Genomic DNA, 223,804 nt, shown 5'->3' with positions numbered 1-223,804 from the left:
CAGCACCATCTCGTTGATCGAGCAGAACAGCGTCAGCCCTTCGGTCAGTTCACTGAAGAAGATACTCGATGCCATGCCGGTCTCGATCAGCGAATTCTTTGCCGGCGAGCAGACCAGCCAGGAGCAGGTCTTCTACCGCGCCAGCGAACTGACCGAGATCGGCGATGGGCAGCTGTCGTGGAGGCTGGTCGGTGCACGGCGTCCCAATCGCAGCATGTCGATCATCTACGAACGCTACCCGCCCGGCGCCGACACCGGCGCAGACATGCTGGAGCATGACGGTGAGGAAGGCGGCGTGGTGGTAGCCGGCACTATCGAGCTCACCGTCGATGGAGAAGCGCGCCTGTTGACCGCAGGCGACGCCTACTACTTCGACTCTCGGTTGCCGCACCGCTTTCGCAACGTCAGCGACAGCGAGTGCGTCATTGTGAGTGCCAACAACCCGCCGTCGTTTTCCGATGGCAGCGGCGAGCGCCACCACCACTGAGCCACTACTCGCCCTCGCGTGCCGGCGGCAGGATCAGGTTGAGGACTATCCCCACCACTGCCGCCAGACTCACGCCCTGCAGGGTGAACTGACCGCCGCCGAACTGCATCCCGCCAATGCCAAACACCAGGATCAGCGATACCACCACCAGGTTACGCGGCGCGGTCAGCGATTGGCCGGCGCGCACCATGGTGTTCATGCCGACCACTGCGATGGAGCCAAATAGTAGCACCATGATGCCGCCCATCACCGGACCGGGAATGGTCTGCAGCACGGCGCCCAGCTTGGCAATAAAGGCCAGCAGAATAGCGAAACAGGCGGCAACGATCATATAGCGCGGATTGAAGGCGCGGGTCAGGGTGACCGCCCCGGTCACTTCGGAGTAGGTGGTATTGGGCGGGCCGCCGAACAGCGCCGCAGTGGAGGTGGCCAGGCCATCGCCCAGCAAGGTGCGATGCAGGCCGGGTTTCTCCAGGTAATTCTTGCGAGTCACCGAGCCGATCGCCACCATGTCGCCGATATGCTCCACCGCAGGGGCGATGGCCACCGGGATCATGAACAGGATCGCCGCCCAGTGAAAGCTCGGCGCGGTAAAGCTTGGCAGCGCCACCCAACTGGCCTCACGCACCGGCGAAAAATCGACCACCCCCATCGCCAGTGCCAGTAGATAGCCGGTCAGGATCCCCCCCATGATCGGAATTAGGCGCAGTAGCCCACGACCAAACACCGCCAGCACCAGGGTGACCAGCAGGCTGATCATCGACAGGGTGATCGCCTGACCGTAACCGATATGCTCGCTGGTCTCGCCGCTGGCCATCTCCACCGCCACCGGCGCCAGCGCCAAGCCGATCACCATGATCACAGGCCCCACCACCACGGCGGGCAGTACGCGGTGCAGCCAGTCGGTCCCCTTGATGCGCACCACCTGCGACATGGCGACATAGACCAGGCCCGCGGCGAGTAGCCCGCCGAGGGTTTCAGAGACGCCGAAGCTGGCAACCGAGCCCTGGATCGGCGCGATAAACGCGAACGATGAAGCCAGGAATACCGGCACGCTCTGCCGCGTCACGGCATGGAACACCAGCGTGCCAGCACCGGCGGTGAACAGTGCCACACTGGGATCGAGCCCGGTCAGCAGCGGCACCAGCACCAGCGCCCCGAAGGCCACGAACAGCATCTGGACGCCGGTCAACAGCGTCCTGGGCAGGCTCGGCGAGGGCTCCGTTGCGGCCGCAGTCGAGTCGGTCATAAAGCGTTGCCTCTACGTCAATACATTGTTGTGAGCAAAAAAATGCCCCTTTAGAAGGGGCGAAATATTGATAGGGGTATTAGCGGGTGCCGAAGATCTTGTCCCCAGCATCGCCCAGCCCCGGGACGATATAGCCATTTTCGTCGAGTCGCTCATCGATCGCCGCGGTGTAGATCTCGACCTCAGGGTAGGCTTCCTGCACGCGGCGAATGCCCTCAGGTGCAGCGACCAGTACGATCACCTTCATCAGTGGGCAGCCACGAGACTTGAGCATATCGAGGGTGGCCAGCATCGAGCCGCCGGTGGCCAGCATCGGGTCGATGACGATCGCCAGGCGCTCATCGAGGTCGTTGGTAAACTTCTCGAAATAGGGCACCGGTTCGAGGGTCTCCTCGTTCCGGTAGAGCCCTACCACGCTGATCCGTGCGCTGGGGATCAGGTCGGTCACGCCGTCGAGCATGCCGAGACCGGCGCGCAGGATCGGCACGATGGTGACCTTCTTGCCCTTGAGTAGCTGGACCGGGATCTTGTTGCCGCTCCAGCCATCGATCTCCTGGGTCTGCAGCTCGAGATCCTGGGTCGCCTCGTAGGTCAGCAGCTTGGCCAGCTCCCCGGCCAGCTCACGAAAGCTCTTGGTGCTGATTCCCGCTTCGCGCATCAGCCCGAGCTTGTGCTGTACCAGAGGATGGTCGATGGCGTGAACGCTCATGGCGGAAGGCTCCCTCGTCAGGCTGACGTCTGGTGGATGGACAAATTGCGCGCAATTCTAGCCTGATCGCGCCCTCAGGTTAAGGCCCAGCGACCTCGGCTGGCAGCTGCCAGTCGATCGGCTCACGCCCGTGGGCGGCAAGGAAGGCGTTGGCTTGAGAAAAGTGCCGCTGGCCAAAGAAACCGCGGTGTGCCGACAGCGGCGAGGGGTGCGGCGAATGCAGCACCAGGTGTCGGCTGCGGTCGACGAAGGCGGCCTTCTTCTGGGCATAGCTGCCCCACAGCATGAAAGCGACGTGGTCGCACTGCTCATTGACCGTGGCGATGGCGCGGTCGGTGAAGGTTTCCCAGCCGCGACCGCGATGCGAGCCGGCGTTGCCCTGCTCTACGGTCAGCACGCTGTTGAGCATCAGCACGCCCTGGCGCGCCCAGTGCTCGAGAAAGCCGTGATTGACCGGCGTGGTGCCGAGATCCTGGGCCAGCTCCTTGTAGATATTCTGCAGCGACGGCGGCGTCGGCACGCCGGGGCGTACCGAGAAACACAGCCCGTGGGCCTGATCGGGGCCGTGGTAAGGGTCCTGCCCGAGCACCACCACCTTGACCTGCTCGAGGGGGGTCAGCTGGAAGGCGCGAAACCAGTGCGCCGAGTGCGGGTAGATCACCTTGCGCGCAGCTTTCTCGGCAGCCAGAAAGTCGCGCAGGTCCTGCATATAAGGTGCCTGCAGCTCATCTCCAAGATGCGCTTGCCAGCTCTCGGGAAGCGGCGATGCCGACATCCTGACCTCCTCGTCGTCGTTAGCCGTCAGGGAGTCTGTCCGCGGACCTGATCGACCAGCGGCTCAACGTAGGCGATCCCCATGTCCCAGGGGAACTGAATCCAGCAGTCCTGCGCCACTTCGGTGAGACACTGATCCACCAACGGGCGCCCTTCCGGCTTGGCATAGATCGTCACGAAGTGTGCCTTGGGGAGCATCTCGCGCACCGCCCGAGCGGTCTTGCCGGTGTCGACCAGGTCGTCGACCAGCAGCCAGCCGTCGCCGTCATGCTCGACGCCTTTCATGACATCGAGGCCGCCTTGATCCATATGGTCATAGCTCTTGATGCAGACGGTGTCGATCAACCGCACGTTGAGCTCACGGGCGATCAGGGCCGCGGGAATCAGCCCGCCGCGGGTGATGGCGATAATACCCTTGAAGTCACGCTCGACGAGTTGATGACACAGCGCCCGCACATCGCGGTGGAGCTGGTCCCAGGAAACGGTGAAGTGCTGCTGATAGCGATTGGCGCTCATGATCGATATACCGGTAAACCACTGGGGAGGACCCTGTTGCGCTACTCGTCCTCGGTGAAAGAACAGACCGCAAAGACGCCGTAGCCGGCATCGCGGATCTTCTGTGACCCGCCGAGCTCCGGCAGGTCAATGATGGTGGCGGTTTCCACCACCTGGCCACCGCTGCGCGAGATCAGCTTGGACGCGGCCAACATGGTCCCTCCAGTGGCGATCAGGTCGTCCATGACCAGAATACGATCGCCTTGCTGGAAGGCGTCGGAGTGCAGTTCGACCTCCGACTTGCCGTACTCAAGGGTGTAGGTCTCGCTGATGGTGCGAAACGGCAGTTTACCCTTCTTGCGCACCGGCACGAAGCTGCAGCCCAGCTCGTAGGCCAGCGGCGCGCCGATGATGAACCCGCGCGCATCGATGGCGGCAATCGCGTCCAGCTCCATCTCCTGATAGCGGTGCACGAAGCTGTCGATCAGCTTGCGGAACGCCCCACTATTCTGCAGCAGCGGCGTGATATCGCGGAAATTGACCCCGGGGTGTGGCCAGTCGGGGACGGTCCGAATCACGGATTTGATGTAGTCGCCGTATATGCTCATCGCGGGTCGGGTCTCATCGGGTCAGTCGAGGAAAAGGAACTTGAGAACGAACAGCAGTGCCAGAATGATCACTGCCGGGTTGAGGTCGCTGAAGCGGCCGGAGAGCGTCTTGATGGCCACATAGCTGACGAAGCCCAACGCGATCCCCTCGGCGATCGAGAAGGTCAGCGGCATGGCCAGGGCAGCGATCAGCACCGGGGCCGCCTCGGTGACATCCTCCCAGTCGGCGTGGGCCAGGCTACCGGCCATCAGCACCGCCACATAGAGCAGCGCCCCGGCGGTTGCATAGGCGGGGATCGAGCCGGCCAGCGGGGAGAAGAACAAGCTGACCAGAAACAGCCCGGCCACCACTACCGCCGTCAGCCCGGTGCGCCCACCCGAGGCGATACCGGCGGTAGACTCAATGTAGCTGGTGGTGGTCGAGGTGCCCATCACGGCACCGGCCATGGAGGCCCCACTGTCGGCCATCATGGCGCGACCGATACGCGGCAGCTTGCCATCCTTGTCGAGCAGCTTGCCGCGGTGAGCCACCCCGATCAGGGTGCCGGAGGTGTCGAACAGGTCGACGAACAGGAAGGCGAAGATCACGCTGAGCATGGCTATGTCGAGCGCACCGGCGAAGTCGAGGGCCATGAAGGTCGGAGCAATCGACGGCGGGGCCGAGACCAGGCCACCGTACTCGTTGTGACCGAACAGGATGGCCACCACGGTGACCCCGAGGATACCGATCATTACCGCGCCGGTGACCTTGAGGTAGGCAAGCGCGGTGATCACGAAGAAGCCCACCAGGGCATAGATCGCCGCAGGCTCGGAGAGATCGCCGAGCGCCACGTAGGTGGCGGTATCGGAGACCACGATGCCGGCATTCTTGAGCGCAATCATGGCCAGAAACAGACCGATACCGGCGGCAATCCCCAGCCGCAGCGAAAGCGGAATGGCATTGATGATCCATTCGCGGATCTTGAACACGCTGAGCAGGAAGAAGATAAAGCCCGAGAAAAACACTGCCCCCAACGCCGCTTCCCAGGTGTAGCCCATGCCCAGCACCACGCCATACGTAAAGAAGGCGTTGAGGCCCATGCCGGGCGCCTGGGCAATCGGATAGTTGGCCCACAGCCCCATGATCAAACAGCCCACTGCCGCGGCCAGGCAGGTGGCCACGAACACCGCCCCGTAGTCCATGCCGGTCTCGGACAGAATACTGGGGTTGACGAAGATGATATAGGCCATGGTCAGGAAGGTGGTGATCCCGGCAATGACCTCTGTCTTGATGGTGGTGTTGTTCTCAGACAGCTTGAAGTGGTTATCCAGCAGTCGTTTCATCGGCTTAGTCCTGCGCGTGGGCGTACAGCGCCCGGGGTGCGAGAAAAGCCGCACATGGTACCCAAAGGCATCGGGGGATGCGAGACACATATAAGGTACATGGCGACCTGCGTTGATTGTTGTAATGACCGGCATCTCGCCAGCCTGCTCTATCTATAAGCAAGCCCTGCGCCATTGGCCACTCGCGCCACCAACGAAAACTTGACGGAGCGGTCAAAGCAAGCGTTTCAGTGCCCTTGGCGACTCGCCATCACCCGCTCGACGGTCTCGACGATGGCCTGGGTCTGGGGGTCGATCTCGATGTTGACACGATCGCCGGGGCGCCGCTCTGCGAGGGTGGTACGCGCCAGGGTCTCGGGAATCAAATTGACACAGAAGCGCACCCGCCCTGCCGTGCCAGTCGCCACGCCACCGATGGTCAGGCTGATACCGTCCACACCAATATAGCCCTTGTCGAAGATGAAACGGCCGAACTCGGCGTCCAGCTCGAACCACAGCCGGCGATTGTTGGGCGCCTCGTCAAGCTCCACCAGCTCGGCCATGCTGCTGACGTGACCCGACATGGCATGACCGCCGATCTCGTCTCCAAAGCGCGCTGCACGCTCGATATTGACGCGATCCCCCTCCTTCACCGCACCAAGGTTGGTCAAACGCAGGGTCTCACGCATCAAGTCAAAACTGACCTGATCCCCCTCGATGGCAGTGACCGTCAGGCACACGCCGTTGTGTGCCACCGAAGCGCCCAGCGCCAGACCGTCGCGCAGCGCTGCGTCGAGCTCTAGCACATGGGTGCGAAACGCGGTTTTTTCGATGACCCGGGTGACCGTAGCCATGCCCTGTACGATGCCTGTGAACATGCTCTCTCCTGACCCTGGACGACCCACGCCCGGCTGTCGTGACGAGCGTTGGAAAGCCGTCGAGTGTAATGAATGAACGTGCCAGGCGTCCACGCTGGGTGCGCCGCCAACGCCCCGCCGCGATCAGCAGAAAAATCTTCAAATAGTGGAAATACAGGAAAAATTACCACATCGCTGGCAAGTGACACTCACCTTGGACTAAAGTCGTTGACATTATTCGAGTGCGACGCCTAGAATCCTCAGCACATATTCAGGCGCCGATTTGACCCCGGATTGCGGGCGCCCTCCTTCCCACCAGGGAGGGAGAAGTGCAGCTAAAAGGGTGTGTCCAGCGTTGATGGCCACCCGCCAGGGTGGCCTTTTTTTTGCCCGCTGCCTCCGCCCGCCGGCGCCGTAACGCGACAGGACCATGATTACACTCTCCAACGTCTCCAAGACCTACGGCCAGGGCGACAGCGCCGTCGAAGCGCTCAAGCCGCTCGACCTGCACGTGCCCGAAGGCGCCATCTACGGCGTTATCGGCCTCTCCGGCGCCGGCAAGTCGACACTGATCCGCTGCGTCAATCTGCTCGAGCGCCCCACCAGCGGCAGCGTAAGCGTCGACGACCAGGAGCTCACGGCGCTCAACGGCACGGCGCTCAACCAGGCTCGTCACCGCATCGGCATGATCTTCCAGCATTTCAACCTGCTGGCTTCGCGGACGGTGTTTGCCAACGTCGCCCTGCCCCTCGAGCTGATGGGCGTGCCGCGCGTCGAGATCCGTCAACGGGTACTCCCGCTGCTCGATCTGGTCGGCCTCAGCGACAAGACCGAGCAGTATCCGGCACAGCTCTCCGGCGGCCAGAAACAACGAGTGGCCATCGCCCGCGCCCTGGCAAGCAAGCCCAAGGTGCTGCTCTGCGACGAGGCGACCTCGGCCCTCGACCCACAGACCACCGGCTCGATCCTGGCCCTACTGCAGGAGATCAATCGCAGCCTGGGGCTGACCATCCTACTGATCACCCACGAGATGGAGGTGGTCAAGCGGATATGCCATCGGGTCGGCCTGATCTCGGACGGCTATCTGGTGGAGGAAGCCGAGGTAGGCGACTTCTTTACCGCCCCGAGCACACAGCTGGGCCGCGAGTTCATCAACGAGTTTCTCGAGCTCGAACCGCCGCGGGCGCTGATCGAACGCCTCGACGCCGCACCCGGCGACCATTCACATCCAGTAGTACGTCTGGCGTTTTCCGGCGACGCGGTATCCACGCCGCTGATCTCGCGCCTGGCCCGCGACTGCCAGATCGACGTCAGCATCCTGCAGGCCAAGGTCGAGTCGATACAGGATCGCACCCTGGGACTGATGATCGCTGAGCTGATCGGGCCCGCGGACAAGACCCGCGAGGCCATCGACTACCTCGAAACCCATGATCTCCACGTGGAGGTGCTCGGCCATGTCCAGCGCGATGATTGACCTGATACTCAAGGCCACCTTCGACACCCTCTATATGGTCGGCATCTCGAGCCTGATCTCGGCGCTGCTCGGGGTACCACTGGGCGTGCTGCTGTATGTCACCCGGCCGCGCCAGATCCTCGCTCAACCATTGCTCAACCGGGTCCTGGGGGTCGTCACCAATATCGGCCGCTCGGTGCCCTTCATCATCCTGATGGTAGCGATCATTCCCTTCACGCGGATGATCGTCGGCACCTCGATCGGCACCAACGCCGCTATCGTGCCGTTGACCATCGCGGCGATTCCGTTCGTGGCGCGACTGGTCGAGGGTGCCCTCAACGAGATCTCGCCGGGGCTGATCGAGGCCGCCCAGTCGATGGGTGCCACGCCACTGCAGATCATCACCAAAGTGCTGCTGCCCGAGGCACTCGGCGGCATCATCACCGGCCTGACCATCACCGTGGTGACCCTGGTCAGCTATTCGGCGATGGCCGGTGCGGTGGGCGGTGGCGGCCTGGGCGATCTGGGCATCCGCTACGGCTACAACCGCTTCGACCCGATGATCATGCTGATCACCGTGGCGATCCTGGTGGTCATGGTCCAGGGCTTCCAGAGCCTCGGCGACCACCTGGTGCGCCGCACCGATCATAAATAGCGCGCCGGCCACGGAGTGCGCCAGCGCCTTTACCGCCTCTGCGGAGGCATTTCTCAGGAGAACTCACCATCATGCACGCTACTCTGTCACGCACCCTATCCCCCGCCCGCCTGCTCGGCGGCGCCGTGATCACCGGCAGCCTGCTACTGTCCGGCTGCGGTAACGGCGACGATGCCGACGCCAGCCGCTCGATCAGCGTCGGGACCGTGGCCGGTCCCGAGACCGAGGTCATGGAAGTCGCCGTGCGCCTCGCCAAGGAGGAGTACGATCTCGACGTGGAGATCGTCGAATTCACCGATTACGTCTCCCCCAACGCCGCACTGGCCGACGGCAGCCTCGATGCCAACGCCTATCAGCACGAACCCTACCTGCAGAGCATGGTCGAGGATCGCGGCTACGAGCTGGTCGCCGCCGGGCGCAGCTTCGTCTACCCGATCGGCGCCTACTCCGAGCGCCACACCAGCATCGACGAGCTGCCCGATGGCGCCATCATCGCGCTTCCCAACGACCCGTCCAACGAAGGCCGCTCACTGATCCTGATGCACAACGAGGGCCTGATCGAGCTCGACGACCCGGAGAACCTCGAGGCCACGCCAGTCAACGTGATCGAGAACCCGCGCGACTTCCAGTTCCGCGAGATCGAGGCCGCCCAGCTGCCGCGCGTGCTACCCGACGTCGACATGGCGTTCATCAACAACACCTTCGCCCAGCCCGCCGGCCTCAGCCTCAACGATGCCCTGGTCCGCGAAGGCCCCGACTCGCCCTACGTCAATCTGATCGTGGTGCGTGCCGGCGACGAGGAGCGTGAAGAGATTCGTCAGTTGGTCAGCGCGTACCAGCGCGACGAAGTGGCCGCCAAGGCCGAAGAGCTGTTTGATGGCGGCGCGATTCCCGGCTGGGAGTAAGGCCCGCATCGGCACTCGGCCGGCCTCGTGCCGGCCGAGTGCGGCAAGGAGATCTCATGCAAGCGAACTATGATCTACTGGCACGTCAGCTGGAGGCACTGCTGGACAGCCGCGACTGGCTGACCAACAGCGCCCAGACCTGCGCCTTCATCATGCACAGCGTGCCCGACCTCAACTGGGTGGGTTTCTACCTGCAGCGCCAGCCCGAGCTGCTGTCACTGGGGCCTTTTCAGGGCAAGCCAGCCTGCCACCCGATCCCCTTCGACAAGGGCGTGTGCGGTGCGGCAGCGCGCAGCCTCGCGACCCAGCGTGTCGACGATGTCCATGCAGTGGCCGAGCATATCGCCTGCGATGCGGCCTCACGTGCGGAGTTAGTGGTGCCAATCCTCAACGGAGAACGGCTATGGGGCGTGCTCGACCTCGACAGCCCACTCCCGGCGCGTTTCGCGGCCGTCGACCAGGCCGGCATCGAGCAGCTGGCGGCCGTCTTTACTAGCCGCAGTGACCTGGACGCCGCAGACTGATTACCTGGGGCCTAGACGCAAAACGGCCCCTCGGTGCTGCCTGAGGGGCCGTTTTTACGATTCTGGTAGGACCAAGCGGATTTGAACCGCTGACCTCCACGATGTCAACGTGGCGCTCTAACCAACTGAGCTATGGTCCTGCTGTGATTGCCCATGGCTACCGAAGAGATGGTAGGACCAAGCGGATTTGAACCGCTGACCTCCACGATGTCAACGTGGCGCTCTAACCAACTGAGCTATGGTCCTACTGCCTTCCAGGAGACAGCTTGCCTGGCAACGGATGCGTATTTTACGCATCCGCCCCACGAATGCAATAGTGGCGCAAAAAATCTTCACGATCAGCCGCTTGGAGACGTCCCGCGTCAGGATTTGACGCGTGCCACGGCATCCTGCCAGCCTTGATAGAGGCGCTCTCGCTCCTCCCCCGGCATGTTCGGCTCGAAGGTGCGCTCACAGCGCCACAGTTCGGCTATCTCCTCCAGATCGCGGTACCAGCCGATCTGCAGGCCGGCCAGGTAGGCAGCCCCCAGTGCCGTGGTCTCGAGCACCGTAGGCCGATCCACTGGAACGCCCAACATGTCGGCCAGGAACTGCATCAGCCAGTTGTTGCGGACCATGCCACCATCGACCCTCAACGTACCGGTATTGGCGGCCATGTCATCGTTCATGCAAACCTGCAAGTCGCGGGTCTGGTAGCAGACCGCCTGCAGCCCCGCGGCGACGATTTCGGCGATCCCGGTATCCCGGGTCAGCCCGAAAATGGCCCCGCGCGCCTGAGGATCCCAATGCGGCGCGCCGAGCCCGGTGAAGGCCGGGACCAGGTAGACGTGGTGACCTTCACGGGTCTTTCTCGCCAAGGCTTCGGTCTCGGCCGCATCGTGAAACAGCTTGAGTCCGTCCCGCAGCCACTGCACCGTAGCACCGGCCACGAAGATACTGCCCTCCATGGCGTAGGTCGGTTTGCCATTCAGGCGATAACCCACCGTGGTCAGCAGCCGGTTGCGAGAGGTTTCGGCGCTGTCGCCGGTATTGAGGATCATGAAACAGCCGGTCCCGTAGGTACTCTTGCCCATCCCGGGCTCGAAGCAGGCTTGCCCGAACAGCGCCGCCTGCTGATCACCGGCCACGCCGGCAATGGGCAGCGCCGTACCCAGGAAACCCTCACGCGCGTGACCAAAATCATCGCTGGAGTCCTTGACCTCCGGCAGCAGTGAGGCCGGAATATCGAACAGCGCCAGCAGCTCATCGTCCCAGCACTGCTGATGAATATTGAACAGCGCCGTGCGTGAGGCATTGGTCGCATCGGTGGCGTGTACCCTGCCACCGGTGAGGCGCCAGATCAGGAAACTGTCGACGGTGCCGAAGGCCAGTTCACCGCGCTCGGCTCGCTCCCGCGCACCCTCGACGTGCTCAAGCAGCCAGGCCAGCTTGGTGGCAGAAAAATAGGGATCGATCAACAGCCCGGTTCGCGCCTGGACCAAGGAGGTGTGGCCAGCATCGCGCAGTCGCTGGCACAGGTCGGCAGTACGCCGGTCCTGCCAGACGATCGCCCGATGCAGCACCTCGCCGGTATTGCGATCCCACAGCAGCGTCGTTTCGCGCTGATTGGTGATGCCGATGCCGGCCACCTCGTCGGCGCCGATACCCGCCTGATCGAGCACCTGACGACAGGTCTGCTCTACGCTCTGCCAGATATCCTCGGCATCGTGCTCGATCCAGCCATCTTCGGGAAAGTGCTGGGTGAACTCCTGCTGAGCCACCTCGACGACGTTAGCCTGCCGGTCGAAAAGGATCGCCCGCGAACTGGTGGTACCCTGATCGATGGCAAGCAGGTAGGCAGGCATGGCGCGGTCCTCTTGTATTGTTCGCTTTGATTTTCGTTTTCGCTGAATATATGTTCGTTTTCGACAACTGGAGACTAAACTACTCGCGTGAATGGCTCAAACCTTTGCATGCGACGCTCTCTTGCACCTTAGTCGAATGCTAGCCACGGTGACTGCAGCGGCCACTGCGTATACCCGATGTTGCATATCCTCGAAATCACGTAGACTAATCACAACGTCAAGGAGGTCGCATGAATCAGCGGGAACGTCAGGACGCTATCGTGGCACTGGTGAAACGCCAGGGCTATGCCGCCATCGAACAACTTACCAGCCACTTCGACGTCACGCCCCAGACGGTTCGCCGCGACCTCAATGCGCTGGCCGCGGAAGGGCTGATACGCCGCGTGCACGGTGGCGCCGGGCTCGAATCGAGCACCGTCAACACCTCCTACAGTACCCGCAAGACGCTCAACCTGGATGCCAAGCGCCGCATCGCCCACCTGTTGGCGTCAAAGATTCCCGACAACGCCTCGCTGTTCATCAATATCGGCACCAGCAATGAGGTGATCGCCGACGCCCTCGATCACCACAAGGGGCTCGAGGTGATTACCAACAACCTCAATGTGGCGGCCACTCTGCAGCACAAGGAAGACTTCAATGTCATCGTCGCCGGGGGCCAGGTGCGGGCTCGGGATGGCGGCATCATCGGTGAGGCGACCATCGACTTCATCAACCAGTTCAAGGTCGATTTCGGCATCATCGGCATCAGCGGCATCGATGAAGACGGCTCACTCCTCGAGTTCGACTATCAGGAGGTGCGCGTCGCCCAGGCGATCATCCGCAACTCGCGGCAGGTCTACCTGGCGGCCGATCACTCCAAATTTCATCGCAATCCGGTGGTGCGCCAGGGCAATATTTCACAGCTGGACGCCCTGTTCACCGACCGCCAGCCACCCGACACCATCTGCCGGCTGCTCGAGAGCCATGACGTGGACCTGCATATCGCCTGACGCCATGTTCACTTACGAACAGTCTATTCCGGAATTCCCCCTCGGGTCAGCGCAGCCGGATCCAGCAATCGCTCGAGCGCTTCACGCGACAGCTCGGTCTGCTCTTCGGCAACGTCGAGTATTGGCCTGCCCGCCTGGTAGGCCTGCTTGGCAATCGCCGCCGCGGCGTCGTAGCCAATCACCGAATTGAGCGCCGTGACCAGGATCGGGTTACGCGCCAGTGGCTCACGCAGATGGGCTTCTCGAACCGTGAAGGTGGCAATCGCACGGTCGGCGAGCAACTGACTGATATTGCCGAGCAGTGCAATCGACGTCAGCAAGTTGTTGGCGATCAGCGGCAGCATCACGTTGAGCTGGAAGTTGCCGCTCTGGCCGGCGATGGTCACCGCGCTATCCAGCCCGATCACCTGGGCGGCCACCTGAGCGGCGGACTCCGGGATCACCGGATTGACCTTGCCCGGCATGATCGAACTGCCCGGCTGCAGCGCCTCGAGTTCGATCTCGCCGAGACCCGCCAGCGGTCCCGAGTTCATCCAGCGCAGGTCGTTGGCGATCTTCATGACCACGCAGGCGTAGCCGCGGAGATGACCGGAGAGCTCTACGGCGGCGTCTTGTGAGGCCAGACTGGCAAACAGGCTATCGTTGGGTGACAGTTCGAGCCCGGTCTGTTCGCCTAGCACTCGTGCCATGCGCTCGGCGAACTCTGGATGGGCATTGATACCGGTCCCCACGGCGGTCCCCCCCTGGGCCAGTCGACCCAGGCGCTGCTGGCCGCTCGTCAAGCGCTCACCGGCCTGCGCCACCTGGCTCGCCCAGGCACCCAGCTCCTGACTCATGCGTATCGGCATGGCGTCCATCAAGTGGGTGCGCCCCGTCTTGACCACCCCATCCAGCTCGACCGCTCGCGCCTCGATGGTCCCGCGCAGGTGACGCAGTGCCGGCAGCAGTCGATGCTCTACCTCGACAGCCGTGGAAAGATGCAGCGCAGTGGGAATGACGTCATTGCTCGACTGGCCCATGTTGACATGGTCATTGGCCCCTACCCTCAGGTCCTGGCGCGTTGCCAAGCGGGCGATCACCTCGTTGACGTTCATATTGGTGGAGGTGCCGGAGCCGGTCTGGAAGACATCCACTGGAAACTGATCGTCGTGGCGGCCATCGAGGATTTCCCGTGCCGCGGCGGCAATGGCCTCGGCGCGGGGCTGGTCGAGCAATCCCAGCTCTGCGTTGACCCGGGCCGCAGCCAGCTTGACCTGTGCCACGCCACGAATGAAGGCCATCGGCATACGCTGGCCGCTGACCGGAAAGTTGTTCACAGCACGCTGGGTCTGGGCACCGTAGAGGGCATCTGCAGGCACCTCCAGCTCGCCCATGCTGTCTCGCTCGCGTCGTGTCTTGCTCATGCTCGCCTCCGTGTCGATGAGCTCTTACCCTTACCATGGTAGCGGGCCGAGCAGCTTTCAAGCGGCAGTGGCGCCGTCGATGGCCGCAGCATAGACTCACTATTCCGCTGGGCACATGGATGCAGGAGAGACCCGATGCACCGCAGGCTGATGAGGTACCTGATAATTGCCGCCGCTGGCCTCGCCGCGAGCGGCTGTCAGCTGATCGACACCACGCCAGGGCCACCGCCGGAGCGCATCGAGGTGACCGACGTCGGCACCGACGCCGAACGCGCTCCTGACGAAGGCCCACCGCCGGGTCGCGTGGCTCGTGAGGTGGCCTTCCCCGAAGCCGAATACGCGGCACTCGAGAAACAGGGCAGCGCCTCGATCAGTGGTCGTCTGACCCTGGATACTGCCTCGGGCACCGTGGTCGGCCGCAATAGCCGAGTGTCGGTGGCGCCGGTCACCACCTACTCGGCGGAAGCTGCCGAGAAGGCGCTCGCCGGTCAGGCCGTTGAACCCGCCGACCCCCGCGCCCAGGCCTATACCCACCAGGCCAGCACCGATGATGACGGCCGCTTTACCGTCAACGGTCTGCCGGCAGGCGACTACTACGTTTCGGGCAGCGTCACCCCGGCCGACGGCCGGCCACGGATCATCATCAATCAGGTCAGCGTGAGCAACGGTCAGCGCGTCAACGTTAATCTGAGCCGCTGAGGCGCTGGGCCATTACCACCCAAGCGCCTGCTTGACGAAGGGAATGGTCAGCTTGCGCTGAGCAGACAGCGAGGCACGATCCAGCGTGTCCAGGGCGTCGCACATATCCCCCAGACGCCGCGGCCCGCGGTGCAGCATGTAGCGCGCGACTTCATCGGGCAGCAGCATGCCGCGCACCTTGGCACGTAGCTTGAGCGCCGCCAGGCGTCCCTCGTCATCCAGCGGATGCACGTGAAAGGTGGTGCCCCAGGTCAAGCGCGAGGCCAGATCGGGCAGCGCCACCTCGAGCTGCCGCGGCGCCGCTGGCGCGGCAATCACCAGTCGCTTGCCGGCATCGCGGAGTCGATTGAAGGCGTGGAACAGCGCCTCCTCCCAGCGTTTTCGGCCCAGCACTCGGTCGAGATCGTCGATGGCCACCAGGTCGAGACGCTCTGCATCCTCGAGCATATGCGGTGGGAAGTGGCCAAGTTCGGCGAGGGGCAGGTAGAGCGCTCGCTTATCGCGATCCGACGCCGCATGGCAAGCGGCCTGCAGCAGATGGCTGCGACCGACGCCGGGCGCGCCCCAAACGAACAGGAAGGGCTCGCCGTCCGGCTGGCACTGGGCGCGCAGTGTTTCCACCAGGCTAGTATTGCCCGTCGGCTCGAAGTTGGCGAAGGTGGCATCGTCACGCAACCCAACGCCAAGCGGCAACTGTCCAGGGCCAGCGGTCATTGAGGATCCTCATCACTGCCGTCATTCCGCACAGCATCATATAAGGTACTGTTTTTATAGCGCTCTTTAACCTCTTTCAAGAGTACCATGATGACCGCCGCGGCGGGCAGCGCCAGCAATACGCCGGTAAAGCCAAACAGATTGCCGCCGGCCAGCACGGCGAAGATCACCGCCACCGGATGCAGGCCGATCTTGTCGCCCAGCAGCTTGGGCTGCAGGACGGTGCTCTCTACCGCCTGACCGATACTGAATACCGCCACCACACCGAGCAGCGCCAGCCAGGTGCCGAACTGGAAGAACGCCACCACCAGCGCCACGCTGATGCCGACAATAAAGCCCAGAAACGGCACGATGCTGGCGAGCCCAGCCAGCAGGCCGATCAGCAAACCGAAGCGCACCCCCATCAGGGTCAAGCCCAGCGCGTAGATCGCCCCCAGGCACAGCATCACCAGCAGCTGTCCACGCAGGAAGGCCGAGAGGACTTCATCGCAGCGCTTGGCCAGCCGCGTCACATCTGGCTCCCACTGGCGCGGCAACAGGCTACGGATGCTGTGCAGCAGGCGCTCCCAGTCCAGCAGCAGGTAGAACGCCACCACCGGCACCAGCGAGAGATAGGTGATCCAGGTCAGGAAAGCGCGTCCGGAGCGACCGACATGGCCCAGAATCTCGGCGGCCGGACCGGCGGCTTCCTGCCAGTGCTCGGCCAGGGTTTCCTGCAGGTTGTCGAGTTCAGCGCTGAGATCATAGCCGGTCCAGGCTTGAAGCTGGGGCGCCAGCACCGTTTCGAACCACTCGAAGATATTCGGCACCACCTCACCAAACTGACGGGCCTGCTGGACTGTCAGCGGAATCAGGATCAACAGGCTGATACTGAGCACCAGGATCAGTACCAGGAACACCCCGGTCACCGCCATCGGCCGCGAAAGCCCCAGCCGCTGCAGCCGGTTGGCCAGCGGATCGCCTAGGTAGGCGATAATCATCCCGGCGATGAATGGCATCAACATCGACTCGAGCTGCATCAGCAGCCACACTAAACCAACCCCAACCGCCAGCAACCACCACTCTCTGCGCATCCGTTACTCCCTGGCGCCGATTCGCCACTCCAGTGGCGCTATCCCATGCATTTGCCACGCACCGGCGGTGCGGGCACTGTCAGGTGATGCTACAATTCACGCCGCATTTTCACCCCATCTCTCCGCAGTACTTCGACAGGATTGGTCATGACCCGCAGCTCGTCCGACTCCTCCCAATCACCCCAGCCGTCTCTCAGCTACAAGGACGCTGGTGTGGATATCGACGCCGGCAATGCCCTGGTGGAACGCATCAAGGGCGTTGCCAAGCGTACCACTCGCCCCGAGGTAATGGGCGGACTCGGCGGCTTTGGCGCACTGTGCCAACTGCCCAGCGGCTATCGCGAGCCGGTACTGGTATCCGGTACCGACGGCGTCGGCACCAAGCTGCGCCTGGCCATGGACCTCGCCAAGCACGACACCATCGGCATTGACCTGGTCGCCATGTGCGTCAACGACCTGGTGGTGGCCGGCGCCGAGCCGCTGCTGTTTCTCGACTACTATGCCACGGGCAAGCTGGATGTGGACATCGCCGCCGACGTTGTGACCGGTATCGGCGAAGGCTGCTTCCAGGCCGGCTGCGCGCTGGTCGGCGGCGAGACCGCTGAAATGCCGGGCATGTACGCAGGCAGCGACTACGACCTGGCCGGTTTCTGCGTGGGCGTGGTAGAGAAGTCCGACATCCTCGACGGCAGCAAGGTCGCCGCGGGTGATGTACTGCTGGGCCTGGCCTCCTCCGGCCCGCACTCAAACGGCTACTCGCTGATCCGCAAGATCCTCGAAGTCTCCTCGGCGCCGCTCGACACCAAACTCGACGGCCAGCCACTTGGCGACGCCCTGCTCGCGCCGACCCGCATCTACGTCAAGCCGCTGCTGTCGCTGATCAAGGAGAGCGGCGTCGAGGTCCACGCACTGTCCCATATTACCGGCGGTGGGCTACTCGAGAATATCCCCCGCGTGCTCCCCGACGATCTCACCGCTCACGTCGACGTGACTAGCTGGACCCGGCCGGCGGTCTTCGACTGGCTACAGCAGCAGGGTAACGTCGACGAGCATGAGATGCACCGCGTGCTCAATTGTGGCGTGGGCATGGTAGTAGTGGTCTCTGCCGCCCAGGCCGAGGCAGCCCAGGCGCATCTCGAGGCCCAGGGGGAGCAGGTCTATCGCCTCGGCGAGATCAGCGCTCGCCGCAGCGACGAAGCTCAGGTCCAACTGGAGAACCTCCCGGCATGAGCAGCACCACGGACGCCCCTACTCCGGCCAGCGACACCCTCAACGACTTCACCGCCGAGGCTAGCGAGGCGCGCCGCGTAGTGGTCTTGATCTCCGGCAATGGCAGCAACCTGCAGGCCCTGATCGACGCTCAGTCCTATGACGAGCTCGGAGGCGAGATCGTCGCGGTGATCTCCAACCAGGCCGACGCCTATGGCCTCAAACGCGCCCGCGACGCCGGCATCGACGCCGTGGCCCTGCCCCACCGCGAATACGATAGCCGCGAGGCCTTCGATGGCGCCTTGATCAAGGTGATCGAACGTCACGAGCCCGACCTGATCGTGCTGGCCGGCTTCATGCGCATCCTCACGCCGCTATTCGTGCAGCGCTTCTACGGCCGCCTGATGAACATTCACCCCTCGCTGCTACCCGCCTACCAGGGCCTCGGCACCCATGCCCGGGCACTGGCCGACGGTGTCAGCGAGCACGGCTGCAGCGTGCACTTCGTCACCGAAGAGCTCGACGGCGGTCCTGTGGTGATACAGGCCGCCGTCGCGGTGAATCCCGAGGACGACGAAGCCACCCTCAAGGAGAAGGTGCACGTCCGTGAACACCTGATCTACCCGATCGCCGTGAAGTGGTTTCTGGAGGGCCGCCTGCAGCTTGGCCAGCAGGGCCCGACTCTCGACGGCATGCCGCTGCCGCCGCAAGGGCTAAGGCTGTCGCATGCCGATGCGGCGGAAGAGCTGGACGAAGAGTAGCGCTCAGGTTCTGGGGAGCGTCACGCCGCGCTGCCCCATATACTTGCCGCCGCGGTCCTTGTAAGAGATATCGCACACCTCGTCGGACTCCAGGAACAGCATCTGCGCCACGCCTTCGTTGGCGTAGATCTTGGCCGGCAGGTTGGTGGTATTGGAGAACTCCAGCGTTACGTGGCCTTCCCACTCCGGCTCCAGCGGCGTGACATTGACGATGATCCCACAGCGGGCATAGGTCGACTTGCCCAGGCAAATCGTCAGCACGCTGCGTGGAATACGGAAATACTCCACCGTACGCGCCAAGGCGAAGGAGTTGGGGGGTATCACGCAGACGTCGCCCTTGATATCGACGAAGCTCTTCTCGTCGAAGGCCTTGGGATCGACCACCGCCGAGTGAATATTGGTGAACACCTTGAAGTCGTCGGCGCAGCGCACGTCGTAGCCGTAGCTCGACGTCCCGTACGAGATCACCCGGCGCTCGTCCACGTAGCGCACCTGGTCGGCCTCGAACGGCTCGATCATGCCTTCCCGCGCGGCCATGCGGCGGATCCACTTGTCGGATTTGATGCTCATCGGGGCGTCCTTGATGGGGCGAAAACTGCCGCGCCATTGCGCCAGCAGAAAGAAATCGGGCCGTTATGATAACGGCCCGTTCGACGAATACAAAGTTGGCAGTGCCTGGATCAGTCGCCGAAGCTGATGGTCGGCCCCTCCGACTGCTGACCGGCCACCCCATCGGCCACCGCGCGAGCCACACCGCGGAAAGTCGCTGCTGCCTCGCTATCCGGGTCGCTGATCACCGTTGGGCGGCCGCCGTCGGACTGTTCGCGAATCGACAGGGTCAGCGGCAGCTGGCCGAGCAGCTTGGTCTGATACTGCTCGGCGATGCGCTTGCCACCGCCAGCGCCGAAGATCGGCTCGCTGTGCCCGCATTCGGAACAGACGTGCAGACTCATGTTCTCGACCACGCCGAGTACCGGCACGTTGACCTTGCGAAACATCTCGATACCCTTGCGCGCATCCAGCAGCGCAATATCCTGCGGCGTAGTGACGATCACCGCTCCCGACACCGGTACCTTCTGGGCCAGGGTCAGTTGGATGTCACCGGTCCCTGGGGGCATATCGATAAACAGATAGTCGAGGTTGTCCCAGGCGGTCTGGTTGAGCATCTGCTGGAAGGCCCCGGCCACCATCGGACCGCGCCATACCATCGGCTCGTTGATGTCGACCATGAAGGCCATCGACATGGCCTGGATACCGTGGGCCTCGAGCGGCTGAAACTGATTCTCGCCGGCCTGCTGTGGCCGCACGCCTTCGCCGATACCCAGCATCTGCGCCTGGCTGGGGCCATAGATATCAGCGTCGAGCAGTCCCACGCGGTAGCCTTCAGCGGCCATCGCCAGCGCCAGATTGACGGTCACGGTGGACTTGCCTACGCCCCCCTTGCCCGAGGCCACGGCGACGATATGCTTTACCCCTTCAATCACGGTTCACTCCTGCTGGTCGGTCATGGCGACCGGTGATGGCCGGTCGGTGTGTTGGCCAGTATAACCCGCTGATCGCCGGTATAACCAAGCGCTGCACTCAACTTTAGCACTGCGCATGAAAAACGGCGGCGAGCGTTATGCTCGCCGCCGTGTCAGGGCACCTGCGCCTAAGAGGTAAAATCATTCGTCCTCTTCCTGCTCTGCAGTGGCTGCTTCAAGACTGGCTTCGAGCTCGCTGAGCTCGTCGCGCCAGCTGGCCAACTGGGCTTCAAGACGCTCGAGCTGCTCAGTGCGGGCGCTGGTCTGCTCGGAGAGCTCGTTGAGCCGCGCATCCGCCTCTTCGACCTGCGCCTGGGTCTCCTCGTACTCGTTGAGAGCAGCTTCGAGACCCTCTTCGACGTGGTCAAAGCTCTGCTGTGAGGCAGCGATCTGAGCATCGAGCTCATCAAGGGTCGCTTGACGCTCCTCGGCCTGACCTTCCAGCGCGTCGATCTCCTCCTGCAGTGCCGCGATGCGATCCTGACCGGACTCGATCTGGCTGGCCAGCTCGGCCTGACGCCCTTCCGCCTCGGCGATCTGCTCCTCGAGACCTTCTAACTCTTCCCGGGCACTATCACGGGCGTCTCGCGCTTCTTCCGCCTGGGCTTCCAGCGTCTCAAGCTCGGCCTGCTTTTGCGCAACCTGCTCGTCCAGCGTCTGAGACTGCTCATTGAGCTCCTCGACCTGCTGTTCGAGTTCGTTGCGACGCGCAGCCAGCTCCTCTTCCTGCTCCTGACGGCGAGCCTCGAGTTCCTCTTCCTGCTCTTGGCGGCGTGCCTCGAGCTCTTCTTCCTGCTCAGCCTGACGCGCCTCGTAGGCACTCTCCTGCTCAGCCAGCTGCGCTTCGCTCTCGGCGAGCTCGTTCTCGACCTCGGCCAGACGTTCACGAGCCTGTTCGGTATCCTCTTCGAGCGCCGCCAGCTCCTGCTGGGCTTCATCGACGCTACCTTGCGCCTCGGCAAAGGTATCGACTTCGCTGCGCAGCGCATCATTGTCGCTTTCCAGCACCGCAACGCGCTCTTCGAGGCTATCACGCTCCTCGCGTGCAGAGCTTGCCCCGGAGCTGGCAATCAAGGCATAGACCAGTGCGATCACCGCAACGCCGGCCAGGATTCGCACCCGATTGTCTCGGGAGAGCTCACTTATCGATTGTTGTGCCATCTATCGATTCCCCTTAGTCAACTGCGTTTACGCCGCCTCGCTCGCACGACGCTAGGGTAAGACTCACACCATCAGCATACACACTCACGGCAACCAGGAAAGGCGCCCTCACAAATTGTCATGCCAGGGCATGACGCTCTGCCATTACAAGGGTGATGAAAATCAGTCATCTGAAGGCGGGGTAATTCGCCAGCGCGATAGCCAGGCCGAGCCCCGGACCTCCATACCCAGCTCCTCGAGCCACTCGACGACCTTGAGATTGGACTGATGCCCGGCCCAGTAGTCACGCGAGTAGGGGACGAAATAGAGACCATAGGTGTCGCTGTAAGCGGGCGGCGCGGGGGCCGCCGCGTGATAGGCATCGAGTCGCTGTCGCAGGGCCTCGACGCGCTCAGACTCCGCCTCCAGCTCATATACCCGTTGGCGCCCCTCGGGGGTCACGCGCGAGGGCAGCGGCGATGCCTCGACGGCTTGGTGATCCATGCGGCCAAGACCGCTGGCGGTCGGCCATAGCAGCGCCGACAGACCCGCCATGGTTCCACGGCGCCCCTCCACATACCAGTCCCACTCGCCGAAGGAGTAGCGAGTGAGCCCCTCTGCATGGGGAATCACCAGACTGGCATGGCGACCGTGATCGACCAGATAAACCGACTGTGGTGTCTCGACCCCGGCGTCCGGGACGACCCGTGCCGCACAGCCGCCAAGCAGCATGGCGGCAAGCAGGGATCCGAACACCCGTAACGCTAGATCGGGAGACTTGCCGCGCATGGCCTACGTCAGCGTAGGCCGAGCAGAGATAAGACGAACATCACAACCACTATCAGACCGATGATATAGATAATGCTTCGCATGGTGGCACTCCTTGCATCTCAAGTAGGTAGTAGGCAAAGCGGCGTCATCCTGACGTCACGCCATTGCCTCACATCATCAGCGCTTGCCACGCCGACGCTTCCAGCCTAGCAGCCTGCCATGGCCTTGCCCACCTGTCGCTTTTCATCTCGATGGGCGGCCAGCGGGAACCAACCACAGCCCGCCAGGCTCGAAACCAGGCCAACCACCTCAAGGAGATTCGCCTATGTCCGCCTCGCCTCAGGGATGGTCGCGATCGCTGCTCATCGTGCTGACGAGTCTGACGCTGATTGGCCTGGTGGCTTCCAGCGCGGCAGCCGATGTGCCGTCCGAGCAGGCGCTTGCTGACATGCGAGACGCAACCCAGCGACTCGACAGAGTGCATGCCTTGGTGGTCGCTCATGACGGCGAGATTGTACTAGAGCACCACCAGGGTGGCCCCGGGACTGCCGCACCCGCCAATGTGAAATCGCTATCCAAGACCGTGCTGGCGGCACTCACCGGAGCCGCCATTCACGCCGGGGTAATAGAGAGCGACAGTCAGCCACTGGTCGAGCTGCTGGGGGATCGCGTGCCGGCCAATGCCGACCCGCGGGTCAACGAGATTACCGTGGGCCACCTGCTGGCGCTGCAGGCCGGACTCGAACGCACCTCCGGCAGCAACTACGGTGCCTGGGTGGCCAGCAACGACTGGGTGGCGGATGCCCTGCGTCGTCCTTTCGTCGACGAGCCCGGCGGGCGCATGCTCTACTCCACCGGCTCAAGCCACCTGCTCTCGGCGGCGCTGACAGACGCCAGCGGCGAGTCGACCCTAGCACTGGCTCAGCGGCTGCTGGGCGACCCGCTGTCGATCAACATTCCGGCCTGGGCACGCGACCCCCAAGGCATCTACTTCGGCGGTAACGACATGCTGCTGTCACCGCGTGCGCTGGTACAGATCGGCGAGCTCTATCGTCACGACGGCCAGCTCAACGGCCAGCGCATTCTGCCTGAAGGGTGGGTCGAACGCTCCTGGACCGCCCGCGGCAGCTCACCCTGGACCAATGACGGCTACGGCTACGGCTGGTTCGTGACTGATCTGGCCGGCGAACCGGCCTACTATGGCCGCGGTTTCGGCGGACAGGCACTGTTCGTGGTGCCTGAGCGCGCGCTGACGATTGCCATCACCTCGGATCCCAACCCGCCCTCTCCCGGAGGCCAGTTTCAGCGCCAGCTCAATGGCCTGGTCGAGATATTACTCGCGGCCGACCAACCCTGAATAAGCTGGCACTTAATCGCTGCCCCACTGCCCGCTCCGCTTCATGGCCCCCCACTGATGCTTGCGGCGGGTAAACCACTGCCACAGCCCGCGGCAGCGCCACAGGGTATTGAGCTGGCGGTAGCCGAAGTTCTCCAGAATCGCGACCAGGAACAGTCGCAGCATGTCGCGTCGGCGCTGATAGACACGAAAGGAGAGCGTCTCCAGCAGCAGGCCGTTGACCGATAGCAGAATCCCCATGCCGATCGCCACCAGCAGGAACAGCGTCAGCGCCAGCGGCGAAATGATGCCCAGACTGAACCCCACGATCATGAACAGATAGCCGGCCGCTTCGACCAGCGGCCCCAGCCACTCGAACAGCGTCATGAACGGCCAGGCCAGGTGCCCCGGCGCCCCGCCGCGGGGGCTGGTGGCAAGACGAGTATGGCGACTCAGGCTTTCAGCTAGCCCGCGCTGCCAGCGGCTACGCTGGCGTCCCAGGGTTCCCAGGTCCTCGGGCGCCTCGGTCCAGCAGATCGGGTCGGGCAGGTAGCAGATGCGGTAGGGCAGGCGCTGCTCGCGGTGGTAGCGATGCAGGCGTACCACCAGCTCCATGTCCTCGCCCACCGTGGTGGTGCTGTAGCCGCCCACCGCCATGACGCGTTCGCGGTCGAACAGCCCAAACGCACCGGAGATGATCAGTACCGCATTCATCGGCGACCAGCCGAGCCTGCCGAACAGGAAGGCCCGCAGGTACTCGACGATCTGGAAACGCGCCAGCAGGCTATCGGGAATGCCTGCCTCGAGCAGGAAGCCGCCACGCACCTTGGAGCCATTGGCGATACGCACGGTGCCCCCCGCCGCCACGGTGCGCTCATCCTCGAGAAATGGCTGCACCACCCGCAACAGGCTGTCGCGCTGCAGGATCGAGTCGGCATCCACCGCGCAAAAAAGCCCGTGTCGCGCCGCATTGATCCCCGCGTTGAGGGCATCGGCCTTGCCGCCGTTGACCTTGTCGAGCACCTTGAGATTGGCGTAGCGCCGCGAGCGGTAGGCCCCGATCACCTCCTGATGCGGCACCGTGCGCCGCAACGGCTCGGGATAGGGCTCCAGCTCGAAGGTGTCGATCAGCACCGCCAGCGTCTCGTCCTTGGAGCCGTCGTTGATCACCACCACTTCGAACTCGGGGTACTGCAGCTGCAGCAGCGACAGGATCGAGGTGCGAATGGTCGCCGCCTCGTTGTACGCCGGCACCAGCACCGAGACCGCCGGCTCGACGCCAAGATAGGGCGCATCCTCACCGAGCTCGGCCCGTTGCCGCATGTAGCGGCGCAGGCTGATCATCGACAGCAGGTTGAGCGCCAGGTAACCACCGTTGAGCAGTACGAAATAGCCGATAAAGCCGACTTGGCCCCACCACACCCAATCGATGCTCGCCAGTCTGGCCAGGATCTCCATCAGCGTTTCCCCTCGGCCATGGCACGGCGCAGGGCATCCTGGCCATAGCGATCCGCCAGCGATTCCAGCAGCATCGTCAACGCGACGTCATCCATGTCGGGCAGCGCTACCAGCGCATCTGCCGCCGCCTGACGTACCCACCAGTTGGGGTCGGCGAGCAGCGGAACCATCAGCGCCTTGTCGGCAGCGCTGGATTGACGACGCAGTGCCGCCAGAGCCGCCAGCCTCACCGTCGGCGCCTCACTGTCCAGGTACACCAGCAGCAGGTCACGGTCGCGGGGGTCGCGTAGCTCGCCGAGACTGCGAAGCGCCGCGCAGCACGCTTCCTCGCCCAGCCCTTGCCACGCATCGCTGGCTTGCGCTACGGCCAGATAGCGACGCGCCCAGGGCGCGGCCTGGCTGGGTTCGGCCCATGCCAGTAGCGCAACGGCGCGCCCTTCACTGCCTTGAGGGGCATTCAGTTCTGCTAACAGTGGTTCAGTCACCGCCTGACGGCCGGCCTGCTGACACAGCGCTTCAAGGCGTGGCAGCGCCCAGTCGCGACGCGCCTGCACGCGCTGCATGATGCGCTGCATGGCACGCTCGGCGTCCATCGCTACCAGCGTCTGAGCGGCCGCTAGAGAGACCGCCACATTGCGCGATTCAAGCAGCGGCAACACCGCCGGCCAGTGGCTGGCATCCGCCAGATAGCGCAGGCAGGTCAGCGCCACCAGGCGATGGTGGACCGCACGGCTTTCGAGCAAACTCAATACGGGACTCAGCATGCCAAGCTGCTCAAGCAGGACGTTGAGCCGCTGCTGCGCCATACCGCGCAGCTGTCGCTGCATTCGACTCCACAGCAGCAGAAACCATAGCCGCTCTCGACGGCCGCGCGGGGGCGCGGGGAGCGCGCGCTCATCTGCCTGCATGCTCCAGGCCGCCAGATGCGGCCGCCAGCCGGCGATAAACGCCTGCCGACGAACTTCACGTCGAGATGCCAGCTCGGAGAGCACCAGCACCTGGGACATGATCACCAGAGTAAGCAATGCCAGGGCCATGGCGCTGTAAACCGCCAGGCGCAAGGCGGGGTCTTGCGGCAGGCTAGCGAGCCTCGCCAACGCCGTCATGATCAGTTCCGACGCTGTCTCGAGGTCAGAAAGCACGTCGCACGCCCAGTTGGATCCCGTGTCGATCATAGAGATCACCCTGACTGAGAGTGCCCAGCTCCCACGACAGGGCCCAATTCGTATCCAGCCAGTGGCGGCCACGCACCGTGAACGAGGTCACATCGCTGGTCACTACCTCGCCGCCAGGCACGCCCTCCTCTTCTTGGCCAGCACTAGCGCGCACACCGATCACGCTGCGTTCGTGATAGTAGTGATCGAGTGCCACGGCATGGCCTACCGGGTTGCCGGCACCCTGAACCTCGCTGACGTTGAGGGTGTAAGCCGCACGCCAATTGCCCCAGTAGCGCTCGGCGCCAAGCGCCAGGCGATCTACACGCGAGGCGTCGTACTGGGTGCGGCGCACGCTGGCGCTGCCCACAAAGCCCTGCGACAGCCGGCGCTGCAGTCTCAGGTCTGCATACCACTCGGGCAGGAAATCTGCGTCAAACGTCCTCCCCACTTCGGGCTGCAGTACCCAATTGCCATCCAGCGGCACGGCGGCCCCCAGCTCGAGCCCCTCGTCCCAGATACCGAAGCGCCTCTCGCGTAGCGCCGCGCCGTACCAGGTCGTCTCACCGGGGCGACTCGATTGCAGATCGAGGCGCTGGGTCTGCCAATCGTCAAAGCCGCTATCAAGGCTCTCGTAGCGGTAGGATATCTCGCCTTCAAGACGCCGCTCCTCGGCCATAAGGTCGCCGCCGATCACCGCCAGCAGCACCGCCAAGCCTGACGAGCGTCGCAACCTAGCCCTACGCATCAGCGTCTCCTCATAAAACGACGCAGCCGCGCCAGCAGCTCATCGGGTTGAAAGGGCTTGGTCACGTAATCATCGGCACCCAGCTCCAGGGCCCGCACGATATCGGCTTCGCGTGCCTTGGCCGTCAACATCAGCACCGGCACCGCTTGCCATCCCGGCTGAGCGCGTAGCCGCTCGAGTATCTCCAGGCCATCGTGATAGGGCAGCATCACGTCAAGCAAGACCAGGGCCGGGATATCGCCACTGATATCGGATGAAGCGATGCGCTCAAGTGCCTGGCGCCCGTCGGCGGCATGCTCCACCGTATAGCCGTTACGCTCAAGCAGAAAGCGGATCAGAAAGGCTATGTCTTCCTCATCCTCGACCATCAGGATACGCGACGCGCTAGTGGCGGCTTCACTCATAGAGTCTCCTTACCAGCGATTACCGACGATGAATCACGGCGTGGCAGTCGTACCCGGAAGCGGGTGCCCTGACCCGGCGTCGAGGAAAAGTCGATCTCACCGCCCATCTGCTTGACCAGCGCGCGGGTGATCGCCAGACCCAATCCCGTGCCGCCGGTGCGGCGCCGGTCAGACGCATCAGCCTGGGCGAAACGCTCGAAGACCCGAGGCTGAAATGCCAGCGGGATCCCCGTCCCGTGATCTGTCACCGTCACCTCCAGCCACTCCGTCTCATGGAATGTCTGGGCGATGACTACCCGCTCACCGGGCGGCGAATGCTTGCAAGCGTTAGAGATCAGATTGGCCATGACCTGGGCAAAACGGTGGCGATCCACATCCACCAGGGCATCCAACGGCTCCCCCTCGGCCACCAGTCTGATCTCGAAACTTGCTGCTACCGGGGTATTGTCTCTTATTGCCGCTTCAACCAGTGGCCCCAGTGGCAACCTTTCCCAGTGGAAGGACAGGCCTCCGGATTCCAGTTTCTCGATATCCAGGATATCGTTGATCAGATGCATCAGCCGCTCGCTGTTGTTGTCAGCGATCTCCAACAGCGGCGCAGCATCTTCGGGCAGGCTGCCGGCCACTCCACTATTGAGCATGCTCACGGCCCCGCGAATGGCAGTCAAGGGCGTGCGCAGCTCATGGCTGACCGTGGCGATAAACTCCGCCTTCATGCGCTCCATTTCACGCCGTTCGGTGATATCCACCGCCACCGCCAACAGGTAGCGGCTGCCGTCGGACAGTGTCAGAGGCCGCTTGAGCAGCTGCAGGCAGCGGGTCTGGCCGTCGGCGTCCTGCACCTCGAGTGCCATGTCGCGCTGCTCCGGCTTGCCTGCCAGCAGCTCGCTGTCGCCGGCCATCAAGGGCAGCAAGCAGTGGCCGTGGTGCAGCTCGGCGGCGCAGCGGCCCTCCAACTGAGCAGGGCTGACACCCAGAAAGGCGGCAAAGGCCTGGTTGCACATACGAAATCGGCCGCTGATATCGCGGGCGAAGATCAGGTTCTCATCGCTATCGACAATGCTGCGCAGAAAGGTCTGCTGATCACGCAGCCGCCGCCGACTGCGCAGCCGATCGGTGACATCCCGACACACTGCCAGGTATTCACCGTCACGGGTGGGAAGCATGCGAACTTCAAATTCATCGCCGCTGGGGGCATGCCACATAAAGCTGTGCAGCAGGTCCTCTTCATCGCCCAGGCGTCCGGAGAGCGCCTCGACAAAATCTGGATCGATGGGGGGCGGAGGTTGCTCGCTGTGCATCAGACGACTCACGCCCTGCCCGGGCACAATGCGATAGAGTTCATCGGGTACCGCTGCAAGCAGTGCCTCCATGCGCGCCTCTCGGTGCTGTGCCTCGAGCGCCAGCCCCCGACGCAAGCGCAGATTTCGACTGACCGATAGAAATGCCGCCAGCAGCAGCCCAGCCGCCAGCAGCGCGCCGACCAAGCCCAGCCAGCGCGCCTGCTCGGCCTGCGCCTCGGCACGCCGGGTATCCGCCGCCAGGCGACTGCGCTCATCGGCTTCCAGCTGTTCAAGGGTCAGGCGCAGGCGATCCATGGTCTGACGCCCCCCGGCGGCCATCAACCGCAGCGAGGCGGCTTCCAGGCCATCGCTTTCGCGCACGGCAATGTTGGACTCGCTGATCTCGAGGCGCCTGGCAATCAACGCGTCCAGCTCGGCAAGCGGCGCATCAGCGGCCACGCCACGCAGCTCCAGCAGTTGCTGGAGTGACTCGCGCTCCGCGGCGATGCGTTCGCGCGCTTGATGATAAGGTTGCAGGTAAGCTGTCTGGCCGGTGATGACATAGCCGCGCTCACCGGTTTCGATATCCTGCAGGCTCAGCTGCATGTCCTGGATGACGGTGATCAACTCGAGACTATGGTTAACCTCGGCATTGGCTTCCAGCAGCGATTGCTGGACGCGCATGCCCTGCCAACCTAGGCCGAGCAGCAGTGTAAAGGCGAGAAGAAAGGCAAGGGTATGGCGCCAGGTTCCGGGGATTTTTCCTGCGTCGTGCAATCGTCATGCTCCCTGCAGAATGGATGGCCGGTGCGGTGAAGCGTACCCTGATCACAGGTCTGGCAGCAGGTTACGATAACCGCGTGGCTACGGATAGCCTAGCCGCGACATCCATCAGGAGAGATTGATGCAACCTAAGCGCCAACGTTATGCCACGCTGGTGCCCCGTCTGGCCCACTTCGCCTGGCGGGTCATAACGGCATTTCTGCGCAACCGCGGAATCCTGTTGGCAGGTGGTGTGGGCTACAACGTCATGCTTTCCGTGGTGCCGCTGCTGGCGCTGCTCGCCGTGCTGCTGGCCAGCGTCGTGGATGAGCAGCGCCTGCTCAGCGTGATGACGGTGCAGACCCAGCATCTGGCGCCGGCGCATGCCGATATCCTGCTCGAGGCGGTTCGCGCCCTGGTCGACTCGCGGGATGCCATTGGCACCCTCGGGTTGCTGGTGCTACTGCTGTTCAGCTCCTTCGCCTTTCGCATGCTGGAAGATGCCATGGCGATCATCTTCCACCAACCCGACAACCCTAGCCGGCGCAGCGCCTGGGTCTCGGCGCTGCTGCCCTACGCCTTCATGCTGGTACTGGGTGGCGGCATCCTGGGATTGACGCTGATGGTCTCCATGGCGAGTGCCATCAACGACCTGTGGCTGGCGGTGCTGGGACGTGAACTGCCGCTGGCAGGACTCTCCTGGGTAGCGCTCAACCTGTTCAGCTTCGTGGGAGTCTTCGCGCTGTTCAGCGCCGTCTACAAGGTACTGCCAGTCGTGCGCATCGCGCTACGCCGAGCGCTGGTAGGCGGGTTCGTCGCCGCCTTGCTATGGGAGGGTGTACGGCTGCTGCTGGTGGTCTACTTCGCCCAGATATCCTTCGTCAATGTGGTCTATGGCTCTCTTGCCACGCTGATCGTGGTGCTGCTGAGCCTCGAGATCGGCGCCATTATCCTGCTGCTCGGAGGCCAGGTCATCGCCGAACTCGAGCACAGTGATCGGGTTGGCGTGGCCTGGCATACCGACCCACGCCATGCCGTCATCACCACCGTTGAGTAGAGGTTTCGTACCTACTTAGCGTCTGTCAGCGCTCGTCGGAGTGCGACCGCTGACGCAGCCGCCTCACCAGCGCCATCAGGCTCTTGCCGCTGACCATCCCCAGCACGTATACCCCTACCAGCAGCAGGGCCAATGGCAGCGACATGCTCCAGGCCAGGAAATTGACCTCGACCACGCGGATGTTCTGCACGAACAACACCACGATGATCAGCGTGATCAGGATCTTGAGAGTCAGGTATACCTTATCCATGGCGGTCTTCCTTGTCCCCCCGCGCCTTCTGAACCGCTAGCTTGGCGAGAATGAAATCATTGTGTCCGACGTGCAACAGATCGGCCAGGCGCCGGATGCGGTGCTCCTCGAGCGGGTCGATGGCACCATCCACCCAAGCCAGCTGCCACATCAACTGAACCAGCTCGCAGCGCTGAGCATAACCGTAATGGTCCTTGATCAGGCTGACGAATTGATAGTGATCGACGGCTTCCTCGACCTCTTGCTGGGCAAGCGCCATCAGTTCATCCACCGCGGTGTCGCTAAGGTGATAGCGCTCGACCAGCATGCGACGCAGGGTCTCGAGCTCCGCCTCACCGGTGGCATAGTCGGCGCGCATCACTTCACATAGCAGGGCCGCGGTGGCCAGTTCCAGCGTCAGCGTGCGATCTTCCCTGGCCTCGGGCTCGGCCAGGGTACGCTGAAAGAATTGCTGTATCGCATCGAGCATGTCCAGACGACTCCGTTACTGGCCTTGCCCCACCGGCCGGGCTTCATCGCGAGCGGTAATCTTGTCGATCACCACCTCGGGGTGATGGCGACGCACCATCTCCTTGACGGTCTCTTCCTTCTCATTGGGCACATCGGCGATCACCATCAGCGCGCCGCGATTGAGCGCCTGCTTGTACTTGCTGACCTTCACGTCCTTGACCGACACGCCTACCAAGGTGCTGGTCCAGAGCCCGAACAAGCCGCCAAAGACCGCCATGGCGGGGACGATCACAATCAGACTCGGCCCCAGTACAAAGTGAATGATAATACCAAGTACCGCGCCCAAGCCGGCGCCGACAGGCACCCCGCGCTTGGGGGCGTTCATCACGTCGGTGGTCTCACGCACGGTGGCCACCGGCACCCCCTCACGCTCGAGTGGCTTCCAGTTGCGACCGACGACGTGAAGGTCGTCCTTGGTCAGGCCCATCTGGCTCAGCTCGTCGGCGATATCCGAGGTGATGTCGGCATTGGGTGTCAGGAAATACAGGCGTTGCATGATGATGCTCCCCTTCCTTGTGAACGATATCCGAGGCGATCCACACCTCGGCATCCAGCATTTTCTGTCTCTTACTAGCGACAACTATCGTCGAGATTACGTTCCCTTCTGACGCTGTTTGAGCTGCTCGCGCAGTTGGCTGGGCAGAGTCTTGATGATCAGACGCTCGCGAGACTCGTCGTATTCAACGCTCGAGCCCAGCAAATGAGAGTCGAAGCTGATCGAGACCCCCGCCGCACGCCCGGTGAAGCGGCGAAATTGGCTAAGGGTGCGCTTGTCCGGTGGAATCTCTTCAGACAGACCGTAGTCGGCATGGCGGATATGCTCGTAGAAAGCCTTGGGCTGCTGCTCGTCGACCAGCGTCGAGAGCTCATCAAGGGTGATTGGCTCACCGCGGCTGAGCTGCTCGCTGGCATAGTCGACCAGGGCATCGGTCTTCTCGCGGCTGGCGTCCTCGTCGAAATCGCCCTGCTCGACATAGTCGCTGAAGGCCTTGAGCAGCGTGCGCGTCTCGCTGGGCGCATCGATGCTCTCTTCGACGCCGAGCAATTCGACCAGACTCTCGGCGAGTTTCTTGCCACCGCGATCCTTGAGGAAGGAGACGTACTGAGCGCCCGGTGAGTCGCTGCGCCACTGGCTGAGATTGATTCGCGCAGCCAGTGTCAGTTGGCCGAGATTGAGCTGGGCGGCCGGTACCGCCTGGTGTGCATCGTCGATACCAATGCCCTGTCGCTGCTGTACCAGTGCCAGGCTAAGGCTCTCCGCCTCACCGCGACGACTGTGATCAAACACCAGATAGCCGCCCACCGAAAGGCGATCCTCGAGCAGTCCCGCCAGCCGTTCGGCGATGGTACGGGTGATATCGGCGAAGTCGCGCTGGCCGTCGAGATAGGCACTCAACCAGCCGGCCAGCGGGCTGGCAGACTCACCCTCGGCGAAGGCTCCCCAGCCCTTGGGCTTGGGGTTATAGGCATCGCTGACGGCGGCCACCAGTTCACTCATGACCGTGCTCTCAGGATGAGCAGTGGCGGCCGGCTTGACCACCAGGCGGTCGTTGTCACTATGGGGTTCGAGGCGATGGACAATGCTTTGCAGTACGGGCATAGATCACGTTTGAGCAGGAGGTAAGAGGCGGCCGTGAGCGCCAGCGCTCACGGCTTGAGGCGGTAGCCGGTGCGGAACATCCAGGCAATGACCGCCAGACACAGGGCAAGAAAGACCAGGATCATCGTCACGCTGGCCAGCAGGCTGACATCGCTGATGCCATAGAAGCTCCAGCGGAACCCGCTGACCAGATAGAGCACCGGATTGAACAGCGTCAGCGTCTGCCATACCGGTGGCAGCATGTCGATGGAGTAGAAGCTGCCACCGAGAAAGGTCAGCGGGGTAATCACCAGCAGCGGCACCAGTTGCAGCTTGTCGAAGCCGTCGGCCCAGATGCCGATAATGAAGCCGAGCAGGCTGAAGGTCACCGCGGTCAGCAACAGAAAGGTCAACATCCACAGCGGATGAGCGATCTCCAGCGGTACGAACAGTCCAGCCGTGGCCAGTATGATCAACCCCAGCACGATCGACTTGGTCGCCGCGGCGCCCACATAGCCGATAACGATCTCGACATGCGAGATCGGCGCCGAAAGCAGCTCATAGATGCTCCCCGAGAACTTGGGGAAGAAGATGCCGAACGAGGCGTTCGAGACGCTCTGTGTCAGCAGCATCAGCATGATCAGGCCAGGCACGATAAAGGCGCCGTAGCTGACCCCATCGATCTCGCTGATCCGCGAGCCGATGGCGGCACCGAATACCACGAAGTAGAGCGACGTGGAGATGACTGGCGAGACGATGCTCTGCAACAGCGTGCGGCGCGTGCGCGCCATCTCGGCGGCGTAGATGGCGCGCACCGGATAGAGGTTCATGAACGCTCCTTGACCAGATCGACGAAGATGTCCTCCAGCGAGCTCTGGCGAGTGTGCAGGTCCTTGAAGGCGATGCCGGCCGCATCCAGGTCGCCGAGCAGTGCGGTGATGCCACTGCCCTCTTCGCCGTCCGAGGCACCATCATAGCTATAGATCAGCTCGCTGCCCTCATTGGCCAGTTGCAGATCATAGCCTGACAGGCGAGCCGGCACGGCAGCCAGCGGGCTATGCAGGTGCAGGGTCAACTGCTTGCTGCCGAGCTTGCGCATCAGCGCCGCCTTCTCTTCCACCAGCACGATCTGGCCGCCGTTGATGACACCGATGCGATCGGCCATCTCTTCGGCTTCCTCGATGTAGTGGGTGGTGAGAATAATGGTCACGCCACTGTCGCGTAGCTGTCGAACCACGTTCCACATCTCACGGCGCAGCTCGACATCCACGCCCGCGGTGGGCTCATCGAGAAACAGGATGCGCGGCTCATGAGAGAGCGCCTTGGCGATCAGCACCCGGCGCTTCATGCCACCGGACAGGGTAATCAGGCGATTGTCACGCTTGTCCCACAGCGTCAGTGACTTGAGCACCCGTTCGATATGGCCCGGGTCCGGCGACTTGCCGAACAGTCCGCGGCTGAAGCTCACCGTATTCCACACCGTCTCGAAGGCCTCGTTGGTGAGCTCCTGGGGCACCAGGCCAATCAGCGCCCGGGCTTGGCGATAATCACGCACGCTGTCGAAGCCGTCGACGCGCACTTCGCCAGCGGTGGGATTGACCAAGCCACAGACGACGCTGATCAGCGTCGTCTTGCCCGCGCCGTTGGGACCCAGCAGAGCGAAGATCTCGCCGCGTCGAATGCTCAGATCCACCGCCTTGAGGGCCCGAAAGCCGCCGGCATAGGTCTTGTCGAGTCCAGTGATACGAATCACTGGCTCGGCGGCTGCCCGGCTGGCATCCGGATCGGCGAGCGATGCTGCCAGATCATTCAAGCTCGATGGTTCCATCGAAGGTGACAGTAAGCTCGAGGCCCTCGACGTTGAGCGTCATGGTGGCCGGCAGAGACTCATTGCCGCTGAGACGCCCCTCGGCACGCGCCTTGTCGACGGCCTGCTCGATTTCACGCTGCGAACTCACGCCCACGGTCTTGAGAAACTTGCGCAGGCTCAGATTGAAGGCTTCTTCGTTCATGACTGACTCCTTGTGCAAACGGTACCCACCGACTACCGTCGGCGGGCATCTTGTCAGTGCTTCAAGTGCGCTCGGTGACTTCCAGCAGATGGTAGCCAAACTGGGTCTTGACCGGGCCCTGGACCTCATTCAGCTCGGCGCTGAACACCACCTTGTCGAACTCGGGCACCATCTGCCCCGGACCAAAGCTACCCAGATCGCCGCCCTGGCGGCCCGAGGGGCAGGACGAGTGGGCCTTGGCGACCTCGGCAAAGTCTTTCCCATCCTCAATTTCCTGCTTGAGGGACAGACACTTCTCTTCGCTGTCGACCAGAATGTGACGTGCGCTGGCGCGTGCCATGGTAAGTACTCCTGAACATCAGTCTGCGGATTGAACTGGCAAGCTTAGCACGCCGCTGGCCTCGATGGCCGCCCCCACCTCGGCCAGTAGCCGCTCATGGGGCGCCACATCCAGCGGGCCGCGGGTGCAGGCGACCACTGCCACCGGTCGGTCGCTGCCGCGCCGGGCGATGCCGGCGTCGCAGGTACGGCGATGCTGAGTGCCGGTCTTGTGGGCGAAGCGAACGTCATCGCCAAACCCCGCCTTGAGTCTCTTCTCACCTGACCGGGTGCGCTGCATGATGGCCAGCAGGGTTTCACGGCTGGCGTCACTCAACCCCGACCGGGACGGACCGCCACGCACCAGGGTCGACAACAGATCGCCAAATGCCACCAGCGTGCCGCCGTTGAGTGCACTGGCCTCGTAAACGTCGAAGGCGGCATCGTAACTGTCCAGTGCAAGCTCACCATGCGGCACGCCCAGACGCTCGGCGAAGGCGGCCACTCGGGTCTCGAGATTGTCGTTGTGACGCAGGGCGATATAGTCCATGCCCGCCAGCTCGCGGGCATCAGGATGCAGCTCACTGAATAGCGCATGGCGCACCTCCAGCAGGCTGGTGATCTCGCCCAGTCGAGCGGTATCCCCACCTGCCGCGGCCACCATGTCACGGGCACGACGGTTGCTGGCGGCAAGCCCTACCCGACGGATCAGCATGTCGCTGGCGGTATTGTCGCTGACCGTGAGCATCTCCTCGAGCAGAAACCTTAGCGTCAGCCGGCTGCCGGGGTCATGCCAGTTGGTCTGACCCGCGCCATCGATATAGTCGCTGCGCGTAAGAGTCATGCGCTCATCGAGACTCAGCTCTCCTTCGTCGAGGCGGGCGAACAGCTCCACTGCCACCGGCACCTTGATCAGCGAGGCCAGGTACCAGTGACGGTCACCCCGCCACGACAGCGCTTCGCCGCTGTGCAGATCCTGCACATAGACCCCGAACTCGCCGGGAAAGTCGCGCTCCAGTCCCGCCAGGCGCGTCTCCAACGGCGATTGCCACTCGCTGCGCTTGTCGACGTGATAGTACCAGTCAGCGTGCATGCTGCCGGCGTGGGCACTGAGGCTGACCAGCAGCAGCGCCAGGCAGCACAAACCGCGATAGCTCATTTGTTGGCTCCTATCCAGCGGGTCAGAGCGATCCAGCCTGCTGCCCCCAGTACCAGGGCGACGCCAATACCCAGCACCTGGGGGTAGCTGTAGACCTGCCAACTATCGAGCAGGAAGCGCAGTACCAGAAAGATCACCACAATATGAAAGATGAACGCCTTGAGCGCATCGGAGCCTACCAGCGTGATCGGCAGCAGCAGTCGCGGCAGTCGTTCGCCGCCGGCCAGCGCCGCCGCCAGGATAATAAAGGCACCACCGACACTGAACAGCATGAAGGCCAGGCCCGGCGGATGCTTGCCGACGTTACGTGCCACCGACATCAAGGCAGCGTGAACCTCGCCACCGAGTAGAGCGAGCATGAAGAACGCCACCAGCATGGCGCTTCCCAGCCCTAGCAAGGTCATCACCAGGCGACGCCGCCAGGCTGGCGTGAAATAGCAGCGTAGCACTGCCTCGCCGATCAGCAGTCCGGCCATGACCAGCGGTGCCCGCGACAGCTGCCCCCAGGCGTAGTGATCCTCATGGTCGACCAGTAGCGCCTGCAGAATCTCGAGCTCTCCAAAGTCAACGCGCTGCAGCCAGGCGGCCAGCGCGGTGACCAGGGCCATCGCCGCCAGTCGGCCCCATAGCGGCGCTCGCGCCCACAGCGGCAGCACCAGCGGCACCCACAGCAGCGCGATCGCATAGAAACCGAGTATCTCGACCCAGATCGCGAAGTTATGCCACAGCAGGGTGGCGAGAATATCCTCTGGCGCATATAGCGGCAGCATCTCGACGATGGTCAACGCCTTGTACCAGAACAGCACCTCCAGCGCCCTCAGCCACAGCTTGAGGCGCCGCCGGGGCCAGTGCTCGCTGCGCGCATGGGGCAGGAAGGCCACCGCCAGCGCAATGCCGAATACCAGGATGAACAGCGACGAAGAGAACTTGGTCATCAGGTGCACGGGGACCATGCCCCACTCGGGCACCAGCCGCAGGCCAAGCAGCCCGCTCACCGCATGGCTGACAATCATCAGCGAGATCGCCACCCCCCGCGCCAGGTCGATGGCTGCGATGCGGCCCTCGGCGCGGGGTAGATACGCTGCTTCACGCAGGCGGTGCCAATAACCTCCGGCGTCGGTGCGCGGCGACTCTGCGGTGGTGTGGTTCATGGAGCTCGTCCCTGTGTCGACCATGAGAAAGAGTAAATAAAGGCATCCACTTTCGCCCGCGCAGACTACGCTACAGAGTAAGGCGCAGCTTATGCCGAAATCATATTGTCGGGCTACGTATGCGCTGGGGGTGGCACATGGGCGCAACCGTCTCGTCTCACGCAGGACCCCCTGGCAACGGCCAGGACTCGCTGAAGCCATTAACGGTGCCGGTGAAGCGCCGCCACTGGCTGCGCAACACCGTGCTGATCGTGCTGGCGCTGATCTCGATCAGCCTGGCCACGCTGTTGCTCGCAGAAGCACGCACCTCTCACTTTCAGGCTCAGGAGCTGTCGCGCTACGCCAGCACCCTCTCCTATACCCTATCGCCAGGCCCCAGCGAGCGCATCATCTTTCCCCAGCACGGCCCCTTCGACATCCGCCTAGGCTATACACGCCTGCCCCAGTTCGAGGCGCGCCTGCGCGCCAGCGACTTCGTGGTCGAGCGTCAGGCGCGCTTTTCACCGGCGCTGCTCGAATACACCCAACGAGGGTTCTTTCCTCCCTACGCCGAGAAGACCCGCGCCGGCCTCAGCCTGGAAGAGTGCCGCGGCGAGGCGATGTACAGCTTTCGGCATCCGCAGCGCCACTATCCGCATTTCGATGCCATCCCTCCACTGGTGCTGCAAGTACTGCTGTTCATCGAAAACCGCGAACTGCTCGATTCACGCTCTCCCTACGCCAATCCGGCAGTGGACTGGCCGCGCTTCGCCAAAGCCGCGATCTCTCAGGTGGGCCGCGCGCTGGATGTCTCGGGACAATCCTCCGGCGGCAGCACCCTTGCTACACAGGTCGAGAAGTACCGCCACTCCCCCCAGGGCATGACCGGTTCGGCCCGTGAGAAGCTGCGCCAGATGATTTCTGCCAGTGTCCGCGGCTATCAGCAAGGACCGCAGACACTCGCCGCCCGACAGGATGTTGCACTGGACTATCTCAACAGCGTGCCGCTCTCGGCGGCACCGGGCTACGGTGAGATCCACGGCATTGGAGATGGCCTATGGGTGTGGTTCGATGCCGACTTCGATGCCCTCAACCAGCTGCTGGTGCCCGGCTTCAACGGCCCCGCCAACCTGCAGCAGCAAGGGCTCGCCCTGCGCCAGGTGGTCGCGCTGATGATCGCCCAGCGCCGACCTTCCTGGTACCTGAACACCGGCCGTCAAAGCCTCGAGCGACTGACTGACAGCTATCTGCGCATTCTCGCCGAGGCCGACGTGATCGACCCCATGCTGCGTGATGCGGCGCTGGTCCAGCAGCTCAGCTTTCGCGATTTCGCCCGCGACCCGGTGCGCCTCAGGGTCGAGCAGGACAAGGGCCTGCAGGTGGCTCGCGGCCGCTTGAGCAGCCTGCTGGGCACCTCTTTCTATGACCTCGACCGTCTCGATCTCACGGCGCGCACCACGCTGCACGGCGATCTCCAGCGCCAGGTCACCGATTATCTCTACCGGCTCGCCGACCCCGAGTTCGCTGGCGAGATCGGACTGCTGGGCGATCGCCTGCTGTCGCCGGAGAAGACCGCCGAGGTCAACTACAGCTTCACGCTCTATGAACGCGGCAAGGAGGGCTATCGCGTTCGCATCCAGACCGACAACACCGGCCAGCCCTTCGACATCAACGAGGGCAGCAAGCTCGAGCTGGGCTCCACGGCCAAGCTGCGCGTGCTCGCCAACTATCTGGAAGTCATCGCTGAGCTGCACAAGCGCCACGTCGGCAGACCGGTCGAAGAGCTGCGCAGCATCGAGATCAATTCTCAAGACGTCCTGAGCCGCTGGGTCGTCGACCAGTTGATCATCAGCCCCGAACAGGAGCTGCGCACGCTGCTCGATGCGGCCATGCAACGACGCTATTCGGCCAGCCCCCACGAAGCCTTCTTCACCGGCGGCGGCCGCCATACCTTCAGCAACTTCCGCCGCGAGGACAATGGCCGCCACCCGACGCTGAGCGAGTCGATGAGCGAGTCCCTGAACCTGCCCTTCGTGCGCCTGATGCGGGATCTGGTCCGCTACAGCACTCACCAGAACGAGCGCCGCAGTCAGTTGCTCGATGACGATCAGGACCCGCGTCGGCAGGAGTACCTGCAGCGCTTTGCCGACCGCGAAGGACGCGTCTTTCTGCAGCGCTTCTGGAACAAGTACCGCGGCAAGGACAGCGAGGAGCGTCTCATGCTGTTCCTCGACGGCCTGCGTACCACCGCACCGCGACTGGCGGCAGTGCACCGTTACCTTTTCCCGGAGGCCGATGAGGCCACCTTTGCGGCCTTTATCCATGAGCGACTGCCGCACGAATCGCTCAGCGAACAGCGTATCGCCAGGCTGTACAGCAGCTATGCCCCGGGCAGCTATGACCTGTCCGACCAGGGCTATATTGCCCGGGTACACCCACTGGAGCTGTGGCTGCTCGGCTACCTGCTCGATCACCCCGAGGCCAGCTTTGGTGAGGCCGCGCATGCCAGCCGCGACGAGCGTCAGGAGGTCTATGGTTGGCTGTTCAAGACCCGCCACCGCAGCGCCCGGGACGTGCGGATCCGCACCATGCTCGAGGTCGAGGCGTTTCTGGACATCCACCAGCGCTGGGCGCGTCTCGGCTATCCGTTCGATCACCTGGTGCCGTCGCTGGCCACAGCGGTAGGCAGCTCGGGAGATCGCCCGGCGGCCCTGGCCGAGCTGATGGGGATCATTCTCAACGATGGCGTACGGCTACCGACGCTGCGCATCGACGACCTGCACTTCGCAGCCGACACGCCCTACGAGACCCGTTTAGTGCCGGCCGGTACGCGCGGTCAGCGGGTCATGGAGCCCGAGGTGGCAGCGGTGCTGCGAGAAGCCCTATCCGATGTGGTCGAAGGCGGCACCGCGCGGCGACTGCAGGGCAGCTTCAACCTCGAAGACGACACACCGTTGGTGATGGGCGGCAAGACCGGTACCGGCAATAACCGCTTCGAGACCGTAGGTCGAGGGGGACAGGTGCTCAGCTCCCAGGCCCGCAACCGCACCGCCACCTTCGTTTTCTACCTTGGCGACAATCACTTCGGTGCCCTGACCGCCTTCGTGCCAGGCAGTGAGTCGGACAGCTTCCGCTTCACCTCGGCACTGCCCGTGCAGGTACTCAAGGGCATGCAGGAGATCCTCGAGCCGCTGCTGGTTCCGGGCGGGGACGGCTGCCTTCCGGGTAGCGGTCAGGAACTTCTGGTCGCAGATCATCGCGCAGCACCGCCAGCGGCCAGAAGAAGCGCGTCGGATGACTGACCCGACAGGCTAGTCGTCGAGCACGGTCAAACCGGCCACCGTCATGCGGCGCCCTCCGCTCTCGCCGAGACGGAAGGTGCCGCTCACCCGCACTTGCTGCCCCAGGTGGTCCGCTACCGCCTCGTGGGGAAACAGCTCGACACGATTGAGATCCTGGTCTTCGATCCAGTAGTGCAGCGGGTCATCGAAGCGCCGCACCACGCCCTGGGTAACGACACGCTGGCCATCATAGGCACTCCCCTCGCTGGCCAACACATAGAGCGGCACCTCACGCTTGCCGTCGCCGCCACAGCCGCCGACGGCAAGCGTCCCACCGACCAGCAACGCCACGGCAAGAGGCAGCAGTACCCGGTGCGAAAGTCTTGCGAGACGCATCACACACCTGCCGGCAGATGCGGGTCGCGACTACTCAGTACCCGGCGTCCCAGCGGCGTCTCGAGTTCGGCCTCGAGCCAGGCGCCCTCGGCGTCGCCAATCCCCTCGACCCTGGCCAGCTCGGCGGCGCCCAGCCGCTGCAAACATGTGCTCAGCCAGTCAGCCCGTGGGTGGTAAAGCGTCAGGCCGGTCAACCGGCACCCCAGGTCCTGCATTCGCCCGGCGGGGTGCGTGTCAGCGTGCCACTGCAGCGCCACCGGCAGCAGACCACCCGCCGCCAGACTGCCGTCGGGGGGGATGGTGATATCCCAGTTCAGGTCGCCGCGACTCATCGGTTCACTGCGCCCCAGCGGCACGCAGTCCAGCTCCAGCGCATCCAGGCTCGACGTGTTGACCGCCCAGGTCAGCAGGCGTGGCGACGCTGCCAGACTGGCCCGCACATAGGGGTCATCAAGGCCGAACCAGCGAGGCCGTGCCGGCGGTGCGGCGTCCGGGTCTGTGGCGATGACCTCGAGGAAGCTGCTCTGTGAGAGCTGCATCAGATGATTGTGGGTCGCCATGCGCGGGTGCTCACCGCCCTCCGGCAGCCGCACGCCGAGATGCCGCTCAAGGTAGTCGACGCCAGCACTTACGCTTTCGGCGGCGACCACCAGATGGTCGAATCGCGTCGTTGACATAACAAGGCTCCGGTTGGATCGAGGGCAAGTAGTCCTAACAGCATACTAAACGCAGCGACCCCGGTGTGAGCATCACACCGGGGTCGCTGAAATGGGCCCAGCCGACTGGCTTAGCGGCAGGGCACTACCTTGCGCATGGTGTCCTTGGCCCAGAGAGTCTGGCCATCCGGCGTCTTGCCATGCTCGCTCCAGCGTTCGGAAATCTCGAGGCAGAAGGAGCCGGCATTTTCGATACGGCTGTCCGGGTTGGCCGGACGCTCGCCGCCGATCCGCAGGATATCGGGATTGTCGGTGGTATAGCGCGGCGCAATGGTATTATTGCTGGCACAGCCTGTGGCAAAGGCAGCCACCAGCAGAATGGGTAAACAGCGGCGCAGAGGCATGTTCACAAACCCTCGAAGAGCGTTGATAGGCCCGACAAACATTGCCGGTAGCGCTAAATAGCACCGCTTTCAGGTGCGCGTCAATATTTTTCGAACAGCGTTTGATAGTGTCACCATGACAGCACGCTGCGGCTGTGCCAGGCTCATGATCCGACGCTTACCCGAGAGGCAACGCAGATGATCGATTTCTGGACCTGGACCACACCCAATGGACGCAAGGTCTCGATTCTGCTCGAGGAGCTGGGGCTTGCCTACCGCACCCACGCGGTCGATCTCACCCAGGGCGAGCAGCACACCCCGGCGTACCTCGCTGTCAGCCCCAACAACAAGATTCCCGCGCTGCGCGACGACGACACCGGCGTCACCCTGATGGAGTCGGGGGCCATCATGTACTACCTGGCCGAACGCCATGGCCGCTTCCTGCCCGCCGACGGCGAGCCGCGCTACCGGGTCATGGAGTGGCTGATGTGGCAGATGGGGGGCCTGGGACCGATCCTGGGTCAAACGCACCACTTCCTGCACTTCAACCCCGGCAAGGCCGCCTATGCCGAGACCCGCTTCTTCGACGAAACCCAGCGGCTCTATCGAGTCCTGGATACGCGCCTCGACGGGCGCGCCTACCTGGCCGGCGACTACTCCATCGCCGACATGGCGGTGTGGCCCTGGGTGTCGCGTTTCGAGTGGCAGCGCATCGATCTCGATGCCTACCCCGCGGTCAAACGCTGGTATCTCGAGATCGCTGCGCGACCGGCGGTACAGCGCGGCTACCATAGCCCGCACAAGGTCAACGAGATTCCACTGCCCTAAGCCAGTTCTGCTGCAGCGGCCAGCATCGCTCAGGACTGCTCTGTCGCTAGGAGTGACGGCTAATTCTCCTGGCTATCAACTGTAGTGAGCCAACTGGCAGTGACCGGTAGCGGATTGCTACCATAAGCCGTTTGTGACCTGTCGAAGTGAAGCGCATGCGCTATCGGATCAAGCTGTTTGGCGAAATCACCATCAAGTCGCGCTCGGTGCGCAAGGAGATGGTGCGCTGCCTGCGCACCAATATCCGCAATTGCCTGCGCCATATCGACCCGCGAGTGCGGGTCGCCGACCACTGGGACGCGCTGGAGATTCGCCCTTCGCGGGGCCTGGATGGGAGCGCCCGCGCAGCGTTCGAGGCCAGCCTGACGCGGATCCCCGGCATTCATGACATCCAGGTAGTGGAGGCGCACCCCTTTACCGATTTCGCCACCACCGCCGAGCAGCTGGTGGCACTATGGCGTGACGCGCTGCCGGGCCGACGCTTCCGGGTCAGTGTCAAACGCCGTGGCCGGCATGACTTCAGCTCCGAAGACCTCGAGCGCTACCTGGGCCGCGCCCTGCTGGATGCCGCGCCCACGGCAGGCGTCGACTTGCGCCATCCCGAGATCGACGTTGGCCTGGAGCTGAAGGATCAACGGCTGCTGCTGGTCAGCCGGCGCCTGCCGGGCCTCGGCGGCTATCCGCTGGGGACGCAAGGCCAGGCACTGGCGCTGATCTCGGGTGGCTACGACTCCCCCGTGGCGGCCTGGCGACTGCTGCGCCGCGGGCTCAAGACCCACTTCCTGTTCTTCAATCTCGGCGGTCCGGCCCATGAGCGCGGAGTGCGTGAGGTCACCCACCATCTCTGGCAGCGCTATAGCGCCTCACACCGGGTCAACTTCATTAGCGTGCCCTTCGGCGGCGTGGTCGACGAGATCCAGCGCAATGTGCCTGCCGGCCTGGCAGGGGTAGTCCTTAAACGCATGATGCTGCGCGCCGCCAACCGGGTTGCCGCCCGCGCCCGCCTCCCGGCGCTGATCACCGGCGATGCCCTGGCCCAGGTCTCGAGCCAGAGCCTGACCAATCTGGGGTTGATCGATGCCGTCAGTGAGCGCCCGATCCTGCGGCCACTTATCGCCAGCGACAAGCAGGACATCATCGCCGACGCCCGATGCATCGGCACCGCCGCCTTCGCCGAACGGCTACCCGAGTATTGCGGCGTGATCTCGCAACGCCCCCATGTGCGCCCCAGCCCGGCCCAGCTCGAGGACGCCGAGGCGAGCTTCGATGACGCCGTACTCGAGACGGCCATCGCGGCAGCGAGCATGACCCGCAGCGACCGCCTGCTGGAGAGTACCCCGGTACTTGCCGAGATCGACGAGGTCGCCAGCCCCGAGGCGCTGCTTGCCACCCCTGACGTCACCGTCATCGACATCCGCCACCCCCACGAACGCGATGCCGCGCCGCTAACCCTGCCCGAGGGCGAGCCGCTGGCGATTCCGTTCTTCGAGCTGGCGCAACGTGCGCCGAGCCTGCCCCGCCGCCGCTACCTGCTCTACTGCGACCAGGGGGTGATGAGCCGCATGCAGGCGCTACACCTTGCCGACCAGGGCTTCGATCACTTCGGCGTCTACCGGGGCGATGATCGAGGCCCTGCATGAGCCGACCGGGGCCGCACCGTGAGTATGTGTCCGAGCCCAGCATGATCGAGCGCTGGGCCGGCGACTATCTGGCAGGCCACCATCCACGCGTGACACACCCCGGACGACCACGCACCACTGCCGAACGCCAGGCGCTGATCCGCGCCTGCCGACGTCGTGTTCTATATGCCGCCCTGGCCGGCATCCTCTCCGGCGCGGTGATCGGCGGCATGGAGTGGTACATGCGCCAGGAAATGGCCGGTGGCATGCAGGACATGACGCTCCGCGAGCAGCTGCCCTACTGGGCGGGGTTCTTCGCCGTAGCCGGCGTGATCAGCGCCATCGAGATACTGTTCCTGTACTGGAATGCTCTGCGCGGCGTGCTGCGCATCAGTCATATCGCCCAGGCACCGCTTCAGCACGGCTCACACGCCCTGCTGATCAAGCGCGGCCTGGCGCGGGCGGCACTCGAGTTGCCCAGCCCTCGCGATCCCGTCTTCGGCATCGATCCCTACGCCCAGATGCAGCGCTGGAAACTCACTGCCCGTGCCGTGCTGTATCGCATGAAGGTCGGCGTCACCAGCTTCGTGCTGCGCATCCTGATGCGCCGGCTCTTCGGGCGCATGGCACTGCGCGGGCTCCTGCCGCTGGTCACCGGGCCGCTGTATGCCGTATGGAATGCCCTGATCAGCTACTGGATCATGCGCCAGGCGCGGGAGAACGCGCTGGGACCTTTCGCCATCGACAGCCTGGTTGCCGACCTCGAGCAGCAGATCGATAGCCTGGGGGACGACGCCCGCCAACTGATCCTGCACGGCGTTGGGGAAATGCTCATGCGCCATCAGGATGCCCACGCCAATCACGTCTACCTGCTGTCGCGACTGCTGGATGCATTTGCCTGGCAGGCCCCCAGGCTGGATGTCGACTGGCCCCGCGACTCACAGGGCGTGGCGCGGCTCAACGCCAATGAACGGCGTTGGCTATTGGCCACCTTGAGCCTGGCCGCGGTGCTGGTCGGCCCGCTACGCGGGCGGCGTCGCGAGTTTCTCGAGGAGCTCTACCGCACCTGCGACCAGCCCTTCGACCGGCCTGCTCTGAACCGCCTGCGCCGAGCGATAATGGACGGCGAGACACCGCCCAGCGTGCCCGCCACCTAGAACAGCCCCAACTGGCGATCGATCAGCATGGAGAAGTCGTCATCGACGAATGGCAGGATGGCATCCGCCACCGGCTGCAACTGCCTCGTCAGGTAGTGCTGGTAGTCGATCGCCGAGCGCCGCTGCTCCAGCGGCTCCGGCCCGGACACGGTCATCACATAGCGAATCCAGCCGCCGTGCTGGTACTGCTGCGGGCGCCCAAGGCGCTGATTGAGCTCGTCGGCCATACGGGCGGCGCGCACGTGGGGCGGCACATTGCGCTGATAATCGCCGAGCCGACGTCGCAACCGCTTGCGGTAAACCAACTGGTCGTCGTACTCGCCGGCCAGGGTGCGGGCCACATAGTCGCGCACGAAGTCGCGATAGGGCTCACCGAGAAATATTCGTCGGTAGAGCGTCTGCTGGAATGTCTTGGCCAGCGCCGTCCAGTCGGCGCGCACCGTTTCGAGCCCCTTGAAGACCAGTCGGGGCTGCCCCCCGGCATCGTCGACCAGCCCCGCATAGCGCTTCTTGCTGCCCTCCTCGGCGCCGCGAATGGTGGGCATCAGAAAGCGCCGATAGTGCGTCTCGAACTGCAGCTCCAGGGCACTCTCAAGGTCGTAGGCCGCGCGCAGGTGCTCGCGCCACCAGGCATTGACCTTGTCTGCCAGGCGGCGGCCAATGGCATCGGCGGCGTCACCATCGTGAGCGCCCTCCAGCCATACGAAGGTGGAATCGGTGTCGCCGTAGATGACGGTATACCCCTCGGCCTCGATCAGCTCGCGGGTGCGCTGCATGATCTGATGGCCACGCAGGGTGATCGACGAGGCCAGCCGCGGATCGAAAAAGCGGCAGCCCCGCGAACCGAGCACGCCATAGAAGGCGTTCATGATGATCTTCAACGCCTGGGAAAGAGGAGCGTTGCCGTCGCGCTTGGCGGCCTCGCGGCCCCGCCAGACCCGCGCCACGATCTCGGGCAGGGCATGCCGGTTGCGCGAGAAGTACGCACCGCGAAAGCCTGGCACCGTCAGGCCGCTGCCGGGGGCGTGCTGCTCCTCGGCCAACCCTGTCACCAGGCCGACCGGGTCGATCAGGAAGGTGCGGATGATCGATGGATAGAGACTCTTGAAGTCGAGTACCAGCACCGAGTCATAGAGGCCGGGGCGCGAGTCCATCACGAACCCACCGGGGCTGTTGTCGCCCTCAACGTCGCCGAGGCTCGGCGCCACGAAACCGAGGCGGTGCAGGCGCGGCAGATAGAGATGCGAGAACGCCGCCACCGAACCGCCCATGCGATCGACCGGCAGGCCGGTGACTGCGGCCCGCTCGAGCAGGAAGTCGATCAGCTCGGTCTTGGCGAAGATCCGTGTGACCAGTTCGCAGTCCTTGAGGTTATAGCGTGCCAGCGCCGGCTTGTCCTCGGCGAACATGCGGTTGATATCGTCCATGCGCTGGTAGGGATTGTCGATCGCCTTGCCCTCGCCAAGCAGCGTCTGAGCGACACTCTCCAGGCTGAAGGAGGAGAACTGCCAGGTCGCCTGACGCAGCGCCTCGATGCCGTCGATGATCAGCCGCCCCGGCGCCGAGGCGAAATAGTGGTTGGCCTGGCTGCCGTGGGCGCGCCAGCCCATGGCCTCGCCACCGCGGCCGAGACGCAGCGGGACACCGAGTTGCTCCGCGTGGCGCTGCAGGACCCGCAGGTCGAACTGCACCAGATTCCAGCCGATGATCGCGTCCGGGTCGTGCCTGGCGACCCAGTCGTTCAGACACTCCAGCAGCTCAGCGCGGGTGGCACAGTAGCTCAGGTCGATGTCGTCTGGCGCCGCGCTGGACTCGGCGCTGCCCTGCTCATCGAGCATATAGACGTGACGCTGACCACAGCCTTCCACCGCAATGGAGTAGAGATCGCCGCGCTCACTGGTCTCGATATCCAGCGAGCAGAGCCGCAGCGTGGGGCGATAGGTGGCATCCGGCTTGAGCCCAGTGTCACGTAGTCGCCCACCCTCAGCGTGAGTGGCACTGAATCGCACCGCGGCAGTGATGAAACGCTCCATCAGGTAGCGCTCTGGAGGGCGAATATCCGCCTCGAGCAGCGTGATACCGGCATCGCCCAGGCGTTTTTCCAGCTGCATCAGCTGCCGTTGATGACTGCAGTAGAGGCCCAGGACAGGCCGCTGCTGAAAGTCGCACAGTCCCAGTTCACGCAGCTCAACGTCGCGTTCCTTCTCCAGCAGCCGCATGGCTCGCTGACGCTCGGCGGCGGGCAGGAACGCCACCACTGGCTGTATCGGCAATACCAGATAGCGTGGACCTGCATCGGTCGCCACCCACAGTGACACCTTGCAGCCCGCCGGCGTATCCCGCCAGTGTCGGGTGAGTAGAAAGCCCTGTTCAGCCACCGCCTCGCCTCGCCGATTGATTCAGGCACGGATGGTACGCCCTGACCACGATGATGTCGTCAGGCCAATACGCCACCGGCCCGTGCAAGGACGGGCCGGTGGTAGTCATCTCGATGCTGATCTGTCGTTCAGTCGCAGGGCACGACGCTTCGCGCAGTGTCCTTGGCCCACAAGGTCTGACCGTCGGGAGTGGTGCCATGATCGTTCCAGGTCTCCTCGACCTCGACGCAGTAGGAGCCCATCTCCTCGACGTAGCGCTCGGGATCGGCCGGCCGGTCGTCGCCGATGCGCATGATGTCGGGATTCTCACTGGTATAGTTCGGCGAGATGGCATTGCTGGAGCAGCCGGCAACGAAGGCAACGGCCACGAGGGCGGGAACTAGGGTACGTAATAGCATTGGTGATCCTCCATGAATGATCAGTCGTTCAACACGTTATTGGCGATGCGAAACGTGGTGCGCTGAGTACCGCGATAGCGGTCGATTCCTTCGACCTGCCCAACGGTTAGGCCTTATCTTACCCAAGCGCGTGATACTGCGCCAATGCGCCTGGCCTCCGACCTAAGCGAGCTTCGACCACAAAGGCGGCGCACGGATGCAGGCGCCGACGAAGATGGCTACAATCGTGAGTCTGATTTTCTGGGAAACGTCACCGCCACTATGTCCAACTCGCCACGTCACCATGCGCGCAAGATTCTCGTTACCAGCGCCCTGCCCTACGCTAACGGCGCCATTCACCTGGGCCATCTGCTGGAGTACATCCAGACCGATATCTGGGTACGCTTCCAGAAGAGCCGCGGCAACGAGTGCCACTACGTCTGCGCCGACGACGCCCACGGTACCGCCATCATGCTGCGTGCCGAGCAGGAGGGCATCACCTCTGAGGCATTGATAGAGCGTGTGTCCCGCGAACACCAGACGGATTTCGCGCGTTTCGGTGTGGCCTTCGACAACTACCACTCGACCCACTCCGACGAAAACCGCTACTTCAGTGAGCTGATCTATACCCGTCTGCGCAACGCCGGGCATATCGCCACCCGCGACATCGAACAGATGTACGATCCGGTCAAGGGGCTGTTCCTCGCCGACCGCTTTATCAAGGGCACCTGCCCCAAGTGCAAGGCAGAGGATCAGTATGGCGACAACTGCGAGGCGTGCGGCGCCACCTATACCCCGGCGGAGCTGATCGATCCGGTGTCGGCGATCTCCGGCGCCACTCCGGAAGTGCGCAGTTCCACCCACTTCTTCTTCAAGCTGCCGGACTTCGCCGACTTCCTCAAGCGCTGGACCCGCGGCGACCACGTCCAGACCCAGATCAGCAACAAGCTGCAGGAGTGGTTCGAATCAGGGCTCAACGAGTGGGACATCTCCCGCGATGCGCCCTACTTCGGGTTCGAGATCCCCGATGCGCCCGGCAAGTACTTCTATGTCTGGCTCGATGCGCCGATCGGCTACCTGGCCAGTTTCAAGAACCTCTGCGACCGTGAGGGCATCGACTTCGACGCCTACTGGAAGCGCGATAGCGACGCCGAGGTCTATCACTTCATCGGCAAGGACATCGTCTACTTCCACGCCCTGTTCTGGCCGGCGATGCTCGAGGGTGCCGACTTCCGCACCCCCACCGGGGTCAACTGCCACGGCTTCGTCACCGTCAACGGCGCCAAGATGTCGAAGTCGCGTGGCACCTTCATCAAGGCTGCCACCTACGCCGAGCATCTCAACCCGGAATATCTGCGCTACTACTTCGCCGCCAAGCTGACCTCGGGGGTCGACGACCTCGACCTCAACCTCGAAGACTTCGCGCAGCGCGTCAACTCTGACCTGGTGGGCAAGGTGGTCAACATCGCCAGCCGCTGCGCCGGCTTCGTCAAGAAGTTGGGCGACGGCAAGCTGTCGGCCCACTGCGCCGAGCCGGAGCTGGTGGCCCGTTTCATCGCCGCCGGCGACGACATTGCCGCCGATTTCGAGGCGCGCGAGTTCGGCCGCGCCATGCGCAAGATAATGGAACTCGCCGACGAGGCGAACACCTATATCGCCGACAAGGCGCCTTGGGTGCTGGCCAAGGAGCCAGGGCGCGAGCAGGAAGTGCTCGATATCTGCTCGGTGGGCATCAACCTGTTCCGCCAGCTGATGGTCTACCTGGCCCCGGTGGTCCCGGCCATGGCCGAGGGCGCGCGCGAGTTCCTCAAGCTCGACAGCCTCGCCTGGCACAGCCGCCACGAGGTGCTGTTGGATCACGCGGTCGCCAAGTTCAAGCCGTTGATGACCCGCGTCGAACGCGACAAGATCGATGCCATGATCGAGGCATCCAAGGAGGACCTGGTGGAAGAACAGAAACTCAAGGAGTCCCCCAAGGGACCGCTAAGCGACGATCCCATCGCCGCCGAGATCAGCTTCGACGACTTCATCAAGGTCGACCTGCGCATCGCCCGTATCGCCAAGGCCGACTACGTCGAAGGTGCCGACAAGCTGCTGCAGCTGACCCTCGACCTCGGCGGCGAGACCCGCACGGTCTTCTCCGGCATCCGATCCGCCTACGCGCCGGAAGCGCTGGAGGGTCGGCTGACGGTCATGGTTGCCAACCTGGCTCCGCGCAAGATGCGCTTCGGCGTCTCCGAAGGCATGGTGCTGGCCGCCGGCAACAACGACGGTATCTACCTGCTTTCGCCTGATTCAGGTGCCGAACCAGGCCAACGCGTGGTGTAGCCCCAACCAGCTGACTCGCGGCAGGCGCCCGGACTCTCACGGGCGCCTTTTTTGTGGCCATGAAACTAAAGAATCGTTAGTACTCGCCGATAGGCTTTGTAAGATATCTCTTACAAAACGGTGCGCAGGGCACCGAGGAATCTCAATGCCACGTCCGTTCACCTCATTACGCCATCGTTTCATGCTCGCCCTGTGCGGCGTGCTGTGCCTTGCGTTTCTGGCGTTGGTGCTGGTGGCCCGCCATCAGATCATGCCGATCCTGCTCGAGGACGAAGAGCAGTTCGCGGGCGGCGAGCTCGACCGAGTCGAGCGTGCCATGGACAGCGAGCTTGCGCATATGAGGCGGGTGGTGGAGGACTGGGCCTGGTGGGATGACACCTACCAGTTCGTGCTGGGCGAACGCCCCGAGTATGTCGACTCCAACCTGTATGAGAGCACACTGGAAACGCTCGACCTCAGGGTGATGCTCTTTCTCGACGCACACCATCAGCCTGTCTGGATAGTGGGGTTCGACGGCAACGACGAGTTCACTTCATGTGCTAGCGTAGCGCCTCCCTGCGAGTGGGCCGAGAGTTATATTGACACCTTGCAGCCGAGGCTCGAGAGTCAGAACGACGACACCCAGACGTGGCTATCGGCCAAACCCGAGCTGGCCATGGCTGCCATGTCGGGCATCTATCGAAGCTATGAGGCGTCCCCCGCGGCCGGCTCACTGCTGATGGTGCGCCCCATGTCGACGTCGTGGATCGAACAGCTGCGCGATACCACCGGCATCGACCTGGACCTGAGAAGCCACTTGCGCGACGCCACTGGGACACACCAGGGCCTGCAGCGCGTATCAGCGACCAGGATGGCAGCCAGACGTACCATCGAAGCCTTGCCCGATGACCACCTGATTCGTATCGAGGCGCTACTCCCGCGCCAGCGCTATCAAGCGAGCCTTGAAACCTTTCGGTTTGCCCTCTACTGGACAAGCGGCGTACTGATCGTGACGCTTCTGGTAGTGCTGTGGCTGCTCGAAAGCATCGTGCTGGCCCCACTCCGTCAGTTCTCGCGATTCACGCAGCGCGTGCACCTCGAATCTCCCCCTCCCCAAATGCCAGCGTCGCTGCTAAAACGCCGCGATGAAATCGGCACCCTGGCCCAGGAGTTTCGCGACCTGCTCGCTCACCACCAGCAGCAGTCGTCTCTGTTACTCAATTTGTCCCAGCATGACTCCCTGACCGGACTCGCTAACCGCCGCCTGTTCGATCAACGCCTCGAGCAGGCACTGCATAAAGCGCTGATGTCTGGTGACGAAGTCTCGGCATTGATGATCGATATCGACCATTTCAAGCTCTACAACGACCACTATGGACATCTCGTCGGCGATGATTGCCTGATCACGCTGGCCGAGTGCATGCAGCAGCATCTCGGTTCCCAGCACGTGCTGGCCGCCCGCACGGGGGGCGAGGAGTTCAGCGTTCTGCTGCCAGATACCTCCCTCGAAGCGGCCATCGAGCAAGCAGAGTCGCTGCGCCAGGCCATCGAAGCGCGGGCCCTGCCACACGCCACGTCACCCACTGCCCCCTACGTAACGGTGAGCATCGGCGTCGCCAGATGCCACCCCACGGGACTGAAAGATGCCGTGACGCTGATGCAGGCAGCCGATCAGGCACTCTACCTCGCCAAGGAGAAAGGGCGAAATCGGGTCGAGGCAAACCCTGCCCAGCGACACGCGTCCACCCTGGCCCCCTAGCAGTGGTCCAACGACCTGCCCGTCCGGTACCTGTTGCACGGCAAAGTCAGTACAATAATGGCCTGTCGACGAGCCCAATGAGGAGCCACTGTGACGGGCAAGCATGTTCTGATTGACGCCATCGACGCCGAGCTCCCCCAGACCCAGTGCGGCAAGTGCGGCCAGCCGGGCTGCCGCCCCTATGCCGAGGCGATCGCCCAAGGCGAGGCCATCAACCGCTGCCCACCCGGCGGTGAGCGCACCGTGGCACGCCTGGCAGCAATCACCGGTCGCCCCGTCAGCGCCCTGGATCAGCCGGCCCAGTCGCCGCTGACCGCCTATGTCCGCGAGGACGAGTGCATCGGCTGCACCAAGTGCATCCAGGCCTGCCCGGTGGACGCCATCGTCGGTGCCGCCAAGCTGATGCACACGGTCATCGTTGATCAGTGCACCGGCTGCGAGCTGTGTGTCGCCCCCTGCCCGGTCGACTGCATCGATTTGCTGCCGCACCCGCAGTGGCAGGCCGCCAGGAGCGAACAGCAGCAGCAGCGCTATCTCGCCTATCGTGCCCACCAAGGTCGGCGCCGCTTCGAGGCGCGCCAGCAGCGTCTGGCGGCCCAGGCCGAGGCCAAGCAACGGCGCCGCGCCGAGCGGTTGGCCAAGGCCGCCCCGGTAACCACTACGCAAACACCATCGCTGTCTGCCAGCGCCCTGCGCGCCAATCGTGTGAGGCTGACCGCTGCCCTCAAACGCCTGACACGTCAGCAGCAGAACGCCGCGGACGATGAGCAGCGCGAGGCATTGGCGACGCGTATCGCCGAGCACCAATCTCAGCTCGACGCCCTCGACCGGCAGCTCGGGCAGCCCCCCCAGGCTTCGCCCCCCCGCGCCTCTTCGCTGCACCAGAAGCGTATGGCGGTCAACGCCGCCGAACAGTCGCTGCGCAAGGCGCGCCAACAGTTGGCCCACGCCGAGCGCCAACATGACCCCGCCGCCAAGGCCAGCGCCGAGCAGCAGATCGACCAGGCCAGCGCCATGCTCGAGCAGGCTCGCGCCGCCCTCGCCTCTCAGTCACCGTCACACGGCCAACCGACATGAATGCCCAGAAACGCCACGAGATATTTACCCGGCTGCGCGACCATATGCCCGAACCGACCACCGAGCTGAACTGGAGCACGCCCTTCGAGCTACTGGTGGCGGTGCTGCTCTCGGCCCAGGCTACCGATGTCGGCGTCAACAAGGCCACCGCCAGGCTGTTCCCGGTTGCCAACACCCCCCAGGCGATCATCGAGCTTGGCATCGATGGCCTCAAGCAGCACATCATGACCATCGGTCTCTACAACACCAAGGCCGAGAACCTGATGAAGACCTGTCATCTCCTGGTCGACAAGCACGCCGGCGAGGTGCCGCAGACCCGTGCCGCGCTCGAGGCGCTGCCCGGCGTGGGCCGCAAGACCGCCAACGTGATCCTCAATACCGCCTTTGGCCAGCCCACCATCGCCGTCGATACCCATATCTTCCGTGTCTCCAACCGCACTCGCCTCGCCCCGGGCAAGGACGTGGTCGAGGTTGAAAAGAAGCTGATGCGCCATGTGCCCAGGGAGTTTCGCCAGGACGCCCACCACTGGCTGATTCTTCACGGCCGCTATACTTGCGTAGCACGCAAGCCGCGCTGCGGCAGCTGTGTGATCGAGGACCTGTGCGAGTTCAAGGACAAGGTCGAACTCTAACCCATACAACGAGCCGCCCATGCAGATTCATGACCGCCCCCTGGCACAGCGTATCGAGTGGCTGCTAACGCTCTCCCGGGATCACGCAGAGACGTTCGGCAGCCCCTCGGCCTGGCTGGCCCGGGAGCGCTATCTGGCCGCACACCCGACCCGTATCGTGGCGATGAAGTGCATGGACGGACGCATTCATCTGCCACATGCCACTCGCACGCCGCTGGGCATCATCCGTCCGTTTCGCAATCTTGGTGGCATTTTCCACCTCGGCTGGCCCTATCTGGGCGAGATGCTGGCCGAGAGCGTCAGCGAAGCCGCGCGCGCCGGCCACGGCGTGCTGATGCTGATCACCTATCACTTCTCCCGCGGTGAACGCTCCCGCGGCTGCGCCGGGTTCGACTGTGACAGCCAGGCGGCACTGGCCCATGCCTACGAGATCCGCGCCCAGGCCGAGCAGCTGTTCGGCGCTGACCACCGCCATGTCTATCCGCTGGTGTGCGGCTTCGAAACCGACAGCGACGCGCTGATCATTCACGGCGACGACGGCAAGACGCTCGATATCGGCTCGCTGAGTGCCGATCAGGCCGACGGCCTGGCCCAGCGCATCACCACGCTGTGCCCTGATATGCCATCGGCCACACTACGGGATCTGCTGCCACTGCTGGAGGGCAACCTGGCACACGTCGAGGCGCTGCGTGGGGTCTCCCGCGCACTGGATATCGAGCATCGTGAATGGGTGATCTGCGTCGGCCGCGGCTTCGACTTTCTGCATGTGCCAAATACCGCGCTAATCGTCGGGCCCTACAGCCCCAACCTCTCGGAACCCGTCGGGACGGCGGCGAGCATCATCGATGCCAATATGCGCGCCGGGCGGATTCCCGACGACGGTTTCATGCTGCTGGCCTCGACGCCCTACCAGGACATCGGCGTTGATCGCGCCCGCGCCGAGCTCAAGTCACGCTTTCTGTCGGACTTCGCCAGCCAGGTGATTCGCCGCGATCACCCGGCACTTGCCGAACGCATGGTACGGCACACCGCGGTGGTGCACTGGCCGACGCGCCGCCTCGATCTGCTCGACACTCACGACATGTCGCGCTAGAAGCCCAGGCCCTCGAGACGGTCGGCCAGGTCGTCGAGGATCTCGATACCCTGCACGTCGGTGGGTAACCACGGCAGGTGTGGCCTTGGCAGATGGCTGAAGGCATGGTCGATACTGGCCAGGTAGACCGCTTCCTGCTCGCGCCGCGCGCGCAGAAAGTCCCCGTCGGCATCCTCGGGAATCACCCGATTGACCAGGGTGCCAGCCACCGGAATATTGACAGCCTCGAGCGCCTCGACGGCACGCACGGTCTCGAGGATCGGCAGCCGCTCGGGAGTCATCACGAACAGAAAGTTGCTCTCGTCACGGTTTTCGATGCGCCGTCGCGCCTGGTGAAACAGCCGGCGTCGAGTGAGCAAGGTCTGGGCCACGTCGCGGGTGCGCTCATCGAGATCGCTGAAGGCGTCTTCCTGGGGGTCGTCGAACGGCGTGGCAACGTCACGGCCGCGCTTGGGGGTCAGGTGCTGGAGCACCTTGCCCAGCTCCTCGGACTTGCGATTGTGCGCCAGCAGGCCATCGGTCCACGCCGCCATCGCCTCGGGCAGGGTCAACAGGCGTAGCGTATGGCCGGTAGGCGCGGTGTCGAAGATGATCAGATCATAGGGCAACTGGTCATCGGTCATCAGCCGCGCCAGGCGCTCGAGCAGTGCTGCTTCCTGGGTGCCCGGCGACTGCCGAGTCAGACGCATCTGACGCTCGAGCTCCTTCATCATCTCCGGCGCCGCGTAGCGGCGCATCTGCTCGGTGACCCGCGCCAGATGGGCCTCGACCTCGATATCGGGGTCGATCTCCATGGCGTCGAGGTTGGGGAGCAGGCGCCGCGGCGCATCGTTCAGCTCGCGATCGAAGACATCGCCCAGACTGTGAGCCGGGTCGGTGGAGACCACCAGCACCCGCCGCTCGCGGCGTGCGGCAAGTACCGCCAGCGAGGCGGCCACGGTGGTCTTGCCCACCCCGCCCTTGCCGCCGACCCATAGCAGGCGTTTCTGCAGTAGTTCTTTCATCATGCACTTATCCCAATGTCGCGGGGCTGTTGCAACGGCTGCGGCGAGGGGCGCCGGGGACAAGCCGAAGAGGGGGTTCTGGACCAGGGATGGTCCAGGTAGCCCCCAGGGAGGGGTTCACGGCGCCCCCTCGCAGGCTTGTCGACGGATCAGCCCCGAGCACTGCCACCCAAGCAATGCTAATGGGTACGCTTGTGTGTCGCAGCCGTCGGCGCTAGCAGCATTTGAAATGATCCAGCGGCGAGCGCTCCATTCCCATCCGTTTATGCCAGTCATGGAAGCGTTCCAGCAGCAGCGGCTGGAGCTCCAGGGTGTAATAGGCGGCCGGATTGGGCACCCCCATCATCTCCGAGAATACCAGCAGCATGAACAGGTCGTCCTCGTCGCGTCGGGCGCGAGCAATCGCCCCGCGATAGCGCGAGGAGTAGACCTCCTCGGCGAAGAAACGGGCCTGGCTCAGCCAGGCCCGTAGCTTTTCGCGACGAGGATCATGACCGCTGTCATGATCGTCGTGCATAGATCGCTCCTCGGGTAACGTCAGTCACCCTGTTCGGCCATTTCCGCGCGGGTGCGTTTGAGCGCCGCCGCACACTCCATGGCCACCATGATGGCGGCAATCAGCACCACGATGTCCAGGAACAGCAGGAAATAGTTGCCGTCGTTGAAGAAGGTGCGCAGCTGAATCAGCAGCGCGGCAATGGTCATCACCAGCAGGAAGCACAGCGGCACCAGGGTGTACCACATCGGGCGACGCAGGCGCACCAGCATCACCGTGATCACCAGCAGGGTCAGACCCGCCAGCAGCTGGTTGGTGGTGCCGAACAGCGGCCAGATGATCATGCCACCGGTGCCATCGGCGCCGCCGGCACCGAAGGCCAGCAGCAGGCAGCTACCCACCGCCAGCAGCGTGGCCGGAGCCGATTTCTTCATCCACGGCTGGTTATAGATCTCGCCCCACTCCTGGAAGATATAGCGCTGCAGGCGCAGGCCGGTATCCATGGTGGTGCCGGCAAACAGTGCTGCCATGACTGTCAGCAGCGTCGCGGCCGTGGCTTCCGGCAGGCCCAGGCCGTTATGGATCATGAAGGCACCACCCTCGACGAAGGCGTTCACGCCACCGGCCCCGAAGGCGGTGTACATGGCCTGCCAGTCGGCCAGGGACGCAAAGCCAGCGGTGGCGGCGAGAATCGCAGCCAGCGCCAACATGCCTTCGCCCACGGCACCAAAATAGCCGACGAAACGTGCGTCGGTCTCCTTGTTGAGCTGCTTGGAGGTGGTGCCCGACGAGACCAGGCCGTGGAAGCCGGAGATCGCACCGCAGGCGATGGTCACGAACAGCAGCGGCAGCATCGATGGCGTGCCCGCTGGCACATCACTGTTGACCATCGGTGCCACGATACTCGGATTGAGAAACAGAATGGCGCCGTAGAGGATGATCAGACCGATGAACAGCTGCAGGCCATTGATGTAATCGCGCGGTTGCAGCAGCACCCATACCGGCAGCAGCGAAGCGATAGCGGCATAGCCGAACAGAATTAGAATCCACACCGCGTTGCCGGAGAAACCCGCCACTTCGGCAGGCATCTGGATCGGCACCGACGGACCGAGTCCGATCAGCGCGTAGAGCGCCAGCACGCCGATTACCGAGACCATTGGCAGGCTCAACATGCGGCGATAGATCAGTTGCCCGATGATCAGAGCCACCAGGATCGCCCCCCACACCGGCACCACCGCACTCGAGAAGTTCATCATCAGACCGGCGATGACCACTGCGAATACCGCGTTGACCATCAACAACACCAGGAAGATCACGATCATGAAGATGCTGCGTGCACGCGTCCCCACCACATCGCCGGTCAGTGCCCCGACCGACTTGGCCTTATTGCGCACACTGGCCCAGATGGCACCAAAGTCATGGACACCGGCGAAGAAGATGGTGCCGAACACCACCCACAGGAAAGCCGGCAGCCACCCCCAGATCACCGCTATCGCCGGCCCGACGATGGGTGCGGCACCGGCTACCGAGGTGAAATGGTGGCCCCAGAGAATAAAGCGGTTGGTGGGAACGTAGTCGACACCGTCTTCGTATTCATGGGCAGGCGTCTTGAAGTCGGGATCCAGTTGATAGATCTTCTCGGCGATGAACTTGGAGTACACGAAGTACCCCCCGGCCATCCCGGCAAGACCCAGAACCAATAGGACAATTGCACTCATGACTGAGGCTCCTTGCGCGGGGAAAACGCGGCGTAGCGATTTTCCGACGTGTCGTTTTTATCAGGCCAATGCTTACGCGCCTAATAATGGCGTCTGGATTCCGATAAATCCATTGCAGGCAAGGCATTTCCAGGCAATTTACATCGAAGGTCGAAAGGTAAGCGCTGTACGCCAAGGATAGGCTGCCAACATGACCATTGCCTTTGGCGATGGCCCGATATTATCTCGTAGAGGCCTCCATCATGGATGCATTCTGGACCCCTTTGGCCATGTCCGCCGCCTTTGGCGCCTTCACCGGCTCGCTGTTTCGCCTCAGCCGCCGACCCGGCTATCAGCGACCGTTTCTGTTTCCGCTGGTCGGTCTGCTGGCCGGGATCACCGCGTTCTTTATCTACCGCATCCTGCTCGCGGTAACCGGCGCGCCGGCATGGCTGATGCCCATGCTGGTCGTCCTGCAGGTGTGGCTGTGGCTGGGACCGCTGGCCCCGCGCTTCACCCAGGCCAATGGTGACAATAAATAGTGCCCCAGCGCCCCGATGACGAAGACCCGCTACCTGCGCCACCGTGCGCGGTTAGGCGTGGCACTTGCGGATACTCGCCAAGACACCCTGGACCGCAGATAGCCAGCCCGGTGCAGGGGCACTGATGGTCCAGGTGGCATCAGCTGCTAGCAATGACCTGTTGACGCAGCTCACGGGGCATCGAGAAAGTGATGGTTTCTTCGCGTCCTGCGAGCTCTTCTGGTGCGGCAGCGCCAAGGGATATCAGCCGTTCAATCACACCTTTCACTAACACCTCCGGCGCACTGGCCCCGGCAGTGACGCCGACGCTCTGCGCGTCAGTCAGCCAGCCTGCATCGACCTGCTCGGCATTATCGATCAGATAGGCTGGCGTACCCATGCTCTCGGCAAGCTCACGCAGGCGATTGGAGTTGGAACTATTGGCACTGCCGACTACCAGCACCAGATCGCACTCGGCGGCCATCTCGCGCACGGCGTCTTGGCGGTTCTGGGTGGCATAGCAGATATCATCCGTTCGCGGGCCACTGATGTCGGGGAATTTACCCCGCAGCGCATCAATTACCTTGGCGGTATCGTCCATCGAGAGCGTGGTCTGGGTCACGAACGCCAGCTGCGTGGGATCTTCGACATCCAGATTGGCCGCGTCGTGTTCGTCCTCGACGAGATAGATTCGACCGCCGTAGGACGTGTCATAGCGTCCCATGGTGCCTTCTACTTCAGGGTGGCCTTCGTGACCAATCAAGATGCACTCCTGGCCGAGCTTGGCGTAGCGCAGCACTTCCATGTGAACCTTGGTGACCAGAGGGCAGGTGGCATCGAAGACTTTGAGTCCGCGCCGCTCGGCATCCTGCTGCACCGCACGCGAAACGCCATGGGCAGAAAAAATCACGATGACGTCATCCGGCACGTCATCCAGCTCTTCGACGAACACCGCACCGCGCTCGCGTAGCGTTTCGACCACAAAACGGTTGTGAACGACCTCATGGCGCACATAAATTGGCGGTCCAAATACATCCAGTGCGCGATTGACGATATCGATTGCCCGGTTGACGCCGGCGCAAAAACCGCGCGGGTTGGCCAGTTTGATCTGTACGGGGGATGCGTTTGTCGTTTCCGGGAGCGTCTTGGAAGCTGTTTCAGAAGCCATGCTCACGCCTTCGATGCCTGGGCATCGCTAGAAAAATGGAGAGTGCCGTTAAAATAGACGGCACGTCTAATGGATCAGCGATCCATGCCGACCTGATATCCCGTATCGCGATCATCCTACCAGCAAACCGGGAAACCATGATGCTGCTTGAAAAGCGCCTGTCTGGCACCCTGCTGAAGAAAAACGGGGTGGCGCGAACGGAGCCGTTGCAGGCCAGTAACCAGGCCGGTACCCTTTGAACAGCGCATGACTGGCTTACGCAAGGTGATGCGGAGAGTTAGCCCCAACATTAGTAAAAGAATGCATCCTGTTTATCGCCCATGGTCCTTTTCACGTCAATCCCGAGAGATCGGATGCATTCACTATGATCTGGCTTGAGCAGGAAACAGACCTGCTCCCGACATCGGAGATGACGCTGCTATGAGGCCTGCCTCGCTCGCCCTACAGAGCCATCTGCTGCCCGGTGTCTCGCGGACGTTCGCCCTGACCATTCCACAGCTACCGTCCCCCCTTCGCCCAGCGATCACCAATGCCTATCTCCTGTGTCGTATTGCCGACACGGTGGAAGATAGCACCGCCATGGCGCCCGACGAGAAAGACGCTCACTACCGGCGCCTGCTGATAGGGCTGGGTGATGCCAAGGCCGCTCGAGAGTTCTCCAAGGCACTGCTCGGTACAGGACTGGTAGAGGACCCGCTGGAACGAGAACTCATCGTTCAGACACCCGGCGTGCTGCGCGCCTTCGGCGAACTGCCGGTCGCTCAACAGGCGGCATTGCGCGACTGCGTGACCACCATGTGTCACGGCATGGCGGATTTCGAGCGTCTGAAGAACCCGCATGGTCTCGAAGACAGTGCCTGCCTGCGCGATTACTGTTACGTGGCTGCCGGCTGCGTTGGCGAAATGCTGACCCAGCTGTTCGCCGGCATCAATCCGCATATCCACGATCAACGGGAAGAGCTGCGGCGGCTGTCATTGGCCTTCGGCCAGGGGCTGCAGCTGACCAATATTCTGAAAGACGTGTGGGATGATCGCCAGCGCAGCATCTGCTGGCTTCCGCGTGACGTCTTCGAAGCACGGGGCGTCGACCTGAGGCGGATACAACACTGGCAGGACCATCCCGGTTATCGCGACGGCATCCGCTTTCTGGTCGCTGTCGCCCACCACCATCTGCGCTTGGCGCAAGACTACACGCTGCGCATTCCGACCTCTGAGGTCGGTATTCGACGATTCTGCAGCTGGTCGATCGGCATGGCGCTCTCGACGCTGCGCAAGATTGCCAATAATCCAGGCTACACGGCCAGCGAGCAGGTCAAGATCTCGCGGCGACGCCTACGCATGATCGTCGCGACGAACAACGTCTCGGTGGGCAACGATACGCTGCTTCGCGGTGTTTTTCGGCTGAGCCGCTATCGACTACCCAGCGTTGAGGATCAGCAGATCGGCCCTCTACGGGCCGGCCATAAAGGGCGTGTATAAAGCGGCGTCGACGCGTCAGCGCCCCGGTGACGAAAACTCGCCAATCTGCGCCACCGTGCGCTGGTAGGCGGGGCGCTCCCGGATACGCGCCAGAGCGCTCTGGAGTGCCGGGTAGTCATCGAGACCGCGACGCATGTCGGCCGCCAACAGCGGGAAGCTCATCTGGATATCCGCAGCACTGAACGCCTCACCGGCAAACCAGGTCGAGCGCACAAGCTCGGCCTCCCACAGCGCCAGCAAATCCTTGATCTGCGGATCAAGAAACTTCTTTTGTACGCCCTGCCCCAGCAGCTTGCCGATCGGCCGGATCAGGGCCGGTACCGGCGGCTTGCCGAGCATCGAGAAGACCAGGCTCATGACCAGCGGCGGCATTGCCGAGCCTTCGGCGTGATGCAGCCAGAAGCGATAGCGCAGTGACTCGTCGCTACCCGCGGTGGGTGACAGACTGCCATCGTCGAAGCGCGCCAGCAGGTACTCGATGATCGCCCCTGATTCGGCGATGACGCGGCCGTCGTAGGCCTCGTCGGTGATGACCGGTGACTTGCCCAACGGATGCACCTGCTTGAGCGATGCCGGCGCCAACATGGTCTTGGGATCACGACGATAGGTGACGATCTCATACTCGGCGCCGAGCTCCTCGAGCAGCCAGACGACCCGCTGCGAGCGGGAATTTTCCAGATGGTGAACCTTGATCATCGTGCGCTCCGTGTCGATGGAGTGGGAGCTTCACCCTAGCACCTCCTGCCAAGGTCGTCTTTCCCCTCCCCACCGCGCGCCACTAGACTGCAGGCAATAGACACGCCATCGCAGAGGGAGAGCCGCCATGGCCAAGGTACTGGTGGTGGACGATGAACCCAATATCGTCCTGTCATTGGAATTTCTGATGCAGCAGGCGGGGTTCGACGTCGCCACTGCCGAAGATGGCGAGAGCGCCCTGACGAGTGTCGCCGAAGGCGCCCCGGATCTGATCCTGCTGGATATCAGCCTGCCCGGCATCAGCGGCTTCGACGTCCTCGAGCAACTGCGCGCCGACCCCGCCCATGCCGAGCTGCCGATCATCATGCTGACCGCCCACGGGCGTGAGGTAGAGCGGGAAAAGGGGCTTGCCCTAGGCGCCGACGACTATATCACCAAGCCGTTCTCCACCCAGGCGCTGGTCGACAAGGTACAGGGCCTGCTTGGCGAGGCGGGCTGATGGCACCGCGCCACGTTCGGGGCCACCTGCCTCGCCGCCAGCGGCTGATCGGCGTCTGGCTGCTGGTCAGCGGGCTGGCCTTCTTCAGCGGCGCCCTGCTGGCACTGTGGCTGGACGCCGAGCTGGCCCCTGTCGGCCTGCAGCGCGCCGCACTGTGGGTCGGCAGCCTGGGCGGCGGGGTGCTGATCATGCTGCTGGGACTGGTGCTCGAACGCCGCCTGTTCACCCCACTACGTCATCTGCAGGTACAGATGGCTCGCCTGGCGGCCAACCCTGACGCCCGCGATGACTACCCCCCGGAGGGCTGGCTGCGCGGGCTCGGCCCTGATCTGGCGCGCCTGCGTGAAGGCTGGCGCCAGGATCGCCAACAGCTGGCCACCGCCCACACCGACGGCGCTCGCGGCGCGGCACGCATTCGTCTCGAGCTCGAATCCCTGCTGCAGGTGCTGGAGACGCCGCTGCTGCTGTGCGACCAGCACCGCCGTATCCTGCTCTTCAATCACGCCGCCGAAACCCTGTTCGACGGTCACCCGGGGCTGGGCCTCGGCAAGCGCCTGGAGGGTTTGATCGGCGTCGCCAGCCTGCAGGATGCCATGGCTCGGCTACCCGACGATGGAGCCCCCCGGGAGCTGTTGCTGCCCTGTGACGAGCGCTGGCTGCGCTGCCTGCTCAAGCGCGTCCCACAGAGCCAGGGCGAGACCCTGATCACCCTCACCGACACCACCGCCAGTCTCACCGACGAAAGCCACACCCGCGCCGCCCTCGGCGAACTGCTGCCGGCACTGCGCCGCCACGGCGCCGGCCTGGCCAGCGCCGCCGAAACCCTGGCGCGACTCGATGCCGACCAGGGGGCGACCGACAGCCATCCGCTGCGTGCGCGCATCACCTCCGCCATCGATGAGGAGAGCCGGGCGCTGACCGCCGAACTCGAGCGTCTCGGCCAGCGCATCGACGACCTCCAGCAGCAGGGTGAGCGCCTGGTACCGCTGTGGTCCAACGATCTCTGGCAGTCCCTCAACGAGCGTCTCGACCATCTGCCCGCCCTGCCCCGCGTCACCCCGATCGGCATGCCGGCGTGGTTCAAGGGCGACGCCCCGGCACTGCTGCCGCTGCTCGAGGCGCTGCTCGAGCGGCTGCATCACACGACCGGACACCACGCCCTCGAAGTCGAGATGTGCCTGGGCAACAAACGCGTGTACCTCGATCTGATCTGGCGCGGTTCACCACTGCCTCAGCGCACCCTCGCCGAATGGCATGCCCAGCGCCTCGAGAGCCTGCCACTGGCGCCCAGCATCGGTGAGCTACTGCAGCAGCACGGCAGCGATGCCTGGAGCCTGGCCGACGCCGACGGCGAGCACGCCCGGCTGCGCCTGCCACTCCCCGCCGTCGAGCGAGTCGGCGCCCCCGCCGCGCAAAAGTCGCCGCGTCCCGAATTCCACGACTTCGGCATCGCCGACCTGCCGCCACCGGATGCCGAACTGGCGGCCTGCTCGCTGCGCGCGCTGGAGATCGTCGCCTTCGATACCGAAACCACCGGGCTCGAGCTACGCCGCGGCGATACGGTGATCAGCCTCGGCGCCTGTCGGGTGGTCAACACTCGCCTGCTGGCCGACGACACCTTCGATGTGCGCGTCGACCCAGGGCGCCCGATCCCTCCGGCCAGCACCGTGATCCACGGCCTGCGCGATGCCGACGTGGCCGGCGCGCCGCCCCTGCACGTAGTACTGCCGCGCTTTCGCCGCTACGTCGGCGAAGCGGTGCTGCTGGCCCACAACGCCGCCTTCGACCTGTTGGCGATCCAGCCCCCTGGGGCCGGGGTCGACTTCCAGCTTCCGGTGCTGGATACCCTGCTGCTGTCTCGGGCCCTGGACCCCGGCCTCGACGGCCATGATCTCGACAGTCTCGCCAGCCGCTTCGCCCTCAGCGTACCCGAGGGTGCCCGGCATACCGCCCTCGGCGATGCCCGCCTGACGGCCGAGCTGTGGTTGGCTCTGCTGCCGCGCCTGGAGGCGCGTGGCGTGATTACCCTCCAGGACGCGCTGACCCTGCAGGCCGGCGCCTTCGACCGTGAGGATGCCAGCGCATGAAGACACCGCGCCTCGGCGAGCGGCTGATCGCGCTGATCGGCGTGGCGCTGCTGCTGTTCACCCCGCCGCTGATCCTGATCGCCGACCGCCCTGCCGCAAACGGCCTGTCGTGGCTGGCGCTCTATCTGTTCGTCGCCTGGGCGCTGGTGATCGCACTGGCCGCCTGGCTGCTCGAGTATCGTCACGAGCCGGCCAGCCGCAGCGACGACGATGAGAGTAGCGAAGCGCCGCCCAGCGACGAACCGCCGCGAGGCGCTCGGTGAGAACCGATCCACTGGTACTGACGGTGGCCTTCGGCTACCTGGCGCTGCTGTTCGTGATCGCCGCCTGGGGCGATCGGCGCGCCGAGCAGGGCCGTTCGCTGATCGGCTCGCCAACCATCTATGCGCTGTCGATTGCCGTCTACTGCACCGCCTGGACCTTCTACGGCAGCGTCGGTCGCGCCGCCGAGCACGGCCCCAGCTTTCTGCTCATCTACCTGGGCCCGACCCTGGCGATGCTCGCCGCGCCCTTTCTGATTCGCAAGATGGTGCGCATCGCCCGCGCCCAGCGCATCACCTCCATCGCCGACTTCATCAGCGCCCGCTACGGCAAGAGCGGCAGTCTCGGCGCTTTGGTCACGCTGATCGCGCTGATCGGCATCACCCCCTATATCGCCCTGCAGCTCAAGGCCATCACCTTGAGTCACGCGGTGCTGGTCAACTACCCGGCGCCGCCGGAGCTGCGCCTGGCCGAGGAGAGCTTCTGGGTCGACAAGTCGTTCTGGGTGGCGCTGGTGCTGGCGGTTTTCATCATCCTGTTCGGTACCCGCCATCTGGATGCCAGCGAGCGCCACGAGGGCATGGTCGCCGCCATCGCCTTCGAATCACTGGTCAAGCTGGTAGCGTTTCTGGCGGTGGGGATCTTTACCGTCTTCGTGCTGTTCCACGGCCCCGCCGACCTCTTCGCGCGCACCGCCGAACATCCGGCGCTGGTCAATGCGCTGAGCCTCGACGCCGTGCCCGGTGGGGCGCTGGGCTGGGTCGGCACCCTGGTGCTGGCCTTTCTGGCCTTCCTGACCCTGCCGCGGCAGTTCCAGGTACTGGTGGTGGAGAACGTCGACGAGCGCCATCTCAAGCGCGCCAGCTGGCTGTTTCCGCTCTATCTGCTGGCCATCAACCTGTTCGTGATCCCCATCGCCATGGCCGGCATGCTGCTCGGCAACGGCGCCAGCGATCCCGACAGCTTCGTGCTTACCCTGCCGCTCTCGGCGGGGCTCGAGGGGCTGCCGCTGCTGGTCTTTATCGGCGGCCTCTCGGCGGCCACCGGCATGGTCATCGTCGAGACCATTGCGCTCTCGACCATGGTCAGCAATCACCTGGTCATGCCGCTGCTGTTGCGCTCATCGCGCTTTCATCTCGGCTCGCGGGGCGAACTCACCGGCTGGCTGCTGGGCATACGTCGCGTCGCCATCGTCGTGATCCTGCTGCTCGGCTACCTCTACCATGCGCTGGTCGGCGACTCCTACAGTCTGGTGACCATCGGCCTGGTATCGTTCGCCGCCGCCTGCCAGTTCGCCCCGGCGCTGCTGATCGGTCTCTACTGGCGCGGTGCCACCCGGCTCGGCGCCACCGGCGGCCTGATGGCGGGCTTCCTGGTGTGGGTCTACACCCTGCTGCTGCCCGGCTTCGCCCAGTCCGGCTGGCTCGACCCGAGCTTCGTCGAGGCCGGCCCGCTGGGCATCGCCTGGCTGCGCCCTTACGCTCTGTTCGGCCTCGAGAATGCCGATATCTACAGCCACTCGCTGCTGTGGAGCCTACTGGCCAACGTCGGGGTGCTGGTGGGAGTGTCACTGTTTACGCGGCAGAGTCGTCTCGAGCAGACCCAGGCCGCGCTGTTCACCGGCGCACTGGATTCCGTGGTGAGCTATGCCAGCCTGTGGCAGGGTCAGACCACCCGCGGCGAACTCGAAGCCCTGCTGGCCCGCTACCTGGGTGCCGGCGCCGCGACTCGGGTGTTTGCCGGCCAACGCGACGACGGCGACCAGCAGGCGGTGCCCCCGGAGGTGATTGCCAGCGCCGAACAGGCGCTGACCGGGGCGCTGGGCAGCGCCTCGGCACGGGTGCTGATCAACTCGGTGGTACGCGGCGAGGCGCTCGACCTGGAGGCGGTGCTGAGCATCCTCGACACCACCTCCCAGACCCTGGAGTACAACCGCCGTCTGGAGCAGAAGTCCGCGGAGCTGGCGCGTATCGGCGAGGAACTGCGCGCCGCCAACGAGCGGCTGCGTGAGCTCGATCGGCTCAAGGATGAGTTCGTCGCCATGGTCAGCCACGAGCTGCGTACGCCGCTGACCTCGATTCGCGCCTTCGCCGAAATCCTGCGCGACGGCCAGTCGCTGCCCGACGAAAAACGTGCCCACTTTCTCGATGTTATGGTACTCGAGAGCCAGCGCCTGTCGCGGCTGATCGAGGAGATTCTCGACCTGGCGCGGCTCGAGAGCGGGCGCCTGACCCTTAACCCCCAGCCGCTGGATCTCGCCGCTCTGGCCCACCAGAGCGTGGCCGCGGTGCAGCGCGTGCAGGAGGAGCGTGGCGTAACGCTGAGCGTCGACCTCGACGCCGACGAGGCCTGGGTAGTCGGTGATCCGGACCGCCTTGAACAGGTGATCATCAACCTGCTCGACAACGCCAGCAAGTTCGCCGATGACCATACACCGCTGGTTCGCCTGCACCTATGGCATCACAAGCAGCAGTGGCGCCTGGCAGTGGAAGACAACGGCCCCGGTATCAGCGAAGACGAGCGTGAACGGGTCTTCGAGAAATTCCATCAGATCAAGCAGCAGCACGATAGCGGCAAGGCCCGCGGTCGTCCCCGCGGCAGCGGTCTGGGCCTGCCCATCAGTCGCGGCATCGTCGCCCACCTTGGCGGCCGCCTGTGGGTCGAGGACGCCCCCACCCTGGGTGGCGCCTGCCTGGTGATGGAGCTCCCTGAAGCGCCTCGAGAAGATCCCTAGCCGCCCCATATCGGCCCCCTTGTCGAGCGTGACTCAAGAAGATGCCGCAGGAGTCGATATATCGTTTGGTGTGCTAATTTGAGGCCAATGGAATGTCCCAGGGAAGAGATAGCGCAGATTCTCTGCTGCTAGCATCGCAGCCGATCTTTGATATCCACGATGACGTTCATGGTGTCGAGCTACTCTACCGTAGCGACTCTGGACTAGGAGCGCTTGACGTTGGCGATGAAGTCGCAACCGCCGAGCTCATCTACCACCTCAATACCGCCATTACGCAACGCATCAGTTATTCCAAGGCACCCGCCTTTATCAATGTCTCCACGGGACTCCTGCTGTCGCAGCACTTCCTGCCCGTATCTCCCGACCAGGTGGTGATCGAGCTCGTCGAGCGCGTCACGCCAAGCCAGCCTTTGATCGACGCCGTTTGGCGCCTGCGCAAACAGGGATTTCGCTTCGCCCTGGACGATTTTGACTTCGCCCCGGAGTGGGCCCCTCTGCTTGCCCTGTCGTCCTATATCAAGGTCGATATCTCCTCGATCGAAGCGTCGCAAGCAGCACGCCACATACAGCGGCTTGCTCACTTGGACCTCCGGTGGGTCGCCGAACGCGTGGAGACGCGTGAGGAGCGCGACACCTATCGGAAAATGGGCTTTGACCTCTTCCAAGGCTACTACTACGCACGACCGATCCCCGTGTATGGCAAGAAACTGCCGGCCGCCACCCTATATGCCACGCAGTTGCTCCAGACCCTCTGTCACCACGAGCCAAACATTGATGCCGTCATCGCGCTGATTCAGGCCGACCCTGAGCTCGCCATCAAATTGACTCGTATCGCCAACAGCGCCTACTTCAGTCATCAGGCCCCCATTAGCTCACTGCGCGATGTCGTGGCCAGAATCGGCCTCCAGCAGCTCTCCAGCTGGGCGGCACTGTTTGGCCTGCTGAGCAACGCCAGCTCAGCACATGCCGAGCTGGCGCTGACCCGCGCCAAAGCCTGCGAGCTGTTGGCCAGAGAGGAGGGCTTGAACGGCCAGGACGCCTACTTCATCGGGCTGCTCTCCTCCGCCGAGCTGCTACTCGGCATTCCCGGTGAAGAATTTTTAACCAGCCTGGGACTCGATTCAGCCACCATGGCAGCCACGCTCCGCCACGAAGGTGCCTATGGCAAGGTACTGCAGCGCATCGAAGTCACCGAGCAGTGCGTCGCCATGCGTCAGTGGTCATCGGGGAGTGAGTATCCGCGACTTTTCGACCTCTACCAGCAGGCACACCAAGATGCGTTCGAGTTGTTGGCAACGCTATCTGCCTGCCAATGAAACGAGGCCCTCTGCTGCGGAGCTGCCCAGCCAGCCCCGGCTCGCGCGGATAACCTGGCGGACTGACGAGCACGGCACCTCGCTGGAGAGCCCACCTCGCCGCTGCGAACGCAGCAATTGCCTATTTCGGGTCAAGATCCTCTGCCCGCAGCCGATACCCCTGTCAGCCCTGGCATGACAACAACTTACTATCAGTACAGGGAAACTAAGTAAATACAGATATAATAACCGGAGACCACCATGGCCTGGCTGGCACGCTTATCCCTGACCCAGAAACTCCTCGCTGCAACCGCTATCCCGCTACTCTTGGCCAGCATCGTGCTTGGCACGATTGTCCAGCAGCAGCTCAATCGCACCGTACCCACGCTGGTCGAAAATGCCGGCACACGCCAGATCGAAGCGCGCGCCGATGAAATCGCGCGCTGGATCGAAGGCTACCGCAGCTGGCTCACTGCCCTGGCCCAGGACGAACGGCTACAGACGGATGTCCCCGTCGGCGAGCATCTCGAATGGCTGGAAAGCCGCCATCCCGGCGATGCCACTATCGAGTCGTTCTACTTTGCCGACGCCAGCGGCGACACCGTCACCCACACCGGAGCCACGACCGATATCACCGAGCGCGACTACTTCCAGACACTGGTCACACAGGGCACTCAGGACCGTCTGCTCGCGGATCCTGTCATCTCTCTGATTAGCGGCGAGCCCACCGCCATCATCGCCGAAACGATCTTCGACGATGCCGGCAACCGCGTCGGCCTGCTCGGCATTACTCTATCGATGGCCGCGGTATCGGAGATCACCTCGGCGATCGACGTCGGCGATGGCAGCTACGGCTGGATGATTGACAGCGAAGGCACCGTGGTGGCCCACCCCGAGGAAGATGCACGCATGACGCTCAATCTCGCCCAGGCCGACCAGCATGGCTACGCCGGTATGGATACGCTGGGCCAAACCATGCTGGCGGGCGAGGCTGGCATGGGGCAGGTAGGTCTGCCGGATGGCGATCACAACGCGGTCATGTGGCACCCCATCGATGGCACGCCCTGGGTAGCCGGCGTCAACGTGCCGGCAACCACCTTCACCGCCGTGACTACGCAACTGCTGCGCACACTGCTGATTGCCGGTGTCCTCACCCTCGCGGTGCTACTGGTGATCGTCGCCGTCGCCGCCCGGCGCGCGCTGGCACCGATCAAGCATACGGCAGCTGCGATGGCGGACATTGCCGCCGGCAAGGGCGACCTGACAAGACGTCTAGAGGTCCGCAGCCACGATGAAGTCGGTGAACTAGCGGTGCAGTTCAACGCCTTCGTCGAGCGCATGCAGTCAACCCTGCGCGAAGTCCGTGGCAACGCGCAGACGGTGCTGTCCGGCGCCAGCGACATCGCCGATGGCACCCACGAACTGTCATCGCGCACCGAGCAGGCGGCTGCCAATCTGCAGCAGACGTCGGCCTCCATGGAGGAGATCCACTCCACCGTGGCGCATACCTCGCAGGCCTCGGAACAGGCCAATGGCCTGGCCGGCGAAGCGGCTAGCGCCACCCAGCGCGGCACCACCGCCATGGACCAGATGGAGACCAAGATGGCGGCGATCAGCGACTCCGCCAAGCGAATCAGCGAGATCATCGGGTTGATCGACTCGATTGCTTTCCAGACCAATATTCTGGCGCTCAACGCTTCGGTAGAGGCCGCCCGTGCAGGGGAGCAAGGGCGCGGCTTCGCCGTGGTCGCCGGTGAGGTACGCACGCTGGCCAGCCGCTCGGCGGATGCCGCTCGCGACATTCGCAAGCTGATCGACGCCTCGGTCAATCATACTCAGGAGGGTAGCGGAATCGCCAAGGACGCGGCCGAGCGCATGCAGGAGATTCGCCACAGCATCACTCAGGTCTCCGATGTGATCGCCGAGATCGCTGCCGGCGCCCGCGAGCAGACTTCGGGGATCGACCAGATCAACACTGCCGTGGCCGAGATGGATACCATGACCCAGCAGAATGCTGCCATGGTCAGTCAGAACGCCACCCTGGCCGGCGGCATGCGCGATAACGCCCAGCGACTGGATACCCTGATGGCCGAGTTCGTGCTGGGTGACGACAGCCGGGTGCCGCTGGCTGCTCCGACAAATCGTCACACTGCACAGCATGTCGGCCGCGCCTCCAACCCAGCGGCCTCCAAGGAGCTTCCCCGCCCCAGCACTCGGACGTCGGCAGATCGTGAAACCGAGTGGGAGACTTTCTAGCGGCCAGGCGACTGGGCCAGCCTGATCAAGCGCCGAATATCCTGCATATCCTGGCGCAGCAGCAGGCGCTGTGAGGCGTCGAGTCGTGCCGTATCGACCCAGCCGTCGGCGGCACGGCCGGCGGCCAGACTCGCCAGCTGTGCATCGAGCACCAGCCCTTGCAGACGCCCCAGCGCATCGCCCAACGCAGCGGCACGCTGAGCATCCAGCCCCCCCGCCATCACCAGCTCTCTCAGCCGACCGCGGGTGTCCGGTGCCCGGCAGCCCTGGCGCATTGCCAGCAACCGCACGGCTCCGCTAAGCGGCAGCAGACCTTGGCGTTTTAGATTGATGGCGCGTTCATGGGGGGCGCCGTCACCGTCGCCGGCCAGACGCCCGAGGCGGTCGAGTGCCACCGGCGTCTCGTCCAGCAGGCTGGCCATTTCATCGAGGAACAGCGCCGCACGCGGCACCAGTGCCGCCACCAGCTCGCGCAGCGATTCGGCGAGTGCCGGATCACCGTGAACGGCGTGAAAATCGAGCAGAATATTGGCCTGCTGCACGCGCTTGACGCGACGCTCCGAGGTCCAGATTTCCAACTGACGCCCCCACTCACCGAGGCGCTTGCGCCACATCGGCCAGCGCGCCATGACATGGCCGCTGCACAGCGGAATACCGGCATCGTCTAGCGCATCGGTCATGCGCTCGCCAAGGGCCTGAAAATACCCATCGATCTCGGTATGCGCATCGTCCGGATAGTCGTCGACGATCATGGCGTTGTCCTGATCCGGCCCGAGCAGACTCTCATGGCGGGCACCGGAGCCCAGCGTGAGCACGCAGAACCCTGCCGGTGGCTCGCCCCACCCCGCAGCCTGCATGGCGTTCAGACTGCGTTCAACGGCCTGGCGATAGAGCCAGTCGTTATGGTCGCTGAGCAGCTGGCTGATCCGCCAGGCGGGCAGATCGAGACGCTGCAGCGCCTCGACCAGACGTGGCTGCCAGGCCTTGGCATCGGCGAGGCTCGGCGCGGCCCCCAGCGCAGCGATTGCATCGGCCAACGGGGCCAGCATGGGCGGCCAGTGGGAGGGATCGGGTAGCGCATCGCCGACAAACAGCGCGCGCCAAGGCGAGGCTCGATGCAACAGGCGCATGACAGGCTCCTTGGTGGTGCCCCCAGTGTAGCGCCACGCACGATGGCAGCGCGCTTGGCCAAAGGGCGCATAGGCGCTGCCACAAACGCATGCGGCGCCCCTGGGGGCGCCGCGCAGTCCTGCTGGAAGGTAAGGAGACTACTTGTCGAAGATGGCGTCACCCAGATCATCGATAAAGCGCTGCGCCTTGCTGACCATCAGCTCATCGCAGGCGTCGCGACCTGAGACCACGTCGGAGCGCTCGAAACGATGCTCCAGCGTCTCGCCGTCTGCCCCTTCACCTGAGAGGGGCTTGCGGATCCAGCCGCTGACACGATACTGGCCGTCGCGATCCTGGGGATCGGAAATGATCAGGTAGCCCTTGTACTCGACCGGATCGGCTTCGGCAGCGGCCTTGTTGCCACCACCGCCGAGCAGCCCGGAAAACAATTTCTTGAGCATCGTTACCTCCTCGCCCGCCTAACGCTCAATCCTGCTTGCGGCCCTTGCCGGCGGCAATCCGCAGCCGCAAGGCGTTGAGCTTGATAAAGCCTTCGGCATCCTTCTGGTCGTAAGCACCGGCGTCATCTTCGAAGGTCGCAATGGACTCATCGAACAGCGACTGCTCGGACTTGCGCCCTACCACGGTGGCACTGCCCTTGTAGAGCTTCATGCGCACCACGCCGCTGACGCTCTTCTGGGTCTCGTCGATGGCGGCCTGCAGCATGCGCCGCTCGGGGCTCCACCAGTAGCCGTTGTAGATCACTTCGGCATACTTCGGCATCAGCTCATCCTTGAGGTGCGCCTCTTCACGATCGAGGGTAAGCGACTCGATGGCGCGATGGGCGCGCAGCATGATGGTGCCACCGGGAGTTTCGTAACAGCCCCGCGACTTCATGCCCACATAGCGGTTCTCGACGATATCGAGACGACCGATGCCGTTGTCGCCCCCCAGCTTATTGAGCTTTTCCAGCACCTCATGGGGCTTCATCGCCTGGCCATCGATGGCTACGATATCGCCCTGCTCATAGGTCAACTCGACGTAAGTGGGCTGCTCCGGCGCCGCCTCGGGCGACACGCTCCAGCGCCACATTTCCTCTTCGGCCTCGGCCCAGGGATCTTCGAGATTACCGCCCTCGTAGGAGATATGCAGCAGATTGGCATCCATGGAATAGGGAGATTTCTTCTTCTTGGTGGAGAAATCCACCGGAATCTCATGCTGTTCGCAGTAGGCCATCAGCTTCTCGCGGGAATTGAGATCCCACTCACGCCACGGTGCGATCACCTTGACACCAGGCTTGAGCGCGTAGGCGCCGAGCTCGAAGCGCACCTGATCGTTGCCCTTGCCGGTGGCGCCGTGGGAGATGGCATCGGCGCCGGTCTGATTGGCGATCTCAATCAGTCGGCGGGCGATCAGCGGCCGCGCGATGGAGGTGCCGAGTAGATACTCGCCCTCGTAAATGGTGTTGGCACGGAACATCGGGTAGACGTAGTCACGCACGAACTCCTCGCGCAGATCCTCGATGTAGATCTCCTTGACGCCCAGCGCCTGAGCCTTGGTTCGTGCCGGCTCGACTTCCTCGCCCTGACCGATGTCGGCCGTGAATGTCACCACTTCGCAGTCGTAGGTTTCCTGCAACCACTTGACGATGACGGACGTATCCAGGCCGCCGGAGTAGGCGAGGACGACCTTCTTGACATCGGACATTCTGGGCTCCTTTTGATGAACGTCGAAACCGCACGATTATAGCGCCGATGGGCGGCCACGAATACCGCCGCGCCGCGGCAAAGGCCCAGCAAAGGTGTTAAGCTTTTGCGCAGCCAATGCGGGTGACCGCCAGAGAATTTGTTAAATCGGGTAGGGAGAGGTGCATGAGCGAGGCAATCGCCTGCGATCTGATGGCTAAGCGTTTTCGCAGTTTCCTACCGGTAGTGGTGGACCTCGAAACCGGCGGCTTCAACGCTCAGGGAGATGCGATCCTCGAGATTGCTGCAGTGACACTGGCCATGGACGCGGATGGCGTACTCGCGCCCGACGCCACCTACGCCTTTCATATTGCCCCCTTCCCGGGCGCCAACGTCGAACAGTCGGCGCTCGACTTCACCGGTATCAAGCTCGATGACCCCCTGCGCCAGAAGGTCGCCCTCAGCGAGGCCGAGGCGCTAGGCGAGATATTTCGACCGGTGCGCAAGGCAATCAAGGCCAACGGCTGCACCCGTGCGGTGCTGGTCGGCCACAATGCCGCCTTCGACCACGGCTTCCTCAACGCTGCCGTGACCCGTTGCGGTATCAAGCGCAACCCCTTTCACCCCTTCTCGAGCTTCGATACCGCCTCGCTCGCAGGACTGGTATACGGCCAGACAGTGCTGGCCCGGGCCTGCCGCGCCGCCGGCATAGAGTTCGATAACTCCTCGGCCCACTCGGCACGCTACGACACCGAACGCACTGCCGAGCTGTTCTGCGCCATGGTCAACCGCTACAAGGACCTCGGCGGCTGGCACCTTGCTCAGCGCGAACAGGGGATGGAAGAGGACTAGCGCCGAGCGCTGCAGGATAATGCCACCGTGAACGCTGGTACCAAGCCAGAAACCCCGCTGGAGTAATTCCAGCGGGGCTGATTTTTGCGCTCATTGCTCCAGTTACCCGTCACTGAGCAGCATGGCGCTGGGCGCTTGCAGCTGGGCGCTATATCAAGCGTCGTCCTGCTGCTTGGCGGCAGCGTCCTTGACCAGCGTCTCAAGCTCTCCGTTCTGATGCATCTCGACCACGATATCGCAGCCGCCGACCAGCTCACCGTTGACCCACAGCTGTGGAAAGGTGGGCCAGTTGGCGACCTTGGGCAGCTCGGCGCGAATATCGGGATTGTCGAGCACGTTGACAAAGGCGAAGCGCTCGCCACAGGCCATCAGCGCCTGCACGGTCTGCGCGGAGAAGCCGCACTGCGGCAGCTGGGGAGTCCCCTTCATGTAGATGAGGATAGGGTTTTCGCTGATCTGCTGCTGGATGTTCTCTACGGTAGTGCTCATGAGCAATCCTATTCGGTTGGCTTGGCGTTAGGCCCATTCTACTGATCAGCGCGCATTGAAAACACCCCTGCAAGGATCAGCGCCTGCAGGCGCATTGCGCTGCAGCGGGGGGATGGCTAGGATGTTTGTTTTTTCTCGCGGAGCGACATCATGGCGACTCGCCATTTCCTGACCCTGCTGGATCTCTCAAGCGACGAACTCAGCTACCTGATTCGGCGCGCGATCACTATCAAGAACGGCCTCAAGACCCACGGCCCGACCTATACGCCGTTCTCCAACCGCACCCTGGCGATGATCTTCGAGAAATCCTCGACCCGCACCCGCGTCTCCTTCGAGACGGCGATGGCCCAGTTTGGCGGCCATGCGCTGTTTCTCTCCTCGCGCGATACGCAGCTTGGACGCGGCGAGCCCGTCGAGGACACCGCGCGGGTGCTATCGGAAATGGTCGATGCGGTCATGATTCGCACCTTCTCCCATCAGGGCCTGGAAGCATTCGCTGCTGCCAGTACCGTCCCGGTGATCAACGCTCTCACCGACGACTACCATCCTTGCCAGCTACTCGCCGACGTCATGACCTGGACGGAGCTGCGCGGCTATGTACGCGGCAAGACCGCCGTATGGATCGGCGACGGCAACAACATGTGCCACTCATGGATCAACGCTGCCCGCCAGTTCGACTTCCAGCTGCGGGTGTGCTGCCCCGAGGGCTACGAACCGCGCCAGGATATTCTTGACGCCGCCGGCGACCGGGTCGTTGTTCTGCACGACCCTCAACAGGCGGCCGAGAATGCCGACCTGATTACCACCGATGTGTGGGCGTCGATGGGCCAGGAAGAGGAGCAGGCCAAGCGTGAGGCCGACTTTGCCGGCTTCCAGGTTACCGAGGCGCTACTCGATCGTGCCGCCAAGGATGTGCTGTTCCTGCACTGCCTGCCGGCTCACCGCGGCGAAGAGATCAGTGAAACGCTGCTCGACGACCCGCGCGCGCCGGTCTGGCAGGAGGCCGGCAATCGCCTTCACGCCCAGAAGGCCCTGCTTGAATTCCTGCTGCTCGGTCGCATCGAGAGCTGAATCCCTCGGCAGCAGGGTATGACGGCCCTGCTGAATTGGACTGAGCATGACGAATGTTGCAGCCTGTTGTTCACAGCATGAAAAAGCCGCCTGTCGGATGACGACAAGCGGCTGATTCAGGTAATATTTTTGGTGGAGCCTAGCGGGATCGAACCGCTGACCTCAACACTGCCAGTGTTGCGCTCTCCCAGCTGAGCTAAGGCCCCACGTGATGATACCGGCATGTTCGACCATAGCATCATCATGGTCCTGCTGGATGCCCTTGACGCACACCCCTCCGACAAGACGAAGCGTATGATATACAACGGGTTTGGTGTCGTCAAGAGCTGCTTGCCTGCGGCTTGCCATCGCGAGTTACGGTAGCACCATCGTCAGTAACGATAACACTCTGGATCAGAGAATTAATTAAAGCTAAGCTTGGGCCTTGCTGGGCGACCTGGTAAGCCTGGGTACTACTAGTTTGCTGTGGCTGGTGAATCGTTTCGTTTGATTCCGGCCCACTCCGATAAGAACGGGAGCTGAATTGATCAAGGTCCTCGTCGCAGACGATCACCATCTGGTGCGCACCAGCATTGCACGGCTACTCGACGGAGAAGATGGCATCGCCGTAGTGGGCGAAGCCATCGACGGCGAGGAAGCCATCAGCATGGCCCGCCAGCTGCGCCCCGACATCGTGCTAATGGATATCCGCATGCCGGGGATCGGCGGCCTCGAGGCCACGCGCAAGATCGCCAAGGGCATGGCCGACATCCGCGTGCTCGTGCTGACCGCGTTTCTCGAAGAAACCTTCGCTCAGCGGCTGCTCGATGCCGGTGCCAGCGGCTTCATCAGCAAGGGGGCCGAGCTTGACGATATGGTACTGGCAATCCGCAATATCTTCTCCGGCCAGCGCTATATCAGCCCGGAGATTGCCCAGCGCCTGGTGCTCACCAAGATGGAGTCCAGCGAGAACCCCTTCGACAACCTCTCCCACCGCGAGCTGCAGGTGGCGATGATGATCGTCAACTGCCAGAAGGTCAGCGAGATATCCGACCGGCTCTATCTCAGCCCCAAGACGGTCAATACCTATCGCTACCGCATCTTCGAGAAGCTCGGCGTACATTCTGACGTCGAACTGACCCATCTCGGCCTCAGGCATGGTCTGATCGACGGCTATCGCAGCAGCGAGCAGGCCTGAGCAGGGGCCGGCAATCTGTTATGCTGGCCGCAGTAACGGCCAGTGATTCGCCATGAGTTTTGATTCCAAGCACTTCCTCGCCTCGGTCAGCGCCGCGCCCGGCGTCTATCGCATGCTCGACGCCCAGGGCAACACCCTCTATGTCGGCAAGGCCAAACGCCTCAAGGCACGTCTGGCCAGCTATTTCCGTGGCACCCTGAATGCCAAGACCCAGGCATTGGTCGGCCGGATTGCCGACATTCAGGTCACCATCACCCGCACCGAGACCGAGGCGCTGCTGCTCGAGCAGACCCTGATCAAGGAGCAGCGTCCGCCATACAATATTCTGCTCCGCGACGACAAGTCCTACCCCTTCGTGTTCGTCAGCGATCGCCACCCCTATCCGGCATTGGAGTACAAGCGAGCCCGGGCACGCCGCGACGACGGCCGCTACCTGGGCCCCTACCCCAGCAGCGGCGCGGTGCGCGAGAGCCTGTCGCTGATGCAGAAGATCTTTCGCATCCGCAACTGCGAGGACAGCGTCTTCTCTCATCGCACACGCCCCTGCCTGCAGTACCAGATCCAGCGCTGCAGCGCGCCCTGTGTCGATTACATCAGTGAAGAGGACTACCGCCGCGACCTCGAGCACGCGATCATGTGCCTGGAAGGCAAGAGCGAGCAGGTCACCGATGAACTGACCACCGCCATGGAGCGTGCCAGCCAGGCACTGGCCTTCGAGGAAGCCGCCCGTTTACGCGACCAGGTCCAGCATCTGCGCCAGCTACAGGCCCGCCAGTTCGTGGATACAGAGGGCGGCGACGCCGACATCATCGCCCTCGCCGAGCGCCCCGGCGCGCTGTGCGTATCGGTGCTCAGCGTACGCCAGGGCCGCATGCTGGGCGCCAGCCACCACGCGCCCAGCAACGGCCTCGACCTAGGTGCCGAAGCCCTGCTCGGCGATTTCGTCAGCCAGCTCTACCTGGGCCAGAGCCGTGATGTACCCGGCGAGGTAATCACTACCCATCCGCTACCCGACAGCGCTCTACTGCAGGATGCCCTCTCCGCCCACGCCGGCAAGCGCGTGCGGCTGACCCACCAGGTGCGTGGCCACCGCGCCCAGTGGCTGCAGCTGGCGCGCACCAACGCCGAACAGCAGCTAGCCAGCCAGCTCGCCAACCAGCAGCAGTTGGCCAAGCGCTTCACCGCACTGCGCGACGCCCTGGAGATGACCGACACCCCCCAGCGGCTGGAGTGCTTCGATATCAGCCACAGCCACGGCGAAGCCACCGTGGCCTCCTGCGTGGTCTTCGACCACCAGGGCCCCGTCAAGTCAGATTACCGTCGCTTCAATATCGACGGCGTGGCGGCCGGCGACGACTACGCCGCCATGCGCCAGGCACTGATGCGGCGCTTCAAGCGCCTTCAGGATGGTGAAGGCAAGCGCCCCGACGTATTGGTGGTAGACGGCGGCAAGGGCCAGCTGAACATGGCCCGCGAGGTGTTCCGCGAGCTCGGCATTGCGGATATTCGCCTGCTCGGAGTGGCCAAGGGCACCACCCGCAAGGCTGGCCTCGAGACACTTTTCATCGAAACCGTGGAGCACAGCCTGGCCCTGGACGGCGCCTCGCCAGCGCTGCATCTGATTCAACACATCCGTGACGAGTCGCACCGCTTTGCCATCACCGGCCACCGCACACGACGCGACAAGGCCCGCCGCACATCGACACTGCAGGACATTCCAGGCGTCGGCCCCAAGCGTCGACGCGAGCTGCTGCGCTATTTCGGCGGCCTGCAAGGCGTACGCAAGGCCAGTCGTCAGGATCTGGCCAAAGTACCCGGGATCAGCGACAGCCTGGCCGGGGCCATTCATCAGGCCCTACATGGCTGAGTGCATGGATGAATGCTGCCAAGACCGCTAAGATAGGTCCTTCCGTCCACCCGCCAGGACCCGCGACGCACCAATGAATATACCTAATATCCTGACACTAGCGCGTATCGCCTTCATTCCGCTGCTGGTGATGGTGTTCTACCTGCCCTTCAGCTGGAGCATGCCGCTGGCCGCTGGGCTGTTTGCCATTGCGTCGATCACCGACTGGCTGGACGGCTACCTGGCGCGACGCTGGGACCAGAGCACTCCGTTCGGCGCCTTCCTCGACCCGGTTGCCGACAAGCTGATGGTCGCGGTGGCACTGGCGCTACTGATCGAACGCTATGACGCGATATGGCTGACCCTGCCGGCGCTGGTCATCATTGGTCGCGAGATCGTGATCTCAGCGCTGCGCGAGTGGATGGCGGAGATGGGCAAACGCGGCACGGTGGCGGTCTCCTGGATAGGCAAGTACAAGACGACCCTGCAAATGGTGTCGATATTCATCCTGCTGGGCTTCTCGCCCGGCTCGCTGATCGCCAATCTCGGCGTGCTCACGCTGTTCGTCGCCGCCGCTCTGACGCTGTGGTCCATGGTCCAGTACCTGCGCGCCGCCTGGCCCCACCTGAGCCGCGCAATGTAAGCCTGCGCCGTCGTCAGTTACGGTCCAAGTGGCAATAAGCGATTGACAAGCGGCCGGTTATCCGTAAAATACGCACTCGAGTCAGGCGGGAATAGCTCAGTGGTAGAGCACAACCTTGCCAAGGTTGGGGTCGCGAGTTCGAATCTCGTTTCCCGCTCCATGATTCAACATGGGATAAGTTAGAAGCGAGCAATGTCGCGAGCCGGTGCGCCGGTCCGATAGCAACTCGTTTCCCGCTCCATGATTCGTCAGGAACAAGCGTTCTACTCCTGACATATGAGGCTGGATGGCAGAGTGGTTATGCAGCGGACTGCAACTCCGTGTACGCCGGTTCGATTCCGACTCCAGCCTCCATTTCTTCTGCACCGTCACACCCTCGCTCAAACTCCCGCCCGGATGGCGAAATTGGTAGACGCAAGAGACTTAAAATCTCTCGGTGGTAACACCGTGCCGGTTCAAGTCCGGCTCCGGGCACCAATGCCTAGCTACACCCCGCTTTGCCTTACTCGCCCAACGCCTTATGCTGCACCGACACGCGCGTGTGATGCTGCCTGATATCTGGCCTGCGGCAACGCGCTCGACAAGGAAGCTCCATGAGTGACGTATTGATCATCGGCGGCGGTGTGGCCGGCCTGACTCTGGCACTTAGCGTGGCCGAGCAGCGCCAGGTGGTGGTACTGCGTCCACGCCATGACCATCAGGGTGCCAGTCAATGGGCCCAGGGCGGCATTGCCGCGGTGCTCTCACCCCAAGATGATATCGACGCCCACGTTGCCGACACCCTGGCCGCCGGCGACGGCCTGTGCGACCCGGCAGCGGTACGCTTTACCGTGACCCAAGGCCCGGCCGCCATCGAATGGCTGCTCAGCCTGGGCATGCCGTTCACACCGGACACCGACCCCGACGCACTCTACCCCTATCACCTGACCCGCGAGGGCGGCCACGGTGCCCGCCGCGTCATTCACGCCGACGACGCCACCGGCCGCGCGCTTATCGACACCCTGCTGGCCCGGGCCGCCGGGCACCCATCGATTACCCTGCGCGACGACCTCACCGCCGTGCACCTGGCCAGCGACCGTCATGGCAACTGCCGCGGCGCCCACTGCCTGACCGCCAGCGGCGAGCCGCTGACGCTGCTGGCCCGGGATACGGTGCTCGCCAGCGGCGGCGCCAGCGGACTCTATCAGCACACCACCAGCCCTCAACCGGCCTGCGGCGAGGGCATGCTGATGGCGGCCGAGCTGGGCGCCGAGCTGATGAACCTGGAGTTCCAGCAGTTTCATCCCACCTGCCTGTATGACCCGGCGGGCACCCCCTTCCTGATCAGCGAAGCGCTGCGCGGAGAAGGTGGCGTGCTGAAGAATCTTGCCGGCCAGCGCTTCATGCCGGCCATCGACCCGCGCGGCGAACTTGCGCCAAGAGACATCGTCGCCCGCGCCATCGATGCCGAGATGCAGCGCGAAGCAGGCCATCACGTATGGCTGGACATCAGTCATCTTGATGCCGCCGATATTCGCCGCCAGTTCCCCACCATCCATGCCCACTGCCTCGCCTGCGGCATCGACATCACCCAGGCGCCGATCCCCGTGGTCCCTGCCGCCCACTACAGCTGCGGCGGCATCGCCACCGACCTCCACGGCGCCAGCAGTGTGCCTCACCTGTACGCCATCGGCGAGAGCGCCTGCACCGGCCTGCACGGCGCCAATCGCATGGCCAGCAATTCGCTGCTCGAGTGCCTGGTGTTTGCCCGCGCTGCCGCTCTGCACCTGCTCGGCAGTGCCACAACGAGTGAGTCAGGCGCGGTAGAGAAAGGTGAATGGACAGCGCAAGCATCGGCCAAGCGCTGCCCCGACTGGGTTGCCACGCGCTTCGCGACGCTGCGTCAGATCATGAGCCGCCAGGTAGGCATCGTGCGCAGTGATGTCGGACTCGCCAGTGCCGCAGAAGCGCTTGCCGAGCTCGAACGAGGGGTGCGCGACGAAGCCCGCCAATATGCCCACGACATAAGCCTGGCGCGCCTCCAGCATGCCTTGCGGCTGGCCCGCCTCAGCGTGATGGCGGCGCGCCAGCGGCGCGAATCCCGGGGCCTGCACTTCAACCGCGACTGCCCAGAGCAGACCTCTCAGGCGGCCGCCTCACGGCTACGGCTCGGTGACCTACCGCCAGCCTAGCCAGTCAGCGTGCCAGCGGCCCGCTCGGCCAGCAGACGGTGGCGAAGCTCGCGGCGCGCATCAGGCGCGGCGCTGTCGGGCCATAGCCACACCTGGCGCCCTGCTAGCCGTAGCCCGATCAACCAGGGCCCGAGGTACACCAACCCCAGCCGCACAGTGCGCCACTCTTCGACAGAGCCCCTCTCTGCTATCTGCCAACTCCCACCCTCGGCGACGGCATGGCGTAGCGACCAGGGCTGCTGCCGGTGCCACCAGTGAGCGGTAATCGCCACCAAGCCCAGTAGCGCCGCAACGCCCAGCCACAGTGGCCCCACCCACATCAACATTCCGCTCACCGCCAGCGCCAGGCTGAGGTGGGCGGCCAATGCCAGCCTAGAGGGTGCGATACTGATCGTTACCGGTGGTTTCGGCATAGTCGACGATCATCTGCACAACACGCCGCCGTGATGGTTCAGCGGGCCACTCTCGACGCATCAGCCACACGAACAGGTCTTGATCCTCCTCGGTAATGAGCGCCTCATAAGCAGCCTGATCAGCGGCATCGAGGCTGTCGTAGCGGTGCTCGAGGAACGGGATCAGCAGCAGGTCCAGCTCCCACATGCCGCGCCGGGAGTGCCAGTACAGGCGCTTGCGGTTGATCTCTTCGGCAGACACTTGTTCGCTCAAGGGAAACCTCGAAACTCGCGGTGGATGTGGCCGCAGTATACCCGAGCCGCCGCGATGGGCACACGCCAGCGTCGGACAGGCGCAATGAGTTAGCGAATGATCACAGTCTAGTGCGTTGTTTTATCACGGTTTGCGCAGTATGCTGAGGACAAACAACAAAGCCGGATATGGCGTAGACCGCATTGGAGACAAGCAATGACCAAGTCCGAACTCATCGAACAGATAGCAATGCGGCAGCCCGAGCTGTCGATCAAGGAGGTCGAAGCGGCCGTACGGCTGATTCTCGACGATATCACCGATGCACTGGCCGACGGTGGGCGCGTGGAGATTCGTGGCTTCGGCAGCTTTTCGTTGCACTACCGCGAACCGCGCGTAGGCCGCAATCCCAAGACCGGCGATCCAGTCGAACTGGATGGCAAGTTCGTGCCACACTTCAAGCCTGGCAAGGAACTGCGTGAGCAGGTCAACGCCAGTCGTGCCCTCGGCTACTGACCCACGGCTCCGGCTTTATTGAACGACTGAAGGAATCCATCACCATGCGTTGGCTCAAAGGCGTGATCCTGGCAACCATCCTGCTGGCCGTATTGCTGATCGGTATTCTGTTTGCCGTCAACAACCAGCAGTCCATGCCGCTCAACCTGATCTGGCTGGAACTGCCGGCAGCATCGCTCTCGGTGTGGCTGCTTGGCGCGCTGGCCTGCGGGGTACTGCTCGGCATGCTGGCGATGAGCGGCGTCTACCTGCGCCTGCGTACCCTGCTGACTCGCGCCCAGCGCCACAATCAGCAGCAGCGCAAGGAACTCGATCGTCTGCGCGTCCAGGAGCTCAAGGAACTGCCCTAAATGCTCGACCCCATGCTGCTGGCACTGGTGTTGGCAGCGGTCGCCATCGGCTGGTGGCTGGGCCGCCGCCAACGCCCTCCTAACGACGCCTCGCCGCAGCCGTCACTGACGCGCGACTATTTTCTGGGCCTCAACTACCTCCTCAACGAGCAGCCCGACCGTGCCATCGAGACCTTCGTTGCCGCCCTCGAGGTCAACAGCGACACCATCGAGACACATATTGCCCTGGGCAACCTATTCCGCTCCCGCGGCGAAGCCGACCGTGCCGTCAAAATCCACCAGAACCTGCTGGCACGCCCCACCCTGACCGCCCATCAGAGCGATAGCGTACAGCTCGAGCTGGCCCGTGACTTCTTCCACCTGGGACTCCTCGATCGCGCCGAAAAGCTGCTGCAGGGCTTGATCCACGACGCCCACCTCGATGAGGTACGACGTCACGCCAAGCGCCTGCTGGCCGACCTGCTGGAACGTGAAAAGGAGTGGCAAGCGGCACTCGATGTGGCGCAGCCGCTGATTCGCGAGGATCAGGGCCTGCGCCGGGCCGCCGCGCACTGGCTGTGCGAACTGGCTCAGCAGGAGTTGGACTCGGCAAGTCCGTCACTCGCCCGCAAGCGGCTCAAGCAGGCGCTTAAAACCGATGCCGCCTGCGTCCGCGCCACCTGGATGCTGTCACGCATGGAGCACGATACGGGCCACTACAAGGCCGAGATCAAGCTGCTGATGCGGATTCCCGAACAGGATCCGGACTTCACCGCCCTGATACTGCCCCCGCTGCGTGACGCCTATCTGCGTCGCGAAGACCACGCTGGCCTGGAACAGGCCCTCCACACGCTGGTCGACGCGACCCGCTCGACCAGCGCCATCATCATGCTCGCCGAGTGCCTGCAGCAGCGCGAAGGCAACCAGGCCGCCGCCGATTTCGTCAGCCAACAACTGAGCCAGGCGCCCAATCTGCGCGGCATCGATTATCTGGTCGATCTTTACCACCACCAGCCCGGTCTCGCCGAGAGCCAGCCGATGGCACTGCTCAAGCAGCACACCCAGTCGCTGCTCGATGCCAGCCCCCACTATCGCTGCCAGCGCTGCGGTTTCGATGGCCGCCAGCTACACTGGCAGTGCCCCAGTTGCCGCAGCTGGGGCAGCACGCGGCCGATTACCGGCTTGCACGGCGAGTAATCGAGGTCAACGCCCTGCGAGCTCCGCCTCAATAGCGGCTAACGCCGCCATCGGTTCCTCGGCCTGGGTCACCGGCCTGCCCACTACCAGATGCGTACTGCCGGCCGCCATGGCCGCCGCCGGCGTCATCACCCGACGCTGGTCGCCAGCCGCGGCGCTGGCCGGGCGAATGCCCGGTGTAACCTTGAGGAAATCCTCACCGCACAGTGTCCGCAGCCGTTCGGCCTCCTGCGCCGAGCAGACCACGCCATCCAGGCCGCTATCGCGAGTCAACTGCGCCAAGCGCTCGACATGCTCGGCAGGACTGTCCGTAATCCCCACTTCGACAAGGTCGGCGGCGGCCATGCTGGTCAGCACTGTCACCGCGATCAAGCGCGTCTCCAACCGCCCCGCCTTGAGCCGCTCCCGCGCCGCCTCCATCATCCGCCGCCCGCCACCGGCATGGACATTGACCATCCATACGCCCTGCTGGGCAGCGGCCTCTACGGCGCCAGCCACGGTGTTGGGAATATCATGAAACTTGAGGTCCAGGAATACGTCGAAGCCGCGCCCGTGCAGCGCGTCCAGCACCGCAGGACCGCTACGGGTGAACAGCTCCTTGCCCACCTTGACCCGACAGCGCCTCGGATCTAGGCGGTCGGCCATGCACAGGGCAGCATCGAGAGAGGCGTAGTCGAGGGCAATGATCAAGGGAGAGGAAATCGACATGCGCGAGGAGGGCTCCGTACAGGCTGAAGGCTAGGATCTAGGCTTACGTACAGAACCTAGTATATCAGCCCAGTGCCGCCCATCGCGTGTAAGCCATATCTTTCATGACTTGCTATATAAGTCTTACACGAAATGGCGATATATCTCACACCCCATACCGCTCGCCTCTGCCTAAGGTTAATAGGCACGCAGGGCAATGACAGTGACTCCGCCCGGCGGCATCCTCCCCAAAAACTGGATAGAAGGAGAAGATCATGCAAGGACTCTTCAAGGGACTCGCACTCAGCCTGCTGCTGCTGTTCGCTGTGCCCAGCCTGGCCCAGGAGATGGCCCCCATCGACGTCAACACCGCCGACGCGGAACTGCTGCAGGAGTTGCCGGGCATAGGGGAAACCCGCGCCCAGGCGATCATCGAGGAGCGTGAAACCAATGGCCCCTTCGAGAACGCCGAGGACATGGGCCGAGTCAGCGGCATCGGTGCCACTACCATAGACGGCTTCCGCGATCAGGTAAGCTTCTGAGCGCCCCTTGCGGATACCGACATTAATAATTTGCGTGTCCGGCCTTGGAGCTCAACGATCCCTCCCACTCTACTGAGCTCACCGGGTGGTCCTTCTGGACCGCCCGGCTTCTTGATCGAACCCCATCGATCAGATGCGCAGACCACCGTCGCACTCGATCACTCGCCCGGTGAAGTAGGCATTATCGAAGATGAACGCCACGCTCTCGGCGATATCCGCCGGCTGCCCGAGGCTGCCGAGCGGAATGCCCTTGGCGATCTTCTCGAGCACCTCGGGACGGATGGCGCTGGTCATCTCGGTCTCGATAAACCCCGGTGCCACCGCGCCAACGCGAATACCGTGACGTGCCAGCTCCTTGGCCCAGGTCACGGTCAGTGACGCAACCCCGGCCTTGGCCGCCGAGTAGTTGCTCTGTCCCATGTTACCGGCGCGGGAAATGCTCGAGATGTTGACGATCACCCCGCCCTGGCCAGCCTCGACCATCTGGCTGGCCGCCTCGCGCCCGCACAGGAACACCCCGGTCAGGTTGACGTCGATCACCTGACGCCACTGTTCGAGGGACATGCTGCTCTCCACCTTGCCATCCCGCGCCTTGATCAGCAGGCCATCACGGGTGATACCAGCATTGTTGACCAGTCCAGTGACCGGTCCCAGCTTCGCAGCGATATCGGCAAACGCTTGACGCACTGACGTTTCGTCGGCGACGTCGACGACGAAACCAGTCGCTTGAACGCCCTGATCCAGTAGACTGTTAGCGGCGTTATCCAGCCCCTCTCGCTCGAGATCGAGCAGGGCAATTTTTGCCCCCTTGCGCCCCAATACCGCGGCCATGGCCAAACCCAGCCCGCGCGCGCCACCGGTAATCGCCACCACCGAATCGTTCCACTGCATAATGGATATCTCCTTTCGGGGCCAGCACACCTGACCCTCTCGCTAGATGCGTACCGCCATGTGACATGCAAGGTATCAGGCGGCCGACGCTTATTGTGCATCGCAACATAAATCACCCTAGCACGAGTCGTTCGCTTCGCCCAGCCAACCATCGGCGAAGACTTGACGTGACCGCTGACATCTCTCTGCTATCGGCCAACAGCGTGGCGACTTGAAAAGTCCTGTACCACCTCCATATCAAGGGCAAACGACACCGGGAGCCACCATGCCCTTCCTGTTACTCTTTACTCTCTTCGCCCTGCTCGACTTCGTCATCCTGTTCACGGTGGGCAGCCAAATCGGGCTGCTCACCACTCTGCTGCTGGTACTGGCCACCGGGTTCATCGGGCTGCACCTGGTGAGGCGTCAGGGCGTTGCCACCCTGCAACGCGCCCAGCAGCGTTTCGCCAATGGCGAGCTGCCTTCCGGCGAACTGATTACCGGCGCCGCCCTGATCTTCGGCGGCGCCCTGCTGATGGCCCCGGGGTTCGTCTCCGATGCGTTGGGGTTCATGTGCCTGATCCCCGGGACCCGCCAGCTGCTCGGGCGAGGCTTTGCCCTGCTCGGTGTCAAGGCGCGCGGCTTTAGCGTCCATCGGCAGCCCGGCCCGGGGGCCGATGACTGGCATCGGAGCGCTGGCCAGGGGCCCGACGACTGGCAGCCACGCGACAGGGGGGCCGCCGGCAACGACCAGGGGCCCATCGAGGGCGATTTCATCAGCCGCGACGACTCACGCCGCTGAGTCGCTGAAAAACGGAAAAATTTTTTCCCGGCGGCCTTGAAAGGCTTCCTCCAGCCCCCACTGTTGGGGCTAGTAGACAAGCTTCGGTTGCCGAGGTGACCTCGGCACCAATGACATGAAGGCAACCGCCTTCCCGGAAGTCCGCTTCCGGAGCTGTTATGGACCCGTCGTGTACTATCACGACACAGCAAACCATCAGGAGAACGTGAGCAATGAACATCCGTCCCTTGCACGATCGCGTCGTCGTCCGTCGCGTCGAAGAAGAACAGAAAACTGCTGGCGGCATCGTGCTCCCGGGCAATGCCCAGGAAAAGCCGACTCGTGGCGAAGTCCTCGCCGTCGGTAACGGCCGGATTCTCGACAACGGCGAAGTGCGTCCGCTGGACGTCAAGGTCGGCGATACGGTGATCTTCAAGGATGGCTTTGGCGTCGAGAAGCAGAAGATCGACGGCGAAGAAGTCCTGATCATGAGCGAGTCCGACATTCTCGCCGTGGTCGAAGGTTAAACCCTTACCCGTTACTGCACTGCGCTAGATTCACGAACCCAGATTAGGAAGCATTAACAATGTCAGCGAAACAGATCAAATTCTCCGATGATGCCCGCAAGCGCATGGCGCGAGGCGTTGACGTCCTGGCCAATGCCGTCAAGGCGACCCTGGGCCCCAAGGGCCGCAATGTGGTAATCGAGAAGTCTTTCGGTGCGCCGACCGTGACCAAGGACGGTGTGTCCGTGGCCAAGGAGATCGAGCTCAAGGACCGGTTCGAGAACATGGGCGCCCAGATGGTCAAGGAAGTCGCTTCCAAGACCTCTGACGTGGCCGGCGACGGTACCACTACCGCCACCGTACTGGCGCAGTCCATCGTCAACGAGGGCATGAAGGGCGTTACCGCCGGCATGAACCCGATGGATCTCAAACGCGGCATCGACCAGGCGGTGATCGCAGCGGTCAAGGAGATCGAAGCCCTCGCCGTACCCTGCACCGACGCCAAGGCCATCGCCCAGGTCGGCACCATCTCTGCCAACGGCGACTCGCGCATCGGCGAGATCATTGCCGATGCCATGGAGAAAGTCGGCAAGGAAGGCGTGATCACCGTCGATGAAGGTCGCGGCTTCGAAGACGAGCTGGAAGTCGTTGAAGGCATGCAGTTCGACCGTGGCTATCTGTCGCCCTACTTCGTGACCAACCAGGACACCATGGCGGTGGAACTGGAAGATCCGTACCTGCTGCTGGTCGACAAGAAGATCTCCAATATCCGCGAACTGCTGCCAGTGCTGGAAGCCGTCGCCAAGGCCGGCAAGCCGCTGGCTATCATCGCCGAAGACATCGAAGGCGAAGCGCTGGCCACCCTGGTGGTCAACACCATGCGCGGCATCGTCAAGGTCGCAGCCGCCAAGGCGCCGGGCTTCGGTGACCGTCGCAAGGCCATGCTGCAGGACATCGCGATCCTGACCAACGGCACCGTGATCTCCGAGGAAGTGGGCCTGACCCTCGAGCAGGCTACCCTGGACCACCTGGGCAGCGCCAAGCGCATCACCATGTCCAAGGAAAACACCACCATCATCGATGGTTCCGGCAACGAAGGTGATATCGAAGCGCGCGTCGGTCAGATTCGCGCCCAGATCGAAGACACCTCGTCCGACTACGATCGCGAGAAGCTCCAGGAGCGCGTCGCCAAGCTGGCTGGCGGTGTCGCCGTGATCCGCGTTGGTGCTGCGACCGAGATCGAAATGAAGGAGAAGAAGGCCCGCGTCGAAGACGCCCTGCACTCTACCCGTGCAGCGGTCGAGGAAGGCGTGGTGCCTGGCGGCGGTACTGCCCTGGTACGCGTGCTGACCCGGATCAAGGATCTCAAGGGTGATAACGAGGACCAGACCCACGGCATCGCCATCGCACTGCGTGCCATGGAAGCTCCGCTGCGTCAGATCGTGACCAACGCCGGCCAGGAAGCCTCCGTGATTCTCAACAAGGTCAAGGACGGCGAAGGCAACTACGGCTACAACGCCCAGACCGGCGAATACGGCGACCTGTTCGAGATGGGTGTGCTGGATCCGGCCAAGGTAACCCGCTCTGCGCTGCAGTCAGCCGGTTCCGTGGCAGGTCTGATGATCACCACCGAAGCCATGATCGCCGACGATCCGGACGAGAAAGAGGCCGGTGGCGCCCCGGATATGGGCGGCATGGGTGGCATGGGCGGCATGATGTAAATCAGCCCACTGCCCCAGGCATAAGCCTGAGACAGACCCCGCCGGTGATACACCGGCGGGGTTTTTTGTTTTTAGCGCCGAGCGCCGAGCTGCAAGCGCCAAGCTGCAAGCGCCCAGCAGCTCGGCGCTCGGCGCTCGGCGCTCGGCGCTGTAAGATACCGCCATATCCTCTGCCCGCAACTGAATCTCCGCCATGCTCTCCAATATCCGCATCATCCTCGTCCAGACCTTCCATCCCGGCAATATCGGCCAGGCAGCCCGCGCCATGAAGACCATGGGGCTGAGCGACCTGGTGCTGGTGCGACCGCGCTGCTACCCCGACGCCGAAGCATCGAGGCTGGCCGCCGGTGCCGAGGATGTCCTCGACGGGGCACGAGTGGTCGACGAGCTGAGCGACGCGCTTGGCGACTGCGTGCAGGTCGTCGGCGCCAGCGCACGGCTGCGCAGCCTGCCGCTGCCCCACTACGATGAACCCGACGCCATGGCCGAGGCGGTCATTGCCAATGCCCAGCAAGCCCCGGTAGCACTTGTCTTCGGCCGCGAGCGCTCGGGGCTGACCAACGACGAGATTCGGCTCTGCAGCCATCAGGTCAGCATCCCGGCCAATCCCGACTATGGCATCCTCAATCTCTCCCAGGCGGTCCAGGTGCTCGCCTACGAAGTCCACCGCGCCTGGCGCCGCCAGCCAACCAGCGACTACCGCTACCAGCGTCCCGCCCACGCCGAACCGCCGACCCGCGAGCAGCTCGGCTATTTTCAAACGCACCTGTCGCGGGTCATGGCCACCAGCGGCTTTCTGACCCAACCCCATGCCAACACCGAGCAGCTGCTGCAGGCGCTGTTTGCCCGTGCCCAGCCCTCGCGCCGCGAGCTCTCGCTGCTGCGTGGCCTGCTCAGCGCAGTAGAGCAGCATTTTCCCGAGAACGTGATTAATGACAAGGAAAGGTCACGCAATCGTGACTAGACTGTCATCTCACCAGTCTATAACGGATTGGGCAGGCGCAACGGACACTGCTTCTACCTCGTCAAGGATGCGACGGCGCAGGGAGCGCCAACAGGACATGGCTTCGGCCATAGCACCCGGAAGGTGCCCAGGGAGGAAGGAATACGCCATGAAGCGTCGGGCTTCATGGCGTTTTCTTTTGTGCGGCGGCTGGCCTATTGAACGGCTGTCAGCCAGCCGTCGTAGCCCATCAACTCACCTCGAGTGAGCCGTCGGTAGAGCGCCTGTAGTCGCGCCGTGACACTCTCCGGAGCGATCTCCTCGAGCGCCAGACCAGCATCGGCGCCGCGTGCTCCGATACGCCTACCATCCAACTCGCGCAGCGGCAGGATCTCGGCGGCGGTGCCGGTGAGAAAGGCTTCGTCGGCGGTATACAGCTCGTCGCGGGTAATTCGCCGCTCGTGCACCTCAAGCCCCAGCTCGCGGCGCGCCAGCTGGATCACGCTATCGCGGGTGATGCCCTGCAGGCAGGAGGTGACCTCCGGTGTATGCAGCACCCCGTCGCGCAGCAGGAAGACATTGGCCGCCGAGGCTTCGGCGACGTAGCCCTCCGGGTCAAGCATGATGGTTTCATCAAACCCCGCCTTGACCGCGGTATTCAGCGCCAGGATCGAGTTGACGTAGTGGCCGTTGGTCTTGGCGCGACACAGGCTGATATTGACGTGATGACGCGCCCAGGAGGAGGTCAGCGCCCGCAGACCGACGCGCGCGGCACGCGGATCGAGATAGTCGCCCAGGTCCCAGGCGGCGATCATGACATGGGTGGTCAAGCCCTTGGCACGCAGCCCCATGCCCTCGGCGCCAAAGAACACCGTCGGCTTCAGGTAGGCATTGGTCAGTTCGTTGCGCGCTACGCACTCGCGCTGCGCCTCGATCAGTGCCGCGGGATCCCAGGCCAGCGGCATATCCAGCGCGTGGGCGCTATCCACCAGCCGCCGGGTGTGCTCGGCGGCCCGGAACAGCTGGGTGCCGCCCCTGCCTGCGTAGGCGCGCACGCCCTCGAAGCAGCCCATGCCGTAGTGCAGAGTGTGCGTCAGCAGATGGGTGGTAGCGTCGCGCCAGGCCAGCCACTCGCCGTCCTGCCATATCCATCCATCACGATCGTAGAGAGGCGTCATGGGACACATCCTTGTCAAATCAGAAGGCCATCAGCCAAAGCGACCGGGGCGGAACGCCTCCATCGCCAGCACCGGTTTGTCGCCGTCGATCAACTGGGCGATCAACTGGGCACTGGCTGCTGAAAGCGTCCAGCCGAAAGTGCCATGGCCGGTGTTGAGAAACAGGTTGTTGCGCTTACCTTCGCCAATCACCGGTGGCCCGTCCGGGGTCATGGGACGAAATCCGGTCCACGGCTCGGCGGCATCGAGATCGGCGGCTCCCGCGAAGCGCGACGCCAGTGCCTCACGCAGCGTCGCCAGCCGTGCCGCAGGGATCTGGCGATTGTGCTCAGCCAGCTCGACGAAACCCGTGACTCGCAAGCGCTCGCCGAGGCGCGTGACTACCACCTTGTAGCGGTCATCGATCACCGTCGACCGGGGCGCCCGAGCCGCATCGCGCAGCGGCATGGTCAGCGAATAGCCCTTGACCGGATAGATCGGCAGTCGGGCGCCGAACAGCTCCCCCAGCCGCTGCGAGGCGGTGCCGGCACACAGCACGAAGGCGTCCGCGGCCAACGGCTCACGTGCTTCACCGTCGGCGGCGGCCAGCGTCAGCGCCCGCAGGTGCCCCCCCTGGTCGCGCTCGGCGCCGGTCACCAGGGTATCGAACAGGAAATCTACCCCGCGGGCCTTACAGGCAGCCGCCAGCGCCTGGGTGAAGCGGTAGCAGTCGCCGGTGCCATCGCCGGGCAGCCAGATGCCCCCCACCAGCGGCTGGCTGCCAGCCAGGGCCGGCTCATGCTCGGCGACCTCGGCCGCTGTCAGCAATCGATGCTCGATGTTCATATCGCCGAGCAGCCCGGCGTTGACCTGCAGCGCCTTGAGCGACTCGACATCACTGGCCAGCTCGATCAGGCCGCCGTGGCCACCATCGAAGGTCAGCGTCACATCATTCTCCAGCGCCTCGAAACATTGCCGGCTGTAGGCGCCGAGGCGCAGCATGGCACGCTTGTTGGCCTCGAACAGGCCGGGTGTCTGGGCAAAGCGCCAGGTCGCCGCCAGAAAGCGCAGGGTGTCTCGGGAGGGGGGCAGCTGCAGCTTGAGCGGGCCATCGCGCTTGACCAGCCACGGCACGGCCTTCTTGAGCATCGCCGGCGATGCCCAGGGGTAGACATAGCCGTAGCTGCGCTGGCCGGCGTTGGCGCAGCTGGTCTCGAGCCCAGCGGCGGAGTGTCGCTCCACCACCGTCACGCGGTGACCGCGCTGCTGCAAGGCATGCGCCGTGGTCACCCCCACCACGCCGGCTCCGATCACCGCAATATCCACGTCAGCTCTCCCCACCCTGGCGATTGTTATCGAGCGTTATCACGCGCCTTGTCCTGGCCCAGCCTACTGCGTCATGACCCGACGCCGCCAATCGTCGATCAGCGCCTGCTGATGCGGCTGCAGCGCCTGGTAGCCCCAAGCCGCGATCTCGTCGCTCTGGGGGTCGGGCACGCCGATCCTGCTGCCGGCCAGGGTCTGGATCACGGCATGGCCGCACAGCGGCACATAGCCTTCCGAGTAGCCACCTTCGTGCGCCATCACCAGACGCCCCTCGCAGACCCGCGCTGCTACCGCCATGACCTGTTGCGTCATCGCAGCAAAGGCCGCGCTGTTTAGCAGCATCTTGCCAAGCGGGTCCTTGGCGCAGGCGTCATAGCCGCAGGCCACCACGATCAGCTCGGGGTCAAAGGCCTCGAGGGCCGGCACCACCAGTTCGCGCATGGCATAGTCGTAGGCGCCGATACCGCAACCTGGCGGCAGCGGCAGGTTGAGATTGGTCCCCAGACCTGCCCCTGCGCCGCGTTCGTCGACGCTACCGCTCTCGAGGGGATAGTTGGCGGCCTGGTGCAGCGAAATGGTCAGCACCTCGGGGTCGTCGTAGAAGGCGACCTGCTGGCCGTTGCCATGGTGTACATCCCAATCGAGGATCGCCACTCGGCCCAGCCGCCCCTGCGCCCGGGCGCGCATTATCGCCACCGGAATATTGCCGAGCAGACAGAAGCCCCGCCCCCGGTCCGGCTCAGCGTGGTGCCCCGGAGGACGGCATAGCGCATAGGCATTGGTCAGCTCACCGCTGACCACTGCATCCACCGCGGCGATGGCCAAACCCACCGAGTGGCGGGCCGCGGACAGGCTGCCGGGCATATAGGGCGCGGCCTCACCGGCGTCGCCGCCGCGTGCCGTGTCACCACTCTCGAGGGCGTCGAGATAGTGCGCGGTGTGAAAGTACTCCAGGTCCCGGCGGCTCGCCGGGGGCGGTTTGACCACCACCAGCTCATCGATCAGTCCCGACACCTCCAGCAGATTCTTCAACCGCCGCTTGCTCTCGGGACTTTCCGAGGCAGGCTGCGGCTGCAGAAACTCACCCGGCGCAGAAAACACCCCGACCGCGCCCGGGTCGTGCCAGAAACAGCGCTCGTGCCAGAAGAACCCGGTGGGCTGTGTCATGCCCGCCCCTCGATCTGCTCCCATACTTCGATGGCCGCCGCCAGATCCTCGAGCGACGCCCCCACCGACTTGAACAGGGTGATGGCCTGATCGCTGCTGCGTCCGGGCTTCTCACCGCGCAGCAGCTCGGCAAGCTCGGCACGGATGGCCTCGAACCGAAAGGCCCCCTCGTCGATGGCCTGCAGGATGTCGCCCGCCTCGCCCTGGGCCCCGGCATAGGTGTCGACGAACACCTCGCTGCGTGAGAAGCACTCGGCGTCGGTCTCGCGCATGCTGGGTCGAAAGGCGCCGATCAGGTCGAGATGGGTGCCCGGCGAGAGCCAGGCGCCACGGATCAGCGCCTCGCTGGACAGCGTCACACAGCTGACGATATCCGCCTCCCGGGTGGCCGCCTCGAGGTCCTCCACCGCGGTGGTTTCGAAACGCTCGGCGTACTCCGCCGCCAGCCGCTCGGCCTTCTCCAGGCTACGCCCCCAGATGCGCACTCGCTTGATCGGTCGCACCGCCGCATGCGCCTCGATCACCATCGGCGCCAGCTTGCCGGTGCCGACCACCAGTAGCGTCTCCGCATCGTCGCGGGCCAACTCCCGGGCGGCCAGCGCCGAAGCCGCCGCGGTGCGCCGACGGGTCAACTCGCTGCCGTCGAGGCACGCCAGGGGGCGCCCGTGGGCGCCCTCGCTGAGCAGATAGACCCCGGCGATGGCGGGCAGGCCATGATCGGCGTTCTGGGGAAAGACGTTGACCATCTTGACCCCGATATAGCCGGCCGCTTCCCAGGCCGGCATCAGCAGCAGGGTGGCCTCACCGTCAGGCCGCTGCATGGCGTGGTGATGACGCGGCGGCGATTCCACGCCGTCACGAAAGGTCCGCGCCAGCCGATCCACCAGCGCCTGCCACGGCAGCGACGCCGCCACCTCCTGGGCCGAGACGACACGCATGTCAGGCCCCCGGAATTGCCGCAGTGACCATGATCTCGACCTTCCACTCGGGCTTGGCCAGCTTGGCTTCGACGGCGGCACGCACCGGCGGCCGACCGGGCACGACCCAGGCGTCCCAGGCAGCATTCATCTGATCGAACTCGGCCATGCTGGTGACCCAGATCTGGGCGCTGAGCAGCTGCTCCTTGGAGGAGCCGGCGCCGGCCAGCAGGCGCTCGATCTTGGCCAGCACCTGCTCGGTCTGCCCGCGCATATCGGCGCTGGCATCGTCCGGCACCTGGCCGGCCAGGTAGACGGTACCGTTGTGAATGGTGGCCTGACTCATGCGGGTGTTGCTGTCGTGGTACTGGATAGTCATGTGCTGCTCTCTCGTGAGAGGCTGGCCAGCGGTGGCCAACCGGTTGACGTAAGCGGTCAAGTTTGACGATAGCCGCGCATGAAGGCGGCAAGGTTGGCGGCCAGCCACTCGGTGGGATAGCCGCCCTCCTGGACGATGACGGTCGGCAGTTCGATGGCCGACAGACGCTGCCCCAGGGTCGTGAAGTCTTCGCTCTCCAGCGCCAGGCCGGCCAGCGGATCGTCCTTATGGGCGTCGAGCCCCAGCGCCACCACCAGCGCACTGGGCCGAAACGCCTGCATGGCACCGATAAGGCGCTCCAGGGCGGCCATGAAAGCCGCCCCGTCACTGCCCAGCGGCAAGGGGATATTGAGATTGGCGCCAGCCCCCTCGCCCTCACCGGTCTCGTCGGCGCCGCCCCAAAAGAAGGGGTAGAAATCCGCCGGATCGGCGTGCAGCGAGCCGGTCCACACATCGCCCCTGGCGTAGAAGATATCCTGGGTGCCGTTGCCATGATGCAGGTCAACGTCGAGAATCGCCACCCGCTCATGTTGCTCGCGCAGCACTGAGGCGGCCAGCGCCGAATTGTTGAGGAAGCAGAAGCCACCGGCCCGCTCGGCACCAGCATGATGGCCAGGGGGCCGGCACAACGCATAGGCATGGCGTTTGCCAGCCAGCACCGCCTCGGCGGCGGCTTCGGCGCTGGCGGCGCTGGCCAGGATCCCGGCGAAACTCTCCTCGGTCATCGGGCAAGCCATATCGTGCATATGCCAGCCCACCTGGCCTACCGGATGCCGCGGGTAGTGATAGCCGCCACCGCAGGGGTGCACATTCGGCGCAACGATCTCGGCAGCATCCGGCAGCGCTCTCCAGCGGGCATGAATCGTCTCGAGAAATTCGAGGTAGCGCGGCGTATGCACCCGCGACAGTCGCTCGCGCAGGCGCCCACTGTCGCTGGCGGCAGGCGCGGTCAGCGAGAGGCCGCAGGTTTCCAGCCCGGCAGACAGCAGCTCGGCCCTCAGCGGGCCTTCCGGCGAGGGCACCTGGCGGCCGCGGAGTAGAAAGCTCGGCGGCGCATGGCGCTTCTGATCGGGGTGATAAAAGAGTTGCATAGACATTACTCGTCAGTAGCCCAGTCGCGCCGGTAACCAGGTCACCAAGCTGGGAAAGGCGATCAAGATCAGAATAGTGGAGAATATCGGCACCAGAAACGGCAGCACCGACATCACCACCTGACCATAGCGTAACCGGGTAATCCCCACCATCAGGAACAGCACCGTGCCGAAGGGCGGCGTGACCACCCCCACCGACAGCGTGATGACCATCACGATACCGAAGTGCAGCGGATCCAGCCCCGCCGCCAGCGCCGCCGGCACCACGATGGGCGTAAAGATCAGGATGCTCTCGATCACCGACATGAAGCAGCCGATCAGCAGGAAGAACAGCGCGAAGCCCAGCAGCAGCACCAGGGTCGAGACCTCCAGCCCCGCCACCTGGCCGGCCAGCGCCTGAGGAATGCCGATGCGCACCAGCAGCCAGCCATAGAAGCTCGATACCGCGATGATCAGCAGGATCGCCGCGCTGAACATCAGCGTGCGCCGGAAGGCACGATAGAGATCGAGCAGGCCGAGATCGCGGTAGATCAGGCCGCCGAGGATAACCGCATACAGCGAGGCTACCGCGCCGGCTTCAGTAGGTGAAAAGAAACCGCTCCAGATGCCTCCCACGATGATCAACGGCATCATCAGCGGCAGGATCGCCCGCCGGCCGGTGCGCACGACCTCGCTCCCCGAGAACGGGATAGGCGCCGGCATCGTCACCCGATTGGTGACCGCCAACAGCACGGTCAGCCCCATCAGCATCAGCGCCATCAGGACGCCCGGCACCAGACCGGCCATGAACAGCGCGCCGATGCTGACATTGGCCAACCAGCCATACACCACCAGGGCGATGGAGGGAGGCAGGATCGGCCCGATCACGCTGGACGTGGCGGTAATTCCCGCCGAATAGCCCAGGTCGTAGCCGCGCTCCTTCATCGCCTTGATCTCGACGCTGCCAAGCCCGGCGGCATCCGCTACCGCCGTGCCGGACATGGTGGCGAACAGCGAGCTGGCCACCACGTTGGCGTGCCCCAGCCCGCCCTTGGTAAAGCCAACCAGGGCAGTGGCAAAGTCGAAGATTCGGGTGGTCGTCGAGCCCGAATTCATGATGTTGGCGGCCAGGATGAACAGCGGTATCGCCAGCAGGGTGTAGTTGTTGAGTGTCTGCACCATGCGCAGCGACATCAGCTCTACCGACAGCCCGGTGGCACTGGTCACCCCCAGCGCAACGAAAGACGTGATGCCGATCGCCACCACCACCGGCAGCCCGATGGCCATCAGCAGCAACAGGGCACCGACGAAAATCAGCAGCTCGAGCATCAGGCACTCTCCTCGTTCATGTCCGCTACGGGTCGCCACTCGACCGGGCCACGCAGCGCCTGCCAGGCGGAGAGCACCGCCATGCCGGCAAAGCCGATCAGGATGCCCAGATAGAGATAGCTGAAGCTGATGCCCAGTGACACGGTGCGGTTATTGGCACTGGCACCGACCATGACCCAGGCGCCCCAGGCAGCGAGCACGAAAAAACCGCAGGAGAGCAGCGCAACGAGCCGATACTGAACGCCTCGCGCCACGCCGGAGAGGCGGTGACTGAACAGGTCCACCACCAGATGCTCGCCACGCACCCAGGCGGAGAGCGAGCCGAACCCGATCGCATAGATGGCCAGCATCGAGGCCACTTCCTCGGACCAGGGCATGCCCAGACCGAGCAGGTCGCGAGCCACCACGGCGCCAGCCAGCAGCAGCAACACCCCAGCCAGCAGCAGCACCCCGAGGATATCGCAGCCCACGGTCAGTCCCCGCAGAAGATAAAAGGCCACTCGATCCAGGGTGGCGGCGGGCGGCGTTGGAGAACGGGACACGGCAGACTCCTCCAATTGAGGTTGTTCACAATGCAGCAGCGGCGCCCCGAGGGGTCGCCGCTGCTGCCGGTCATGGCAAGAACGCGTCAGGCATCATCACCGAGGGCGTCGTCCATCACCCCGTCGGCCATCTCCTCGAGCAGTCGCTCGATGGCCGGCATGGCGGCGTCGCGGAAGGCATCGATATCGGGCTCGATAATGGTCATGCCGCGCTCCTCGAGCTGCTCGAGGTAGTACTCATCGAGTTCGCGCTCGCGCTCGGTGCCGTACTCGCGGGCCACATGGATCGCCTCGGTAATCAGCGCTTGATCGTCTGCCTCGAGGCCCTCCCACCACTGGTTACTGGCCACCCAGTTCCATGGAAACTGCACGTGGCTGGTAAGGATGATGTAGTCCTGGACCTCCCACAGCTGGCGAGTATAGGGCGAGGAGAGCGAATTCTCGTGGCCATCGACCTGACGGGTCTGCATCGACAGGTAGATCTCCGGTGCCGGCACGTTGACGACCTGGGCACCGATCTCTTCCCATACCTCGAGCCAGACCGGCAGTGACGGCAGGCGCAGACGGAACCCATCGAGGTCCTCCGGAGAGTGAATCGCCTTGTTGGCGGTCATGTGGCGAGGCCCGCGATGCTGGGTGCCGAAGAACTTCAAGCCCCCGCGCTCCTCGGCCTGCTCGATCAACCGCTCTCCGGAAGGACTCTCCATGAAGGCATCGACCTCCTCCCAGGTCGCGAAGACGAACGGCACGGTGATGGCGTCATACTCCTCCGCGTACTGCTGGCGCCAGTTACCGCCAGTAATCGATATCTGGGTCTGGCCCAGATTGAGCAGCTCGAGCACCGAGTTCTCACCGCCCAAGGAACCGGCCAGGAAGGGACGTACATCGAAACGGCCCGGGGCGTGCTCTTCCAGGTACTCGGCAAAGCGCTCGACGGCATCGCTCTCGGAGCCGCCTTCACTCATGGTGTTGTTGACCTGAATCTCGATGGTATCTGCCAGGGCATAGGGGACCGCGGCCAGCATGCCGGCAGTGATCAGAGTGGCGAGCAGGGACTTTTGCATCAGACTCTCCCTTCAATATTGTGATTATGGGTAAGGATGGCGTGTCGTGAACTCGATCTTGGTACAAGCGCGAGCCACGCTCAAATCGACGTTGATGAAGGGGGCCTTCGTCAATGACGATATCAAAGGCTATCCCATGACAGCGAGGCTTCCCGCTGCCATCCCGCCTCAACGCGACTAAAGAGTAATACCAGAACGCCATCAGCGCGCATCTCAATGGTAGTAGCTGGCCGTCGGATGGCCGACCTACCCTGAGGAGATTTCACCATGCACGAAGTCAGCCCCGCCGTTTTCATTACCGGTGCAACCTCCGGTATCGGCCGCGCCTGTGCGCACCGTTTCGCCGCTGCTGGCTGGGCCCTGGTGCTCACCGGCAGGCGGCAGACGCGGCTCGATGAGCTTGCCGCCGCGCTGGGCGAGCAGGTCCCGGTCCACACCGCCGTCCTCGACGTCAGCGACCCGGACGCCATAGCCCAGGTCGTGGCAAGCCTCCCCGAGCGCTTTGCCTCCCCTCACGCCCTGATCAACAACGCCGGTCTGGCCCTGGGTAAAGGACCCGCCCAGGAGGCGGACCTCAGCGACTGGCAGCGTATGATCGAAACCAATATCACCGGGCTGGTAAGCGTCACTCGTCACCTGCTGCCGCGTCTGATCGAGAGTGGTAGCGGCGCCACTATTATCAATATCGGTTCCATCGCAGGCCGCACCCCCTACCCCGGCGGCCATGTCTACGGCGCCACCAAGGCCTTCGTCGAGCAGTTCAGCTACAATCTGCGCTGCGATGTCAGCGCCCATGGCGTCAGAGTCACCGACCTGGCGCCGGGGATGACCGAAAGCGAGTTCACCCTGGTGCGCATGAAGGGGGACACGTCAGTGACAGATAACTACTATCGTGGCACCCAGCCCCTTCAGCCCGATGACGTTGCCGTGCAGGCCTTACAGATCGCCGAGCTACCTCCCCACGTCAATATCACCCGTCTCGAAGTGGCCCCGCTATGCCAGCAGTGGGCGCCGTTCAACGTGGTCCGCGATCAGGCCTCCTCGCCCACCAGGTGATCCACCAGATGACGGGCAATCACCGGCAGAGTGTCGTAGCGCCGCATGCCGATCACCAGCTCACGCCGCGCCCAGGGATCGGCCAGGGGAATGCTGCACAGTTCGAGGTCGCGCAGGTCGCGATAGATGGTGCGCTGCGGCAGCACACCGACACCCATGCCGTGGTGAATCATGCGACAGATGGCGTCGAAGCTGCGCACCTGGATACGCATACGCAGGCTGCGCCCGCCGCGACTCGCCTGCTCATGGAGCAGCGACTGCAGAGAGGTATCCTGCTGCAAACCAATGAAGTCGTAGGCCGTGGCCTCCTGAAAATCGAGCGTCTCGCGAGCGGCCAGGGGGTGATCACGCGGGGTCATCAGCACCAGTCGATCGCTGCGGTAGGGCATCACCTGCAGCTCAGGGGCGGCTACATGCCCGGCAAAGATTCCTATGTCGGTCAGGCCGTCTCGCACGGCAGCGATCACTTCAGCGCTGACGCGCTCCTGCAGGTCGATCTTGACCTCGGGATAGCGCCGCGAGAAGGCGCTCAGATCCTGCGGCAGGAAGGCGATGATCGCCGAGGTGTTGGAGTGGATGCGCACATGCCCCTTGATCCCCTCGCCGTATTCGCTGAGTTCGGCCTGCAGCCGCTCGATGTTCTCGAGAATCCGCCGCGCATGGTGCAAGAAGGCGTGCCCCGCGGGGGTCAGCTCCACCCCCCGGGAACGGCGGTAGAGCAGCGTGGTACCGACCAGCGACTCCAGGTCCCGGACCCGCTTGCTGACCGCCGCCAGGGCCAGGTGCTCACGCTCGGCGGCGGCGGTCAGTCGCCCCTCATCGGCGATGGAGACGAACAGCTTCATGGTAACCAGGTCGAAACGGCGCATGGTGACTCGCGAGGAGAGAAATAGAGCCCTATCCTAGCGAAGTGTTCGCCATCGACGAAGCCCGGCTTACCCATCGCCTAATTGTTTCGCCCCTGTGCCAGGCGCCATGCTGTGTCACAAAACTGCCGAGGAGTGCTTCCATGACAACCGCGGAGACTCGCCAACTCCCCCTTCAACACCTCAAGGTGCTGGAACTGGGACAGCTTATCGCTGGCCCCTTCGCTACCAAGCTGCTGGGTGAGTTTGGCGCAGATGTCATCAAGATCGAGCCTCCAGGCACCGGCGATCCACTTCGCAAATGGCGAATCATCGAAGATGGCACCTCCCTGTGGTGGCACGTCCAGAGCCGCACCAAACGGTCGGTGTCACTCGACTTGCGTACACCACAGGGTCAGGACCTGATACGCCGCCTGGTCGGCGAGGCCGATGTGCTGGTGGAGAACTTTCGTCCCGGCACACTCGAGGGATGGGGACTCGGCTATGACGCACTCTCCGCCCTCAACCCGGCACTGATCATGGTGCGAGTCTCCGGCTATGGCCAGACCGGCCCCTACCGCGACAAGCCCGGTTTCGGCGTGATCGGCGAAGCCATGGGCGGACTGCGCTATCTCACCGGTCAGCCCGGCGAACCCTCGGTGCGGGTCGGGGTAAGCATAGGCGACTCTCTCTCTGCCCTGTATGCGGTCATCGGTACCCTGCTCGCGCTGCAGGAGCGCAGCCGCAGCGGCCTGGGTCAGGAAATCGACGTGGCGCTCTATGAATCGGTGTTCGCCATGATGGAGAGCCTGCTGCCCGAGTACGACGCCACCGGCCAGGTGCGCGAGCCCAGCGGTAGCGCCCTGCCCGGCATCACGCCCTCGAATGCCTACCGCACTCGGGACGGTGACTTCGTACTCATCGCCGGCAACGGCGACAGCATCTTCAAGCGCCTGATGAAGGTGATTCACCGCGACGACCTGGCCAATGATCCGGCGCTGGCCCATAACGACGGACGCAGCCGGCAGGCCGAGCGCATCGACAGCGCCATCGAAGCGTGGACCCAGGAGCATTCACGCGATGAGGTCATCGAAAAGCTCGAAGCTGCCCGGGTCCCTGTCGGCTTCCCCTATACCGCTGCCGATATCGCCAGCGACCCGCACTACCTGGCCCGGGAGATGATTCAGACCATCACTCGCCCCAACGGTAGCCCGCTCAAGGTTCCCGGCGTGTTGCCCCGCCTCAGCGCCACCCCGGGCCGGCTCGGCGACGGCGGCCCCAGCCTGGGCCAACATACCGAGGAGGTGCTCGACGAGCTGGGCATCGATGACGAGACTCGCGCCAAGCTGCGCAGCGCCGGCATCATCTAATCCCGAGGAGTTCCCATGTCTACATTACAGATCAACGAGGTGGCACCCCGTGATGGCTTGCAGATCGAAGCCGATTTCGTGCCCACCGTCGACAAGATCGGGCTGATCGATGCGCTCTCCGCCACCGGCCTTGCGCGCATCGAGGCGACGTCCTTCGTCTCGCCCAAGGCGATCCCCCAGCTACGCGATGCCAGCGTCGTCGTGGCTGGCATCCAGCGCCGCCCTGGAGTGGGCATCACCGTATTGGTGCCCAATGCCAAGGGCGCCGAGCGGGCGCTGGCCTGCAGCGTGGACGAAGTCAATCTGGTGATGTCGGCGAGCGACTCCCACGGCCTGGCCAACCTGCGCATGACGGCGCAGCAGTCCCTGGAGCAGTTCACTGCGATTCTCGAGGTGGTCCGCGGTCACCCGCAGGGTCGCGAGGTCTTCGTCAACGCCTCGCTCTCCACCAGCTTCGGCTGTCCCTTCGAAGGCGAGGTACCCGAGGCGCGGGTGCTCGATCTGGTCGAGCAGCAGCTGGCCCTGGGTGTACAGGGCGTGAGCCTGTGCGACACCACCGGCATGGCCAATCCTGCCCAGGTCGGACGCCTGTGCGAGGCGGTGCTCAGGCACTTCCCGCAGACCCCCTTCACGCTGCACTTCCACAACACCCGCGGCATGGGCCTGGCCAACGCCATGGCCGCCTGGCAGGCGGGCATCGTGCGCTTCGACGCGTCGCTGGGGGGGCTGGGCGGCTGCCCTTACGCCCCCGGCGCCACCGGCAACGTCTGCACCGAGGATCTGGTGCATATGTTCGAGGAGATGGGGGTGTCGACCGGCGTCGACCTGGACGCCCTGCTCAAGGTTTCCGCCTCCCTGCCGGGGCTCATCGGACACGACACCCCGGGCCAGGTGGTCAAGGCGGGCAAGGCCGATCGCCGCTATCCCATGCCGGGCTAGCCCGCCCCCTGTTGCCAGCGGCAGACGAACAGCGCGTAGGCCTTGAGCGTATGGCGGATCGACTCGATGTCGACCCGCTCATCGATACCGTGAATACGCTCGGCCACCGGCCCATAGCAGGTGCCGGGCACACCGCCGGCGACATGGAAGGCGCAAAGATCGGTGATGCAGGTGGAGAGATAGTGCTCCGGCGGGCGGCCAGTCAGGGCCTGATGGCACTCATCGAGCAGACCGATCCCTGGCGCCTCGAGATCGACCAGGTGCCCCGGCGAGCGAAAGCCGTGAAACTCGACCTGCGGCGCCTCGCCGGCCAGCCCCAGGTCGCGATGCGCCCGCGCCACGCAGGCCTCGAAGCGCTGCATGATCTCGGCCGGCGCCACCCCCGGCGCAAACCCGATCCGCCCCTCGATTTCTGCATGGGCGGCCACGCTGGAGGCCCAGTTACCGCCCTCGAAGCGACCGACATTGAGATTGAAGGGGTGATCATAGGCGTCATAGGGCGGTTCACGCTCGGCGTTGAGCTCCGCCTCGAACGCCTTGAGCGCCGGCATCAGCGTCTGCATGGTCTCGATGGCATCGCTGCCGGCGGCGGCATCGAGCACGTGGGCCGGTTCGCCGTCGACGCGAATCCGGAAGCGCAGCACACCGGTCTGGCCGGTGTAGAGACATGGCCCGAACGGCTCGGGGATCAGCACGAAATCACCGCCGTAGCCTGCATTGACGCAAGCCAGCGCGCCGTTACCGCTGCACTCCTCCTCGATCACCGTCTGCAGCGTCAGCGGCGTCTTGATCGCCACGCCGGCGCGGCGCACCGCGGCCACCGCCATGATCATCGCCGCCACCCCCGCTTTCATGTCACCGGCGCCGCGCCCGTAGAGCCAGCCATCCTGGCGCCAGGGCTCCCAGGGTGGACGCGTCCAGGTGTCGATGGGCTCCGCCGGGACCACGTCGAGATGGCCATTGAAGACCAGGTGCCGCCCCGGGGCGTCGCGATTGAGCGCCGACACCAGGCAGTAGCGCCCCGCTCCGGACCACGCCACCGGCGCGTGCTGAGGGTGCGACAGCAGGCTCGGGGCATCCATCGCTACCCGCTCCACCGGCAGCTCGAGCCGCGTCAATGCCTGCTCCATCGCCGATAGCGCACCCTGCTCCTGGCCCAGCACGCTGTATTCGCGCACCAGAGTTTCGGTCAGCGCCAAGGTCTCCTCGAAGCTGGCATCGCACTCCGCCAATACCCGCTGCTCCTGTTCGCTCAGCATCCCCCCTCCTCGCCTGTTGCAGCAGACTCGGCGATCGGGCGTCCAGCGCCAGGATCGGCCCCAAGTCCTTGAATAACGTAGTCCCGCGCCACGCCGATGTGGTAGTCCACCTCGTCACGACAGCGCCGGGGATCGCCGCTCGCCAGCGCCTCGATCAGCAGCCAGTGATTGGCGGAGATACGTTCGGGCTCGGCATGGGTACGCTCGATCAGCGCCATGCACAGCCGCAGCTCGTGTGACACGTCATCGAAGGCCTTGAGCAGGCGCCGGTTGCCGGCCATCTCGAACACCAGCCGATGAAAGCGCAGATCGGCCTCGATCTTGCGCCCGTCGTCGCTGCCTCTGGCCAGCGCGCACATCGTCTCCACCTGCTGCGACAGCTGGGCGTGGGCCGCCTCGTCGAAGCGAGCCACCAGCAGTTCGAAGGCGTGCCGTTCGTAGCAGAGCCTGAGATCGAAGACATCCGCCAGGTCGTCGCCGTTGAGTTCACGTACGAAGAAGCCCTTGCGCGGCCGCGATATCAGCAGGCCACGACTCTCCAGCAGCCGGGCCGCCTCACGCACCGGCGCTCGGCTCACGCCGAGGTCGCGGGACAGCTGCACCTCCGAGAGCCGCTCGCCGGGGGCAAAGTGACGCGCAATGATCGCCTCGGTGAGGTAGTCGGCCACCTGTTCGACCAGGTTGGTCTGCTGCAATCGCGGCACTGCGGGGGGGCTATCGGCATGCATCGACGTCGTCCTGCTCCAGGCACTGGTGAGGCTACTATCATTACAGTATGGCTAATCAATTCGTTATGTCGACCACCGACTGTCGACAGCTTGGCAAGGCGTTGCTATGTTCAAGGACGACCCGATGAATTGCCATCGACGTACCAAGACAACAACAAGGGACGTAACCCATGAAAACTCCTCTGGCCATGGCCATTGCCGCCGCGGCATTGACGCTCTCCACCGCTCAAGCCGATGAGCCGCGCCACGGCGGCACCCTCAACACCGTCATTCAGCCCGAGCCTCCCGGCCTGGTGCTGGGGATGATCCAGAACGACCCGACCCGCAAGGTAGCGGGCAATATCTACGAAGGCCTGCTCAGCTACTCCACCGATCTCGAGCCGCGACCGCAGCTGGCCGAATCCTGGGAAGTCGATGACGACGGCCTGGTCTGGACCTTCCAGCTACGCGAAGGCGTCACCTGGCACGACGGCGAGCCGTTTACTGCCGAGGATGTGGTGTTCTCCGCCGATGTCTTCCACCGCGACCTCAACCCCAGCGCCCGCGCCGTGCTCGACCATATCGAGAGCATCGAGGCGGACGGCGATCACACCGTGGTGTTCACCCTCAAGCAGCCGTTCGGTCCCTTTCTGCTCTCCTTCGAGGCCGGCACCTTCACCATGGTGCCCAAGCACCTCTACGAAGGCACCGACTTCCGTGACAACGAGCACAACGATCATCCCATCGGCACCGGCCCCTTCAAGTTCGAGAACTGGGACCGCGGCACGGTGATCGAGCTGGTGCGCAACGACGACTACTACGTGGATGACCTGCCCTACCTCGACGGCATCAACTGGCACGTGATACCCGACGGCGCCTCCCGCGCCGTGGCTTACGAGAACGGTACCGTCGACGTGCTGCCCAACGGTACCGTCGAGAACTTCGATATTCCGCGCCTCGCCGAACTCGACAACACCTGCATGACCGAAGAGGGTCACGAGTACTTCAGCCCCTTTGCCATGCTGTGGATGAACAACCGCGAAGGCCCCACCGAAGACAAGCGCTTCCGCCAGGCGGTGATGTACGCCATGGATCGCGAATTCGCCCGCGACGTGCTGTGGAACGAGCTCGGCAACGTACCGCTGTCGTCATTCGGCTCCAACGCGCGCTTCCATCATGACGGGCTGGATCCCTACGACCACGATCCGGATCGCGCCCGCGAACTGCTCGACGAGATGGGTTACGACGGCGAGGAGGTGCGCCTGCTGCCGCTACCCTATGGCGAAACCTGGACGCGCTGGGCCGAGGCGGTGCAGCAGAACCTGCGCGAGGTAGGCATCAACGTGCGCACCCAGTCCACCGACGTCGGCGGCTGGAACCAGCGCCTGGGCGACTGGGACTACGACCTCGCCTTCACCTTCCTCTACCAGTACGGTGATCCGGCGCTGGGCATCTCGCGCACCTACCTCTCCACCAACATCGAGCGTGGCTCGCCGTGGAACAACGTCGGCGGCTACGAGAACGAGCGCGTCGATGAGCTGTTCAACGAGGCCGCCACGGCCTTCCCCGATGAAGAGCGGGAAGCGCTCTACCACGAGGTTCAGGAGATTCTCCACGAGGACGTGCCGGTGGGCTGGCTGATGGAACTCGGTTTCCCGACCCTCTACCGCTGCGACGTGAAGGATCTGGTGACCTCCGGCGTTGGCGTCAACGACGGCTTCAAGGACGCTTGGCTGGACCGTTGATCCCCTGATCGAGGCGGCCCGTGGGCCGCCTCCTCGTTTGCAGAGACCCTCCCATGCTCTATGTCCGCTTGATCCTGATGCGGCTGTTGAAGGCCGTGGTCGTGCTGTTCATGATCATCATCTTCAACTTCTTCCTGATCCAGATGGCACCCGGCGACCCGGCCGCCATACTGGCCGGTGAGGCCGGCGCCACCGACGAGGCCTTCCTGCGCCAGCTGCGCGAGCGCTTCGGCCTGGACCAGCCCCTCTATGTCCAGCTATGGCGCTATGTCTCGGGCATCGCCATGCTCGACTTCGGCTACTCCTACCGCCAGGGGGTGCCGGTCTTCGACCTGATCATGGCGCGCATGCCGGCCACCCTGCTGCTGACCGGCACCGCCTTCGTGCTCTCCCTGGCCATGGGTATCTTCGCCGGGTCGCTGGCCGCAGCGCGGGCCAAGAAGCCGTCCGGCTCGCTGATCATGGCCCTGGCCCTGCTGTTCTATGCCACCCCGCTGTTCTGGGTCGCGCTGATGTCGGTAGTGCTGTTCTCGGTCTACCTGGACCTGCTACCCGCCTACGGCATGTATACCGTGGGCGCCGGCCATACCGGTTTGGCCCTGGTCCTCGATGTGGCCAAGCATCTGATCCTGCCGGCTACCACCCTGGCGCTGTTCTTCATGGCCATCTACACCCGCATGACCCGCGCCTCGATGCTCGAGGCGAGCCAGCAGGACTACGTCAAGACCGCCCGCGCCAAGGGGCTCAAGAACAGCGTGATTCAGCGCCGCCATATCCTGCGCAATGCGCTGCTGCCAATCATTACCCTGGCCGGCCTGCAGGCCGGGCAGATGGTGGGCGGGGCGATCCTCACCGAGACGGTATTCGCCTGGCCCGGCATCGGCCGACTGATGTATGAAGCGCTGCAGCAGCGCGACTACAACCTGCTGCTGGGCATCTTCTTCTTCTCGGCGGCGCTGGTAATCGTATTCAACATCATCACCGACCTGGTCTATCGCCTGGCCGATCCGCGCATCAAGGAGGGCTCATGAGTTTCTTCGCTCGCTTCGCCCAGAACCGCGGCGCTCTGATCGGGCTGATCATTCTGCTTGCCATCATTGTGATGGCGATCCTGGCACCGCTGGTGTTTCCCGAATCGCCCTGGCGCATGGTGCAGCGCCCCTTCCTGCCCCCCATGGAAGTCGATGGCTTCCCGCTGGGCACCGACACCATGGGCCGTAATGTGGCCGCCGGGCTGATGCACGGCGCCTGGGTATCGCTGCTGATCGGCCTGGTCTCGACCCTGGTCGCGCTGCTGATCGGCGTGCCGCTGGGTGCCGTGGCCGGCTACTACGGCGGGCTGATCGATGACGCCCTGATGCGCTTCACCGAGTTCTTCCAGACCATTCCCAACTTCGCCCTGGCCATTGTGCTGGTGGCGATCATGCAGCCCAGCGTGACGTCGATCGTGCTGGCCATCGCGCTGGTCAGCTGGCCGCCGGTGGCGCGACTGGTACGTGCCGAGTTCATGTCGCTGCGCAACCGGGAGTACGTCGAGGCGGCGCGTCTCGTCGGTCAGACCAACCGCACCATCATCATACGCCAGATCCTGCCCAACACCCTGTCGCCTATTATCGTGCTGGCCTCGCTGATGGTCGCCACCGCCATCCTGCTGGAATCCGCTCTCTCCTTCCTGGGGCTGGGTGATCCCAACGTGATGTCCTGGGGCTATATGATCGGCGCAGCGCGCACCGTGATTCGCCAGGCCTGGTGGCTGAGCTTCTTCCCCGGGGTAGCGATCCTGCTCACCGTGCTGGCGCTCAACCTGGTCGGCGAAGGGCTCGACGATGCCCTCAACCCAAAACTCGCCCGCGAGCGCTCCTGAGGGGACATCAGCATGACCGATAATCACACGACACCCCTGCTCAGCCTACGCCATCTGAGCATCTCGCTGCCCAAGGGCGCCGACCGCGCTCTGGCGGTGGAGGACGTCAGCTACGACGTGTATCGCGGTGAGATCCTCTGCGTCGTCGGCGAGTCCGGCTCCGGCAAGTCGATGGCCGCCAATGCCGTCATGGGCCTGCTACCCAAGGGCGTTCGCGCCAGCGGCGGCGAGGCGCTCTTCGACGGTCAGGACCTGCTCAAGCTCTCCGAGAAGCAGCATCGCACCCTACGCGGACTGCGCATCGGCATGATCTTCCAGGAGCCGATGACCGCCCTCAACCCGCTGATGCGGGTCGGCGACCAGATCGCCGAGGTCTTCGAGGCCCACGGTCGGCTGAACGGACGCGAGCGTCAGAAGAAGGCCCTGGCGCTGCTCACCGAGGTCGGCATTCCGCAACCCGACAAGGCGATTCGCGCCTACCCCTTCCAGCTCTCCGGCGGCCAGCGCCAGCGAGTGATGATCGCCATGGCCCTGGCCCTGGAGCCGGAACTATTGATCGCCGACGAACCCACCACCGCGCTGGACGTCACCACTCAGGCGCAGATCCTCGAGCTGATCCGCGACCTGCAGCGCCGCCGCGGCATGGCGGTGATGTTCATTACCCATGACTTCGGCGTTGTCGCCGAGGTCGCCAACCGAGTCTGCGTGATGCGCCACGGCCAGATTGTCGAGCTGGGCAAGGCGCAGGAAGTGCTCAAGCACCCCCGTCACGACTACACCCGGGCGCTGATCGAGGCGATTCCCAGCAATGTGATTCCCGAAGCGCGCGGCGCCGAGACCGATACCGCGCTGCTTGAAGTGGTGGGACTCAACAAGGTCTTTCGCTCCAAGGGTGGGCTGTTCAAAGCGGCGCGGGAGGTGCACGCCCTGCAGGACGTCTCCTTCTCGCTGGTCAAGGGCGAGACCATCGGTATCGTCGGCGAGTCGGGCTCCGGCAAGTCGACCCTGGGGCGCTGCGTGGTACGCCTGGAGCGTCCCGACAGCGGCACGCTGAAGCTCTCCGGTACCGACTTCATGAACCTCCAGGGCGAAGCGCTGCGCCGCGAGCGCCACCGCGTGCAGATGATCTTCCAGGACCCCTACGCCTCGCTCAACCCCCGCCACAGGGTCGGCTACGCCATCGCCCAGGGGCCCATGGCCAGCGGCATATCCAAGGCTCAGGCCTTCGCCAAGGCCAAGGAGCTGCTCGCGCTGGTGGGTCTGGGCGGGACCGATGATCGCTACCCCCATGAGTTCTCGGGAGGCCAGCGCCAGCGCATCGGCATCGCCCGGGCGCTGGCCATGGAGCCGGAGCTGATCGTCGCCGACGAGGCGGTGTCGGCGCTGGACGTCTCGATTCAGGCGCAGATTCTCGAGCTGCTGGAGGAGCTCAAGCAGAAACTGTCGCTGTCGCTGCTGTTCATTACCCATGATCTGCGCGTGGCGGCACAGATCTGCGACCGCATCATCGTCATGCAGCATGGCCGCATCGTCGAACAGGGGTCGGCCAGGGAGGTCTTCCTGGCACCCCAAGAGGCCTATACCCGCGAGCTCCTCGACGCCATCCCCGGTCGCGACCAGGAACTTGCCAATGCCTGACAAGGAGAGCCAGCAACGAATGGATGCCCTGCTCAAGGAGATTGCCGCCATCGTTGGCGATACTCATGTGCTGACCGGTGAGGCGGTCAGCGCCCGCGCGGTGGACTGGATGACCGGCGCCCCCTGCCAGGCCGCGGCCATCGTCCGCCCGGCCGGAACTCCACAACTGGCCGCGGTAATGCGTGCCTGCCACGCCGCCCGCCAGCCGGTGGTCACCCACGGTGGCCTGACCGGGCTGGTACACGGCGCCGAAGCCGCAGACCACGAGCTGGTGATCTCGCTGGAGCGCATGACCGACATCGAGGCGCTCGATCCGGTGGGCGCGACGCTGACCGTGCAGGCCGGCGCGCCGCTGCAGCGGGTCCAGGAAGCCGCCGAGGCGGCGGGCCTGCAGTTTGCCCTCGACCTGGGCGCCCGCGGCAGCTGCACCATCGGCGGCAATATCGCCACCAACGCTGGCGGCATCCGCGTGATTCGCTACGGCATGATGCGCCAGCAGGTGCTGGGGCTTGAGGCGGTACTCGCCGACGGCAGCGTGGTCAGCTCGATGAACCATATGCTCAAGAACAACGCCGGCTACGACCTCAAGCAGCTGTTTATCGGCAGTGAAGGCACCCTGGGTATCGTCACCCGTGCGGTGCTGCGCCTGCAGCCACCGACGCCGGCGGTGCAGACCGCGCTGGTCGCCTGCCCGAGCTTTTCCGCCCTCTCAGCGCTGCTCGGCCACCTGGGGCGCTCGCTAGGCGGCAGCCTCGCTGCCTTCGAAGCGATGTGGCAGAGCCACTATCGGCTGCTGACGGTAGAGAGCCAGCGCCACCCGCCGCCGCTGGCGCCGGACGCCCCCTTCTACGCCATCGTCGAGTCGCTGGGCAGCGATCCTGACAGCCATACGGTGCTGTTTTCACAGGCCCTGGAGGGCGCCCTCGAGCAGGAGTTGATCAGCGATGCCGTACTGGCCCAATCCGACAGCCAGCGCCACGGGCTGTGGGCGATCCGCGAGGACATAGAGGGCCTGATCAAGACGCTCTCACCGCTGTTCACCTTCGATGTCAGCCTGCCCATCGCCGAGATGGAAGACTACGTGGACAGAGTCGAGGCGGCGATCCGGCGCGACTGGCCCGAGGGTCGAGCGGTCACCTTTGGTCACCTTGGCGACGGTAACCTGCATCTCTCGGTGAGCGTAGGCAGCGGCGGTGCCGAGGTGCGCCGCGCCGTGGAGCAGCATGTCTACTTGCCGCTGGCCGAGCTCGGTGGCTCGGTCTCCGCCGAGCACGGCATCGGGCTCGAGAAGCGCGACTACCTGCCACTCTCCCGCACCCCTGAAGAGCTTGTGCTGATGCGCACCCTCAAGCAGGCTCTCGACCCTCTGGGGTTGCTCAACCGCCACAAGGTGCTGACGGACGCTAGCCGATGAGCCTGGCCCTGGCCCGCGCTCGATTGCGAGCCTCGCCCCGTCTGGCCGCCGCGCTGCTGATTGCAGCCATCGGCCTGTTCTGGGGCGGCAACTGGCCGGCGGTGCGCTTTATGCTGATGGATCTGCCGCCCTTTACGCTGCGGGCCATCGGCTTTTCCAGCGGGGCCGCCCTGCTGCTGGCCTGGGCGCACTGGCGCCGCCTGCCGCTGGCGGTACCGGCGGCGGAGTGGCCCTGGCTCGCCGCCACGGGGCTGTTCACCATCCTCGGCTTCAATCTGGCCACGGCCTTCGGCCAGCTTCGAATGCCCACCTCCCAGGCAGCCATCATCGCCTTTACCATGCCCTGCTGGGCACTGCTGCTGGCCTGGTGGCTGCTCGGTCAGCGCGTCACTCGCCGCCAGGCCTGGGGGCTGGCGTGCGGCCAGGCGGGCTTGCTGCTGCTACTCGGTCCGGCGGCCCTGGCCGGCGGCGTGCAGGGTGTGGTGGGGCCGCTGCTGATCCTGGGTGCCGCGCTCTCCTGGGCGCTGGGCACGGTACTGATCAAGAAGCGCGGCACATGGCAGAGCCATGCGGTGGTGGTGACCGGCTGGCAGTTCGCCATCTGCGCGCTGCCGACGATCGTGCTGATGCTGGCCTTGGAGTCGCCGCCGCCACCGTCCAGTTGGCAACTTAGCACCTGGCTGGCCCTGGGCTACCATCTGCTGTTCTCGATCTGCCTGGCGCAGATGCTGTGGTTCATGAATGTGAATCGGCTCAGCGTGGCGCAATCCACCATCAGCACCCTGATCATTCCCACGGTGGGCGTTGCCAGCGCCATCTTGCTGCTGGGCGAGCCGCTGACGGCGAGAGTCCTGCTGGCCCTGCTGCTGACGCTGGCCGCCGTCGCCATTGTTATGCTGCACGGCCGTGAAAGCGCATAAATCAGTTCATCCGTCCCGCTGGACGCCACTTCTCAAGGGAGGCCCCGATGCCGACATTTCCGAAACACCTGCAGGGCGACGGCCCCCATAACCCCTTCCCCGGGGTACGCGTGCTGGAACGCCGCCTGGGCCGCGAGATCCCCCACCAACTGGGCTCCAACGAGGGCCTCGATATGCCCCACCGGGCGCTGCGCGAACACTTCGGCGATGCCATGGCAGAACACGTCTACAGCTACGGCGATGCCGAAGCGCTGGGTATTCGCCAGCGGTTGGCTAGCCGCCACGGCATCGCCCTGGACGCCATGCTGGTGGATGCCGGCGCCGACAGCCTGATCGCCCTGGCCCTGCGCGCCACCGTCATGCCCGGTGAGTGCGTGGTCGCCACCACCGGCACCTACCCCACCTTCGGCTACTTTGCCCGCGGCCAGGCCTGTCGGCTCGAAGAAGTACCCTACGATGAGGGTCCCGGTCGCCTGGCGCCGGATCTCGAAGCCCTGGCCCGCACCGCCCGTGACCACCAGGCACGGTTGGTGTATCTCGCCAACCCCGACAACCCCAGCGGCCACCTGCACAGCGACGACGCCATCCTGTCGCTACGGGCGGCCCTGCCGGACGACTGCTGGCTGCTGCTCGATGAGGCCTATTACGACTTCCGCGAGGACGCCGACGGCGAGTTCGGCCGGCGGGTGCTGCACGGGGTGATTCGCCTGCGCACCCTCTCCAAGGCTCACGGCCTGGCCGGGCTGCGGGTCGGCTATGCCATCGCCGAAGCCGAAACCCTGGCGGTGATGATGAAGGTCAGGATTCACTATGCGGTGTCGACGCTGACCCAGGCCGCCGCCGAAGTGGTGCTGGATGCCCCGGACGAAACCGACGCCCACGTACGCGCGGTGCGCGAGCGTCGCGCGCGGCTCAGCGAGCACTTCCGCGCGCTGGGCGCCGACGTGCTGCCCAGCGCCACCAACTTCGTCGGCCTGCGCCTGCCCGACGCCGAGCTTGCCGGCCGGGTACACCGCGAGATGCTCGAGGCGGGCAAGCTGATCGCCCGCCCTGCCGACCCGGCGCTGGGCCACGTGCTGCGGGTCACCGCGGTGGAGAACGCCCTGGCGCCAGGACAGTTGGCAATCCTCGACGCGGCAATTTCAGGCCAGCGCTGAGGACCGCCTCAGCAGCGGCCCTGCATACGGTGCCCCGGCGGGCAGAAGCCGCCGCGGCGGCGGTCGTCGTAGTGATAGTGGTGATGACTGTGGCGGCCGCTGCGATGGTGGCGGTGATCGCGGCCATCGATTTCAATCAGCGGCTCGGGGGTAATCCGCGCCGGCGAATAGCTACAGCCGGCCAGGGTCAGTGCCACGGCAGCAATCGTCAGGGGTAACAGTCGCATGGTCTTGCCTCATGAGGATAAGGAAACGTTCCGTTATCCCCTTCGCTCCCGGTTCGGCCTGCATCGCAAGGGCCCCCCTCGCAGGGTTCCTGCGCCTCTGATGGGCGGGCAGGCTCGAACAGCGTTCACTAATTACTTTACCCCAACTGCGGCGAGCCCCTGCGCCAGGATTATGGAAACAATGTGATTCGCGGTGGAGACGATCTGACGCCATGGCGGCTGTCACGCCCCGTGAAGGCACTCGCGACAGGCTGGCATCGTTAAGCGACAACGGCTCTCGAGACGCCTATACTGCAGCGCAGCATGCTGACACAAGGAGCCGTTATGGCGAAGGACGCAACGAAACGTATCGATCTGGCCCTGCAGGGCGGCGGCTCCCACGGCGCGCTGACTTGGGGGGTGCTGGACCGCCTGCTGGAAGACGAGCGACTGGAGATCGACGGAATCAGCGGCACCAGCGCCGGAGCCATGAACGCCGTAGTGCTGGCCGACGGGCTTCACAAGGGCGGCCGTAACGGCGCCCGAGACGCCTTGCATGCCTTCTGGAAAGCGGTCAGTGATGCCGCGCGCTTCTCACCGATCCAGCGCACGCCTTGGGACCGGCTGATGGGCAACGATGGCCTGGATAATTCGCCGAGCTATCTGTTCTTCGAAAGCCTGACCCAGCTGATTGCACCGGCCAAGCTCAACCCTATGGCCATCAACCCGCTGCGCGACCTGGTCCTCGAACTGGTCGATTTCGAACGCGTCAACGCGTGTCGCAAGGTCAAGGTATTCGTGACCGCCACCAATGTCCGCACCGGCCAGGCGAGAATATTCCGCCAGCCCGAGCTGACGGTCGATACGGTGATGGCATCGGCCTGCCTGCCGTTCATGTTTGCGCCCGTGGAAATCGACGGCGAGGCCTACTGGGATGGTGGCTACAGTGGCAACCCCGCCCTCTACCCGCTGGTCGATGACCAGGGCTGTCGTGACCTGGTGGTGGTGCAGATCAATCCGCTGGTGCGCCAAAAGCTACCGGAGAGTGCCAGGGATATCCTCAACCGGATCAATGAGGTCACCTTCAATTCCAGCTTGATCAAGGAGCTGCGCAGCATTCAGCTGCTGCACCGCTTGATCGAAGCCGAAGGCCTGGAACTGGAGAGTTACCGTGCGATGCGCCTGCACCTGATTCATGCCGAACACGACATCGAAACGCTCAGCGCCTCCAGCAAGATGAATGCCGAGTGGGACTTTCTCTGCCGTCTGCATGCTCAAGGTCGCGCCTGGGCCGACCGCTGGCTGGATGACAACTTCGCCGCCCTTGGTGAACACTCCTCATTCGATCTGGACGCAGTGTTCCCCGATACCTTTCGCCCCATCTCGTCAACAGATACCTCCACCTAAGAACATAGCAAAGGAAATAATTGATGATCGGTATCTCGGCAATCGCCATTGCGCTGGTGCTGCTGATGTATCTCGCCTACCGCGGGCTCAGCCTGTTGATCCTGGCGCCACTGCTGGCCGCACTAGTGGCATTGGTATCGGTCGACACCCCGCTGCTGGCTAGCTATACCCAGGTCTTCATGGGCGCCGCCGGCGATTTTATCGTCCGCTACTTCCCGCTATTCCTGCTGGGGGCGGTGTTCGGCAAGCTGATGGAAGATTCCGGTAGCGCGGAGGTACTGGCCAGCGCCATCGTCGAGCGCCTCGGCGACACCCGCGCCATCCTGGCAGTGGTGCTCTCCTGTGCGGTGATGACCTACGGCGGCGTCTCGCTATTCGTGGTGGCCTTCGCGGTCTACCCCATCGCTGCGGCACTGTTCCGCCAGGCCAACCTGCCCAAGCGGCTGATCCCCGGCACCATCGCCCTGGGGGCCTTCACCTTCACCATGACCGCACTGCCCGGCACGCCGGCCATCCAGAATGCCATTCCCATGCCATACTTCGGCACCTCGCCGTTTGCCTCACCGGGACTCGGCATTCTCACCGGGCTGGTCATGCTGGGGCTGGGGCAGGCTTGGCTTAGCCATCGGGCGAGTCAGGCGAAGCTGGCCGGCGAAGGCTACGGTCACCACCAGAGTGAGGTACGCCAGGCCGTGCATCTACGCGAGCACGCCGCCGGCGAGGGCTTCGACCTTGCCGAAGTCACACCGGCTCAACCGCCCCGCGACCTGCCTCCCATGATACTCGCGCTGCTGCCCATCGTGTTGGTCATCGCCCTGAATCTGCTGTTTACGGCAGTGGTGATCCCGGCCATGGACACCGGCTATCTCGCCGAGCCAACCTACGGCGCCACCAGTATCGACTCGGTGCGCGGCGTCTGGTCGGTGATCGCTGCTCTGGTGATCGCCATCGGCGTGATCATCGCCAGCAACCGCAGACGCCTCGTGGCCCTTACCACCACCCTCGACAGCGGCGCCAATGCCGCCCTGCTGCCGATCTTCAATACCGCCAGCCTGGTGGGCTTCGGTTCGGTTATCGCCTCCCTGGCGGCCTTCGAGGCGATCAGCCTGTGGGTTACCTCGGTGGGCGGCGACAACCCGCTGATCTCGCTGGCCATTGCCGTCAACCTGCTGGCAGGCATGACCGGCTCGGCCTCCGGCGGCATGAGCATCGCCCTGGCCACCCTGGGCGACACCTACCTGGCCATGGGCGAGGCCGCCGGCATCGCCCCGGAGCTGATGCACCGTGTCACCGCGGTGGCCACCGGCGGACTGGATGCCCTGCCGCATAACGGGGCGGTCATCACGCTGCTCTCGATCTGCGGCCTGACGCATCGCCAGGCCTATCTAGACATTGCCGTGGTAGCCGTGCTGGTACCGATCATCTCTCTGGTATTGCTGATCACCCTGGGCACCCTGGTGGGATCATTCTGACCAGGCCCCTTGACCTGGCAGATGAGTCCCAGCACCGACGGGCGCTGTAGAAGACCTCAGGCGTTATAGGTCACCGCGCCCTGCTCACCCAGATCATAGCCCCCGGCCCGCTCCGCCCAGTCCTGACAGCGCGGCTGCCGGGCGAACTGCATCAAGCGCTGCAGCGGCGCCTCGAAGTAGCTGCGCCGGCGCATCAGCAGGTCGAAACACTCGTCGTGCAGGCCGATAAAGTCGAGCCCGTGGCGTCTGGCCGCGGCCTCCACGCCAAGCCCCGCATCGGCATCGCCGCGGCGCACCGCCAGCGCCAGGTCATCCTCGCTCAACGCCACGTCAGGGCTCAGATTGAGCGCCGCCAACGATATCCCGGCGCGCGTCAGCAGCAGCGTCAAGAGCCGCTCGGCGCCAGCATCCGGCTGACGATGCGCCAGCACCACCTGCGGCCGGGCCAGGTCGGCAAGCCCCTCGATGCCCAGCGGATTGCCGGGGGCCAGCATCAGCCCCTGGCGGCGTCGCGCCCAGCGGATCCCCACCAGATCGCGCATGCCGCCCAGCCCCAGCGCCACGGGGTCGTTGTAGCGGCTGCTATCAGGATCGAGCAGATGCACCCCCGCGACCAGCGCCTGCCCCGCCAGCAGCCGGCGCACCCCGTCGCCGCTGCCATGGCACAGCGAGGCCAGCTGCGAACCCGACTCGCGCACCGCCCACTCCAGCAGCGGGTCCTGGCTGCCGGCGAGAATCGCCGCCAGTGGCTCACGACTCTGCCGATCCCCCTCGAGGTGGTTCATCAACCACAGGTCGAGTGCCTGGCGCGGAAACAGCAGCTTGCCGGTGACCCGGGTGCAGGGGATCAGCTCCTGGCGCACCAGGTCATAGAGCTTGCGCTCCTTGAGGCGAAGGTAGTCGGCGGCTTCGCGGGTGGTGAGGTAGGCGTGGGCGGTCATGGCAGGCCTTATCGGGAGTCTGGATAGCAAATTACTGCATATAACTGCACTGATTACAGCACAGGATGCATACAGCAGGATAACCGCACATGATGCAGCCATCTGCTGGGAGCCTTGCATGTCAACTGCCGACAACGCCTTCACCACCGCGCTGAGCTTGATCCTCACCCTCGACCCGGTGCTGATGGACATCGTGCGCCTGTCGCTGCAGGTCTCGCTGAGCGCGGTGCTAGTGGCGGCGCTGATCGGGCTGCCGCTGGGCGCGGCGCTGGCGCTGTGGGCCTTCCCCGGCCGCGGCGCGGTGGTTGTGCTACTCAACGCCTTTATGGGGCTCCCGCCGGTGGTGGCCGGCCTGATGGTCTATCTGATGCTGTCGCGGGCAGGTCCGCTCGGCCAGCTCGGCCTGCTGTTCACGCCTACTGCCATGGTGATCGCACAGACGGTGCTGGTGCTGCCCATCGTCGCCGCCCTGACCCGTCAGCATATCGAGGCGCTGCTCGGCGAATACCGCGAGCAGCTGGCCTCCTTCGGGCTAGGCCGTGCCCGCATGATGCCCACCCTGTTGTGGGACGCCCGAGTGGCGCTCATCACCGTGGTGCTGGCCGGCTTCGGCCGCGCCAGCGCCGAGGTTGGCGCGGTACTGATCGTGGGCGGCAATATCGACGGCGTGACCCGGGTGATGACTACCGCCATCGCGCTGGAGACCAACCGCGGCAACCTGGCCCTGGCACTGGGGCTGGGGCTTGTCCTGCTGCTGCTGGTGGCCTGCGTCAACGGTGCGGCACACCTGCTCGGCGAGCGCGCCAGGAGGCAGATGGGATGAGTGACCTGAGCCAACCTCACCTGCCTCAGGCCCAGGCCGTGACGGCCCCGATGCTGCCGCTGGCCCTCACAGGGGTCGGTTTCGAGCACCGCGGCCAACGCCTGCTCCACGATATCACCCTTACTCTGGGAGCCGGCCGCACCCTGGTGATGGGCCCCAACGGCGCCGGCAAGAGCCTGCTGATGCGCCTCTGCCACGGCCTGCTGACACCCAGCGCCGGGCAGATCCGCTGGCACGGCCAGCCACCCAGCCCCGGGCTGGCACTGCGTCAGGCGATGGTGTTCCAGCGCCCGGTGCTGCTCAAGCGCACCGCTCTGGCCAATCTCACCTATGTGCTGGCGATCCGCGGTTACCCGTGGCGCCAGCGCAAAGCCCTCGCCCAGGAGGCGCTGGAGCACTTTGGCCTGGCAGGGCTCGCCCAGCGCCCGGCGCGGGTACTTTCCGGCGGCGAGCAGCAGCGCCTGGCGCTGGCCCGAGCCTGGCTGCTGGCACCGGATATCCTGTTCCTCGACGAGCCCACCGCAGCGCTGGACCCCGCCGCGATCCGCGCCGTGGAGGCCGCGGTCAACCAGTTTCACCACCGCGGCACCAAGATCGTCATGACCACCCACGACCTCAATCAGGCGCGCCGCCTGGCCGACGACGTGGTCTTTCTTCACGCCGGGCGGCTGCTCGAACACAGCCCCGCCGAGCGCTTCTTCGACACGCCGCAGAGCGGCGAAGCCGCCGCCTTCGTGCGCGGCGAGCTGCCCTGGTAGCTACGAGTCTCCTGATGGATAACGAAGGGATGATGTCCATGACGCGCCACGACCGCTTGATCCCCTTGGCACTAGCGCTGGGACTGACTTACTCCCTCGGCGCACTGCACGCCGATGAGAAACGCCATATCACCCTGGGCTCGACCACCTCTACCGAGCAGTCGGGGCTATTCGCCGCGATCGTACCGCAGTTCCGCGAAGCCACCGGCATCGATGTGCGTGTGGTGGCGGTGGGCACCGGCCAGGCGTTCGAGATCGGCCGTCGCGGCGACGCCGACGCCCTGCTGGTCCACGATGCCGAGGGTGAAGCTCAGTTGATCGCCGACGGCTACGCCAGTGAACGCCTGGATGTGATGGTCAATGATTTCGTGATTATCGGCCCCAGCGACGATCCGGCGGATATCGCCGAGGCTGACGATGCCCTCGACGCTTTTAGCCGTATTGCTGCCTACGGCTCGCCGTTCGCCTCCCGCGGCGACGACAGCGGCACCCACCGCGCCGAGCAGCGCCTCTGGCATGCGGCAGGCATCGAGGCCGCCGACGGCTGGTACCGCGAACTGGGTAGCGGCATGGGCGCCACCCTCAATACCGCCGCGGCCATGGACGCCTATCTGCTCAGCGACCGTGCCAGCTGGCTGACCTTCGACAACCGCCAGGGTCTCGCCATCCTGTTCGAAGGCGATGACGCACTGGTCAATCCGTACGCCAGCCTGCTGCTTGATCGCGAGCGCCACCCGCACCTCAAGCACGGCCTCGCCGAGCAGTGGCACCGCTGGCTGGTCTCCGAGCAGGGACAAGCTGCCATTGCTGACTACGCCATCGACGGCGAACCACTGTTCTTCCCCAACGCCGAGACGCAGTGACAACAGCAAGGGTGTTTACTGCTGCTCCAGCGACTGCGTGTACGGCCACAACAGACGTTTTCAACCATCTACCGCCTCGATAGCTGGAGCCCATCCCACGCAGGTCCCCGCGGGACTTCGCCTACAGGGCAACGCCCTAGCCGCTCTCTCAGGCGTTGCCATGACAACTCCTTAGCATCGACCTCTTATGTTTTTTGACATTATAAAATCCTATGTGATTAGAACCTTCAATGTGCATGAGAATCCGGTAACACGGAGAACTGAGCATTAATAGCACGAGCAGAGCTTCAATTTCTCTGCCCTTTGCATCTATAGCAACTGGGCAAAGGGCGGCCACCGGTACATGTTTCAGATGAACACCACCCCCGTACGTGCGGTGGAATCAAGGCACCTGCCTTGTAAGAGATCAACGACAACTCATGTGCGACATCGGAGCATCATCCTTTCGCCACTTGCCATCGCCGATAAGTTATGTAAGATTCTATCGGCAGTCATTTCTTCTTAGTCTATGACAAGCATCCGCCTGTAAATGACAGTCCTGCCTAATGAGACAGGCCACATTGTTAGTGCGCACAAGGCAGACATATCCTAGCAAGGAATATTCGGAGCAGCAGAACGGGTCGTATTATTGATGAGAAACACCCGAACCCAGGGCTTGCAAACATCATTCAGCAAGCTGCCCAAAAACCGAATTCTGCTAATCATCTGAGCATTATGGAGTTTAAAAAATGAAATACTATCTGAGTGGCTCAACGTGCACCCATTAACATGCATAGAATCATCTCCAGCATGACATTGACGCATATATAGCAACCTCCATCACCATCAGAACAGCGAGAGACGAAGAAGAATCATGCAACGAATCTACTTAGTATTACTTATATTAATTTTTCTTTCCGGTTGTGATGCCCTCAGAGACCAGACCATATTACTCCTATTCAAGGAGCCGGTGGATAATAAAGGTCTCGCACTCGAGCAGGTCACCGAGGCACTAGAAATGCATACTAGAGAACCATATGAAATAGAATGGGATAGCGACACAAAACTCCTTGTTAAATTTGGCAGCAACAGCGAGCTAACCAACAATATGACTACCCACCTAGCAGAAAAACTGAAAGAGGAACTAAGAGAGCAAGAGACCATCATGCTGCAAGTGCCCAGGTCACTGCTCGGTAGAGGAAGAGACATCAATAATCCAGACATCCAGAAAGATGGCGAGAGGAGTTACCTAATAACTTTGGACTGGAATAGTTACGGTGCCGGTCCTGGACTATACTCTGTCGCCGATATAATGAGAGGTGTTAATGAGGGGGAGCGATACCCATCTCATTTCGAATTGAATGATGAACGCTATACATTCGACGCCCTATGCGCAATACGCTTACCCATGAAATCTGGATCAATGAGCTGGGGCAATATGGCATGGGGGGGAACTCCCTCAATGGACTTTCGCTCTGATGGCGATCCCAAAGATGGGTTCACGAATCATAAAATCACAGGATTGGATAGTGATTTCATCTATATGCTATATTACAGCTACCCAAGGCACATATACCTTATTACATCTATAAACAGCATTCCCTCTCCTCCTGACTCTGTTATAAAAGAGCTTCCAACTCTTGGGGATTTACTAAGCCCTCACACATCTAGCGATGAGGAATGTTATAGACTACTCGCAGAACGCAGCAGCGGTGATATGCAGTCAATGCTGCCTAACCATCGCGCGGCCAAGTTTAATTTATCCGATGTGGCTCGACGTACGTGGACCAATCGATAACTCACATTACTGCACGTGATCACTTCTCATCACCCAGCATCGAGCTGTTCCAGGCGTTGGGCGTAAAGATGACCCCGGAGCTCAAGGCACCCAGCGTCGAGATGCCGTTTAATGGCATGACGCAGGACGATTACGCCCAGAAGATGATCGACGAGTACAAGGCCGCCGACGTGCCGAGCAGCGCTTCTGGCAAGAGGCGGGGGTAGATACCCACGGCGGCTGGTACCGCGAGCTGGGCAGCGGCATGGGCGCGATCCTCAATACCGCCGCGGCCATGGGCGCCTATGTGGTCAGCGACCGCGCCACCTGGCTGACCTTCGATAACCGCCAGGATCTCGCCATCCTGTTCGAAGGCGATGAGGCGCTGCTCAATACCCTCGATGGCGAGCCGCTGTTCTCGCCCAGCGCCGAATAGCCCCGGTCGGCACTGCGGTTCGAACCGCCAACGTCGGGATAACGTGCAGACGCCCGGGACAATGGCCCGGGCGTCTGTGCGCACTAGCGTGTTGACGCCTCACACATGCAGTATCTCCTCCTTGAGCGAATAGGCGATGCCCAGCATCTCCTGGCGGGTCTGCGGATCCACGCCATGGCGATCGAGCACGCCTAGAATGTCATCCATGACGGCCATGTACTCCGCCTCGCCGATGTTCATGCCCCGGTGCGCCTCGAGCATATTCTTGCCGCGATACTCCGCGGGTCCGCCGGTGCCGGCGGAGAGGAAGTCGCGCAGGTGCCCCTTCAACTCATCGAGATGCTCCGGATCGTCCAGCGCTGGCAGGTAGCGCGCCTGGACCCTTGGGTTCTGCATGTGCGCCTCAACGATGTCGTCGACCAGCAAGGCGATGCCCTGCTCGCCACCCAGGCGCTGATAGAGGCTTGTGGTTGTCATCAGATACCTCCCGGATCGGCCATGACGCCGACCCTTGCCGTTGTTGATGGACGGTGCAGACACCGTCCGAGATCGACCCGCCGGCCAGGTTCGATGACCCCCTCGAACTACCTGGCGGCCACCGCGAAGTAGAAGTCGAGCATGGCACCCAAGGGGCCGGGATCGCGACGCAGGCGACTGCGCAGCGCGGCCCCTTCCCAGCAATCCAGCAGCAGGTCCGCCAGCTGTCGCGGCTCCTGATCCGCCGCCAGTTCGCCCCGCTGATGCGCCTCCTCCAGGCAGTCGGTAATACGCTCGGCGATCAGGTTGAAGCAGCCCTCGATCTTGTGGCGAAAGGTCTCGCTGACCCCGGACAGCTCCTGACCCAGCCCCCCCAGCAGACAGCCCAGATAGCCCTCGCGGCGGTACTTCTCCCGCGACAGCTCGAAGAACAGACGCACCCGCTCCAGGGGCGGCAAGGCATGATTACCCAGGCTCATATCCAGGCCCTGATGGACCTCCTGCATATAGCGGTCCACCACCTGCAGGGCAAAGTCCTGCTTGCTGGAAAAATGGTGGTAGAAGGACCCCTTGGGGATCCCCGTTTCCGACAGCAGGGCCTGGATGCCCAGGTCGCTGTAGCCGTGTTTAAGTAACATGCCGAGCCCCGCCTCGAGCAGTCGCTCCTTGGTGGTGATTTCCTGGGATTCAGGCGTCATGGATACTCCTCTAGACCGACCGGTCTATTCCCAACTATGGCTCAGCTTGGCGAACTGTCAAGGGTCTCAGTGTAGGCTCTCGTCGCGCTCCAGGCCGGCCAGGAGCGCCTCGAGTTCGTTGCTCAAGAAGCGCGGCTCGACGCAGGCGTCGAGATGGCCGGCGGCGAAGCGCAGAAAACCCAGCGCGGCGTGGGACAGGCGCCGGTCGGAGCGCACGATAAACTGCCAGTGGCTCTCGATGGGCAGGCCCGCCACCGGCAGGATGAGGATATCGGGATGCTCCGGCGGCAGCACATGTTCGGAGAGCACGGCGAGCCCCAGCCCCGACGCCACGCCGACGCGGATCGCCTCGTTGCTGGCCATCTGCAGGGTCCGCCCCAGCGTCAATCCCTGCTCCTGCAGCCAGCTCTCGAACAGCATGCGGGTGGCCGAGCCTGGCTCGCGCAGCAGCATGCGTTCGCCGAGCAGTTCGCTCATATCGATCCGCTCACGAGCGGCCAGGGGGTGGCCGCGGGGCGCCACCGCCACCAGCGGATTGCGCAGAAAACGCCCGGCCTTGGCGTGGGCCAGCGACGGTGGATGGCTGAATACATAGAGGTCATCCTCCTGGCGCTCGAAGCGGGTCAGCATCTGCCGGCGGTTGCCGATATGCACCGTCACCTCCACCTCGGGAAACGCCTGGCTGTGTGGGCCAAGCAGCCGCGGCAGCACGTACTGGGCGGTGTTGACCAGGGCAATCGAGAAGCGCCCACGCTCGCCGCCGCGCAGCGCCGAGAGATAGTCATCGAAGTCGTCGAAGCGACCCAGTACCTCACGGCTGGCGCGATACAGCTCGCTGCCCGCCTCGGTGGGAAACAGGCGCCCCTGGCGGCTCTCCAGCAGCGGTTCCCCGACCGCCTCGACGAGCCGCTTGAGCTGCATCGAGACCGTAGGCTGGGTGAGGTGAAGCCGACGCGCCGCCTCGCTCACCGTGCCACTGGCCACCACCGCGACATACACCTGCAGCAGGCGGAAAGTGAAGTGACGGATATTCATTTCGGCACCCTACATAGATTGTTATCTATATAAAATCGCTTAATTCTTTATTGGTAGCAATGGATGCCACTGAGCAGAATGCGCGGCACGTCTTCACGTTCCCCCCAGCACGAGATATCTCAATGCCCGATATTGTGGTGATGTTCTTCCTGCTCGGCCTGCTGGCCGGCGTGGTGAAGTCCGACCTGACCATCCCCAAGGCCGCCTACGACACCCTTAGCCTGCTGTTGATGCTGACCATCGGCCTCAAGGGCGGCATGGCGCTGTACGGCAACCTGCGCTGGTCACTGCTGCCCGAACTGCTTGCAGTGGCGGCGCTGGGGGCCTTGATTCCGCTGCTGCTGATGCCGGTCCTGCGCCGCCTGGTGCGCCTGTCGCCGGCCGACAGCGCCAGCATCGCCGCCCACTACGGGTCGGTTAGCGCCGGTACCTTCGCCGTGGCGCTGGCCTTTGCCGAGGGCCGTGCCCTGCCCATCGGCGCCGAAGTCACCCTCTATCTGGTGATGATGGAGCTGCCGGCGATCATGGTCGCCATCGCGCTCTATCGCCGCTACAAGGGCAGCGACGCCAGCCAGGCCATGCAGGGTATCTGGCACGAGACGCTGACCAACCGCGGCGTGATCCTGCTGGCCGGCGGCGCGGTGATCGGCGCCATGTACGGTCCCATGGAGGGCGCCAACGTCACCGAACTGTTCACCAGCGCCTTCCACGCGGTACTCGCACTATTCCTGCTGCAGATGGGCCTGACCGCCGCCGAGACCCTGCGCCCGATTCCCTGGTACCACTGGCGGCTGCTTACCTTTGCCGTGGCCGCCCCACCGCTGCTGGCCATGACCGGCCTGGGCGTCGGCCTGCTGCTGGGCCTGCCCAGCGGCTCACTGCTGATCCTTACCGCCCTGGCGGCCAGCGCCTCCTATATCGCCGCCCCGGCGGCCATGCGCAGCGCCATCCCCGAGGCCAATATCGGCCTGGCGATGCTCGCCGCGCTGGGCTTTACCTTCCCGCTCAACGTGATCGTGGGGATCCCCCTCTACCACCAGCTGATCGTCTGGCTAGGATAAGCACACAAGGTGCATGGCGGGCTACTGACACTTTACGTAAACGTCAACTATGACTAGATTGGTGTCATCTGCCATCTTAGGCAATAGGCCCTCATCCCAGCGACGGAGCCCGCCATGCACAGCCCCTATACGGCCCTCGACTTCGGCCTCGACGACGAACTCAATATGCTGCGCGATCAGGTCAACGCCTTCGCCCGCGACGAGATCGCCCCGCGCGCCGCCGAGATCGACGCATCGAATGAATTTCCTCACGACCTGTGGCGCAAGTTTGGCGATATGGGCCTGCTCGGCATCACCGTGCCCGACGCCGACGGCGGCAGCGGCATGGGCTACCTGGCGCACTGCATCGCCATGGAGGAGATCTCTCGGGCCAGCGCCTCGGTGGCGCTCTCCTACGGCGCCCACTCCAACCTGTGCGTCAACCAGATCACTCTCAACGGCTCGGCCGAACAGAAAGCCAGGTACCTGCCCAGGCTGATCAGCGGCGAGCACGTCGGCGCGCTGGCCATGTCCGAGACCGGCGCCGGCTCGGACGTGGTCTCGATGCAGCTGCGCGCCGAGAAGCGCGGCGCCAACTACGTGCTCAACGGCAGCAAGATGTGGATCACCAACGGCCCCGACGCCGATGTGCTGGTGGTCTACGCCAAGACCGATCCGCAGGCCGGTTCCAAGGGCATCACCGCCTTCCTGGTCGAGAAGGGCTTCGCCGGCTTCTCGACGGCCCAGAAGCTCGACAAGCTCGGCATGCGCGGCTCCAACACCTGCGAGCTGGTGTTCCAGGAGTGCGAGGTGCCGGCAGCCAACGTGTTGGGCGAGTTGAACAAGGGCGCGCGGGTGCTGATGAGCGGCCTCGACTACGAGCGCACCGTGCTCGCCGCCGGGCCCATCGGCATCATGCAGGCGGCCATGGACGTGGTGGTCCCCTACCTCCACGAGCGTAAGCAGTTCGGCCAGCCGATCGGTGAGTTCCAGCTCGTGCAGGGCAAGGTCGCCGATATGGTCACCACCCTCAACGCCTGCCGCGCCTACCTCTACGCCGTGGCCGGCGCCTGCGACCGCGGCAAGGTGTCGAGGAAGGACGCCGCCGGGGTGATCCTCTACTGCGCCGAGAAGGCCACCCAGGTCGCGCTGGACGCCATCCAGCTGCTAGGCGGCAACGGCTATATCAACGACTACCCCACCGGACGGTTGCTGCGCGATGCCAAGCTCTATGAGATCGGCGCCGGCACCAGCGAAATCCGCAGGATGCTGATCGGCCGCGAGATCTTCGCGGAATCACGCTAGGGGGAGGCATATGGCCATTGTGACGACTCAGATCAACCCGCGTAGCGCGCTGTTCCAGGCCAACGAGGCGGCCATGCGCAAGGAGGTAGCGAGGCTTCGCGAGCTGACCGCAGCGATCGGCCGGGGCGGCGGCGACAAGGCCCGCGCCCGGCACGAAGGCCGCGGCAAGCTGTTGGTGCGCGACCGCATCGACCACCTGCTCGACGAAGGCTCGCCGTTCCTCGAGCTCTCGGCGCTGGCCGCCCATGAGGTCTACGAGGATGCGGTGCCCGCTGCCAGCATCGTCACCGGCATCGGCCGCGTCTCGGGGGTGGAGTGCGTGATCGTTGCCAACGACGCCACCGTCAAGGGCGGCACCTACTACCCGCTCACCGTCAAGAAGCACCTGCGCGCCCAGGAGATCGCCCGCAAGCACCGCCTGCCATGCATCTACCTGGTCGACTCCGGCGGCGCCTTCCTACCCCGCCAGGACGAGGTCTTCCCAGACCGCGACCACTTCGGGCGCATCTTCTACAACCAGGCCACGCTTTCCGCCGAGGGCATTCCGCAGATCGCCGTGGTCATGGGCTCCTGCACCGCCGGCGGCGCCTATGTGCCGGCCATGGCCGACGAGTCGATCATCGTAAAGGAGCAGGGCACCATCTTCCTCGGCGGCCCGCCGCTGGTGAAGGCCGCCACAGGCGAGAGCATCAGCGCCGAGGCCCTCGGCGGCGCGGACGTCCACGCCAAGCTCAGCGGCGTCGCCGACCACTACGCCGAGAACGACGCCCACGCCCTGCAGCTGGCCCGCGCCTGCATCTCGCGCCTCAACTGGCAGAAGCGCGGCCGGCTCGCCATGCAGGCGCCCAAGCCGCCGCGCCTCGACCCGGCGGAGCTCTACGGCATCGTCGGCACCGACCTCAAGAAACCCTTCGACGTGCGTGAGGTGATCGGCCGCATCGTCGACGACTCCGACTTCGACGAGTTCAAGCGCTACTACGGCGACACCCTGATCACCGGCTTCGCGCATATCCACGGCTACCCGGTGGGGATCGTCGCCAACAACGGCGTGCTGTTCTCCGAGTCCGCGCTCAAGGGCGCGCACTTTATCGAGCTCTGCGCCCAGCGCAAGATCCCGCTGGTGTTCCTGCAGAACATCACCGGCTTTATGGTCGGCTCCAGGTACGAACACGAAGGCATCGCCAAGCACGGCGCCAAGCTGGTCACCGCGGTGGCCTGTGCCCGGGTGCCCAAGTTCACCGTGCTGATCGGCGGCAGCTTCGGCGCCGGCAACTACGGCATGTGCGGCCGCGCCTTCGAGCCCAACCTGCTGTTTATGTGGCCGAATGCCAGGATTTCCGTCATGGGGGGTGAACAAGCAGCCGGGGTGCTGGCCCAGGTCAAGCGCGAGCAGCACGAGCGCGACGGCCGCGAATGGAGCGCCGAGGACGAAGAGGCGTTCAAGCAGCCGACCCGGGCGCAGTACGAGCACCAGGGCCACCCCTACTACGCCAGCGCACGGCTATGGGACGACGGCGTGATCGACCCGCTGCAGACCCGCGACGTGCTCGGCCTGTCGCTGGCCGCGGCCATGAATGCCGAGATAGAAGACACCAGGTTTGGTGTATTCAGGATGTAGCACCTAAGAACATGTAGGCGCGACTTCAACCGCGATGCAGGGCGCAGCCCTGCTGGTCAAAAACATATCGCGAATAGATTCGCTCCCACACAGGATGGAGGTTTCAGCATGGCAATGACGACATATTGCCACTCGCGCATCGACAGTCGAGGCGTCGCCTGGCTGACGCTCAACCGCCCGGAGGTCCACAACGCCTTCGACGACCGCCTAATCGCCGAGCTCAACGACCACCTCGCCGAGCTCCACGACGGCGCCAAGCGCGGCGAGGTCCGCGTGGTGGTGCTGGGCTCCGAGGGCAAGCACTTCTCCGCCGGGGCCGACCTCGGCTGGATGCAGCGCATGGTGGCGTACGATTTCGAGGACAATCTCGCCGACTCGCGCAAGCTCGCCCAGCTGATGCACGGCCTCGACACCCTGCCCTGCCTCACCCTGTGCCGCGTGCAGGGCGCCGCCTTCGGCGGTGCCGTGGGCCTGGCAGCCTGCTGTGACATTGTCATCGCCTCCGAGAAGGCCAGGTTCTGCCTCTCCGAGGTCAGGATCGGTCTCGCTCCGGCGGTGATCAGCCCCTATGTGCAGCGCGCCATCGGCCCGCGCCAGATGCGCCGCTTCGCGCTCAGCGCCGAAGAGCTCGACGCCGCTACCAGTCTGGGACTCGGCCTGGTACACCAGGTGGTGGGCCACGACCACCTGGATAACGAGGTCGAGACCGTGCTCATGACACTGCTGCAAGGTTCCCCCCAGGCCCAGCGCGCCACCAAGGCGCTGCTCGCCGAGGTTGCCCGGGAGCCCGACAGTGATGCCACCCGCGAGCAGAGCTGCCGAGTGATTGCCGAGCTGCGCGTCAGTGACGAAGGCCAGCACGGCCTGGACAGCTTCTTCGAGAAGCGCGCGCCGCGCTGGCGCCCGCCACAGGACAACACGCCATGACCGCACCCCGCTTCGACACCCTGCTGGTCGCCAACCGCGGCGAGATCGCCTGCCGGGTGATGCGTACCGCTCGCCGGATGGGCCTGCGCACCGTGGCCGTCTACTCCGACGCCGACGCCAATGCCCGCCACGTGCGCGAAGCCGACGAGGCGATTCGAATCGGCCCCGCCGCGGCGCGGGAGAGCTATCTCGACGTCGCCGCGGTGGTCGAGGCCGCCCGGCGCACCGGCGCCGGTGCCATTCACCCCGGCTACGGTTTTCTCTCCGAGAACGGCGGCTTCGTCGAGGCGCTGGACGCCGCCGGCATCGTCTTCGTCGGCCCGCCCGCCGCGGCGATTGCCGCCATGGGCGACAAGTCCGCCGCCAAGGCGCGCATGGCCAAGGCTGGTGTGCCGCTGGTACCGGGCTACCACGGCAGCGACCAGGACGACGCCCTGCTCAAGGCCGAGGCCGACAAGATTGGCTACCCGGTGCTGCTCAAGGCCAGCGCCGGCGGCGGCGGCAAGGGCATGCGCGTGGTGGAGAGCAGCGATCAGTTCCAGGCCGCGCTGGACGGCTGCCGCCGCGAGTCCCAGGCCGCCTTCAATGATGACCGCATGCTGATCGAGAAGTACCTGACCCAGCCGCGCCATGTCGAGGTCCAGGTGTTCTGCGACAGCCACGGCAACGGTGTCTATCTGTTCGAGCGCGACTGCTCGGTACAGCGCCGCCACCAGAAGGTACTGGAAGAAGCTCCCGCCCCCGGCATGACCGCGGCGCTGCGCCGCGAGATGGGCGAGGCCGCGGTGCGCGCCGCCAAGGAGATCGGCTACGTGGGCGCCGGTACCGTCGAGTTTCTATTGGATGCGGACAGGTCGTTCTTCTTCATGGAGATGAACACCCGCCTGCAGGTGGAGCACCCGGTCACCGAGATGATCACCGGCCAGGACCTGGTCGAATGGCAGCTGCGGGTGGCCATGGGCGAACCGCTACCGCTCGCGCAAGAGGCGCTGACCATCACCGGCCACAGCTTCGAAGCGCGCCTCTACGCCGAGGACCCGGCCCAGGACTTCCTGCCCGCCACCGGCCGCCTCGAGCGCTTCGCCCTGGACCTGGAAGGCGCCGGACTCGACCCCTGCCAGGTGCGCCTGGATAGCGGCGTGGAGACCGGCGATACGGTCTCCATGCACTACGACCCCATGCTCGCCAAACTGATCGTCCACGGTGACGACCGCGACCAGGCCCTGGCCACCCTCAACCGCGCCCTGGCGGCGCTGGACATACAGGGCGTGGTGACCAACCGTGGCTTCCTGCAGCGCCTGGCCTCGCACCCCGCCTTCAAGGACTGCGAGCTGGACACCCGCTTTATCGAGAAGCACGAGGCGAGCCTGTTCGCCCCCCGGCACTACACCACCGAAGCGTACGCCGGTGCCGCCCTGATCGGCCTTCATCAGTTGGCCCGGGAGTGCGAAAGCGACTCGCCCTGGGACCGCCACGACGGCTTCCGCCTCAACGCCCCGCACACCATCCGCATCGCGCTATCCGATCCAGGGCTCGCCCAGCATCAGGCCCAGGACACCGCAGGCGTAGTGGTAGAAGGAAGGCGCGAACAGGGCACCGATACCGACTGGCAACTGACCATTGGCAACGAGACCCTTAGCGCACGCCTCGAACGCCTGGCCGGCGACGCCGTGGCGGTGACCCTCAACGGCCACCGCCGCCGTCTCCAGGCCCGCCTGGTCGACAATAGCCTGGTGGTAATGGCCGACCCGCGTGGCGAGACTCGGCTGTTCTGGCGCCGCATCGACGCCATCGACCACGGCCACCACGAAGCGGAATCGACCCTCACCGCACCGATGCACGGCACCGTGGTCGCGCTGCTGGTGGAACCGGGCCAGAAAGTGGAGAAAGGCATGCCACTGATGGTCATGGAAGCGATGAAAATGGAGCACACCCTCACCGCCCCCGCTGACGGCCAGGTGGCGGCGTTCCACTTCAACGCCGGCGACACCGTCGGCCAAGGCGACGTACTGCTGGAGTTTACGCCGGAGGAATAGCGCCCAGCGCCCAGCGCCCAGCGCCCAGCGCCCAGCGCCCAGCGCCCAGCGCCCAGCACTAGTTTAGCGGCGCCGGGAGCTGCCGTGAGCGAAGCTCATTCTTCATGGATGAAGAATGGAGTGTCCAGGGAAGGATTCACAGCGTCTTCGCAAGCGGCAACTGCCGGGTTAGCCGCGCACAAAGTCACCGGTCGTATGCCGTGAGCAGGAAGGAGTAGAGATAATGGCATTTCCCACGCAGGTCCGCCTGGTCGAGGTAAGCCCTCGCGACGGGCTGCAGAACGAACCCTCCCCGATCGACACGGCCACCAAGCTCGCACTGATCGACCGCCTGGGCGCCGCCGGCATCACCTATATCGAAGCGGCCAGCTTCGTCTCCCCCAAGTGGGTGCCGCAGATGGCCGACCACCGCGACGTGATGGCCGGCCTGAGCCGCCGGCCAGGCGTCACTTACGCCGCCCTCACCCCCAACCTCAAGGGGTTGGAAGCGGCACTCGAATGCGGCGTGGAGGAAGTGGCGGTATTCGGCGCAGCCAGCGAGGCCTTCTCGAAGAAGAACATCAACTGCTCTGTCGCCGAATCCCTGGCACGCTTTGCTCCGGTACTGGAGCGGGCAAAGGCTGCCAACATCCGTGTGCGCGGCTACGTCTCCTGTGTGCTCGGCTGCCCTTACGAGGGCGAGATAGCCCCGGGCAAGGTCGCCGACGTCGCCAAGGCACTCTATGACATGGGCTGCTACGAGGTTTCACTTGGCGACACCATCGGCGTGGGCACGCCGCTCGCCGCCAAGCGCATGATCGACGCCGTAAGGCGCGACATCCCCATGGAGAAGCTCGCCGCCCACTTCCACGACACCTACGGCCAGGCACTCGCCAACCTCTACGCCGTGCTGGAAGAAGGCATCAGCGTGGTCGACAGTTCCGTCGCAGGCCTCGGCGGCTGCCCCTATGCCAAGGGCGCCTCCGGCAACGTCGCCAGTGAAGACGTGGTCTATCTGCTCAACGGCCTCGACATCGAGACCGACATCGACCTCGACAAGCTCGCCGATACCGGCACCTGGATCACCCAGACCATCGGCAGGCCCAACCGGTCGAAGGTGGGCGTGGCGCTGGCGGCGAAGTAATTTAGGGGCAGAAACGCAAAGCCCCCGAGTCAGAAATAATCTGGCTCGGGGGCTGAGCGATTAGATGACTGCGGCACGTCTCTGAAAAATATGTCTTTTTACATCTAAAGCCCAAGGCTCTGACGTGCGAGCGGCAATCCGTTAGCTTCAACGTATGCGTTCGAGCTTGCCAGGGCTCTGGCATTGTCTTTCAGCCACTTCTCCTGCTTGTGGCGTTTCACCGCCTCGGCGATCCCCATCTCTGCGGACCGCCCCGTAGCCGCTCCGCTCACAGCCCCAGAAACCACTCCAAGCGCGCCTGTTCCTCCTGCAACGCAGACTCGAACGCAGCATCGCGAGGGGCACGCCCGCTCACATAGCCCGGCTGCAACTGCAGCTGCCCGTCACGCACGGCGGCATTGGCCCAGCCAATGACCTGCCCCCGCCACAGCATGGGTAACGCATAGTAGCCACGCACCCGCTGCGGTGCCGGCGTGTAGGCCTCGAAGCGGTAAGCCCAGCCCCAGAAGCGCTCGAAGCGTTCGCGATCCCAGACTATCGGGTCGAAGGGCGCCAGCAGGCGCAGTCGTTCGTCCAACACATCATCGCTGGCGAATCGACGACTACCGGGGTTCTCGCCGACCGGCCAGTACCAGCGACTCCCGTCCACCGTAGCCTGAGGTAGTCGCGCTTTGGTACGCGCCAGTGCGTCACGGCGACGCTCGCGCCACTGCGGAGCCCCCGCAGAGACCACCCATGTGACGAGGCGGCTGAGCGTGGACGCAGGCAACGGCGCGTACTTCCCCACTGCCACATCGATCAGCGCATCAAGGCTAGCCTCTGGGTCCACCGGATGGTCACGCTCATGGGCAAGCTGGGCTGCGTACAAACGTGTCCCACCCTCGCGCCGCGCCACCCGCAGCAGACCGCGATAGTGCATACCGTCCAGAAGCTGGGTACTAGCCCGACTGTTGCCACCGAACCAGTTCTTGGTCGTGCCATGCTCGAAGGCGGCGTCCACTTCACGCGGGTGAACCACACCGCGGCTTTGCACGAACGCCAGCACGGCCTGCGCCTGCGCCCAGCGCGTGGACGACCACTCGTTACGCGCCGTCCGTGGGTGCATCAGGCATTGCGTGGCACGCGGCAGAACCCCGTAGTTGACGAAGAAATCTTCCTCTACGGCCAGGCGCGGATAGCGCGCTTCCAGATCACCAGCGCGATAGTCGGTGACACGATGGCGCAGCGTGAGATCCTGAGCCCGTGCAGGGGCACGTATCGGGTCGAACTGTACAAACCCCAGCTTGGAGACGGCGCGTCCCAAGGTTCTCGGTTTGAACAGACTGCGCGCGATGGCGTAGCGGCGAAGGTGGTTCAGGGTTAGCGTGGTCGGCATACAGCGATTTTACCCCATAACGGCCACTGCGTTGACCAGCCTGCCCCACCAGGCCAGTGCCAGATGCTGGCGCCCGAGTGGCTGTATTGAATGCCGCCACGATACAGGGGAAGATAGAATGCCGTTGGCAAATGCGCTCGCCAATGATGGACTAATAAGAACCCAAACCGAGGGGAACTATGCGCCTGCTTTTCCTGTTGCAAACGCCAACCTCTCGGAAGACGAGCCGAGGATCCATTCGGCTGAGCCGGCCGACGGCAAGACTTGAGCCGTACCAGACGTTAGTCGGCGCATTGCGATGATCCGTTTCTGGTTCGAGTTTCACCCCCTGGTGATCCTTCCGCTCCTGCTGGCGTTATTTCTGGCTTCCGGGGCCTTGATCCACTGGCTCCAGTTTCATTCTCCGTTCAGCACTCGCCTCAAGGGTGCCGCCCTCGGCTTGCCGACCTTCGTAGCCATTTCGACCTTGTTTGCGCTGTTCGCAGCCTTCCTGCTCGCTGACACCATGGACCGGAAGGGTCGAGCGTCCCAAGCCGTCCAAACCGAAAGTGCAGCGCTCTTCGGACTTGGCGTCGCCAGTGAAACGACAATGGCCAGCGAAGGAAGGATTCGCGCGGCGCTTCTCGACTACGCTGACTCGGTGGTGAAAGACGAATGGCCGCGCCTGCTTCAGGAAAGCGGCAGCAGCAGGACGGAACAGGCGCTGCTCGAGCTGTTACGCGCCGTTCGAGACGCCGCGAACGATGAGGGCCACTCGGCCGCGACTCATGGCCAGATGCTGTCTCTGGCACAAGACATTGTCGACGCACGGACAGATCGCATCGCCGTTGTGGCCAATCATTACCAGAAATTTTCGTGGAGTGCCTTGTTCCTGCTCGGCTTCCTGACGCAATTTGTGATGGGCATGGGATTCCTCGACCGAGCGTCCGCGAACCGGCACGCGATTGTTATCTTCAGCCTCGCCGCGGTCGTCGCCCTGTGGCTGATTGCCATCCAGGACAACCCCTTCCGGGGAGCAGTCCAGGTGTCACCCGAGGCCATCGAACAGGCCGTGAGCACCTGGCGCAATTGAGTCCCATTAAGAAACTGGCCGTATGGCCTTTTTCGGATTGCCAGCCTGATTCCATAGCTTGGAGAGGAGAATCGGGGACACCCTCAAGCTGCTCAGAAGATGGCCCCGGATACGCCCCCTTTCATCCAATAACTGCTGGGGGTAAGTAGATAGTAAACTCATTTACAGGCTCAATTAAGACACTGTAAGGCAAACTTTGCTCAGACGCCTTGACAATATTCAAATCAGACAAGAGCTTGAATTTTGCCGACTTCAACCTGGCTGGCTTAACCTTAAGCTCCTTATGCCAAACCCGATATGAACCTAGCCTTCCGTCTCTCCGATAATAAAATCCAGCCAGCGGGTGCGTAAGATAGACTAGAGCAGACTCAGTATCTGGAAAACCAGGAAACATGAGCGAGTCGGCTTCTGATTGCACCAAATCAACCGAGGCCTCGGCCCAGTCCGATTGGGTATCCATATGGTACTTATCGTACAGTCCGGTGTCTTCGTTTAAGGCGCAATCGAAATTGACTTTCCCTGCATGCCAAGGCAGGTTCCACAAATACCTGGGCACGACCAGTGTCCATGAGTCTAAGGTTGTGCCAAGGAACCATACACATCGCTCATCGGTTTCGCTATCGATAATATAAATTCGATAGTTTGTTTGCCCCATTGTAAACTTTGGAAACGGATATACGGCTGAAGTAAAATCAACATCAATGAAGGGAACGACCGATATCAGCCCAAGCTCTTGACCACCGACGTCAATCGTGTCCAACTTGAAACGATCTGGAAATATCCCCAAAAATCTCTCTACTGGAACTGCATAGGTGATAATCGCGAAATGCTTTAAACTACAAAGTACATCAATGCCCTTCGGTTTAGGCCGCTGCACAAGGTAATCTTTCATCTTTTTTGGCTCTTGCATAATCCCTCCTTGAAAGTTGGCTATCCTTATGAACTGAGGACACCCTAGCCTACTTTGTCGCCCACAGCGATGAATACAGTGAATACGGCGGCTTTGCTCTGAATGACTGAAATGATGCGCCTTTCTATGCGTTTACCTACCAAGTCTCTCAGGATCGGTAGCCGCCCTAATATCGTCGGACAGCTTATCCACCAGAGTTCGATTCGCGAGCCCTTGTCTCCTTATTTCCAATAGTTGAGGGCATGCTATAGAGCGACTATGGCCATCGAAGAGCGATGCCATCTCCTTATCTCGATTTCTAGACAAATCGAAAAGATGTAGGTACCTATCGTGCGCAGTTCGTGAGCGATCTTTTATGATCTCTTCGTATTCTCGCAGACGCTCATTACAAAATTTTTCTAGCGCCTCTTGCTTGATGATCTTAAAGAGCTTCCAGTCAGATTCTTTTATTACATTCATTGCATTCACGTTAACCATATTTAAACGCAGTTTCGGCTAACAGCAGCATGCTTAGCGCGTTGACTGAAACGTCTTGTTGGTCCAGGTACACTTACAGCTCATCACCCGAGACATCTGGTGCCGAGCTACACATCTGAAGACGATTTCCAAACGGATCGTAGAAACTGCAGAAGGTGACATAACCTGGAAATGTCTGTGGATCATCGCATCGAACGCCCCTGCGTTTGAGCTCTTCCCAAGACTCAGTGCAATCCTCCACGTCCAGAACCACTGTCACCCCAAAACCAGGCATCCAATCACTCTCCGCCTTCGTCACGGCAAGATTCCCGGCGCCCCCACCAGTACCGAACTCGATCCAACCCGCCTCTGGTAGATCGTAGATTGGTTCGCCGAGCCCCAGTGTATCGCGGTAAAAATTCCTCGCTTCATCGAGATCAGGAACTGAGATGGAAACGACATTGATGCCTTTGAACATATGCATATCCCCCTGATAACCTATTGCAATTTCCCGTCACACACGGTGGCCTTGGTCCAGCCCCAGAAGCGCTCGAAGCCCCAGACGACCGGGCCGATCGGCGGCTGGCTCGGTAGTCACTTATCTTTATGTTTTTTGCCCATACCAGCGCCTATGGCGATCCCTACCCCCACACCGATTGACAAACCAACTGCAATATTGTCCATAGCAAAACCCAGCGTAATGCCTAATCCCGCTCCAATTGCGATTCCGACTCCGATATTAGATTTCCCCTTAGGATCCCCATCATGACCGTCGTTACTATTGCCGCTCATCATCACATCCTTTACATTACTGCACTAGATGTCACCACCCCTTATGCTACTTCAACCCGTCAGGCTTCCCGCGTGAGCGTGATACTAGTATGTGCCCTCCTTTCACAGCGATGTCTTCATCACCCCAGCACCTCCTCTTGATACCTGCTCGAGCGCTAATGCCTCTTCAATAACACCCAGCGCTTCAGGCGCAGGTGGCGGCGGCCTGCCATCAGCCCCAGGCACTACCTCCTTGCGGCAAGGACCTCTTTCACTGTTGCTAGCGCCTGATAGGGCCAATTCTGGACTTCCTCCGAATAGTGGACAGTACATCCAGACTTCGAATCACCGTACCGCAGACGTCACACCGCAGGACAGTCTTGTACGCACGACGAAATGCGTATAGGAGTAGTATTTGTCCAGCGAGCGCCACCAAAGTCCAGCCTATCCCCTTGACTCCCAAAATAACGATGACTAACAGACCTGCCAAGAAGGCAACGAAATGCAGGAGCATGGTAGTGATGTTTCTCAAATTCGCTGGGAGAACCCAGCGCAAACTTCCCCCGCACAGTGGGCATTGCTCTCCATTTGATTCCGACGCTTTACTTAGGTACATTGCTCTGCCACATGTCTGTATCACTGTTTAATATCTATTGACTTTACGCGCATACGCGCTCAACGACGTTCTCTTAGTACGCTTTACAAAAAGAAGCGTATGGTCTGCGAACATCTGCCACCAGAGCCGATGGATTGTGTAGCGGTCACCATCTAGGTGAAATGCGACTACCAGCGCCCTGTTAACCGAATCCCAAGCCCGCCCTCAGGCCTGCTGCCTTATCTGAATAGAGAAGCCATGCAAACGCTGCGCAGTTAGCAACTGTCGCACACAAAAAAAAGACCTGGAAAGGCTGCTTTCTGGTCTTGTGCCGAAACAGCCGCTGCGCAATCAGCGCACCTGGCCACCCGCCTATCAAACTCATGAAGTGAAGCGTTGTTTCTGCCGTACGCCTACTGCCTTTACCCGCTGCGGCTTTATCAACGCCGTAGAGGGTAAAGGTAATCGCGCTGATCAGCGCATAGGCACCAACAAGGACCAGGGACCCATCCTCTAGAGCGCGGAGGGCCGCCAAGAAGCCGAAGAACGTCGCGACCACGCCACATGCAGCCAACAGCCCTTTGGTACGCGGGGATACAAGGCTTGCCGAGCGCAGGAAAAGCACCTTCCGTGCTCTCGGCCTATCCTGCTTGTCGCGGGCAACAGCGTACGAGACCTGTTCGTCCACTCTTGGTCGACGGCTGCCTCTTGGGAAGTCAGTGATATGGACGAATACTCGCGAGCCGCCTGCCAGTGGTGTGATAAAGCCGACGCCCTTGTCGTCATTCCAGTCTATGAGTTTGCCTTCGTGGCGCATCGGGGATCTCTAGCCAAAAACGGTTATTCGACGGAACGCCCAGGCGCAGGCATTTGAGTCACGACCCGAATATTACACAGGGACTGATCTATGCAGCAGGTTTATAAAGGGAGCAAGGCGGGCACGCTACCGCCACTACCCGGCAGCATGGATGCTTCGCATCAACCTAAGGCGGCAGTCTCTGAGTACGTCCTGTTCAGGCAAGTGGCTTTAGCAACTTTAGACTTAGCGTATCTAACCGCAATGCAGCGGGCAATACCGAAGAGAGCGTGGGGTGAATATGAGCCTCTCTCGACCACGACCTGCCATTGCTCTGGCAAGGATTATTGCTTGGGCCAATTGCCGCTAGCCGCGCCGTGGTAATCGGGGGCGCCGAGAGCACCCCCGGTTATGGAGCCAAGTGTGCCACTCAGTGCCAACTACCTTCACCACCGCCGATGCCGAAGACGGTGGATACGGCACCCGACTGGAAGTGGCCCAACAGCTTGCTGTGGCTGTCGAAGAACAGGATGCTCAGGTAGACGGGCGTGGCCTGAAACTCGAAGCTCACCGTATCGCGATAGAGCCGATCCAGATCGTTGGTGTAGACCTCACCAATGAGGGCACCACCGCCGGCCGAAGAGACGCCGCCGGCATCGCCGTCAAAAGTCTTGCCTTTGTCGATACTGACCTGGAACTTGAGGTAGAAGACCATGCTGGCCACGTTGCCGGTGGCGTAGTAGGCCTTCTCGGACGTGACCAGTGCTTCGGCGACGTCATCGATCTGCTCAGGTTCCAGCTTGTCATGCATGGCAACGCGGAAGTCGTGGGCGATCAGTTGCTTGTCGATGGTTTGAGGAGCATTCATTGGTAGATACCTCGTATGGATGTCGTGACATCGGCGGTCGTAAAGCGACCGCGACTTACTTGCCCTAACCATTCCAGACCAGATATCTCATACCCACCGCATCACCTCGGTATCACCATGACCGCCGAAACGGCCACGCCAAGCACCAGCGGATCACTTCGGTATCAGCTTCTCTCATGCTCTTGGTAACGACGCGCTCTTGACCGACTCTGAAGCAAATCCTGCCTGAGGAGCATCTCCCCATGGACACTTCACCGCTTCGGATCGCTATCATTGGCGGCGGCGTCTCCGGCCTGTCGCTGGCCTATTACCTGCAAAGGTTCCATAGGCAAGAGCTCGGCAGGAAAGGGGACGACGGCGATGCAGCCCAGCCGATCGAGGTCACCATCTTCGAGCGCAAGGCCACCCTGGGCGGCAACGCCGAGACGGTGTGGGTCGACCTGGGCAATCGGCGCCAACCAGGGTGGCCCGAGTCGCCCTACCGCCGCTGGGCCGACCTGGGGGTCAACGATGTCAACCTGGCCACCTATCACCGCCTGCGCGCGATTCTCGGCGAGATCGGCGAGCTGGAGCGCATGAAGCCGCTGGAGAATACCGAGTGCTATTTCAGTCGTGACGGGACGATTGCGCTGACCGACGATAGCGAGCTATATCACGGTGTCAGCGACCCGGCCCACGAGCTGAGCCAGGCCGAAGGAGGCAAACTGGCGCCGCTGATCGCCGTGGTACACCAGAGTGCCATCGACCTGGTGGAGAGTCAGTGCATCACGCCGCGCTATACGGTGGATGACTTTTTCGATCGCTGCGCCGCCGTACCCGCCGAGGTGCTGTCCGCCACGGCGGATCGCCTGCGAATCAACATCGACTGGCAAGACCCGGCACTACCGGCCCGGCTGGAGCGTATCCGCCATACTATCTACTACCCGCGCATCTCGGCCATGTACTTCGCCGACGATCGCGGCCCGGGCAGTATGCCGCTCCAGGCCCCCTTCGAGTATTACCGCATTCAGGAGGGCGGCTCACCCCCAAACCGCCGCTATTTCGAGCACGGCGCCCAGCACTGGCTGGAGGCCCTGGCCGCCCATATTGTCAATCCCGAGACGCCGGGCCCACGGGTCACCATCCAGCGCGGTATCGACGTGGAGGCAAGCCTCTCGATACAGGGTGTAACGCTGACAGAGCGCAACGCTGCCGATCAGCGCCGCTGGGAGGCGGACCTACTGATCATGGCCACCCATGCCGAAGATGCCCTGCCGCTACTGACCTTTGGCGACGGCCTGGCCGACACCCAGCGGGACCTGCAGCACATCCTCGGCAAGGTGCGCTACACCCGCAGCTTCAGCGTCTGCCACACCGCGGCGGACCGCCTGCCCCCCAATCGCAACCTGTGGCGCACCTACAACATCGAGGTGCGGAGTCCCGAAGACACCTTCTTCCCCTACCGTATCGACTATGTGGCCAATCGCCACCAAAACGATAGCGAGACCCCGGGCTACAACCAGGTCGGCTTACCGCAGTTCTTCGTCTCCCTGGTGGATGACCTCAACCGGATACCCCGTTGCGAGATGCTCGAGCGGAGCCCTTCGCCTCTGAACGGACCCACGGCGCTAGCGGCCGCCGCACCCAGCGACTCTGGCTACCGGGACCGCCTACCGCCCCTCGACAGCGACCTGGAGGCGAAGGCATGGAGCCTGTTCAAGCACAATGTGCTGGATGCCAACTGCATGGAGGCACAGGCGCAGATAGCGGACTATAACCAGGACATTGCCCGGCGGCGTTTGGCGGGCCATCCCGACGTATGCCCGCTGCTGTTTGCCGGCGGCTGGACGCGCGGTGCAGGCCTGCAGGAGCAGTGCCTGGAACAGTCGGCACAGCTCGTCGAACTGCTGCTGGGGAAAGCGGGCCGACAGAATGAGAAAGCCCTGCGGCTAGTGCCGACTGGCAGCCAGGCGAGGCAGCGTCATCAGCAGGCCAGCGGCTTCGCCCCGTAGCCAGCAGGCTCGTAGGGTCTCCAGGGCGCTCTCCTCGACACTCGTTTCGACGACATCCAGCCAATCGGCGTGAGCCTTGATCAGTGCCCGATGGTGCTCGCCCCAGGCACAGGGCTCCGCCGCCATCAGTTGAGTCAGGCGCCGGGCATAATGGCGGGCCGCGTCGGGGCGCTGGTCGAGCAGGCTGACCTCCGCCGCCGCGATCAGAAAGCGGTAGCCGTTGTGCCCCACGCAGCCGGCATCCAGCAGCGTTTCACCCTGTTTCAGGGTCGCCGAGCGAGCCTCGGGGTCCTCTTCCAGCAGCGCCCGGGTGCCCAGCACCCAGGGGCCGATAAAGGCCTGCAGCCGATGCTGCTCCACCAGCTGCCAAGCCCGCGCGATGCTGGCTCGCGCCTCTGCCAGTCGCCCGGTGATCAGCCCGACCCTGGCGCGACTCTCCAGCAGGAAGGCCTCGAAGCGCCCTGAACCCAGGCCGCGAGCCACCGCCAGCGCCTGTTCGACCTGCTCGTTGGCCCCATGGGTGTCGCCCTGGGAGATCAGGATCCAGCCAGCCGTGAGCCTTGCCACCACTTCGGCACGCCGGTTGCCAACCCGCTTGCCAAGCGTGGCGGCATCGAGGCAGTCGGTCAGCGCCGCCGCGGTCTGGTTGGCATAGATGCGCGCCGTACCCAGCATGAACAGATTGGAGGCCTCCAGGTCGGCGTGGCCATGGGTCCGGCAGAGTGTTACGCAGTGGTCGAAGAGCTCGAGGGTGCTATGCATCTGCCCCTGGGCATAGTGGGCATCGCCAAGCCCGCTCAGGGCCTGGATCTCGGTGCGCACATCGCCGCCTCGGCGGGCCTGCTCCAGGGCCCGGGTATGATAGGCCCGACTGGTGGCAAAATCGCCCCGGGGAAAATAGAGATTGCCCTTGAGATAGAGCGCTTCAGCCAGGGGCAAGGGGTTCTCCAGCACCTCAGCCAGGGGCAGCAGGCCGTCGAGTATCGCCTCCTCCGCCTCCAGGGCATCGAGCATGTTCAATACCCGCGCCAGCCACAGGTCGGCGGCAATGCGCTGACGCTCCTCGCGGGCGAAGGTACGCGCCGCTTCGAAGTGTTCCCGGGCCGCCTGGATCGCCCCTGTCGCCATCGCCACCTGCCCCTGCAGCAGCATCAGCCGGTACTCATCCTTCGGCGCATAGTCGATGGAGCGGCATTGCCTCAGCAGCGCCAGGGCTTCCTCATGCCGGTAGCGGGCCGTTTCCGCCTCTATCGCCTGCAGGAACGCCTTCGGCGCCTCCAGCGAGCGCGCACGGTGAAGGTGCCGCGCGCGCAGCCCCGGCTCCGCTTCGCCGTAGAACTCGGCCAGACGCAGATGCAGGCGGTCGCGCTGTATCTTGGGAATCCCTTCGTAGATACCCTGCAGGATCAGGTCATGCACAAAGCGGTAGCTGCCCTCTTCCAGAGGACGCACCAGGCTGATGCGTTGGGGGAGTTCGGGGCGATAGTCGGCCTGCCCCAATATCTCCTGCAGCGACGCCAGGGAGAAACGCTGCCCCATGGCGGCGGCAATGCTCATGGCCCGCCGATCCAGGTCGGTGAGCTGGTCCAGCTTGCTCTGTACCAGATTGGCGAGGCTGGCCGGCAAGCTGCGGTGGGGGTGAAACAGCAGCAGCTGGGTCAGAAACAGCGGGTTGCCCTGGGCCTGGATCACGCAGCGGGCGGCATGCTCGGCGGGCACCGTGCCGAAGCTGGCCACAAGGGCCTCGGCTTCCTGGGGCCGCAGTGGCGGCAGCTCGATCAGGGTAAGCGGCAGGTCAGGCAGCTGTGGCCTCAGCCGCGTCTCCAGCGGGTCGTGCTCCAGTCGCGAGGTAAACAGCCAGATCACCGGGGCTTCCAGGGTCTCCTGCAGCAGCCCGGCAAGGGTCCCCAGCAATGCCTCATCGGCCCAGTGCAGATCCTCCACCACCACCAGTTGAGGACCATGAATGGACCGGGCCAGGAGGATGTCGCGCAGCGCCTGGATCAAGCGCTGGCTGCGGGTCGCGGGAGTCATGGCCGCATAGAGACGCTGCGCATCCTCCGGCTGAGCCAGCCCCAGCAGCGGACGCAGCAGCATGGCATGATCCACGGGTAGGCGCAGCGCCGACAGACGAGCGAGCAGATACGTCTCGTCTATCTCATCGTGCACTGCCTCACCAAACGCCTGCAGCAACGAGCGGGTCAGCTGCATCAGTGGGCCTTCATCGGCGCGCGTGCCGAAGTCCAGCACCTCGGCCTGATGGTGATCGGCATGGGCCGCGGCCATCTCGGCGAATTCTGCACTGAGACGGGTCTTGCCGATGCCCGCCACACCACGGATATAGATCAGATGGCCAGCCTGGTAGGCCCGGGTACTCTCCAGAATGGCTTGCAGCTGCCCCAGCTGCAGGCGGCGCCCCACGAGCTCGAAGCGGGCCTCCTGAGCCTCATCCCGGGGATGGCGATAGAGCAGCCAATCGCCGCCTTCATCGTCGAAGACGAAGCGCTCCGCCAACTGCACCGCCACCCCGCGCTCGACCCAGACGCCGCTGCGCTTCGGGGCTATCGCAGGGGATTTAGCAGTCGGCCAGTGGCCGGCCTGGAGGTAGACGCCATGGGCCACTCCCTGATCCACCAGGGTCGCGGCGCACAGCAGGCCGCGCTGTGCATCACTGCGGTAAGCCCTTGGCAACCCGAAGAGGGCCACTCCCCCTTCCGCCAGGCTGCCGCCGAAATGCTCGACCCAGGACACCAGGGTCGTCTGGTCAGCAGCCATGGCATGCAGCTGGATCAGGACACGGGCGCTCTCCGTCTCTTCCACATCGGAAGCGGACCCGGCGGAAGCCTCCTCAGCATCCACCGACAGCGCCTCGACCTCGACACCATAGATCTCGGCCAGGTGGCGGGCGGTACGATAGAGTACTGCCCGACCACTCTCTGCGCGCTTGATGGACGCGATCGAGACGCACAGGCGCCGGTCGAAGCAGTGTTCGGCCAGGGCCTCCTGACTCAAGCCAAGCCGCTTGCGATGCTGTTTCAAGCGCTGGCGATCCAGCCGCAAACGCCCGTCTTGGGGGACTATCACCATTGGCGTCCTTTCACCAGCATGCGAGTCATGACAACCGTCATGCTTCACTAATGCTTTAGCATTAAAGGACTTCAAGGGTAACAGATTGCGACCGTGCAATGCGCCTCTGCGCTTGCACGCCTTAAGCCGCTCTCTGTGCCTTACCTGATTACCCAGCTCGTGCGTTCAAACCGTACCCGAGTGAAGAGCAAAGTGAATGGCGCTGTTAGTCAACTTGACCATGCACCGACGCTTCAACGCGTGCCTTAAGCGCCTGATTCATTTCCTCGAATCCACGCTTGGTATCACGCTCCAAGGTGGTACGTAGCACCCCCACCAGAAGGCCGCTGAATTTTTCACTCTGTTCAAACCGAACCTTGTTGTCTGACAGCGCCTCAATTGTAAAGCTGTGTTCTCCATCGAATATGCCAGGCAGAATCATTCGACCTCGCCACCGAAGTTCTCTCAGAGGTTCTGCAACCAGCACCTGGGGAGAAAAGCGCATGGGCTTGGATCCACTGGGCTGAACCACAATGCGCAGCCGCTCCCCTTGCACCGGCTGCCCGATGACTGACCTGATAAAGGGATTCCAATCAGGATAAGCATTGAAATCAGACAAGACACTCCAAACTTGATCAGCCCTCGCGTCGATCATGATGTCAGTGTGAAGTGAGTGGCTACCCATCATATTCTCCATAAATTAAGAGCCATGCTCTTTCCCTTTATAGCAGCGACCTCCAAGTCGCGCTGGCAAAGAAAGAAAATACTATATTTCTTAAGGAAAGTGCAAGCTATTCGCCGAGAACCTCAACATACCACTTGGGATTGATGCGCCAGAAATCACGACGAATATTCGATTTCAGTGATTGCTTGGAATCCAACACTTTCGCTTCACCACCCTCTCTGACAAACACGACCCAATGCCAAAACGGCTTCCCCATCTCCATACGCCATCTGATGGCCAAGAGCGCCTTGTTTGGAAGCCGTTCCCAAGACTCAAATGGAATTTCCTTGGAAGACACTGAAACACCGAATTCACGCAATAGTCTGCGCACGTACTGGGTATCGGACCAGAGCGCTATATCTGATGCATGGATACCAAGAGCGCTTGCTCTCTTGCTGGCTTTCTCATAACTGACACCTGCGAGAACGGCACTCGCGGCGATACCACAGCCGGATATCTCTTCTTGAACAATCGGCTCCATATGCTTCCCTGTCAGCTTCAAAAACCCACTCCTGATACATGCATGGCATCGCCATGAAGTGCAGCCCATTGCTCAGAAGCCAATCGATATAGCCTCACCAGGCGACCATGAAATTCAAGAGTTTCGAATTGACTAAACCCTGCTTTTTCTGCAACTCTCAGCGACGCGATATGGTCGGGCTCGATGATTACGACCACCGAATGGTACTGTCCCTTCCTGAAGATGTAATCAAGCACTGCTTGTGCCGCCTCGGATGCCAGCCCCTTGTTCCAATAACGTGTGGCGAGGCGGTAGCCCAGATTGATTTCTTCAACATCAACGACCATTTCTGGTCCCACACCACAAAAGCCCACGAGCGCAGAATCTGTCTTATCAATTAGGGCCCATGGCCCCACACCATGCGAGTCATAGCAGGTTAAACACCACTTTATAAATTCACGAGTAGCGGCCTCATCACACACCCCTCGGATCGAGTGCCTCATCACTTCTGGGTCGCTAAGGATAGTCGTCAACTGAGGAACGTCATGAAGTGACAGCGGCCGTATCATCAATCTATCCGTTTCGAAAATCTTCACCATCACCTCCTTGTGCATTCACTTGTCACACACCATGAGAAAAAGCCCTGCTTGAAACTCACTTCTCGGCCAACTATTAGCAGTGAGGAGCTACAGCTTTTTTTGCATCCATGTAGAACTAATATATTTTCCTTCCTTCACTCCGTACTCGTCAAATGTACCCACCTCTGTGAAACCGAATTTTTGATGCAGCGCAAGCGAAGCTTCATTAGGGAGCGCCACTCCAGCAAGTGCTCTATGAAGCTGAAACTTTTTCAATAATGTAAACAGCTCATCATACAGCTTTGTTCCAACACCCCCCGACGCCGACTTAGGTGAAACATATACGCTGACTTCAACTGTTCTATTAAATGCTGCTTCGGGCCTATATTTCTGTGAACAGCAGAAACCCAAGACGTCTGCATCACTTTCTGCCACGAGCATTTGATACGGTGTCTCTTGGTTGAAAGTATTTAGCCATTCCTGCCTGCCACCCAATGGCACTGGAGCTGGCTCAAAATAACGAGCATCGCTATGAAGGATATAGTGGTTGAGTATCTCCGTTATCTCTACGAAGTCGTCTTCGACTACATGACGAATATTCACTCTGCCTCCTCGGCTTTGAACTAATTTTCTAATGAAAAATTGAGCGATCTACCCTTTCCACTAGAATGCATGGTCAGCTGGCGTCGCACAATACTTTCTCCATGCATTCATACTCAAGAAAAATCTCTTTATTGAGGGACTGTCTACCCTGCGAGGTCGACACATAACCCGCACTGCGATAAAAAGGCACGGCATTTAATGAGGCAGATAGACTCAAAGACGAGAGGCCTTGCTTAATAGCAAGCTTCTCAGCACTATGCAATAGCATGCCTCCAACGCCAAGCCCCGAAAAAGATGGGAGCACGAAGACGGCTTCAATTTCATTAGCATCGGGATCCAGCGCACTGTAGCCGACAATTTCGCCAGATGATTCTGCCACATAGACACAGCCACGACTAAGAAGATCCAGCATTTTTTCTGGAAGTGGGCGTGCCAGCCATGCTGATAGTTGCACTGATGAGTAGGCTGCACCACAGCCATAGTATGCAGAGCAATTGCGAACTTCCAGCAGCGTTGCGAGATCGGAGCAACGCCCTCGTCGGATGGCGACTGGTTTAAACGACAAACCTGTACTCCTTTGGGAAGGAATTAGCTGAGCGACGAGTGTAAGCGCACCCGGCAGAACCGCAGCATGGCCCGATGAACTTGAGCGACTGGCTATGCACCGGCATCACTTGGTCCCACCCAGAAATGCGGATTGTGCGCCACCTCCCATAGATGACCATCCGGATCGGTGAAATAGCCACTATACCCACCCCAGAAAACCTTCTCAGGCTTTTTTTCCAGCGTGGCACCTGCCTTAACGGCTTGTGCTACCACCGCATCGACTTCTGCTTCCGATGCAACATTATGGGCCAGGCTAAATGCGTTGAAGCCCGCCCCCTCGGAAGAGATGTTCGCATCTTCAGCCAACGCGTTCCTGCTAAATAGGCCGAGCCATGTTCCATTCAAGGTGAAGAAGGCAACCTCCGGTGGAGAATCCATGCGTGGGAATCCAAGGCCTTTCTCATAGAAAGCTATCGACTTCGCGAGGTCCCGAACACCCAATGTAATCATGCTGATTCTAGGCTGCATATTACCCTCATTCTAAAGGTGCATAAATCTTGAATTAATTCGTACTGTCTGCGGTGTAGATTTTACGTGATGATTATCAAAACATGGCGTCGTAGCGTCGCTGCATCTCCGCCGGCTCTACTCTTTCAATCTCATGACCTAACATCCCTTCATGGCCGGAAGGGTCTCGAATATAGGCTGGCTACGCACTGCCAACGTAACTCTTATGTGGCCCTTTATGATTACCGTAGCCGAGCTCTGTGTTAAGAGCAATTCTCACTCTGGCATCCTCCAGGGCATGGATTACTCATGGCACTTGGCAATGCCCTCGATGCGAACCGCTTGCTCATTGCCAAGGAGCGTCGCAAGCTGGGGCTATTGTGGGCTTCGGCGGGGAATGCGGCGCTCAGCATCAGCAAGTGTAGCAACAAGCCCTTCTGTGCCGGGCGAAGGAGACGTGCAAGACATGCCAACACTGATCGATTTCAGCGCCAGTGAAGAAATCACCCGCTGGCGTGCCATCAACGACGACGTCATGGGTGGTGTCTCTCATGGCACCATTTACTCAGAGGGGGCTATCGGCGTCTTCTCGGGAAAGCTCTCGCTGACCAACGGCGGCGGCTTCGCCTCAGTACGACGCGGGCACGAGCCTATGAGGCTTTCTGCCTACCCAGGCGTCATCGTTGCAGTGCGCGGTGACGGACGCCAGTACCAACTGCGCCTGTATAGCGATCAGCTGAGCGATGGCGCCACCTACCGTGGCGTGTTTCAGCCCCCAGCGGGAGAGTGGCAGCGTATCGCCCGGCCCTGGCACGCTTTCGAGGCGGTACGCCGTGGTCGCCTGCTGGAAAATGCGCCAGCGCTCGCCCCAGACGCTATCCAGCAGGTCGGCCTGCTGATTGCTGACCGCTGCGATGGTGGCTTTCGGTTGGAGATCGCCAGCATCGAGACACTTGACGCTCGCTAAGGCGTCGCACCAGACGAGCCAGTGACACCTTGCCTGTATAAGAAGATAAAGGAGAGTCTGGCGGCATGGTAGATACCAAGTCATCCTCATCACGGGCCGAGCTCCCCTTCAAGCGCCCACACCGGCTTGCGCTGGCAACCTTGGCCCCGCGCACCTTTGCGTTTTGCCATACCTTCGGGCTCACGGTATGGATCGCGCTGGCGGAGGACAGCGGCTGGTCGCTGATTCTGCCGGCCCTGCTTCTATTACTGTGGCCGGCGGTCGCCTTCGTGCACGCCACCCTGGCGCAAGACTCCAAACGCGCCGAGTTCAGAAATCTCTATTTCGACAGCCTGGTATTCGGCGCGTGGTGCGCCGTGCTGGATTATTACCTCTTTGCCATGCTGTCCATCGGCCTTGCCTGCTTCATGAACAACATGGTCGTTGGCGGCCCGCGACGGATGGCCGCCTCGGCCGCACTGTTCATCAGCGGGGCGGTGGGTTGGGGCGTATTGACGGGATTCGAGTTTCGCCCGTACGTCAGCATTGGGGTGGACGTGTATCAGGTGACCGGGGCGGTGATCTACATGTTGGCCATTGCCCAGGTGATGTACGGACAAAACCGCAAGATCGGTCGCAGCATTAAAGAAATCAAATACAAGAACCGCGTCTTTCACGCGCTACTCGAGCTTGGCATGGTGGCCAACCGGGCCCCCAACATCAGCACCCTGCTCAATGACTCCTTGATGCATCTGCATGCAGACTTTCCGGAATATGGGTTTGCCGTATTTCTCCAGGAGCGACAGCGCCCCGACGTCACGCGCTATGCAGCTGTCGCCGGGCTGCGTCTGAGCGAGGAGGATGAGCGTCACCTGCGTAGCAGGCTGTCGACACTGCATGAGCAGAATACCAGCACCGTCAAACTGAGCGAAAAAACAGATGGCGAACAGCTCTATGCCACCTCCATGGCGGGGCGCCTCAGCCTATACGAGGGCTGGCTGGTGATTCGTGCGCCCAAGCTGGACGGCGCCCTGGAGAGGATGCTGACGCTGTTCGTCGACCAGTTGGCAGCGGCGACCGAGAACAAACTGCTTCACCTGGCCCTACAGAAAGCAGCTGAGCGCGACGGGCTCACAGGGCTCTACAACCGTGGCTTCTTCGAGTCGGCACTCCAGCAGAGTATCCAAGGCAGGACACAGCAGCCAGGGCTGGATTTTGCCATCCTGATGATGGACGTCGACGGGCTCAAGGAAGTGAACGACAAACACGGCCACGTGGTCGGCGACCAGCTCATTACTGCGGTTGCCGAGCGCCTGATGGCGCAGTGTCGGGAAGACGATATCCTGGCTCGCTATGGCGGTGACGAATTCGTCATCCTGTTCCCCTCCGCCGACCTATCGGCCCCAGAGCGCGTGGCCACGCTGATCAGGACGCACCTGGAGGGCCTGAAATGTATTCTCACCACCGCCAATGGTGAGGAGGTGACGGTGACGCTGCGTTTGAGCCTGGGAAGCGCCAGCTCCAGCGAAGTGCCCGCACAAGAGGTGCTGACCCTGGCGGACAACCGCATGTACGACGACAAGGCTCAGCGCCGTAAAAAAAGTGTTCTCGGTTGACGCGATAGCCCGCGACCGCTCAATCTGCCGCTGCGTAATACGCCATCTGGTCGGCGTGGGCCTTGACGTAGGTCTGGCCGCCGCGGCATGCGCTAGCTTAGACGCCAGCCTGAGCGGCGCGGTGGGCATGCAGCTTCTTGTAGCTCTCGATTAGCCGCTGGTGCTTCTCCAGGCCTTCCAGCTGCATGCTGGTGGGTGTCAGGCCGTGGAAGCGCAGCGTGCCGTCCACCGAGCCGATCACCGCGGTCATGGTCTCGTCACCGAACATCCGCGAGAGGTTGTAGCGGTAATCGTCGAGCTCCAGTTCATCATCCAGGGCGATTTCGAGGACCGCCTGCACCGCCTGGTAGAAGAGCCCACGCGCGACGCTGTTGTCGTTGTACTGCAGAAACATCTGCACCCGTTCCAGCGCCTCCTCGTGCTGGCCCAGCGCCAAGTGGATCAGCAGCTTCAGCTCGAGGATGGTCAGTTGGCCCCACACGGTATTTTCGTCGAACTCGATACCGATCAGGGTGATGATATCCATGTGCTCGTCGAGCTGAGTCTCCTCCAAGCGCTCGAGCAGTGCGGCCAGTTGGTCGTCATCTAGGGCGTGGAGGTTGAGGATATCCTCGCGGAACAGCAGCGCCATGTTGGTGTTGTCCCACACCAGATCCTCCACCGGGTAGACCTCGGAGTAACCCGGCACCAGGATGCGACACACCGGCGCACCCAGGTCCTCGTGCACCGCCATGTAGGCCTCAAGCCCCATCTCCTCGAGAATGCCGAACAGCGAGGCGGCCTCCTCGGCGTTGCTGCCGGAGAAGTCCCAGTCGACGAACTCGACGTCGCTCTTGCTGCTGAAGAAGCGCCAGGAGATCAGCCCCGAGGAGTCGATAAAGTGCTCGACGAAGTTGTTCGGCTCGGACACTGCCAGGGAGTTGAAGGTCGGCGGCATAAAGTCGTTGAGCCCCTCGAAGCTGCGTCCCTGCAACAGCTCAGTGAGGCTGCGCTCCAGCGCCACTTCGAAGCTGGGGTGGGCGCCGAAGGAGGCGAACACGCCACCAGTGCGCGGATTCATCAGGGTCACGCACATCACCGGGTACTGGCCGCCCAGCGAGGCATCCTTGACCAGTACCGGGAAGCCCTGCTTCTCCAGCGCCTTGATACCCTCGGTAATCGCCGGGTAGCGTGCCAGCACCTCTTCAGGCACGTCGGGCAGCACCATCTCCTGCTCGATGATCTCACGCTTCACCGCCCGCTCGAATATCTCCGAGAGGCACTGCACCTGCGCCTCATGCAGGGTGTTGCCGGCACTCATGCCGTTGCTGAGGTAGAGGTTCTCGATCAGGTTGGAGGGAAAGTACACCGTCTCGCCATCGGAGCGGCGCACGAACGGCAGCGATACGATGCCTCGCGCTATCTTGCCGGAGTTGGTATCGATCAGATTAGAGCCGCGCAGCTCACCGTCCGGGTCGAAGATCGCCCGACAGTGGTCATCGAGGATGCCTTCCGGCAGCTCATCGTTGGGCCCCGGCTGAAACCACTCCTCATTGGGGTAGTGGACGAAGGCGCTGCCCGCGATCTCCTCGCCGAAGAACTGGTCGTTGTAGAAGAAGTTGCAGCTGAGGCGCTCGATAAACTCACCCAGCGCCGAGCACAGCGCACTCTCCTTGGTGGCGCCCTTGCCGTTGGTGAAGCACGCCGGTGAGGCGGCATCGCGAATATGCAGCGACCACACGTGGGGCACGATATTGCGCCACGAGGCGATCTCGATCTTCATGCCGAGGTCGGCCAGGATCGCGCTCATGTTGGCAATGGTCTGCTCGAGCGGCAGGTCCTTGCCCTCGATCCAGGTGCTACCCTCGCCCTCCGGTGCGCCCATCAGCAGGGCCTGGGCGTCCTCATCGATATTCTCGACGGTCTCGATCTGAAACTCGGGGCCGGTCTGCACCACCTTCTTGACCGTGCAGCGGTCGATGGAGCGCAGGATGCCCTGGCGGTCCTTGTCGGAGATATCCTCCGGCAGCTCGACTTGAATCTTGAAGATCTGGTTGTAGCGGTTCTCCGGATCGACGATGTTGTTCTGCGACAGCCGGATATTCTCGGTGGGGATGCCCCGGGTGTTGCAGTACACCTTCACGAAGTACGCTGCGCACATCGCCGAGGAGGCCAGGAAGTAGTCGAACGGCCCCGGCGCCGAGCCGTCACCCTTGTAGCGGATGGGCTGGTCGGAGATGACCGTGAAGTCGTCGAACTTGGCCTCCAGGCGGAGGTTGTCGAGATAGTTGACCTTGATTTCCATGGACGGGCACCGGACGTAGGGGCTTGGGCGAAGCAAGAGCAGAAAACCTGCCATTATCCAGTTTTTCGCCGCCGCCGTCTCGGGGGAGGGCAAAATCCGCTGCCATACCCCTCGTTCAGCTGCGTTGAAGGTATAGTACGCCGCCTCTGGCACCGAAGCCTCTACCCCCGGACGCCGGACGGATCATGCTCATGCTTGGTTGCTTGAGGAGCGCTCCCGTACGGCTTGGCGTTGCCATTACCTGACGAGTAAAGCAAGGTTCACTGAAAGCCCCACGGCTGCGCCGGCATGACTATCAAGATATTATTCATGAAGCCAAGGCGCATAACTCAGACCGACCAGTACACCCTCTGGGCTCATAAATCGTGCAACTGTTTGCCCCCAAGGCTCAGTCCTGGTCTCATGAACAAACTCCTGCCCTTGTTCCTTCATTTCCTGAACTGCTGCCTCGACAGCAGCGGCGTCCGTGAGTTCGAACTCGATTGTCGCTGTCGGTTCGGGAACCTGTTCCGGCCATTCATTCTGTCCAAAGCAAGACTGAGCTGCCATTACAAGGGGCCATACACCAAAGTGATTGGCCCCGGGGAAATTATCCATGAAACGATAATCGCCCATTTGCTCGAGCGGCAGACCCAAAGCATCCTGATACAGGGCCGCACTTGCAGAAGCATCTTTAGTAATCGAAGCAAAACCGGCAATACACTTGATCTTCATTCGCCCCCCCCCAGCGGATCATGACTTACTACTCAATAACGCCTACAACGCTCATCCATAACGACAGCGAAGCTAGAAAGTGGTCAAGCGAGGCTTCCGTAGCTTGTTCGTATGTTATAAGAGCGTAGAGTTTCGGTATCGCTTTGCAAAGTAGGCCTCACCCCCTTTCCAGCTGCCTAATCTGGTCGATTGTAAAAGTGGCCCCACCACATACCACCACAAGGACATTACTGAAGGCTTTGAGCTCCGGTGCATTCTCATATACCACTGCCAAGCTGGCACCGCAGGCAGGCTCTACCAGTATACGGTGATCGTCAAGAAAACGCTCACAAGCAGTCAGCGCGCTTTGATCTGATACCACTACACTTCGGATCGGGTGTTTTTTCGACCAGCGAAAGGCTTCCTCGCAAACACGCTTGGCTCCAAGCGAAGTGGCGATGCTTGTGATGTGTTCCAGCTCAACGGTACGGCCTGCTTCAATGGCTGCATGAAAAGATGCGGCCCCTGTAGTTTCAGCAGCAATGACGGGGATTGTACTCCCCCCATTCCGATGCAGACCTTCAATGACGCCTGACATTAGCCCACCGCCACCGACAGAGAGTACGACGGCATCGGGCTTATGTCCGGAGCGGAAAATTTCATCAATCAGTGTAGCGTGCCCTTGCCAAATCATAGGGTCATCAAAGGGATGAAGAAAGGCATCCGATTCACAGATCAGCGATTGCGCAAAGGCGTTAGCTTCCTGCCATGAGGCCCCATGCACGATAACTTCCGCTTTCTCTAGCCGTAGGAGCGTCTTAGCTCTTTCAGTGGTAGTTTCAGGTACGACAACCACAACAGGAACGCCTAGACGACGGCCTGCATACGCAACAGCCAAGCCAGCATTTCCGCCAGAAGAGGAAATGAACCTTTTAGCGCCCTTAGCAAGATAGGCCTCACATGCGTAGCCTATCCCCCGTATCTTGAATGAACCTGATGGCTGCATGGCATCCAGCTTAAGCCAGGTTGGACGCCCAGTGCTGGCGCTCATGGAACAGGACTCAATAAGCGGAGTTGCAATGTGTAGCGCCATGAGTATCTATATCTCCTCCCATAAGGTATCGAGTGAAGCGGGGTCCAGCACACGAAATTTTCTGGTACCGACGGCGAATATTTCCAGGATGCCCCGCTAAGCAGCAGTCAGAAAGGCTAGCCCTATAAGTGTCGATAAAAGCTCTCAGCAGGCTCGTGCATCAATGACGCAGCACTCTGCTCGCTATTATGCCTTAAATAGCTGTCGACCAGAGCATAACCGAGGCTATAGCCAGCCCAAGGAGGTAGGTCGCCCTGGCCAAAGAACCATTCTCCGTGCCGATAGAGTGTGGTAGACCACTGCTGCTTCGCCTTAATGGCGCAGTCAACTGCCTCTTTCCCACTTAATGCAGACTCCCATGGCTCGGGTGGTGAATCATAGAGCTGTCGGCAGAAATGTCCCGCCAACCCCTCGGATACCATCGCCTCTCCCAAGGTTCTTCCGTAGCCTGGCCCTCTCCAGCGCATCACATGATGCAGCTCATGAACCACCATTCGTTCGAAGGGTTCTTCCATGCTGCTTGCAAAGTTAGCATTCTCCGGATCGAGGGTTAACTGCATCATGGTTCCCGTGGGCGCATAGCCAACAAATCCCATACAGTCGATCACTTGTCCCGGCCAGACTTGAACCACCACATCCAGGCTGATCGGACTCGATACCTGCTCTGCACGATAGCGCGCTTCCGCTATCCCACCGCTTATGCGTTCTATCCAACCATCGAGTTGCCCACATGCATTGGCATAATGCACGATCCACTGTGCCATATTGTCTCCTGATGACTTGACGTAGTGTCTCTGGCATTTTGCGCGTAGCGCTACGCTGGCCCCACTTCGCCAAGCATGCTTTCCAGTTCGTTTTCTTCGACGCCAAGCATCTGCAGAATGTTGCGCTGGGCGGCGTGGAGAATCTGCTGTCGCTCCTGCTCGCCGGGCAGGCTCTTGGCGATGGCGACGGCGCCGACCAGTGAGGCGAGTATGGCGCGGGATTTATCGGCGATGACCTCGCGGTCGGGCTCGAAAGGAAGTTTCTTCAGTCGGCTCAGGGCGATGAGTCGGGTCTCCAGCATCTTCTTCATGCGCAAGTAGGAGGCTTCGAACAGTGTACGTATCTCGGCGTTCTGGTTGCCGATCTCGTTGAACAGTACGGTTTCGGGCCCCGGCTTGTGCTTGCGTTCCAGCTCCTGAAGGTTACAGCAGTTGGCCACCAGCTCTGTGAGGTGTTTCACCGACAGCGGCCCCTTGACCAGCCTGGCCGCGCGGCTGCTCTCCAGGGTTTCCCGCACCGAGGCGTGGTAGAGCGCTTCCTTCGATGCGAAGTGCGCATAGAAGGCACCGTGGGTCATCTTGGCCAGCTTCATTATTTGGCCAATGGAGACCTTCTCGAAGCCCTGGCGGCTGAACAGCTCGATAGCCGACTTGAGAATGCGCTCCCGTGACTTGGCCTTGCGGTTCGTCGAGTCCGACATGGCGACCTCACACTCCCACGCTGAATATTATCTTGATCATATCAAGTCCGGTGTTAGCGTGGCACAAACCCAAGCTATTCAGGAAATTACCATGCAATCACCACTCGTTATCACCGGCATGGGCATGATCAGCCCGCTTGGTTGCGGCGTCAAGGCGGGCTGGGAGCGCCTGCTCGCCGGCCGCTCCGGCATCTCATCGATCACCCGCTTCGACACCGGCGAGCTGCCGATCAAGGTCGCAGGCTCGGTGCCCGGCATCACCGACGACCCGCAAGCCGGTTTCGATCCCGATCGCGTGCTCGATGCCAAAGAACGTCGCAAGCTGGAGCTGTTCAGTCTTTATGCCATGGCCGCCGCCGAAGAGGCGCTGACCCAGGCCAACTGGTTCCCATCCAGCGACGAGGGCCGGCTGGCCACCGCCACCATCGTGGGTTCCGGCATCGGCGGCTTCCCTACTATTACCCAGGCACAGAATACCCTGTCGACGCGCGGCCACCGCCGGCTCTCCCCTTTCACCGTACCGGCCTTCCTGGCCAACCTGGCGGCGGGCAATGTCTCGATCCGCTATGGCTTGCGCGGACCGATGGGCTGCCCGGTGACCGCCTGTGCGGCAGGACTCCAGGCCATCGGCGATGGCATGCGCATGATCCGCAGTGGCGAAGCCGATGTGGCCCTGGTGGGCGGCGCCGAGGCCTGCATCGACCCGCTGTCGCTGGCCAGCTTTAATGCCATGAAAGCACTCTCCACCGAGCAGGACACTCCCACCAAGGCGTCACGCCCCTTCGACCAGGCGCGCAACGGCTTCGTCATGGGGGAAGGAGCGGGGCTGTTGGTGATCGAAACCCTGGCCCATGCCGAGGCGCGCGGGGCAGTGCCGCTGGCCATTCTCAGCGGCTATGGCACCAGCGCCGATGCTCACCACATCACTGCCGGCCCGGAAGACGGTTCCGGTGCCGCGGCGGCCATTCGGGCAGCGTTGAGGATGGCGGGGCTCTCTCCCGTCGATATCGACCATATCAACGCCCACGCCACCTCGACGCCGGTCGGCGACCGAGCCGAAATCGCGGCATTGCGCAACGCCTTCGGCGACACCCTCGGCGACATCCCGATTTCCGCGACCAAGTCGGCTACCGGTCATCTCCTCGGTGCCGCCGGCGGCGTGGAGAGCATCTTCTCGGCCCTGTCGGTGATGCACAACCGCCTGCCACCGACCCTGAATCTGGAGAATATCGACAATGACCTCCAGGACCTGGACGTCGTCTCGGGCTCGGCACGCGAGCATCGTAGCCAACACGTGCTTTGCAACGGGTTCGGTTTCGGTGGCGTCAATGCGGCACTGATCGTGAGTAAGCTATAGCGCCAAGCCCTCACTTGGAGGCGGCTTACGCCCCTCGCCGAGCCAATCGGCTGGCTCGGGGTAATAGCACCATCAGCCAGCTACATCTCCTCGGCGGGCTCCGCTGCCGCCAGGATCTCTTCAAGATTTACCTCGATCCAGTCTGCCAAGTCTTTGACCCTATGACTGATTTCCTCACCCAGTGGGGTCAGCCGATACTCCACATGGGGGGGAACCACAGGATACGAGATCCTCTCCACAAAGCCGTCGCCCTCCAGTAGCTGCAAGGTTTGCGCCAGCATCTTCTCGCTGATGCCGTTGACCCTGCGGCGCAGCTCGCTATAGCGATAGGTGCCGCCGCGCAGCGCGATCAAGAGCAGTACCCCCCAGCGGCTGGTGACGTGGTTGAGTATCTGGCGAGAGGGGCATTTGTCAGCCATGACATCGCCCCGCAGCAACTTTCCGCTGAGCGCGACAGGCTGAGACGCCGGAGGGTCGGTTTGTGAACGCATTTTACACTTACCTTTTTGTACGTACTTACTAAAAGTTAGCTTACTTGCTAGGGTGACAGCTTCTTCCAACAGACGAAAGGAGTTCTCACCATGATCTTAGTCACTGGAGCCTCAGGCCAGTTGGGCCGCTTGGTAATTGATGCACTGCTGAAGCGAGTGCCTGCAGGTGATATTGCCGCGGCAGTGCGCCACCCCGATAAGGTGGCCGACCTGGCCGCCCTGGGCATCGAGGTGAGGCAGGCGGACTATGACGACCCGGCCTCACTGGACGCGGCCTTCAAGGGGGTGGACAAATTGCTCTTGATATCGTCGAGCGAAGTCGGTCGTCGCGTGCCGCAGCACCGTGCTGTGCTCGAGGCGGCCAAACGCACCGGTGTTGGCTTACTGGCGTATACCAGTATCCTGCATGCCGACACATCGCCACTGCCATTGGCCGCCGAACATATTGAGACCGAGCAGTTGCTCCGTGCCTCGGGCATACCCGCCGTGCTGCTGCGCAACGGTTGGTATACCGAGAACTATCTCGCCAGCATTCCGACGGCACTCGAGCTAGGTGCCGTATTCGGCAGTGCGGGAGAGGGCCGCATCAGCTCAGCCGCACGCATCGATTATGCCGAGGCGGCCGCAACGGTCCTCACCCAGGGTGACCAGGCAGGCCGGGTATATGAACTGGCCGGCGACGAGTCCTACTCCCTGACTGAATTTTCCGCCGAAATCAGCAGACAGTCTGGCAAGACGGTGGCGTATCAGCATCTGCCCGAGGAGGAGTACAAGGCAGCGCTGCTTAAGGCAGGCCTGCCAGAGGCTGTCGCGACGCTGCTGGCTGAATCGGATGTCGGCGCATCCAAGGGTGGGCTGTTCGATGATAGCCATCAACTCAGCCAGTTGATTGGCCGGCCGACGACACCGATGGCTGACATGGTGGCGGCATCGATAAACGCCGACTGAATCCTCAGGGTTAACGGTGTGGTGCCGATTAGGTGATTCTCCTGCCGATGAGCAAGGGCTAACGTGCTACTCATACGCACGATAGCGGCCACAGGCCCAGGAGCTTGACCATGCGCGACGCGCGCCACACCCACCCCGAGTCAGCCCCCCAGCCGGTGCTCTTCATTCCCCACGGCGCCGGCCCCTGCTTCTTCATGGAGTGGAATCCGCCCGGCACCTGGGACGGCATGGCGGCCTTCCTCAAGGGCATCGCCGCTACTCTGCCGAAGCGACCCCGCGCGCTGCTGGTGGTCTCTGCCCACTGGCGTACCAGCGGCGGCTTCAGCGTGACGTCGGCAGAGCACCCGACGCTGGTCTACGACTACTACGGGTTTCCGGATCATACCTATGCGCTGCACTATCCCGCCCCGGGTGAGCCGGCGCTGGCGACGCGGATTGAGGGCTTGCTCGCTGGGGCGGGGTTGGCCTGCCAGCCGGATGCCCGGCGCGGCTTCGACCATGGCATGTTCATTCCGTTGAAGCTGATGTTTCCCGAGGCGGATATTCCCGTGGTGCAGCTGTCGCTGCGCAATGATCTCGACCCCGCCGTACACCTGGCAACCGGCCAGGCGCTGGCGCCGCTGCGCGACGAGGGCGTTTTGATCGTCAGCACCGGCATGAGCTTCCACAATATGCGCGGCTATGGCGATGCGCGCTTTACCCAGCCCTCGGAGCGCTTCGACAGGTGGCTGACCAGTGCCGTGGAAGCCGCCCCAAATCAGCGCAACGCCGCCCTGGGCAAGTGGGCCGAGGCACCCGATGCGCACCGCTGCCACCCTCCGGGCGAGGAGGAGCACCTGTTACCGCTGATGGTCGCCGCAGGAGCAGCCGGTCAGGACGCCGGCCGCCAGGTCTATTCGGAGCAGGTGTTAAAAACCCAGCTGTCGGCCTACCGCTTTGGCTAGCCGTGCTAGGGCGATGGCAAGCTAAGGGCCAGGGCCTTATATCGGCTGTCGCTACCTGAAACCCCGTAGGCCATCCGCGCGAAGCTCCTGTGATAAAGAGTCGATGCCCTGCGGAGCTTGCGGGCAGTATTTCTCTAAGATACCTGCTACTCATGCTCCGATCGTGGCTTCGGCCTACGGCGAGACCGACGAGAGCGAAGAAATCGAGAGCGAGCTACTCCGCTATCGCACCCGCACCCAGCGCTATATCGACAAGGGAACGATTCCCTCGCCGTGGTAACCGTCGATACCCTGGCCAAGCTATCACAGAGAAGTATCGTCAGCCGATTCTGACGAAGCCGCCTGCTTGAGCGTTATCCGGCTCTTGATGCGACTAAGTGCCACCGGCGTGCCCCTTACATAACCAGCGATATCCCTATCCGGAATATGTTCGGCAAGTAAGTGTTAATCGACGACGAAAAGCTTGGCGCCCTGCTCGGTTGAGGAGCGGTGAAGCTCGGCATTATCAGCGACCTGGTAACTCGTCCCGGGGTGGAGGACAAAACGGCGACCATCTTCCAGCTCAGTATGTAGCTCGCCCTCCAGGCACAGCAGAATATGCCCTTTGGCGCACCAGTGATCGGCTAGGTAACCGGGGCTGTACTCGACCATACGCACCCGGATATTCCCAAACTGGCGGGTCTGCCAATAGGCAACACCCTGCTCTCCGGCATGCTCCGTCTTCTGAACGTCAGCCCAGTTAGTCACCCCAAAGGGAAGATTCGTGATATCCAAAGCATTTCCTTGTGTGGAATGGAAGCGCTTGATGATCAAGCACCAATAAGTTCATGCACACGGGCCCTTCCGGCGGCACTATCCAGCAGCACAACGCCCTCAGACTCCGAATCCATCTGCGCCAATAGCTCACCACTAGCGTTACAGGCCGCAGACTGGCCGACGCTGAGAAAATCACCGCTCGGCCCGACACAGTTTGCCATGCATACCAGCATGCCATGTTTATGCGCGACATCGGGATAGTGCGCCACCGCTCTGGCTAGACCGCCTACAGGCTTGGCAACACTGGCAAGGTAAGTCTCGGCGCCTAGCGCCGCCGCGCTATCGGCGTGCTCCATCTGAAGCGATTCGTAGCAGATGGCAGGGGCGAGTTTGCAACCAAGGTGCTCAAGTAAGAGCTGTTCATCTCCTGGCACGAAATAAGGAGACTCGTCGACATGCAGTTGCTGCTTGGCGTAGACACGACGAGCCTCGCCGGGCGTGAACCAGATCATCCCGATCTGTACGCCAGAACCAACGGCAATGGGTATGCCGACACCGATAAGCAGGTCATGGCTGTCGCTACACGCTTGAAACACATCAAGTTGATGATCATACGCATCAATAGCAAGCGATTTCGCCAATGTCGGTTCAAAGCCCGTCAGCGAGAGCTCAGGGAAGAACACGAGATCCGCCTTATGGGTGGCGGCAAGGTCGATAAGGTCTAGATGCCTAGCCATGTTCTTCGCAATATCGCCTGCTGCCGGGCGAAGCTGTGCGGCACATACGTTCATTTCTGGCCTCCCTGCCAATCTAGGCTTTCACAAGGGCCGAAGCCCGAGGACTACACGCTTGAGCTGCGCTCACTCGGAGCGCTTGGAAAACAGTTCCCACCCCCCTGCTAGCGACAGCATAAATTCACCAACAATAGTAAAATATTTACTTTATACCCCATATTTTTGAAATAGCACTATTCGAACCTAGCGTACCCAACACCACCGCCACCAAGCCTACGCAGAAGAAAACCAGTACGGGAATAAGCGAAGCCATTTGACCACTAGTATAGCCGGCCACTGCAGAACCGAGCGATAGCGACATAAACAAGACGCCCACTATATTCAGGGCTACCCTGTGAGACTTCTTATGGGCCTCAGAGCCCTCACCCGTTTCGAAAAATCGTAGTATCGGCCAAAACACTCTTCTCAAGACACTCTTCATCGCAACACTACCTTCTCTTAACAACAGAAACTCTATTCATATGAAATTATAACACCGAAACCACTCGAGCACATAGTAGAGGTTGACTCGTAAAAAGCGAACACCTGTTGCTAACTGCTGGCTAGCTCTTCTAATGCCCTTCCAGTCAAACGATAACCCAACCACTCATTTTGTGGCTCCCCGCCGATAGAGTTATAAAACCGTATCGCCGGCTCGTTCCAATCAAGTACGCTCCACTCGAAGCGACCGCAGCCTTTTGACAGTGCGAGATTTGCAAGATGCTTTAGAAGAACTTTTCCTGCACCTACACCCCTGTAGTCAGGAGAAACATACAAATCCTCAAGGTACAAACCATGCTTGCCGAGCCACGTCGAGAAATTGAAAAAGTAGACAGCAAACCCGATAGGCTCGTTATCCAACTCGCAAATTATCGCACCTACTGTCGCCTTTTCACCAAACAGTGCGTTTTCGATATCAGCCACTGTCGCCAGCACTTCATGCTCTGCTTTCTCATAGGTGGCAAGCTCTACAACGAATCGATAAATCAGCGCAGCGTCATCCGCTGTAGCTTGACGAATCTTTACATCTGACATTGCATACTCCTTTTTAACGACATTCGGCCCAGCAATGGGAGTCCCGAACGTCTACCGAAACACCAAATTAGGCATTGATCAAACACTGCCAATAGCCGACATCTATCCACTTTCCAAACTTGTTGCCGACCTCCTTGAAATGTGCCACCTTCTCCATGCCGAGCTTCTCGTGTAGCGCAATGCTGGCCTCATTGGGCAGAGCAATACCGCAGATGACAGCATGAATTTTGAGACTTTCCAGCTCAGCCAACAACGACATATAGAGCCTTGTACCCCAGCCTTTCGCAGTGGCTGCGGGGTCTAGATAGACAGTAGCTTCAACGGAGTGACGATACGCACAGCGGCCTTTCCACTTGCTCGCATAGCAATACCCTATGACTTTCCCATAATGTACTGCCACAAGCCAAGGAAGATTACCTCCTTGGCACTCTTCGATTCGTCTCGCCACATCTTCTTCTGATACGCGATCAGTTTCAAAGGTGATCGGTGTGTTTTCTATATAGTGATTGTAGATCACTGCAATAGCGGAGGCATCTTCTACACTAGCAGACCGAATCATAGGTTTTCTCTTGGGTAGCTAAGAAGGCAAATAAATATATCCCTGAAACATTCAAAAAAGTGGCTTCATAAGGCGATAGGACATATTTTCATAGCCTAACTCTTCATAAAACGCCAAGGCACTAGCGTTGAAGGCCATCACCTCGAGTCGGATATCGGAAGCCCCTTTCGCCTTGGCAAAATCCTCAGCAGCAGACATGAGATGGCGACCGATCCCCTGGCCGCGAAATGCTTTATCCAGCACTATCGTGGCGACGTAGGCCCGTGGTCGAGAAACAAGAAATGGAAAAGGCGCTTTATTTGAGACGGATACAGATATAACGCCAACAACGTTCGCATTGCGCTCGGCGACGAATACGGCCGAGCTATCATCTTCGAGAAATCGACGCCAGTATGACTCATCATCATGATTTCCATCTGGTTTGATGAAATCTTTTGGCATGTTCACATGATGCTCCATATTGATGGCATCCGACAGCCTATAAATAGAGGGTAAATCCGCTTCCCGTGCTTCTCGGATACTTAGCACCTTGATCTCCTTGCATCCCTGTTAGCAATAATTACCGGTTTCCTTTGACGCTATGGTGCCGCTGTCCCTGCTCATCTAGCGCGATATCAAAGTGCAATACCCCCTCCCTGGTGCCGAGTTTGCTGTACAAGGCGATGGCGGCTGCGTCTTCCTCTTCGGTGTCGGCCTGGACAAAGATGGAATGGACGCCGCGCTCAGCCGCGATTTGCTTGAGCTGCTGGATCAAGGCGGTAGCAATCCCTTGTCGACGGTGCGCTTCCACCACCGCCAGGTCGTAGATATAGATTTCGCTGCGCGGCTGCTCGAACTTCTTTAGTTCGTATGCCGCCAGTCCACCCACCACCACACCATCCTTCACCGCTACCAGAGCGATAAAGTGGTCACCAGCAAGAAGCTGGCGCATATAGTCGGCGTCGGGGGGAGTGCCAGTGTAGGTGTCGGGCTGATTGAATACCTGGCCAAAGGTCACCCGCAGCGCGTCCATCAGCGCCAGATCATCGGGAGTTAACTGGTAAATGACATGACTAGGGCAATTCATGGAGAATTTCCTGACACGCTACCGCCCCTACCCTGCACGATGGGCGCCATCGGTGCGATAGTCTCTGTTGTCGTTATTCAAGCCAATATTAGCAGCCTTCAGATTAGCCTAAACGGGGTCGACGTTAGTTGCAAAAAAGGGAATGAAAGCAAAGGCGCCAACCCAGGGGGGTTGGCGCCAAGAGGCAACGCAATGCGCTGTTGTGTGCCGTGGCTAGGGCTGACCAACGCCGGCATACTGCACACCGCTTAACAGCGCCATATCCCGATGCCAGGTGGCGAGATCGTCCTGGTTGAGCTGGTTAAGAGCGTCGTGACCACAGGCGCGGGCCATTACCTGCATCAGTTCGACTGAGGCACCAAAGAAGGTATTGAGGCGTTCTGCCGAAGCATCCACGTCGAGGCGCTTTCGCAAGTCGTCACGCTGGGTGGCGATGCCCGCGGGGCAGTTGTTAGTGTTGCAAATTCGCGCCCCCACGCAGCCGATGGCCTGAATCGCGCTGTTGGAGAGCGCAATGCCGTCGGCGCCCAGCGCCATGGCCTTGACGAAGTCGATCGGCACCCGCAGGCCGCCGGTGATGATCAACGTCACTCGGCCACTGGCCTTCTGCGCGTCGAGATAGCGCCTGGCGCGGGCAAGCGCCGGGATGGTGGGTACCGAGATATGGTCGCGGAACATCGCCGGTGCGGCCCCGGTGGCCCCGCCTCGACCGTCGAGGATGATGTAGTCGGCGCTGGCATCCAGGGCGAACTGGATATCCCGCTCGATATGGTTGGCGCTGAGTTTGAAGCCCACCGGCACGCCGCCGGTCACCTCACGCACACGGTCGGCAAAGTGCTTGAAGTCGGCGACGCTGGAGAGATCCTCGAAGGTAGGCGGGGAGATGGCCGGTTCACCTTCGGTGATATTACGCACTGCAGCGATCTTGGCGGTGTTCTTGTTGCCGGGCAGATGACCGCCTGTGCCGGTCTTGGCGCCTTGGCCACCCTTGAAATGGAAGGCCTGGACCTTCTCGAGCAGCGCTTCGCTGTAGCCGAACTTGGCGCTGGCAAGTTCAAAGAAGTAACGTGAATTCTCGGCCTGCTCCTCGGGCAGCATGCCCCCCTCCCCTGAGCAGATACCAGTACCCGCCATCTCGGCGCCCTTGGCCAGGGCGATCTTGGCCTCCGGTGATAATGCACCAAAGCTCATGTCGGAGACGAACAGGGGGATCTTGAGCGTCAGCGGCTTCTTGGCCTCAGGGCCGATCACCAGTTGGGTATCCACCGCAACATCTTCCATCAGCGGCTTGCTGGCCATCTGTGCAACCATCAGCTGCAGATCGTCCCAGTGCGGCAGAGTGTGGCGCGGTACCCCCATGGCGGTCATCGGTCCGTGATGGCCAACGCCCTCGATGCCCTCCTTAGCCAGTTGGTGGATAAACTCTACGGTGGGCTCTTCCTCGCTGGCCTTGGGGGCGGGCTGGCCGCCGCTGCCCTGCTCGCTGTAGCCAGCCTCGCGTTGGCCGCTCTCCCGACCCACCTCGTCGTCGCTGAACTGCTTGTGGGTGCCATCGCAAAACGGCGCGTCCTGGGTCTGCTTGCACTGGCAGAGGAAGGCGTCACCGTCCTTGTCCGCCTTGAACATCTTGGGGGTGATGCCGGTCCCCGAGTGGGAGCCGTCACAGAACGGCTGGTCGTCAGAGCGTCCGCACATGCAGAACGCGTACTCCTCACCTTTCTTCAAGCTTACTTTGGCCGGTTTGTTATCGGCGATGATAGGTTGGCTCATGAGGACTCCATGTCGTAGTTATTGGCACGCGACGGGTGTCAGGCCCGGCGCATGGCGCTATTTGTCAACGGTCATTGCCACTACTCATTGAGCTAGCCTGGAGGGTTTTGTTCAATGCTGGCGAGCCAACACCTTTGATAGATGTTGGCTATGGCCGGCACCTCAATTTCGTTCAATACCGGATAACCCCGACAACGCAGACTTCGGCTTCGAGCTTCCTCAAGGAGAGTGCCATGAGCCTGAGCGTGATGTTGCCGATGTCGGCCTTTGCCCTTGCCGCCTCGATTTCACCAGGGCCGGTCAATCTGATGTGCCTGAGTAGCGGTACCCGCTATCCCCTGCCCAAGGGGCTGATATTCGTCAGCGGTGCCACTCTAGGGTTCGTGGCGCTGTTTATCGCCGTGGGGCTGGGACTCTACTCGTTGCTGACGCTGGTGCCGGGCTTGGAGATGGCGCTGCGCTGGGCCGGCGTCGCCTTTCTGCTCTACTTGAGCGTGCGGCTGTTCCGTGACGATGGCCGTTTGCCTGAAGACGATGCCCAGCGGGCACCGGGGTTTATGGCGGGAGCCCTGATGCAGTGGCTCAACCCCAAGGCCTGGCTGGCCTCGGCGTCAGGGATCGGTGCCTACACCGGCGGCGACATCAGGCTGATGTGGCTATTCGCTCTGCTCTATCTGCCCATCTGCTGGCTCTCACTGGGCAGTTGGGTGTATGCCGGCGCCTTTTTACGCCGCCACGTCCATCGCCCCGGCCTGTTGGCGACCATCAATCGGATCCTGGCGGTGATGCTCGCGGCGAGCTGTGTCTATTTACTGCTCGAGTAGTGGGCACCGGTATTGATGGGGCGTGGCAGCGACCAGGCGCTTGAAGGTGCGCTGAAAATGCGGCTGATCGCTGAAACCGGCATTCAGCGCCGCCTCGGCGATCGGCTTGCCGAGCTTGAGCTCCCGCTGTCCCAGTTGGACACGGCGATTGATCAGATAGGCGTGAGGCGTCAGGCCAAAGTGCTGTTTGAAGGCGCGAATCAGATGGCCAGCGCTGTAGCCGGAGCGCCGACATAGGGTGTCCAGGGAGACTTCCTGAATGGCATGCTCGTCGAGGTATGCAGCCAACTCGCGGAGCGCGGCTGGTGGTAATGGCCAATGTCTGGCCGGCTGGCCAGCCAGATAGTGCATCAGCGCCGAGAGGTATTCGACCATCGCGCTCTGCTTATCCAGCAGGTCGCGCTGCGGATCCAACAAGGTATCGGTCATGCGGCAATAGCCGCTATACCACTGGGGCTGATTGATCACCGCAGTAAGAATATCCTGCCAGTGTGGCGTCTCGATCAGCCCTGCTGTATGGCGCAACGTCGTCAACCACTCCACGTCCACATAGAGCATGCGGTAGGCCCAAGGCTTGTCGTCAACGGGATTGCAGGCATGCACCCAGTTTGGATTCATCAAGACCAGGTGACCGGAACCAATCCGATAAAGCTCGTCGCGATAGCGAAAGGTGCTCTGTCCCGCGATGACGGCTCCCAGAGACCACTGAGTATGACTGTGAGGGGCATAACAGATCTTGCGGCCATCCTCGATCTTGCGCAGCTCCACATAGGGCATACGCGGATCGCGCCAGAACTGGGGATGGTTGACATGTACCATGCTTGGATCGTCTCGCTACCAAGGAGAGAGGCGCGCTCAGCCTCGACGCGATAACTCTACGATATTCGCCGCCGTCCTTCGAGGCTGCCAGCTACCCGGCAGCTCTGCGCGCCGCATCGCGACTGACGTCGCTCCTACACTGGGTACGTCGCCCTTGGCAAAGGTAGGAGCGAATTTATTCGCGATGGGGTTGCCCTACCCGGCAGCTCTGCGCGCCGCATCGCGACTGACGTCGCTCCTACACTGGGTATCGTGCTCTTGGCGAAGTAGCAGCGGATTTAGCCACGATGGGGGTTGGTATTACTTGGCAGTGTTAAGCGCTGTATGGCTGTCGGGTCATTTTAGTCTCTCCAACCGCCCCTTGCGGCGCACGATATTCTTGTAATCCCACTGGATATCTCGCGCCTTGCCAAGCCAACGGCGAAGATTCTCGACATCGATCTGCTCCGCTGCGGTGTACCGCACTTCGGCGGCCTTGAAACTCCCCTCGTTGCGAAGCCCGCTCTCGCCAAACGTTTGACCGCTCCAGAACAGCAGCCGCACGCAGTGCTTGAGCTTGCTGTACCCCACGATGGGATTGCCCTCCAGAAACCAGACGGGATGGGCGTGCCATAGCTTGCTCTCGGCGTCAGGTAGGTGTTGGTCGATCTCCTCGGCAAGGCGACTACACACGTCCCTGTCTTCTGGCGCCTGCTGCCGATTATAGGTCTGAATATCTGGATGCATGGAGAGCTCCCAAGGCGTTGCTATTTCTTTGGGATAGTCGTTCAGACAGACCAAAATTCGACAGCCGCTCCCCGAGGGGAGCGGCCGTAGGCTGGCTGGCAGCGGGTCTCGCTTAGAACTCGCTCCAGTCTTCGACGGCTTCGGCGGGTTTCTTGTAAGCGTGTTTAGCCTTATCGCTGGGGACAGCCACTCGCTGCTGGCCCTGGGACGTCTCGCCCTGGCCTTCGTCGTGGTGAGTCAGTTGGCTGGACGGTTGAGCGGCCCTCTCGTCGATGCGGAAGGTGGCGATCAGATCCGCTAGGCGCTTGGCCTGGTCTTCCAGTGAGGTGGCGGCGGCACTGGTCTGCTGCACCAGCGAAGCATTCTGCTGAGTCACCGAGTCCATCTCGGTAATGGCACTGTTGATCTGCTCGATGCCACTGTTCTGCTCGCGGGTGGCGCTGGATATCTCTCCCATCAGGGCGGTGACCTGGCGGATCGACTCGACGGTCTCACCGATGGTGGCGCCGCTGCGTTCGGCCTGTTCCGCACCACTGGCGATCTTGCCGGTGGTCTCCTCGATCAGCTTGCGGATCTCCTTGGCGGATTCGGCACTACGCGAGGCGAGGTTGCGCACTTCGCTGGCTACCACCGCAAATCCACGCCCCTGCTCCCCTGCCCTTGCGGCCTCTACCGAGGCGTTGAGCGCCAGGATGTTGGTCTGAAAAGCGATCGAGTCGATCACGCCGATGATGTCGTTGACGCGGCTGGCACTGGTCGAAATCTCGCGCATCAGCTGCACGGTGTGCTCGACCTCCTGCCCACCGGCTTCGGCACGCTGCGAGGCGGACGCCGAGAGGCCATCCGCCTCCTGGGCAGTCTCGGTGTTCTTGCTCACCGTGGCGGCCATCTGCTCCATGCTGGAGGCAGTTTCCTGCAGTGCCGAGGCCTGCTGCTCGGTACGCGAGGAAAGGTCCTGGCTTCCCGAAGCGATCTCGCCAGCACCGAGGAATACGCTGTCGCTGCTGCTACGCAGCGAAATTACCAGAGTCTTGAGCTTGTCCTGCATACGCGCCAGGGCGCTGAATAGCTGACCGATCTCGTTGCGACCACGGTCGCGAATCTGCTCGGTGAGATCACCATCGGCAATCCGCTCGAAGTGATCAATGGCCTCGCGCAGCGGTGTGACGACGACCCGCATCATCGCCATGCGGATCGCCACCGCCGCAAGCAGCGCCACCACCAGCAGCGTCACGGCGATCATGGCGACGATGTCGCCGAGCCGACCGACCTGCGCGATCACGCTAGTACCGCGGCGCTCGGAATAGGCGGCGAACTCCTCCATGGCGGCATCCAACTGGGCACCGAGTTCGGCCATCTCATCCTGACTGCGCTGAATCTGGAAGGGAGCAGCGTCCATCAGCGGTTCGAGTCCCTCTACCACATAGGCGTCGTAGGCGGCGATGATCGCCTCGACGTAAGGCGCGCGCGAGTCGTCGGCGTCGATGGACACGGCGCGGAAGGCGTCGAAGCGCTCATGGGCGCCGGCCAGCGCTTCCAGTGCCTGTTTCTGGCTCTGCTGGCCCCGCTCAGGGTCACCCTGGGTGCTGAGGCTGGCAAATCGGTCCAGCATGATCTGTGCACGCAGCACATTGACCTGAGTGCGGTTGGCCAGCGTGGAGAGCTCCACATTGGTTTCCGCGAGTTCATGCAGCGCGTCTTCGCTGGTAGCGCTGGCGTAGAAGCCCAGCCCACTGATCAGACCAATCATCAGCACCAGTGCGGCCAACGCTGCTGTCAAGCTCCACTTGATGGATAGGTGTTTCATCTGCCGCGTCCCCCTGCAATGGCGATATTCAACATGTCATCGGCCACGCCGGGGGAAGGTTGAGACGAATCGTCTCAATTACGACTAATGGATAATGCCGCTGTGCTACTCGTCCACCACCATCTCAAAACCACCGTAGATTAGCCGCTTGCCATCGAATGGCATGGGATTGACGTCCGGCTGCAGACGAGGGTCCTCCATCACCTTGGCCATGCCGCGGTCGCGGACCTCGCGAGACGGCCACAGCAGCCATGAGAAGATCACGGTTTCATCCGCCTGGCATTTCACCGCCATAGGAAAGGAGGTGAGCTTGCCGTCGGGCACGTCATCGCCCCAGCACTCCACCATCTTGAGTGCACCGTGCTCCTTGAATACCACCGCTGCGTCACGGGCATGCTGGATGTACTTGTCACGGTTGGCGGTGGGCACCGCAGCAACGAATCCGTCTACGTAGGTCATGACTCTCCTCCTGTGTCTCTTAGGGATACTCGCACCGGCGCTGCCGAGGCGAGCTTTGGGTGTCTACTCAGCGGATATCGAACGGCCAGCAGCGAAATCGACATCCGGCAGACCGTGGGCATGGCAGGCGTTGGCCGTCTATGCTGGTTGATAGGAGAGACACAGACAGCGTAGGGAGACGCACCCAGGTCATTTGCGGCCCAGACGGCCGAAGGAGCCCTACCATGACCATTCCGATGACGCTACGGGAGTACCTCCGCGCCTGCGACATCGACTATGAGGAGGTTTCCCACCCGCGCGAAGTCACCACCAGTCGTATCGCCCAGATTTCGCATATCCCCGGCGACCAGTTGGCCAAGGCCGTCATGCTGCACGGTAAATCCGGCTATGGTCTGGCGGTAGTGCCCAGCACTCACGACACCGATCTCGACAGCCTGACCGCCCTGTTCCAGGAGCGATTCGAGTTCGCCTCGGAGGGGGAAATCTCAAGCAGCTTCGATGACTGCGACCCCGGTGCCGCAACGCCGGTGGGCCAGGCCTATGGTCTCAAGGTGTATGTCGACGACATGCTGCGCCATCAGCCGGACATCTACTTCGAGGCGGGCGACCACGAAACTCTGGTGCATATGAGCGGCCGCGAATTCGAGCGCCTGATGGATGGCGCTCCCCACGGCCGTTTCAGCCACCATCGCTGACCATTCGAGGCCGCCAACGCCTCGCCTCCCCTCGCGTTGCCGGCAGCGCTTGTCGGCAGCGCGCGCTGCGCCTACACCTTGAACATGGACACGCTTCCGGCATCCCATGCCACCCGCGACTTCATCCGCTTCGCCACCCGCGGCGAGCGTCTTGCCGAACTGGCACGACGCATCCCTATGGGCCGGCGCCATCGAGAAAGACGAGCAGTGGTATGCCCGCACCTAGGCGCGTATTGACGCCTACTTCGAGACGTCACGCCCCTGATGTCGGCTGCCAAGCGCATTGCGACTGGGGTATCATCAACGGCGATTTGCAGCCACGGCCCGCCGTCATGCCCAGTATCGATGTGGTGATTCGCCTGACCCGCGACGAGTGCCTGGCCCACTACGAGGGCCGCGCCCTGAGCGTACATACCCGCAGCCTCGACGGTCGCAAGGTGGTCTTTCCCACCAGCGCACTGACGCGCATCGTTGGCCGCGACGGCATCGACGGCGTGTTCCGGCTGCACTTCTCCACGGCAGGCAAATTCGAGTCCATCGAGCCACTGCCAGGCCGCTGACCGTTTAAATCACAAGTTCGATTTCGGCCGCCGATAGGCTAGTCTCTAATCGACGACAGTTTTCCTTCGGACGTGCCCATGCCATCCCTACTGGGCCACCGCTCACTGCTGCGGTGGCTACTTAGCAGTGCCCTGCTGATCACCGCCCCTCTGGTTGCGGCGGATGAGTCCGATCTGGAGCACGTCACCTTGCAGTTGGCCTGGTACCATCAGTTCCAGTCTGCTGGCTACTACGCCGCCAAGCACCAGGGTTACTTTCGTGAGGCAGGCTTCGAGGTGGAGCTACGCCATGGTGGCCACGATGACTATGGCCGGCCCATCGATCCGGTGGAGGACGTGGTATTCGGGCGCGCCGACTTTGGCGTATCGCGCTCCGACTTGTTGCTCTATCACAGCCAGGGCCTGCCGGTGGTGATCCTGGCCAACATCATGCAGCGTTCACCGCTGGTGTTTCTTACCCTTGAGGAGTACGGCTTCTCACGTCTCGAAGATATCGGCGAGCGACCCATCAGCGTTACCCTTCCCGACGTCGATGCGCGGCTTAGCGCCGAGACCCTGGCCAGTTTCCACCGCGCCGGCCTCGACCTGGAGCAGCTCAACAACCAGGCCCCCAGTTGGGAGCTCGAGGACCTGCTCAACGGCACCACCCAACTGATGCCCGGCTACCTCACCGATGCCCCCTACTTCCTAGAGGCGTTCGGCGCCGACCCGGTCACCATTAGCCCCGAATCGTACGGCATCGATTTCTACGGCGATCTGCTGTTCACCCGTGCGGCGCTGCTCGAAGACCGGCCCGAGCGTGTCGAGGCGTTCCGCGATGCCGCCCTGCGCGGCTGGGCCTACGCGCTGGACAACGTCGAGGAAGTGGCCGAACTGATCACCCAGTACTATCCGACCCGCAATGCGCGCTACGACATTCACTTCCTGCGTCACGAAGCCAACAAGCTGCGCAGCCTGATGCAGCCGGAGCTGATCGAGATCGGCTATATCAATCCCTCACGCTGGGAGGCGATAGCCGAGGTGTACCTGGAGCTGGGCATGATCGAGGGCTACGACCTGGAGGGTTTTCTCTACCAGCCACCAGCAGACAACCGCGGTGCCGACCTGCAGCGCCTGATGCACGTGGCACTCGGAGGTGGAACCCTGCTGCTGCTGGTGATCGCCCTGGCCAGCTACCTGCTGATGATCAATCGGCAGCTTCGTCGTGAGGTAACGCGGCGCCACAAGGCTGAGGAAGCGCTTCGTGAGCTGGCGGAGAAGGATGGCCTGACCGGTATCGATAATCGCCGGCTGTTCGAAGAACATCTGCAGCAGTGCTTTGCCCATGCCCGCCGCCATAAGCAGCCGCTGACCCTGATCATGTTCGACGTCGATCACTTCAAGCAGGTCAATGACAGCCATGGCCACCTGGCCGGCGACCGGGTGCTGATAGAGATCACCCAGATCACCCAGCAGGAGCTACGCACCGAAGACCACTTCGCTCGCTATGGCGGCGAGGAGTTTGCGGTGCTGCTGCCCGGCACCGATCACGCTAAGGGGCTACTGGTGGCCGAGCGCATCTGGCAGGCCAACCGCAATCATCAGGTGGCCAGCGACGCCGGCCCCATCTGCTATAGCCTGAGCCTCGGCGTAGCCAGCCTCGATGAGCGAGACCGGAGCCCACACGACCTGGTCAGACGCGCCGACGAGCGGTTGTATCAGGCCAAGCATCAGGGCCGTGACTGCTACTTCGGCGCTGCTAACCACTTGGTCAGCAAGTGATTAGTACCCAATATACGGTAATTTAGCATTGCATAACCTGGGTTAAGGCGAGGATGCGGCTAGAGGTCCAGTGTGGCCCGAGTGGGGTCAAGGACGACCCATTGCGGCCAGGATGCCGCTCACACCCCTGCCTTGCCCTGATCGAGTCATTGACTCGATCAGGGCAATCTTTTTTGTGCGCCACTCAGTCGGCGGCAACTCCCACCTGCTCACGGCGCTCCGGCAGCATGCCACGATCGAGAATAAAGCGGATGATTTCCTCGAGTCCGACGCCGTCATAGAGGTTGGTGAACACGAACGGCCGCTCGCCGCGCATTTTCCTGGAATCCCGCTCCATCACCTCGAGAGAGGCGTGAACCTGTTCGGCAATATCGATCTTGTTGATGATCAGCAGGTCCGACTTGGTAATGCCTGGGCCGCCCTTGCGCGGGATCTTGTCGCCAGCGGAGACGTCGATCACGTAGAGGGTGAGGTCAGAGAGTTCCGGGCTGAAGGTGGCCGAAAGATTGTCGCCGCCGGACTCGACCAGTACCAGCTCGAGGTTCGGGTGACGCGCCTGGAGATCATCGATGGCCGCCAGATTCATCGAGGCGTCCTCGCGGATTGCGGTATGCGGGCAGCCGCCGGTCTCGACGCCGAGGATACGATCCGCTGGCAGCGCATCGTGCTTGAGCAGGAAGTCGGCATCCTCACGAGTGTAGATATCGTTGGTGACCACGGCGATATCGTAGTAATCGCGCAGGGCCAGGCACAGCTGTTTTAGCAGCGCGGTCTTGCCGGAGCCCACCGGGCCGCCGACGCCTACTCGCAGGCAATGAGTCATCTCGTTCTCTCCTCGTTCATGCTTTAGTCGTATGCCTTCCAGTCGCTGGGCGCTCAAGACTAGCTTCTGAATAGTCGGGAATACTGAGTTTCGTGCAAGGCGCTGGCCATGGCCAGACCAGGCAGCGCCGGGCCCAGCTCGTCATCGTCAAGGGCCAGGGCGAGATCAACGGCCTCGACCAGCGCCGGACGCAGTCGCTCGACCAGCCGCTGAGCCGCGGTATGCCCCAGCGGCAGGGCCTTGCAGGCCACCGCCAACTGGTTCTCGAGCCAGGCCCAGGCGAAGCCGAGCAGTGCCTGACGCTGCGTCACACCGCGCATCTGGGCGGTCCAGGCAAACAGGGTCACATAGCCGGCGCCAGGTGGCAGCATGCCTGCGTCGGGCAGCCGTTCGAGGCTGCCCAGCAGCCGCGCCAGGGAGGCGCCTAGCCGACTATCCTCGGCGGCCAGTTCGGCCGTCTCTCGATTGGCAGCGAGCCAGACATCCCACTCGGCGATGGCCGTGGCATCGTCCTGCTGCCAAGCCTGATGCAGGCGCGCCAGTGCCGGCAACTCGCAGTGCGCCAGGCCGTCGTCGAGCACTCCAGCCAGCCATTCGCCGAGGCTCTCCTCGTCGCTGACCCAGCCCAGCTCGAAAGCGCTCTCCAAGCCCTGAGACCAGGCGAAGGCACCGATCGGCAGCGCCGGGCTGACCAGCTGCAATAGCCCCAGCAGCGCCAGGTCGTCGCCCTGTGCTGAGGATACGACAGCGTCAGTGGGCATGCGGGTGCTCATGGTCGTGTCCGTGGTCATGGTCATGGTCATGGTCATGGTCATGGTCATGGTCATGCGAGTGACTATGAGAGTGCCCGCCGGTCTGCTGGTAGGCGCCGGGTTCGGGGTCGAAGGGCGCCTGATGATGCTCGAGGGTCGCCCCCAGCAGCTCGGCCAGCTCTTCGAGCACATGATCCGGCGGAAAGCGCACCCAGCCCTGGTCGGGCCGGGCATCGTCGCTGCCCAGCGCCAGCTGCACGTGGCGGTTGCCGAGATGATAGGCGAGCCGCGCCAGCGGCAGCCCGGCGGCTACCCGGGCGGTGACCACCGGCTCATCGGCGGCCTCGATGCGGATGACCTCGCCGCTCTCGGCGCGCAGCCCCTCACCGGCGCGTAGCACCGGGCCGCGGTCGAGGAACAGGCCGAGTTCGCGGCCGCTATCGCTCAGCGCCTTGAGTCGCCCCTTGGTGCGCGGCTCGAAGGGCAACGTCAAAGTGTCGTTGGCCTGGCCATGCTCGATGGGCCCCAGGCGTTCGGTCAGTTTTAGCATTGGTTACGTCTCGTTGATGTAAGCCGCGGCTGATCCGGGCAAGCGCCATGTCGGAGCTCGTCGAGCCATCTTGCGCGTACCAGCCAAGCCAGTCTTGTCTTCGCTCAACACCACATGGCCGAAACCCTGACGCCCCGGACGGGCTCTCACGGTCGGAAAGACGGCACATCCCTGTGTCGGCTTTCCTCGATCTTCATCCATGAAGATCGACCGCGTCGCCTCGCCCGGGGAGTCAGCGGCCACGCAAGGTTTCGCGATGACAAGCTGGCTTACTATGTTGCTGTGAGTGACAGCCATGATTCAGAACAGATGATAGCGCTGTGCCAGCGGCAGCTCGGTGGCCGGCTCGCAGGTCAGCAACTCGCCATCGGCGCGCACCTCGTAGGTCTGAGGGTCGACCGTCAGATCGGGACAGGCGTCGTTGAGCTTCATATCGCCCTTGCGCACGCCGCGCACGTTCTTGCAGGCGGCGAGCTCACTGTGCAGCCCCAACTGCGCCTTGATGCCGGCGTCGATGGCCGCCTGGCTGACGAAGCTGAGCCGGGTCTGGCTGGAAGCGCGCCCCAGGGCACCGAACATATAGCGGTAGTGCACCGGCTGCGGCGTGGGGATCGAGGCGTTGGGGTCGCCCATGGGGGCGGCGGCAATCATCCCGCCCTTGATCAGCAGTGACGGCTTGGAGCCAAAAAACGCCGGCTTCCAGAGCACCAGGTCGGCCAGCCTGCCAACCTCCACCGAGCCCACCTCGTGGGCGATGCCGTGGGTGGTCGCCGGGTTGATGGTGTACTTGGCGATATAGCGCTTGGCACGGAAGTTGTCGGCACCCAGCGCCTCATCCTCGGGCAGCAGACCGCGCTGCACCTTCATCTTGTGGGCGGTCTGCCAGGTGCGGCAGACCACCTCGCCGACCCGGCCCATGGCCTGGGAGTCGGAGGCGATCATCGAGATCACGCCCATATCGTGGAGGATGTCCTCGGCGGCGATGGTCTCGCGGCGAATGCGTGAATCGGCGAAGGCCACGTCCTCGGGGATGTTGGGGTCGAGGTGGTGGCACACCATCAGCATATCGAGGTGTTCGTCGATGGTGTTGACCGTGTAGGGCCGGGTCGGGTTGGTCGACGACGGCAGCACATAGGCCTTGGAGCAGGCGGTGAGGATATCCGGCGCATGACCGCCACCCGCCCCTTCGGTGTGGTAGGTGTGAATGCAGCGCTCTTTGAACGCCGCCAGGGTATCTTCCACAAAGCCCGACTCGTTGAGGGTGTCGGTATGGATCGCCACCTGGACATCGTACGCATCAGCCACGTTCAGGCAGTTATTGATCGATGCAGGCGTGGTGCCCCAGTCCTCGTGCAGCTTGAGGCCCATGGCACCGGCTTCGAGCTGTGCCTCCAGCGCCTCGGGCAGGCTGGCGTTGCCCTTGCCCAGCCAGCCGATATTCATCGGCATGTCGTCCACCGACTGCAGCATCTTGCCGATGTGCCAGGCGCCGGGGGTGCAGGTGGTGGCGTTGGAGCCGGTCGCCGGGCCGGTGCCGCCGCCGAGCATGGTAGTGATACCGCTCATCAGCGCCTCTTCCACCTGCTGGGGGCAGATGAAGTGGATATGCGCATCGATACCGCCGGCGGTAAGAATCTTGCCTTCGCCGGCGATGATCTCGGTGCCGGGGCCGATGACGATCTCCACGTCCGGCTGGGTATCGGGGTTGCCGGCCTTGCCGATGGCCGCGATACGCCCCGCCTTGAGGCCGACGTCGGCCTTGACGATGCCCCACCAGTCGAGAATCAGGGCGTTGGTGATCACGGTATCCATCACCGCCTCGTCCAACCGCTGACTCTGGCCCATGCCGTCGCGAATCACCTTGCCGCCGCCGAACTTGACCTCGTCGCCGTAGTGGGTGGCGTCCTTTTCCACCTCGATCCACAGCTCGGTATCGCCCAGGCGCACCCGATCACCCACCGTGGGGCCGTACATATCGGCGTAGGCCTGCCGGCTGATGCTGTTGGTCGACTTCATGACTGGCCTCCTTGAGTGGCTGCATCGAGGCTGCCCATGACATCGCCGCGAAAGCCGTAGATATGCCGGCGACCGACGAAGGGGATCAGCGTCACCTCGCGGGTCTGCCCCGGCTCGAAGCGGATCGCCGTGCCCGCGGCCACGTCGAGGCGGTAGCCGCGGGCCTTGTCGCGGTCGAAGACCAACGCCGGGTTGGCTTCGGCGAAGTGGTAGTGGGATCCGATCTGGATCGGCCGGTCGCCGGTGTTGGCGACCTCGACGGAGATCCGCTCGCGCCCTTCGCAGAGCGCAATATCACCGTCCTGCAATTGATACTCACCGGGAATCATAGGATTCCTCCCTCCTGCGGCCAGTGTTAGACGATAGGGGTATGCACGGTCACGAGTTTCGTCCCATCAGGGAAGGTGGCCTCGACCTGCACCTCGTCGACCATCTCGGCCACGCCCTCCATCACGTCGTCACGGCCGAGGATCTCGCGGCCATAGCTCATCAGGTCGGCGACGCTGCGCCCATCGCGGGCCCCTTCCATGATCTCGAAGCTGATCAGCGCCACCGCTTCCGGGTAGTTGAGCTTGAGGCCACGGGCCTTCCTGCGTTCGGCAAGCTGTGCGGCAGAGAACAGCAGCAGCTTGTCCTTGTCTCTGGGGGTCAGTTCCATAGCGCGCTCCTTATGTCTGGTCGATGTTTGTCGGCAGCGCTGCGCGCTGCATCGCGGTGGAAACCGCACCTACATTGGGTCTGCGGCCAGCCGCGTCAGGTCAGCCAGATGCGCGGTGTATGCGCCTCGCTGCCCATCAGCAGGGGCCTGAGCAGCTCCCAGGCCTGCTGGCAGATCGCCCAGGCTTCATTGCGCTCGCTGCCAAGGTAGCGCAGCAGCAGCACACCGTGGCGCAGCGTGACCGCCCAGCGATTGACCGCGGGCAGCGACTCACGCAGCGTCTCGATGGCTGCCGCGGCCTCGCTGTCGATCAATCCCACCGCCCATAGCGTGGCCTGCACGCTGGCGCCGCCCTGCCCCCAGCGCCCGTGAAAGCGCCGGTGCTGGGGGTCCAGCGGTTGGCGCTCCAGCCACAGCGGCTTGTCATCCAGGGTCAGTCGAAAGCGCTGATCGATGCGCCCCGACACATACGGCAGCTGGCTGGCCGGCCGGCCCAGCGCCAGCACTTCCCAGCCCAGGCAGCGCGCGCTACCGCGCAGCGCGATCTCGGTCGTCTGCGCGCCCCGCGAGCCGTCGAAGGCGATGGTCTCCTGGGGCAGCCACTCGAGGCTGGCCCCATCGTCGACGCTGAGCTGGGTCTGCTGCTGCCAGGCCACGCCCTGGCTGTCGGCCTTGTAGAGTTTATTGGCTGCCGGCGTGGTAAGCAGTGCATGGCTTCCCGCGGCAAGATGCGCCGAGATATGCAGCGCATCGCCGCTGACCAGGCCGCCGGGGGGATGCAGCAGATAGACGTGGCATGCGCCCTCACGGCCTTCCGGGTAAAAAGGCCGCTGCACCCGCAGCGGCCCCTGATGGCGCGCCTGCACCATGCGGGTGACGCTGTCGCGGCGCTCGAAGCCCAGCGCCAGCGAGGCCGCCCAATGCCGTTCGCTATCGAAGCGGTGCCCCGAGTCGGAAGCCGTTGGCAAAGCGTGCGGGATAGCCGTCATAAAGCGGTGTCCGTCAAAGTGTGTATGGCAAGGCGATCATATCGCCGAACGAGCGCTCGCGGCAGCGCCTATACCGTCAGGTGCTGCTTGATCAGCCCGTCCGACAGCTCGGCAATGGGCCCCTTGGCTACCTCACGGCCGCGATCTATGATTACGAAGCGGTCGGCGTACTTGCGGGCGAAAGGCAGTTTCTGCTCCACCAGCAGCACGGTCAGGCCGTCTTCATCGATCAGCTTGCGGATCACCTCGCCGATCTGGGCAACGATATTGGGCTGAATGCCCTCCCCCGGCTCGTCGAGGATCAACATCTTGGGCTCGATGACCAGCGCCCGGCCGATGGCCAGCTGCTGCTGCTGGCCGCCGGAGAGGTCGCCACCGCGGCGGTGGCGCATCTCCTCGAGTACCGGGAACAGCTCGTAGACGCGCTCAGGAATCGTGCGCTTGCCGTCGCTGCGCGCCGCCAGTCCGGTGCGCAGGTTCTCCTCCACGGTCAGCAGCGGGAATATCTGGCGTCCCTGGGGCACATAGCCGATGCCCAGTCGCGCACGCTCCTCGACCCGCTTGCGGGTCAGCTCGATGTCGTCACCGAAGCGCAGGCTGCCGTCGGCCACCCGCTCCTCGCCCATCACGCACTTGAGCAGGGTGGTCTTGCCAACCCCGTTGCGGCCCATCACGCAGGTGCACTCACCGGGCGGGACGTCGAGGGTCAGATCCCACAGGGTGTGGCTCTCACCATAGTACTGATTCAGCTTGTCGACCTTGAGCATCAGGCGGCCTCCTCGCTTTCGCCGAGGTACACTTCGATCACCCGCGGGTCGCTCTGCACCTGGTCCATGCTGCCCTCGGCCAGCACGCTGCCCTGATGCAGCACCGTGACCTTCCGTGCAATCGAGCGCACGAAGCCCATGTCATGTTCGACCACCACCACCGACTGCTTGCCGGCCAGGCCGGTGAGCAGCTCGGCGGTACGCTCCATCTCCTGCTCGGTCATGCCGGCCACCGGTTCGTCAACCAGCAGCAGGCGCGGACGCTGCATCAGCAGCATGCCTATCTCCAGCCACTGCTTCTGGCCGTGGGAAAGGATACCCGCCGGGCGCTGGCGCAGTTCGGTGAGGCCGGTCATTTCCAGCACCTCATCGATGCGCTCCCGGGCCGGTGCAGCGAGACGTGCAATCAGGGTAGGCAGCACCCGCTTGTCGGCGGTCATCGCCAGCTCCAGGTTCTCGAACACCGACAGCGCCTCGAACACCGTGGGCTTCTGAAACTTGCGGCCGATGCCGAGAGTGGCGATCTCGGGCTCGCTCATGGTCAGCAGATTGTGGCGCGAGCCAAACCATACCTTGCCCTGGTCCGGCCGGGTCTTGCCGGTGATGATATCCATCATGGTGGTCTTGCCGGCCCCGTTGGGGCCGATGATGCAGCGCAGTTCGCCGTCATCGACAGTGAGGTTGAGGTCGTTGATGGCCTTGAAGCCATCGAAGCTCACCGTGACGTCCTCCATGTAGAGGATCGGCCCGTGGCGCACATCCACCGGCGACTGGGCGGGCACCATGAAGTCGAATACGCGGTCACGTTGGGCGAGCGACTTGATCAGGCTCATGAGGTCACCTCCTGGCCGGGGGCAGCATCGCTGTCACGACGCCGCTTGAGACGATAGGCGAGCAGGCCGGCAACGCCCTTGGGAAGAAACACCGTGACCAGCACGAACATGCCGCCCAGGGCGAACAGCCAGGCGTCCGGCATCACCCCGGTGAACACGGTCTTGGCGTAGTTGACCAGGATCGCCCCGATCACCGCACCGTACAGGGTGGCACGGCCGCCCAGCGCCACCCACAGCACGATCTCGATGGAGAACAGCGGCGAGAATTCGCTGGGGTTTATGATCCCCACCTGCGGCACATAGAGGGCGCCGGCAAGGCCGGCAAGCATCGCCGAGACAACGAACACGAACAGCTGGAAGCGCTCGACTCGGTAACCAAGGAAGCGCGTGCGCGCCTCGGCATCGCGGGTTGCCACGCAGACCCGGCCCAGCTTGCTGCCGACGATGGCGCGGCACAGCAGGTAGCTGGCGCCGAGTGCCACCCCGCTGGCCAGGAACAGCCCTAGCCGAGTCTCGTTGCTGCGCAGGTTGAAGCCCAGGATATCGCGGAAGTCGGTGAGACCGTCGCTACCACCGAACCCCATCTCGTTGCGGTAGAACGCCAGCATCAGGGCGAAGGTCAACGCCTGGGTGATGATCGACAGGTAGACCCCGGTGACCCGCGAGCGGAACGCCAGGAAGCCGAACACCAGCGCCAAGGCGCCGGGGGCCAGCAGCACCATCAGGAAGGCAAACCAGGCCATGTCGAAGCCCAGCCAGTACCACGGCAGCGACTCCCAGCTCAGAAACACCATGAAGTCGGGGAGGACCGGGTCACCATAGGTGCCGCGGTCACCGATCTGGCGCATCAGGTACATGCCCATGGCGTAGCCGCCGATGGCGAAGAAGGCGCCGTGGCCAAGGCTGAGGATGCCCAGATAGCCCCATACCAGGTCCACCGCCACGGCCAGTAGCGCGTAACTCAGGTACTTGCCGAACAGGTTGACGGTATAGGCGTTGACGTAGAGCGGATGCCCCGCCGGCACCACCACGTGAAGCAGTGTGACCAGGGTCATCGCCGCCAGCAGCACGCCGATAAACAGCTGGGTCGAGCGCTCATTGAACGGTTGCATTAACCACATCGCGATCAGCCCTCCGCCGCACGGCCCTTTTGCGGAAAGAGTCCGCGGGGGCGCTTCTGAATAAATAGGATGATGAACACCAGCACGATGATCTTGGCCAGCACGGCGCCTGCCCAGGGCTCCAGCACCTGGTTGATCACGCCCAGCGAGAGGCCGGCGACCAGAGTGCCCCAGAGGTTACCCACGCCGCCGAACACCACCACCATGAAGGAGTCGATGATGTAGTTCTGACCCAGATTGGGGCCGACATTGGTGAGCTGCGACAGCGCCACCCCGGCGAGCCCGGCGACACCGGAACCGAGGGCGAAGGTCATGATATCGACACGCGTTGCGCGAATGCCCATGGAGCGTGCCATGGCACGATTCTGGGTGACCGCGCGCACTTCGAGACCGAGGCGGGTGCGGCGCATGACCAGCATCAGCGCGGCGAAGACGACCAGCGCAAACCCCAGCACATACATGCGGTTGAGGGTCAGCGACAGCGCATCGTTGATGGCCACCGAGCCGCTCATCCACTCCGGGGTGACCACGGTGCGGTTGAGCGGCGAGATGCCGGTGCGCACCAGCTGCTGAAGGATCAGGCTGACACCGAAGGTGGCCAGCAGCGTCTCCAGCGGCCTGCCCTTGAGGAACTGGATCACGCTTCGCTCGATGGCGATTCCCGCCAGCGCCGCGACCATGAACCCGGCGGGTATCGACAGGATCAGCGCCAGTCCGGGCTGGCCGGGCAGCAGCTGCTGCATCATCCAGGTGGTGTAGGCGCCGAGCATGATCAGCTCGCCGTGGGCCATGTTGATGACCCCCATTACCCCAAAGGTGATCGCCAGGCCGATCGCCGCCAGCACCAGTACCGAGCCCATCGAGAGGCCAAAGTAGAGCGTCTCGGCGGCGCGGTTCAAACGCAGATTCTGTTCGATATTGGCCAGCGCCGTGGCGGCCGCCTCGGCGACCTCTTCATCGTCGCTGTTGGTGGCCTGGTTGAGCGCCACGCGCACCCGTGGATGCAGGCTGCCGTCGAGGTGCTCGATGGCCAGCACATCGCCCTGCTCGAGGCGATGGATGGCCAGCGCCAGGGTCAGACGCTGACGCACCCGGGCGTCCTCTTCCTCTTCGATCAGTGCCTCGATGGGCTCGGCGAGGTCCTCGTCCACCTCGCCGAGCAGACGCTCCGCAGAGGTGCGCCGCTGGTCGAGGTTGGGCGAGTAGAGATCGACCACCGCGATCACGCTGCGCAGCTGGTTACGCAGCGCGTTATTGATACCGATGCGATCGAGGTCGCGGCGCGACATCTCGCCCAGGTCTTCACCGGTCAGGGCATCTTCCACCGGCCAGTCGCGGCCGCTGTTGTCGAGAACGATCACGAAGCGGCCGTCGTCGGCGCGCTGCAGGCGGCCGTCGAGCAGTGACTGCAGCCAGCCGCGGGCGCGCTCATCGTCACTGGCGACGATGGCATCGATAGCCTCGCCCTTGGCGGGAAAGCTGTCGACATCCAGCGCTTCGAGCAACTCGATGGCCGCTTCGTCGTCAGCCGAGGTCTCGGCATGCGCGGTCAACGGCATGACCAGCAGCACCAGCAGCCAGAGTAAAAGGAGACTCCTCATGGGTTCTTCCTTTGCGATAGGGAGTAACGAAATCGGTCAAGCAGGCGTGCGCCCCACCGCCGAGCGGCGGCGGGGCTGGGTGCTATCACTCTTCGGCGAGGGCTTCTTCGGCTTCTTCGGCCGCGGTGCTGCCGCCACAGGAGCCGGTGGCCACGTTGTAGTTACCGCAGCGCATCGGTGCCTGCCAGTCGGCCATCAGGTCACGCGAACCCGGCAGGAAGTCGGACCAGGCGTCGCCGGCCACGGTGGACGGAGTCTGCCAGACGATGTCGAACTGGCCATTGTCCTGCACCTCGCCGATCAGCACCGGCTTGGTGATGTGGTGGTTGGGCATCATCGCCGCATAGCCGCCGGACAGGTTGGGCACGGTGACGCCGATGATCGCGTCCTTGATCTCATCAGGGTCGGTGGTGCCGGCCTTGCGCACCGCCTCGGCCCACATATTGAAGCCGATGTAGTGGGCTTCCATGGGATCATTGGTCACCGCCTCTTCATCGCCGGTCCAGTCGATCCAGGCATCGATGAAGTCGTAGTTTTCGTCGGTGTCGACGCTCATGAAGTAGTTCCAGGCCGCCAGATGGCCGACCAGCGGAGCGGTGTCGATGCCCGACAGCTCCTGCTCACCCACCGAGAAGGCGATGACCGGAATGTCCGCTGCGTCGATGCCCTGGTTACCCAGTTCGCGATAGAACGGCACATTGGCGTCGCCGTTGATGGTCGAAACCACGGCGGTCGGCTTGCCCTCTTCGCCGAAGCGACGAATCTCGCTGACGATGTTCTGCCAGTCGGAGTGCCCGAATGGGGTGTACTCGATCATGATGTCCTCGTCGGCCACGCCGTGCTCTTCCTTGAGGAAGGCTTCGAGGATGCGGTTGGTGGTACGCGGATAGACGTAGTCGGTACCGACCAGTGCAAAGCGCTCGATACCCACTTCGTTGATCAGGTACTCGACCGCCGGAATCGCCTGCTGGTTAGGCGCGGCGCCGGTGTAGAAGACGTTCTCGGAGGACTCTTCGCCCTCGTACTGCACCGGATAGAACAGCAGCCCGTTAAGCTCCTCGAATACCGGCAGCACCGCCTTGCGCGAGACCGAGGTCCAGTTGCCGAAGACCACGTCCACTTCATGCTGTTCGAGCAGCTCGCGGGCGCGCTCGGCGAACAGCGGCCAGTCGGAGGCCGGGTCGACCACCACCGCCTCGAGCTCACGACCGAGCAGACCGCCCTGCTCGTTCTGCTGCTCGATAAGCATCTCGACGGTGTCCTTGAGGGTCGACTCGCTGATCGCCATGGTGCCGGACAGCGAGTGCAGAATGCCGACCTTGATCGGATCGTCGGCCAGCGCCTGGGTAGCGCCAGCCAGGGTGCCGGCTGCCAGCATGGCTGCGGCGAGACGGCGGGGAGTAAAGGATGCCTTGGGTGCGTTCACGAGATTCTCCTTGCGGAATCTGGTTATTATGCGCCGGCGGAGGGGCGAAACCCGCTACCCCAGCGTTGTGTCCAGCGACGCGCCAGCCAATGTCAGGTGACACGGCGCGGCTATCGCAAGGGATATGTCGCAAGGGCTATGCCAACCCGCTAACGACCGCTATTTCCTCTTCTTTTTCAATCATATGAACACAAGATCGCTATCCTGAAACCATTCCACATGCACCAAAATTGTGCATCTCGCCTGCACTGCACTCCATTGTTGCGCCAGAACGGGGAATTGCCGCGCACCCAGGCGGTGCAAAAAAATGCCGCCCCTTGGGGCGGCATCTCCATCGTGGCAACAACGGCGTCGTTTACAGCGGGTAGAAGGCGGCCTCGTCGAGGGCCATCAGTGGCTCGGCGCCGGCACGGATCTGCTGCTCTAGGGCCAGAGTGTGCGGCAGCATGCGGGCAATGAAGTGGCGCCCCACGCTGAGCTTGGCCTGGTAGAAGGCTGCCCCGGCCGGGCCATCCTGCCGCAGGCCCTGCTCGGCGGCACGCGCCATCTTCCACCACATCCAGGCATAGGTCACATGACCGAACAGCTGCAGGTAGTCGTGGGCGGCGGCGCCGAGCTCCTCGGGATGCCCATCGGCGGCCTCGAGCAGCGCTGCCGTGACCGCCTCGAGGCGTGACAGCTCCTGCTCACAGGCGCGCTGGAACGGTACCAGCGTGTCGCTGGCGGCGGTGGCCAGGTCGGCGCGCATCACTTCCGCAAAGCGCTCGACATAGGCGCCACGGTTGCGAAACAGCTTGCGCCCCACCAGATCCATGGCCTGAATGCCGTTGGTGCCTTCGTAGATCATCGCGATACGCGCATCGCGCACATACTGCTCGGCGCCCCACTCAACGCAGTAACCGTTGCCGCCGTAGAGCTGCTGAGCCTCGACGGTGGCGGCGAAGCCACGGTCGGTCAGAAAAGCCTTGGCCACCGGCGTCAGCAAAGCGACCAGGTCGGCGGCCTGGTCGCGTGCGGCGGCGTCGGGGTGGAACTTGACGCAGTCGAGCTGGCTGCCGACAAAGGCGGCAAAGGCTCGGCCGCCCTCGTTCCAGGCGCGGGTATTGAGTGCCATGCGCCGCACATCGGGATGCACCAATATGGGGTCTGCCGGCTTGCCGGGGGCCGCCGGGCCGTTTGGCGCACGACTCTGCAGCCGCTCACGGGCAAAATCCATGGCACTCTGATAGGCCACTTCGCCGAGCCCGAGCCCCTGGATGCCAATCGACAGGCGCTCGTAGTTCATCATGGTGAACATGGTCGCCAGGCCCTGGTGCGGCTCGCCGATCAGCATGCCCTCGGCGCCGTCGAAGTTCATCACGCAGGTGGCGCTGCCCTTGATGCCCATCTTGTGCTCCAGGCCACCGCAGCTGAGCGCATTGCGCTCGCCGAGCGACCCGTCGGCATTGACCTTGAACTTGGGCACCAGGAACACCGAGATACCCCGCGAGCCGGCCGGCGCATCGGGCAGCTTGGCCAGCACCAGATGAACGATATTGTCGACCATGTCGTGCTCGCCGCCGGTGATCCAGATCTTGCTGCCGGTAATCGCGTAGCGGTCATCGCCGAGCGGTTCGGCGCGGGTCTTGATCAGCCCCAGGTCGGTGCCACAGTGGGGCTCGGTCAAGCACATGGTGCCTAGCCACTCGCCGCGGTGCATGGGCGGTAGATAGGCCTGCTTGATGGCGTCCGGGGCATACTGATCGAGCAGCAGGGTGGCGCCATTGTTGAGCGCCGGATAGAGCGCAAAGCTGGCGTTGGTGGCATACAGCATCTCTTCGAAGGCCACCGTCAGCATCTTGGGCAGGCCCTGGCCATCATAGTCGGGGTTGCCGCCGAGGCCCAGCCATCCACCCTCGGCCAGGGTCTTGCAAGCCGCCTTGAAACCGCCGGGAGTGGTCACCTCACCGTCGCGCAGCCGGCAGCCTTCGGCATCACCACTCTGGTTGAGCGGAAACAGTTCGGCCTCGGTCACCTTGGCCCCCTCCTCGAGAATGGCATCGGCAAGCTCGGCACCAAACTCGGCGGTAGCCGGCATGGCCGCCCACAGCGCAGGGGCTTGCATCACCTCGTTGAGGACGAAACGCATATCGGTCAACGGTGCCCGGTAATAGGCCATGGTCTATCTCCTGATCGTCGCCGGTGATCGCCTACTGCGGCACCGGGCAAAATTCAAACGCTTGCTTGAATACTAGACCAACGGAGGACCCGCTGTCATAGCGACCTTGGGCGTAGACGCTCCACAAAAACACGGGGGCGCCGGCTGTGCCGACGCCCCCGCAAAGGGTAGTACCGATAGGCTTCAGGCGCGGGCGCCTGCAATTGCCTTCTTGACCAGCGGCAGGATCAGCGACAGCGCGGCGATGATCAGCAGCCACATGGAGATCGGCTTGTCGATGAAGATCGACCAGTCGCCGCCAGAGATCTGCAGCGCACGGCGCATCGACTCCTCCATGATGTCGCCGAGAATCAGCGCCAGGATCAGCGGCGCCGCGGGGAAACCGAACAGCCGCATCCCGAGGCCGATCAGGCCAAAAGCCAGCAGCAGCAGCAGGTCGAACACGCTGAAGCTCATGCCGTAGACGCCGATCATGCAGAAGATCAGGATCAGCGACAGCAGCAGCGGGCGCGGCATATCGAGGATCTTGGCGATCAGCGGAATCAGCGGCAGATTGAGCACCAGCAGGAAGATATTGCCAAGGTACATACTGGCGATCACACCCCAGAACACATCCGGGCGGCTTTCGATCATCGCCGGCCCGGGTGTCACGCCCATCACCAGCAGCGCCCCCAGCAGTACCGCCGTCGTCCCCGACCCCGGCACGCCAAGGGTCAGCAGCGGCACGAAGGAGCCGGTGCAGGCGGCGTTATTGGCCGCTTCCGGTGCCGCCACCCCCTTGATGTTGCCCTTGCCGAAGGTGTCACCGTCCTTGGCCAGGCGCTTCTCCATGCTGTAACCGAGGAACGAACCGATGGTAGCACCGGCGCCCGGCAGCACGCCGGTGAAGAAGCCGAGGATCGAGCTGCGACCGATCGGAGCGGCGATAGCACGGCACTCCTTACCGCTGAGCTTGAGCGAACCAATGGCGTTGCGCGGTTGCTCCTTGCCACCGCCCCCGCGCAGCAGCATATAGAACACCTCGGCCAGGGCGAAGATGCCCAGCGCCACCACCAGGAAGTCGATGCCGTCCAGCAGGTGGGCGCTACCGAAGGTGTAGCGCTCGGTACCGGTCTGCAGGTCGATGCCGATGATCGAGATCATCACCCCGATCACCGCCGCGATAAGGCCCTTTACCAGCGACTTGTCAGACAGCGAGACCACCGCGGTGAGGCCCAGTACCATCAGCGCGAAGTACTCGGCGGGGCCGAAACTGACTGCCACTCGGCCGAGCATCGGCGCGACCAGCATCAGGAAGATGATCGACACCGTGCCGCCGATGAAAGAGGAGTATGCCGCGATAGCCAAGGCCTTGCCGGCCATACCCTGCTTGGCCATCGGGTAGCCATCGAACGAGGTGGCGACGGTACCCGCCACGCCCGGCGCATTGAGCAGGATCGATGAGGTCGAGCCGCCGAAGATTGCGCCATAGTAGACGCCGGCCATCAGGATCAGGCCCGACGACGGCTCCATGGCAAAGGTGATCGGGATCATCAGCGCCAGGGCGCTTATTGGCCCCAAGCCAGGCAGCATGCCGATGATGGTACCGGCGAACACCCCGAAGAAGACGTAAGCGATGTTCATCGGCTCCAGCGCAATGCCGAAGCCATACATCAGGTTATTGAAAGCTTCCATGAAAGTATCTCTCTCACGTGACGTTAGCGTCGACTCAGAGCGGCAGAATGCCCGTCGGCAGATAGACACCCATGACTTTAGTCATGGTCAGATACAGCGTCAGCACCACGCCCAGCGATGCCGCCAGGTTGACCCCGTGACGGCGGTAGCCGTAGTACCAGGCCAACCCGAAGCAGAGGGTGGTGGAAGCGACCACGAAACCGATGGGTGCCAATAGCACCGCGTAGGTGGCAATGGCGATGGAGGTAATCACCACCCGCGACCAGGGGCGCATGAGCAGAGGTAAGGCCTGTTCATCGGCATCAAGCTCATCGGGAGTGTCCTGCGCCTTGGGTTTCTCCAGGAACAGCAGCAGCGAAAGGCCGAGCAGCGTAAAGCCCAGCACCTTGGGAAACAGGTCGGAATCGACCGGGCGCGGTAGCGGGAAGTTGGGGATCTGCCAGGCCATGGCCAAATAGCCCACGGCGACCAGTGCCAGGCACAGCGCCAGTATCTGGTTTGCGTTGAGTCGTGTCATGAGGAGTCTGCCCCGAACCCTGTGAGAGCGGGTTCAAGTGTCACATTCGAGAATGCGCGGGCCCCGCTAGCGAGGCCCACGCCGTAACAGCGCTGATGCAGTCGGCTCAGTCGCCGAGCAGGCCCAGCTCGCTCAGTACTTCGCTGAACAGCTCTTTCTGCTCGTCGAGGAAGGCACCAAACTCTTCGCTGTCCTGATAGGCATCGAGCCAGCCCAGCTGGTCGCGGGCCTCGACCCAGCCATCGGTCTCGAGCATCTCGGCGAACAGGTTTTCGTAATAGGACACCGCCTCTTCCGGCATGTCCGGGGTGCCCATCACGCCACGCCAGATATCGAAGGTGTAGTCGATGTCCTGCTCAAGGTACGTCGGAATATCGGCCAGCGAGCCACCCAGACGCTCCGGCGCAGACACGCCCAGAGCACGGATGTCGCTGTCTTCGCCCAACTGACCCGCGGCTTCACCGGCACCGGTAATGACCGCTTCGACGTGCCCGCCCATCAGATTGGTCATGGCTTCGCCGCCGCCGGAGAACGGAATGTAGTTGACGTCCGAGGCATTGAGACCAGCGGCTGAGGCCAGACCAGCGATGGAGATGTGATCCATGGAACCAGGCGCACTGCCGCCGCCGACGCTGAGGCTCGCATCCTCAGCCATCGCTTCCATCAGGTCATTGAGGCTCTCGTACTCGGAGTCTGCCGGGACCAGCACGATGGAGTAGTCGGTGATCAGGCGCGCGATCGGCGTAAAGTCGGTGTGATCGTAGCGCGAGGTGCCGGCCAGCGGCACCAGGATGATCGGCGGGCTGGTGGCGAAGATCTTGTGCGGGTTGCCAGCGTCGCGGGCAATCTGTGCCCAGGCCACGGCACCGCCGCCGCCGGGGGTGTTGATCGCGGCGAAGTTACGCTCGGCCAGGCCCTCTTCCTGGATCACCCGCGAGGTGGTGCGCACCAGGGTGTCCCAGCCGCCGCCCGGGTTGGCCGGGGCGATGAATTCGACTGAGCTGGTCGGCTCCCAGTCATCGGCTTGGGCGGTGGCGGCGCCAAAGGCCATGGTGGCGGCCAGCGGCAGGGCCAGGAAGGATAGACGGGAAAGTTTGGCGGTCATGGCGTTCTCCACTTGTTGCTTTGGTTGTTATCGGCACACTGGCGGTGCCTCGGTATCACTCGACTTGCACCCTAGTTCAGGGCGCTTCGCGCCGACAACCTTGTGTCGATAAACCGTAAAAAAACTATTGTAAGCATTTTGTTCATTTTGTTTTCGGCGATACCTGACGCTCATCCGCTTACACCCAGCAAGCCTTCAGCGTTACCGACCAGCCGGTAGCGGCGCTCCGGCCTTCCTACATCACCATAGCCCAGTTCGGCGCAGGCCACGGCTTCAGCGACCAGAAACTCCAGGTAGCGGCGCGCCGTAGAGCGGCTGGCACCGATCTTGCTGGCCAGCTGCATGGCGGTCAGCGGCCCGGCCTCCTCACGCAGTGCAGTGACCACCGCGCCCAGCGTCAGGCGGTCGATGCCCTTTGGCAGCGCCGCGCGTCCGCTCGGCGACGGTTTGTCGGCACTGGCCCGCATGCGCCCCAGGGTACGGTCGAGCTCTTCCTGGCTCATCTCGGCCTTGTGGTCCAGCGCCGCACGTTCCTGGCGGAAACGGCGCAGCATCTGCCCCATGCGCTCGCTCTCGGTGGGCTTGATCAGGTAGTCGAAGACACCGCCACGCAGCGCCTCGGCGATGGTCTCGACCTCCTTGGCGGCGGTGATCATGACGATATCGAGGTGCGCATGGCGGCGACGCATCTCCCACAGCAGCTCGAGCCCCTCGACGTCGGGAATATAGGCATCGAGCAGCACCAGATGGACATTGGCCGCGTCGCGCTCGAGCAGCGCTAGCGCCTCGGCGCCGGTCTTGGCCATGCCCACTACCTCGAAGCCTTCGCTCTGCTCGATGAAAGCACGGTTGATATCGGCGATGCGGAAATCGTCCTCGACGATCAGGATCCCATACACGGGTTCGCTCATCTGTTTCCCTATTGTTCTGTGCATTGCTGGCGTGCTGTGCTTGCGATCAGACGTCGCTGACGCTGGGCGCTCGGCACAGCGTCTTGTCGAGCACCACGGTGAAGCCGGCGCCGCCCAGCTCGCTGTCTTCCAACGTGATGGCACCGCCGTTTTCCTGGCACAGGCGATTGACCAGCGCCAGGCCGATACCGCGGTGCTTGCCGGGCTTGGTCGAGAAGCCTTCGCTGAAGATCGACTCGATCTGCTCGGGTGGCACACCGGGGCCATTGTCCTCGACCTCGATCAACAGCTGCTCGCCGAGGTCGGTGAAGAACAACCGTACCCGCGGCTGGCGCGGGCCGGCATCGGCATCGAGACCGGCGGCGCTGGGCGTGCCGATGCCCTGCACCGCGGCATAGCAGGCGTTATCGAGCAGGTTGCCGATCACCGTCATCAGCACTTCCTGGCCGTGCAGGGTCAGTGGCACGCTCAGCGAACTCTGCTCGTCGATTTCGAGGATCACCCCCAGCTCACGCGCACGCGTCAGCTTGCCCATCAGGGTACCACTGAGCACCGGGTCGGCGACGTGCCCCATCAGAAACGCCATTTGCGCCTGAGCCCGCTCGCTCTCCTGGTGGATCAGCGCCAGCGCCTCCTTGACCCGATCGAGCTGCAGCAGCCCGGAGATGGTATAGAGCTTGTTGGAAAACTCATGGGCCTGGGCGCGCAACATATCGACGTCACGGGTGACGGCGCTCAGTGCCTGGGAGAGATCGACGATCTCGCGCCGGCTGCGGAAGGTGGCCACCGCCCCTTCGACCACCCCCTCGTGAATCACCGGTACGCGGTTGACCACCACCGGGTGATCGCCCAGCCACATCTCCTGATCGAACTGCCGCTCGCCGCTGTCGAGCACCTCCATCAGCCGCGAATTGGGCACCACGTCCTGGACCGGCTTGCCGAGCACCTCGCGCTCGCTGGGCAGATCGAGGAAGCGCCGCCCCTGCTGGTTGAGCAGGGTGATCTCGCCATCGTGATTGACCGCCAGAATGCCTTCGTGGATCGACTGCAGGATGGCCTCCTTCTCCATCGCCAGGCGTGCGATCTCGTGGGGTTCCAGCCCCAGGATCACGCGCTTGAGGTGGCGCGACAGCCCGTAGGCACCGGCAAAACCGAACACGATCATCATCGCCACCAGCAGCCAGCCAAGGCTGGTATGCTCGCCAACGTCGAGCTCCACGCGGTCGAGCATGAAGCCCACCGAGACGATCCCGATGATATTGCCGTCGTCGTCGAATACCGGGGTCTTGCCACGCATCGCCTCGCCAAGCGACCCGGTAGCCTCGGAAACGTAGGACTCGCCGTGGATCAAGGCGCGGTCGTTGTCGCCGCCAACCATCGGCAGGCCGAGTCGCTCTTCCAGTGGGTGGGAATAGCGGATCCCCTGGTCATCGCCGACCACCACGTAACGCGCACCGGTCTCGCGTCGGATGCGCTCGGCAATGGGCTGGATGGTGGCGCTGGGATCGTCGTCGTCGAAGGCCTCGATCAGGCCAGGGATACTGGCCACCGAGAGTGCCACCGAGAGTGCCCGCTGGCCGATCTGATCGGCGATGATCTCGGCCTTGCGGTGATTGAGATAGGCGCCCTGGGCAAGCAGCATGCCGCCCAGCAGCGCGCCCACCAGCAGCATCACCTGTAGCCGAAAGCTGCGCAGCTTGAGCCCACGACGGGTGCGGCCACGCCGCCGCCAGCGGGCGACCTCGGCAATGACTTCGGGACGAGTTGGGGGCATCAGGGGCCTCGGCGAACGGGCGACGGCTCATTGTCGCACGCCGTGACCGCCGATCAAGCCATCGAGTGACGTGTCGCGCGTATTACTCGGCCGTGACGCGGACCGGTGCCGTACCACTACGCAGCATATCGAGCTCGCCGGCGGCACGTCGCGACAGGTCGATGATGCGGCCGCGCACGAAGGGGCCGCGATCATTGATACGCACCACCGTCTCGCGACCGTTATCGAGATGGGTGACGCGGACTCGGGTACCGAATGGCAGACTGGGATGCGCCGCGGTCAAGGCCTGCTGATCGAAACGCTCCCCGCTGGCGGTCTGACGCCCCTGGTAGCGATCAGCGTAGTAGGAAGCGACACCCTCCTCGACTGACGCCGCGCCGCTCGAATGTCGCGTGTCGCGGCTGGCGCAGCCACTGACGAGCAGCATTGCCATCAGCGCGACCACCAATGCCACGCCCCTGCTCGAAAACCTCGACGCGGCAATACTACATGCGAATCCTTGCATGGCCTGACTACCTCAACGGATATCGTCTTCAGGCGCTGTCCGCGTTGGCCTCCGGGGTGGGGTGCTTGCCCTCCTGCCAGCCACCGCTGCCAGCCTCGCGCGGGTTGAACCACGCCAGCCGCGCATGCAGCGCCACGACCTGGCCGACGATGATCAAGGTCGGCGGCTTGATAGTGCCCGCCGCAAGCGCGTCCGGCAAGTGTAGCAAGGTACCGACATGCACCCGCTGGAGCGCCGTGGTGCCCTGCTCGATCAGCGCCAGCGGGGTGTCCTCGGCGAGGCCGTGGGCGCGCAGTTGGGCACTGATGATCGGTAGTCCGCCCAAGCCCATATAGAACACCAGCGTCTGGCCCGGGTGGGCCAGGGTTGCCCAATCCAGCTCACAGCTGCCGTTCTGCAGATGCCCGGTGATAAAGCGCACCGACTGGGCATGATCGCGGTGAGTCAGCGGAATGCCGGCGTAAGCGCCGCAGCCCGCTGCTGCGGTGATCCCGGGGATCACCTCGAAGCCGACTCCCGCCGCGGCCAATGCCTCGAGCTCCTCACCGCCGCGGCCGAAGATGAACGGATCGCCACCCTTGAGGCGTACCACCCGCTTGCCTTGACGCGCCCAGTCCACCAGCGCCTGGTTGATCCCCTCCTGGGGCACGCTGTGCTGCGAGCGCGCCTTGCCGACGTAGAAACGCTGCGCGTGAGGATTGGCCATGGCCAGGATCTCCTCGCTGACCAGACGGTCATGCAGGATCACTTCGGCCAGCTGCAGACGCTTGAGCGCCTTGAGGGTCAGCAGCTCAGGATCACCCGGGCCGGCGCCCACCAGGGTCACCTGCCCCCGCGGGAAGTCGCGACGCCTGGCCAGACTGGCATCGGCGGATGATAAGGGGGAATGAGTCGAGTCGGCCATTCTAAAGAACCAAAAGATATAAGAAGCAGGATATATATGCCGCAGTTTAGGGCATCACAGCGGGCGCCGCCAGCCTGCCATACACACGACACCGCCCCGTCGGCCGCTGGCCGACGGGGCGGTGCTAGACTTTTCGCCCAACTCAGGTGTGACGAGATCGCCACAGCCGTGGACTGATGACTTCACCGACCACCACGACCAGCATCAGCAGGGCCAGCAACCACGGCCACTGCGATGCCAGGTGCAGGGTTGCGATACCCAGCGCATCGACGAAGATCAACAGGATACCCAGCGGACTGACATAGCGAATCATGAACAGCCACAGCGCGTGCTGGGTGTCGGACAGGCCGAGTTCCGACTTGAAGATCTCATGGCGCAGCAGGAAGCCAGCCATCAGGGCCATGGCAAGGCCGCCCAGCGGCATCATCCAGCGCGACGTCAGGTAGTCGAGCCAGTCGAAGACGTTGCGGCCCGCCAGGGTCCATTCGGCCCCCCAGTTGAACGACAGCATTGCCAGGGTGCTGACCAGCCATAGCAGGATCCCTACCCCCCATGCGGCGTGCTTGCGGGCGATCCCCTTGCTTTCGTTGAGCCAGGCCACGGTGGCCTCGATCATCGAGATCGATGAAGTCAGCGCCGCCATCGACAGCATCACGAAGAACAGGATCCCGAACAGCGTGCCCAGCGGCATCGACTGGAAGGCCAGTGGCAGGCTCATGAAAATCAGGCCCGGGCCCTCGCCTGGGTCCATGCCATTGGCGAAGATGATCGGGAAGATCGCCAGGCCGGCCATCAGCGCCACTACGGTATCCGCGGCGGCAACGCTAAAGGTGGTGCGGGCGATGGAGGTGCGATCGGGCAGATAGGCACCGTAGGTGAGGATCGCCCCGGAGGCCAGCGACAGGGTAAAGAAGGCGTGGCCCAGTGCGGCCAGCATGCCCTCGCTGGTAAGTCCGCTGGTGTCGAACGAGAACAGGAAGGCAACCGCCTCGCCGAAGCCACCAGAGAAGATCCCGTAGCCGATCAGGATCGCCAGCATGATCACCATGCCCGGCATCATCCAGCTGACGCTGCGTTCTATCCCGGCCTGAACTCCCTTGCCGACGATCCACATGGTCAGCACCACCACCAGGGTGCTCCACAGGCCGAGGTTGAAGGGGTCCTCATTGTTGGCATCGAAAATTGCCACCATGTCATCGACGCTCGATCCCCCCAGCGAGCCGCTCAGCATCTTCCACAAATAGGAGAACGACCAGCCGGCCACCACCACGTAGAAGGAGAGGATCATGAACCCGGCCAGCATCGCCATCCAGCCTACCAGCGACCACAGCCGGCCGTGTCCCGACTCGCGGGTGACACGGCGGATGGCATCGATGGGGCTACCGCGTCCGCGCCGACCAAAAGCGATCTCGACCATCATGATCGGCACCCCTACCGCCAGGATGCAGGCCAGGTACACCAGCACGAAGGCGCCGCCGCCGAACTCGCCTGCGATATAGGGGAATTTCCAAATGTTGCCGAGTCCCACCGCCGAACCGGTAGCAGCCAGCACGAACCCCCAGCGACCAAGCCAGAGATTCTTGGGTTGTTGTCTTGTCGTCATTGCAAAACCTATTGAGGAAGTTTGTTATTGTCATCGATAACCGAGCAATTCGCTATATAAATGCCCGCTACCATTTTCATCAGCCAAGTGAAGCGCCATTAACAACACAAAATAACGTTTCTTTTGAAACAATATGCCGCATCGAATGCCCCGGCAAGCGCTGATCGGCTACCGCGCTCCCCCTCGACCCAGAAAATCGTAACGATATGCTGACACCCGCTGCCCTGGCGCCATCGACTCTCGCACTCGGTTACACTGGGGCACGACTCGACCGCTACGACACAGGACATCCGCCGTGAGCCAAGCCCCCTCATCTCCGCCGCCCGAGCTGCAGCTGGAGCAGTTTCTGCCCTATCGCCTGGCCCATCTCGCCGAACGCATCAGCCAGTCGCTGGCGCAGATATACGCCCGCGAATTCGAGCTCAGCATTGCCGAGTGGCGCGTCCTGGCCTGGCTGCACCAGCGCCGTAGCCTCACCGCCAGCCAGATCTGCGAACTCACCGACATGGATAAGGCGCGGGTATCGCGAGCGGTCAAGTCGCTCGGCGAGCGCGAGCTGCTGGCTCGCCAGCGCACTCGCCGCGACCAGCGCAGCCTGCGCTTGAGTCTCACCGAGGCGGGCCAGGCGCTGATGGCCAAGGCGATTCCACTGGCCCTGGAGTGGGAGGGTGGACTGGTCGATGGTCTCAGTGCCGCCGAGTATCGCGACCTGTTCCGGCTGCTCAACAAGCTCGATGCACGCCTGGATCAGTTGACCGAGACTTGACCCGACAGGGGGCTCCCGCTAGATTTAGTTTCAAATGAAACTACAAGGCGAAGCAATACGCCTAGCCAGGAGCACCGACATGCAATCCCAGCCCGCCACACCGTCCTACCACAGCGGCTTTCGCAATCATGTCGCCAGCGAGGCGCTACCCGGCGCCTTGCCCGAGGGCCAGAACTCACCGCAGCGCTGCCCCTACGGCCTCTATGCCGAGCAGTTGACCGGTTCGGCCTTCACCGCACCCCGCGGCGACAATCTGCGCAGTTGGCTGTACCGCATTCGCCCCTCGGTGGTGCAGGGCGCCTACCATCCCCTCGACCACCCAAGCTGGATGACCGCCCCCACCGCCACGGCACTGGCCGATCCCAACCAGATGCGCTGGGATCCGCTGCCGCTGCCCACTGAGCCCACCGACTTCATCGACGGCCTGACCACCATCGGCATCAACGGTGACGTCGCCGCGCAGAGTGGCTGCGGGGTGCACGTCTATGCCTGCAACCGCAGCATGCAGCGCTTCTTCTATGATGCCGATGGCGAGCTGCTGATCGTGCCGCAGCTTGGCGACCTGATGGTACGCACCGAGATGGGCGTGCTCGAAGTCGCCAGCGGCGAAATCGCGGTAGTTCCCCGCGGCGTCAAGTGTCAGGTGCAGCTGGCCGAGGGCGTCGAGGCGGCGCGCGGCTATGTGTGCGAAAACTACGGTGCGCCCTTCGAGCTGCCTGGGCTGGGGCCGATCGGCGCCAACGGCCTGGCCAACCCGCGCGACTTCCTGACGCCGTCCGCCGCCTACGAAGACGCCCTGGGCGAGGTCGAACTGCTGGCGCGCTTTGCCGGCCGGCTGTGGATGACCCACCTCGATCACTCGCCGCTGGACGTGGTCGCATGGCACGGCAACTACGCGCCCTACAAGTACGACCTGGCCCACTTCAACACCATCAATACGGTGAGCTTCGACCACCCCGATCCGTCGATCTTCACCGTGCTGACCTCGCCCTCGGACACCCCGGGCATGGCCAATATCGACTTCGTGATCTTCCCACCGCGCTGGATGGTGGCCGAGGACACCTTCCGCCCGCCCTACTTCCATCGCAACCTGATGAGCGAGTTCATGGGCCTGATTCACGGCGAGTACGATGCCAAGGCCGAAGGCTTCGTGCCCGGCGGCGCCAGCCTGCACAACTGCATGTCGCCCCACGGCCCGGATGCCGAAACGTTCGAGAAGGCCAGCAATGCTGAGCTCACGCCGCAATACCTTGGCAAGACACTGGCCTTCATGTTCGAGAGCCGCTACCCGTTCCAGACCGTGCCCGGCGCACGCGATGCCGACTTCCGCCAGCGCGACTATGTCGACGTCTGGTCGACCCTGCGCTCGCACTTCGACGCCGAGCGGCCGTGATCCCCTCTCCTCCGACGACAAGGACTCCCAGACCATGAAACTCGCTACCCTCAAACTCGACCCCAGGCAGTGCCGCGACGGTGAACTGGTGATCGTCTCCCGCGACCTGCGCCAGGCCGTCAGTGCCAGCGATATCGCCGACACCCTGCAGCAGGCCCTGGAACGCTGGACGGCGGTCAGTCCGCTGCTGGAAAAACGCTACGCCGAGCTCAATGACGGCCAGGCCGTGGGCGCTTTCGATCTCGACATGCCCTCCCTGCACTCGCCGCTGCCGCGCAGCTATCACTGGGCCGACGGCTCGGCCTATCTCAACCACGTCAAGCTGGTGCGCCAGGCCCGCGGCGCCGAGCTGCCCGAGAGCTTATGGAGCGACCCGCTGATGTACCAGGGCGGCGGCGATGCCTTCCTGGGACCCTACGACGATATCGAGGCGGTCAGCGAGGAGCACGGCATCGACTTCGAAGGCGAGATCGCGGTGATCACCGACGACGTGCCGATGGCGGTCACGCCGGAGCAGGCGGCAAGCCATATCAAGCTGATCATGCTGGTCAACGACGTCAGCCTGCGCGGGCTGATTCCCGGTGAGCTGGCCAAGGGCTTCGGCTTCTTTCAGGCCAAGCCCGCCTCGAGCTTCTCGCCGGTGTGCGTGACCCCCGACGAGCTGGGTGACGCCTGGCAGGACGGCCGCGTACATCTGCCGCTGAGCGTGCATCTCAACGGTGAAAAGTTCGGTGAGCCAGAGGCCGGGCCGGACATGATCTTCGGCTTTCCCGAACTGGTGGCCCACGCCGCCAGGACACGCCAGTTGGGTGCCGGTGCTATCGTCGGCTCGGGCACGGTGTCAAACCCCGACCCCGACGGCGGCCCCGGCAAGCCGATTGCCGACGGCGGCGTGGGCTACAGCTGCCTGGCCGAAGTGCGCATGGTGGAGAAGATTCTGCATGACGAAATCAAGACCCCCTTCATGCGCTTCGGCGACCGTGTCCGCATCGAGATGTTCGACCGCAAGGGCCAGAGCCTCTTCGGCGCCATCGACCAGCGGGTAGTGAAGTATCAGGAGTCCGAATGACCACGCTATACGGCTACTTTCGCTCCTCGGCGGCCTATCGAGTGCGCATCGCCCTGAACCTCAAGGGCCTGGCGTACCACCAGACAAGCATCGATCTGGTGGCTGGGGAACAGCGCGAGGCAGACCACCTCGCCCGCCAGCCCCAGGGGCTGGTGCCCGCACTGGTGACCGACGACGGCGTTACCCTGAGCCAATCGCTGGCGATCTGCGAGTACCTGGAAGAGCGCTACCCCGAGCCGGCACTGCTGCCGGCGGACCTCCCCGGCCGGGCGCGGGTACGCGCCCTCTCTCAGTTGATCGCCTGCGAGATGCACCCGCTCAACAACCTGCGGGTGCTGACGTACCTGGTGGGTGAGCTTGGTGCTACCGACGACGCCAAGCTGAGCTGGTACCGCCACTGGATCGACGAGGGCTTCACCGCCCTTGAGGCGCAGCTTTCCCGCGACGCTGGCTGCGGCGACTTCTGCCACGGCGACACCCCGGGGCTGGCGGATATCTGCCTGGTGCCCCAGGTGTTCAACGCCGAGCGCTTCGAGTGCGACCTCTCGAACTACCCGCGCATCCAGCAGATTGCCGCCAACTGCCGCGCCCTGCCGGCCTTCGCCCAGGCCACACCGGCGGCCCAGCCTGACGCACGCTGACCCCTTACTGCCGTTACCGCGGCGCCGTGCACAAGCACGGCGCCGCGCGTTCAGGGAGCCCCTCATGAACGACGCCTGGAAAACCTACCGCTCGGCCCCCGCCAGCGGCTCACGTCTGTTGCCCGCCGCCGAACTGGCCGTCGGCACCACTCACAGCATGCTGCTCGACAGTCAACGCGGCAGCTTCCCGCTGCTGCTGGTCGGGCTCGCCGACGGCCCCCGCGCCTACGTCAACGCCTGCCCTCACCAGTACCTGCCTCTCGACCAGCGTGGCAGTCGCATTCTCAGCCAGGACGGCCAGACCCTACGCTGTACCAACCACGACGCCAGCTTCTCAGCGCACAGCGGTGAAGGCAGCGGCGGTCTGGGCGAGGGTTGCACACTGGACCCAGTGCCCTTGGCAGTGGATGAAGAGGGCTGGCTGGTGATCGGCGAATAAACAGGCAAAAACCCCGCGGCTGGCCGCGGGGTCGAAGGTCAATCGCCAAGGGGAACGACGTGATCAGTCGTCCTTGATCACGCCGCGGCGGATCTGGTCTTCCTCGATGGATTCGAATAGCGCCTTGAAGTTGCCTTCGCCGAAGCCGTCGTTGCCCTTGCGCTGGATAATCTCGAAGAAGATCGGGCCGATCACCGTCTCGGTGAAGATCTGCAGCAGCACGCCTTCGCCCTCGGCACCGTCAACCAGCAAGCTTAGCTCGCGCAGCTCGTCGACGTTCTCCTCGTGGTTGGGCACCCGCGCATTGACCTTCTCGTAGTAGGTGTCCGGGGTGCTCAGGAAGGTCACACCGTTGGCCCGCAGCGCACGCACCGTGGCGTAGATGTCGTCGGTGGCCATGGCCAGGTGCTGGATGCCTTCGCCGTTGTACTCACGCAGGAATTCGGCGATCTGTGAGTTGTCGTCGGCTGACTCGTTGATCGGGATATGCATCTTGCCGCACGGCGCGGTCATCGCCCGCGACAGCAGGCCGGTCTTCTTGCCCTTGATATCGAAGTAGCGGTTTTCGCGGAAGTTGGCGATATCGGTGTAGAAGTTCGCCCAGACGTCCATCTGGCCACGATCGACGTTATGGGTCAGGTGATCGAGCACCTGGAGACCCACGCTGCGATCATTGGCGTTGCGGCCGGGAATCTTCTCGAAGTCGATGTCGTAGATGGTACGGCCCTGGCCATCGACCTTGTTATCGACGAAGTAGAGCAGCGAGCCGCCGATACCTCGCACAGCCGGGATGCCAACCTCATCGGCGGCCACCGGGTTCTCTACCGGCTCGGCGCCCTGCGAAACGGCATATTCAAACGCCTGCTGGGCATCGGCGACCTTCCAGGCCATGGCGCAGGCGCTGGGGCCATGGACCTTGCCGAACTCGGCAGCGGGGCTGTTCGGCTCGGCGTTGAGCACGAAGTTGACGCCTTCCTGCTGGAACAGGAACACGTCCTTGGAGCGGTGCTTGCGCGTCTCGGTGAAGCCCATCCGAATGAACAGCGCGCGCAGCGCCTCGATGCCCTCGGCGGTCGGCGCGGTATATTCGACGAACTCGAAGCCGTTGGTGCCGATCGGGTTGTGCGCGCTCTGCTGCGGGGCGACCTGTGCCGGTGCGTTCATGGGGAACTCCTCAGGGTGTTGTTATGGGTCATGACGAATGTCGTGCCCCCAGACTAGAGCCCCTGCAGCGCGACGAGCAGCGCTATTTCTTGCCCCAGGCGGGGTGTTTTCGCCTCGCACTGGCCGTCGCTGTAACACATTCTTGCCATGCACGGGAAGGCGTGGCGCTACGCCGCCCCGGCGGTCGAATTGCCTGACACCCCGTAACGAAAATTTTACACCTCACGGCAGCATCGCCCCGCTGGCCAGCCGCCAGGCCACCCAAGCCAGGATCAGGGCAATCAGCGCGTCGATGACTCGCCATACCCGGGGACTGGCCAGGCGCGGTGCCAGCCAGCCGGCCGCGGCGACCAGCCCGAAGAACCAGCCGAATGAGGCCAGGGCCGCGCCGATGAAGAATCCCAGCGGACTCGGCTGCACGGCACCGATGGCGCCCAGCAGTACCAGAGTTTCGAGATAGACCTGCGGGTTGAGCAGCGTGACCGCCAGGGTCGCCGCCAGCGCCGCACGCCAGGAAGCCAGGCCAGCGCCGCCGGCCACCAGGGCATGCGGGCTGAGCGCACGGCGCAGTGCCAATCCCGCCTGCCAGGCCAGAAACGCCGCCCCCGCCCAGCGCGCCACCTCCATCAGCAGCGCCTGCTGAGCGATCAGGGCACCGAGTCCCAGCACCCCCAGGCCGATCAGCAGCCAGTCGCACAGCGCACAGACGCCCGCCACCAGCCAGGCGTGCTCACGACGCAGCCCCTGCTGGAGCACAAAGGCATTCTGGGCGCCGATGGCAACGATCAGACCGGCACAGATCAACAGTCCATGAATCAGGGAAACCAGCACACTAAGCTCCTTTTGGCAGCATCTATTGGAAGATCATGCCGGGAAGGCTACGCTGGCCCTGACAATCAATGAAATTAATAAAACGACTGCCCGATTAGATAAGTTAATGAGAATTTCACCTGACACAGGTCATCACCATGCTCGACTATAAGCTGCTCGCCGCGCTGGCCGCGGTCGTCGACCAGGCAGGCTTCGAGCGCGGTGCTCGACAGCTCGGCCTGACCCAATCGGCCGTCTCCCAGCGCATCAAGCTGCTCGAGGCGCGTCTCGGCCAGCCGGTGCTGACCCGCAGCCCGCGCCTGGCGCCCACTCCGCTGGGCCAGCGCCTGCTCAACCATGTCCAGCAGGTTCGGCTGCTTGAGCACGAACTGCTCGAGCAGGTGCCTGCACTGGGTAGCGGAGAGGAGCGGCGCCTGCGGCTGGCCATCAACGCCGATAGCCTGGCCACCTGGTGGCCAGACGCGGTGGGCCGCTTCAGCGACCGCCATCGGGTGCTGCTCGAACTGGTAGTAGAGGATCAGGAAGTGGCGCTCAAGCGCATGCGCGACGGCGACGTGGCCGGCTGCATCTGTGACTCACCGCGGCCGGTGCAGGGCGCACGCAGCCACGCGCTGGGCAGCATGCGCTACCGCGCGCTGGCAAGCCCCGCCTTTATCGCACGCTATTTTCCCGAGGGCCTTACGCCAGAGGCGCTAAAGCGTGCCCCGGCGCTGGTGTTTGGCCCCGACGACCGCCTGCAGCATCGCTTTCTGGCCATGTACGGGGTCGAGCCGCCATTTCCCTACCATCTCTGCCCCTCGTCTCAGGGCTTCGTCGGGCTGGCCCTGGCGGGACTCGGCTGGGGCATGGTGCCGGAGCGTCAGGCGGCTCGCGAACTCGATGAGGGTAGCCTTCAGGAGATCGATCCCAGCGGCCACCTGGCCGATGGCCGGCTGGTCGATCTTTCACCGCAGCGGGTCGTCGACATCCCGCTCTACTGGCATCACTGGCGCCAGGGCGGCCAGGTACTGGATGCCCTGACCTCCCACCTGCTGTCGCTCAGCGATGCCTGGCTGGTGTCGCCCAGTGATGCACCCGGGGGCTGACGCCCTCAGGCGGCCACACTGCCGTGGGGATCGATGACGAATTTCTTGGCCACCCCGCCATCGAAGTCGGCATAGCCCCGCGGCGCGTCATCCAGCGAGATCACCTGGACATTGACCGCACGAGCGATATCGACCTTGTCGAACAGGATCGCCTGCATCAGCTGGCGGTGATACTTCATCACCGGGCACTGGCCGGTATGGAAGGAGTGCGATTTGGCCCAGCCCAGACCCAGCCGCATCGACAGATTGCCGTGCTGGGCATCGGCGCTCTCGGCCCCAGGGTCCTCGGTGACGTAGAGACCTGGGATACCGATCTGGCCACCTGCGCGGGTGATGTCCATGCAGGCGTTGAGCACCGCCGCGGGCTGCTCGTGGGAGTGATCATGGCCGTGACAGCGTGCCTCGAAGCCTACCGCGTCCACCGCACAGTCGACTTCGCGATCGCCAAGGATCGGTTCCAGCATATCGGCCATCGGCGTATCTTCGCGCAGGTCGAGGGTCTCGCAGCCGAAGCTCCTGGCCTGCTCCAGCCGCGCGGGGTTCATGTCACCGACGATCACGCAGGCCGCCCCCAGCAGCTGCGCCGACACCGCCGCCGCCAACCCAACCGGGCCAGCGCCAGCAATGTAGACCGTGCTGCCCGGCCCGGCTCCGGCGGTGACGCAGCCGTGGAAGCCGGTAGGGAAGATATCCGAGAGCAGCGTCAAGTCGCCGATCTTGTCCATGGCGAGCTCGCGGTCTGGGAACTTGAGCAGATTGAAGTCGGCATAGGGCACCATCACGTACTCGGTCTGCCCACCGACCCAGCCGCCCATGTCGACGTAGCCGTATGCCGCACCGGGACGCGCCGGATTGACGTTGAGGCAGATCCCGGTCTTGCCCTCCTTGCAGTTGCGGCAGCGGCCACAAGCGATATTGAAGGGTACCGACACGATGTCGCCGACCGCGACAAACTCCACGTCGCGCCCGCACTCGATCACCTCGCCGGTGATCTCATGGCCCAGCACCAGCCCCTGGGGCGCAGTGGTACGCCCTCGCACCATATGCTGATCGCTGCCGCAGATATTGGTGGTGATGACCTTGAGGATCACACCGTGTTCGCACTTGCGCTTGCCCAGTGCCAGTTCGGGAAAGGGAATGGCCTGGACCTCGACCTTGCCGGGGCCCATATAGACCACCCCGCGGTTGGCTTGACTCATGGCTGGCGTCCTTCGCTGTGTTGTCATTGGCGACATATCGCGCCTACAGCCTAGTCAAGCCAGCATCCTGGAACGTCTCAGGCGAGGCATCGGCATGCCTATTCCAGACATTGCCGAGCCTAGCCTTCGTCCAGCAGCGTATCGACGCTATCGACCTTGTCCTGCATACGCTGCTCGCGATCGGTACGCGTGCCCAGCTTGAGGGTAGTGGTAATACGCGGCGCCCCCATCTCATGCACCACCTCATGGCAGCGCTTGATCACCGCCATCACCTCATCCCAGGGGCCCTCTATATTGGTCCCGTAGGCATGCATCTGATGGCTCAAACCCGCTGCATCGATCTCCCGCTGGCACGCCGCGATATGCGGCGATACCGAGACACCCACGCCGATCGGTACGACACAAAGATCCACGATCACATACATTCGCTGCTGCTCCTTTCACATCACCTGATCGAATTACCGCGCTATTTGTTGATCGACTATGCTCAATAATCATGTCGTTAAACCAGTAACAAGATGTCGCCGCAAGCCCTGCCGTCAAACGTAGCCAACGCAAACGGATCAGGAGACCGCCATGACCAGCGACCCCCGTATCGGCCCCGTCCCCCTACCTGATACCCGCGCCCGTCGCGTCGTCGAGCAACTGCTGGAGGGCTCCGGCGTGACCCTCAACGGCGTCGCCGACTGGGATATCCAGGTGCATCATCCCGACTTTTTCACGCGCGTGCTCCATCAAGGCACACTGGGACTCGGCGAAGCTTACATGGACGGCTGGTGGGAGTGCACGCGCATCGACGAGATGGCCTGCCGGCTGCTGATGCACGGGCTCGGCGAGCGCGCCCACACGCCCTCGGAGCGGCTGATGTACCGCCTGCAGACCGGCTTCTTCAACCTGCAGAGCAAGGCGCGGGCCTATATCGTCGGCGAGAGACACTACGACCTTGGCAACGATCTCTTCGAGCGCATGCTCGACCCCACCATGTGCTACTCCTGCGGCTACTGGAAACGCGCAGACTCACTGCACCAGGCCCAGCTCGACAAGCTCGACCTGGTCGCCCGTAAGCTCAAGCTCGAGCCCGGCATGCGAGTGCTCGATATAGGTTGCGGCTGGGGCAGCTTCGCCGAGTACGCCGCCCACCACTACCGTGCCGAGGTGACCGGCATCACCATCTCCCGCGAACAGGCGAGGTTGGCGCGCGAGCGCTGCGACGGCCTGCCGGTGGAGATTCTGTTGCAGGACTACCGCGACCTCGACGGCCGCTTCGATCGTGTCGTCTCGATCGGCATGTTCGAACACGTTGGCCACCGCAACTACGCCACCTACTTCAGGACCGTAGAGCGCCTCCTTGAGGGCGATGGACTCTTCCTGCTGCATACCATCGGCTCCAACAATTCCGATATCACCGCCGACCCCTGGGTCAACAAGTACATCTTCCCCAACGGCGTGCTGCCCTCGGCGATGCACATCGCGCGGGCCGCCGAAGGGCATCTGTTGCTCGAGGACTGGCAGAACTTCGGTGCCGACTACGACCCCACACTGATGGCTTGGCTCGCCAACCTGGACGCCCGTTGGCACGAGATCGCCGAGCGCTACAGCGATCGCGTCCAGCGAATGTTCCGTTACTACCTCTCGGTGTGTGCCGGGGCCTTCCGCGCCCGCGACCTGCAGCTATGGCAGCTGGTATTTTCACGCGGCCGCGCCGGTCGCTATGATGCACCGCGGTAACTGGGCAACCACAGAGTGTCACTAGTTGTAGTCAATCGCTTACATCCATTGCAGGGTGACGACTCCCCCGGCAACGGCGTATATTGACCCGCTTATATAACGAGGCGCCAACGCCCAATCAATAACAAAAACCACCAACGCAGCGGAAGCCTAGCCAGGAGGCCACCCATGCCTGCCGATGACAATGTGCTGCCCGAGACCATGGAGAGTCTAGAGCAGCTCAAAGCCATGACCGAACGTATCCCCGGCATGATCTTTCAACTCTTCCGTAGTGCCAACGGCAAGCTGCGCTTTCCCTACTTGGCCGGTAACGCGACCCTGGTCCGCGACGGCGAACGCCGCCTGCTGGCCGACGATGCCAGCTACGCGTTCGGACGTATCCACGCCGAAGACTTTCCGCGTCTGATGGCCTCCATGGAGCGTTCAGCCAAATCGCTGACGCCGCTGGCCAACCAATTCCGCCTCTATCAGCCGTGTGGCGAGGTACGCTGGATCTCGGTCCGCGCCCAACCTGAATGGCGCGGCGACGGCACGCTATGGCACGGCCTGATGATGGATGTCAGCGAGCAGGTCGCCCATGAGGCGCATCTGCGCGAGCTCTCCGATACCGACGAACTCACCGGCCTGGCCAATCGCCGCAAGCTGATGTGCCGCCTCGACGAAGAGATCTCCTCCGCACGTCGCCACGGCTCGCCGCTATCGTTGATGCTGATCGATCTCGATCACTTCAAGGGTATCAACGACACCTGGGGCCACCTGCAGGGGGACCAGGTGCTCGAGGACCTGGCAAGACTCTGTGAGCAGCAGCTGCGCGAGGAGGATATCCCCGCACGGCTAGGCGGCGAGGAGTTCGCCGTGGTGCTGCCGCTGACCCCGCTGTCACACTCCCTACCGCTTGCCGAGCGCCTGCGCGAGGCGATCGCCCACCACGACTTCGGCTTCGGCGCGGGACGCGTCACGGCGAGCATCGGCCTCGCCGAGTACCGCATGGGCGAGCCCCGTGAGGCGTTTATCGAACGTGCCGATCGCAACCTTTACGCTGCCAAGCATCAAGGGCGCGACCGAGTCATCAGCGGGGCCTGAACCCGCTCAGCGGCGTCGACACATCTCCGCCGGGTGGCGCAGTTGGGCCAGCAAATACGCCTTGAGCTCGGCATCCACACCCTGCTCATCAAGGGCCGTGGCCATGCACAAGAGCCAGGCGTCGCGCTCCTCCGGCCCAATATCCAGATGGCGATGCGCCCCCGGGATGCTGATCGGTCCAAAGCGCTCGCGGTAGCGCTTCGGACCGCCCATCCAGCCAATCAGAAAGGTGGTCAGCTTGTCCCGCGACTCGCTCAGGTCGTCGAGATGCATGGCGCGAATCCGCTGCGCCTCGGGCAGCCGCGACATCGCCGCATAGAAGCGCTCGACCAGCGCCGCCACCGCCGCTTCCCCACCCAACGCCTGCAGGGTGCTGTCGCCGACGCCGTATACCCGAGGCGGATGGCTCATATCACGACTCCTCTTCGACCGGCTCGGTAACGTGAATACCAAAAAGGCTGGCCTCACCGGCGCTGCGGCCGAGCCGTTCCGGTTCCACGGTTCGGCCGTCGCGGACCATCACGTGGCCGCCCTGCCCCTGGACGCCACCGATCACGCTGCCCACCAGATAGGTGGGGAAGATTGCCGGGTCGTTCTCGTAGTTGGGATTGTGGATCAGGCCGATCATCTGGAAGCGCCCGCGGGTGTTGCGCAGCGACTCCAGCGAGTCCTGGATCAGGCGCCGGTGCGAGAGCTTGGAGAACAGGCCGTCGAGCAGGATCACGCTTTCGCGGCTGTTGCGCGCCCGGCGCTTGTGGTGGCCGGGCAGTTCACGCAACTCGCGCTCGATGGCGAACTCCGAGAGCTTGACCAGCCACATCAGCGAGACCGCCTCGCGCTGCCCCTCGGACATATCCTCGTTGAGCGAGAACAGCCGGCCGTGAGGGCGGATGGCATCGTGCTTGAGACGGATTGCGACCTCATGGAACAGCCCGCGGTAGATGCGCCGGCGGATCTGGCGCAGCAGGTCGTCGTCGCGGCGTCGCGCATCGCCGTCAGGCATGCCGCCGTCGCGCTCGGCGCGGCGCTTCTGCGCCACCTGGTGCTCATCGATATCCGCCAGCAGAGTGGTGATCAATTCTCGCAACGGCTCGCCGTCGATCAGCGCGGCCTTGACCTCGAAGTAGGCGCCCCCCTCGCCGTGGCTACGCGCCACGCGCTTGAGGATATCCAGATTGCCGGCGGCGTCGGCGATAATCGAGCTGAGGCGCTCGACCAGGGTGCCCTCGATCTGCTCGCGGGAGGTGTGCAGCCGCTCGACGCGCTGGCGATGCTCACCGAGCTGGGCATCGAGCTGGTCGTGGAGTGCCGCCAGATCAGCCAGCGCCGCGGCGCTGACGCCCTGCAGTGCACCGAGTCGCGCGCGCTCGGTGTCGCTGAAGGCGCGGCTCTGGGCCGCAGCCTCCAGCGCCTCGGCCAGCCGCCGCTCGAGGGCGCGTACCGCCTTGTCCTGGCGCTCACGATTACGCGCCCGCTCACCGAGGTTGAGCTCGTGGAGCGCCTCGATCAGGGTCTGCTGGCACGCTTCGAGGGCCGCCAGGTCGAGATCCGCGGCACTACTGCCGGCGCACTGCCACCAGTCATCCAGCGCCGCTTGCCGCAGCTCATTTGCCGGGTCGTCCTGGGGCCATACGGCGCTATCCTGCGGCGTGGGCAGCGCCGCCAGTCGCTGCGCCCAGCCGCTGGGCAGCTCGCGCACCACCGCCAACCATTCGAGAGCGAGCTGGTCGACCCACTCCATGGCCCGGCGCTGGGTGGCCAGCCGCTCGCTGACGCCGTCGCGCTCGTCGCGCTTGTCCTTGCGCCGCTGACGACGCTCGCCGTGTTCGCGCTTGACCCGCGCGATTTCACGCTCGAGCTTGTGACCACCACCGCCGGCATCGCGTACGTCGAGATAGGCACGAATCCGCGTGAACGAAAAGTCTGCGCGGCGGTTGGTCGTGGCCAAGCGCGCCTCGAGCTGCTCCTGTACCTCGGCGGCGGTCTCGATAAATTCGACGCCGCCCTCGGCCTCGAACTCGGCCAGAGCACGCAGCCGGTCGCGCTCGCCGTCGGCAAACAGCCCGTGTCGTTCGGCATCGAGATCACTGAGACGACGCTCCAGCGTTTCGCGCAGCTCCTCGGCCTCCTGCAGCCGCTCGCCGACCACGGCCTGACGCTCGGCCAAGGCATCGAGACGTGCCTCCAGCGCCTCGAGGCGCTCGACGCCGCCGGCGTTGGCAAACTGCTCCGCCGCCAGCCAGGTTGTGCCGTGGCGCTCCAGTTCCTGCTGCGCCTCGACCAGCCGAGGACGCTGCTCGGCCAGCTCGCTCTCCGCCGCCAGCGCCGCTTCGGCAGTGGCCTCAAGGGCTAGCTCACCACCCTCTTCGAGATAGCGCTGGTAGTCGTCGATGCAACTCAGCGCGACATCACTCAGGCGCGGTGCCAACGCCGCCTGGCGCTCGGCCAGGGTCGCCTGCTCGGCGCCCAGCGCCTCCAACGCGGTGACCACGTCGGCCTCATCGGCCTGGCGCGCGCGCACCGCCAGCGCGTAGACCTCGCCGTGAGGATCGAGACGCCGACACTCGACTTCCAGCGCGGCCTGGCGCTCGCGGTCAGCGGCCAGCCGGCACTCGGTGGCCTGGCGCAGTTCGTCCAGATAGCGCGGATCGAGTGCCGCCTTGACCGCCAGCGTCTCGACGCCCTGTACCGCGCCCAGCGGCGAGCGCCCGGCCGTCAGTCGCGCCGTCAGCGTCGCGGCTTCGAGTGCCGGCAGCGCCAGGCCGGCGTCGACCAGCAGGCCGGCAACGTCTTCGGCGTTGGCGTCGCCCTCGACCACCGGGGCGAACAGCACACCAGCGGCCTGGGCCAGCCATTCACGGCGCTGGTTTTCCGGCCAGTGGTCGGCGTTGAGCACTTCGTGCAGCGGCTGCCAGGCGATCTCTTCACGCTCCAGCAGGCGCTCAGCCTCGGCTTCTACCGCACGCCGCTCGAGGGGATCGCCGCTGAGGCTCTCCAGATAACGCTGGCGCTCGGCAATGGCAGCCTCCAGCGATTCGGCCTCGCTGAGCAGCCGCGGGTAGCGGCGCTGGGCGTCTCGCAGCCACTCGGCCGGCGCCAGTTCGCTGCGCTCGGCGAAACTCAATCGCGCCTGGTGCAGCTCACGCAGCTCGGCCTCGCGCTGGGCGAGGCGATGCTCGGCGTCGGCCATCTCACGCTCCTGCTCACGCAGGCGGGTACGCAGGTGAACTGGCTCGTCGTCGCCGTGCAGCTCGGCATAGCGCCGCGCGGCCTCGGCCAGCGGCGCCAGGCGTGCCTGCTCGCGCCGGGCATCCTGCTGACGCTGCTGCGCCTCGCGGCAGCGGGTCTCGAGCTCGGCCAGCTGGGTCTTGCGGCGCGACCAGAAGCCGCGTGGATCCTCGTCAGGCCAGCCATCGACGAACGCTTGCCAGGGCCCCTGGCTGTGGCTGAGCAAGCCCTGTTCACCGGCCAGGCGCTGCTGCTCATCGCGCAGAGTGGCAGCCTCATCACGCAGCTCGCGGCAGCGCTCAACCAGCGGCTGGCGCTGCTGCTCGGCGTCGTCGCGGGCTTCCTCAATCAACGCCTCGCGCTCAATTCTCTCGGCCAGCCGCTCGGCGGGTGTCTCTTGCGGGTGGCGCTGGCGGAACTCGGCGTGCCAGGCGGCGACCTGCTTGAGCTCACCGCTACGGCCGAGATGGGCATTGAGCGCGCTCCTCGCCTCCTCGGCCTCGCGGCGACTGGCCTCGGCGGTCTGCTCCGGCGCCTCCAGTTCGGCCTCGCTGAACAGCCCATCGCCGAGCGCCTGGGTATAGAAGCTCTGGTTGTCGACGAACTCGCGCTGCTGCCCCTCCAGGCGTTCACGCTCCTGCTCCAGCCGTTCCAGTTGGCCTTCGAGGCTCTCGAGGTCATGATCCAGCTCGTCGAGGTAGGCGTGGTCGGCGATCACCTCCTCACGGAAGCGGTTGCCATCCAGCGTCTCGAACGCCTCGGCACCGCCATCCAGCGTCTCGAGAGCGCGGTGGCGGGCGCTGTCATCGTTGAAGCTGAGCGTTTCGGCCAGCCAGTCACGAGCGGCGGCAAAGGCCACGTGGCCCAGGTCGCGGCCGCCAAGCCACTCGGCACCGGGCAGGTGGATCAACCGGCGATGGGCATCGACCCGCGCCCCGCGCTCCGAGAGCGCCTGGCGAACACTGCGCTCGCTGGCACCGCTGAGGCGGGCCAGCAACCAGGTCGAGACCCGCGGCCGGCCGGTATCGCCCACCGCCCAGGCGAAGCCGGACAGGGTCGCGGCATCGATGTCGTCGTCGCTGCGCTGCTGGGGCAGCCCCGGCAACCCGGCCAGGGCCTGGCCGCCGAGCAGCCGCTCGAGGCTCGCCAACCCCTCGTCGAGACGCTCACGCTCCTCGCGGGCCTCGAGCAGCGCCGTGCCGTCGGCGCTCAGCGCCGCCAGGCTGGCCACCTTGTCAGCGGTGCGGCGCTGATCGCTCTCGGCCTCGTCGAGGCGGTGGCGCAGCTCGGTGATATGAGTGCCGGAGTTGAGGATCACCTCCTCGATCAACTCCTCGCTTTCGTCGGTCTCGCCGCGGGTCGCCCCGGACAGAATCTCCGGCGCCAGCACCTCGAAGAAGAACGCCTGGTCGGCCTTCTCGCCGCCACGCGGCTTGATGGCATTGAAGATCTGGCTCTTGTCGGCGCCGCCCTCCTTCTGGAAGGCGGCCAGCTGCGCCAGCTCGCGGCGCGAGACGTGGGCGCCCACCGCATCCAGCCACTCCTCGCGGTTATGGGTCAGGCGCACGTTGCGGCTTGCCATGGCGGTCTTGATATCGCTGTTGGCGTAGAGTGCCAGCATGCCATCGGCGGTCATATGGTGAACCGGGATATCCTCGAGCCGTCCGGGATAGTGGTAGAACGACAGGCCGCTGCCGTCGCTGTAGCCGTAGAAGCCGAACACGAAGGTCTCGCCGGCGACCTCCTCCCCGGCGGCGGCGAGCATATCGTCCTGGCGCTCGCCGCCGCTGCGCGAGCGAAACTCCACGCGCAGATGGCTCCAGCTGCGCCCCTGCCCGGCCACCGTCGACGGCGAGCACTTGCGCCGGGTGCGCGAGATCAGTGAGCGGTCCCGCGACAGCAAGCCGATCAGCGCCTCGGCCAGGGTGGTCTTGCCGAAGCCGTTCTCCATGCTGATGGCGCTGGACTGGCCGCGCAGGTCGAGCAGCAGGTGACGCATCTTGGCGTCCCAGGGCGAGGCGATATCGCCGTGCTTGTTGAGCAGGTTGGCGACTTCGATACGGTTGATCACGCTCATGTGTCGGCCTCCATGCCGGCGGCTTGTTCAGGCTCTGGCAGTGGCGACTCGGCGATACGCCCCTCGGCCAGCGACTGCAGGTGGCCCAGCTGATGCACGCCGACCTGTTCACTCTCCAGCGCCCCCAGCAGCGTCTGCTGCCAGATGTCACCGCCGGCTTCGCCCTCCTCATCCGACGGCGTCTCCCGCGGCGCCTCAAGTAGGCCGGCGCGGGCCTGCAGCTCGATAAAGGCGCGCACCCGGCGGTTGAGATCCTCGCCGCGCTCATCGAGCAGCGCACGACTCGCCTCCGGGGCGGCGTCGCCAAGACTGCGCAGCGCTTCGAGCTGCTCGCGCAGCAGGTCGAGCAGCTCGCTGGTGGCGAAGGTCGCCTCCTGGTAGCGGCTGACGTCGGACAGCGCACGGTTGTAGCGGGTGTAGAGCAGGGTATGCATCAATAGCCACAGCTGCAGGTACCACTGAGCCAACTCGGCACGGCTCTCCTGGCGCAGCTTGAGCGCCTCGAACACCGGCTCGCGGGTATACAGCGGCGGCTGCTCGAGATCCGGGTCAGGTAACAGCGCATAGTAGCGTGAGCCCGGCGCGATGCCCGGATAGTCGCCGGACTCGAAGGCCTTGAGACGCAGCCCCTGGCCGGCCAGAAAATCGCGCAGCGCCTCGCGCTCGAGGTCGCTGGCGTCATCGATCAAGGCGCAGACGTCACGCTCGGAGAGCTGCCCTTCACGGGCGGCGCGGCGCTTGCGGCCGCTGCCCGGGGCGCGTTCGGCGCTGCGATAGCGCAGCAGATAGGCGACCACTTCGCCCATTTCACTCATGTTCATCGCGGATCATCCTGATCAGAGAGGCGCAGTGACGGGGTCACCGCGCCGCGGACACATCGGCCGTCGTCGAGGGTCAGCTCGAACGGCGTGGCATCGATGCCCACCGCCAGGCGGCCATCGAGCAGTTCGGTATCGACAAAGGTGTTGAGCAGCTGTGCCAGGCAGTCGCCCTCTTCGAAGCAGTGCCAGCCCTCGGCCAGCGCGGCCGGCAATGACAGCGGTTCGCGCTGGATACGCTGGCGCAGCGCCGGCCCGCGGGCCTCGAGAAAGCGCGCCAGCAGCGGATCCTCGGGCGCCGCATCGTGGTGCTCGTCGAACACCAGTGCAGCGTGGCTGGTCTCGGCGCGGCGCGTCTCCAGCAGCGGAATCAGCGGCGCCATGCGCGGCACCGCCACCTGTACGTGGAGCGGCATCAGCCGCGCCACCAGCGCCTGCTGCAGGGCCGGCGCCGGTGCACTATTGAGCAGCCCGCGGGCCAGGGCGGCGAAGTCCACCACCCCCATCGACTGGATGCGCCCCTCGGCGATATCGGCGAGCAGCTCGGCGAGCCGCCGCGAGAGGTTCTCGATGGCGGTCAGTACCCGGCCGATGGCGCTGGAGAGCATGCGCAGATCCCACTCCTCGCCGCTGGCGGCCAGCTCGGTCTCGCGCCACTCGGCGAAGCGCTCCATCAGCCGCGGCGACGCCAGCTGCGAGCGAGCGTCGAGCAGGGTGCGCTGGATGCTGGACAGCGCATTATGGTAGTGGCGCTGGTTATCGAGCAGCTCCGCCAGCTTGCCCTCCCGGGTGGGGTTCTCGCGCACCCGGCGCAGCTCCTGGGTCAACCCGCGGATCGCCAGCAGGATCTGGTTGGTGATATCCGGCACCCGGGCGAAGTCGCCGCGGGCCAATGCCGCCAACACCTTGGCAGCATCGTACTCGGAGTAGAGCAGGTCCTCGACCTGGCTGGCCAGGGTTACCGCCTGGCGGCCGCTGGCGGTCAGGCGCACTTGGCCGGTCTGCCCCTGCTTTTCGATCAGCGCGGTGCGCTTGGTGCTGCGCGAGGCCCGCGCGGCGTTATCTTCGACGCCGAGCTGGCGGAAGTGCAGCTCGCTGGGGGTGGCCAGCAGGTTGATCACGAAGCTCAGGTCATCGTGGGGCAGGTCCGGGTAGGTCTCGCGCAGCTGCGCCAGGCAGCGGGTCTGCGACACGAAGGCGCTGTTGGTGGCGAAGTCGACGTCGAGCAGATAGTCGAGCAGCAGGCAGCCGAGGTCCAGCCAGTAGCCGTCGCGCAGCCCGCGGCGGCTCTCCTGGCTGACCTGGACGAACGGCGAGCCGGGCTCGTGGCCGCTGTCGTGCAGGTCGATCAGCCGCGTGGTGGCGACGAGTAGCTGGCTCCAGGCGGTCATGGGTCTTCCCTGAGGGCAAAAGCGCCATTATGCCAAGGAGTACCCCCTCGGGTCATGAGCGATTATTATCCAGCACAACTGTGAGGGGCGCCGGGGGGCACAGCCTAGCCTGGACGGTAACCCCACCCGGGGCTGATCCGGCGGCAAGCCTATGGGGAGGCGCTGTGAACCCGTCCCTGGGCGCTACCTTGCGCCCTGCTGCGCTCTCGCATCCTGCTCCGCTTGCAGGACCGGTGCTGGCCATCCATGGCCAGCCCGTTCGGAGCGGTGCTCCTCACCCATGGCGCAAACCTCCCCTCCGGCTTGCCCCCGGCGCCCCTCATCTCGTGGTAGTTCGTCGCTAGCACCAAGCCGGGGCACGCCCAGCGGTGTAGGATAGAGCCTTTGGCCAGACAAGGAGGTTAGCCATGCCCCGCGACGCACTCGCCACCACGCTCAAGCAGGTCTTCGGCTACGACGATTTTCGACCCGGCCAGCGCCAGGTGGTCGAGGCGCTGGTGGCCGGCCGCTCGGCGGCGGCGATCTTCCCCACCGGCTCCGGCAAGTCGCTCTGCTACCAGCTGCCGGCGCTGCATCTTCCGAATCTGACCCTGGTGGTGTCGCCGCTGCTGGCACTGATGCAGGATCAGCTCGACTTCCTGGCCCGCCATGGCATCGCCGCCGCCAGCATCGACTCGCGCCAGAGCCGCGAAGAGGCCAGCGCAGTAATGGAGGGCGTGCGCCGGGGCGAGATCAAGGTCCTGATGATCTCCGTGGAGCGCCTCAAGAACGAGCGCTTCCGCGCCTTCCTGCGCCAGGTGCCGGTATCGCTGCTGGTGGTCGACGAGGCGCACTGCCTCTCCGAGTGGGGCCACAACTTCCGCCCCGACTACCTCAAGCTGCCCGACTACCAGCGCGAGTTCGCCATTCCCCAGGCGCTGCTGCTCACCGCCACCGCCACGCCGCGGGTGATCGAGGACATGCGCGCCAGCTTCGCCATCGACGCCGACGACGTCACCCTGACCGGCTTCTATCGCCCCAATCTCAACTTGCTGGTCCAGCCGGTGCCCGCCGAACAGCGCGTCCGCGCCCTGCGCGACTGGCTGCGCCCGCGCCTCGAAGGCCCCTCGCCGCAGCCCAGCATCGTCTATGTCACCCTGCAGAAACGCGCCGAGCAGATCGCTGCCTATCTGAGCAAGGCCGGCATCGACGCCCGCGCCTACCACGCCGGCATGCAGAGCGAGGCCCGCGACGCCCTGCAGCAGGCCTTCATGGCCGGCGAGGTCAACTGTATCGTCGCCACCATCGCCTTCGGCATGGGCATCGACAAGGCCAATATTCGCAACGTGGTGCACGTCGATCTGCCCAAGTCGATCGAGAACTACAGCCAGGAGATCGGCCGCGCCGGGCGCGACGGCCAGCCCTCCGACTGCCTGATGCTGGGCGGCCGCGACGCCCTGGCCGCGCTGGAGAACTTCGTCTACGGCGACACCCCGGAGCGCGACGGCATCCTGCGAGTGCTGGAGACGATCCGCGAGGCCGCCCCCCAGGGCCAGTGGGAGCTGACCCTGAACGCCCTCTCCCAGCACAGCAATATCCGCCCGCTGCCGCTCAAGACGCTACTGGTGCAGCTCGAGCTGCGCGGCGTGATCGCCCCGCGCTACGCCTACTTCGCCGAGTACCGCTTCCAGTATCGGCTCGAACCCGAGGCGCTGATCGCTCACTTCGACGGCGAGCGACGCGACTTCGTCGCCGCCATCGTCGAGGCCGCACCGCGGGCCAAGACCTGGTGCAGCCTCGACCTCGAGGCGTTGACCCGGCTCGGCGCCGAACGCGGCCTTGACGTGGCCCGGCCGCGGGTGATTCGCGCCCTTGAGTACTTCAGCGACAAGGGCTGGATCGCCCTGGAGAGCAAGCAGATGACCGAGGTCTACGCGATCTCGCGGCCGGATATCGACGTCGAGGGCCTGGCCGATGCGCTGTTCGACTACTTTCGCGACAAGGAGCGCGCCGAGATTGCCCGGCTCGAGGCGATGCTGGCGCTGTTCGAATCCGACCAGTGCCTCAGCCGGCGGCTGGCCGAGTACTTCGGCGACGACCGTGTCCCTCAGCAGTGCGGCCACTGCTCCGCCTGCCACGGGCAGGTGGCGCGGCTGCCCGGCGGCGAAGCCCCGGCCCCGCTGGATGCACAGCAGGTAGCGGCACTGTGCCAGCCGCTGCTCAACCGGATCGCCGAGAGCGCAGAGGCGCCGGCGCCTAGCGTCGATCTACTAACGCGCTTTCTGACCGGCCTGACCACCCCGCTGCTGACACGCCTCAAGGCGCGCCAGCTCGAGGGGTTCGCCGCCCTGGAGGCGTGGCCTTACGCTGAGGTGCGCGAGGCGCTGAACCGCCAGTTCGGCCACTGACGGCGGTCAGCGCCGCCAGCGCTGCCAGCCGACCATCAGCAGATGCACCGGCAGGTAGACCGCTACCGGCCAAAGCAGCGTCAGCAGAAACAGATAGAGCAGCGGGTCGAGAGTCTCCTGGTGCTGGCCGAAGGGGCCGTGCACCCAGTTGATATTGCGCTCGGCCTCGGTGAACAGGTAGGTCAAGGGCACCACGATCCAGGTCAGCAGAGTCTGCCACAGCAGCGCGCGGCGCGCGTAGCCGAGCTTGGCGACGCCGATCCCGGCGACCAGCGGCAGCACCACGTGATAGAGCGACATGGCCCGCGCCATGGGCGGATGCTCGGGGTCGAACATGTACTCGGTGCCGCCGATGGGGTGGACGCCGGTCAGCGCCGCCGTGGCGACGTCAAACGTCCATAGGCCGCCGACCAGCGCCACCGCCAGCCACTGCATCGACATCAGGGTACGATGCTCGCTCCATAGCGCCACCAGCAGCAGGAAGCTCGCCACGTTGCACAGCCAGAAGAAGTTCTGGGCGCCCAGCAGCACCACATAGCTCGGCGCCCAGATCAGGATCCACAGCGTAAAGGCCAGCTTGAGCCAGCGCGGCACACCGGCTGCCGAGGAATCGGCCATGGTCATCTCCTTGTCGGTGCGGTGCCTCTACTCTAGCAGCTCAGGACGTCTCACCCTCACCACTGCCAATGCCGTGACGCTTGAGCTTGTTGGCGATGGTGGTATGCGACACCCCGAGCCGCCTGCCGAGCTGACGGCTCGACGGATACTGTGGATAGAGCGCCGCCAGCACCCGCTTCTCCACCTCGCCGAGGATCGTGCCCAGCTCGCCGTCGAGGTCGATACCCGCCAGACCGGGCGCCTGGCCAACGTCGGGCAGGCGCAGATGCTGGGGCTCGATGGTGGCCTGCTCGCATAGCGACACCGCCTGGAACAGCACGTTCTCCAACTGACGTACATTGCCCGGCCAGTGGTAGGCGGAAAGCCGTGCCAGCGCCGCCGGCGTCAGTTGTGGCAGCGGGCAGCCGATCTGGCGCGCGGCGCGGTCGAGGAAGTGGCGCGCCAGCTCATCGATGCCGTCGAGGCAGTCGCGCAGCGGGGGGACCTGCAGCGACAGTACGTTGAGCCGGTGGTAGAGATCGTGGCGAAACAGCCCTGCCGCGCAGAGCTGCGGCAAGTCCTGCTGGGTGGCGCAGATCACCCGCACGTCGAGGAAGGTCTCCTCGTCGCTGCCGACGCGACGGAAGCCGCCATCCTGCAGGAAGCGCAGCAGCTTGACCTGCAGCCGCGGACTCATCTCGCCCACCTCATCGAGGAAGATGGTGCCGCCGGCGGTGAGCTCCAGCAGCCCCAGCTTGCCCTCCGGACGGGCCCCCTCGAAGGCCCCGGGGGCGTAGCCGAACAGCTCGGTCTCGGCCATCGACTCCGGCAGGCCGGCGCAGTTGAGGGCCATGAATGGAGCCTGGCCCCGCGGGCTGGCCAGGTGACAGGCGCGGGCCAGCAACTCCTTGCCGGTCCCGGTTTCGCCCTCGATCAGCAGCGGTGCATCCAGCGGCGCCATGCGCCGCGCCTCGCGAATCAGCTCGGCGAGCCGCGGGCTGGCCTGGAAGATCGCCTCGAAGCCGCGTAGCTCCTGGCGCTGCACCTGGTAGATACGCTCGCCGATGCGATCTGCACGGTGCAGAGTGACCACGGCCCCTGCCAGCGAGGCCACGTCATCGTCGCTCTCGCTGTGCAGCGGGGCGATATCGGCCAGGTAGGTCGCCTCCTTGAGCTTGAGACGCAGGCCGTTGACCCGGGCGTTGTTACGGCGGATCAATTCGGGCAGGTCGAAGTCCGGCAGGTAGCGATCCAGCGACAGCCCCGGCACCTCGTCGACGCGCACCCCGAGCATCTGCCCCGCGGCGCGGTTGGCGGCGACGATGCGCCCCTCCATATCGATCGACATCACCGGATCGGAGAGCGACGACAGCAGTGCATCGAGCTCAAGATGACGGCGCTCGCTGGGCATCAGGTTGACGCGCTTGACGCTGAACACTCCAGGGACGGTTTCCAGGGTCGGTTTCAGCGTGGCCAGCTGGGCATTGAGCAGCCGCGGCAGGAACAGATAGATGGTATTGCCGTGATCACCGCCCACTTCGCCGCGGGCCACGTTGACGCCGTAGTCAGCGAAGTGCGAGACGATATCGCGCAGGATACCGATACGGTTCTGGCAGTGAATCTTGAGACGCATTCGGGCTCCTTGAACGCCACAGCGGGCTGCCGCTGACGTTAGCGTCAAGCTGGCGTGACTGTAGTGTCAACGTAGCGTGACAGTTACCCTCGACTCAAGGTGCTGAGCACGTGATGTAGCGCTTTTACAGCGGCTAAGCACGCCTTCTCGTAACATTTTCTTTACGCCGCCCGGCACACATGCTGCCCGCCTCGCCCGATTGGCCCCTACCCGGAACTTCATGCTGCGCCGACACTGACATGGATTCCCATGCTCACAATAACCACAACCTCAGGGAGAGCCTGCCATGACCCAGCAGAAAAGCGCCAAGGCTAGCCAGTACCAGGCCCGCATGCCGGATGAGAGCGGCTATATAGAATACAGTGACCAGGAGCACGCCACCTGGCAGACGCTGTTCGAACGTCAGACCTCGATCATCGACGGTCGTGTATGCCAGGAGTATATCGACGGCCTCGAACGTCTGCGGCTGCCCCATGATCGGATTCCCCAGCTGGCCGACGTGGATCGCGTGCTGGAGGCGGCCACCGGCTGGCGCACCGCCCAGGTACCGGCCCTGATTCCTTTCGACACCTTCTTCGAGCTGCTCGCCAGCCGCCGCTTTCCGGTAGCGACCTTCATCCGCACACCGGAAGAGCTCGACTATCTGAAGGAGCCGGACATCTTCCACGAGATCTTCGGCCACTGCCCGATGCTCACCAACCCGGACTTCGCCGAATTTACCGCTACCTATGGCCAGTTGGGCCTGGCAGCCACCCCCAAGCAGCGGGTCTATCTCGCCAGGCTCTACTGGTTGACCGTGGAGTTCGGCCTGGTCGATACGCCCCAGGGCCGGCGCATCTATGGCGGCGGCATCATCTCCTCACCCAAGGAGACCTTTCACGCCCTCTCAGAGACACCCGAGCACCACCCCTTCGACCCCGTCGATGCGCTGCGCACGCCATATCGCATCGATATTCTGCAGCCGCTCTACTATGTGCTTGACGATCTGCACCGGCTGCACGACCTTTCACGTCAGGACATCATGGCAATGGTCGAACAGGCCATGACGCTTGGCCTGTTCGAGCCCAAGTTTCCGCCCAAGGCCGCTTGAGGCATGACGCCTACCTCTACACCCCCCAATAGCCAACCAGGAGACCCCATGAGCGATCTTTCACAACAGCAGTGCGAAGCCTGCAGCTGGGATGCCCCCCACGTCACCGAGGCCGAGATCAGCGAGTATCGCCAGGCCATTCCCGAGTGGCAGATCATGGAGCGCGATGGCATCATGCAGTTGGAGCGTGTGTTCACGTTCCGCAACTTCAAGCAGGCCCTGGCGTTCACCAATCGCGTAGGCGACATCGCCGAGGAAGCCGGCCACCATCCGGCACTCCTGACCGAGTGGGGAAAGGTCACCGTGACCTGGTGGTCCCACGAGATGAAGGGCCTGCACAAGAACGATTTCATTCTTGCCGCCAGAACCGACGAGGTAGCCGAGTAAATGTTCGAGCAGATTCAGCGGGTCCCCGGGGATGCCATCCTCGGGCTGATCGAGGCCTTCAATCAGGACACCAATCCTAACAAGGTCGACCTTGGGGTCGGGGTCTATCGTGATGCCAAGGGCAACACGCCAGTGATGCGGGCCGTCAAGAAAGCCGAGGCGCTGCTGCTCGACAACCAGACCACCAAGACCTATATCGGGTCGCATGGTGATCCGCGCTACGGTCAGGTCATTCAGCCGCTGATCTTCGGCGCCGACTCGCCGGTGCTCGAGGCGCGCCGCGCCAGTGTCACCCAATCCCCGGGGGGCACCGGTGCGCTGCGCCTGGCGGCGGACTTCATCAAGACCCAGTTGCCCGGCAAGGGCATCTGGGTCAGCGACCCGACCTGGCCCAACCATCTGGGCATCTTCACTGCCGCGGGCCTCGAGCTGAGCAAGTATCCCTATGTGGATGCCGACAACCGCCTCGACTTCGACGGCATGCTGGCGGCGATCAAACAGATCCCGGTGGGCGACGTGGTGGTGCTGCACGCCTGCTGCCACAACCCCTCCGGCTTCGACCTCTCCCAGGCCCAGTGGCGCGAGGTACTCAGCGTGGTGCAGGAGCGCGAGCTTCTGCCGCTGATCGACTTCGCCTACCAGGGCTTTGGCGACGGCCTCGACGAGGACGCCTTCGGCGTGCGGCTGTTTGCCGAAACCCTCGATGAATTGCTGATCACCAGCTCCTGCTCGAAAAACTTCGGCATCTACAGCGAGCGTACCGGCGCGCTGATCGCCGTGGCCAAGAATGCCGAGCAGATGGAGAACGTTCGCTCGCAGATGGCCATCGTGGCCCGTGAGAACTACTCCAACCCGCCCTCCCACGGCGGTGCGGTAGTGACCGAGATTCTCGAGTCGGCAGAACTCGCCGCCCTGTGGCGCGAGGAATTGACCGAGATGCGCAGCCGCATCAACGGCCTACGTCAGGATTTCGTCGCCGCCCTCAAGCCCTACGGGCTCGACGCCAAATACGCCTGCATCGCCGAGCAGCGCGGCATGTTCTCCTATACCGGTTTGACCCCGACCCAGGTCGACCGCCTGCGCGACGAGTTCGGCATCTACATGGTGCGCTCAGGGCGAGCCAACGTGGCCGGCTTCTCTACCGAGAAGCTCGAGTACCTGGCCAAGGCGATCGCTGCGGTCAACTGAGCCGGCCAGCCTCCGGCTATCTCTCCAGCAAAGCGCCCGGGATCTGAACTGACCCCCAATCGTTGGACGGTTAGTTCTCTTAACCGGCGACCATGGCCTGAGTCCTGTATTGCACTGGGCTCAGGCCTTTTAGTCTCTGCTTGATCCGTTGATG

Annotated in this window: 217 protein-coding genes, 6 tRNA genes and 1 pseudogene (1 of these 224 cut by a window edge); 93 read left to right on the top strand and 131 right to left on the bottom strand. The window is 63.4% G+C overall.

The window, feature by feature from the left end:
- A protein-coding gene (locus IEI94_RS04745; protein ID WP_191166070.1) for a cupin domain-containing protein crosses the window boundary here: on the top strand, positions 1-487 show its 3' portion. The gene continues 95 nt to the left of window position 1, outside the view; the window shows 487 of its 582 coding nt (coding positions 96-582); its start codon lies beyond the left edge, outside the window; the stop codon is at positions 485-487.
- A gap of 4 nt (positions 488-491) precedes the next feature.
- Here IEI94_RS04745 and IEI94_RS04740 read toward each other — a convergent pair whose 3' ends face one another.
- The 7 genes from IEI94_RS04740 to IEI94_RS04710 form a co-directional block, all read right to left on the bottom strand.
- Positions 492-1,736 carry a uracil-xanthine permease family protein gene (locus IEI94_RS04740; RefSeq protein WP_191166069.1) on the bottom strand — a complete coding sequence of 415 codons (1,245 nt, stop codon included), beginning with the start codon at positions 1,734-1,736 and terminating at the stop codon, positions 492-494.
- 79 nt (positions 1,737-1,815) lie between these two features.
- Positions 1,816-2,445, bottom strand: coding sequence for a uracil phosphoribosyltransferase (gene upp, locus IEI94_RS04735; protein ID WP_191166067.1), 630 nt, complete (start codon positions 2,443-2,445; stop codon positions 1,816-1,818).
- 79 nt (positions 2,446-2,524) lie between these two features.
- Positions 2,525-3,220, bottom strand: a complete 696-nt coding sequence (gene ung / locus IEI94_RS04730; RefSeq protein WP_191166065.1) for a uracil-DNA glycosylase — start codon at positions 3,218-3,220, stop codon at positions 2,525-2,527.
- 26 nt (positions 3,221-3,246) lie between these two features.
- Positions 3,247-3,735 carry a xanthine phosphoribosyltransferase gene (gene gpt / locus IEI94_RS04725; protein ID WP_095619012.1) on the bottom strand — a complete coding sequence of 163 codons (489 nt, stop codon included), beginning with the start codon at positions 3,733-3,735 and terminating at the stop codon, positions 3,247-3,249.
- A gap of 41 nt (positions 3,736-3,776) precedes the next feature.
- Positions 3,777-4,322, bottom strand: a complete 546-nt coding sequence (locus IEI94_RS04720) for an adenine phosphoribosyltransferase (RefSeq protein WP_191166063.1) — start codon at positions 4,320-4,322, stop codon at positions 3,777-3,779.
- A 21-nt stretch (positions 4,323-4,343) separates the two neighbouring features.
- Positions 4,344-5,645 (bottom strand): NCS2 family permease, encoded by a 1,302-nt coding sequence (locus IEI94_RS04715; protein WP_191166061.1) that lies wholly within the window; start codon positions 5,643-5,645, stop codon positions 4,344-4,346.
- Between the two features lie 227 nt (positions 5,646-5,872).
- Entirely contained in the window at positions 5,873-6,502 is a 630-nt protein-coding gene (locus tag IEI94_RS04710) for a riboflavin synthase subunit alpha (protein ID WP_191166059.1), read from the bottom strand.
- 409 nt (positions 6,503-6,911) lie between these two features.
- Between IEI94_RS04710 and IEI94_RS04705 the strand changes: the two genes are divergently transcribed.
- The 4 genes from IEI94_RS04705 to IEI94_RS04690 all read left to right on the top strand — a co-directional run bounded on the left by IEI94_RS04705 (position 6,912) and on the right by IEI94_RS04690 (position 10,018).
- Complete coding sequence (locus tag IEI94_RS04705; RefSeq protein WP_191166057.1) at positions 6,912-7,955, top strand: methionine ABC transporter ATP-binding protein; 1,044 nt, start codon at positions 6,912-6,914, stop codon at positions 7,953-7,955.
- Positions 7,936-8,589 (top strand): methionine ABC transporter permease, encoded by a 654-nt coding sequence (locus tag IEI94_RS04700; RefSeq protein WP_191166055.1) that lies wholly within the window; start codon positions 7,936-7,938, stop codon positions 8,587-8,589. The genes IEI94_RS04705 and IEI94_RS04700 overlap by 20 nt, the downstream gene beginning before the upstream one ends.
- 71 nt (positions 8,590-8,660) lie before the next feature.
- Entirely contained in the window at positions 8,661-9,494 is an 834-nt protein-coding gene (locus IEI94_RS04695; RefSeq protein ID WP_191166053.1) for a MetQ/NlpA family ABC transporter substrate-binding protein, read from the top strand.
- 56 nt (positions 9,495-9,550) lie between these two features.
- A complete protein-coding gene (locus tag IEI94_RS04690; RefSeq protein ID WP_191166051.1) occupies positions 9,551-10,018 on the top strand; it encodes a GAF domain-containing protein in 468 nt (155 codons plus the stop codon).
- A gap of 63 nt (positions 10,019-10,081) precedes the next feature.
- Here IEI94_RS04690 and IEI94_RS04685 read toward each other — a convergent pair.
- From IEI94_RS04685 to glpK, 3 genes are all read right to left on the bottom strand, one after another.
- Positions 10,082-10,158 (bottom strand) — tRNA-Val (locus IEI94_RS04685).
- A gap of 29 nt (positions 10,159-10,187) precedes the next feature.
- Positions 10,188-10,264: transfer RNA gene (locus tag IEI94_RS04680), tRNA-Val, on the bottom strand.
- A 116-nt stretch (positions 10,265-10,380) separates the two neighbouring features.
- Entirely contained in the window at positions 10,381-11,862 is a 1,482-nt protein-coding gene (gene glpK / locus IEI94_RS04675; protein WP_191166049.1) for a glycerol kinase GlpK, read from the bottom strand.
- Positions 11,863-12,092: 230 nt separating this feature from the next.
- Between glpK and IEI94_RS04670 the strand changes: the two genes are divergently transcribed.
- Complete coding sequence (locus IEI94_RS04670; protein WP_191166047.1) at positions 12,093-12,851, top strand: DeoR/GlpR family transcriptional regulator; 759 nt, start codon at positions 12,093-12,095, stop codon at positions 12,849-12,851.
- 23 nt (positions 12,852-12,874) lie between these two features.
- On the opposite strand, the gene IEI94_RS04665 is transcribed toward IEI94_RS04670, so the two are convergent.
- Positions 12,875-14,254 (bottom strand): class II fumarate hydratase, encoded by a 1,380-nt coding sequence (locus IEI94_RS04665; protein WP_191166045.1) that lies wholly within the window; start codon positions 14,252-14,254, stop codon positions 12,875-12,877.
- A 135-nt stretch (positions 14,255-14,389) separates the two neighbouring features.
- On the opposite strand from IEI94_RS04665, the gene IEI94_RS04660 reads away from it, so the two are divergent.
- Complete coding sequence (locus IEI94_RS04660) at positions 14,390-14,953, top strand: carboxypeptidase-like regulatory domain-containing protein (RefSeq protein ID WP_224749928.1); 564 nt, start codon at positions 14,390-14,392, stop codon at positions 14,951-14,953.
- Between the two features lie 12 nt (positions 14,954-14,965).
- Here the strand turns inward: IEI94_RS04660 and hda are convergent, their stop codons facing one another.
- Together hda and IEI94_RS04650 are read right to left on the bottom strand one after the other, a co-directional pair.
- Positions 14,966-15,667, bottom strand: coding sequence for a DnaA regulatory inactivator Hda (hda, locus tag IEI94_RS04655; RefSeq protein WP_191166043.1), 702 nt, complete (start codon positions 15,665-15,667; stop codon positions 14,966-14,968).
- A complete protein-coding gene (locus IEI94_RS04650; protein ID WP_191166041.1) occupies positions 15,664-16,740 on the bottom strand; it encodes an AI-2E family transporter in 1,077 nt (358 codons plus the stop codon). The genes hda and IEI94_RS04650 overlap by 4 nt, the downstream gene beginning before the upstream one ends.
- A gap of 147 nt (positions 16,741-16,887) precedes the next feature.
- Between IEI94_RS04650 and purM the strand changes: the two genes are divergently transcribed.
- Both purM and purN read left to right on the top strand, forming a co-directional pair.
- Positions 16,888-17,970, top strand: coding sequence for a phosphoribosylformylglycinamidine cyclo-ligase (gene purM, locus IEI94_RS04645; RefSeq protein WP_191166039.1), 1,083 nt, complete (start codon positions 16,888-16,890; stop codon positions 17,968-17,970).
- Entirely contained in the window at positions 17,967-18,710 is a 744-nt protein-coding gene (purN, locus tag IEI94_RS04640) for a phosphoribosylglycinamide formyltransferase (RefSeq protein ID WP_191166037.1), read from the top strand. The genes purM and purN overlap by 4 nt, the downstream gene beginning before the upstream one ends.
- A 3-nt stretch (positions 18,711-18,713) precedes the next feature.
- Here the strand turns inward: purN and dcd are convergent, their stop codons facing one another.
- The 4 genes from dcd to IEI94_RS04620 all read right to left on the bottom strand — a co-directional run bounded on the left by dcd (position 18,714) and on the right by IEI94_RS04620 (position 22,162).
- On the bottom strand, positions 18,714-19,280 hold the full coding sequence (gene dcd, locus IEI94_RS04635) for a dCTP deaminase (RefSeq protein WP_191166035.1): 567 nt from the start codon (positions 19,278-19,280) through the stop codon (positions 18,714-18,716).
- 110 nt (positions 19,281-19,390) lie between these two features.
- Entirely contained in the window at positions 19,391-20,191 is an 801-nt protein-coding gene (gene apbC / locus IEI94_RS04630) for an iron-sulfur cluster carrier protein ApbC (RefSeq protein WP_191166251.1), read from the bottom strand.
- 183 nt (positions 20,192-20,374) lie between these two features.
- Positions 20,375-21,394, bottom strand: coding sequence for a hypothetical protein (locus IEI94_RS04625; protein ID WP_191166033.1), 1,020 nt, complete (start codon positions 21,392-21,394; stop codon positions 20,375-20,377).
- A gap of 162 nt (positions 21,395-21,556) precedes the next feature.
- The gene (locus tag IEI94_RS04620) at positions 21,557-22,162 is read right to left on the bottom strand and encodes a hypothetical protein (RefSeq protein ID WP_191166031.1); all 606 of its coding nucleotides are present in this window, start codon (positions 22,160-22,162) and stop codon (positions 21,557-21,559) included.
- 307 nt (positions 22,163-22,469) lie between these two features.
- Here IEI94_RS04620 and IEI94_RS04615 point away from each other — a divergent pair, with 307 nt between their 5' ends.
- Positions 22,470-23,501, top strand: a complete 1,032-nt coding sequence (locus IEI94_RS04615) for a serine hydrolase domain-containing protein (RefSeq protein WP_191166029.1) — start codon at positions 22,470-22,472, stop codon at positions 23,499-23,501.
- A 12-nt stretch (positions 23,502-23,513) separates the two neighbouring features.
- Here the strand turns inward: IEI94_RS04615 and IEI94_RS04610 are convergent, their stop codons facing one another.
- Genes IEI94_RS04610 through IEI94_RS04590 form a run of 5 tightly spaced genes read right to left on the bottom strand, consistent with a single transcriptional unit; the run spans position 23,514 to position 29,304 of the window.
- Entirely contained in the window at positions 23,514-24,938 is a 1,425-nt protein-coding gene (locus tag IEI94_RS04610) for a glycosyltransferase family 2 protein (protein WP_191166027.1), read from the bottom strand.
- Positions 24,938-26,113 (bottom strand): HEAT repeat domain-containing protein, encoded by a 1,176-nt coding sequence (locus IEI94_RS04605; RefSeq protein ID WP_224749927.1) that lies wholly within the window; start codon positions 26,111-26,113, stop codon positions 24,938-24,940. Before IEI94_RS04605 ends, IEI94_RS04610 begins: the two co-directional genes overlap by 1 nt.
- On the bottom strand, positions 26,070-26,840 hold the full coding sequence (locus tag IEI94_RS04600) for a YaiO family outer membrane beta-barrel protein (RefSeq protein ID WP_191166026.1): 771 nt from the start codon (positions 26,838-26,840) through the stop codon (positions 26,070-26,072). The genes IEI94_RS04605 and IEI94_RS04600 overlap by 44 nt, the downstream gene beginning before the upstream one ends.
- Positions 26,840-27,244: a response regulator gene (locus IEI94_RS04595; protein WP_191166024.1), complete on the bottom strand. Its 405-nt coding sequence runs from the start codon at positions 27,242-27,244 to the stop codon at positions 26,840-26,842. Before IEI94_RS04595 ends, IEI94_RS04600 begins: the two co-directional genes overlap by 1 nt.
- Positions 27,241-29,304 carry an ATP-binding protein gene (locus tag IEI94_RS04590; protein ID WP_191166022.1) on the bottom strand — a complete coding sequence of 688 codons (2,064 nt, stop codon included), beginning with the start codon at positions 29,302-29,304 and terminating at the stop codon, positions 27,241-27,243. The genes IEI94_RS04595 and IEI94_RS04590 overlap by 4 nt, the downstream gene beginning before the upstream one ends.
- A 127-nt stretch (positions 29,305-29,431) precedes the next feature.
- On the opposite strand from IEI94_RS04590, the gene IEI94_RS04585 reads away from it, so the two are divergent.
- A complete protein-coding gene (locus tag IEI94_RS04585; RefSeq protein WP_191166020.1) occupies positions 29,432-30,346 on the top strand; it encodes a YihY/virulence factor BrkB family protein in 915 nt (304 codons plus the stop codon).
- A gap of 25 nt (positions 30,347-30,371) precedes the next feature.
- Here the strand turns inward: IEI94_RS04585 and IEI94_RS04580 are convergent, their stop codons facing one another.
- From IEI94_RS04580 to IEI94_RS04535, 10 genes are all read right to left on the bottom strand, one after another.
- Complete coding sequence (locus tag IEI94_RS04580) at positions 30,372-30,596, bottom strand: lipopolysaccharide assembly protein LapA domain-containing protein (protein WP_191166018.1); 225 nt, start codon at positions 30,594-30,596, stop codon at positions 30,372-30,374.
- Positions 30,589-31,065, bottom strand: a complete 477-nt coding sequence (locus IEI94_RS04575) for a TerB family tellurite resistance protein (protein WP_191166015.1) — start codon at positions 31,063-31,065, stop codon at positions 30,589-30,591. Before IEI94_RS04575 ends, IEI94_RS04580 begins: the two co-directional genes overlap by 8 nt.
- Before the next feature lie 15 nt (positions 31,066-31,080).
- Complete coding sequence (locus IEI94_RS04570; protein ID WP_224749926.1) at positions 31,081-31,602, bottom strand: DUF1269 domain-containing protein; 522 nt, start codon at positions 31,600-31,602, stop codon at positions 31,081-31,083.
- 96 nt (positions 31,603-31,698) lie between these two features.
- A complete protein-coding gene (locus IEI94_RS04565; RefSeq protein WP_191166013.1) occupies positions 31,699-32,706 on the bottom strand; it encodes a nucleoid-associated protein in 1,008 nt (335 codons plus the stop codon).
- A gap of 47 nt (positions 32,707-32,753) precedes the next feature.
- Positions 32,754-33,515, bottom strand: a complete 762-nt coding sequence (locus IEI94_RS04560; protein WP_191166011.1) for an ABC transporter permease — start codon at positions 33,513-33,515, stop codon at positions 32,754-32,756.
- Positions 33,512-34,498, bottom strand: a complete 987-nt coding sequence (locus tag IEI94_RS04555; RefSeq protein WP_224749925.1) for an ABC transporter ATP-binding protein — start codon at positions 34,496-34,498, stop codon at positions 33,512-33,514. The genes IEI94_RS04560 and IEI94_RS04555 overlap by 4 nt, the downstream gene beginning before the upstream one ends.
- Positions 34,491-34,697, bottom strand: coding sequence for a DUF6494 family protein (locus IEI94_RS04550; protein WP_191166008.1), 207 nt, complete (start codon positions 34,695-34,697; stop codon positions 34,491-34,493). The genes IEI94_RS04555 and IEI94_RS04550 overlap by 8 nt, the downstream gene beginning before the upstream one ends.
- A 61-nt stretch (positions 34,698-34,758) precedes the next feature.
- The gene (locus IEI94_RS04545) at positions 34,759-35,037 is read right to left on the bottom strand and encodes a peptidylprolyl isomerase (protein WP_191166006.1); all 279 of its coding nucleotides are present in this window, start codon (positions 35,035-35,037) and stop codon (positions 34,759-34,761) included.
- Between the two features lie 18 nt (positions 35,038-35,055).
- Positions 35,056-36,174, bottom strand: a complete 1,119-nt coding sequence (locus IEI94_RS04540) for a serine hydrolase (RefSeq protein WP_191166004.1) — start codon at positions 36,172-36,174, stop codon at positions 35,056-35,058.
- Positions 36,171-37,325: a heparan-alpha-glucosaminide N-acetyltransferase domain-containing protein gene (locus tag IEI94_RS04535; protein ID WP_191166002.1), complete on the bottom strand. Its 1,155-nt coding sequence runs from the start codon at positions 37,323-37,325 to the stop codon at positions 36,171-36,173. Before IEI94_RS04535 ends, IEI94_RS04540 begins: the two co-directional genes overlap by 4 nt.
- 137 nt (positions 37,326-37,462) lie before the next feature.
- On the opposite strand from IEI94_RS04535, the gene IEI94_RS04530 reads away from it, so the two are divergent.
- Positions 37,463-40,606, top strand: coding sequence for a transglycosylase domain-containing protein (locus tag IEI94_RS04530; RefSeq protein WP_191166000.1), 3,144 nt, complete (start codon positions 37,463-37,465; stop codon positions 40,604-40,606).
- Between the two features lie 9 nt (positions 40,607-40,615).
- On the opposite strand, the gene IEI94_RS04525 is transcribed toward IEI94_RS04530, so the two are convergent.
- The 3 genes from IEI94_RS04525 to IEI94_RS04515 all read right to left on the bottom strand — a co-directional run bounded on the left by IEI94_RS04525 (position 40,616) and on the right by IEI94_RS04515 (position 42,041).
- Positions 40,616-40,981, bottom strand: a complete 366-nt coding sequence (locus tag IEI94_RS04525; RefSeq protein ID WP_191165998.1) for a hypothetical protein — start codon at positions 40,979-40,981, stop codon at positions 40,616-40,618.
- A complete protein-coding gene (locus IEI94_RS04520; RefSeq protein ID WP_191165996.1) occupies positions 40,981-41,658 on the bottom strand; it encodes a VOC family protein in 678 nt (225 codons plus the stop codon). Before IEI94_RS04520 ends, IEI94_RS04525 begins: the two co-directional genes overlap by 1 nt.
- 110 nt (positions 41,659-41,768) lie before the next feature.
- Positions 41,769-42,041, bottom strand: coding sequence for a hypothetical protein (locus tag IEI94_RS04515; RefSeq protein WP_191165994.1), 273 nt, complete (start codon positions 42,039-42,041; stop codon positions 41,769-41,771).
- 177 nt (positions 42,042-42,218) lie between these two features.
- Here IEI94_RS04515 and IEI94_RS04510 point away from each other — a divergent pair, with 177 nt between their 5' ends.
- The 3 genes from IEI94_RS04510 (at position 42,219) to IEI94_RS04500 (ending at position 45,624) form a co-directional block, all read left to right on the top strand.
- The gene (locus tag IEI94_RS04510) at positions 42,219-42,848 is read left to right on the top strand and encodes a glutathione S-transferase family protein (RefSeq protein ID WP_191165992.1); all 630 of its coding nucleotides are present in this window, start codon (positions 42,219-42,221) and stop codon (positions 42,846-42,848) included.
- A gap of 155 nt (positions 42,849-43,003) precedes the next feature.
- On the top strand, positions 43,004-44,488 hold the full coding sequence (gene thiI / locus IEI94_RS04505) for a tRNA uracil 4-sulfurtransferase ThiI (protein ID WP_191165990.1): 1,485 nt from the start codon (positions 43,004-43,006) through the stop codon (positions 44,486-44,488).
- The gene (locus tag IEI94_RS04500; RefSeq protein ID WP_191165989.1) at positions 44,485-45,624 is read left to right on the top strand and encodes an LBF_2804 family protein; all 1,140 of its coding nucleotides are present in this window, start codon (positions 44,485-44,487) and stop codon (positions 45,622-45,624) included. The genes thiI and IEI94_RS04500 overlap by 4 nt, the downstream gene beginning before the upstream one ends.
- Here the strand turns inward: IEI94_RS04500 and IEI94_RS04495 are convergent.
- Together IEI94_RS04495 and IEI94_RS04490 are read right to left on the bottom strand one after the other, a co-directional pair.
- Positions 45,621-48,002 (bottom strand): DNA polymerase II, encoded by a 2,382-nt coding sequence (locus IEI94_RS04495; protein WP_191165987.1) that lies wholly within the window; start codon positions 48,000-48,002, stop codon positions 45,621-45,623. The two genes, IEI94_RS04500 and IEI94_RS04495, sit on opposite strands and share 4 nt — an antisense overlap.
- Before the next feature lie 128 nt (positions 48,003-48,130).
- Positions 48,131-48,400: a hypothetical protein gene (locus tag IEI94_RS04490; RefSeq protein ID WP_191165985.1), complete on the bottom strand. Its 270-nt coding sequence runs from the start codon at positions 48,398-48,400 to the stop codon at positions 48,131-48,133.
- A gap of 261 nt (positions 48,401-48,661) precedes the next feature.
- Here IEI94_RS04490 and metG point away from each other — a divergent pair, with 261 nt between their 5' ends.
- The 5 genes from metG (at position 48,662) to IEI94_RS04465 (ending at position 55,247) form a co-directional block, all read left to right on the top strand.
- Positions 48,662-50,707 (top strand): methionine--tRNA ligase, encoded by a 2,046-nt coding sequence (gene metG, locus IEI94_RS04485; RefSeq protein WP_191165983.1) that lies wholly within the window; start codon positions 48,662-48,664, stop codon positions 50,705-50,707.
- A 145-nt stretch (positions 50,708-50,852) separates the two neighbouring features.
- Positions 50,853-52,445, top strand: coding sequence for a diguanylate cyclase domain-containing protein (locus IEI94_RS04480; RefSeq protein WP_191165981.1), 1,593 nt, complete (start codon positions 50,853-50,855; stop codon positions 52,443-52,445).
- A 90-nt stretch (positions 52,446-52,535) separates the two neighbouring features.
- Positions 52,536-53,522, top strand: a complete 987-nt coding sequence (locus IEI94_RS04475; RefSeq protein ID WP_191165979.1) for an RnfABCDGE type electron transport complex subunit B — start codon at positions 52,536-52,538, stop codon at positions 53,520-53,522.
- Entirely contained in the window at positions 53,519-54,154 is a 636-nt protein-coding gene (nth, locus tag IEI94_RS04470) for an endonuclease III (protein WP_191165977.1), read from the top strand. The genes IEI94_RS04475 and nth overlap by 4 nt, the downstream gene beginning before the upstream one ends.
- Before the next feature lie 19 nt (positions 54,155-54,173).
- Positions 54,174-55,247, top strand: coding sequence for a carboxysome shell carbonic anhydrase domain-containg protein (locus IEI94_RS04465; RefSeq protein ID WP_191165975.1), 1,074 nt, complete (start codon positions 54,174-54,176; stop codon positions 55,245-55,247).
- On the opposite strand, the gene IEI94_RS04460 is transcribed toward IEI94_RS04465, so the two are convergent.
- From IEI94_RS04460 to IEI94_RS04450, 3 genes are all read right to left on the bottom strand, one after another.
- Complete coding sequence (locus tag IEI94_RS04460) at positions 55,244-56,251, bottom strand: ArsA family ATPase (protein ID WP_191166244.1); 1,008 nt, start codon at positions 56,249-56,251, stop codon at positions 55,244-55,246. The genes IEI94_RS04465 and IEI94_RS04460 overlap by 4 nt on opposite strands.
- 214 nt (positions 56,252-56,465) lie before the next feature.
- Complete coding sequence (locus tag IEI94_RS04455; RefSeq protein ID WP_191165973.1) at positions 56,466-56,768, bottom strand: cory-CC-star protein; 303 nt, start codon at positions 56,766-56,768, stop codon at positions 56,466-56,468.
- A gap of 20 nt (positions 56,769-56,788) precedes the next feature.
- Positions 56,789-58,465: a carbon starvation protein A gene (locus IEI94_RS04450; RefSeq protein ID WP_191165971.1), complete on the bottom strand. Its 1,677-nt coding sequence runs from the start codon at positions 58,463-58,465 to the stop codon at positions 56,789-56,791.
- 242 nt (positions 58,466-58,707) lie between these two features.
- On the opposite strand from IEI94_RS04450, the gene IEI94_RS04445 reads away from it, so the two are divergent.
- A complete protein-coding gene (locus tag IEI94_RS04445) occupies positions 58,708-58,986 on the top strand; it encodes a hypothetical protein (protein ID WP_191165969.1) in 279 nt (92 codons plus the stop codon).
- A gap of 139 nt (positions 58,987-59,125) precedes the next feature.
- Here the strand turns inward: IEI94_RS04445 and ispH are convergent, their stop codons facing one another.
- Positions 59,126-60,133: a 4-hydroxy-3-methylbut-2-enyl diphosphate reductase gene (gene ispH / locus IEI94_RS04440; RefSeq protein ID WP_191165967.1), complete on the bottom strand. Its 1,008-nt coding sequence runs from the start codon at positions 60,131-60,133 to the stop codon at positions 59,126-59,128.
- A 35-nt stretch (positions 60,134-60,168) separates the two neighbouring features.
- Between ispH and IEI94_RS04435 the strand changes: the two genes are divergently transcribed.
- Both IEI94_RS04435 and IEI94_RS04430 read left to right on the top strand, forming a co-directional pair.
- On the top strand, positions 60,169-60,372 hold the full coding sequence (locus IEI94_RS04435) for a hypothetical protein (protein WP_191165965.1): 204 nt from the start codon (positions 60,169-60,171) through the stop codon (positions 60,370-60,372).
- 181 nt (positions 60,373-60,553) lie between these two features.
- Positions 60,554-61,612, top strand: a complete 1,059-nt coding sequence (locus IEI94_RS04430) for a phytoene/squalene synthase family protein (protein ID WP_191165963.1) — start codon at positions 60,554-60,556, stop codon at positions 61,610-61,612.
- 15 nt (positions 61,613-61,627) lie between these two features.
- Here IEI94_RS04430 and IEI94_RS04425 read toward each other — a convergent pair whose 3' ends face one another.
- Complete coding sequence (locus tag IEI94_RS04425; RefSeq protein ID WP_191165961.1) at positions 61,628-62,308, bottom strand: glutathione S-transferase family protein; 681 nt, start codon at positions 62,306-62,308, stop codon at positions 61,628-61,630.
- A gap of 127 nt (positions 62,309-62,435) precedes the next feature.
- Between IEI94_RS04425 and IEI94_RS04420 the strand changes: the two genes are divergently transcribed.
- From IEI94_RS04420 to IEI94_RS04395, 6 genes are all read left to right on the top strand, one after another.
- Entirely contained in the window at positions 62,436-62,807 is a 372-nt protein-coding gene (locus IEI94_RS04420; RefSeq protein ID WP_191165959.1) for a response regulator transcription factor, read from the top strand.
- Positions 62,807-64,894, top strand: a complete 2,088-nt coding sequence (locus IEI94_RS04415; protein ID WP_191165957.1) for a 3'-5' exonuclease — start codon at positions 62,807-62,809, stop codon at positions 64,892-64,894. Before IEI94_RS04420 ends, IEI94_RS04415 begins: the two co-directional genes overlap by 1 nt.
- The gene (locus tag IEI94_RS04410) at positions 64,891-65,157 is read left to right on the top strand and encodes a hypothetical protein (RefSeq protein WP_318153356.1); all 267 of its coding nucleotides are present in this window, start codon (positions 64,891-64,893) and stop codon (positions 65,155-65,157) included. The genes IEI94_RS04415 and IEI94_RS04410 overlap by 4 nt, the downstream gene beginning before the upstream one ends.
- Entirely contained in the window at positions 65,154-67,889 is a 2,736-nt protein-coding gene (locus IEI94_RS04405) for an ATP-binding protein (RefSeq protein WP_191165955.1), read from the top strand. Before IEI94_RS04410 ends, IEI94_RS04405 begins: the two co-directional genes overlap by 4 nt.
- A 92-nt stretch (positions 67,890-67,981) precedes the next feature.
- Positions 67,982-69,205, top strand: coding sequence for an EAL and HDOD domain-containing protein (locus IEI94_RS04400; RefSeq protein WP_191165954.1), 1,224 nt, complete (start codon positions 67,982-67,984; stop codon positions 69,203-69,205).
- A gap of 240 nt (positions 69,206-69,445) precedes the next feature.
- On the top strand, positions 69,446-71,440 hold the full coding sequence (locus IEI94_RS04395; RefSeq protein ID WP_191165952.1) for a methyl-accepting chemotaxis protein: 1,995 nt from the start codon (positions 69,446-69,448) through the stop codon (positions 71,438-71,440).
- On the opposite strand, the gene IEI94_RS04390 is transcribed toward IEI94_RS04395, so the two are convergent.
- The 3 genes from IEI94_RS04390 to IEI94_RS04380 all read right to left on the bottom strand — a co-directional run bounded on the left by IEI94_RS04390 (position 71,437) and on the right by IEI94_RS04380 (position 74,257).
- Positions 71,437-72,570 carry a DUF294 nucleotidyltransferase-like domain-containing protein gene (locus IEI94_RS04390; RefSeq protein WP_191165950.1) on the bottom strand — a complete coding sequence of 378 codons (1,134 nt, stop codon included), beginning with the start codon at positions 72,568-72,570 and terminating at the stop codon, positions 71,437-71,439. The two genes, IEI94_RS04395 and IEI94_RS04390, sit on opposite strands and share 4 nt — an antisense overlap.
- A 138-nt stretch (positions 72,571-72,708) precedes the next feature.
- The gene (locus IEI94_RS04385) at positions 72,709-73,011 is read right to left on the bottom strand and encodes an HlyU family transcriptional regulator (RefSeq protein WP_191165948.1); all 303 of its coding nucleotides are present in this window, start codon (positions 73,009-73,011) and stop codon (positions 72,709-72,711) included.
- A 25-nt stretch (positions 73,012-73,036) separates the two neighbouring features.
- Positions 73,037-74,257 (bottom strand): argininosuccinate synthase, encoded by a 1,221-nt coding sequence (locus IEI94_RS04380; protein WP_191165946.1) that lies wholly within the window; start codon positions 74,255-74,257, stop codon positions 73,037-73,039.
- A 164-nt stretch (positions 74,258-74,421) separates the two neighbouring features.
- Here IEI94_RS04380 and rnt point away from each other — a divergent pair, with 164 nt between their 5' ends.
- The gene (gene rnt / locus IEI94_RS04375; RefSeq protein WP_191165944.1) at positions 74,422-75,087 is read left to right on the top strand and encodes a ribonuclease T; all 666 of its coding nucleotides are present in this window, start codon (positions 74,422-74,424) and stop codon (positions 75,085-75,087) included.
- Between the two features lie 153 nt (positions 75,088-75,240).
- Here the strand turns inward: rnt and grxD are convergent, their stop codons facing one another.
- Entirely contained in the window at positions 75,241-75,576 is a 336-nt protein-coding gene (grxD, locus tag IEI94_RS04370; RefSeq protein ID WP_191165942.1) for a Grx4 family monothiol glutaredoxin, read from the bottom strand.
- A gap of 150 nt (positions 75,577-75,726) precedes the next feature.
- On the opposite strand from grxD, the gene argF reads away from it, so the two are divergent.
- Positions 75,727-76,647, top strand: coding sequence for an ornithine carbamoyltransferase (gene argF / locus IEI94_RS04365; RefSeq protein ID WP_191165940.1), 921 nt, complete (start codon positions 75,727-75,729; stop codon positions 76,645-76,647).
- Between the two features lie 130 nt (positions 76,648-76,777).
- Here argF and IEI94_RS04360 read toward each other — a convergent pair.
- Positions 76,778-76,853: transfer RNA gene (locus IEI94_RS04360), tRNA-Ala, on the bottom strand.
- Between the two features lie 317 nt (positions 76,854-77,170).
- Here IEI94_RS04360 and uvrY point away from each other — a divergent pair.
- The 7 genes from uvrY to nadB all read left to right on the top strand — a co-directional run bounded on the left by uvrY (position 77,171) and on the right by nadB (position 82,484).
- On the top strand, positions 77,171-77,824 hold the full coding sequence (gene uvrY / locus IEI94_RS04355) for a UvrY/SirA/GacA family response regulator transcription factor (protein WP_191165938.1): 654 nt from the start codon (positions 77,171-77,173) through the stop codon (positions 77,822-77,824).
- Between the two features lie 52 nt (positions 77,825-77,876).
- Complete coding sequence (gene uvrC / locus IEI94_RS04350; RefSeq protein ID WP_191165936.1) at positions 77,877-79,691, top strand: excinuclease ABC subunit UvrC; 1,815 nt, start codon at positions 77,877-77,879, stop codon at positions 79,689-79,691.
- A 73-nt stretch (positions 79,692-79,764) separates the two neighbouring features.
- Positions 79,765-80,313, top strand: coding sequence for a CDP-diacylglycerol--glycerol-3-phosphate 3-phosphatidyltransferase (gene pgsA / locus IEI94_RS04345; RefSeq protein ID WP_191165934.1), 549 nt, complete (start codon positions 79,765-79,767; stop codon positions 80,311-80,313).
- 85 nt (positions 80,314-80,398) lie between these two features.
- A tRNA-Gly gene (locus IEI94_RS04340) sits at positions 80,399-80,473 on the top strand.
- Between the two features lie 120 nt (positions 80,474-80,593).
- Positions 80,594-80,667 (top strand) — tRNA-Cys (locus IEI94_RS04335).
- 36 nt (positions 80,668-80,703) lie between these two features.
- Positions 80,704-80,790 (top strand) — tRNA-Leu (locus tag IEI94_RS04330).
- Between the two features lie 116 nt (positions 80,791-80,906).
- The gene (gene nadB, locus IEI94_RS04325) at positions 80,907-82,484 is read left to right on the top strand and encodes an L-aspartate oxidase (RefSeq protein ID WP_191165932.1); all 1,578 of its coding nucleotides are present in this window, start codon (positions 80,907-80,909) and stop codon (positions 82,482-82,484) included.
- On the opposite strand, the gene IEI94_RS04320 is transcribed toward nadB, so the two are convergent.
- Together IEI94_RS04320 and IEI94_RS04315 are read right to left on the bottom strand one after the other, a co-directional pair.
- Complete coding sequence (locus tag IEI94_RS04320; protein ID WP_191165930.1) at positions 82,481-82,897, bottom strand: hypothetical protein; 417 nt, start codon at positions 82,895-82,897, stop codon at positions 82,481-82,483. The two genes, nadB and IEI94_RS04320, sit on opposite strands and share 4 nt — an antisense overlap.
- The gene (locus IEI94_RS04315) at positions 82,857-83,150 is read right to left on the bottom strand and encodes a succinate dehydrogenase assembly factor 2 (RefSeq protein ID WP_191165929.1); all 294 of its coding nucleotides are present in this window, start codon (positions 83,148-83,150) and stop codon (positions 82,857-82,859) included. Before IEI94_RS04315 ends, IEI94_RS04320 begins: the two co-directional genes overlap by 41 nt.
- Positions 83,151-83,306: 156 nt before the next feature.
- Between IEI94_RS04315 and IEI94_RS04310 the strand changes: the two are divergent.
- The 3 genes and pseudogenes from IEI94_RS04310 to lapB all read left to right on the top strand — a co-directional run.
- A pseudogene (locus tag IEI94_RS04310) lies at positions 83,307-83,642 on the top strand (integration host factor subunit beta); the annotation flags it as partial.
- 44 nt (positions 83,643-83,686) lie between these two features.
- Positions 83,687-83,992: a lipopolysaccharide assembly LapA domain-containing protein gene (locus tag IEI94_RS04305; RefSeq protein WP_191165927.1), complete on the top strand. Its 306-nt coding sequence runs from the start codon at positions 83,687-83,689 to the stop codon at positions 83,990-83,992.
- Complete coding sequence (gene lapB / locus IEI94_RS04300; RefSeq protein WP_191165925.1) at positions 83,993-85,168, top strand: lipopolysaccharide assembly protein LapB; 1,176 nt, start codon at positions 83,993-83,995, stop codon at positions 85,166-85,168.
- 6 nt (positions 85,169-85,174) lie between these two features.
- On the opposite strand, the gene pyrF is transcribed toward lapB, so the two are convergent.
- The gene (gene pyrF / locus IEI94_RS04295) at positions 85,175-85,876 is read right to left on the bottom strand and encodes an orotidine-5'-phosphate decarboxylase (protein ID WP_191165923.1); all 702 of its coding nucleotides are present in this window, start codon (positions 85,874-85,876) and stop codon (positions 85,175-85,177) included.
- A gap of 254 nt (positions 85,877-86,130) precedes the next feature.
- Here pyrF and IEI94_RS04290 point away from each other — a divergent pair, with 254 nt between their 5' ends.
- Complete coding sequence (locus tag IEI94_RS04290) at positions 86,131-86,397, top strand: ComEA family DNA-binding protein (protein WP_191165921.1); 267 nt, start codon at positions 86,131-86,133, stop codon at positions 86,395-86,397.
- A gap of 129 nt (positions 86,398-86,526) precedes the next feature.
- Here IEI94_RS04290 and IEI94_RS04285 read toward each other — a convergent pair whose 3' ends face one another.
- A complete protein-coding gene (locus tag IEI94_RS04285) occupies positions 86,527-87,288 on the bottom strand; it encodes an SDR family oxidoreductase (protein ID WP_191165920.1) in 762 nt (253 codons plus the stop codon).
- A gap of 265 nt (positions 87,289-87,553) precedes the next feature.
- Here IEI94_RS04285 and IEI94_RS04280 point away from each other — a divergent pair, with 265 nt between their 5' ends.
- The 4 genes from IEI94_RS04280 (at position 87,554) to IEI94_RS04265 (ending at position 91,239) form a co-directional block, all read left to right on the top strand.
- The gene (locus tag IEI94_RS04280; RefSeq protein ID WP_191165918.1) at positions 87,554-88,069 is read left to right on the top strand and encodes an FxsA family protein; all 516 of its coding nucleotides are present in this window, start codon (positions 87,554-87,556) and stop codon (positions 88,067-88,069) included.
- Between the two features lie 212 nt (positions 88,070-88,281).
- Positions 88,282-88,575: a co-chaperone GroES gene (locus IEI94_RS04275; protein ID WP_076748271.1), complete on the top strand. Its 294-nt coding sequence runs from the start codon at positions 88,282-88,284 to the stop codon at positions 88,573-88,575.
- Positions 88,576-88,634: 59 nt separating this feature from the next.
- Positions 88,635-90,275, top strand: a complete 1,641-nt coding sequence (gene groL, locus IEI94_RS04270) for a chaperonin GroEL (protein ID WP_191165916.1) — start codon at positions 88,635-88,637, stop codon at positions 90,273-90,275.
- A 193-nt stretch (positions 90,276-90,468) separates the two neighbouring features.
- Complete coding sequence (locus tag IEI94_RS04265) at positions 90,469-91,239, top strand: RNA methyltransferase (RefSeq protein ID WP_191165914.1); 771 nt, start codon at positions 90,469-90,471, stop codon at positions 91,237-91,239.
- A gap of 194 nt (positions 91,240-91,433) precedes the next feature.
- Here IEI94_RS04265 and IEI94_RS04260 read toward each other — a convergent pair whose 3' ends face one another.
- The 9 genes from IEI94_RS04260 to IEI94_RS04220 all read right to left on the bottom strand — a co-directional run bounded on the left by IEI94_RS04260 (position 91,434) and on the right by IEI94_RS04220 (position 100,169).
- Complete coding sequence (locus tag IEI94_RS04260) at positions 91,434-92,396, bottom strand: branched-chain amino acid transaminase (protein WP_191165912.1); 963 nt, start codon at positions 92,394-92,396, stop codon at positions 91,434-91,436.
- 30 nt (positions 92,397-92,426) lie between these two features.
- Entirely contained in the window at positions 92,427-93,701 is a 1,275-nt protein-coding gene (locus IEI94_RS04255) for a D-amino acid dehydrogenase (protein ID WP_191165910.1), read from the bottom strand.
- 63 nt (positions 93,702-93,764) lie between these two features.
- The gene (locus tag IEI94_RS04250; protein WP_191165909.1) at positions 93,765-94,868 is read right to left on the bottom strand and encodes a class II histone deacetylase; all 1,104 of its coding nucleotides are present in this window, start codon (positions 94,866-94,868) and stop codon (positions 93,765-93,767) included.
- A complete protein-coding gene (locus IEI94_RS04245) occupies positions 94,865-95,806 on the bottom strand; it encodes an ornithine cyclodeaminase family protein (protein ID WP_191165907.1) in 942 nt (313 codons plus the stop codon). The genes IEI94_RS04250 and IEI94_RS04245 overlap by 4 nt, the downstream gene beginning before the upstream one ends.
- 1 nt (position 95,807) lies before the next feature.
- Positions 95,808-96,164, bottom strand: a complete 357-nt coding sequence (locus tag IEI94_RS04240) for a RidA family protein (protein WP_191165905.1) — start codon at positions 96,162-96,164, stop codon at positions 95,808-95,810.
- A gap of 56 nt (positions 96,165-96,220) precedes the next feature.
- Positions 96,221-97,255: a histone deacetylase family protein gene (locus IEI94_RS04235; RefSeq protein ID WP_191165903.1), complete on the bottom strand. Its 1,035-nt coding sequence runs from the start codon at positions 97,253-97,255 to the stop codon at positions 96,221-96,223.
- Positions 97,256-97,267: 12 nt separating this feature from the next.
- The gene (locus tag IEI94_RS04230) at positions 97,268-98,563 is read right to left on the bottom strand and encodes a TRAP transporter large permease (RefSeq protein ID WP_191165901.1); all 1,296 of its coding nucleotides are present in this window, start codon (positions 98,561-98,563) and stop codon (positions 97,268-97,270) included.
- A complete protein-coding gene (locus IEI94_RS04225) occupies positions 98,563-99,105 on the bottom strand; it encodes a TRAP transporter small permease (RefSeq protein ID WP_191165898.1) in 543 nt (180 codons plus the stop codon). Before IEI94_RS04225 ends, IEI94_RS04230 begins: the two co-directional genes overlap by 1 nt.
- Positions 99,106-99,191: 86 nt before the next feature.
- Positions 99,192-100,169, bottom strand: a complete 978-nt coding sequence (locus IEI94_RS04220) for a TRAP transporter substrate-binding protein (protein WP_191165896.1) — start codon at positions 100,167-100,169, stop codon at positions 99,192-99,194.
- 267 nt (positions 100,170-100,436) lie between these two features.
- Here IEI94_RS04220 and IEI94_RS04215 point away from each other — a divergent pair, with 267 nt between their 5' ends.
- The gene (locus tag IEI94_RS04215; RefSeq protein ID WP_191165894.1) at positions 100,437-101,225 is read left to right on the top strand and encodes an SDR family NAD(P)-dependent oxidoreductase; all 789 of its coding nucleotides are present in this window, start codon (positions 100,437-100,439) and stop codon (positions 101,223-101,225) included.
- Here the strand turns inward: IEI94_RS04215 and IEI94_RS04210 are convergent.
- Positions 101,201-102,094 (bottom strand): LysR family transcriptional regulator, encoded by an 894-nt coding sequence (locus tag IEI94_RS04210; RefSeq protein ID WP_191165892.1) that lies wholly within the window; start codon positions 102,092-102,094, stop codon positions 101,201-101,203. The two genes, IEI94_RS04215 and IEI94_RS04210, sit on opposite strands and share 25 nt — an antisense overlap.
- A gap of 140 nt (positions 102,095-102,234) precedes the next feature.
- Between IEI94_RS04210 and IEI94_RS04205 the strand changes: the two genes are divergently transcribed.
- Together IEI94_RS04205 and IEI94_RS04200 are read left to right on the top strand one after the other, a co-directional pair.
- Positions 102,235-103,440 (top strand): CaiB/BaiF CoA transferase family protein, encoded by a 1,206-nt coding sequence (locus IEI94_RS04205; RefSeq protein ID WP_191165890.1) that lies wholly within the window; start codon positions 102,235-102,237, stop codon positions 103,438-103,440.
- A 15-nt stretch (positions 103,441-103,455) separates the two neighbouring features.
- A complete protein-coding gene (locus IEI94_RS04200; protein WP_191165888.1) occupies positions 103,456-104,379 on the top strand; it encodes a hydroxymethylglutaryl-CoA lyase in 924 nt (307 codons plus the stop codon).
- Here the strand turns inward: IEI94_RS04200 and IEI94_RS04195 are convergent.
- On the bottom strand, positions 104,376-105,638 hold the full coding sequence (locus IEI94_RS04195) for an ArgE/DapE family deacylase (RefSeq protein WP_191165886.1): 1,263 nt from the start codon (positions 105,636-105,638) through the stop codon (positions 104,376-104,378). The two genes, IEI94_RS04200 and IEI94_RS04195, sit on opposite strands and share 4 nt — an antisense overlap.
- Entirely contained in the window at positions 105,632-106,366 is a 735-nt protein-coding gene (locus IEI94_RS04190) for a GntR family transcriptional regulator (protein WP_191165885.1), read from the bottom strand. The genes IEI94_RS04195 and IEI94_RS04190 overlap by 7 nt, the downstream gene beginning before the upstream one ends.
- Before the next feature lie 170 nt (positions 106,367-106,536).
- Between IEI94_RS04190 and IEI94_RS04185 the strand changes: the two genes are divergently transcribed.
- From IEI94_RS04185 to IEI94_RS04155, 7 genes are read left to right on the top strand one after another with little or no spacing between them, the layout of a single operon-like run.
- Positions 106,537-108,090, top strand: coding sequence for an ABC transporter substrate-binding protein (locus IEI94_RS04185; protein WP_191165882.1), 1,554 nt, complete (start codon positions 106,537-106,539; stop codon positions 108,088-108,090).
- A 53-nt stretch (positions 108,091-108,143) separates the two neighbouring features.
- Positions 108,144-109,121 carry an ABC transporter permease gene (locus IEI94_RS04180; RefSeq protein ID WP_191165880.1) on the top strand — a complete coding sequence of 326 codons (978 nt, stop codon included), beginning with the start codon at positions 108,144-108,146 and terminating at the stop codon, positions 109,119-109,121.
- Positions 109,118-109,954 carry an ABC transporter permease gene (locus IEI94_RS04175; protein WP_191165878.1) on the top strand — a complete coding sequence of 279 codons (837 nt, stop codon included), beginning with the start codon at positions 109,118-109,120 and terminating at the stop codon, positions 109,952-109,954. Before IEI94_RS04180 ends, IEI94_RS04175 begins: the two co-directional genes overlap by 4 nt.
- A gap of 12 nt (positions 109,955-109,966) precedes the next feature.
- Positions 109,967-111,592, top strand: a complete 1,626-nt coding sequence (locus IEI94_RS04170; protein ID WP_191165876.1) for an ABC transporter ATP-binding protein — start codon at positions 109,967-109,969, stop codon at positions 111,590-111,592.
- Positions 111,585-113,006 (top strand): FAD-binding oxidoreductase, encoded by a 1,422-nt coding sequence (locus IEI94_RS04165; protein WP_412030895.1) that lies wholly within the window; start codon positions 111,585-111,587, stop codon positions 113,004-113,006. Before IEI94_RS04170 ends, IEI94_RS04165 begins: the two co-directional genes overlap by 8 nt.
- Positions 113,003-113,926: a DMT family transporter gene (locus tag IEI94_RS04160; protein ID WP_191165874.1), complete on the top strand. Its 924-nt coding sequence runs from the start codon at positions 113,003-113,005 to the stop codon at positions 113,924-113,926. The genes IEI94_RS04165 and IEI94_RS04160 overlap by 4 nt, the downstream gene beginning before the upstream one ends.
- Before the next feature lie 47 nt (positions 113,927-113,973).
- Positions 113,974-115,083, top strand: a complete 1,110-nt coding sequence (locus IEI94_RS04155; RefSeq protein WP_191165872.1) for a pyridoxal phosphate-dependent aminotransferase — start codon at positions 113,974-113,976, stop codon at positions 115,081-115,083.
- 8 nt (positions 115,084-115,091) lie between these two features.
- Here the strand turns inward: IEI94_RS04155 and IEI94_RS04150 are convergent, their stop codons facing one another.
- Positions 115,092-115,310 carry a hypothetical protein gene (locus IEI94_RS04150; RefSeq protein ID WP_191165870.1) on the bottom strand — a complete coding sequence of 73 codons (219 nt, stop codon included), beginning with the start codon at positions 115,308-115,310 and terminating at the stop codon, positions 115,092-115,094.
- Between the two features lie 324 nt (positions 115,311-115,634).
- On the opposite strand from IEI94_RS04150, the gene IEI94_RS04145 reads away from it, so the two are divergent.
- The gene (locus IEI94_RS04145; RefSeq protein ID WP_191165868.1) at positions 115,635-116,696 is read left to right on the top strand and encodes a patatin-like phospholipase family protein; all 1,062 of its coding nucleotides are present in this window, start codon (positions 115,635-115,637) and stop codon (positions 116,694-116,696) included.
- 23 nt (positions 116,697-116,719) lie between these two features.
- Positions 116,720-118,168, top strand: coding sequence for a GntP family permease (locus IEI94_RS04140; protein ID WP_191165866.1), 1,449 nt, complete (start codon positions 116,720-116,722; stop codon positions 118,166-118,168).
- Positions 118,169-118,224: 56 nt separating this feature from the next.
- On the opposite strand, the gene IEI94_RS04135 is transcribed toward IEI94_RS04140, so the two are convergent.
- Positions 118,225-119,109, bottom strand: a complete 885-nt coding sequence (locus IEI94_RS04135) for a helix-turn-helix transcriptional regulator (protein WP_191165864.1) — start codon at positions 119,107-119,109, stop codon at positions 118,225-118,227.
- A gap of 118 nt (positions 119,110-119,227) precedes the next feature.
- On the opposite strand from IEI94_RS04135, the gene IEI94_RS04130 reads away from it, so the two are divergent.
- From IEI94_RS04130 to IEI94_RS04105, 6 genes are all read left to right on the top strand, one after another.
- Positions 119,228-119,932 (top strand): ABC transporter permease, encoded by a 705-nt coding sequence (locus tag IEI94_RS04130; RefSeq protein WP_191165863.1) that lies wholly within the window; start codon positions 119,228-119,230, stop codon positions 119,930-119,932.
- The gene (locus tag IEI94_RS04125) at positions 119,929-120,690 is read left to right on the top strand and encodes an ATP-binding cassette domain-containing protein (RefSeq protein ID WP_191165861.1); all 762 of its coding nucleotides are present in this window, start codon (positions 119,929-119,931) and stop codon (positions 120,688-120,690) included. The genes IEI94_RS04130 and IEI94_RS04125 overlap by 4 nt, the downstream gene beginning before the upstream one ends.
- Positions 120,691-120,728: 38 nt before the next feature.
- Positions 120,729-121,553 (top strand): substrate-binding domain-containing protein, encoded by an 825-nt coding sequence (locus tag IEI94_RS04120; RefSeq protein ID WP_191165859.1) that lies wholly within the window; start codon positions 120,729-120,731, stop codon positions 121,551-121,553.
- 853 nt (positions 121,554-122,406) lie between these two features.
- Positions 122,407-123,330: a hypothetical protein gene (locus tag IEI94_RS04115; RefSeq protein ID WP_191165857.1), complete on the top strand. Its 924-nt coding sequence runs from the start codon at positions 122,407-122,409 to the stop codon at positions 123,328-123,330.
- Positions 123,315-123,536, top strand: a complete 222-nt coding sequence (locus IEI94_RS22935) for a hypothetical protein (protein ID WP_412030894.1) — start codon at positions 123,315-123,317, stop codon at positions 123,534-123,536. Before IEI94_RS04115 ends, IEI94_RS22935 begins: the two co-directional genes overlap by 16 nt.
- A gap of 38 nt (positions 123,537-123,574) precedes the next feature.
- Complete coding sequence (locus tag IEI94_RS04105; protein ID WP_191165855.1) at positions 123,575-123,745, top strand: hypothetical protein; 171 nt, start codon at positions 123,575-123,577, stop codon at positions 123,743-123,745.
- Between the two features lie 99 nt (positions 123,746-123,844).
- On the opposite strand, the gene IEI94_RS04100 is transcribed toward IEI94_RS04105, so the two are convergent.
- From IEI94_RS04100 to IEI94_RS04090, 3 genes are all read right to left on the bottom strand, one after another.
- Positions 123,845-124,222, bottom strand: coding sequence for a group I truncated hemoglobin (locus tag IEI94_RS04100; RefSeq protein WP_191165853.1), 378 nt, complete (start codon positions 124,220-124,222; stop codon positions 123,845-123,847).
- A gap of 107 nt (positions 124,223-124,329) precedes the next feature.
- Entirely contained in the window at positions 124,330-124,920 is a 591-nt protein-coding gene (locus tag IEI94_RS04095) for a TetR/AcrR family transcriptional regulator (RefSeq protein WP_191165851.1), read from the bottom strand.
- 66 nt (positions 124,921-124,986) lie between these two features.
- The gene (locus tag IEI94_RS04090) at positions 124,987-125,955 is read right to left on the bottom strand and encodes a LysR family transcriptional regulator (RefSeq protein WP_191165849.1); all 969 of its coding nucleotides are present in this window, start codon (positions 125,953-125,955) and stop codon (positions 124,987-124,989) included.
- A 122-nt stretch (positions 125,956-126,077) separates the two neighbouring features.
- Between IEI94_RS04090 and IEI94_RS04085 the strand changes: the two genes are divergently transcribed.
- From IEI94_RS04085 to IEI94_RS04060, 6 genes are all read left to right on the top strand, one after another.
- Positions 126,078-127,016 (top strand): sodium-dependent bicarbonate transport family permease, encoded by a 939-nt coding sequence (locus IEI94_RS04085; protein ID WP_191165847.1) that lies wholly within the window; start codon positions 126,078-126,080, stop codon positions 127,014-127,016.
- Positions 127,017-127,130: 114 nt separating this feature from the next.
- Positions 127,131-128,300 (top strand): isovaleryl-CoA dehydrogenase, encoded by a 1,170-nt coding sequence (locus IEI94_RS04080; protein ID WP_191165845.1) that lies wholly within the window; start codon positions 127,131-127,133, stop codon positions 128,298-128,300.
- A gap of 10 nt (positions 128,301-128,310) precedes the next feature.
- A complete protein-coding gene (locus tag IEI94_RS04075; RefSeq protein WP_191165843.1) occupies positions 128,311-129,918 on the top strand; it encodes a carboxyl transferase domain-containing protein in 1,608 nt (535 codons plus the stop codon).
- A gap of 108 nt (positions 129,919-130,026) precedes the next feature.
- Positions 130,027-130,845, top strand: coding sequence for an enoyl-CoA hydratase-related protein (locus IEI94_RS04070; RefSeq protein ID WP_412030893.1), 819 nt, complete (start codon positions 130,027-130,029; stop codon positions 130,843-130,845).
- Entirely contained in the window at positions 130,842-132,881 is a 2,040-nt protein-coding gene (locus IEI94_RS04065; protein ID WP_191165841.1) for an acetyl/propionyl/methylcrotonyl-CoA carboxylase subunit alpha, read from the top strand. The genes IEI94_RS04070 and IEI94_RS04065 overlap by 4 nt, the downstream gene beginning before the upstream one ends.
- 223 nt (positions 132,882-133,104) lie before the next feature.
- Positions 133,105-134,004: a hydroxymethylglutaryl-CoA lyase gene (locus IEI94_RS04060; protein ID WP_191165839.1), complete on the top strand. Its 900-nt coding sequence runs from the start codon at positions 133,105-133,107 to the stop codon at positions 134,002-134,004.
- Between the two features lie 104 nt (positions 134,005-134,108).
- Here the strand turns inward: IEI94_RS04060 and IEI94_RS04055 are convergent, their stop codons facing one another.
- Positions 134,109-134,243 (bottom strand): type II toxin-antitoxin system CcdA family antitoxin, encoded by a 135-nt coding sequence (locus IEI94_RS04055; protein WP_191165837.1) that lies wholly within the window; start codon positions 134,241-134,243, stop codon positions 134,109-134,111.
- 29 nt (positions 134,244-134,272) lie between these two features.
- Positions 134,273-135,379, bottom strand: a complete 1,107-nt coding sequence (locus IEI94_RS04050; protein ID WP_191165835.1) for a DNA glycosylase AlkZ-like family protein — start codon at positions 135,377-135,379, stop codon at positions 134,273-134,275.
- A gap of 298 nt (positions 135,380-135,677) precedes the next feature.
- Here IEI94_RS04050 and IEI94_RS04045 point away from each other — a divergent pair, with 298 nt between their 5' ends.
- Positions 135,678-136,451: a DUF4239 domain-containing protein gene (locus IEI94_RS04045; protein WP_191165833.1), complete on the top strand. Its 774-nt coding sequence runs from the start codon at positions 135,678-135,680 to the stop codon at positions 136,449-136,451.
- Positions 136,452-136,572: 121 nt separating this feature from the next.
- Here the strand turns inward: IEI94_RS04045 and IEI94_RS04040 are convergent, their stop codons facing one another.
- The 5 genes from IEI94_RS04040 to IEI94_RS04020 all read right to left on the bottom strand — a co-directional run bounded on the left by IEI94_RS04040 (position 136,573) and on the right by IEI94_RS04020 (position 140,847).
- Complete coding sequence (locus IEI94_RS04040) at positions 136,573-137,361, bottom strand: DUF2071 domain-containing protein (protein ID WP_191165831.1); 789 nt, start codon at positions 137,359-137,361, stop codon at positions 136,573-136,575.
- 550 nt (positions 137,362-137,911) lie between these two features.
- Complete coding sequence (locus IEI94_RS04035; protein ID WP_224749924.1) at positions 137,912-138,295, bottom strand: VOC family protein; 384 nt, start codon at positions 138,293-138,295, stop codon at positions 137,912-137,914.
- A gap of 116 nt (positions 138,296-138,411) precedes the next feature.
- Positions 138,412-138,609, bottom strand: a complete 198-nt coding sequence (locus tag IEI94_RS04030) for a hypothetical protein (protein ID WP_191165827.1) — start codon at positions 138,607-138,609, stop codon at positions 138,412-138,414.
- Positions 138,610-139,385: 776 nt separating this feature from the next.
- Positions 139,386-140,000, bottom strand: coding sequence for a DUF1294 domain-containing protein (locus tag IEI94_RS04025; protein WP_191165825.1), 615 nt, complete (start codon positions 139,998-140,000; stop codon positions 139,386-139,388).
- 409 nt (positions 140,001-140,409) lie between these two features.
- Entirely contained in the window at positions 140,410-140,847 is a 438-nt protein-coding gene (locus IEI94_RS04020) for a VapA/VapB family virulence-associated protein (RefSeq protein ID WP_191165823.1), read from the bottom strand.
- A 242-nt stretch (positions 140,848-141,089) separates the two neighbouring features.
- On the opposite strand from IEI94_RS04020, the gene IEI94_RS04015 reads away from it, so the two are divergent.
- Entirely contained in the window at positions 141,090-142,838 is a 1,749-nt protein-coding gene (locus tag IEI94_RS04015; protein ID WP_191165821.1) for an NAD(P)-binding protein, read from the top strand.
- Here IEI94_RS04015 and IEI94_RS04010 read toward each other — a convergent pair.
- The 7 genes from IEI94_RS04010 to IEI94_RS03980 all read right to left on the bottom strand — a co-directional run bounded on the left by IEI94_RS04010 (position 142,776) and on the right by IEI94_RS03980 (position 149,343).
- Positions 142,776-145,925 (bottom strand): ATP-binding protein, encoded by a 3,150-nt coding sequence (locus IEI94_RS04010; RefSeq protein WP_191165819.1) that lies wholly within the window; start codon positions 145,923-145,925, stop codon positions 142,776-142,778. The two genes, IEI94_RS04015 and IEI94_RS04010, sit on opposite strands and share 63 nt — an antisense overlap.
- A 205-nt stretch (positions 145,926-146,130) precedes the next feature.
- Positions 146,131-146,589 (bottom strand): SRPBCC domain-containing protein, encoded by a 459-nt coding sequence (locus tag IEI94_RS04005; RefSeq protein ID WP_191165817.1) that lies wholly within the window; start codon positions 146,587-146,589, stop codon positions 146,131-146,133.
- Positions 146,590-146,695: 106 nt separating this feature from the next.
- Positions 146,696-147,109 carry a hypothetical protein gene (locus IEI94_RS04000; RefSeq protein WP_191166238.1) on the bottom strand — a complete coding sequence of 138 codons (414 nt, stop codon included), beginning with the start codon at positions 147,107-147,109 and terminating at the stop codon, positions 146,696-146,698.
- 17 nt (positions 147,110-147,126) lie between these two features.
- Positions 147,127-147,687 (bottom strand): GNAT family N-acetyltransferase, encoded by a 561-nt coding sequence (locus tag IEI94_RS03995; RefSeq protein WP_191166236.1) that lies wholly within the window; start codon positions 147,685-147,687, stop codon positions 147,127-147,129.
- A gap of 87 nt (positions 147,688-147,774) precedes the next feature.
- A complete protein-coding gene (locus tag IEI94_RS03990) occupies positions 147,775-148,269 on the bottom strand; it encodes a GNAT family N-acetyltransferase (RefSeq protein WP_191165816.1) in 495 nt (164 codons plus the stop codon).
- A 73-nt stretch (positions 148,270-148,342) separates the two neighbouring features.
- The gene (locus tag IEI94_RS03985) at positions 148,343-148,834 is read right to left on the bottom strand and encodes a GNAT family N-acetyltransferase (protein WP_191165814.1); all 492 of its coding nucleotides are present in this window, start codon (positions 148,832-148,834) and stop codon (positions 148,343-148,345) included.
- A 92-nt stretch (positions 148,835-148,926) separates the two neighbouring features.
- Entirely contained in the window at positions 148,927-149,343 is a 417-nt protein-coding gene (locus tag IEI94_RS03980) for a VOC family protein (protein WP_191165812.1), read from the bottom strand.
- A 445-nt stretch (positions 149,344-149,788) separates the two neighbouring features.
- Between IEI94_RS03980 and IEI94_RS03975 the strand changes: the two genes are divergently transcribed.
- Both IEI94_RS03975 and IEI94_RS03970 read left to right on the top strand, forming a co-directional pair.
- On the top strand, positions 149,789-150,289 hold the full coding sequence (locus IEI94_RS03975; protein ID WP_191165810.1) for a CIA30 family protein: 501 nt from the start codon (positions 149,789-149,791) through the stop codon (positions 150,287-150,289).
- Positions 150,290-150,354: 65 nt separating this feature from the next.
- Positions 150,355-151,884 (top strand): GGDEF domain-containing protein, encoded by a 1,530-nt coding sequence (locus IEI94_RS03970; protein WP_191165808.1) that lies wholly within the window; start codon positions 150,355-150,357, stop codon positions 151,882-151,884.
- A gap of 97 nt (positions 151,885-151,981) precedes the next feature.
- Here IEI94_RS03970 and IEI94_RS03965 read toward each other — a convergent pair whose 3' ends face one another.
- The 5 genes from IEI94_RS03965 to IEI94_RS03945 form a co-directional block, all read right to left on the bottom strand.
- A complete protein-coding gene (locus IEI94_RS03965) occupies positions 151,982-154,168 on the bottom strand; it encodes an OsmC domain/YcaO domain-containing protein (RefSeq protein WP_191165807.1) in 2,187 nt (728 codons plus the stop codon).
- Positions 154,169-154,471: 303 nt separating this feature from the next.
- Positions 154,472-154,882 (bottom strand): VOC family protein, encoded by a 411-nt coding sequence (locus IEI94_RS03960; RefSeq protein WP_191165805.1) that lies wholly within the window; start codon positions 154,880-154,882, stop codon positions 154,472-154,474.
- A 157-nt stretch (positions 154,883-155,039) separates the two neighbouring features.
- Entirely contained in the window at positions 155,040-155,954 is a 915-nt protein-coding gene (locus tag IEI94_RS03955; protein WP_191165803.1) for a pyridoxal-phosphate dependent enzyme, read from the bottom strand.
- Between the two features lie 122 nt (positions 155,955-156,076).
- Entirely contained in the window at positions 156,077-156,718 is a 642-nt protein-coding gene (locus IEI94_RS03950) for a DUF2268 domain-containing putative Zn-dependent protease (protein WP_191165801.1), read from the bottom strand.
- Between the two features lie 50 nt (positions 156,719-156,768).
- Positions 156,769-157,419, bottom strand: a complete 651-nt coding sequence (locus IEI94_RS03945) for a TetR/AcrR family transcriptional regulator (RefSeq protein ID WP_191165799.1) — start codon at positions 157,417-157,419, stop codon at positions 156,769-156,771.
- 91 nt (positions 157,420-157,510) lie between these two features.
- Here IEI94_RS03945 and fabF point away from each other — a divergent pair, with 91 nt between their 5' ends.
- On the top strand, positions 157,511-158,776 hold the full coding sequence (fabF, locus tag IEI94_RS03940) for a beta-ketoacyl-ACP synthase II (RefSeq protein ID WP_191165797.1): 1,266 nt from the start codon (positions 157,511-157,513) through the stop codon (positions 158,774-158,776).
- A gap of 80 nt (positions 158,777-158,856) precedes the next feature.
- Here the strand turns inward: fabF and IEI94_RS03935 are convergent, their stop codons facing one another.
- Positions 158,857-159,195 carry a winged helix-turn-helix transcriptional regulator gene (locus IEI94_RS03935; protein ID WP_263574616.1) on the bottom strand — a complete coding sequence of 113 codons (339 nt, stop codon included), beginning with the start codon at positions 159,193-159,195 and terminating at the stop codon, positions 158,857-158,859.
- Positions 159,196-159,357: 162 nt separating this feature from the next.
- Between IEI94_RS03935 and IEI94_RS03930 the strand changes: the two genes are divergently transcribed.
- The gene (locus tag IEI94_RS03930) at positions 159,358-160,215 is read left to right on the top strand and encodes an SDR family oxidoreductase (protein ID WP_191165793.1); all 858 of its coding nucleotides are present in this window, start codon (positions 159,358-159,360) and stop codon (positions 160,213-160,215) included.
- A 110-nt stretch (positions 160,216-160,325) separates the two neighbouring features.
- On the top strand, positions 160,326-161,159 hold the full coding sequence (locus IEI94_RS03925; RefSeq protein ID WP_191165791.1) for a DODA-type extradiol aromatic ring-opening family dioxygenase: 834 nt from the start codon (positions 160,326-160,328) through the stop codon (positions 161,157-161,159).
- 444 nt (positions 161,160-161,603) lie between these two features.
- Here the strand turns inward: IEI94_RS03925 and IEI94_RS03920 are convergent, their stop codons facing one another.
- The 7 genes from IEI94_RS03920 to IEI94_RS03890 all read right to left on the bottom strand — a co-directional run bounded on the left by IEI94_RS03920 (position 161,604) and on the right by IEI94_RS03890 (position 167,118).
- Entirely contained in the window at positions 161,604-161,972 is a 369-nt protein-coding gene (locus IEI94_RS03920) for a DHCW motif cupin fold protein (protein ID WP_224749923.1), read from the bottom strand.
- Complete coding sequence (locus tag IEI94_RS03915) at positions 161,969-162,706, bottom strand: carbon-nitrogen hydrolase family protein (RefSeq protein WP_191165789.1); 738 nt, start codon at positions 162,704-162,706, stop codon at positions 161,969-161,971. The genes IEI94_RS03920 and IEI94_RS03915 overlap by 4 nt, the downstream gene beginning before the upstream one ends.
- 534 nt (positions 162,707-163,240) lie before the next feature.
- Positions 163,241-163,723: a GNAT family N-acetyltransferase gene (locus IEI94_RS03910; RefSeq protein ID WP_191165788.1), complete on the bottom strand. Its 483-nt coding sequence runs from the start codon at positions 163,721-163,723 to the stop codon at positions 163,241-163,243.
- Between the two features lie 67 nt (positions 163,724-163,790).
- The gene (locus tag IEI94_RS03905; protein ID WP_191165786.1) at positions 163,791-164,282 is read right to left on the bottom strand and encodes an arsinothricin resistance N-acetyltransferase ArsN1 family B; all 492 of its coding nucleotides are present in this window, start codon (positions 164,280-164,282) and stop codon (positions 163,791-163,793) included.
- 51 nt (positions 164,283-164,333) lie between these two features.
- Complete coding sequence (locus tag IEI94_RS03900; RefSeq protein ID WP_191165784.1) at positions 164,334-164,810, bottom strand: GNAT family N-acetyltransferase; 477 nt, start codon at positions 164,808-164,810, stop codon at positions 164,334-164,336.
- Between the two features lie 31 nt (positions 164,811-164,841).
- Entirely contained in the window at positions 164,842-165,348 is a 507-nt protein-coding gene (locus IEI94_RS03895) for an AAC(3)-I family aminoglycoside N-acetyltransferase (protein ID WP_191165782.1), read from the bottom strand.
- 213 nt (positions 165,349-165,561) lie between these two features.
- Positions 165,562-167,118: a glutamate synthase-related protein gene (locus tag IEI94_RS03890; protein WP_191165780.1), complete on the bottom strand. Its 1,557-nt coding sequence runs from the start codon at positions 167,116-167,118 to the stop codon at positions 165,562-165,564.
- Positions 167,119-167,351: 233 nt separating this feature from the next.
- Here IEI94_RS03890 and IEI94_RS03885 point away from each other — a divergent pair, with 233 nt between their 5' ends.
- Entirely contained in the window at positions 167,352-167,942 is a 591-nt protein-coding gene (locus IEI94_RS03885) for a LysE family translocator (RefSeq protein WP_191165778.1), read from the top strand.
- Here IEI94_RS03885 and IEI94_RS03880 read toward each other — a convergent pair.
- The 4 genes from IEI94_RS03880 to IEI94_RS03865 all read right to left on the bottom strand — a co-directional run bounded on the left by IEI94_RS03880 (position 167,928) and on the right by IEI94_RS03865 (position 171,753).
- Positions 167,928-168,761 carry an AraC family transcriptional regulator gene (locus IEI94_RS03880; protein WP_191165776.1) on the bottom strand — a complete coding sequence of 278 codons (834 nt, stop codon included), beginning with the start codon at positions 168,759-168,761 and terminating at the stop codon, positions 167,928-167,930. The genes IEI94_RS03885 and IEI94_RS03880 overlap by 15 nt on opposite strands.
- A 336-nt stretch (positions 168,762-169,097) precedes the next feature.
- On the bottom strand, positions 169,098-169,487 hold the full coding sequence (locus IEI94_RS03875) for a DUF1801 domain-containing protein (protein WP_191165774.1): 390 nt from the start codon (positions 169,485-169,487) through the stop codon (positions 169,098-169,100).
- Between the two features lie 112 nt (positions 169,488-169,599).
- Entirely contained in the window at positions 169,600-171,294 is a 1,695-nt protein-coding gene (locus tag IEI94_RS03870; RefSeq protein WP_191165772.1) for a methyl-accepting chemotaxis protein, read from the bottom strand.
- Positions 171,295-171,399: 105 nt separating this feature from the next.
- Entirely contained in the window at positions 171,400-171,753 is a 354-nt protein-coding gene (locus IEI94_RS03865) for a DUF1428 domain-containing protein (protein ID WP_191165770.1), read from the bottom strand.
- A gap of 224 nt (positions 171,754-171,977) precedes the next feature.
- Between IEI94_RS03865 and IEI94_RS03860 the strand changes: the two genes are divergently transcribed.
- From IEI94_RS03860 to IEI94_RS03850, 3 genes are all read left to right on the top strand, one after another.
- Positions 171,978-172,448: an aminoacyl-tRNA deacylase gene (locus tag IEI94_RS03860; RefSeq protein WP_191165768.1), complete on the top strand. Its 471-nt coding sequence runs from the start codon at positions 171,978-171,980 to the stop codon at positions 172,446-172,448.
- 332 nt (positions 172,449-172,780) lie between these two features.
- Positions 172,781-173,008 carry a DUF2835 family protein gene (locus tag IEI94_RS03855; protein WP_191165766.1) on the top strand — a complete coding sequence of 76 codons (228 nt, stop codon included), beginning with the start codon at positions 172,781-172,783 and terminating at the stop codon, positions 173,006-173,008.
- Between the two features lie 78 nt (positions 173,009-173,086).
- On the top strand, positions 173,087-174,769 hold the full coding sequence (locus tag IEI94_RS03850; protein WP_191165764.1) for a GGDEF domain-containing protein: 1,683 nt from the start codon (positions 173,087-173,089) through the stop codon (positions 174,767-174,769).
- A 184-nt stretch (positions 174,770-174,953) separates the two neighbouring features.
- Here IEI94_RS03850 and ureG read toward each other — a convergent pair whose 3' ends face one another.
- The 21 genes from ureG to IEI94_RS03745 all read right to left on the bottom strand — a co-directional run bounded on the left by ureG (position 174,954) and on the right by IEI94_RS03745 (position 197,456).
- Positions 174,954-175,592, bottom strand: a complete 639-nt coding sequence (gene ureG, locus IEI94_RS03845) for an urease accessory protein UreG (RefSeq protein WP_191165762.1) — start codon at positions 175,590-175,592, stop codon at positions 174,954-174,956.
- A gap of 59 nt (positions 175,593-175,651) precedes the next feature.
- Entirely contained in the window at positions 175,652-176,353 is a 702-nt protein-coding gene (locus tag IEI94_RS03840; protein WP_191165760.1) for an urease accessory protein UreF, read from the bottom strand.
- Entirely contained in the window at positions 176,343-176,894 is a 552-nt protein-coding gene (gene ureE / locus IEI94_RS03835) for an urease accessory protein UreE (RefSeq protein WP_191165758.1), read from the bottom strand. Before ureE ends, IEI94_RS03840 begins: the two co-directional genes overlap by 11 nt.
- Before the next feature lie 300 nt (positions 176,895-177,194).
- Positions 177,195-178,910: an urease subunit alpha gene (gene ureC / locus IEI94_RS03830; RefSeq protein ID WP_191165756.1), complete on the bottom strand. Its 1,716-nt coding sequence runs from the start codon at positions 178,908-178,910 to the stop codon at positions 177,195-177,197.
- Positions 178,907-179,239 (bottom strand): urease subunit beta, encoded by a 333-nt coding sequence (locus IEI94_RS03825; protein ID WP_191165754.1) that lies wholly within the window; start codon positions 179,237-179,239, stop codon positions 178,907-178,909. The genes ureC and IEI94_RS03825 overlap by 4 nt, the downstream gene beginning before the upstream one ends.
- 26 nt (positions 179,240-179,265) lie before the next feature.
- Complete coding sequence (locus IEI94_RS03820) at positions 179,266-179,568, bottom strand: urease subunit gamma (protein ID WP_191165752.1); 303 nt, start codon at positions 179,566-179,568, stop codon at positions 179,266-179,268.
- A 95-nt stretch (positions 179,569-179,663) separates the two neighbouring features.
- The gene (locus IEI94_RS03815; RefSeq protein ID WP_191165750.1) at positions 179,664-180,557 is read right to left on the bottom strand and encodes an urease accessory protein UreD; all 894 of its coding nucleotides are present in this window, start codon (positions 180,555-180,557) and stop codon (positions 179,664-179,666) included.
- Positions 180,558-180,625: 68 nt separating this feature from the next.
- Positions 180,626-181,324, bottom strand: coding sequence for an urea ABC transporter ATP-binding subunit UrtE (gene urtE, locus IEI94_RS03810; protein ID WP_191165748.1), 699 nt, complete (start codon positions 181,322-181,324; stop codon positions 180,626-180,628).
- Positions 181,324-182,157 carry an urea ABC transporter ATP-binding protein UrtD gene (gene urtD, locus IEI94_RS03805; RefSeq protein WP_191165746.1) on the bottom strand — a complete coding sequence of 278 codons (834 nt, stop codon included), beginning with the start codon at positions 182,155-182,157 and terminating at the stop codon, positions 181,324-181,326. The genes urtE and urtD overlap by 1 nt, the downstream gene beginning before the upstream one ends.
- On the bottom strand, positions 182,154-183,278 hold the full coding sequence (gene urtC / locus IEI94_RS03800; RefSeq protein ID WP_191165744.1) for an urea ABC transporter permease subunit UrtC: 1,125 nt from the start codon (positions 183,276-183,278) through the stop codon (positions 182,154-182,156). The genes urtD and urtC overlap by 4 nt, the downstream gene beginning before the upstream one ends.
- A gap of 5 nt (positions 183,279-183,283) precedes the next feature.
- Positions 183,284-184,879, bottom strand: coding sequence for an urea ABC transporter permease subunit UrtB (urtB, locus tag IEI94_RS03795; RefSeq protein ID WP_191165742.1), 1,596 nt, complete (start codon positions 184,877-184,879; stop codon positions 183,284-183,286).
- Between the two features lie 85 nt (positions 184,880-184,964).
- Positions 184,965-186,257 carry an urea ABC transporter substrate-binding protein gene (urtA, locus tag IEI94_RS03790; protein ID WP_191166232.1) on the bottom strand — a complete coding sequence of 431 codons (1,293 nt, stop codon included), beginning with the start codon at positions 186,255-186,257 and terminating at the stop codon, positions 184,965-184,967.
- 403 nt (positions 186,258-186,660) lie between these two features.
- Positions 186,661-188,463 (bottom strand): acyl-CoA dehydrogenase C-terminal domain-containing protein, encoded by a 1,803-nt coding sequence (locus IEI94_RS03785; protein WP_191165739.1) that lies wholly within the window; start codon positions 188,461-188,463, stop codon positions 186,661-186,663.
- 183 nt (positions 188,464-188,646) lie between these two features.
- A complete protein-coding gene (locus tag IEI94_RS03780) occupies positions 188,647-190,137 on the bottom strand; it encodes a tripartite tricarboxylate transporter permease (protein WP_191165737.1) in 1,491 nt (496 codons plus the stop codon).
- Between the two features lie 34 nt (positions 190,138-190,171).
- A complete protein-coding gene (locus IEI94_RS03775; RefSeq protein WP_191165735.1) occupies positions 190,172-190,654 on the bottom strand; it encodes a tripartite tricarboxylate transporter TctB family protein in 483 nt (160 codons plus the stop codon).
- Between the two features lie 106 nt (positions 190,655-190,760).
- Complete coding sequence (locus tag IEI94_RS03770) at positions 190,761-191,759, bottom strand: Bug family tripartite tricarboxylate transporter substrate binding protein (protein WP_191165733.1); 999 nt, start codon at positions 191,757-191,759, stop codon at positions 190,761-190,763.
- A 170-nt stretch (positions 191,760-191,929) separates the two neighbouring features.
- Positions 191,930-192,670, bottom strand: coding sequence for a response regulator (locus tag IEI94_RS03765; protein ID WP_191165731.1), 741 nt, complete (start codon positions 192,668-192,670; stop codon positions 191,930-191,932).
- 46 nt (positions 192,671-192,716) lie between these two features.
- Positions 192,717-194,444, bottom strand: coding sequence for a sensor histidine kinase (locus tag IEI94_RS03760; protein WP_191165729.1), 1,728 nt, complete (start codon positions 194,442-194,444; stop codon positions 192,717-192,719).
- Positions 194,445-194,526: 82 nt separating this feature from the next.
- Positions 194,527-194,871: a septal ring lytic transglycosylase RlpA family protein gene (locus IEI94_RS03755; RefSeq protein ID WP_191166230.1), complete on the bottom strand. Its 345-nt coding sequence runs from the start codon at positions 194,869-194,871 to the stop codon at positions 194,527-194,529.
- Between the two features lie 106 nt (positions 194,872-194,977).
- On the bottom strand, positions 194,978-195,853 hold the full coding sequence (cobA, locus tag IEI94_RS03750; protein ID WP_191165727.1) for a uroporphyrinogen-III C-methyltransferase: 876 nt from the start codon (positions 195,851-195,853) through the stop codon (positions 194,978-194,980).
- Positions 195,854-195,995: 142 nt separating this feature from the next.
- Positions 195,996-197,456, bottom strand: a complete 1,461-nt coding sequence (locus IEI94_RS03745) for a sodium-dependent transporter (RefSeq protein ID WP_191165725.1) — start codon at positions 197,454-197,456, stop codon at positions 195,996-195,998.
- A 295-nt stretch (positions 197,457-197,751) separates the two neighbouring features.
- Here IEI94_RS03745 and IEI94_RS03740 point away from each other — a divergent pair, with 295 nt between their 5' ends.
- From IEI94_RS03740 to IEI94_RS03720, 5 genes are all read left to right on the top strand, one after another.
- On the top strand, positions 197,752-198,222 hold the full coding sequence (locus tag IEI94_RS03740) for a MarR family winged helix-turn-helix transcriptional regulator (protein ID WP_191165723.1): 471 nt from the start codon (positions 197,752-197,754) through the stop codon (positions 198,220-198,222).
- A 79-nt stretch (positions 198,223-198,301) separates the two neighbouring features.
- Positions 198,302-199,615 carry a homogentisate 1,2-dioxygenase gene (gene hmgA, locus IEI94_RS03735; RefSeq protein WP_191165721.1) on the top strand — a complete coding sequence of 438 codons (1,314 nt, stop codon included), beginning with the start codon at positions 198,302-198,304 and terminating at the stop codon, positions 199,613-199,615.
- Positions 199,616-199,649: 34 nt separating this feature from the next.
- Positions 199,650-200,684: a fumarylacetoacetate hydrolase family protein gene (locus IEI94_RS03730; protein ID WP_191165719.1), complete on the top strand. Its 1,035-nt coding sequence runs from the start codon at positions 199,650-199,652 to the stop codon at positions 200,682-200,684.
- Entirely contained in the window at positions 200,681-201,325 is a 645-nt protein-coding gene (gene maiA, locus IEI94_RS03725) for a maleylacetoacetate isomerase (protein WP_191165717.1), read from the top strand. The genes IEI94_RS03730 and maiA overlap by 4 nt, the downstream gene beginning before the upstream one ends.
- 64 nt (positions 201,326-201,389) lie before the next feature.
- On the top strand, positions 201,390-201,764 hold the full coding sequence (locus IEI94_RS03720; RefSeq protein ID WP_191165715.1) for a Rieske (2Fe-2S) protein: 375 nt from the start codon (positions 201,390-201,392) through the stop codon (positions 201,762-201,764).
- 63 nt (positions 201,765-201,827) lie between these two features.
- Here IEI94_RS03720 and hppD read toward each other — a convergent pair whose 3' ends face one another.
- Both hppD and IEI94_RS03710 read right to left on the bottom strand, forming a co-directional pair.
- Entirely contained in the window at positions 201,828-202,928 is a 1,101-nt protein-coding gene (gene hppD / locus IEI94_RS03715) for a 4-hydroxyphenylpyruvate dioxygenase (RefSeq protein ID WP_191165713.1), read from the bottom strand.
- 222 nt (positions 202,929-203,150) lie between these two features.
- Positions 203,151-203,759, bottom strand: a complete 609-nt coding sequence (locus tag IEI94_RS03710; protein WP_191165711.1) for a LysE/ArgO family amino acid transporter — start codon at positions 203,757-203,759, stop codon at positions 203,151-203,153.
- 137 nt (positions 203,760-203,896) lie between these two features.
- Here IEI94_RS03710 and IEI94_RS03705 point away from each other — a divergent pair, with 137 nt between their 5' ends.
- Positions 203,897-204,844 (top strand): LysR family transcriptional regulator ArgP, encoded by a 948-nt coding sequence (locus IEI94_RS03705; RefSeq protein ID WP_191165709.1) that lies wholly within the window; start codon positions 203,897-203,899, stop codon positions 204,842-204,844.
- Positions 204,845-204,849: 5 nt separating this feature from the next.
- Here IEI94_RS03705 and fdhA read toward each other — a convergent pair whose 3' ends face one another.
- Together fdhA and IEI94_RS03695 are read right to left on the bottom strand one after the other, a co-directional pair.
- Positions 204,850-206,043 (bottom strand): formaldehyde dehydrogenase, glutathione-independent, encoded by a 1,194-nt coding sequence (gene fdhA, locus IEI94_RS03700; protein WP_191165707.1) that lies wholly within the window; start codon positions 206,041-206,043, stop codon positions 204,850-204,852.
- Positions 206,044-206,162: 119 nt separating this feature from the next.
- The gene (locus IEI94_RS03695; protein ID WP_191165705.1) at positions 206,163-206,468 is read right to left on the bottom strand and encodes an MTH1187 family thiamine-binding protein; all 306 of its coding nucleotides are present in this window, start codon (positions 206,466-206,468) and stop codon (positions 206,163-206,165) included.
- Positions 206,469-206,619: 151 nt separating this feature from the next.
- Between IEI94_RS03695 and cfa the strand changes: the two genes are divergently transcribed.
- Positions 206,620-207,771, top strand: a complete 1,152-nt coding sequence (gene cfa, locus IEI94_RS03690; protein WP_191165703.1) for a cyclopropane fatty acyl phospholipid synthase — start codon at positions 206,620-206,622, stop codon at positions 207,769-207,771.
- A gap of 168 nt (positions 207,772-207,939) precedes the next feature.
- Complete coding sequence (locus IEI94_RS03685; protein WP_191165701.1) at positions 207,940-208,854, top strand: sensor domain-containing diguanylate cyclase; 915 nt, start codon at positions 207,940-207,942, stop codon at positions 208,852-208,854.
- Between the two features lie 6 nt (positions 208,855-208,860).
- Here IEI94_RS03685 and IEI94_RS03680 read toward each other — a convergent pair whose 3' ends face one another.
- From IEI94_RS03680 to IEI94_RS03665, 4 genes are read right to left on the bottom strand one after another with little or no spacing between them, the layout of a single operon-like run.
- Positions 208,861-209,265, bottom strand: a complete 405-nt coding sequence (locus IEI94_RS03680; RefSeq protein WP_191165699.1) for a group II truncated hemoglobin — start codon at positions 209,263-209,265, stop codon at positions 208,861-208,863.
- Between the two features lies 1 nt (position 209,266).
- Complete coding sequence (locus IEI94_RS03675; protein WP_191165697.1) at positions 209,267-214,159, bottom strand: hypothetical protein; 4,893 nt, start codon at positions 214,157-214,159, stop codon at positions 209,267-209,269.
- Positions 214,156-214,980, bottom strand: coding sequence for a hypothetical protein (locus IEI94_RS03670; protein WP_191165695.1), 825 nt, complete (start codon positions 214,978-214,980; stop codon positions 214,156-214,158). Before IEI94_RS03670 ends, IEI94_RS03675 begins: the two co-directional genes overlap by 4 nt.
- Positions 214,977-216,368: a hypothetical protein gene (locus tag IEI94_RS03665; RefSeq protein ID WP_191165693.1), complete on the bottom strand. Its 1,392-nt coding sequence runs from the start codon at positions 216,366-216,368 to the stop codon at positions 214,977-214,979. Before IEI94_RS03665 ends, IEI94_RS03670 begins: the two co-directional genes overlap by 4 nt.
- 407 nt (positions 216,369-216,775) lie before the next feature.
- On the opposite strand from IEI94_RS03665, the gene IEI94_RS03660 reads away from it, so the two are divergent.
- Complete coding sequence (locus tag IEI94_RS03660; RefSeq protein ID WP_191165691.1) at positions 216,776-218,755, top strand: ATP-dependent DNA helicase RecQ; 1,980 nt, start codon at positions 216,776-216,778, stop codon at positions 218,753-218,755.
- 6 nt (positions 218,756-218,761) lie between these two features.
- Here the strand turns inward: IEI94_RS03660 and IEI94_RS03655 are convergent, their stop codons facing one another.
- Positions 218,762-219,373 carry a hypothetical protein gene (locus IEI94_RS03655; protein ID WP_191165689.1) on the bottom strand — a complete coding sequence of 204 codons (612 nt, stop codon included), beginning with the start codon at positions 219,371-219,373 and terminating at the stop codon, positions 218,762-218,764.
- Between the two features lie 40 nt (positions 219,374-219,413).
- Positions 219,414-220,985 carry a sigma-54-dependent transcriptional regulator gene (locus IEI94_RS03650; RefSeq protein WP_191165688.1) on the bottom strand — a complete coding sequence of 524 codons (1,572 nt, stop codon included), beginning with the start codon at positions 220,983-220,985 and terminating at the stop codon, positions 219,414-219,416.
- 286 nt (positions 220,986-221,271) lie between these two features.
- Between IEI94_RS03650 and phhA the strand changes: the two genes are divergently transcribed.
- The 3 genes from phhA to IEI94_RS03635 are packed head-to-tail and all read left to right on the top strand — an operon-like array spanning position 221,272 to position 223,650.
- Positions 221,272-222,075 (top strand): phenylalanine 4-monooxygenase, encoded by an 804-nt coding sequence (gene phhA / locus IEI94_RS03645; RefSeq protein ID WP_191165685.1) that lies wholly within the window; start codon positions 221,272-221,274, stop codon positions 222,073-222,075.
- Between the two features lie 48 nt (positions 222,076-222,123).
- A complete protein-coding gene (locus tag IEI94_RS03640; RefSeq protein WP_089660087.1) occupies positions 222,124-222,462 on the top strand; it encodes a 4a-hydroxytetrahydrobiopterin dehydratase in 339 nt (112 codons plus the stop codon).
- A complete protein-coding gene (locus IEI94_RS03635; protein WP_191165683.1) occupies positions 222,463-223,650 on the top strand; it encodes an amino acid aminotransferase in 1,188 nt (395 codons plus the stop codon).
- Between the two features lie 79 nt (positions 223,651-223,729).
- Here the strand turns inward: IEI94_RS03635 and IEI94_RS22930 are convergent.
- Positions 223,730-223,804 (bottom strand): IS3 family transposase (locus IEI94_RS22930; RefSeq protein WP_412030898.1); only part of this gene is annotated, 75 nt, incomplete at its 5' end.

Origin of the sequence: Halomonas sp. ML-15, from assembly GCF_014779595.1 — a bacterium.
In the GTDB taxonomy this organism is placed as follows: Bacteria; Pseudomonadota; Gammaproteobacteria; order Pseudomonadales; family Halomonadaceae; genus Franzmannia.
This window is presented reverse-complemented; position numbering and strand designations above follow the sequence as displayed.

Excerpts from the sequence above, each read along its gene's own strand:
- IEI94_RS04740 (WP_191166069.1), bottom strand. The coding sequence starts at position 1,736 with ATGACCGACTCGACTGCGGCCGCAACGGAGCCCTCGCCGAGCCTGCCC.
- upp (WP_191166067.1), bottom strand. The coding sequence starts at position 2,445 with ATGAGCGTTCACGCCATCGACCATCCTCTGGTACAGCACAAGCTCGGG.
- ung (WP_191166065.1), bottom strand. The coding sequence starts at position 3,220 with ATGTCGGCATCGCCGCTTCCCGAGAGCTGGCAAGCGCATCTTGGAGAT.
- gpt (WP_095619012.1), bottom strand. The coding sequence starts at position 3,735 with ATGAGCGCCAATCGCTATCAGCAGCACTTCACCGTTTCCTGGGACCAG.
- IEI94_RS04720 (WP_191166063.1), bottom strand. The coding sequence starts at position 4,322 with ATGAGCATATACGGCGACTACATCAAATCCGTGATTCGGACCGTCCCC.
- IEI94_RS04715 (WP_191166061.1), bottom strand. The coding sequence starts at position 5,645 with ATGAAACGACTGCTGGATAACCACTTCAAGCTGTCTGAGAACAACACC.
- IEI94_RS04710 (WP_191166059.1), bottom strand. The coding sequence starts at position 6,502 with ATGTTCACAGGCATCGTACAGGGCATGGCTACGGTCACCCGGGTCATC.
- IEI94_RS04705 (WP_191166057.1), top strand. The coding sequence starts at position 6,912 with ATGATTACACTCTCCAACGTCTCCAAGACCTACGGCCAGGGCGACAGC.
- IEI94_RS04700 (WP_191166055.1), top strand. The coding sequence starts at position 7,936 with ATGTCCAGCGCGATGATTGACCTGATACTCAAGGCCACCTTCGACACC.
- IEI94_RS04695 (WP_191166053.1), top strand. The coding sequence starts at position 8,661 with ATGCACGCTACTCTGTCACGCACCCTATCCCCCGCCCGCCTGCTCGGC.
- IEI94_RS04690 (WP_191166051.1), top strand. The coding sequence starts at position 9,551 with ATGCAAGCGAACTATGATCTACTGGCACGTCAGCTGGAGGCACTGCTG.
- glpK (WP_191166049.1), bottom strand. The coding sequence starts at position 11,862 with ATGCCTGCCTACCTGCTTGCCATCGATCAGGGTACCACCAGTTCGCGG.
- IEI94_RS04670 (WP_191166047.1), top strand. The coding sequence starts at position 12,093 with ATGAATCAGCGGGAACGTCAGGACGCTATCGTGGCACTGGTGAAACGC.
- IEI94_RS04665 (WP_191166045.1), bottom strand. The coding sequence starts at position 14,254 with ATGAGCAAGACACGACGCGAGCGAGACAGCATGGGCGAGCTGGAGGTG.
- IEI94_RS04660 (WP_224749928.1), top strand. The coding sequence starts at position 14,390 with ATGCACCGCAGGCTGATGAGGTACCTGATAATTGCCGCCGCTGGCCTC.
- hda (WP_191166043.1), bottom strand. The coding sequence starts at position 15,667 with ATGACCGCTGGCCCTGGACAGTTGCCGCTTGGCGTTGGGTTGCGTGAC.
- IEI94_RS04650 (WP_191166041.1), bottom strand. The coding sequence starts at position 16,740 with ATGCGCAGAGAGTGGTGGTTGCTGGCGGTTGGGGTTGGTTTAGTGTGG.
- purM (WP_191166039.1), top strand. The coding sequence starts at position 16,888 with ATGACCCGCAGCTCGTCCGACTCCTCCCAATCACCCCAGCCGTCTCTC.
- purN (WP_191166037.1), top strand. The coding sequence starts at position 17,967 with ATGAGCAGCACCACGGACGCCCCTACTCCGGCCAGCGACACCCTCAAC.
- dcd (WP_191166035.1), bottom strand. The coding sequence starts at position 19,280 with ATGAGCATCAAATCCGACAAGTGGATCCGCCGCATGGCCGCGCGGGAA.
- IEI94_RS04625 (WP_191166033.1), bottom strand. The coding sequence starts at position 21,394 with ATGGCACAACAATCGATAAGTGAGCTCTCCCGAGACAATCGGGTGCGA.
- IEI94_RS04620 (WP_191166031.1), bottom strand. The coding sequence starts at position 22,162 with ATGCGCGGCAAGTCTCCCGATCTAGCGTTACGGGTGTTCGGATCCCTG.
- IEI94_RS04615 (WP_191166029.1), top strand. The coding sequence starts at position 22,470 with ATGTCCGCCTCGCCTCAGGGATGGTCGCGATCGCTGCTCATCGTGCTG.
- IEI94_RS04610 (WP_191166027.1), bottom strand. The coding sequence starts at position 24,938 with ATGGAGATCCTGGCCAGACTGGCGAGCATCGATTGGGTGTGGTGGGGC.
- IEI94_RS04605 (WP_224749927.1), bottom strand. The coding sequence starts at position 26,113 with ATGATCGACACGGGATCCAACTGGGCGTGCGACGTGCTTTCTGACCTC.
- IEI94_RS04600 (WP_191166026.1), bottom strand. The coding sequence starts at position 26,840 with ATGCGTAGGGCTAGGTTGCGACGCTCGTCAGGCTTGGCGGTGCTGCTG.
- IEI94_RS04595 (WP_191166024.1), bottom strand. The coding sequence starts at position 27,244 with ATGAGTGAAGCCGCCACTAGCGCGTCGCGTATCCTGATGGTCGAGGAT.
- IEI94_RS04585 (WP_191166020.1), top strand. The coding sequence starts at position 29,432 with ATGCAACCTAAGCGCCAACGTTATGCCACGCTGGTGCCCCGTCTGGCC.
- IEI94_RS04580 (WP_191166018.1), bottom strand. The coding sequence starts at position 30,596 with ATGGATAAGGTATACCTGACTCTCAAGATCCTGATCACGCTGATCATC.
- IEI94_RS04575 (WP_191166015.1), bottom strand. The coding sequence starts at position 31,065 with ATGCTCGATGCGATACAGCAATTCTTTCAGCGTACCCTGGCCGAGCCC.
- IEI94_RS04570 (WP_224749926.1), bottom strand. The coding sequence starts at position 31,602 with ATGCAACGCCTGTATTTCCTGACACCCAATGCCGACATCACCTCGGAT.
- IEI94_RS04565 (WP_191166013.1), bottom strand. The coding sequence starts at position 32,706 with ATGCCCGTACTGCAAAGCATTGTCCATCGCCTCGAACCCCATAGTGAC.
- IEI94_RS04560 (WP_191166011.1), bottom strand. The coding sequence starts at position 33,515 with ATGAACCTCTATCCGGTGCGCGCCATCTACGCCGCCGAGATGGCGCGC.
- IEI94_RS04550 (WP_191166008.1), bottom strand. The coding sequence starts at position 34,697 with ATGAACGAAGAAGCCTTCAATCTGAGCCTGCGCAAGTTTCTCAAGACC.
- IEI94_RS04545 (WP_191166006.1), bottom strand. The coding sequence starts at position 35,037 with ATGGCACGCGCCAGCGCACGTCACATTCTGGTCGACAGCGAAGAGAAG.
- IEI94_RS04540 (WP_191166004.1), bottom strand. The coding sequence starts at position 36,174 with ATGAGCTATCGCGGTTTGTGCTGCCTGGCGCTGCTGCTGGTCAGCCTC.
- IEI94_RS04535 (WP_191166002.1), bottom strand. The coding sequence starts at position 37,325 with ATGAACCACACCACCGCAGAGTCGCCGCGCACCGACGCCGGAGGTTAT.
- IEI94_RS04530 (WP_191166000.1), top strand. The coding sequence starts at position 37,463 with ATGGGCGCAACCGTCTCGTCTCACGCAGGACCCCCTGGCAACGGCCAG.
- IEI94_RS04525 (WP_191165998.1), bottom strand. The coding sequence starts at position 40,981 with ATGCGTCTCGCAAGACTTTCGCACCGGGTACTGCTGCCTCTTGCCGTG.
- IEI94_RS04520 (WP_191165996.1), bottom strand. The coding sequence starts at position 41,658 with ATGTCAACGACGCGATTCGACCATCTGGTGGTCGCCGCCGAAAGCGTA.
- IEI94_RS04515 (WP_191165994.1), bottom strand. The coding sequence starts at position 42,041 with ATGCCTCTGCGCCGCTGTTTACCCATTCTGCTGGTGGCTGCCTTTGCC.
- IEI94_RS04510 (WP_191165992.1), top strand. The coding sequence starts at position 42,219 with ATGATCGATTTCTGGACCTGGACCACACCCAATGGACGCAAGGTCTCG.
- thiI (WP_191165990.1), top strand. The coding sequence starts at position 43,004 with ATGCGCTATCGGATCAAGCTGTTTGGCGAAATCACCATCAAGTCGCGC.
- IEI94_RS04500 (WP_191165989.1), top strand. The coding sequence starts at position 44,485 with ATGAGCCGACCGGGGCCGCACCGTGAGTATGTGTCCGAGCCCAGCATG.
- IEI94_RS04490 (WP_191165985.1), bottom strand. The coding sequence starts at position 48,400 with ATGCTATTACGTACCCTAGTTCCCGCCCTCGTGGCCGTTGCCTTCGTT.
- metG (WP_191165983.1), top strand. The coding sequence starts at position 48,662 with ATGTCCAACTCGCCACGTCACCATGCGCGCAAGATTCTCGTTACCAGC.
- IEI94_RS04480 (WP_191165981.1), top strand. The coding sequence starts at position 50,853 with ATGCCACGTCCGTTCACCTCATTACGCCATCGTTTCATGCTCGCCCTG.
- nth (WP_191165977.1), top strand. The coding sequence starts at position 53,519 with ATGAATGCCCAGAAACGCCACGAGATATTTACCCGGCTGCGCGACCAT.
- IEI94_RS04465 (WP_191165975.1), top strand. The coding sequence starts at position 54,174 with ATGCAGATTCATGACCGCCCCCTGGCACAGCGTATCGAGTGGCTGCTA.
- IEI94_RS04460 (WP_191166244.1), bottom strand. The coding sequence starts at position 56,251 with ATGAAAGAACTACTGCAGAAACGCCTGCTATGGGTCGGCGGCAAGGGC.
- IEI94_RS04455 (WP_191165973.1), bottom strand. The coding sequence starts at position 56,768 with ATGCACGACGATCATGACAGCGGTCATGATCCTCGTCGCGAAAAGCTA.
- IEI94_RS04450 (WP_191165971.1), bottom strand. The coding sequence starts at position 58,465 with ATGAGTGCAATTGTCCTATTGGTTCTGGGTCTTGCCGGGATGGCCGGG.
- IEI94_RS04445 (WP_191165969.1), top strand. The coding sequence starts at position 58,708 with ATGGATGCATTCTGGACCCCTTTGGCCATGTCCGCCGCCTTTGGCGCC.
- ispH (WP_191165967.1), bottom strand. The coding sequence starts at position 60,133 with ATGGCTTCTGAAACAGCTTCCAAGACGCTCCCGGAAACGACAAACGCA.
- IEI94_RS04435 (WP_191165965.1), top strand. The coding sequence starts at position 60,169 with ATGGAGAGTGCCGTTAAAATAGACGGCACGTCTAATGGATCAGCGATC.
- IEI94_RS04430 (WP_191165963.1), top strand. The coding sequence starts at position 60,554 with ATGAGGCCTGCCTCGCTCGCCCTACAGAGCCATCTGCTGCCCGGTGTC.
- IEI94_RS04425 (WP_191165961.1), bottom strand. The coding sequence starts at position 62,308 with ATGATCAAGGTTCACCATCTGGAAAATTCCCGCTCGCAGCGGGTCGTC.
- IEI94_RS04420 (WP_191165959.1), top strand. The coding sequence starts at position 62,436 with ATGGCCAAGGTACTGGTGGTGGACGATGAACCCAATATCGTCCTGTCA.
- IEI94_RS04415 (WP_191165957.1), top strand. The coding sequence starts at position 62,807 with ATGGCACCGCGCCACGTTCGGGGCCACCTGCCTCGCCGCCAGCGGCTG.
- IEI94_RS04410 (WP_318153356.1), top strand. The coding sequence starts at position 64,891 with ATGAAGACACCGCGCCTCGGCGAGCGGCTGATCGCGCTGATCGGCGTG.
- IEI94_RS04400 (WP_191165954.1), top strand. The coding sequence starts at position 67,982 with ATGTCCCAGGGAAGAGATAGCGCAGATTCTCTGCTGCTAGCATCGCAG.
- IEI94_RS04395 (WP_191165952.1), top strand. The coding sequence starts at position 69,446 with ATGGCCTGGCTGGCACGCTTATCCCTGACCCAGAAACTCCTCGCTGCA.
- IEI94_RS04390 (WP_191165950.1), bottom strand. The coding sequence starts at position 72,570 with ATGCGCCTGTTGCATCGAGCCTCGCCTTGGCGCGCGCTGTTTGTCGGC.
- IEI94_RS04385 (WP_191165948.1), bottom strand. The coding sequence starts at position 73,011 with ATGCTCAAGAAATTGTTTTCCGGGCTGCTCGGCGGTGGTGGCAACAAG.
- IEI94_RS04380 (WP_191165946.1), bottom strand. The coding sequence starts at position 74,257 with ATGTCCGATGTCAAGAAGGTCGTCCTCGCCTACTCCGGCGGCCTGGAT.
- rnt (WP_191165944.1), top strand. The coding sequence starts at position 74,422 with ATGAGCGAGGCAATCGCCTGCGATCTGATGGCTAAGCGTTTTCGCAGT.
- grxD (WP_191165942.1), bottom strand. The coding sequence starts at position 75,576 with ATGAGCACTACCGTAGAGAACATCCAGCAGCAGATCAGCGAAAACCCT.
- argF (WP_191165940.1), top strand. The coding sequence starts at position 75,727 with ATGGCGACTCGCCATTTCCTGACCCTGCTGGATCTCTCAAGCGACGAA.
- uvrC (WP_191165936.1), top strand. The coding sequence starts at position 77,877 with ATGAGTTTTGATTCCAAGCACTTCCTCGCCTCGGTCAGCGCCGCGCCC.
- pgsA (WP_191165934.1), top strand. The coding sequence starts at position 79,765 with ATGAATATACCTAATATCCTGACACTAGCGCGTATCGCCTTCATTCCG.
- nadB (WP_191165932.1), top strand. The coding sequence starts at position 80,907 with ATGAGTGACGTATTGATCATCGGCGGCGGTGTGGCCGGCCTGACTCTG.
- IEI94_RS04320 (WP_191165930.1), bottom strand. The coding sequence starts at position 82,897 with ATGCCGAAACCACCGGTAACGATCAGTATCGCACCCTCTAGGCTGGCA.
- IEI94_RS04305 (WP_191165927.1), top strand. The coding sequence starts at position 83,687 with ATGCGTTGGCTCAAAGGCGTGATCCTGGCAACCATCCTGCTGGCCGTA.
- lapB (WP_191165925.1), top strand. The coding sequence starts at position 83,993 with ATGCTCGACCCCATGCTGCTGGCACTGGTGTTGGCAGCGGTCGCCATC.
- pyrF (WP_191165923.1), bottom strand. The coding sequence starts at position 85,876 with ATGTCGATTTCCTCTCCCTTGATCATTGCCCTCGACTACGCCTCTCTC.
- IEI94_RS04290 (WP_191165921.1), top strand. The coding sequence starts at position 86,131 with ATGCAAGGACTCTTCAAGGGACTCGCACTCAGCCTGCTGCTGCTGTTC.
- IEI94_RS04285 (WP_191165920.1), bottom strand. The coding sequence starts at position 87,288 with ATGCAGTGGAACGATTCGGTGGTGGCGATTACCGGTGGCGCGCGCGGG.
- IEI94_RS04280 (WP_191165918.1), top strand. The coding sequence starts at position 87,554 with ATGCCCTTCCTGTTACTCTTTACTCTCTTCGCCCTGCTCGACTTCGTC.
- IEI94_RS04275 (WP_076748271.1), top strand. The coding sequence starts at position 88,282 with ATGAACATCCGTCCCTTGCACGATCGCGTCGTCGTCCGTCGCGTCGAA.
- groL (WP_191165916.1), top strand. The coding sequence starts at position 88,635 with ATGTCAGCGAAACAGATCAAATTCTCCGATGATGCCCGCAAGCGCATG.
- IEI94_RS04265 (WP_191165914.1), top strand. The coding sequence starts at position 90,469 with ATGCTCTCCAATATCCGCATCATCCTCGTCCAGACCTTCCATCCCGGC.
- IEI94_RS04260 (WP_191165912.1), bottom strand. The coding sequence starts at position 92,396 with ATGACGCCTCTCTACGATCGTGATGGATGGATATGGCAGGACGGCGAG.
- IEI94_RS04250 (WP_191165909.1), bottom strand. The coding sequence starts at position 94,868 with ATGACACAGCCCACCGGGTTCTTCTGGCACGAGCGCTGTTTCTGGCAC.
- IEI94_RS04245 (WP_191165907.1), bottom strand. The coding sequence starts at position 95,806 with ATGCGTGTCGTCTCGGCCCAGGAGGTGGCGGCGTCGCTGCCGTGGCAG.
- IEI94_RS04240 (WP_191165905.1), bottom strand. The coding sequence starts at position 96,164 with ATGACTATCCAGTACCACGACAGCAACACCCGCATGAGTCAGGCCACC.
- IEI94_RS04235 (WP_191165903.1), bottom strand. The coding sequence starts at position 97,255 with ATGCAACTCTTTTATCACCCCGATCAGAAGCGCCATGCGCCGCCGAGC.
- IEI94_RS04230 (WP_191165901.1), bottom strand. The coding sequence starts at position 98,563 with ATGCTCGAGCTGCTGATTTTCGTCGGTGCCCTGTTGCTGCTGATGGCC.
- IEI94_RS04220 (WP_191165896.1), bottom strand. The coding sequence starts at position 100,169 with ATGCAAAAGTCCCTGCTCGCCACTCTGATCACTGCCGGCATGCTGGCC.
- IEI94_RS04215 (WP_191165894.1), top strand. The coding sequence starts at position 100,437 with ATGCACGAAGTCAGCCCCGCCGTTTTCATTACCGGTGCAACCTCCGGT.
- IEI94_RS04210 (WP_191165892.1), bottom strand. The coding sequence starts at position 102,094 with ATGCGCCGTTTCGACCTGGTTACCATGAAGCTGTTCGTCTCCATCGCC.
- IEI94_RS04205 (WP_191165890.1), top strand. The coding sequence starts at position 102,235 with ATGACAACCGCGGAGACTCGCCAACTCCCCCTTCAACACCTCAAGGTG.
- IEI94_RS04200 (WP_191165888.1), top strand. The coding sequence starts at position 103,456 with ATGTCTACATTACAGATCAACGAGGTGGCACCCCGTGATGGCTTGCAG.
- IEI94_RS04195 (WP_191165886.1), bottom strand. The coding sequence starts at position 105,638 with ATGCTGAGCGAACAGGAGCAGCGGGTATTGGCGGAGTGCGATGCCAGC.
- IEI94_RS04190 (WP_191165885.1), bottom strand. The coding sequence starts at position 106,366 with ATGCATGCCGATAGCCCCCCCGCAGTGCCGCGATTGCAGCAGACCAAC.
- IEI94_RS04185 (WP_191165882.1), top strand. The coding sequence starts at position 106,537 with ATGAAAACTCCTCTGGCCATGGCCATTGCCGCCGCGGCATTGACGCTC.
- IEI94_RS04180 (WP_191165880.1), top strand. The coding sequence starts at position 108,144 with ATGCTCTATGTCCGCTTGATCCTGATGCGGCTGTTGAAGGCCGTGGTC.
- IEI94_RS04175 (WP_191165878.1), top strand. The coding sequence starts at position 109,118 with ATGAGTTTCTTCGCTCGCTTCGCCCAGAACCGCGGCGCTCTGATCGGG.
- IEI94_RS04170 (WP_191165876.1), top strand. The coding sequence starts at position 109,967 with ATGACCGATAATCACACGACACCCCTGCTCAGCCTACGCCATCTGAGC.
- IEI94_RS04165 (WP_412030895.1), top strand. The coding sequence starts at position 111,585 with ATGCCTGACAAGGAGAGCCAGCAACGAATGGATGCCCTGCTCAAGGAG.
- IEI94_RS04160 (WP_191165874.1), top strand. The coding sequence starts at position 113,003 with ATGAGCCTGGCCCTGGCCCGCGCTCGATTGCGAGCCTCGCCCCGTCTG.
- IEI94_RS04155 (WP_191165872.1), top strand. The coding sequence starts at position 113,974 with ATGCCGACATTTCCGAAACACCTGCAGGGCGACGGCCCCCATAACCCC.
- IEI94_RS04150 (WP_191165870.1), bottom strand. The coding sequence starts at position 115,310 with ATGCGACTGTTACCCCTGACGATTGCTGCCGTGGCACTGACCCTGGCC.
- IEI94_RS04145 (WP_191165868.1), top strand. The coding sequence starts at position 115,635 with ATGGCGAAGGACGCAACGAAACGTATCGATCTGGCCCTGCAGGGCGGC.
- IEI94_RS04140 (WP_191165866.1), top strand. The coding sequence starts at position 116,720 with ATGATCGGTATCTCGGCAATCGCCATTGCGCTGGTGCTGCTGATGTAT.
- IEI94_RS04135 (WP_191165864.1), bottom strand. The coding sequence starts at position 119,109 with ATGACCGCCCACGCCTACCTCACCACCCGCGAAGCCGCCGACTACCTT.
- IEI94_RS04130 (WP_191165863.1), top strand. The coding sequence starts at position 119,228 with ATGTCAACTGCCGACAACGCCTTCACCACCGCGCTGAGCTTGATCCTC.
- IEI94_RS04125 (WP_191165861.1), top strand. The coding sequence starts at position 119,929 with ATGAGTGACCTGAGCCAACCTCACCTGCCTCAGGCCCAGGCCGTGACG.
- IEI94_RS04120 (WP_191165859.1), top strand. The coding sequence starts at position 120,729 with ATGACGCGCCACGACCGCTTGATCCCCTTGGCACTAGCGCTGGGACTG.
- IEI94_RS04115 (WP_191165857.1), top strand. The coding sequence starts at position 122,407 with ATGCAACGAATCTACTTAGTATTACTTATATTAATTTTTCTTTCCGGT.
- IEI94_RS04105 (WP_191165855.1), top strand. The coding sequence starts at position 123,575 with ATGGGCGCGATCCTCAATACCGCCGCGGCCATGGGCGCCTATGTGGTC.
- IEI94_RS04100 (WP_191165853.1), bottom strand. The coding sequence starts at position 124,222 with ATGACAACCACAAGCCTCTATCAGCGCCTGGGTGGCGAGCAGGGCATC.
- IEI94_RS04095 (WP_191165851.1), bottom strand. The coding sequence starts at position 124,920 with ATGACGCCTGAATCCCAGGAAATCACCACCAAGGAGCGACTGCTCGAG.
- IEI94_RS04090 (WP_191165849.1), bottom strand. The coding sequence starts at position 125,955 with ATGAATATCCGTCACTTCACTTTCCGCCTGCTGCAGGTGTATGTCGCG.
- IEI94_RS04085 (WP_191165847.1), top strand. The coding sequence starts at position 126,078 with ATGCCCGATATTGTGGTGATGTTCTTCCTGCTCGGCCTGCTGGCCGGC.
- IEI94_RS04080 (WP_191165845.1), top strand. The coding sequence starts at position 127,131 with ATGCACAGCCCCTATACGGCCCTCGACTTCGGCCTCGACGACGAACTC.
- IEI94_RS04075 (WP_191165843.1), top strand. The coding sequence starts at position 128,311 with ATGGCCATTGTGACGACTCAGATCAACCCGCGTAGCGCGCTGTTCCAG.
- IEI94_RS04070 (WP_412030893.1), top strand. The coding sequence starts at position 130,027 with ATGGCAATGACGACATATTGCCACTCGCGCATCGACAGTCGAGGCGTC.
- IEI94_RS04065 (WP_191165841.1), top strand. The coding sequence starts at position 130,842 with ATGACCGCACCCCGCTTCGACACCCTGCTGGTCGCCAACCGCGGCGAG.
- IEI94_RS04060 (WP_191165839.1), top strand. The coding sequence starts at position 133,105 with ATGGCATTTCCCACGCAGGTCCGCCTGGTCGAGGTAAGCCCTCGCGAC.
- IEI94_RS04055 (WP_191165837.1), bottom strand. The coding sequence starts at position 134,243 with ATGGGGATCGCCGAGGCGGTGAAACGCCACAAGCAGGAGAAGTGGCTG.
- IEI94_RS04050 (WP_191165835.1), bottom strand. The coding sequence starts at position 135,379 with ATGCCGACCACGCTAACCCTGAACCACCTTCGCCGCTACGCCATCGCG.
- IEI94_RS04045 (WP_191165833.1), top strand. The coding sequence starts at position 135,678 with ATGATCCGTTTCTGGTTCGAGTTTCACCCCCTGGTGATCCTTCCGCTC.
- IEI94_RS04040 (WP_191165831.1), bottom strand. The coding sequence starts at position 137,361 with ATGCAAGAGCCAAAAAAGATGAAAGATTACCTTGTGCAGCGGCCTAAA.
- IEI94_RS04035 (WP_224749924.1), bottom strand. The coding sequence starts at position 138,295 with ATGTTCAAAGGCATCAATGTCGTTTCCATCTCAGTTCCTGATCTCGAT.
- IEI94_RS04030 (WP_191165827.1), bottom strand. The coding sequence starts at position 138,609 with ATGAGCGGCAATAGTAACGACGGTCATGATGGGGATCCTAAGGGGAAA.
- IEI94_RS04025 (WP_191165825.1), bottom strand. The coding sequence starts at position 140,000 with ATGCGCCACGAAGGCAAACTCATAGACTGGAATGACGACAAGGGCGTC.
- IEI94_RS04020 (WP_191165823.1), bottom strand. The coding sequence starts at position 140,847 with ATGAATGCTCCTCAAACCATCGACAAGCAACTGATCGCCCACGACTTC.
- IEI94_RS04015 (WP_191165821.1), top strand. The coding sequence starts at position 141,090 with ATGGACACTTCACCGCTTCGGATCGCTATCATTGGCGGCGGCGTCTCC.
- IEI94_RS04010 (WP_191165819.1), bottom strand. The coding sequence starts at position 145,925 with ATGGTGATAGTCCCCCAAGACGGGCGTTTGCGGCTGGATCGCCAGCGC.
- IEI94_RS04005 (WP_191165817.1), bottom strand. The coding sequence starts at position 146,589 with ATGGGTAGCCACTCACTTCACACTGACATCATGATCGACGCGAGGGCT.
- IEI94_RS04000 (WP_191166238.1), bottom strand. The coding sequence starts at position 147,109 with ATGGAGCCGATTGTTCAAGAAGAGATATCCGGCTGTGGTATCGCCGCG.
- IEI94_RS03995 (WP_191166236.1), bottom strand. The coding sequence starts at position 147,687 with ATGGTGAAGATTTTCGAAACGGATAGATTGATGATACGGCCGCTGTCA.
- IEI94_RS03980 (WP_191165812.1), bottom strand. The coding sequence starts at position 149,343 with ATGCAGCCTAGAATCAGCATGATTACATTGGGTGTTCGGGACCTCGCG.
- IEI94_RS03975 (WP_191165810.1), top strand. The coding sequence starts at position 149,789 with ATGCCAACACTGATCGATTTCAGCGCCAGTGAAGAAATCACCCGCTGG.
- IEI94_RS03970 (WP_191165808.1), top strand. The coding sequence starts at position 150,355 with ATGGTAGATACCAAGTCATCCTCATCACGGGCCGAGCTCCCCTTCAAG.
- IEI94_RS03965 (WP_191165807.1), bottom strand. The coding sequence starts at position 154,168 with ATGGAAATCAAGGTCAACTATCTCGACAACCTCCGCCTGGAGGCCAAG.
- IEI94_RS03960 (WP_191165805.1), bottom strand. The coding sequence starts at position 154,882 with ATGAAGATCAAGTGTATTGCCGGTTTTGCTTCGATTACTAAAGATGCT.
- IEI94_RS03955 (WP_191165803.1), bottom strand. The coding sequence starts at position 155,954 with ATGGCGCTACACATTGCAACTCCGCTTATTGAGTCCTGTTCCATGAGC.
- IEI94_RS03950 (WP_191165801.1), bottom strand. The coding sequence starts at position 156,718 with ATGGCACAGTGGATCGTGCATTATGCCAATGCATGTGGGCAACTCGAT.
- IEI94_RS03945 (WP_191165799.1), bottom strand. The coding sequence starts at position 157,419 with ATGTCGGACTCGACGAACCGCAAGGCCAAGTCACGGGAGCGCATTCTC.
- fabF (WP_191165797.1), top strand. The coding sequence starts at position 157,511 with ATGCAATCACCACTCGTTATCACCGGCATGGGCATGATCAGCCCGCTT.
- IEI94_RS03935 (WP_263574616.1), bottom strand. The coding sequence starts at position 159,195 with ATGGCTGACAAATGCCCCTCTCGCCAGATACTCAACCACGTCACCAGC.
- IEI94_RS03930 (WP_191165793.1), top strand. The coding sequence starts at position 159,358 with ATGATCTTAGTCACTGGAGCCTCAGGCCAGTTGGGCCGCTTGGTAATT.
- IEI94_RS03925 (WP_191165791.1), top strand. The coding sequence starts at position 160,326 with ATGCGCGACGCGCGCCACACCCACCCCGAGTCAGCCCCCCAGCCGGTG.
- IEI94_RS03915 (WP_191165789.1), bottom strand. The coding sequence starts at position 162,706 with ATGAACGTATGTGCCGCACAGCTTCGCCCGGCAGCAGGCGATATTGCG.
- IEI94_RS03910 (WP_191165788.1), bottom strand. The coding sequence starts at position 163,723 with ATGTCAGATGTAAAGATTCGTCAAGCTACAGCGGATGACGCTGCGCTG.
- IEI94_RS03905 (WP_191165786.1), bottom strand. The coding sequence starts at position 164,282 with ATGATTCGGTCTGCTAGTGTAGAAGATGCCTCCGCTATTGCAGTGATC.
- IEI94_RS03895 (WP_191165782.1), bottom strand. The coding sequence starts at position 165,348 with ATGAATTGCCCTAGTCATGTCATTTACCAGTTAACTCCCGATGATCTG.
- IEI94_RS03890 (WP_191165780.1), bottom strand. The coding sequence starts at position 167,118 with ATGAGCCAACCTATCATCGCCGATAACAAACCGGCCAAAGTAAGCTTG.
- IEI94_RS03885 (WP_191165778.1), top strand. The coding sequence starts at position 167,352 with ATGAGCCTGAGCGTGATGTTGCCGATGTCGGCCTTTGCCCTTGCCGCC.
- IEI94_RS03880 (WP_191165776.1), bottom strand. The coding sequence starts at position 168,761 with ATGGTACATGTCAACCATCCCCAGTTCTGGCGCGATCCGCGTATGCCC.
- IEI94_RS03875 (WP_191165774.1), bottom strand. The coding sequence starts at position 169,487 with ATGCATCCAGATATTCAGACCTATAATCGGCAGCAGGCGCCAGAAGAC.
- IEI94_RS03870 (WP_191165772.1), bottom strand. The coding sequence starts at position 171,294 with ATGAAACACCTATCCATCAAGTGGAGCTTGACAGCAGCGTTGGCCGCA.
- IEI94_RS03865 (WP_191165770.1), bottom strand. The coding sequence starts at position 171,753 with ATGACCTACGTAGACGGATTCGTTGCTGCGGTGCCCACCGCCAACCGT.
- IEI94_RS03860 (WP_191165768.1), top strand. The coding sequence starts at position 171,978 with ATGACCATTCCGATGACGCTACGGGAGTACCTCCGCGCCTGCGACATC.
- IEI94_RS03855 (WP_191165766.1), top strand. The coding sequence starts at position 172,781 with ATGCCCAGTATCGATGTGGTGATTCGCCTGACCCGCGACGAGTGCCTG.
- IEI94_RS03850 (WP_191165764.1), top strand. The coding sequence starts at position 173,087 with ATGCCATCCCTACTGGGCCACCGCTCACTGCTGCGGTGGCTACTTAGC.
- ureG (WP_191165762.1), bottom strand. The coding sequence starts at position 175,592 with ATGACTCATTGCCTGCGAGTAGGCGTCGGCGGCCCGGTGGGCTCCGGC.
- IEI94_RS03840 (WP_191165760.1), bottom strand. The coding sequence starts at position 176,353 with ATGCCCACTGACGCTGTCGTATCCTCAGCACAGGGCGACGACCTGGCG.
- ureE (WP_191165758.1), bottom strand. The coding sequence starts at position 176,894 with ATGCTAAAACTGACCGAACGCCTGGGGCCCATCGAGCATGGCCAGGCC.
- ureC (WP_191165756.1), bottom strand. The coding sequence starts at position 178,910 with ATGAAGTCGACCAACAGCATCAGCCGGCAGGCCTACGCCGATATGTAC.
- IEI94_RS03825 (WP_191165754.1), bottom strand. The coding sequence starts at position 179,239 with ATGATTCCCGGTGAGTATCAATTGCAGGACGGTGATATTGCGCTCTGC.
- IEI94_RS03820 (WP_191165752.1), bottom strand. The coding sequence starts at position 179,568 with ATGGAACTGACCCCCAGAGACAAGGACAAGCTGCTGCTGTTCTCTGCC.
- IEI94_RS03815 (WP_191165750.1), bottom strand. The coding sequence starts at position 180,557 with ATGACGGCTATCCCGCACGCTTTGCCAACGGCTTCCGACTCGGGGCAC.
- urtE (WP_191165748.1), bottom strand. The coding sequence starts at position 181,324 with ATGCTCAAGGTCGACAAGCTGAATCAGTACTATGGTGAGAGCCACACC.
- urtD (WP_191165746.1), bottom strand. The coding sequence starts at position 182,157 with ATGAGCCTGATCAAGTCGCTCGCCCAACGTGACCGCGTATTCGACTTC.
- urtC (WP_191165744.1), bottom strand. The coding sequence starts at position 183,278 with ATGTGGTTAATGCAACCGTTCAATGAGCGCTCGACCCAGCTGTTTATC.
- urtB (WP_191165742.1), bottom strand. The coding sequence starts at position 184,879 with ATGAGGAGTCTCCTTTTACTCTGGCTGCTGGTGCTGCTGGTCATGCCG.
- urtA (WP_191166232.1), bottom strand. The coding sequence starts at position 186,257 with ATGCTGGCAGCCGGCACCCTGGCTGGCGCTACCCAGGCGCTGGCCGAC.
- IEI94_RS03785 (WP_191165739.1), bottom strand. The coding sequence starts at position 188,463 with ATGGCCTATTACCGGGCACCGTTGACCGATATGCGTTTCGTCCTCAAC.
- IEI94_RS03780 (WP_191165737.1), bottom strand. The coding sequence starts at position 190,137 with ATGGAAGCTTTCAATAACCTGATGTATGGCTTCGGCATTGCGCTGGAG.
- IEI94_RS03775 (WP_191165735.1), bottom strand. The coding sequence starts at position 190,654 with ATGACACGACTCAACGCAAACCAGATACTGGCGCTGTGCCTGGCACTG.
- IEI94_RS03770 (WP_191165733.1), bottom strand. The coding sequence starts at position 191,759 with ATGACCGCCAAACTTTCCCGTCTATCCTTCCTGGCCCTGCCGCTGGCC.
- IEI94_RS03765 (WP_191165731.1), bottom strand. The coding sequence starts at position 192,670 with ATGAGCGAACCCGTGTATGGGATCCTGATCGTCGAGGACGATTTCCGC.
- IEI94_RS03760 (WP_191165729.1), bottom strand. The coding sequence starts at position 194,444 with ATGCCCCCAACTCGTCCCGAAGTCATTGCCGAGGTCGCCCGCTGGCGG.
- IEI94_RS03755 (WP_191166230.1), bottom strand. The coding sequence starts at position 194,871 with ATGCTGCTCGTCAGTGGCTGCGCCAGCCGCGACACGCGACATTCGAGC.
- cobA (WP_191165727.1), bottom strand. The coding sequence starts at position 195,853 with ATGGCCGACTCGACTCATTCCCCCTTATCATCCGCCGATGCCAGTCTG.
- IEI94_RS03745 (WP_191165725.1), bottom strand. The coding sequence starts at position 197,456 with ATGACGACAAGACAACAACCCAAGAATCTCTGGCTTGGTCGCTGGGGG.
- hmgA (WP_191165721.1), top strand. The coding sequence starts at position 198,302 with ATGCAATCCCAGCCCGCCACACCGTCCTACCACAGCGGCTTTCGCAAT.
- IEI94_RS03730 (WP_191165719.1), top strand. The coding sequence starts at position 199,650 with ATGAAACTCGCTACCCTCAAACTCGACCCCAGGCAGTGCCGCGACGGT.
- maiA (WP_191165717.1), top strand. The coding sequence starts at position 200,681 with ATGACCACGCTATACGGCTACTTTCGCTCCTCGGCGGCCTATCGAGTG.
- IEI94_RS03720 (WP_191165715.1), top strand. The coding sequence starts at position 201,390 with ATGAACGACGCCTGGAAAACCTACCGCTCGGCCCCCGCCAGCGGCTCA.
- hppD (WP_191165713.1), bottom strand. The coding sequence starts at position 202,928 with ATGAACGCACCGGCACAGGTCGCCCCGCAGCAGAGCGCGCACAACCCG.
- IEI94_RS03705 (WP_191165709.1), top strand. The coding sequence starts at position 203,897 with ATGCTCGACTATAAGCTGCTCGCCGCGCTGGCCGCGGTCGTCGACCAG.
- fdhA (WP_191165707.1), bottom strand. The coding sequence starts at position 206,043 with ATGAGTCAAGCCAACCGCGGGGTGGTCTATATGGGCCCCGGCAAGGTC.
- IEI94_RS03695 (WP_191165705.1), bottom strand. The coding sequence starts at position 206,468 with ATGTATGTGATCGTGGATCTTTGTGTCGTACCGATCGGCGTGGGTGTC.
- cfa (WP_191165703.1), top strand. The coding sequence starts at position 206,620 with ATGACCAGCGACCCCCGTATCGGCCCCGTCCCCCTACCTGATACCCGC.
- IEI94_RS03685 (WP_191165701.1), top strand. The coding sequence starts at position 207,940 with ATGCCTGCCGATGACAATGTGCTGCCCGAGACCATGGAGAGTCTAGAG.
- IEI94_RS03680 (WP_191165699.1), bottom strand. The coding sequence starts at position 209,265 with ATGAGCCATCCGCCTCGGGTATACGGCGTCGGCGACAGCACCCTGCAG.
- IEI94_RS03675 (WP_191165697.1), bottom strand. The coding sequence starts at position 214,159 with ATGAGCGTGATCAACCGTATCGAAGTCGCCAACCTGCTCAACAAGCAC.
- IEI94_RS03670 (WP_191165695.1), bottom strand. The coding sequence starts at position 214,980 with ATGAACATGAGTGAAATGGGCGAAGTGGTCGCCTATCTGCTGCGCTAT.
- IEI94_RS03665 (WP_191165693.1), bottom strand. The coding sequence starts at position 216,368 with ATGACCGCCTGGAGCCAGCTACTCGTCGCCACCACGCGGCTGATCGAC.
- IEI94_RS03660 (WP_191165691.1), top strand. The coding sequence starts at position 216,776 with ATGCCCCGCGACGCACTCGCCACCACGCTCAAGCAGGTCTTCGGCTAC.
- IEI94_RS03655 (WP_191165689.1), bottom strand. The coding sequence starts at position 219,373 with ATGGCCGATTCCTCGGCAGCCGGTGTGCCGCGCTGGCTCAAGCTGGCC.
- IEI94_RS03650 (WP_191165688.1), bottom strand. The coding sequence starts at position 220,985 with ATGCGTCTCAAGATTCACTGCCAGAACCGTATCGGTATCCTGCGCGAT.
- phhA (WP_191165685.1), top strand. The coding sequence starts at position 221,272 with ATGACCCAGCAGAAAAGCGCCAAGGCTAGCCAGTACCAGGCCCGCATG.
- IEI94_RS03640 (WP_089660087.1), top strand. The coding sequence starts at position 222,124 with ATGAGCGATCTTTCACAACAGCAGTGCGAAGCCTGCAGCTGGGATGCC.
- IEI94_RS03635 (WP_191165683.1), top strand. The coding sequence starts at position 222,463 with ATGTTCGAGCAGATTCAGCGGGTCCCCGGGGATGCCATCCTCGGGCTG.